Origin of the sequence: Staphylococcus sp. FSL W8-0304 (assembly GCF_038006565.1) — a bacterium.
GTDB lineage: Bacteria > Bacillota > Bacilli > Staphylococcales > Staphylococcaceae > Staphylococcus > Staphylococcus epidermidis.
The window spans coordinates 1-230,686 of the sequence record NZ_JBBOVL010000001.1 but is presented as its reverse complement, the minus strand read 5'-3'; the positions used below and the strand labels follow the sequence as shown (position 1 = coordinate 230,686).

Here is a 230,686-nt window from a genome sequence, read left to right as displayed (position 1 = left end):
TCAAGTAGTTGGAGATTTGACAATTAAAGGTGAAACTCATGAAGAGACATTTGATGTTGAATTTAATGGTGTAAGTAAGAATCCAATGAATGGACAACAAGTCACTGGTTTTATCGTTAGTGGAACAATTAACCGCGAAAAATATGGTATTAATTTCAACCAAGCTTTAGAAACTGGTGGCGTGATGTTAGGTAAAAACGTAAAATTTGAAGCATCAGCAGAATTTAGTATCGAGAATTAAACGATTTGTTATAGAAAATTTTCTTAAGCTTTTTATCTTTAACAGTAAAATAAAGTAACACATATTATAAATGCCTGGGACACATTCAATGTCTCAGGCATATTTATTTATGGACAATCGTTGCATTAATAAAAAAATACAATGAGTTATATCAAATTTTCAAATTGAGCTATACGAGTGAGAAACATAAAGTTTTATTCGACCTTTGTTCTACTTCCTTTATTTATACAAAACAACTTATTCCATACGCTTTTTTAAGAATTTATTGAAATTGATAACTCTCATATCCTTTAGCAAAGCCATTAACTGTATAAAGCATAGCCCCACCTTCTGAATGGTTTTCAATATCATTAGTACAAATTATAAGTTGATTTGTACCAGGTATGAATTGTGGATGTGTTGTACGTAACATCTTCCCATCATCACGTCCCGGCATTAAAATTTGACCTATAGGATAACCTCTCTTATTGAAAACTAATACACGTCCTTGTCCATACATAGCCACATATAAATTATCATCACTATCAATACAACAAGAATCCGGTCCTTCATGACCTGTAAAATAATATGGTATTGTTGCTCCAAATGGTGCAATAGTCACACCATCATCCTCTAATGTGATTCGGTGAAGTCGATTAGTTGTAGTTTCAGTTACCCATAGTACTTTTTCATCCGTACTTAAAGCAATACCATTCGCCACAGAAATATTTTGAATAATTGGCGTAACCTTCTTAAAGTCTGGATCTACATAGTAAACACCACCCAAAGGTTGTGTAGAATACCCTCTAAAATCAGTGAAATAAAATCCGCCTTTACTGTCAAAAACCATGTCATCAATACAATATTCTGTATTTAAATCAGAAATAATTTCTTCTATTTGTTCACCATTTTCTGTTGTCGCAAATATGCCTCCAGTTGTCTTAAAATCACCTAGATAACAGATAAATAAACGGCCATCTTTATGTACTTTAATCGCTGCCGGATTATCTTTAACAGACTGAAATTCTGTTGTAACCTCCTTGGTCGCAGGATTAACTTTAAAAATATTCCCTTCAAACACGTCTAATAAGAATAACTGACCTTCGCGATTAAAATTAAGTCCTTCTAGTTGTAACCCTTTATCTGAAATTTTCACCCACGGCTCTGCTGTTACCGTTTGTAATTCACTTTCTGACACAATTGGCACTGCACTTTCTGATTTACCAGTATATTTTAATGTTGGTAATTTTTGATTTGCCATCAATTGGATCCCTCTCTTTATTCAGTGACTTTATTCTCATTTTATAAAAATTTATATTAAATGTCATTATAGCTACACAACTACACTTTTATTCATATATAAAAACAATAACATCTTATATCGGTCAAATGACGGATTTATAGGCTATCTTATTGAAAGTAATTCTCATTTTGATACAATATTAAAATGTCTAATTTTTAAACTTCAATCACTATCAATTTTTTTATATAACTTCAAATACTTTTAAATTAACTAAAATTGACTAAAGAGGAGCACAGATTTATGGATTATAGAGTACTACTTTATTATAAATATGTAACTATAGATGACCCTGAAACTTTTGCAGCCGAACATTTGAAATTTTGTAAGGAACAGCATTTAAAAGGAAGAATACTAGTTTCAACGGAAGGCATTAATGGAACATTATCTGGAACTAAAGAAGATACTGATAAATATATAGAGCATATGCATGCAGATAGTCGTTTTGCTGATTTAACTTTTAAAATTGATGAAGCTGAAAGTCATGCGTTTAAAAAGATGCACGTGCGTCCAAGACGTGAAATTGTTGCACTCGACTTAGAAGAAGATATTAATCCACGTGAAATTACCGGTAAATACTATTCTCCTAAAGAATTTAAAGCCGCACTAGAAGATGAAAATACTGTTATATTAGACGCTCGAAATGATTATGAATACGATTTAGGACATTTCCGCGGAGCTATTCGTCCTGATATAACACGATTCCGTGACTTACCTGAATGGGTGCGTAATAATAAAGAACAACTCGACGGAAAAAATATTGTCACATATTGTACAGGTGGCATTCGTTGTGAAAAATTTTCTGGTTGGTTAGTAAAAGAAGGATTTGAAAACGTAGGTCAGTTGCATGGTGGTATTGCTACATACGGTAAAGACCCTGAAACTAAAGGGCAATATTGGGATGGTAAGATGTATGTATTTGATGAACGTATAAGTGTCGATGTGAATCAAATTGATAAAACAGTCATCGGCAAAGAACATTTTGATGGTACACCTTGTGAACGTTATATTAATTGTGCAAACCCTGAATGTAATAAACAAATTCTTGTTTCTGAAGAAAATGAAGAAAAATATTTAGGTGCATGTTCGTATGATTGCGCAAAACATGAGCGCAATCGCTACGTTGCCCGTCATCATATTAGCAATGAAGAATGGCAACGTCGTTTAAACAATTTCAAAGATGTGCCTGAACACACACATGCATAATTCAAACACGCCTTTATTGTGAGTTTAACATTTCACATATAAAGGCGTATTTTATATGATTTAAATATCTATAATAACTTTTAACCCTGTTTTTTGACATAAAGAATACGTAAAATGGCAAATATTGATATCATTTATGTCACTGATAGTTTTAAAATAAATAACATAATAAGTTTACTTAAGGAGTGTCTGCATGGAAATATTAGTCACAGCATTTGAACCATTTGGAGATGAAAAAATTAATTCTGCACTTGAGGTTGTTAGCCATCTGGAAACTAAAATTGGCTGTCATAAAATTGATCGATTGATACTTCCTACAGTATTTCATGGCTCTGCGAATGTGATTGCTAAAGTGTTAAAATCTAAAAATTATGATGTTGCTCTAGCTATCGGACAAGCAGGTGGTCGTAGTGAAATCACTCCTGAGCGTGTAGGTATAAATATAGATGACGCACGTATTAAAGATAATCAAGGACACCAACCTATTGATCAAGTTATACGTCACGATGGCGCACCCGCTTATTTTTCTAATTTACCTATCAAAAGAATGACAATGGCAATTCAAAAGGCTGGTCTCCCTAGCAGACTATCTAATTCCGCTGGAACATTTGTATGTAATCATATCTTATATCAACTTGGATATATGGCAGACCATTTTTACCCTGACTTATTATTTGGATTTATACACGTGCCTTTGATTCCTGAGCAAACAATTAATCATTCTCAACAACCTTCATTGTCCGTTGAAGATATCGTAAAAGGATTAACTGAAGCAATCAAATCTATCGACTTCGTTGAAGATAACAAGATTGCATTAGGAGAAATCCAATAGTCTCTTAGTTCACTAATCATTCTGTATGTACTTTAAACAGGTGGCCCTGGGAACATCAAGCTCGTTTGACGTTTGCTCACATATGTATTAGCAAAAGCGTGCATGATAAGAATATAGAGTAATTGATGTTCTTTAAATAGCCTATCATTCCCTTCTGCATAAGCATAATCACCAATTTGTTTCCAACTCGCAATTTGTGTATCTCGCTTTATATCTTTGATAGTAGTATGATGTTTCTCATTAGCATGAATATTTAATATTATACCGTCAATTTTTAATATTCCATACGTCTCCTCATAACCATTACTTTGCTTATCAAATAACGCTTCACACTGCCTACCTTTTGAATCACGATATTCTACTTTAAAATGTTTTTTCTCCATATATCGCGATACCTTAATATAAGCTACACTATTATTATTCACATCACATATCTCATATTGATTTAATTTTAAACCTAAGGTTAAATAACCAATACATTTTTGAATAAAATTTTTATACACTTTCGATATCATACCAACAGGTTGCTGAGCATCATTTTTTATAATTGAAGTCTGTGTTGAGAATCGATTTCTTTTTAAATATTTATACATTTTGTCACCCATCTCTTTAATATCATACTTTTATCATATACAACAGACTTCTCTAAATCAAAATCTCTTTTTTTATCAAATCATTTTAAATACAAAAAGTATTTTTGAAAATATTTCCAATTATCTGTATACTTTAAACAAATACTTTGCAAGTTAAAAAGGGATGAATAAAAATATTAAAATGAAAAACAAACGAAAAATAAACAATACGCTTGTTTATACTATCTCAGTTTTAATTATTGTTGTTATTACTCTTATTGCGGGTATCTTTCCTAAAGCATTTGGGATGTATGCGCAGAGCATTTATGATTGGATTACAAATTGGTTTGGTTGGTTATTCCTTATCATTGTCTTTGTTTTGGATGTATTTTTAATATTCTTAGCTTTTTCTAGATATGGTCGATTTAAACTTGGTTCGGATGAAGAAGAACCAGAATTTTCCATGCTATCTTGGATTGGCATGTTATTTTCAGCAGGCCTTGGCGTTGGTATAGTCTTTTGGGGGGTTGCCGAACCTTTAACGCATTATCTCCATTCACCCTTCCCAGGAAAAATTGCAGATCACTCTGAAGAATCAGCACGTGTCGCGATGGGATATACATTCTTCCATTGGGGTATTTCACAATGGTCAATTTTTGCTATTTCAGGATTAATCGTTGCATACTTTCAATTTAGAAAACAACGTAACGGACTTATTTCAACAGCTATGGAACCCGTTTTTGGTGAAGCTTATAAGCGTCCGTTCAGGAATATTATTGATATATTAGCAATTATTGCAACCGTCATGGGAATTGCTACGTCGATTGGTTTGGGAATTATGCAAATTGGTGGTGGATTAAACCATCTCTTTGATGTTCCTAATAATAATTTCACTAAAATCTTAATTACTATTTTAATGGTAGCCATATTTTTAGGCTCTTCATTAACTGGCTTAAATCACGGTGTAAAATGGTTAAGTAATTTAAATATTTTATTAGGTGCTATTTTACTTATATTTATTTTGATTTTTGGAGATTTAAAATTTATTTTAGAATCATATACACTAGCTATCTCTGACTATTTGCAGCATTTTATAGAATATAGTTTACGCGTAAATCCATACTCAGGCGATGATAGTTGGATTCAACAGTGGACTGTTTTCTATTGGGCTTGGGTAATTTCGTGGTCACCTTTTATTGGTGGCTTTGTAGCAAGAGTATCTCGAGGACGTACAATTAGAGAATTTGTCGTAGGTGTACTCATTATCCCTCCTCTAATTTCGTTTACATGGATTGCAGGTTTTGGCGGTACAGCTATTAAGCTTGCTTTAAATCATAACGACAAGCTTGTTCATATTGTCGATAAAGATTATTCTGTTGCCTTGTTTGAATTATTATCACATTTTCCATTGTCGGAAGTCACTAGTTCCTTAGCCATTGTACTTATTTTCATCTTTATTGTAACAAGTGCTGATTCAACTACGCATATTGTTGCAGGGATGGCTACAGGTGGTGCTATCAATCCATCTTTAAAACATAAAGTCTTATGGGGTCTGCTTATTGGGGCGATTTCAGTTGCTATGACAATTGCAGGTGGTCTTAAAAGTTTACAAACTGCATCAGTCATTACAGGTCTACCATTCTCTATCATTTTATTACTAATGATATTCTCACTCATGAGGGCTTTAAAAAGAGAACCCATCCATCATTTTAAAATGACATCAATTGATGATGAAAAAGATTACTCTATTTCATTAGAAGAGCGTGAAAAACAGGATGAACAAGAAAATCAGTAAAGCAGCTTTAATTGAGTAGCGCTATTATTCACTTTCTTCATTATTCTTTTGAACTATGACACAACGGGAGCGGGACAGAATTCATATTGAATTCGTTGTCCCACTCCCGTTTATCTATGTTTTAAAATAATATTCTCTTTTTTAATTTGCTATATATAATCATTTATGACAATGTAGCACTTGTAACATACCCATCTTTAACGTGAAAAACGATGTTTCCTTTTCCGACTTGATAACCGTACAAGCCATCTGTCTTACTTGTTTTGTTTTTAGATAATGGCGGCTGATAATTATAATTTTTTCCATACTTTTGTTTAATTTGATCTAAAGTAACAGTTCTGGAAGCAATTTTAAATTGTACGTTGTTTGCTTTATTTCCGTTAATTTGTTGAAATGTCTGATCGTATATTTTTTTAGTAGCAGTCTTAGATTCATATTTTTGATTTACCTTAATACCATTAAATGTAACGTTTCCAGCTTTTAAACCTCGATAAAATGAATTGCTAAGTACAAAGTCGCCACCCGATGCAGTATAACCATTATATTTATACCAGTAACTGTGTGCTGTTTGTGCCTTTGCTTCATTAGATACACCATTATGCTCTGTTACATTTAAACCTAAAATTGCACCTAAAGTAATACCACTTACGACAAATGCTTTTGCAAACCTTTTCATAATGTATCACACTCCTAATATAAAATGATAATGTGTTGCTACACTCAACATATAATATTTCATTAAATATTACAACTATCTATTAATAGGTAAAAAAATCTCTTAATGATTTTTATCAGTGCTCTATCAATCATTATTTTGAAATTAAATGAAAGCGGGATAACAAAATTGTTCAATGTTGTTATCCCATTCATTGTCACTATCTATAACATTAATAAATAAGGGTTTTCGATATATTTAGCTAGTACTTTAAGAAAATCGGCCGCACCTGCACCATCTAAAATTTGATGATCAAATGTCAGACTTAAAGGAATTTTTGAAACTTGTTTAATGTTATCCGCTTCTAGCACGACTTCTTTAGTTAAAGCACCAACACCTAGAATACCTGTTTCACCTAAATTTAAAATTGGTGTAAAGTATTCTATACCACTAGCACCCATATTAGTAATTGTAAATGTTGCTCCCTCTAATTGCACTGCTCCTGTGTTTCCTTCCCGAATAGCCTCAGCTGATGATTTAATTTCATGGGCTAAAGTACCGATACTTTTTGTATCTGCATGATTAATCACTGGCACCATAAGGCCTTCGTCTAGAGACGTTGCGATTCCTAAATGGACATCTTCATACTCAGTTAATTCGCCTTGTTCATAACGTGCATTCATTGCTCCATATTCTTTAAGTGCAAGGACTACTGCTTTAGCTAATAATGCAGTAACATTTAATTTAACATCTTGATCTGCTTGTTTAAGTTCCGTAGCTAATCTGTCTTTGAAATCTAGCAAGCGATCCGCATCAACCTTACGATGTAATGTTAATTGAGCAGTATTATTAAGACTTTGTCTCATATTTTGAGCAATACGTTGACGCATAGGATTCAATCCTTCACCAATCGCACTTGTATCAACAGTATGTGTTGGAACATGACTTGTATCTTCATTAGATGTCGTATCACTAGCATAGTCGTATCCATTTGCTTCAACACGTTGAATATCTAGTTTTGTAATACGATGATTACCGCCTGTGCCTTTTATCTTGTTAATGTCTAATCCTTTATCCTCAGCCATATTACGTGCGAGCGGTGAGATAAAGATTCTTTCTCGTGATGCGCTTTTAGGCGAATTATCTTTATTATCGTAAGATTGTTGTGATGTATCTTTAACTTCTTGCGTTTCTTTTTCATGCTCGTTGTCTTCTTTTACTTTTTCTGATGCTAAATCATCTTCATCTTTATCAATAGCTTCCCCTTCTTCTCCAATTACACCTAATACCGCTTTAACCTCTGCATCTTCTCCGGCTTGCACTTTAATTTCTAACAATGTCCCACTCGCCGGCACTTCAACATCGTTGGTTAATTTTTCAGAGCTTATTGTAACAATACTCTCTCCTTGTTTTACGGTGTCACCCTCTGATTTAAACCACTCTTCAACTGTTCCCTCTTTCATTGTCATTCCAAGCTTTGGCATAATAATATTTTCACTCATTGTGATACACCTCCTATGCGTTAGCCTTTTTTAAATCATCAATTAATTCAGATGCAATGTCTAATACCTTATCAGCATTCGGCATATATGCCGCCTCTAAGTTCGCTGCAAATGGTACAGGAGTATCTGGTGCAGTCACTTTCTTAATTGGACCATCTAAGTAATCAAATCCTACATCTCCAATCACTGAAGCAACATCTCCTGCAATGTTACACTGTGGATTAGATTCGTCAATAACAATTAGGCGACCCGTTTTCTTTACAGAATCTAAAACTGTTTCTTGATCCCATGGTGACACTGAGCGTAAATCGATAACTTCAACTGATACTTGATCTTCTGCAAGTTTTTCAGCAGTTTCTTCCGCTACAGCTACCATTTTGCCAATAGCCACAATTGTTAAATCGTCACCTTCACGCGTCACATTGGCTTTACCAATTTCTATAGTATACGGTTCTTCAGGAACATTACCTTTTTGTCCTAATAATGTTTTATCTTCTGAAAAGACAACAAGATTGTCCTCTTGAATAGCTGACATCAGTAGACCCTTCGCATCATATGGATTAGATGGAACAACAACTTTAACTCCTGGAATTGCTGCAAACATATTATATAAAGACTGAGAGTGCTGTGCAGCAGCGCTTGCCCCTGCTCCATGAACAGTACGTACAACTAGTGGAATTTTGGCTTTTCCACCAAACATATATCTCATTTTTGCACCTTGATTTAAAATGGGATCTAAACCAAATCCGATAAAGTCGTTGAACATGAGTTCAGCAATTGGACGTAGCCCCGTCGCAGCAGCTCCTACTGCCGTGCTCAATGTAATGTGCTCAGCAATCGGTGTATCGATTACACGTTTACGACTATATTTTTTTGCGAGTCCTTTTGTCACACCAAATACACCACCGAATGTATCGTCATCTTTGATGTGGTCTACCTTTGCACCACCTGAGACATCAGTACCAATTAAAATGACATCCTCATCTTTTTCCATAGATTGGTCAATGGCTTCATTAATAGCACCCATAAATGTTAACTTGCGTTCTTCACTCATCGTAAAAACCTCCTTATGTGGTTAGGTCATTTGTTCTTATATCTTTTAATAAATATTCCAACCTTCTGATTTAAGCAAAAACATCTTTGTATAAAGAATCCTCATCTGGTAATTCGCTTTCTTCAGCAAATTTCACAGCATCTTCTACCGCTTGCTCAGCTGCTTTTTCTATTTCATCTGCTTCTTTTTCAGTGAGCCAATTTTCTTCAATTGCTCTTTTTCTAAATTCAACTGTCGCATTTTTATCTGCATTACGATCATCTGGTGATTTTACTTTTTGCTCATCACCTTCAAAATGTCCATATTTACGATACGTATCACATTCAATTAACGTTGGTCCTTCACCTTTTTTAGCGCGTTCTACAGCCTCTTGTGTTGCTTTATATACTTCCACAACATCCATGCCATCAACACGTACACCCGGCATATTATAAGCCGCAGCACGCTCTGCAATTGTTTCAGAAGCACTTGCGTAGTCATGTGTTGTTCCTTCAGCAAATTGGTTATTTTCACATATAAAAAGAACAGGTAAATCTAAAATTGAAGCAAAATTAAGACCTTCATGGAAATTACCTTCATTTGCAGCACCATCACCAAAGAAACATACCGCAATATTATCTTTACCTTGATTGATGATAGAAATACTTGCGCCAATTGCTAACCCAAAACCACCACTGACAATACCATTCGCACCGAGCATTCCTTTGTCAATTTCTGCAACATGCATTGAGCCACCTTTACCGTGACCTAATCCGTCACGTTTGCCCATAATTTCTGCCATCATACCATTTAAATCGCATCCTTTTGCAATCGCATGACCATGACCACGGTGTGTACTTGTAATATAGTCATCATCACTTAATTGAGACATAACACCTGTTGCAACGGCTTCTTCACCTACATATAAGTGTACGAATCCTGGGATTCTACCATCACTAAAAATTTTGTGTACCTTTTCTTCAAAAAATCGAATTTCGTTCATCGTTTTATAAATCCAACGTGCTTGTTCTTTTTCCATTTTCATTGTCAATTCCTCCTATCTTTCATAGGTCATAAAGTTTAAAACTACATATGAATTGCAGAATCAAAAAATGCATCTGCACCCTCACCTATTGCTTCTAATAAAGCCGGGTGTGGTTGAATAATTTGAGAAAGTTCATGAATCGTACCCTCTGATGCTTTGACACTTAAAAGTTCTCCAATGATATCTGTAGCATGTGGTCCTACAATAAAAGCACCAAGAACCTCTCCATACTTTTTATCAACGACAAGTTTAATAAATCCTTCATTTTCTCCTTTAATTAACGCCTTTGCATTCCCTTGAAATGCTGATTGAGTCACTTTCACATCATAACCAGCCTCTTTAGCTTGCGCTTCTGATAACCCAACTGATGCTGCTTCAAGTCTTGTGTATATACAACGCGTAATATCTTCTTGACGCACAAGTGACGGCTGTTTGTTCATTATTGTTTCGACAACATGAATGCCATGCGCACTTGCTGCATGTGCAAGTTGATATCCTTTAATTAAATCTCCTATAGCATAGACATGTTTTTGACTCGTTTCATAATGTTCATTGACTTTAAAGAATTTACCATCCATTTCCAAATTTAAATTCTTTGCAACTTGCGTATTCGGTTGTCTACCTGTTGCAACAAGAAGGGTATCAAAGCTAACATCATCTTGCCCATCTAATATTATTTTCGATTCCTTAACTTGTTTTATCTTTGCTTTCGTCAGTATCTTAATACCTTGATTATCTAAATGTGCTTTTAACATTTCTCTAGTTTCGTTGATTTCAGTTAATAAAATGTCATCTGCAACTTCTATTATCGTAACTCTAACTCCAAGATCAGCCATTGAGGATGCGAGTTCTGTTGCAATCACACCCCCACCGATAACCGCTAACTGTTTTGGTAGCTTCTCTAAATCGAAAAATGTATCGGTTGTTTCATAATTGACTTGATCTAACCCATCAATTGGTGGAATGAACGGCTGACTGCCAGTTGCTAAAATGATATCTTTCGCTTGATACGTTTCATTGTTAACGTCCACTTTTAAGTTTTTAGAAATTCGTGCTTCCCCTTCAATATAAGCAACTTTATTTTTCTTTAACAACTGCTTCACGCCACCCGTAAGTGTTTGTACAACTTTCTTTTTACGTTGGACAAATTGAGTAAAATCAATTTTTAAGTCTTTCGTTGTGATACCCCAATCATTTGCAACTCGTATGTTGTGTGCTTTCTCGCCGTGTTCTAACAACGTTTTAGAGGGGATGCAACCTACATTTAAGCACGTGCCTCCAGCATTATTTTTTTCAATGACTGCAACATTTTTACCAAGTTGCGCACCACGTATTGCAGCTACATAGCCACCAGGTCCAGCTCCTATTACGATTAAGTCATATGATTTACTCATATAATAAATGCCTCCTTTCACCAATAGTACGTTGTGCCATCCCAATTTCATTTGCATGAGGAATAAGAAATTTTACATTTGTAAGCGCTTTCTTATTCCTTCAATTCCATTCTACTTCAAGTATTTTGAGTTTTCAAACAATTGTATGTTATTAATTATTAATACTTTATAAACTTTATAAATTACTGTTTATCTAACTCTTAAACTGATTTAAAAAAGTAATGATGTTTAAAGATTGTATAATTATAAAAAGACCTGTACATCAGCGTGTGATAAGACTATGATTAAAATGTAAAAAAGATTTTAGATAAAGGAAGATGGTGTCGTGGGAAGTACTGTTAAATATCGTAAATTTATTCTACCTATTGTCGTTGGTTTAATTATCTGGGCATTGACACCTATTAAACCAGATGCCTTAAATGATCAAGCCTGGTATATGTTTGCTATTTTTGTGTCAACCATCATTGCTTGTATTACTCAACCTATGACTATAGGTGCCGTATCAATCATTGGGTTTACAATCATGATTTTGGTTGGAATTGTTGATACAAAAACTGCCGTTCAAGGCTTCGGTAATAGTAGTATTTGGCTTATTGCAATGGCCTTTTTCATTTCAAGAGGATTTGTAAAAACAGGGCTAGGTCGACGTATTGCTCTACAATTCGTTAAATTATTTGGAAAGAAAACGCTTGGTTTGGCTTATTCACTTGTTGGTGTTGATCTTATCTTAGCTCCTGCTACTCCAAGTAATACAGCACGTGCTGGTGGTATTATGTTTCCAATCATTAAGTCTTTGTCAGAGTCATTTGGTTCATCGCCGAAAGATGGCTCTGAGAGAAAAATGGGTGCGTTTTTAATCTTTACTGAGTTCCAAGGTAATTTAATTACTTCAGCTATGTTTTTAACAGCTATGGCCGGTAACCCTATAGCGCAAAGTTTGGCTGAAAAAACGGCACACGTTCAAATTACATGGATGAATTGGTTTGTTGCTGCTATTATACCCGGATTAATTTCTCTCATCGTTGTCCCTTTCATTATTTATAAATTATACCCACCAACTGTTAAAGAAACGCCTAACGCTAAAAAATGGGCTACTGAACAACTAGAAGAAATGGGACATATGTCTATAGCCGAAAAAGTGATGGTTGGTATCTTTATCATTGCATTGGCTTTGTGGGTATTAGGAAGCTTCATTAATGTGGATGCTACGCTCACCGCATTTATTGCTTTAGCATTGTTATTATTAACAGGTGTATTAGCATGGTCAGATATTTTAAATGAAACAGGCGCATGGAATACACTCGTTTGGTTCTCAGTTCTTGTATTAATGGCAGAACAATTAAACAAGTTAGGCTTTATCCCTTGGTTAAGCAAACTCATTGCTCAAGGTTTGAATGGCTTTAGTTGGCCTATCGTTTTAGTTTTACTCATCTTGTTTTATTTCTACTCACATTATTTATTCGCAAGTGCAACAGCACATGTCAGCGCTATGTACGCTGCTTTACTCGGTGTTGCAGTCGCTTCGGGTGCACCGCCATTATTCAGTGCATTAATGTTAGGGTTCTTTGGTAACTTACTGGCATCAACAACACACTATAGTAGTGGACCAGCGCCTATATTATACGCAGCTGGCTATGTTACACAAAAGCGCTGGTGGACTATGAATATTGTACTTGGTATAGTCTATTTTATTATTTGGATCGGTTTAGGTTCACTATGGATGAAACTCATTGGTATGATGTAAAGTTAGAATTTTAATTAAACTTTCGTTCATCAAACATATTGTAAGCTAACGTTTGAAACGTTAGCTTATTTTTTGCATCATACTCCCATGATTAATATTTGCTATATTCATTTTACTTTTTATTCAATTCAACTATGTTATTCTGTACATAGATTAACCAGTATCACTAGGGGTGCAATTCAATTTGCTGAGAGAAAGTCTACTTTCAACCCTTGAACCTGTTGGTTAGCACCAGCGTAGGAAAGTGAGCAATATTGATAACTGTTTCTTCATTCACTTTTTTACGCAATAATTAAATGGATGGAGGAATTTTTTATGGACAAATTAACAGTAGGTTTAGAATGGTTTTTAAATCCTGATCATATGCCATTAATCATAGGTATTGAAAAAGGATGGTTTAAAGAAGAATCATTAGAAATTGAGATGATTGAACCAAAAGAGCACTTTGATGCATTAGACGAGATTGAAAATGGTTCAATGGATATCGCGATTACTGAACCTATTCATCTGGTTCAAGATAGAGCTAAAGAACAAAACGTCATCGGGTTTGCGAGATATCTTCACACTAACGGCGGTATTATGTATAACAAAGATAAAAATATCGCTCGCCCCAAAGATTTAATCGGTAAGCGACTTCAATATCCTGGCGCTCCCGGTCCAGGTGGTATTGCCATGGCTAAAACGATGATTGAAGCAGATGGCGGCACATATAAAGAGGGTGACATCACACCAGTTAATCATAGCTTTTATCATACTGATGCACTTTTAACTGATAAAGCTGATGCTGCTACACTTATTTTCGAAAATTTTGAAATTCTTGAAGCTAAAAATCAAGGACTAAATGTAGATTATTTTCCACTAAAAAATTATAATGTACCTGATTTTTGTCAACTCATTTTCATTACTACACCTGAAGTATTAAATACGAGTGAGATCAAACTTAGAAAGTTTCTGAAGGTCATTCAAAAGGCCATTCATTACATCAATCATCATTTAGCAAGTGCAATTGAAATTTACTCAATGTATACTCGAACTGATATCTCTAACCAATTAAACAAAGATACAATTGAAGCAACAGCTAAATGTTTTACAAATGATTTGTCTATGAGTTCCGACTACTACAATGATTTACAGTTGTGGCTTAAAGAAGTCAATGATATTAAAGACACGATTAACCCAACTTTATATTTTACAAATCAACTACTATTCAGTCGATATACAAAATAAAAAATACACCTTCACTCTATTTAAACGTTGATGTACACATCAATAGTTAGAATCAATATCTAATTTAGAGAATGCACATTAAATAAAGTGAAGGTATATTTATTTTACAACTGGGTTTTTCTTAATTTGAACATATTGAGAAATACTATATAACACAATACCTATCCATATAAAAATAAAGGTAATCAATTGATCAGTGTTAAATGGCTCTTTAAAGACAAAGATACCTAAGATAAACATGATTGTCGGCCCTACATATTGAATGAAGCCAGTTAACGATAATGGAATTCGCTTAGCACCTGCTGAGAACAGAATCAATGGTATTGCTGTAATTGCACCTGAAAATAGTAGCCAAAATGATGATATATTTAATCCAAATGTTATGTGTTGTTGCTGCCATAGGTAAATAACATAGATTAAACCTGCTGGTGCAGTAACAATACATTCAATAGTGATGCTACTTATCGCATCGATATGCACAATCTTTTTTAGTAAACCATAAATACCAAAAGAAAATGCTAACAGAAGTGAAATAAATGGAAATTCACCGATTTTTATTGTCATATAAAGTACGCCTACTAATGCAAAGATGATGGCTAACCATTCGAATTTATTAAATCTCTCTTTTAAAAATATAAGCGCCAAGACGATACTCACTAGTGGGTTAATGTAGTAACCTAGGCTAGATTGTAGCACGTGACCATTAGATACTGCCCAAATAAATGTCCCCCAATTCACTGTAATAACATACCCTGCAACTATGATGGCAATAAGTTGTACGGGATGCGATACCAACTGATTAACATCTCTAAAAAAAGCGTTCCGTTGATTTTTTCCTATAATGAGCACAAAAATCATAAATATCACTGAAAAAATAATGCGGAATGCCAAAATTTCAAAAGCGCCTATTTCATCAATTAAACGCCAATAAATGGGTAAAATCCCCCATAAAATATAAGCACCTAAAGCTAAAAATATTCCTTTTTTATACTCCGAAGACACCATTAACCCTCCCTCAATATAAGTGATTAGAAAATGAGACTCATTCCAACTCATTGACAGTTATGTAATCAAGTTTACTAATAAAACAGTAATATTTATACATATCTGTTTGCGCACAGCTTTTGATTTTATAATCAATCTTCATTAAAATAAGCACGTTTAATACTTGGTACATCAATTGTTTGAGACATATCTATAAAGTATTGTTTTTGCCACGCTTGTGTCTTTTGAGCGACACGATTTAAATCTTTCTCCCAAGTAGGATACACTCGAAAAGCCATTTTCCCTTTAGATTCATGATGTCTTAAAATACCTTTATGGAAAAGTACATGTTTTGGAAAAATAAACTGACCTACTTGAGAATCATCTATCACATGTACAATTAATTTCCCAGGAAATGACTCGTAGTCAAATGCACGATTTTTCTTTGTTTTATCTTTTTCCCAAAGCGATAAAAAATATCCTTTTTTCTTTGTTGTTTTTTTAGCTAACCTACTTTTAAATACGTAGTCGTTAATATTAAAATTGTATGCCTCATAAGACTGATTCCATTGTTCATCTCTTATAATTAATGATTGTTGTAAATTCATTATCTTTATGATGTGATTTAACAATCGAACTGAAGACTTCATCTTCATACTCCCCTTTATTTTCAGTCTCAAAGTTCAACACATCGACGCAAACTCTGAGATACTTTTATAATAAATATTTAAAATGGGCATATATTTATTCCCTTTGCTTTATTTTTAATCTACGATATCGATTAAGTGTCGCAATAAACTCCTGCTTTCTAGGTAGCGCTAAATGACCAGGATGACCATGATGATTTGATATAACATCTAATCCGTGTTTCTCAATCCGTTGATACAAACAATTGGTCAATTCTACAATCGTACTTTTGTCATCTAGCAATTCATTTTTTACATAACTTAACATCATCGCTAAACCTTGTGTTTGACTGTCATCGACAAGTTGTTCTAAGCCAGAAATATGAATAGTTTCCTTACCATACGTTACTACATTCAATCCTTTAGCTTTAAAGCGATCACGTTTCCCTTTTTGATTAAAACTCGCTCTCAACGGAATTCTTGATGGAATGTGACCGAACTGATTGTGAGAAGAAACCTTTCTTTGATAACCGTCTGACTGCGCAATGTCTTTAGCTTGTTGCGTAACATCTTTCAATACATATTCATCCATCATCAATACTTGATCTGCCACGTCAAAATAATCTCCCGAACCTCCAACGATTAGAATAGTCGACACGTTATGGTCGTCATATAATGCTTTTACCTTATTAGAAAAGGGTGTAATCGGCTCTTTTTCGGGAGCAATTAAACGTTGCATACGACCATCACGAATCATGAAATTCGTTGCAGATGTATCTTCATCAATGAGTAACAATGACGCTTGTGATTCTAAAGCTTCCATGACATTTGCAGCTTGAGACGTACTACCACTCGCATTTTCAGTTGAAAAATGTGTAGTATCTTTTTCACCTGGCAAATGATCAATAAATGGCTGGATATTAACATTTTGAATACTTCTTCCGTCTTCAGCACGAATTTTCATTGCATCTTGATTTGTAATCACATATTCTCTACCATCACCAGCAATATGATTATATACACCTCGTTCTAACGCTTCAAGTATTGTTGATTTACCATGATAACCGCCTCCAACTATTAGTGTAATGCCTTTGGGAATACCCATACCCTTAATAACTTTTCCACTCGATAGTTTCATTACAATCTCACATTGTTTGGGACTTTTAAATTCAATAGCGTTATTCATAGGTAGATCTGAAACACCACTTTTTCTTGGTAAAATAGCACCATTTGCTACAAATGCAACAAGGTCACGTTTTACTAACTGTTGTCTAATCTCCTCTTGATCCATCACTAATTCAACTTGTTGTTGCAATTGTGAACCATTAATGTTGCGATAACATAAGGCATGTTCTACTATTTGAGGCAATACATTAATAAGTGTATGTCTTGCTATTCTACCTAATATGGTACGTCCTCGTGCTGGTAATCCAACTTCAATACGTGCCTCAATTTGATGGTTCTTAATTACTACTGCGGTACGCTCTAAGATTTCTTGGCCACAACTATCAATTTGAATTTTACTTACTTTTTTATCTTGGGCTACTATTGATTGAATCTGCTTATGAAACACGCGTGCTAAGTAATCACTCACAGCCCGTTGTTTCAGTTCAGAATTTAATAAAGAATCAGGAAATTTTGCTTGTTGGCGATCTATAACGACACTCATCTTAGATGGTGGCGCAAATGGATCAGCTTGAATATGGTCAATACGTAGTTTAAATAAATTAAATTCGTATAGGTCTTTTATTTGCTTATACGCACCGTACTTTTGACCGTCTAACGATGTTAAAATCTGTTCAAGTGCTTGGGCACCTTTCATATTTTCAACCTCCAACGTTCATATATCATTACTTTTATTCTTGTGCTTACTATCAAGTGTACTAAACGTTGACATTCCTACAAAAATATTTGAACTAAAAAATACTCCAAATTTTCAACTATACATTGAAAATTTGAAGTACTTCACATTGTAATTATTCAGTTCTTGCGCCTGTACGTTCACGTAATTCATATTCTATTTCTTCTAAACTACGTCCGCGTGTTTCTGGTAAGAATTTAATTACGAAAATCATCGCTAAAACACCTATGAACGCAAAAATTAAGAATACCCATTCTGTACTTAATGCATCACTTAATATTGGGAAGAATAATGACACGATAAGCGTTCCAATATTTAGCACAAGCGCTGAAATACCAGTAGCAGCGCCACGTGCGCGCATTGGGAATAATTCAGGTAGCATAACCCATAGAACAGGTCCCCAAGAAATCCCGAAGAATACGATAAATAATGATAAACAAACAATAATAATCCACGCTGATGAAGCGATTCCAATTGTCCAAATTAAGATTGCCATAATTAATAATGAGGCAATCATACCAATATTACCACCAACAAGTAATTTTTTACGATCAATCTTATCTACTACAAAAATGGCAACTATTGTTACAAGAACATTAATAGTTCCTATACCAACTGAACCTAATATAGACGCCGCTTCACCCAGTCCAGCCTTAGCAAAGATTGAAGATGAATAGAAAATGACCGCATTGATACCAATAAATTGTTGGAAAATAGCAAATATACAACCTACAATTAATATTCTACCTAACCATGGTGATTTAATGACTGTCCATGTTGATTCAGAGATAGCGTTAATTTCTTTCATTTCTTTAAGTTCTTTATCAATTTCGCTATCGTCATAGGTAATCTTCATCACTTGACGAGCGGCTTCTTCGTTTCTATTTTCAAGTAACCATCTTGGACTCTCAGGCATAAAATAAATACCCACGAGTAAAATAACCGATGGAACAACTGCTAATCCAAGCATCCAACGCCAACCCTCAATATCCGCAAATGCATAGTTGACTAAATATGCTGCTAAAATACCAATTGTAATCATTAGTTGATTAAGTGAACCTAGTGAACCACGATATTCTGTCGGCGCCATTTCACTTAAATAAACAGGTACTGTAGACATCGAACCACCCACTGCTAAACCAATAATTAAACGTCCAATAATTAATAATGCTAAATTGGTTGATGCAGCAAGAATCAGTGCCCCAATAATAAATACAATAGCGATGAGCATTACTAGACGTCGACGACCTAATTTATCGGCAAGTGGGCCACTGCTTCCTGCACCGACTATTGCGCCAATTAACATTGAAGACACAACGATACCCTCAGTTGTACTATTGAGAGGTATGTCTTTATGTATAAATAATAAAGCACCGGAAATCACACCATTATCATAACCATATAATAAGCCACCAAGTGCTCCCAAAATAAAGATTAAATACTTATTTGCTTTCATTCGTATCATTCCTTTTTCTATAGCTAGACTAATTATAATGCCTATATGAAAGCGTTTCAACATAATTTTATTAACATTTACTTATGAATGGTTATGATTTGATATTCAAGTCAAGTATAAATAAATATCATCATATTGCTTAAATTATCTATATCAATAACTTCACTAATCATAGCAATTTAAATATAATCATTGATTCTAGAAATACATATATAAATAAAACACCCTATCCGCTCACAATTTCTATCGACCGGATAAGGTGCCTTTGATTTTTCTTTATTTAATTATTGTTTATCTGTCACTTTTTCATTACGTACCATATCTTCAAACATATTGTCCCAGAAATCTTCTAATTCTTCTTTAGAGATACGAACTTCTGATGTATCTGTACCAACGAAGTCACCATGGTCCCAATTATGTTTAACTGGTGTCACTTGCCATACTCCTTTTTGAACTTGATCTGTCGCAGACGTATGCGCTTGGTTCAATGGATATTGCCCAGAGATGACAGACACAAGTCCATCGTTTTCTCTCCACGCTTTGTCTTTTACTTTACCAATCGTATTTGCAGTTAATGTATAGCCTATGTTCATATTGACATCTGCTTTTTGAGTACCATTTGGACCTGGTCTTGTAGATTCACCCTGATATGTTTTGTAAACAATATTGGGGTTTAAAGATGTTTTTTGATTTAAGATATCTGTACCCTCAGTAGTTAAATCATAGAATCCATTATCTTTTGTTGTCCATAATTTACTTTGTTTCACACGTTGAATATATTGAACTAATGTTTCGTCTTCTCTTTGTTTAAGTCCCCATTGACTTAAACCAACATCAACATGAGATAATTTATTACCTTTTGACCTTGCATAGTCATATGCTACTTGTCTAATGATTTCTTCATTACCTAATAAATCTGCAGCATGGGTGCCATTATGTGGTGTGGCAATAGTAGTAATAGACGATATCATATTATCTTGCCCACCTTTATATAACGGAGAAATGTCACCACCATGTTGTTTTTGGTATTCTACCTCTTCTGGACTACCATGACGTAATAACTCTTCAAGATAACGAATTGTTTGACCACCCATACTATGGCCAATGAGATGAATTTTTTGACCAGGCTTCCAATCCTTATAAGCACCGGCGTATGTTTTTCCGTAACGCTCGTGTCCATATTTTGCAGCATGTGCCGCACCATAGTCTACACGTCCACCTTTAATGTAATAGTACAATTCTACAGCTCTATCATAATTACTGCCAAATGCACTTACACTTGCTTCCATCACGTTATAACCTTTAGCTCTATAATCTTGAATAATTTTGAGACGGTCACCACCCCAATAGTTACCTTTTCCTGTAATGGGACCAGTTCCTGATGCATAACCATTAAATCCATGTACAAGAATAATAGGATCATGATTTTTATATTCTTTTTGTGATGCTACTTTATTTGTTTGATCCTTCAATTCTTTGGATGCCTCTGTTGTCGCAGTATTTCTTGTTGTTGCCTGAGAATTTTTAGTGAGTGCTTTAATCCCTTTTCTAGAATCATCTTTTTCATTTTCAGGAGATTCTTTTGTTGAAAGATCTTTGTCTATGTCATCCACTTTAAGTTCTTTATCTGATGATGTTGTTGACTTTTCTTGATTTAAACGTTCATCTCCACGATTATTTCGAGTAACACCCGCATCTTTTGCTGTTATATGTTGCTCTGAAACGTTCTCAGATGCAGTATCCTCATTCGATTGCGTTGCATCTTTATTGTATTGATGATCTAATTTTCCATCTATTCTTGAAGATTTTTGAGCCTTATCGATGCTCGATTGTTGGAGGTTAATTTTTTCTTGAGATTTTTCTTGGTCTATATTTTGATTTTCTTGTTGAGCATTTTTTACATCTTTACTTTGTAACTGCTTTTGCTCGTTTGTAATATCCTGTTCACGTGATTCTTTCATTTTTGTTTGTTCAGATGTTGTTTTATCATCTTGTTGGGGTTGTACTAGGCTTTTTGCATTTTCATTTTTTCTAGTTTCTTCTTTTTTTGCATTTATACCTTTCGTTGTATGTTCCGCAACTTTTTTAGGATTTTGTTGATCATTCTTTGTCATGGATGTCTGAGGTTGATTGGATTGATTATCAATTTGTTTGCTTTCATTAGATTTAACGTCAGTACTAGGTGTCTCATGATATGAGTAGTCATTGTTATGTATTGTTGGATTTTTATCAATTGTTTCTGAATGGTAATTTTTATTATCTTTATTCTCAGGTTGTTGAATTTCTTGATCTTTGTGTTGCAGCTCAATAGAATGTGATGCACTTACTTCTGATTGTTCTTGATTTTCAAGTTGATTGGATTCAGCAGCATGTACTGAGCCTCCGCCAATAAATAACATCGATGTAACAATGATTGAAGACGCACCAACACTTAACTTTCGAATGCTATATGAATTCTTTTTATTTTTCATGTTTAAAGCACCTCTATCTTTTTTATATCATTTATAACCGTGACTTAAATGAAAAAATTAATAATTTCGCGCGGGATAATTTCTAAAATTCTTTGAATCCAGGCTTTCATCAATAAACTCCTCTCTCTTAGCTGAATGATTTAACAATTTATGAGAACAACACCAATTTTACACAATGAATATTAATCTATTATTAATTTCTTTTTACAACTATATAAACAACAATAAAATATGTAGTTAAATTTAAACTTTTAAATACACACATATGCACTATCTCGATAGCAATTAGTCAATCGTACAACCTTTAAAGTTTAAAAAGACACTCAAACGATTTTCATATCGCTTAAGCGTCTTTTATAAATTTACACCATTATAATAATTGTGTGAGCGGCACCACTTCAAAGTTCAAACTATGTTTACTCATATGACAGATTTGAATGAGCCTTTTAAAATAATCCACTGAGGTAAATTGGACCTGTTTTTTTAAAAATCTTAAATTTTGTGTCACATCATAGCGGTCTAAACCATTCACTAATCCCTCACCAATGAGTTTTGTATAACTTTCTTTCTTAGTCCAAATTTCATAAAAATCTTTAAGTGTAGTCACTTGGTTAAATTCATTTGTTGTAAAATTCTTCGCCAAATATTTATAATCTAAGTCTTTCATTTCTTCGATATCAATACCAATAGGCTGATTATCTATTATACAAACGAGATAAGGATAACTATACGAAAGACTCACGTATATATGACAAGAACTTCGTATCTCAACTTTACCCATAGTTGTGATGTGATACCCCCATTCTTTAGGAGTTAATCCAGCACATTGTTCAATAGCATACTGAATCAATACATCACCTAATTGGTGCATAAGTCGATCCTTTAAAAATTTATAGTGCATTCGTTCTGGCTTTTTCAACTGACGAGAACTTCTATTCAAAAGCAATTCTACTTCCTCTAAAGTTTCTGTCATCTTAGTAATATACAAATACATGATTCACCTCTAGTTGGCATCAAATTTTTCAAACAATAAGTGGTACCATTGTTGCAACCATTGGTAAGAAAGATGTGGCCATTCACCTTGTAATTCTTTCATTACTGTTTGAGTCATATTTGAATCTGTCACACCTGAAATTTGATTATCTCCATTACTATTAAGACCAATCAATTCATGCATACCTAATTCATGTAATTTCTGTTCAAACTCACTATCACTTACTACAGTCATTTCTGACCCTTTGGCATTGTCAATTACTTGTTTCATAGTTATTGAACGTGGTGCGTATACATGATAAATAATAGGTATTGCATTGGATCTTGCCAATTTAATAATATGGCGCGCTGTGACATCTATAAATGAAAATTCAACTTTAGCTTTCGATATACTTTCTCCTATAAACGGCATTTTTAATAAATCATGCATGACAATACTAAAACGATTAGTTGTTAAATTTTTCATATTTAATGGTCCGGTAGAAGCACTTGTCAGATTTCCTAATCTTATAATCTGAGCTGCTAGACCTTCATTAACCGCTTCTAACACTTTAATCTCGCTATAAAACTTACTTTTAGTGTATGGTGATGTAAATAACTGGCCTTTATATAGATCTTTTTCAGAAAATGAAATATCGTCTTGATGTGCTTTAAACACCGTACCTACACTTATCGTTGATATATAGATTAATTTCGCTTTTTTATCCTTAGCTAAATCAATTAATGCTTGTGTACTTCTTACATTTACATCAAAAAATGTTTCATCATCACCAAAGTGATCTGTACGTGCTCCGGCATGAATAATTGTATCAATGGCTGAATCGATAATGAGGTGATCAAGTTCTGATAAATCAGCTAAAACAATATCAATATGCTTCATTAATTTATCCACATGAGACATATCAAAATAACAATTTAAATTATTTTCCAAGTTAGTCTTAGCTTGATTGATATCATGACCTCTGACAATACATGTAATTTGATCAGCATTATCTTGCATTTCATCAATTAAATATGCGCCTAGGAACCCCGTTGCACCAGTTAGCAATACATGACCTAAAGATGATTGCGCTAGGTTTTGTGGTTTTAGTTGATATCGTCGTTCAACTAATGATTGTAATTGTGGTAGATGATCTGGTAATACTACTTCTGGTAGTGCTTGGCGTGTTTCTGTGTGATTAGCTATATAACGAACAGTTTTAAATTGATATACATCTTGCATTGTAATGTGTATGCCATTTGATTTTAGTTTTGATACTACCACCATTGCATCTAGTGATGTACCACCCATTTCAAAGAAGTCATCATCTATACTCATAGATGATACGTCCAACACTCCGCTAACGATTTGTGCTATTTCTCGTTCGATATTATTACGTGGTGCAGCAAATTTATTTTTGTGTACATTAGGTACAGGTAATTTTGACTCATCCACCTTATCATTTCCTGTTAATGGTATTTCGCTAATAGCTGTTAATGTCTTAGGAATCATGTATTTAGGCAAATATTGATTTAAATGTTGTGAAATATGATTTTCGTCTTCTTGACTTCCAACATAATAAGCATGTAGCACTTCACGATCACTTTGTTTAGCTAAAATAACAACGCTATCTGTCACAGTATCCACTGAATTAATGATATTTTCAATTTCACCTAGTTCAATGCGATAGCCATGTACTTTAACTTGCTTGTCTATTCTACCAAGAAATTCAATTTGCCCATCTGGCATCAATCGTGCTAAATCACCACTTCGATAAAGTTGTCCTGGACCAAACGGGTTTTCAATAAATTTTTCCGCCGATAGTTCAGGTCTGTTTAAATATCCTGAAGTTAAACTTTCTCCTGCAATACATAATTCACCTGGAATACCAACGCCACATAGTTTACCGCCTGACATAATAAAAATATCAACATTAGCTAACGGTTTCCCAATCGGAATAGTCGATGGTATGGCGTCACCTTTTTTGTATATCCAACAAGATGCGATAACCGTATTTTCAGAAGGACCATAGGCATTAACATACATATCACAATGCTTAGAGATATGCTGCACAAATGCTGGTGTACTTGTCGCACCTCCTGTAATTACTTTAGGAATGTAAAAATGATGCATCACATTATATACCTGTAGTGGGATAGATGCGATGGTGATATTTTCTTGTGAAATTAACTTTTCTAATAAATCTGTATTGGTCCGCTCAACTGATGTTGCAATGACAAGTGGATATCCATTTAATAAACTACAGTAGAAATCAGTTGCCGAAGCATCGAACACATAATTAGCGTACTGCAGATAGACTTCATCATCGGATAAATTGAGTCTTTTTGTCCAAGCACACACTAAATTTAATATATTACGTTGTTTCACTGATACTGCTTTAGGCTTTCCTGTTGTTCCAGATGTATAAATATGATACAAATCATCTTCCAAATTCCCTGCATATTCTATATTTAACCTTTTATTATTTTCAGTGTTATCAATATCTTCGATTTTAATTACTGGTATATGTGAGGATATTGTTTTTCCATATGTGAGAACTGCTGCGACTTCAGCGTCTTTAATAATAAATTCAATACGTTTATCGGGATAAGTGACGTCAATAGGTACATAAGAACCTCCAACTTTTAATACAGCAATCATACTAGCAACCATTTCAAAACTTCGTTCAGTTAAAAGGGCTACACGTTCCCATTTTTGAATGCCATTATGTATCAATGTTTGAGCTATACTATTAGAATAATCATCAAGTTCTTGATACGTCATCGATTGTCCATTCATTTTAAGTGCTACATCATCTGCTTTCGCTTTCATGACATCATGTAAAAGTTGCTGTATTGACTTATTTTTTGGCAAGTCTAAAGAACAATCATTCACATACTTGTCCAACCAAATTAATAAGTCATCATTTTCATCAATATCTTGAATTTTTAGGTTTTCGGTAGATATTACATGTTTAATAATCATTTGAAGTTGTTCAGCAATATGATGAATGGTCTCTTGTTTATATAAATCTGTATTATATTCAATATTAACAACATAGCCATCTTGATCTTCTTCAATAATAAATGACATATCAAATTTAGCTGTTGTTGACTGAGGTGGAATATGTGTCAGTTGACTATGTCCAAAATTCGCATGATTTGTTTCATTATTTTGAAGTACGAGCATCACATCAAATAACGGATTATGTGAAGCATCTCTTTCATCAACAAGATCATTGACTAAGCTTTCAAAAGGATATTCTTGATGTTCATATGCCCCTAGACACATCTCTTTCATCTCAGCCATCAATTGATCCCATGTCTTTTGATCATGTGGTCGACCACGATATACAAGTGTATTAGCAAACATACCTAACATATTTTCAGTATCGCGATGCGTACGCGCACTGATTACACTACCAATAGCGATATCGTCCTGACGTGTATATTTGTGCAATAATACCATGATTGCACTAGCAAAGAACATAAAGTCAGTCACTTGATGTTGTTCTACATAAGATTTCAATTGCTGTTTGATTTGATGATTGTAATGAAACGACAACATATTACCGTTGGTTGTTTTAATACTTGGTCTAGGATAATCCGTAGGCATGTTTAATATTGGAACCTGATTTTCAAATTGTTGTAACCAAAAGTGACGTTGTTTAGATAAATCTCTATGCACCATCCACTCACTATAATCTTTATACTGAAGCTTAAGTTCAGGTAATGATTTATCTTGATATAAAGCGTTCAAATCAGATAGTAAAATCGTGTTACTCATACCATCATTAATACTATGATGAGTATCCATAAATAAATAATCTTGTTGTGGTCCATGTATATATTTAACTCGCATCTGACTTGGTTGTTCTAAATCAAACGGTTCCATAAATGATTGAATAATATCTTGCTCGTTCGTTAGAGATGTCGTTACCTCTTCAAAATCAGGTAAAACATGTGTTGCAATACGTTGTTTAACTTCATTGTCATCAATTACATATTGTGTTCGTAATATTTCATGACGTTCAATTAACTTAGATAATGCACGTTGCAATTGCATAACATTGAGTTCAGAAGATAATCTCCATAAGAATGGAATGTTATACACTGTGTCTTTAGGATTGACCTTCCATAATAAATACATACTTTTTTGAGACGCACTTAAATCATATTGATACGATTCATTTGCTTTGGGAATCACATCATAGACATCATTTTGCAGTTCTTCAATTTGTTGTCCTAGTTGCTCTACAGTAGGAGATTTCATTAAATCACCTACTTTAAGACGTTTTTTCAACCTTTCTTCAATACGGTTTACAACTAATGTTGCTCTAAGAGAATGTCCACCTAGTTCAAAGAAATTATCTTTAATACCTACCTGATCAATATGTAAAATCTCTTCGAAAATACGGCAAACAGTGCGTTCAATATCGTTACGAGGTTCTACATAATTTCTATTATTCTTTAGATTAATTTCAGGTAATGCACGCACATCTAATTTCCCATTCATCGTGATAGGTATACGATCCACCTTCATAAAATGCACAGGTATCATATATTCAGGTAATGTTCCACTTAAAATATCTTTTAATTGACCTGTTGATTTTAATTGCGATGCTTCATAATATGCCACTATTTGTTTATCTTGGTCTTGTTCCCGAACGATGACTACAGCTTTATTAATATCATGTATAGCTTCTAATGCTTTTTCAATTTCTGATAATTCTATTCTAAATCCACGTATTTTAACTTGCTTATCGATACGACTAATATAATCAATATAGCTATCTTCTTGAAGACGAACTAAATCACCGCTACGATAAAGCATTTCATTATTAAAAGGTGACTGAATAAAACGTTCAGCAGTAAGTTTAGGTTGATTTAAATAACCTTTTGCTAAACCTGCACCACCAATGCACAATTCACCTGGAACACCTACACCACAAATACGTTCACCTTGCATGACATAAACTGTCGTTCCACTAATAGGTAAACCAATAGGTATACGTGAAGGCATCTCTTGTGGAATCGCAAAAGTTGTAGTAAATGTTGTTTTCTCTGTCGGTCCATAACCATTGATTATTTGAGGATGACACTCACGTGAATTTAATAAGTGAACCCACTTAGCATTTAACACTTCCCCACCGATAAGCAAATAAGTTAAAGATTCTAATGCTTCGATACGTTCGCTGGCAATTTGATTAAATAAAGATGACGTTAACCACATCGTGTTGACTTTATTTTCAGTAATAGCTTGATCTAACAATTGAGGATTTAACAATGTATCTTTAGATGTAATGACTAACCGTCCACCATTCAATAATGGACCATATATTTCAAAGGTTGCTGCATCAAAAGCTACTGTTCCTGATAATAAGACGGCTGTATTTTCGTTCAATTCGACATAATTTGGATTGTGTACTAAGCGATCAATACCTCTATGTGGCACCAGTGTCCCTTTAGGCTTACCAGTCGTTCCTGATGTATAGATGACATAAGCGATATCTTCTGAACAATTAATGCCTTTCGGGTCATCAATCTCTTGTTCTCTTGAACCAACTATAAATTCTATATCCATTTGAGGTAAATCTGATTGAAACGATGTACGATATGTTACAACCGCTTTAGGTTGTGCGTCCTCAATAATATAATTCATTCTTTCTTCAGGATAATCTGGATCAATTGGTATATAGCCTGCACCAGCTTTCAAGATGCCTAACATTCCAATAATCATCTCTAAGCTGCGTTCTGCTATTAATGCCACCAAATCATTAGGTTCAATCTGATTATTTAAACGCAATCTATATGCTAAAAGATTCGCACATTGATTTAATTGATGATATGTCATCGATTGTTGTTCATATTGCAACGCAATACTATCTGGATGTTGGTGCACTTGACGTTCGAATCTTTCAACCACGGTTTTATAAGTGACCTCACTATAATTGATGTCATTGTTTTGAAAATTGATGTCGTTATATTTAGCTAAATCTGATCGATCACTGAGTTTTATATCTTTAATTAATAATGATGGATTTTGTGTAATTTGCATATAAATTCCATTAATTAATTTGACTAACGTATGTACAGTTAAATCATCATAAACGTTGTCATTATAAACTATATCAAAACCACCCTGTACATGAGGATAAAACTCTAAATCCGCTAATGATGATGCTTCATTGTATAGACGATGTATATGATGACATATATGATTAAGCTCAAATTGTTCTTGTACTTTTTCAATATGAATCATCGTTTCTACATCTGTTTGTACTGCTTTAGGTTGAACAACAAAAGACGCGCCACACATTTGAAGCTCTTCAAGTAGTGCGGAACACTCATCCACCATATCTTTTACGGTGTCACTTTGACTAATAGTTAAATTAAGTGGGGCAATGTCTGTGTTTAAAACCATCATATTCTCAGTATTTTTATTATCTATCGCAAAATGGATGCCTAACGTCACATCAGAAGACTGACTTATAAAATGATGCGCTAAGTAAATACTTACAATCCACACATCAATGTCTAAAGATGGTAGTTCTGTATGTAAAGAACACATTTTTTTCTTTTCACATGTATTCCTAACAGGTATGTAAGTGTAATTATCACCGTCTGCATTCAATACGTTGAAGTGCTTTAATGGACACTCAGCTTGATTTTGATCCATCTTTTGGTTCATTTCTTTGATCCAATTATAAAAATCCGAGATACTATATTCACTTTTTAAAGAGTGGGTATAAGCGATATTTACTTGTTGCAAAAATGGAGTTAATTGACTTTCATTAAAAATAGTAGCGTGGAAATCTAAAAGTAGATAGGCTTCATCAAGAAATTGATAAATCTTAAAATTAAACAGAGGTAATTGATTGAAATGGTAGGAATTTAAATTACGTGTAAAGAATGCTTCTAAATCTATGCTTTGCGACATTTCATTAACTTCTTTAATTTCAATAAATGGAAAAAAATCTCTTAAACTTATCTTGAGTTGATTAAAATCATCTGTCACAAACTGTGTGCGCAACACAGGTTGATTTTGAACGACATCTAATAATGCATACATTAATCTATGTAAATCAATGTCGGGACTTAACTTTACCCAATATGTCACCCTGTGTTCTGAACTTGATTGATTTAAATGTTTAAAATAAAAATACTTTTGAAAATATAGTGCTTCAATATTCATTAGAGTCCTTCTTTCATATTCATTCCCAAAATAACTCATAAACAACATACTTCATATTTTCTAGCCATGATTTATATTAGTATACTCTCACTATAGAAAACAATTGGGAATATGAAAATTAACAAAATCTTAATAAATATAGTTTTTTTAAAATTACGAGCAATTTGGTACGAATTATACATTTCTAATTAAAAAAATTATTGTGAATTTGCATTATTAAAACGACTCACTGCAATGTAAAGTGACATGCCACCTAGCAGTAATAAAACAAACATATAAATCCCCATCTCCATTGAAGTGAAAAACACACCTAATATAATTCCAAATCTTGCAAGTAATTCAGCTAGGTTAAATCCTAAAGCATGCACTGCTGAATATGTCCCTCTCTTATGAGAAGGAACCATTTTAAAACGATGTTCTTCAAGAATTGGGGAATATATCATTTCACCCATCGTCGCTATAATCATAAATATGATAAGTAACGTAAAATCATTAAGATAAGTGAGGTTCGAATATCCAATGACATAAAAAATAATTCCAATCAATAATGCTGTTTTAACATCCATTTTCATAACAATTTTTGAAATAAAATAGGTGAAAATGATAACAATAGTTGTATTCGTCATTAATAGAAGTGAATACATTTTAACGCCATCGATATGTAACGAAAACAATATCATCGGATCAAACTCTTGTTTTAAACGCACTGAAATGTATGATGATACAGATAACTCACCCATCGTTAAAATACTAAATCCTATAATTAGAAGTAGATATGTTGTATCTTTAAATGCTGGTTTATAACTTTTTAATATTTGACCCATGGAGAATTGTTGCTCATTAGCATGATGTGTGTACGACTGATTTACTTGATTTAAATCTTTAGGCAACCATATGAAAAGTGCTATAAAAACCATAATGTAAATGGCAAATGCGATTAAAAACAACATAGATTTATGTGCTCCATACATCAATCCACCTATGAGCGCACCAAGAGCAACAGCAATATTCGTCAGCCAATAACTTATCTTATAAATATATTGTTCGACTTCAGGCGTAATCGCATCCATAATAATCGTGTCCATTATAGGTTGCTGCATGCCTATTGTGATACTAAATATTGCGTAAGCGATACAAAATAAAATGATCATATATACTTGTTCCGAGATTGTAATCGCCATAATTACGAGCATTAAACTTAATATCAATTGATAACTTAGTGTTAATGTCTTTTTAGGTAATCGTTCAATAATATGACCTGATATTATTGATATGGGAAAATTTATCATGACTAGCGCGAATAAAAAAAGCCCTGAAAAATGTTGATTGACCATATCTGTTAAATACAATGCCATAAATGGTAAAAATGCTGTAACGATCATATTTTGGAAGAAATCACATATCAGTCGTATCTTTAAAGTCAAACTCAATTGTTTCAAATTCATCCTTCTCTCTATGTTAGAATATAAACTTTTAAATCAAATGGATTGATCTGAAAAAGAATTAAGAACAATTTAATTTTACATCATATATACTATATATAGTCTTTCTTATATTTAAATGCAAGTTTCATATTAAGTAAATTGATTAAAAAGTTGTTTCAATTTCTCATTAATCGATTTCATTTTAAATAAAAATATTTCATCGGTATATTTAAGTGGTGGATGGGGGCTTGAATTTAGAAATTATGATGGAATTCATTTTTTATTTAACAACCGTTAGTCCGTTTGAATTTCCACTAAAAAGCTGAATAATAAGACATATATTCATAATGTCTTCATTGTCTCACTCTCTAAGCGTCGATACCCAAATTGCTTTGTCTATTGAAATACACTCTGTTAATGCCCAGAAGTTTACCGCTGTCTTTACATTATAAAAAACCTGGAACATTGATTTGTGTCCCAGGTTCATCCCATAATTCAGTCTCTCTTATACAGTTTTTTGAATAATTAATGATTTTTTTCTTCTTTTATGAATAACGCTAAGATAAATCCAATAATGATTAATACTGTAGTAAAAATAAATGCAACATCTATACCATGTACGGTTGCTTCTTGTGTTAGTTTCATTTTTGACATTGTTGAGTGTGAAGCTGTATACTGTTTTGCCACTATTGATAAAATTGTCACACTAATCGCTGTACCCATAGCACCTGCAATGATGCGTAAGGAATTCATAATTGCCGTACCATGTGAGACATCATCTGACTCAAGTGCATTCAGTCCAACTGTATTAAGAGGCATCACTAATAATCCTAATGCAATCATCCGTATAGTATAAACGAGAATCACAAACCAGTATGGCGTTCCTGTAGTAAGGAACGAATATAAAAATGTCATACTAATGAGTAAGATAAAACCAGGTATCACAAGCACTTTAATACCATGTTTATCAAAAATTTTTCCTGTATAAACCATCGTTAATCCATTAATGACCGCGCCTGGAAGTACGACAACCCCCGATAATAATGCGGATTGACCTAAACCTGTTTGGATATAAATAGGTATGAGTAACGCAGGACTTACCATTGTAATATATACTAGCATTGAAGAAACAGCTGAAAGTGTGAACACTTTATTTTTAAACACACGCATATTTAATAATGGATACTTTAGTTTAAGCTGACGAGTGGTAAAAATTATGATAATGGCTATACCAAGTACAAATGTCACAATGACAGGGAGAGAGGTGATACCGAACGTACTCACGCTACTAAATGCAAATAATATTAAACCAAAGCCGAAAGTAGAATAAACTACTGAAATTTTATCAAGAACAATGTCTTTTGTTTTTGTATTATTTTCAACAAAGAAAAATCCTAAAATAAAAGCCACAGCAGCAATTGCTGAAACAAGATAAAAAGGCATTCTCCAACTAAATAAATCTACGAATAATCCAGTTAACGTTGGACCAATTGCAGGCGCACTTTGTACAACCACACCTGCCAACCCCATCGCAAACCCACGTTGTTCAGCAGGAAACAGTGTAAATACTGTAAACTGCATCAAAGGCAAAAGAATGCCGGCACCAATCGCTTGGATAATACGAGATATCATTAAAATTGTAAACGTAGGTGAAAATGCCGCTATAATAGATCCTATGAGAAAAATAGCCATTGAGAAAATATATAAATGACGTGTCGAATATTTATCCATTAAAAAGGCAGTGAGTGGAATCATAATACCGTTAACAAGCATAAATCCGGTAATTAACCATTGTGCTGTTGTTTCTGTGATGTTCAGTCCTTTGATGATTGCTGGTAGTGCAGTGTTTAAAATAGTTTGATTGAGCATAGACACAAAAGCACTAATGAGCATTACCGTAACGATAGCATTACGTTTAGAAGTCGTCATCGAAATGTTAGACATAGAATGGTACTCCTTTCAAAATGAAGTTGCAGACACCAAACTTAAGATTGTGTGGAAGACTATTACAGAAACAAGTTGGTAGGTATAACATGAATGGTAGTCTTACTTGAACATTAACAAGAATTATTACTACATTGTGAAATATATCCTAGAAGTCTTATATAAGTACTTAACTGTATAAAATGATTAAAAATTAACAGAAGTAATATAAAATTCGTACCGAATACAATGAACTACGCTTTTCAATAGATTGAGTTAAACCTTGTTATAATCACATTTTAGTTCTATTATCATATGTGAATACATAAAAATACCCGAGACGTTTGATGATGTCTCGGATATTAATCATATATTACTATTTTATATATCTACATTCCTTTTCAAGTCCCAACTTACTAGCGTCATCATTTACACAACACTACTTAATAACAAAACGCTTTTCGTTAAACTTAATCCTCACGTTGTTATTTATGATGTTCAACTTTATTTATATGCTATAAACCAGAAAATTTCTCAACGACTGCTATGTCATAATCATCTTAAGGGATGACTAACTTCCTTTATTTATCCTTTTGTGCTCTCTGCCACTCCTCTGCCAAGAATAATAGAGCCACAATACCTATAATCATAACGCCAATCAGTTTCATATGTATAATATCGGCTTGATACATATATATAAGACTTGCAATCACACCAACAGGCACAATAAGGCCTAATATTTTATTTCCCGTACGCGATAAAAAGTAATGAATAGCAAGCAAAACAGCGTATATAATGACTGGCGGTATGTAATGTAAAAAATCCATCATAACGTATTATCCTCCATTCGAATTCATTAATAACCTTCTATGTAAGGATAGCGTGCTTATGATTATTGGTCATTGATTCCAAAGTTTAGTTATTATATTTTTAATGAAATACCATGCCATTTTCATATCTTTAACAGTATAAATAATTACATTATCTTTTTAAAAATAAAATATATTAAGATTTTCTTTTTCATTTTTAATAACATCATATCAGTTTATTTACCCACCTTACCATTAGCGTTATAATGATTAAGTTGCTTTTTTTATCAACAAAAATTTAAAGATGTGAGATGAATAAATGATGGAATTTTGGTCTTCAAAACGAGGCAAGATGTTAGAAATCACTGTCCTCGTGTTTATTACAATTTTTGGTGTAGGCTCTCAATTTTTTTCAAATTTAGCCTATAGTTTAAATCAAGGTATCCTTCAAACATCCTTTGGTATTGGCTCTCAATATCTGATTATCCCCTCTGTATTAGCTAATTTCACTTTTGCTTTAGGTATACCGTTGGGGCATACACTCACACATAAATATGGATTCAAGCGTAATTACTTATGCTTTGTGTTTATATTTCTCATTGGTTCAATCTTAGGACTTTTATCTTTTAACTTAATCATTTTGTCTATTGCTAAAATGATTCAAAGTTTCAGTTCAGGTGTATTATTCTTTACCTTGTTACCTAAACTTTTCTTGAACTTTCCAAAACAATATAGAAATGTATTTTTATTGATGGTTATTGTAGGTTTATTTGGTTCAAATGCGCTTGGAGGATTATCTGGTAGTTTATCATTAGAATTAGATCGTTGGCATTGGATTTTTGTAGTAAATATCATCTCCGCGATATTATGCTTAATTCTAGGCAACGTCATATTAAGAAAAGATGAATATCATCAAACGTCAGATATTCATATTAGTCGATCAATGATGATTACTTTAGTATTAAGTACCATTTCTTTAATGATTCCTATGTCACTTCTTACTCAAAAAGGCTACCATTCATTATGGGTGTGGCCGATACTCTTAATTGCAATATTTTTTATTGTAAATTTTATCATTACAAATCGGCAAGCTACACATCCTATTGTTCACTTTCATACACTATTCAGTAAAAAGCCTTTCGTCGGTGCAACAATGGCAATTTCATCACATTTAACTTTATTAACAGGCATTGCTGGTATCAATGTCTATATCGTAAGAATATTAAAGTTGCCTTTTGATATTTCATTACATTTCTATTTCTTTTTCTTTGTTGGAGTCATTATAACGGGTATCTTAAAAATGTTCTTTTATAGCTCTGTCGGTGCAGGTTTTTTAGGTACATTGGGATCGTCAGCCCTGCTATATGTAAGCATCCATTGGATTATTCTGGGAAATACGATTAACATTCCATTACTTTATATTCAAGGTCTTCTGCTCGGCTTCGGTGCAAGCATGACCTTAGTTAGTGGCTCGATGGCTACATTATTGGACGGAGATTTAAAAGAAGCAGCACAACGTTCTCAAACCATGCATACAATGAGAAATTTCTCTGCTGCTATGTTGATACCGATTATTGCTTATACGATTAAGAATCATATCCAAAAAGGAACACAGTCTATATATGCCGAAAACATTACTGATAAAATGATTTACCTTAAAAAGTTGCAAGATGTTGCGATTGATGCTGATCATCAAATATTCTTATTAATGATTATTTTCAATATGGTCATGTTCGTTTCTTCAATTATACAAATGATTTTAGGTAAAGGTAGACGTATTACACCACCTCGGGAATCATAAAAAGATGTTAAATCAAAAGCTAGGCACATTACAATGTATCACTTGTAATGTGCCTAGCTCTATATATAAAGATTTAGTATTATTCTTCAGGATATTTAGCTCTTACTTCAGAGATAACACTATCCATACTCATATTTGATTTAATTCCTACACTGGCAATAAAGCTTCCTTCAACGATTGGCGCTTCCATTTTAACAATTTTGTGGTCACCTTCGTACATTTCTAAAGCTGTGTCTAAATTCATGCCTGCTGAACCGATGTCATAGAAACAAAGCGCATCATTTTCAAGTCCATTAATTACAGAGACGATTTGATCAAATGATGTACCGATTTCATCGTCACTTAAGCCACCAACGGCAATAAGGTCAACACCACCGTCAGTCATTTGATTGATTAATTGTTTAACACCTTCTGCGATTTTATGACTATGACTTACTACTACTATAGATGTCATGACTTACTCTCCTCCTATAATTGCATTAAGAATATAAACACTACTTTGTGCACCAGGATCAATATAACCTTTTGAAGCTTCGTTAAAATATGATGCACGGCCTTTAGTAGCTACCATATCTTTGGTTTCATTAGCAAATGATTGTAGTTTATCAAGATCTACTGTTTCATCATTTTCAACAGCTTCTCTCGCACGTTCGATAACATCATACATCGTTTTTTCATTTAATTCGACTTTACCACGTTGTTGAATGCCATCAGCAAACGCTTTAAGTACGTCTTTAAGATTATCATGATCAATTTCATCATTCACTGCACTCGCCATTTTGATAAAACCAAACCCGTATAATGGTCCAGAAGCACCACCTACGTTAGACATTAACGTCATACCTGTTGATTTAAATAGCGCTTGCATACTTTGATCATCTATTTTTTCTTTTAAGTGTTCGAAACCTCTGACCATATTTACACCATGATCTCCATCACCGATAGCTCTGTCTAAATCAGTCAGTTCACTTTCTTTTTCTTTAAAAGTATTTTCTAAATCTAATAAGCGTGCTTTGATATCTGCTACATTCATTCTCTAAGTCACCTCAAAATTTAATATATATTTATTACTTATTGAATTTTAAAATTAAAAATATTTACTTGCTGTAGGTGCAGCTAAAGCTTCACTCACTTCTTCACTGAAGGGGAGTACAGTAATAGAGAAGCCTTGCATGTCTAACGCTGTCATATAGTCACCTACGAACCATTGTTTAACATCAATATCATTCTGATTGAATTGTTCATCTAGATATTTAGTAACTATATTTAATTCTGATAGTGGCGTACCACCCATACCGTTAACCATTACGATTAAAGGTTTTTTCTCAATTTCTTTGTACAACTGATCGAGTAAACGTTCAACAATCACGTTGATGGGTTGTACGTCTTCACGATGCAAACCTTTTTCACCGTGAATACCGATACCAATTTCCATTTGATTGTCTTCAATATCGAAACCATTTTTACCAGTTGTGGGCACCATTGGAGGCGTTAATGCCATACCAATACTTTTAATATCTGGTAAAAGCGCCTCAACTTTAGATTTGATTTCATCAAGTGCAACACCTTTTTCAGCAAGGTATCCAGCATATTTATGCACAAATACTGTACCTGCTACTCCACGGCGTTTTTCTGGGTCAGAAATAGCAATATCATCTCTGACGATAACACTTTCAACTTTAATATCTTCCATTTGAGCCATTTCTTGAGCCATTTCAAAGTTCATAACGTCTCCTGCATAGTTTTTAATGACAAGTAGAACACCGTCACCATTGTCCACAGCTTTAATGGCATCTAATATTTTATCAGGTGTAGGTGAAGTGAAGATTTCTCCACATACAGCTGCATCGAGCATGCCTTCTGCTACAAATCCTGCATGTGCAGGTTCATGACCACTACCGCCACCAGAAACGAGTGCAACACCTGATTGTTTTTTATGCTTTCTAACAACAATAGTGTCAGATACAACTTCAACATCGTTGTTTGAAACTGTAATTCCATCAAGCATATCTTTTAAAATTGTGTTTTTATCTTGAATTAACTTTTTCATTCAAAGCGACTCCTTTTAGTTGAACTGACTTTTAGATAAATCATTAACAGTTAAAATTGCGTCTGCGATTTCATCAGCAGTGATTTTATCACTTAAGTTAGCAAACGTATCGTTTGGTGTTAATGCACGTTCACCTACTTGAACTAATTCTTCATAACTTGTGTTTTCAATGTGAAGACCTTCTAATGTTGTTGGCATATTGATATTATCGAAGAATGTTTTGTATTTCATGAATTTTTCAGTTGGCGCATTTTCAAGTACTAATTGTACTAAAATACCGTATGCCACTTTTTCACCATGAGTTAAGTGGTGGATGTCTCCTTCTAAAGCTGTGAATCCATTATGAATTGCGTGTGCACCTGCTAATCCGCCGTTTTCAAATCCTAAACCTGAAAGTAATGTATTGGCTTCAATCACAGCATCTACTTGTGGTGTCACGATATGATTTTCTACAGAAGTATAAGCACTATAACCATATTCAAAAATAACTTCTTCACATTTTTGAGCGATTGCTAAACTTGCTAATGTAGGTTTGCCGTGGAACATGTTTTGCCCTTGTCTACGAAGTGTAGATTCAACTTCGATTAATGTTGCTAAACCATCACTCATACCTGATGCAAATAAACGTACAGGTGCTTGTGCAACAATTTCAGAATCTACGATAACTGTATCAGGGTTTTTAGGGTAGAATTCATAACCACTAAATGATCCATCTTCGTTATAAATAACAGATACTGCTGCTGTTGGTGCATCCATTGATGCTGTAGACGCAAAATCGATGACGCTTGCTTTAAGTTCAAATGCTACAGCTTTACCTGTATCTAACGCTTTACCTCCACCTAAACCAATAACAACGTCAATATTTTTTTCTTTATATTGTTTGGCTATACGTTGAATTTCTTCTTCAGAAGATTCTCCTTTAAACACTTCATATTCAAAATCAACGTTGTTATTTGCTGAGAAACTTTCTTTTATTTTTTCTTCAGTAATATTCCAAACTACTTCGTCTGCAATAATCAACGCATGACTACCAAGACGTTCTGTTTCTTCAGCGATAGAGCTAACAATACCTTTCCCTTGTACATATCTTCCTGGTGATTGATAAATAAATTTAGACATAAGTATTCCTCCAAAACATCTTTTATATTTATATTAAAAAATAAGATTTAAAATGAAATAATGTAATCTCATTCCCCTAATCTTAATTTTTAATAAGCATGGATCATACTGTCTCTCATCTCTCAATTCCTAGTATACGCTTTCAAAAATTTTTTTAAAGGATTATCCACCGGAAATTTAATAGAATTTGATTAAATTGTTGTTAATTCTTTTAAAATTTCATTGAAACAGCGCATGGTTAATGCATTATGACAATTTATTTAAAATTACATTTACATTGATTAAAAATATTTTCAATCATAATTTAACTGTCGATTTCAAACCCTAAATCTTCAATCATGCGATAATCTTCCTCATTCGGTTGACCACCAGTAATTAAGTAATCTCCTACAAAAATTGAATTGGCCGCTTTCAATGCGAGTGGTTGTAATGAACGTAGATTTACCTCCCGTCCACCTGCAATTCTAATTTCTTTTGTTGGATTGATTAACCTAAACATCGCTATAATTCTTAAACATTTCATTGGTGACAATAAATCTAATCCACCGAATTTAGTTCCTTTAATAGGATGTAAAAAATTAATAGGAATGCTATCAGCATCGATGGCTCTTAAAGCAAATGCCATATCAATAATGTCCTCATTTGACTCTCCCATACCACATATCACGCCTGAACAAGGAGAAATATGATTATCTTTCATCATTTCAACCGTATTCACTCTATCCTCATATGTATGTGTAGTTACTACTTCATCGTGATAACGCTCACTCGTATTTAAATTATGATTATAGCGATCGACACCAGCAGTCTTTAATTTTTTAGCTTGTTCTTCTTTCGTTAATCCTAAGCATGCACAAATCTTTAGTTGTGGGTGTACCTTTTTAATATCTTCTACTGTTTCACAAATATGATCGACTTCTCTGTTACTAGGTCCTCTACCACTCATAACGATACAATATGTACCGATTTGATTTTCAGTTGCTACTTGAGCACCTTTTTTAATTTGGTCCTGTTCAACAAGTGCATAACGTTGCTTTTCTTTCATTTTTACAGATTGCCCACAGTACCCACAATCTTCTGCACAGATACCACTTTTAGCATTTAATATCATATTAAGCTTAACTTTTTTACCGTAGTAATGTTTTCTCACTGTATAGGCTTCATTTAATAAATCAAATGTATCAATTTCAGCATTTTCGAAAATAGATATTGCTTCATCTTTTGTTAATGACTCTTGATTTAACACACGTTGGGCTAGGTTTAATGTCATAATCTTTAACTCCTTTTTCTTAAAAATTAGCATTTCAAATCATCCGATTGCACATTGTAAACTTTTTATAATTATAAGTTTACATTAATCTAGATACGATTGAAAATATTTATAAAAAAAAGGATGGAACAACGCGTACATTGTTTCATCCTCGCAATGGTATAACACGGAATTAAAGTACTCCATGTAAATATAACTTTATTAATTATTAAAGTGTCTGCACACAATACGATCATTATGCGCAAAACTTTCTTTTACTAATAGAAATTTAGTATTTAATGTCAGGAATTATTTTACTTCACCCGTTTTAGGATTAAATTGTTTAATTGATGCCTTTCGTAATGTATCTTTTTCATTCTTACTTATTTGGTAATTGTTATGATAAAGTGTAGATTCCCAACTTCCATACATTGGATTAGGGAAAATAATATACTTTGTGCCAAAATCTTTTTCATGTTTCTGCACGAGTTTCTCACGTTCTTTAGCAGTAGACTTTTTAGGATCTGTAAAATCTAACAAATTGTCACCAAATAACATCACTAACTTATGATTTTTTTCGACTTGTTGGCGTCGTGATGCTTTACTTTTATCGTTTTTCCCTTTTAGTAAAATATGATTATCTTTCGCTTGCGGTAGTCCAATATTTTTTAAATTTTCCTTTGTAGCTTTAAAATCTTTTTCTTTATCACGGTCAGAAATATAGTAAATATCGATACCTTTTTTGTCAGCATATTTTAAGAATGATTTGGCACCATACACAGGTTTTGCCTTCGCTGCTGCAACCCATTCATGCCATCCTTCTGGAAAAGATGTATCGTGCATAGAGGCATATCCTTGATATGGTGAATTATCAAGCACTGTTTCATCTAAGTCTAAAGCTATAGCAAGTTTTTTCTTACCTTTATGCTTTTTGATATTTTCATCTAACTGATATTTCGCAGTATTGTATCCCTGTAGATAAAGTGCCTTCGCTTCGGCAGAATTTTGATACCATGAGACAGCCATTACATTTTGTTCACCAAGGTTGGGATCATTTTGATGTTGTGTCGTATGATTATGGTTATCTTTAGTATGAGATTCACATGCATATGTATGAATTGGTGCCGAAATTGTCACTGTCGATGCTAATGTAGCTATTGCAATGTACTTTGATAATTTATTCATTGATTCACCTCATTAAAATAATTGAAAATTACAAATTTTAGTATATAGTAATTTTATTCCAAAATGAATCATAAAATTTTTTTACAAAAAAATTACATATCAATTAAAATATCAAAACTCACCGTAAAATTGCATATGCGTCTTCTCACTTTTATAATATTCCATTCTATCTTTTAATGTCCCAGTATGTAATTCAATTTTATGCCCATCCGGATCTGTAAAATATATCGACTTTTTGTCTTTAATATCTCTTGGTCGCCCTTTTAAAATATTTACTTGATTCTCTTTAAGCCATTGAATCCATTTTTGAAAATCTTCTTCATCTATGGAGAAAGCAACGTGTGTATAGGAATGGTTTATTTCATTCCTTGGTATATTTTTTTCTTGATTCAGTGCAATCCAAGTATGACCAATAGTTAAATATGCTGTCGTTCTCCCTGATACTAATAAGTCACCTTGTAAAATATCTTTATAAAATTGTATAGAGGTATTTAAATCACTTAATGAAAAACAAATATGATTAACACTTGTTATTTCCATTTATACACTCCTTGTATTAGTGAAGCTAAAATTTAATATCATGCGTAAAAAAACTGTAACCAAACGAATGATTACAGGATGTACTGATATATGATTGAATAATTAATTTAAATAGTGATCCACGTGTTCAAGTCTATAGTGTGAATCTTTCGCTTTCTCTTCTTCAAATTCCTTTTTAGTTAATGGAGATAAATGTTCAATCTTGTAATGTAATTTTTTCGCAAACGCTTCAACTTCATCTTGATTGTCAGCTGTTACAAACATCGTTAATACATTATCATCAACAATATCTTTATGGTGTTGATAATTCAACTTATACACTTTCATCTTACTGTTCCTCCTATAATACTAATATGCCCTTTTTACTTTGAATAACCTTCAATTTAACTAAAATAATCCACTGATAGCTTAAATTTCATGTAAGTTGTGGTTTATTGTAAGAGATGTTTCTAAATATAATAAAGAACAAGTGATTAATCAATATAATTTTACAATTATTTTGAGAATTCACTAATAATATAAAGAAGTTACTACGCTTTATTCAACTAACATACCTCTTACATTTCGAGTCTGACCTACCGTCATTATTTAAAATGTGTTAAATTCATTTTAATTGAATTTTCTAAATTCTTTAAAGTTGGTTTTAACTTAAACATAAACCTTTTTGACAAATTTCACACTATTCAAATCCAATGTTAATAAAAAGTTCATTGATTTATTAATAAAAAATTACAATTTTTGAGATAAGTTGAAAACTTCAAGGAAACGCTTACAATAAAATTGTAATTCATTCACAAGGAGTTGTTATTGATGAAAAATTTACGTAACAGAAGCTTTTTAACTTTATTAGACTTTTCACGACAAGAGGTAGAATTTTTATTAACACTCTCCGAAGATTTGAAGCGTGCCAAATATATCGGCACTGAAAAGCCTATGCTAAAAAATAAAAATATCGCACTTCTTTTTGAAAAAGATTCCACTAGAACACGTTGCGCATTCGAAGTTGCCGCACATGATCAAGGTGCACACGTCACTTATCTTGGACCTACAGGTTCTCAAATGGGTAAAAAAGAGACTGCTAAAGATACAGCACGTGTGCTTGGTGGTATGTATGATGGTATTGAGTACAGAGGGTTCTCTCAACGTACTGTAGAAACATTAGCACAATATTCAGGTGTTCCGGTATGGAATGGATTAACCGATGAAGATCACCCTACACAAGTGCTTGCTGACTTTTTAACTGCTAAAGAGGTATTGAAAAAAGAGTATGCTGATATCAACTTCACTTATGTTGGCGATGGACGTAACAATGTTGCTAACGCATTAATGCAAGGTGCTGCCATTATGGGTATGAATTTCCATCTTGTTTGTCCTAAAGAACTCAATCCGACAGAGGAATTATTAAATCGTTGCGAACGTATTGCGGCGGAAAATGGCGGTAACATTTTAATAACAGATGATATTGATAAAGGCGTGAAAGATTCTGATGTTATTTATACAGATGTTTGGGTATCAATGGGCGAACCTGATGAAGTATGGCAAGAACGCCTTAAACTTTTAAAACCATATCAAGTTAACCAAACACTATTAGAAAAAACAGGTAATCCAAATGTTATTTTTGAACATTGTTTACCTTCTTTCCACAATGCAGAAACTAAAATTGGTCAACAAATTTATGAAAAATATGGCATTAGTGAAATGGAAGTCACTGATGATGTCTTCGAAAGCAAAGCTTCTGTAGTATTCCAAGAAGCTGAGAATAGAATGCATACAATTAAAGCAGTCATGGTAGCAACTTTAGGAGAATTCTAAATTATAGAAGGAAGTGAGTGAAATGGCTAAAATTGTAGTAGCTTTAGGTGGAAACGCTTTAGGAAAATCACCACAAGAACAACTTGAATTAGTAAAAAATACAGCTAAATCCCTAGTAGGATTAATTACTAAAGGTCACGAAATTGTGATCAGTCACGGTAATGGACCACAAGTAGGAAGTATTAACCTTGGTCTGAATTATGCAGCTGAACACGATCAAGGTCCTGCTTTTCCATTTGCTGAATGTGGCGCTATGAGTCAAGCCTACATCGGCTATCAACTTCAAGAAAGTTTACAAAATGAACTTCATTCAATGGGCATAGATAAGCAAGTTGTCACACTAGTTACTCAAGTAGAAGTTGATGAAGGCGACCCAGCTTTTAATAGTCCTAGTAAACCCATCGGTCTGTTCTACACTAAAGAAGAAGCTCATCGTATTCAACAGGAAAAAGGTTATCAATTTGTAGAAGATGCTGGTCGAGGTTACCGTCGCGTCGTACCATCACCACAACCAATATCTATTATCGAACTGAAAAGTATTAAAACTCTAATAGAAAATGACACACTTGTCATCGCTGCAGGTGGAGGTGGTATACCAGTCATTCGTGAGCAGCACGATAGCTTTAAAGGTATAGATGCCGTCATTGATAAAGACAAAACAAGTGCATTATTAGGTGCTGATATTCATTGTGATCAACTCATTATTTTAACAGCGATTGATTATGTTTATATCAACTATCATACTGACCAACAGCAAGCACTTAAAACAACAAATATAGATACGCTTAAAACATATATTGAAGAAGAACAATTCGCCAAAGGCAGCATGCTACCTAAAATTGAATCTGCCATCTCCTTTATTGAAAATAATCCTAACGGTAGCGTGCTCATCACATCATTAAGCCAATTAGATGCAGCACTAGAAGGTAAAATTGGCACACTCATTACAAAATAGCATTTTAACGCATAAGTAGAAATTAATTTAAACATATTCATACAGTGCATCCTGTTATTCCACTCCTCTCCATTTCAAGCAGGGTGCACTTCCTTAATCAATCATGTAAAATACTAATCAAATTCAATTGATAGGCTTTTATTTTAGGTTAACTGTCGAAGGAGATGAAACCGTTGGAACAAGCGATCAATGATAATAAAAAGAAAAAACGTTTTAACTTTAGAATGCCAGGTGCATTTATGATTCTCTTTATCCTAACAGTTGTCGCAGTTATAGCAACTTGGATAATCCCCGCGGGTGCATACTCAAAACTTTCATATGAACCTTCATCCCAAGAATTAAAAATTGTCAATCCTCATCATCAGGTAAAAAAAGTTCCTGGAACACAAAAAGAGCTTGATCGATTAGGCGTTAAAATCAAAATAGAACAATTTAAATCTGGTGCAATTAATAAACCCGTTTCAATTCCTAATACTTACGAACGTTTAAAACAACATCCAGCTGGTCTTGATCAAATTACCAGTAGCATGGTTAAAGGAACCATCGAAGCCGTCGATATTATGGTCTTTATACTTGTTCTAGGTGGATTGATTGGCGTTGTTCAAGCGAGTGGGTCCTTTGAATCAGGATTGTTAGCACTTACTCAAAAGACGAAAGGCCACGAATTTATGCTTATCGTCTTTGTCTCTATACTTATGATTATAGGCGGAACGCTATGTGGTATTGAAGAGGAAGCTGTAGCGTTCTATCCTGTACTCGTTCCAATATTTATTGCGCTCGGATATGATTCTATTGTCTCAGTCGGTGCAATTTTCTTAGCAAGCTCTGTGGGTAGTACATTCTCAACAATCAACCCATTCTCAGTCGTCATTGCTTCTAATGCAGCAGGAACAACTTTTACTGATGGTCTTTATTGGAGAATAGGCGCTTGTATCATCGGTGCCATATTTGTTATTAGTTATTTATTCTGGTATTGTAAAAAAATTAAAAAAGATCCTAAATCCTCTTATTCTTATGAAGACAAAGCAGCATTTGAAAAACAGTGGTCTGTGCTTCATGATGACGGTTCTTCTGAGTTTACATTACGTAAAAAGATTATTCTTACGCTTTTCGTCCTACCATTCCCTATTATGGTTTGGGGCGTCATGACACAAGGATGGTGGTTCCCAGTCATGGCATCTGCATTCTTGATCTTTACCATTGTCATCATGTTTATTGCTGGAACAGGACAATATGGTTTAGGAGAAAAAGGCACTGTAGATGCATTCGTTAATGGCGCTTCAAGTTTAGTAGGTGTATCTTTAATCATTGGTTTAGCTCGAGGAATCAACTTAGTATTGAATAAAGGAATGATTTCTGACACAATCTTGCACTTTTCATCATCTATCGTGCAACATATGAGTGGGCCTTTATTTATCATTGTTCTGCTCTTTATCTTTTTCTGTTTAGGATTTATCGTGCCGTCCTCATCAGGATTAGCAGTACTATCTATGCCTATCTTTGCGCCATTAGCTGATACAGTAGGTATACCAAGATTTGTTATTGTTACAACATATCAATTCGGTCAGTATGCAATGTTGTTCTTAGCGCCTACTGGACTTGTAATGGCAACACTTCAAATGTTAAACATGCGCTACTCACACTGGTTACGTTTCGTATGGCCTGTTGTTGCGTTTGTTTTAATATTTGGTGGAGGCTTACTTATTACACAAGTTTTAATATACTCATAATCTTTTAACAGTGGAAAAAGATTTACCTATTCATAGTTATATCTTTTAGAAATGACGAAAAAAAGAACGCCTAGGACATTAATAGTCGTCCTAGGCGTTCTTAGCATATGAGCAGTCGATGCTTAAATAAAAAAGTTCTATATTCAAATTTTACATGCATGGGACGCTTCATTGTTGAAATAATCTAACTCATTCAATACTTACGCTCTCCCACTTCTTTATTAATCTTAACAAAAACCGTACGGGTTTAACTATATTCTAACATTCATTTTAAATATGTGATGATGTAAAACGGTCAATGACATCTTCTATTGCTTTATCCCAAAATGCATAATCGTGATGACCTGGCGCTTTTTTAAATTGATATGGAATACCTTTTTCATCTAAATAGTTCACAAAATCAATATTACCTTGATACAGTTCATCTTCAGTTCCACAAGTAATATATAGTTGTGGTAACGTTTGTCCATTGTCTATTGCTTGTTCAACTAAATAGTATGGATCAAAAGATGTCCCCGCGACATGTTGCGTATTACCTACAATCGCTTCTGGAGTAAAATCATACCATTGATATTGACCAATCATAGAAACATCATATGGCGCTGAAAGCATAGCGGCTTTTGAGAAACGATAACTTTGCGTTAATGCAAATTTGATTGCACCATAACCTCCCATAGAGTGACCTGCTATAAAATTATCTTCTCTCTTTTTAGACAATGGAAATATTTGATGAACATAATCATAAACTTCTAGTATATAGTCATAATAACTATGTCCATAAGCCATATTTGAATAGAAACTATGATCAGCATTAGGCATCACCACTGCTAGTTGGTGGGTATTCGCATAGCGTTCTATACTCGTATATCTCATATAAGAGGACGTATCACTTGATAAACCATGTAGCAATAACATAGTTTTTAATGGTTTCGCATTTTCATTTGTATCAAAGTAACTTTTATCTTCTGGAAGAATGACATTAATCGTTTGATGCATTCCTAAAGTTTTAGATAAATAATTTAATGTAATATGAGCCATAATCTTGGCTCACTCCTCCCTGTATAAAAAATTAAATCACTTACGTAGCTGGATCTAGCTTTTTCTCTAATAAACGTAATAAAACATCTATAAGTATGACAATGATAACGATAGGTATTGCACCTGCTAGAATAAATAGTGTTCCATCAGTTGCATTTGTACCTCTAATCACAATATCACCTAATGTTGGTGCACCAATAAATGAACCTACAGCTACGACACCAATAGCTACAACAAGGGCAATCCGAATACCACCTATAATAACCGAAAGTGACAGAGGTAACTCAATCATAGTTAATACTTGGTTACGCGTCATACCCATCCCTTTTCCAGCATCTTTAATATTTGGGTCAACTTCATTAATTCCTGTATACGTATTTTTAATAATAGGAAGCAAGGCATATAAGAACACAGTAAAAATGACTGTATTCATACCGAGTCCCATACTAAGCATTAATATCGCTAACATAGCAATAACCGGAACAGTTTGAATAATATTCGCAATAGTGATAATGACACCTGATAATTTACCAAATCGTGCAATGATGATACCAAGAGGTATGCCCACTAAACATGCTAGTAAAACACCGTAAACAGACATTAACAAATGATTAACAAACAATTCCCATAGGTAGCCAAAGTTCATTTGGTAGTAGTGAACGAGTTGTTGTATTAAATTCCCTTCCATGTTTATTGACCACCTTTCTGTTTATCTTTTTTATTGTCATCGTCTTCAAAATAATGATGTTTTTTCAAGAAGTCCTCTGCAACTGTTGCAGGCTCTTTCCCTTTACCATCAGCTTGATAATTTAATTCTTGCATTTGTTCTGTTGATATCTTACCTTCTAATTTTTTAACAATCGGTTTGAGGTCTGGCTTCTCTTTTAACAATTGATCTGATGCAAGTGGACTGGCATCGTATGGTGGGAAGAATCGACGATCATCTTCCAACACTTTTAAATCGTATGCTGAAATACGCCCATCAGTAGAATAACCTACGGCAACGTCTAATTTGCCAGAACTCAGTGCATCATAGACAAGACCAATTTGCATAGGTCTTACCGTACCGAAACTATAGCCATATTCTTTTTTAAATGCTGGATAACCGTCACCTTTACGATCCATCCATGAACTATCCATACCTACTCTTAAATCTTTAGCATGCTTTTCCAAGTCTGAAACAGTTTCTAAATGATATTTCTTAGCTGTCTCTTTTGTTACTATCAATGCATATGTGTTTTCAAAACCATATGAATTGAAGAAGGTTTGATTGTATTTCTTTTTAAATCCTTCTTGAGTCGCTTTCATAGCCTTTTTAGGATCTTTAATTGGATCTTCTTTCAACGCTCCTGTTAAGTCAGTGCCTGTATAACGCGTACCTGACATATTAGCTTGGCCACTTGTGACAGCATTATGTTGAATCGTACTTGAACCTAAATTATTAATTAAGGTAGGTTTAATTTCACCTTTTGTATCATGTTCAATAAGTAATCTCAGCATGTGCGATATAATTTGCGATTCACTTGTTCCTAAACTTGTGATTCTAACATCGTCATCTGAATGACTATTTTTTAAGCCGGGTAAGTTACATCCAGATAACACTGTTAGACATAATACTAAAACAATCAAATATTTTTTATAATTCTTCATATTATCCTCCTTCAATGATTATCTGGAAACTTTTAATCCTTTAGGTACAACCCATTTTTCAATCAGTGATAAAACATAATCTACAATAAGTGCAATAGCAGTGACAAGAATAGTTGCAGTAATAATCATACTCGGTTCAAATAGCGCTAATCCGTTAAAGATAAAATCACCTAAACCACCAGCACCAACATAACTTGCCAATGTTGCCCAACTAATAACGTAGACAGAAGACAGTCTAATTCCACTAAGTATTAATGGTAATGCGAGTGGCAACTCCACATCTTTCATCAATTGAAAGTTAGTCATTCCCATACTACGTCCTGCTTCTCTAAGGTTGGAATCTATATTTTGAATGCCTATAATCGTATTATTTAAAATTGGTAATAATACATATAAAAATAACGCTATAATTGCAGGTGTTTTTCCTACACCAAATAATGGAATCATTAAAGCTAATACCGCTAATGTAGGTATCGTTTGTAAAACGCCAGCTATCGTCAATGACACTTTCGAAAGCTTTTCCTTTTTAGATAATAAAATGCCTAAAGGAACCGCTACGATTATTGCAATAACCAATGCCACTATCGATATGTACAAATGTTCGAATGTCTTTGTAAATAACATACCACTATGTTCCGAAATAAACTTTATCATGGTGTCTCAACTCCTGTGGATTCGGGTTCAACAATCCCAGAATGATTATCATTGTTATCCGATTCTAACTCTCCCCAAATACTGTCATAAACAATGTCTACAAGGTTAGCTCGAGTGACAAGGCCTAATAATGTTTTATTATCACTGTCAACAACGGGTACATTACGTACATTGCGTTTAAGAATTGTACGAACAGAATCTTGTAACTTACTATCAATACGTACTCTATAAATATCTCGTTGCATCGTATCTATAAGTTCTTTATGATGTCTTAATCCTTCGTTAATATCTTCAATATCTAAATAACCCAATAAATGCTCATCATTGCCGACAACAAATATCGTATCGACTCTTTTCTCTCTCATAATATTTACCGCATCATTAAGAGAACGGTCAACATGTACTGTCACGGGTTTAATCATCGCATCTTTAACTGTACGGATATTAGGTCTATCTTGAATTAAGCGATTCTGACCAATAAAGTCTCTAACGAAATCATTCGCTGGACTACGTAAAATATTATCTGGCGTGTCATATTGAACCACCTGTCCATTTGTCATAATACATATTTTATCTGCAAGTTTGATTGCTTCATCCATATCATGTGTAACAAAAATGAATGTCTTTCCTAATTGTTGTTGTAATTTTTTGACTAAGTCTTGTAATGTATCTCTTGTGATTGGATCGAGTGCACCAAACGGTTCATCCATTAAAATAATATCTTGTTCAGCTGCGAGTGCTCTTACAACACCAATACGTTGTTGTTGACCACCTGATAGTTCTGAAGGATATCGATCTAAATACTCTTCTGGTAAATCTACTAAGCGTATAAGTTCTTTCGCTTTCTCATCCTTTTTCTCTTGTGACCATTTTAATAACTTTGGTACGAGAACAATATTCTCTTTCACTGTCATATGTGGCATTAAGCCGATTTGTTGTATGACATAACCGATACTGCGACGAAGCTCAACCGGATTAAGCTCTTTGATATTTTTACCGTCAATGGTAATTTCTCCCTCTGTAGATTCAATCATACGATTAATCATTCTAAGGGCAGTTGTTTTACCGCTACCACTTGTCCCAATAAATGCAATAAAGTCTCCTGATTCAATGTCTATGGTCATATTATCTACAGCTTTTTTACCACCTGCATAGACCTTTGATAAGTTTTTAATACTTAACATATGTCCATTCCTTTCTATAGGTAATTCAATTTGTTAAAAAATAAGGACTCATTGTGATGTTATACAAAGTAAACTAAGTAAGAACAAGGCACAAAAGAGTCCTTAAATCATATTCATCTAAATTCTAAGTTGTATTACTCTTTGCTTTTTGACTTTTTCTTGATGCCGATACGATGACCTATATATTGAGATGTCGTCTCCACATTTTCTATATTATAATAGCGTTTGATGTTATTCAAAATGTCGTTCGGAAATGCTGAAGGTCTTCCTGAAGTCGTATCAATGCCCATCAGCATCACTTCATATGTTGCACATAAATCATCATCTGCATTAAACATTTCCATTAGGACATGTAATCGTTTGCTATCATAATCGTGAAGATGCACTTTAACAATGACATCTTCATTTTCTTTCATTTCATTAAGAAACATGACATGATTTTCTAAGGTGAATACGGTATATTGATAAGATTGAATGGCATCAATAGTTAATCCTAAATGACCTAACCAATCATCTGTTGTATCACTGAAAATTCGGTTATACATTGCATCATTTAGGTGCCCGTTATGGTCTACCCAATCACGATGCACTTTTGTGTGAAACACATATTGTTGATTCATCTTTGTAACTCCGCTCCGTTAGACTTTTTCATCGCTTTACTATCACTTGGCCAATATTGTTCTGCTAATTCTTTCACTTTAATTAGAAATTCGTTTCTTTTTTGATCAAGTTCAGACATTGTATATCCTTGAGAAGATGCTTCACTACCACTTACTACTTTATGATATAAGTCATCTGTCAGTTCAGGCGCGATGAGTTTTGTCCAAGGTTTTTTTAAAGCTGGCCCAAATTGTTTTAACATATGACGCATACCACCTTCACCACCTGCCAAGTGGAACGTCATAAATGGACCATATTGTGCATAACGTAAACCTGCTGCATGGGTAAACGCCTTATCAACTTCCTCTGTTGTTGCAATACCATCATTAACTATGTGCAATGATTCACGCCATAATGCTTCCATAAGACGATCTGCAATATGTCCTTCTATTTCATGACGCACATGTAAAACATCCATACCAATACTTTCATAAATCTGTTCGGCTTTAACTGTGGTTTCTTCAGATGTTTGCTTACCTGGCACAATTTCGACTAATGGCAAAATATACACCGGGTGAAATGGATGGGCAACAACTAATCGTTCAGGATGTGATAAGTTAGCTTGTAATTCTGAAGGCATAATTCCTGATGTACTTGAACCAATTGTTGCTTCAGGTTTCGCATAAAAATCAATCTCTTTTAATACAGCGTCTTTAATTTCTTCTACTTCTGGTACATTTTCTTGAATATGATCCGCATCTTTGACCGCTTCTTCTAAATGTGGTGTAAATGTTAAGTTTTGAATTGATGCATTTTCAGCAAGGCCCATTTGCTCTGCGTAAGGCCAATTTTGTTTAACTTGTGTCAACATGCGTTCATATGCACCTTCACTTGGATCAGTAGCAATCACTTCATGACCATGCGCAAGCATTCTAGTAATCCATCCACTACCAATTACACCTGTTCCAACAACTGCGAATTTCATTATTTGTCTCCTTTACCATGAGGATTTCTAAGATTAAATTTTTCTCTTGCTTCAGCAGGTGTAAGTGGCTCAATGTCGAGCTCTGCTAAAATTCTTTTTGCCTCTTCTACCAATGCTTCATTCGTTGCTTTTACACCTTTTCTTAAATAAATATTATCTTCTAATCCAACACGAACATTTCCTCCACGTTGCGCAACTTCTCTTACAGTTGGGAGTTGCATCTTACCAATGCCAAATGCTGACCAATGTGCATTTTCTGGTATACGTGATTTAAGATATTCTATTGTTTCAGGATCATTTTCTGCACCCCAAGGAATACCTAAACAAAATTGGAACATAGGGTCTCCATCAATTAATCCTTCTTCTATCATTTGTTTAGCAAAACTCACATGACCTGTATCAAAACATTCAAGCTCAGGCTTGACTCCCGCATCTTTAACCATTTGTGCTTGTTTACGTAACCACGATGCAGGGCTTAAATAAATTGCATCTCCCATGTTGACACTGCCACAATCTAATGTACACATTTCTGGTAATAAGTCACCAATAGGTTTAAAACGTTCTTCTGGTGTTTGGATCCAAGTTCCTTCTCCACCTGTCTCTGGATGTTCTAGACTTGGAATGAAGTCTCCACCGCCACCAGATGTCACATTAATGATGATATCTTCATCAGCTTCTCTGATTAATCTAACTGTTTCAGCATACAGTTCTGGATCATGACTTACTCCTCCAGTTTCAGGATCTCTTACATGAATATGTGCGACAGTTGCTCCTGCTCGTGCACATTTAATTGCTGAATCTGCAAGTTCTTGTGGTGTAACTGGTACGTTCTCATTTTTTTGTATTGTATCTCCAGCGCCAGTAATAGCTGCTGTTAAAACAACTTTTTGCATCATTAACACCTCTAAAAGTTTTATTTTTTATGACATTGATTACTATACCAACTAGTCGGTTTAGTTTCAACTGACTTTACACAAAAAAGAACAGAGCGATGTACGAAACATCACCCTGCTCTATGTATATAGCTTATTTAATTTTTTTCTATTTGCATCTTTAAACGTTCAATAACTTTCTCTCTCATTTCTTCATCTATAGCACTAATTCCGAATATTTCCGACAACCATAAACCATCGACAGCTAAACGAATAATGGTAGCATCTACCTCATCTAACCCGTCGTGTGTAATTTGATATTGCCATTCTTGATATGAGGTCTTTAATGGTGATAATAAACTTCTATTAGTCCCTTGCGCCGCTAACATTCCAGAAGTAATAGGCGCATTATCCGTACGATGTGCTCTTGTCGCTTCTATAAATGCGTTGAGCCATTGCCCTTTTTTGTTTTTTTCATTACCGATATGTTGGTTCACGTTATCTCTGTACAAATTATTGGCATAGTTAACCAGCTCTTTGATGAGTTCATCTTTACTTTTAAAATGATAAAATAAACCACCTTTACTTATTCCAGCCCTTTGAGCTACAGCATCCAACGTGAGATAATCAGCACCTTTTTCATTAATAATAGCTGCGGCCGATTCTAATATTAATTGTCTTTTGGAAGTTCTAGGCATTTCGTCACCTTCTTTATCGAATTCTAAATAATATATAATTGTAATTATTTAACACTTTTTCAACACCCATACTTATCGAGTGTATTTATTTTATAAACAACTTTTCTTAAATTCAACTTTATTAACAAGAATTGTATTTATTAATAACGATTTACTTATTACTATATGTCACAAACATATAAAAAGTAAACTTATCATATAATATATGTTCCTCTGTCAACGTCGGTTAATTATGAAAAAATTTAAGTAGCTCCATTCCGTTGCTTAATACTTTTTTATTCACTTATAAAAATCCAAGAAAAGAGAGAGCGATTTTGCCCTCTCTTTTGTGTATAGTAGTACTATTAAATTTTATCTCACTTACAATTAATATACTTATTAATAAAATGATGTATTTAAAAACTATAATAATCTTGAAATATAATTATTAAGAAATTCGCAGTTATATCATTTATTAACTCAACCTTATTGTACGTAGAACGATTTTTTAGCAGTCATAAAGTATACAATAATACCAATAATGAAACCAATAAGTGCTGGAACAATCCATCCCATACCAATGTTAAAGAATGGGAGATAATTTTCACCAAATCCAATGATTGTTTGTGCAAATTTTGTATTAACAAAGAACTCTGGACTTGCTTTCACACCATCTACAAATGCCGCCACCATTGTAAATAATGTTGTAAATCGATAGACAATCTTAGAATGTTTAAATAATGGACTAAGTAATGCTAATAAAATTAAAGTAATCGCTAAAGGATAAATGAACATCAACACTGGTGTTGAATACATAATAATTTTTGTTAAACCTACATTAGCAAATATACAAGCTAATATACTCACCCCAGTAGCTAACCAAAGATAGTTAGATTTAGGGAATAACTCTGTAAATGTTTCCGAAAAGGCTGTGATCAATCCTATTGCTGTTTTCAGACATGCCACAATGATGATGAGTGACAAAATAATAATTCCGTAATCCCCTAAATAATGTTGTGCAATCTGAGCAAGCGCAATACCACCATTTTCACTTACTTTAAAACGACCTAAACTCATCGTACCCATTAAAGCTAATAAAGTATAAATAACGCCCATAGCTATAATACTAATCGTACCTGATTTTAAAGTTTCTTTAGCGATTGTATTCGGATTAGTAATCCCCAACTTTTTAATTGTAGTAACAATGATAATACCAAATGCTAATGATGCCAAAGCATCTAATGTATTATATCCATCGATAAACCCTTTGAGTAACACGCTATTGCTATAATCAGCACTTACTGGCGCATGACTAATTCCACCCATAGGACGGATAAATGCAAGCACAACAACAATTCCAAGCAAGATGAGAAAGACCGGATTTAAGAATTTTCCAATATAGTCTAATATTTTAGAAGGTTTACGCGAAAATAACCACGCTACTCCGAAGAATAAAATACTAAAAATAGGCAACAACGCTTGGGCTGTACCAGATGAAATAAATGGTGAAAATGCTATTTCAAATGACGTCGTCGCAAGTCTTGGCAACGCAAAAAACGGACCTATAACAAGATACAAGCCAATTGTGAACAAATAACCATATATTTTACTTATCCTTGAGGAAATTTCAAAGACCCCGTTTGTTTTAGATACACCTATCGCTATAATTCCTAAAAAAGGTAGTCCGATAGCCGTGATAAGAAATCCTAAATTGGCGGTCCATACATTCGCCCCCGCAGTTTGACCTAAGTGAATTGGAAAAATGAGATTTCCAGCACCAAAAAATAGACCAAACAGCATTGAGCCGATAAATAGATTCTCTTTTAATGTTAGTTTATTTTTCATCGTTAATTATGTATCTCCTAATAATATGTATTATTAGCTATTATACATGATTTTAACCGTCTGCGTGGCACGAAGTTATATATATATATGTATTATTACATCTTAATCTCATCACTTTTCATTTTATAACACGATTCAAACTATAAATAATGAAAATTTTTTAATATTGCTATACATTGTTGTTTTTTATAAGAAATGTTAAGTCAATATTTATTTTTTATTAAAAATCCATTTATTTTAGCATATAATTTTTAATAAATAAAAGTTTTTGATAATATTAAGTGTACAAGGATTTTTATTTTTTATTAAAAAGTAAAAATCATTACTAAAAATGAGGAGGACTGTGAAATGACTGTATTGAGTGAGCAAGACAAAATAAGATTATTAGCTGATATCGTCAAGATTCAAACTGAGAATGATCATGAAATTGAAGTATGTGAGTACTTAAAAGACCTGTTAAGTCAATATGATATTGATTCTAAGATTGTTAAAGTTAATGATTCACGCGCTAATTTAGTTGCTGAAATTGGTAGTGGCGCTCCAGTCTTAGCAATCAGTGGACACATGGATGTTGTAGATGCTGGTGACCATGATGATTGGACTTTTCCTCCATTTGAACTCACAGATAAAGATGGCAAGTTATTCGGCAGAGGTACCACTGATATGAAAGGTGGTCTTATGGCGATGGTCATCGCGATGATTGAATTAAAACAATCAAACGCATTAAAGCAAGGTACGATACGTTTATTAGCTACTACAGGAGAAGAGACGGAACAATATGGTGCACAATTACTAGCTGATGAAGGTTACTTAGATGATGTGAGTGGTTTAATTATTGGCGAACCAACTAGTAATATCGCTTACTATGCTCATAAAGGTTCTATGAGTTGTGTAGTCACAGCGAAAGGTAAGGCTGCACATAGTTCTATGCCACACCTAGGTACAAATGCTGTTGATATTTTAGTTGATTTTGTAAATGAAATGAAACAAGAATATAAAAATATTAAAGAACATGATAAAGTACACGAGTTAGACGCTGTTCCAATGATTGAGAAACATCTCCACAGAAAAATTGGTGAAGAAGAATCACATATCTACTCTGGATTTGTAATGTTAAACTCTGTATTCAATGGTGGTAAACAAGTTAATTCTGTTCCTCATAAGGCGACAGCTAAATATAATGTAAGAACTGTTCCAGAATATGACAGTACTTTCGTGAAGGATTTATTTGAAAAAGTCATTCGTCATGTGGGTGAAGATTATTTAACTGTAGATATACCTAGCAGTCACGATCCAGTGGCAAGTGATCGTGATAATCCTCTTATTCAAAATATTACACGTATTGCACCGAATTATGTACATGAAGACATTGTTGTGAGTGCATTGATTGGTACAACTGATGCATCTAGTTTCCTAGGAACAAATGAAAATAACGTGGATTTTGCTGTCTTTGGACCTGGTGAATCTATTATGGCGCATCAAGTTGATGAATTTATTAGAAAAGATATGTATTTAAGTTACATTGATGTTTATAAAGATGTATTTAAAGCATATCTAGAAAAATAAACTATTTAAAACTTATGAATCATATTTTTATTAAATAAAGTTAATTGACATATATTTTAAACTCAGTTTATCGACTGATTAAACGTAAAGAAGCCTGAGACAACGACTGATGTCTCAGGCTATTACTATATTTATCTTTCTATAATGTTACAGGTATTTTGCCATTAAAGTTAACATAACGATAAGCTTCTTTAACCGCTTCATCGTCAGGCGGTTCAACATTTTCGAGTTGATAAGGAATGCCTAAATTTTTCCACTTATGCACACCGAGTTGATGATATGGTAAGATTTCAAACTTTTCAACGTTATCCAAAGAATTAATAAATTCTCCTAGTTTTATCAAATCTTCTTTATCATCCGAAATACCAGGTACTAAAACATGTCTAATCCAAACAGGTTGTTTCATATCAGATAATTTACGTGCAAACTTTAAAATATGTGTGTTAGGTTTGCCTGTTAATTTGATGTGCTTATCATTATCAATATGTTTAATATCTAATAAGATTAAATCTGTATGCTTTTGCAATTCATCAAAATGACGATTAAATGCTGGCGTATCATTCACACATCCCGCAGAAGTATCAATGCATGTGTGAACACCATTCGCTTTTAATTCTTTGAATAATTGCTCCAAGAAAGGCATTTGTAGTAATGGTTCACCACCACTGACTGTTACCCCACCACCTGAAGCTTCAAAGTAAGGTTTGTACGGTAAGATTTCATTTACCATTTCATCAACCGTCACTTCTCTTGATGGTTCGTTAATCTTCCAAGTGTCTGGATTATGACAATATAAACATCTTAACAAACAACCTTGAGTAAATAATATATATCTAAGTCCTGGCCCGTCGACAGTGCCCATACTTTCAACGGAGTGTAAGTGTCCTTTAAGCATTTTGCTCCCACCTTAAATTTATTACATAGATTCGTGGAATGTACGTGAAATAACATCTAATTGTTGTTCACGTGTTAATTTAATGAAGTTTACAGCGTATCCAGATACACGAATCGTTAATTGTGGATACTCTTCTGGGTGTTCCATTGCATCAATTAATGTTTCTCTATTAAATACGTTAATGTTGAGGTGATGACCATGTTGCATTGCATAACCATCTAACATACTAGTTAAGTTTTTATTTTGATCTGCTTCTTCTTTACCTAGTGATTTCGGTACGATACTAAATGTATTTGAGATACCATCTTTACAGCAATCGTAAGGTATTTTAGCTACTGAACTTAGTGAAGATAATGCACCTTTTTGGTCACGACCATGCATTGGGTTTGCGCCAGGTGCAAATGGTTCGCCAGCTTTACGTCCATCTGGTGTGTTACCAGTTTTCTTACCATAAACAACGTTTGAAGTAATTGTTAATACACTCATTGTGTGTTCAGAATTACGGTATGTTTTATGGCTACGTAATTTAGTCATGAAACGTTCAACTAAATCTACTGCAATTTCATCAACACGACTGTCATTATTACCATATTTAGGGAAGTCGCCTTCGATTTCAAAGTCAGTTACAAGACCTTCATCGTTACGGATAGGTTTAACTTGTGCATATTTAATCGCTGATAAAGAGTCAGCTGCTACAGACAATCCGGCAATACCAGTTGCCATTGTGCGAATAATTTCTGTATCATGTAAAGCCATTTCAAGACGTTCATAGCTATATTTATCATGCATATAGTGAATGATATTTAATGAGTTGATATATACGCCAGCTAACCAGTCCATCATTTTTTCATATCTTTCGAAGACTTCATCATAATCTAGTACGTCTGATTTAATACCTTCATAACTTGGCCCAACTTGTTTACCAGATTTTTCATCTTTACCACCATTGATAGCGTAAAGTAATGCTTTAGCTAAGTTAGCACGTGCACCGAAGAATTGCATTTGTTTACCAATCTTCATGGCAGATACACAGCAAGCGATACCATAATCATCGCCATAGCTTTCACGCATTAAGTCATCATTTTCATATTGGATTGAGCTCGTTTTAATACTCATTTTAGCACAATAGATTTTGAAGTTTTCAGGTAAGCGAGTAGACCATAATACTGTTAAGTTTGGTTCTGGTGCTGGACCTAAATTATCTAATGAGTGTAAGAAACGGAATGAGTTTTTAGTTACCATTGGACGTCCGTCAATACCTACACCACCGATAGATTCAGTTACCCAAGTTGGATCTCCAGAGAATAATTCATTATATTCAGGCGTACGCGCGAATTTAACGATACGTAATTTCATAATGAAGTGGTCAATGATTTCTTGAACTTCTTGTTCAGTGATGTCACCATTTTGTAAATCACGTTCAGCATAAATATCTAAGAATGTTGAAGTACGTCCTAAACTCATTGCTGCACCATTTTGTTCTTTGATAGCAGCTAAATATGCTAAGTATAACCATTGCACAGCTTCTTTGAAGTTAGTAGCAGGACGGCTAATATCAAATCCATATTTTTGACCTAATTCTTTTAAATCTTGAAGTGAACGATATTGCTCTGATAATTCTTCACGTAAACGAATTACATCTTCAGACATTTCAGTAGACATTGTGTTAAAGTCTTTAAGTTTTTGTTCCATTAAGAAGTCTACACCGTATAAAGCAACACGACGATAGTCTCCGATAATACGTCCACGTCCGTAAGCATCTGGCAAACCAGTAATAATACCAGCTTTACGACAATTTAACATTTCTCTTGAATATGCATCGAATACACCTTGGTTGTGCGTTTTACGATATTCAGTGAAGATTTTTTCTGTTTCTGGATCTAATTCGTAACCATACGCTTCACATGCTGCTTTTGCCATACGAATACCACCGAATGGTTGCATAGAACGTTTGAATGGTTTTTCAGTTTGAACACCAACAACCTTTTCTAAATCTTTGTCTAAGTAACCGGCGTCATGAGAAGTGATTGTCGATGCCACTTTAGTATCCATGTCCCACATGCCACCGCGCTCACGTTCTTCTTTTGATAATTGCATTACTTGATCCCATAAAGTTTCAGTTGCTTTTGTAGGACCTTCTAAAAATTCATCGTCACCTTCATATAATGAATAGTTCAATTGTATGAATTCTCTCACGTCTATATTTTTATTCCAACGACCTGTTTTAAATCCTTGCCAAGCATTAGTATGATTATTTGTTTCTAACATACTCTCCGCCTCCATTTCGTATTGTTAACGTTTTCAACGACAGTATACCATGAATCATGTGATTAATTTCACATAATTTGTGGCATATTTTCTACTAAAGTTTGTATAAATTACGAACCTGTGACAGAAGTTATAACAGTTTGTGAATAAATTATCCTGTTACATAACAGTTTTCTGAAAAATTCCTTCTATAATGAAACCTCATAGCAAGAAAAATTCACTATCTTATAACGACAAGTAAAACAAAACCTGAGACAACAATTGTCTCAGGTTTGTTTGGTATATATAGTCTATCTATGACTAAATTAAAATTAATTTTATATACTTTTTCAACTAAAATCTCAATATAGAGCATTGTATTTACATATTCTACAGAAAAACCAAGATAGTATTCGAAACCACTAATGAAAAACTGAATTCTGTTCCATCTTTTATTCTACTATCTTAATCTGTTTCGATTTTTAATTATACGTTTTTCTTCTTAAAAATCCATACAACCAAAATTAAGAAAATAAGAATGTAAACAATATTTCCAATAAATAATTCATGTAATTCTAGTTTAGTCAATTCTTTAAACGCTTTATTATCTATGACTTGTATTTGAATATTCATCATATTTATTGGATTCCATTTTAACCATTCCCATTTGTTAATGATAGCAAAAAGTATTCCCGAAATAATAGACACAGCAAAATAAAAAATAATACCAACTGCTATAGATACACCTGGACTTTTCATAATACATGAAATTAACAATGTTAAGCTGATGAGTAACCACATAGCAACAAATACGCCTAATGTTCTCAACAATAAATCACTTAATAATGATTCTTTATTCTGAGATGCTTCAATCAAACTTGTATCACCATTGAAAATCAAATGAAGTACAATAGTGATTCCTAAAAAGATTGCAAATATAATGATTGAATAGATGAATAATGTAATGATTTTACTTATTACAATGCTGATACGTGAATATTTTCTATATAATAAGTTCTTAATGGTACCATAATGAAACTCCATGGTAATGATTGTACTTGCTTGAATAATGAGTAAGAAAATAGCCCATGAAAATGATGAATAACCATTTTTAAAGTTTTCTTCAGGACTAAATATTGATGAGTACTGACTACTAACAATCGCCAAAATTAGCATAATTGCTATAATTACAATAGGAATAATAAACGTTGATTTCTTCTTAAATAGTTTAAAACACTCTTGTTTGATTAATGTTCCCATCTTAATTGTCACCTTCTTTATCAATTATATTCAGTAAGATATTTTCTAAATCGTCTTCATCTTCTTGATTTAATTCTTCTCTTGTAGTTTGTTTTATAATCTTACCCTCATCAATAATTAAAATGGAATCTGTAATTTTGACTAACTCACTTAAAATGTGACTTGAAATAAGAAACGTCGTACCTTGTTTGGCTGTCTCAACAATAAGTTCCCTTACATCTCTGACAGCTTTTGGATCAAGTCCATTCATTGGTTCATCCAATACAATTAATTGTGGATGATTTAAAAAAGCGATTGCGATTCCCAATTTCTGTTTCATACCTAAAGAATATGTTTTAGCTTTTTTATGTATGTATCTATCCATTTTCAATTTTTTCACTATATCATCGATAGCATTTTTTTCTTTACTTTCACATAATAACTTTAAGTTATCGTAACCTGTTAAAAATGGATAAACACCTGGACTTTCTATGAGCGCACCTGTATTGGATTTGTTATTTGTATTCGCGCGAACCTTATAACTTCCATCTTGATAGTTAGATAATCCTAAAATTACTTTCATCAATGTCGTTTTTCCGGCGCCATTTGCTCCAACAAGTCCTACAATTTGCCCTTCGTCCAATTTAAATGAAACATCTTGAATAATTGGCATCCCCTTAATCTTCTTCGTTAATTGATCAACTTGTAAAATTGTCACTCTAAAACACTCCCTTTCATTTCTAATAACTAAGAATTATTTCGTATTATGCTATAGGAAAAGTTCAATATACTAAATTTTCTATAGCTAATTCGTTATAAAAACACAATATTTAAGTTTCTATAACATTCTCACTTAAGATAATTGAATTAAAATAATACTTAAAGAATCTTTTAATTCTTAAACCTTAACATAACGATGCTACCATTAAATTACCTAAGTAAATTTTTAAAAAATCAGTATAATAATTGAAAACTCACTTAAAGTAATCACAAATATAACAAGGCAAGCATTATATTTCTATAAGTGGTACAGTGAATAATCAATAAACGTCATACCACTTCATGCACGATTGTAACATTTTAATATACATTTTGTAATTAATTATTAAATTATATTTAAAAAACATATATTACACATCTTTGCCTAATAATTTTTGGTGTTAATTCAATAAATTTATTCAAAAATTAATGAAAAATATAGTGTTGGTTCACTTTATGTATGTAGTAACATTAATGTGATTTTTTATCATTTTAAAATACTACCTATTAAATAAAAATCTGTCATATAAAAAATGAGCCTACTTCTCTAATATAACTCGACAAAAAACGATTCATATTAGAGAAAACGACTCATTTTACATGTGCGGGAGTGTAACCTCAGACAAACTGGAGGCTCCCTTTTAATTTATCATTATTTTTATGTAGTGCTGCTATGAGGCTTTAGAAACACTTTGTCCTTGTCTAATTTTACTGAATATCATTGCAATAGTAACCAATAAAGCGCATAAAATATACATCCATTTAAATCCTATCGTATCTGATATTGGCCCCATGAGCACACCTCCTAGTGAAATCCCTAAATCTGCACATGCTATAAACAATCCTAATAACATATTACGTCCTATCTTTGGTAAGACAAAACTTAAATACGTTGTCAATGTAGGATAAACGAGCGCTTGTGTTATTCCAATAAAGATTGCACTTATATATACAAATATACTCAATATTTGTGGTCCAAAAGCTACAATGATTGAAGCAATCATCAGTAACGTTAAGACAATCATCATAAACCGGTGATGCCATAAACCATCAGATGGTACATACTTACGTAAATAAAATCTAGCTATCACTACTGTAATGGCTTGAATTGTAAGGAAAATACCTGCATTCGCGAAACCTTCCCTAACTGTATATAATGGTATAAAAGTACTCATCGCACCAAACACTATAGATGACAAAATCATAATCATACCACTGCAGAAGAGTGCTTTATTTTTAAAAAATTGGACATATACAGTCATTGCATTAAAAGGTAAGACTTCTTCTTTTGGTGCTACCTCTTTTTGTGTATTTGCAAAAGTAGTTCTATAACCAAATAAGGTTGTTGTTACTGCAATAAAAATCATAACAATAGCAAATATGGTCATATTTTCCACGTGCCAAATCCCAACTGCAATTAATGGTCCTAATAAATTGGGAATTGTTGAAAACAATGAATAGAGAGATACACCTTCTGAACGATATTTTTCAGGTAAAGCATCTATAATACCCAATTGTAAAGACATTGAGAAGAATGCCGTACACACACCTTGCATAATACGTGCAACCAAATAACCTTCAAGTCCTGTAAACCCATATAATACCAGTGCCATAGCATTAATCAATAATATAATACGCAATACTTTAATCGGACCTACACGAGCAATAATTTGACCAGCCCAAGGGCGAAATAGCATTGCCGTTAGCATATAAGCCCCCATTACAATTCCAATTACGGTATTCGTCGCCTCCAAATCATGTCCTCTTAGAGGTATGAAAACATTGAGTATGGCATTCGCACTAAAAAACATCAATGTTAAAATATATAATCTTAAAACTGGCCAAGACATGGCACCTTTCATATTGTCACTCCTTAGATTGATAGTTGTTTATCAATCAGTTCTCTTGTATAACCATTTTGTTGCCTATGCAATTCACTTATAGATGTCCTAGCTTCGATACAGCCATTTTTAAAAATAAGCAAGTCATCACATATATACATCGCAGCTTGTATATCATGAGTAATAAAGATATAACTCAGCTGATGTGAGTGACGTAACCTTTTCAATAAATCTAATATTTGTGTTTGCATAGACATATCTAATGAACTAATCGCCTCATCAAATAATATATAATCTGGTTGCATACATATCGCACGTGCAATAGCTACACGCTGTGCTTCTCCACCTGAAAGCATATGTGGATAACAATACAAACAATCAGATTTTAACCCTACTTCACGTAGTAACGCTGTTACATACTCTTCCATATTCTCCTTTGATGTACATCGACACTGATTCATTACTTCAAACAAAATATCTTTGACAGTATGAAAAGGATGCAAAGAAGAAGTATAGTCTTGAAAAACCGCAGCAATTCGATGACGTCTCACTTTTTTTAAATGAACAGGCTGACCGTCCAACGTCACTTGTCCTTGATCTGGTTTTTCTAGTCCTAAAATCATACGACTCAACGTAGACTTTCCACTTCCACTTTCTCCAATAATTGCTATTGATGCACCAGTGGGGCAATCAAATGACACACCTTTAACTACAGGAATACGTTTATCACGAAATATTGATTTTTTTCCATAAAATTTAATAACATTTTGAACTTTAAGCATTGAAATCACCCCTCAGCACTAACTGAAAATAATCATGAATTGTCTTTTTAGTAGATAATAAATAAGCTGTATAGTGATGACGAGGTTGTTGTAATACCATATTTGTTCGGCCTTCTTCTATCACGCGACCTTCTTTCATAACTACAACACGATCTGCAATTTTATTAATCACTGTGAGGTCATGAGATATAAAAATCATGGCGCAATCAAAATGATGTTTTATATCTTTAAAAGCATTGATAACTTCATATTGTGTAATGGTATCTAATGCTGTGGTAGGCTCATCAGCAATAATCAATTTAGGTTTCAATGCCAATGCTAGTGCAATCATCATACGTTGAAGCATCCCACCTGACAACATGTAGGGATATGCTTTTAATAACGAACGGGGATCTTTCAACTTCATATACGTCATATAATGAATGAGTTCTTGTTTTATTTGTTGCTTTGATAATGTCGTATGTGCACGCAAAGTTTCAATCATTTGCTTCCCCACTTTAGTTGAAGGATCAAATGCTCGTGTTCCTTGTTGCATAATCATAGCAATATCTTTACCACGAATTTTGCGTAGTTGCTTTTCAGTTATTGTATTTAAATTTTGATGTTCAAAAAAGATATCTCCGCTTACAGATAAACGTTGAGCATTTAAACCTATTAATGCTTTACAAGTAATCGATTTTCCGCTTCCACTTTCTCCAATAATACCTAATGTTTCACCACATTGAACTGTGAAATTCACGTTATCAACGAGTGTCTCATCTGACCATGTGTCCTTAATTCTTAAATGCGCTACTTTAAGCAATGTCATGTGCTTTCACACCTTTCTTCAATGCCAGTCGTTTCTCTTTAGAGGACATACGTGGATCAATCGCCATTTGTAAAGCATCTGATAAAAAGTTAAACGCCATTACAATTATGACGATAGCCACACCTGTTGTCATCATCATTCCAGGATGTGTGAACATTACTTTTCGTGCTTCATTAAGCATCATCCCCCATTCGGCTGTAGGTGCCTTAACACCTAATCCAAGGAACGAGAATCCTGACATTTGTAATATCATTGAGCACATCGAACTACTAGCAATAATCGCTATGTCAGTAAAGGTTAGTGGCAAAATATGTTTGCGAATGATTGTTAAATCATTCATACCAATTACTTTGGCAAATTTTACATGATCAGCTTCAATATATTGCATTACACTGGTTCGAATCACGCGACAAAACCACGCCCATCGAGTCAATATAAACGCAATGATAATATTTTCTACACCCATGCCAAACAACGTAATCAATGCCAATGTCACCACATAACTTGGAAAAGCTAACATCACATCGCATATACGCATAATTATTGCATCGATATAACCTGGGAAATAACCTGAAATAAACCCAAGTATCGCTCCTATCACAACGGAAATAATCAATGCGACAAATACATATAACAAACTAGGTCTTATGGCGTATATTATCCGTGTTAATACGTCCCGGCCTAAATGGTCTGTCCCCAACCAGTGAGACCAACTTATACCAGCAAATTTATTTGCTGTATCAATGTGATTCGGTTCATAAAATGTAATTAAAGGAGCTAAAACTCCAAGCACTACGTAGATTGTAATAATAGCTATAGCAACTATGGCACCTCTATCTTGAAATAGACGACGTAACACAATCATTTCATTGCCTCCCTTAAACGCGGATTTAATATTGCATTAATGATATCTGCAAGTGTATTAAAAAGAATAAACAACACCGCGACAATGAGCACGTATGCTTGAATTACTGGAAAATCATGTTCAGTAATCGCTTTAACACTTAATGGTCCTAAACCTGGCCACGCAAATACATTTTCAATAACGACTAAACCTCCCATGATCATTGGTATCGACATACAAAAAATAGATACGGCTACCTGTAATGCATTACGTAATACATGCAGCAACATTGTCAGACGAGGTACACCACTAGCTTTTAAATACAAAACATAATCTTCATTTAATTGTTCAAGCATAGATCGCCGGACATTTCTAAAATAAATTCCTGCATAGGTAATCGTAATAACAAAGACTGGAAGAATATAACTTTCTGGACCTGTGAGTCCTGAGGTTGGTAATAAATTGAGTTTTACAGATACATAAATAACTAATATTGAAGCTACCCAATATGAAGGCAGAGCTGTTAGTAGAAAAGCTATTGAACGTATAGCATGATCTGTAAATCGACCACTAGTCAAAGCACTCACTATGCCTAGAACAACAGATGTTATCATCACCACCACACTGGAAATCAAAGTGAGTTTTAATGTATTCATAAACGCTGGACCCATACGCTCAGATACTGGATCCCCTGTGATATAACTCGTTCCAAATTTAAACTGCAATGCATCAACAAGCCAATTTTTATATTGCGTGAATATCGGTTGATTTAATCCATATTTTTCTTTAGTTTCAGCTATTAAATCTTGTGTTATATTAGGTGTTCCTTGGGCATGTAAAATTGTTACTGCTGGATCTTCGTTCGTGAGATAGGTCATCATGAAAGTCATAAAAGTCACTACAATTAATAATGGAATCATGAGCGTAAGACGTTTCATAATAAATTTAACCATGACGACGCTCCTTTATTTATATTGCATTTCATTAAATGGAAGCTCATATTGTGATTGTGTAAAGGATAATTTTTGTAAATCTTTAGGTGCAACAACAGTCATTCTGCCGTGAGTAATTGGAATAAAGACACCTTCATCGTCAACTTGTTTTAAAATTTGCTGATACGCTTTTGAACGTGCCTTTGCATCTTGAATTTTAAAAGCATCATCAATATCTTTGTACAGTTGTGTCTTATTCTTAATACCTAATGTTGCACTTTCATATCCCGTTTTCGTCTTAAATGCTGCTAATGTACTCTGAGGATCATATAATAGCCCCCATGTTTGATTAAACATTAAATCGTAATCACCAGAACTACGACGTTCAGCTACTTTATCTGACGTTTCTCCGTTTATATCTAGTTGTACACCTAACTTCTTAAATTCTGCTTCTAAGAATTCAGCTTGTTCTTTTTGACTGGAAGACCCTTTGTCATAATACAACTTAAGATTCAAATCTTTGCCCTCTTTTTGACGAACTTGTCGATCTTTTGAAAGCACCCATCCAGCCTTATCTAATAACGCTTGCGCTTTTTTCTTATCATATGTTCTTGTTGGTAAATTAAAGTTTATATCTGTCACATTTTTAGCAAATAGTTGTGTGGCTGGCTTTTCTTGTTTGTCTAAAATATCTTGAGCTATTTTATCTCTATTTACCATGTGACCTAATGCTTGTCTGACTGCTTTATCACTGACTGCACTATCTTTCTTACCAGAATTAACAACAAGCATTTTTGTATTCATAGCCTGGCTACGTTTTACTTGGTAGCTTCCGGTTTCTTTTAATTGTTTTAAACTATCTTTATCTAAGCTGTCTGTACCTCTATCATCTGTATAAGCAAAGTTGGTTTCTCCTTTTTTCATTGATAAAAATGCTGTTTCTCCTGCAGGTTTAACTTTTGCTTCTACTTTATTTAATTTTGCCTTTTCTCCCCAATATTGATTATTTTTATTAAACTCTGCAGATATATCTTTTTTGTGTTCACCCATTTTAAATGGTCCTGTACCGTCAAATGATTTCACACCATCTTTGGTTGTGCCGTGTTTAAAATCTTTAGGCGATACAAAAACGTATGGTCGTGGCATAGCTAGTTCTGCTAACGCAGGTTGATAAGCTTCCTTCAAATGTAGTTGTATCGTATACTTATCCTTAACTTTGACATCATCAATCAGTGTTGAAAGTCTTAACCATGAATGTAGTTTCTTATTTTGTTGTACTGCATCGATGTTTTTCTTCACTGCATCTGCATCAAATTTCGTACCATCATGAAAAGATACATCATCCCTTAAATGAAACGTATATGTCTTACCATCAGGTGAAATGTCCCATTTTTTTGCTAATAATGGCTTAATACCATCCCTGGTATTGCGAACTAACGGCTCATAAATCATACTCTCTGCTGACATTGAACCTCCATAAACATGGGGATTCATATCTCCAATATCTTTGACAGTTGTATATGATAATACTTTATTCTCTTTTTTCTCTGTTAGTTCTTTGTTACTTCCACAACCGGCTAAAATAATTCCAGATACAAAAATGACTGTACTTAGTTTTGTGAGTTTATTCATTGCTTTCCTCTTTCTTTTCGAAAATATGTAAACTTATATCATTACGTTTTTTATTTATAAAAAGTTAAGTAGTTCGTCACTAACGCTAAATCCTGTTTAAAATGATGTAATTCGAATTGCCTTGATAGTTGTTGATGTAAATGTGTGTCACAGTATTGTTTAACAGTATTTTCATAACGTAATAACAATGTGTCAATCATCGGTGTTGCAACGTTTAATGCTCTTCCAATCGCTTGAATTATCAAAGTACGATAATAATCTTCACTCGGCATGCGTGGTATATGTATGACTCCTTGTTCATCAGTATCAACATGTTTGTATGGTACGGCAGAAAAATCAAAATATGCACCTTGATCGTCCGGATTAGAAAACGGATCGATTAAAATTGCTGTATATCGCACATAAAGTAGATACTCTTGATGAATAGCTGGTAAATTTTCAAAGTTTTCAATATCTACTTCGCGCATGGTCTCATCACGTATAGGGTAGTTTTCTTTCACCATAAACTTTAGAAGATTGACCGAAGGTACCTTTAATTGTTTTAATATCATCATCATTTCTTGCCACATTAATCGCATTTCGTGTATTAAGGTCATTGTGATTGGTCCCTCTGGAAATAGCTTATATACATATACTGGTACTTTCGTCCCTTCAAATACCGCCTTTAATGAAAATTGATTCATAAACAATGGTGGGTGTACATAAAGTGAACTATTATGTATCTCCGCATGTAGTGGTGTGTCCATCGTTGTTAATTCTATATTTAAATAGTCAAATAAAGACTTAAGCTTACACAACATCATAGACTGAGATTGAGTCGAACCTACGAATAATTTTGATTTAACTCGTGTGGTTAGGACACAATGTGGTTGTGCTTTATCAAATATTCGGGTATCGCCTAGATAAGTGGAAAATGAAATCACTTCACCTTCACATTGAACATCTGATAGTAATTGCTTAACAAGCATATGTGATCCTAATGTTGGTGAGACCAAGATGATTTGCTTAATACGCTTTAATGTGGACTTAGATAATTGCTGTAATATCGGTCGATACGCATCGGCAGTACATGCTAAAATCACCACGTCATAATATTCCGTAATATCTTTAACATCTTTAAAAAAATGTCTAACCGTAAACTTACCTGAAAAACACTGATGTGCATCATTTTGAGTCATTACTGAAAAAAAGCCGTCACGTTGATACGCATCAAAGACTCTCTTAGATTTGGTTGATGCATGAACGCGACTCACCATATCAACTATATGTTCTCCATGTAAATGACATAGTCGAGCAAGTTGAATAGCGACCGGTCCACTACCAACCATTAATATTTTAGACATGTTCAACACCAACTTTTGATGCCACTTTACGATAAAGTGCAATATCAAAAATCTGCTTCGGTCGTGTTTGTAGTTCTTCACATCGCCACTGTGTTTCGTCAGTTGCTTGAGATGGATAATTAAACAATGCTTTTATATCATCACCGTATCGCATAGCTACAACAACTTCATCATTCGTCAATGTGTAAAGTTCATTCAAAATGTCATATTTGATAGGTATCGTCGAACTGAATATAATATGTGTCACAGATTGGATGTCTTCTAATTGATCAACTGTTTGATTACTAATAATGATATCTTCATTTGGCGCTAGTACATTGACGACACGTTGCCCTAAATCAACTGCTTCCAAATCTATATCTATACCAATGACCGCAGCGCCAGTTTCTTTAGCAACTTGAATCAATGTCATAGGATATGCTCCCGAACCAATCAGTAATAATTTGTCATTTTTTCCAATTTGCCATCTTCCGAATTCTTCATTAATGCAATGCTCTATATTTTCGAAATAACCTGACATGGTCGCCCTACCATTCAACAAACGTTGTGCGCGAATGACTTCTACTTGTTTCACACATTTTGCTGATACCTCTTGAAGCTTCTTGGTTAAGCTCATTTTTGTTTCTAAATCGTTCCATGTTAAATAGTGATGCTCTGCCAAAGGTTGAAGTATCCATTGACTGTATTCATCAATCAAATTTTCTAAATCAACAATATGCCGACTATCTTCCAAAACGAGTTGATGTAAGTACGTAAATTGTTCTAAATAATATTGTAATTGGTTCTCTATTTTTGTATGATCATTCATATTTGCGTCATTGTCTCCTGTTCTATATATGCTTGTCCTGTTGCGACAGTTGAAACTTGACCCTTAATCGTTGTTTGGTATTCATTTTGTCCAGACTTTCTGGATGAGACAATAATACTGCCTCCGGGTTGGTTAACTAGGTAATCTTGAATATCATGATCTGTTAGATAATTAACTAACACACCGATAGAAGCCGCTCCTGAACCACAGCTATTTTCCCAGATTAAGCTATCTATTTTAGGTATATGTATCAATGGATATATGAATTGTTTATCTTGTTGAAAAAGCATGACGCCAATCGTTTTAAATTGTTGATGCCATGTTTGCGCACTGACAAAATCTTCCACGCGCTGTTTCATTGCTAAATCTACACCATCACACATCAACACGTAATGAATGTATGTATCGTAGCTAATTTCAAATGCTTTAAACTGTTGGTCCCCTAATTTCACAAATCTTTCCTTAACTTGATGTACTTTTGGCATAGTCACTTCATAATGTTGCGAATGAACTTTACACTCTACAGGATGAGAACATCCCGAAACTCTTAATTGAAATTGTTGATGCTGTATCAATAAACGTTCTTTTAAATAGTGAATGTAAGACATAGTCGCATTACCACAAAATTCATTTCCACTCATTACCAAGTGATAGTTATCCCCATTTTCATAGTTTACTGATTCAATGAACCCAACTTGTTCACAACACACATGTGTTGTCGCCATCAACTGATGTGCAATCGCTGCGTATTCGCTCGGTTGATGCTTTGAATGAACAAGAATTGTCATATTTCCAGATGGATTATATTTTGAAAATTCGACCACTTGACGTTGCATAAAACACTCCTTTTTATTGTAAATTTTTAAATTAAATTGTTAATAAAAATGATTAACCTCATAAAAATCAATAACTTAGAATAATTGCATAAAACAAATCGTAATTGTTACGATTTGAGAATTATATTAAACGAGGCACATACAGTTGTCAATATAAATGATAATTATTTTCAATTAAGAGAATAAAGTGAAATGAATATTCTTATAAATATCTACGATAAAAAGTACATATGTCTATATTTAAAAACTTGGTTGATACGCTTTAAATGAATTTAAATTCAATTATCATCTGAAGTGTTTTTATTAAAGAATATAAGCAGAAAAAGTTTAACTAAATTAAATGACACAAAATTATAAAAACAAATATATAAATACTAACAATATTTTAATTATCTTCTATGTTGGCAATGCTATAGATTTCATAGAATATTTAAATAAAAGTATTACTATTAAGCAATACAAATGATATACTTAATAGCGAAAATATCCATTATATTATTATATTGAAATTATTATTATTAGGATATTTTACATTTACATATTTATTTTATTTCTTATTTACGGGAGGATATTAATAATGAAAAAAGTATTAGCACTATTATTTGCGTCAACACTCATTTTAGGAGCATGTGGTGACAAAAATGACGAATCTAAAAATGATTCTTCATCTAATTCTACAGATAGCGTTTCTGTAGACAAAAATGACAATGAAGATAAAACAACAGCGAAATTCAAAAATGATAAATTAACAACGGACAATTTTGATATTGAAATTTTAGAAGCCAAAACTGTCAAAGCATCTGAGTACGATGATGACAAGAAACCAAGTATCGCTATCATCTATGGTGTTAAAAATAAAAAAGACCAAGATTTAACAGCATCTTCAGCATTTATCAAATCATTTGATATTTATCAAAATTCTAAAGATGTTAAGAGAAGATTAGAAATTGGCGGTGGATTTGATACTGATTTAAAAGAAAAATATGAAGAAGATATGGATAACAAAATTAACAAAGATGGAAAAGTAAAAGGTGTTATGTTCTTTAAATTGAAAGACACTAAAACACCAGTAACACTTGAAGCTAAAGATCCAAATCATGGCAATGACGAAAAAGTGGGTACTAAAGAATTTAAAATTAAAGAAAATTAAAAATATAGATATGTAGACATAGACACAATTTGGGAGGATATTTAATGTCTAAAAAAATTAAAGTTATAGTGCCTATCGTACTTGTATTAATCATTCTTTTGGGGATTGCTTGGGGTGTATATGCCTTTGTAACAAATACACCTAAAAACGCATATTTACTGAGCGAAAAAAAGACCGCTAAAAATGTAAAATCTTATGTTGATCATCGTTTTAGTAACGAAAAGAAATTCCAAAAAAAATTAAAAGATAATTCATATGTTAATACGTATGATCTACATGCTAATGCATCTAAGGAATATCTAAAAGATCTTGGTTTACCTAAAACTATTTTAGATAGTTCTAAAATAACTGGAACTATCGGTCATGATCCAAAATCAAATAAAGGAATCATGAGCGTATCACCTAAAATATTAGATAAAGATATTGGTAAGTTCCAATGGACAGCAAATGATTCAACTCAATTCTTCGATTCACCCTTATTCAAGAAAAAGTATAGCGTCAAAAACTCAGAACTATTAGAAACAGCTGCTCAAATCTTTGATGAAGATCCTTCTGACTATAAAGAAGAGGGACTTTCAAATGCAAACTTTGATCTGAATAATAAATTGGGTATTGTTCATTCTCAACAAGAAGATGTTGAAAAACTGATTAAGCGATATACAGATTTAGTCATCGATCAATTAGAAGATGATGACTTTGAAAAAGGTAAAAAAGAAAAAGTTAAAATTGACGGTGAAACAAAAAATTTAAAACCTATCACTTTAAATATAAGTCGTGATAAAGCTAAAAAAATCACTGTCGCAGCATTAAAAAAAGCTAAAAATGATAAAGAATTACAACGTTTATCAAGCATTAATGAAAAAGAGTATAAAAAAGAAATCGAAGAGCAACTTGAAGATGCTCAAGATAAACAAACTAAAGAATTTCCAAAAATTAAATCAACTATCTACCAACAAAAGCATCAAATACTAAAACGTAACATCACAATTACTGATAGCGACGGTGAAAAAACTACTATCAAAGGCACGAATGTGATAGATGACAATATCCAAGTCGATTATAAAGTAACTAGTGATGGAAACACACATAACATTAAAGGATCTTCTAAGAAAGACGGAAAGCATTATAAAGATGACTATAAATATAGTGGTGACGTAGACTATGAACGTCTAAATGTTCATTTAAATAATAAAGAGAGCGTAAAAGATTCAAAACGTAAAGATACTGGAACTATTACTATCGATAATGCTATCGATCATTATAAAGTAAATTATGAAGACAATTTAGAAACAGACGCTAAAAATAATCTTCAAAAACAAACATTAAATATTGGATTTAAACTAGACGAAGAGCCTATTAATATTGTTATCAATGCTAATTCAAAACTTAAAGAGCGCATTGATTTTAATACCGATAATGCAACGGACTTTAATTCATTATCTAAGAAAGATAAAGATAAATTATCAGATGAAATTAAAGATAAACAAAAAGACATTGTCAAATCAGTCTTTAAAAAGCTAGATGATTAATTCATAGAATACTAAGCGATTGAACGACAATGACTTTCACCACCTATAAAAGGTAGGTCATATACTGGTTAATTTCACGGGGTGGGACTCACATTCAATTGAAACTTTACGAATGATAGTCTCACCCCTTTTATCTTGAATTCGCTAGGAGTGGTCACTTGAAATCTTTCAAATTGTTTCATATATATCACTCATTTTTACTTAAAAAGTGGTATCTATTTTTATATTTAATATTGATATTATTGACGCTCATCGTAACTTTAACAACTATCCAGCACATTAATCAAAATGATTCAAAATTTAATATTGGTATCGTTGATAAAGATCATTCTAAAGAAACAAAACTAATTTTAAACACTGTGGGTAAAGGCAACAATCTTGGCAAAAATGCTGCTCTCAAAACTTATAATGAGAATCAAGCGCAACATCTGCTTAAACAGAATCAATTACAAGGATACTTTGTCTTCGACCGTGGTATGACCGATACTTTTTATAAAGATGGTAGCCTTCCTATAACTGTTTATACATATGATGAACAATCAAGTAACAGTGTCGTGGTTAATCAATTAACACGCTCAGTTTATGACCGTTTAATGTTATCAATGGGCGGTGTGCTAAGCTTTAACCAATTAGCTAAAGATCCTTCAAATGAAGACGTAGCAATGACATTGATTGATATGTTATTTACCGGTTTAAATCGTTCAGGTTCATTTAATTTTGAACCCATACATATTTATGACACCAGTAGTTATTATGTAGTCACTGGCTTTCTTTTGTCTATCTTTATATTGTGTTTATCACTTTATACAGTACTAAAAATGAATCAAGAAACTGCACTCAAAGAACGCTTGCAAATGTTTCATTTTTCCTTTGAAAAGCTCACGATAGTTCGAGGTATCATTGCATGGTTTTATTCACTCATATGGGCATTTATTGGCTTTATCTGGATTACTCATGCTCTAAATGCCCCATTTGAAAAATACAATTGGCCAACGGTAGCTTTACAACTCATTTATTACGTTACGCTACTTGTCCTATGCTTATTACTTATAGACTTAATTACTCGTTCATGGGTAAACTTTCTACTCAAATTATTACTTAGCTTTGTTATCATTATTTTTTCAGGGATAATTATCCCTACTATCTTCTTTAAACACATGCTTAATGATGTAATCATTACACAACCATTTAGTTTGGTTACTAATCAAATGTTAGAAATAACACTCAATAACTATATTTTAGACACACATCCAGCATTTTATTTAAGTTTTATTACACTATTGATACTATTCATCATTGTTTTAGTATGGAGGTATCGCCGATGAAACCATACATTCAACTCGTCATTAAGAAACAATGGTTACAATATGTGTTTCTTATTAGCACGATACTAATCGCTTTAGGAACTCTATGGTTAGGACAAAAATTGGCTCAGCAAAATTTTAAAATACCTATCGCCATTCAAGATATGGACCATAGTTCCGCTTCGAAAAAATTAATTAAAGATATAGAGCAAAATCAGTATGTAACAGTAAAACATTTATCTCATGATGATTTTTATATCGATGATTTGGTAAAAAAGAAAGAAGTCATTGCAAGCCTTGAAATACCTAAGGATTTCTCTAAACACCTTAAAGCTAATGATTTAAATAAGACTCTTCCATTATATAGCAGAGATGATTTTATAGGACATATTGCTATGGAAATAATCAGTCGATCATTATACGAACAACAAATCCCTAATATTATTCATGAACATCTTGATGATATGAAACAACCACAATCCTTAGATAAAGTGAAACAATCTTATTATTCTCATACACCTCAATCTAAAATAAAAAGTGTAGCTATCAATAAACATGCTCATCAATCCATTTCAATTGGCATTGTATTTGTTGTCGTCATCTTTGTAAGTGTTATCCAAATCCTATTACATCAACGTCTTAAACAGAACGCACCTCTCGGAAGATTATATTTGGTACCTTATAGTCAACTTAAACTATACTTGACTTATATCAGTGTACATGTGGTCATACTGATGCTCATGCTATTGATAATCAGTCTTTTTATGCATCAACCATTAAGCATTCTTTTCTACTTAAAAACACTAATTATAGTTTTATTTTATGAGGCAGGTATTGCTTTATTACTTTTTAAAATTAATGTCCTTAGTCATCGTATATTTATGGCTATTATTTATACAGTAGCGATAGGTATCATATATTTATGGATTCAATTGTAAAGGAGTCATATTCAATGATAGATATTCAAAATGTTTCAAAAAGCTATAAAAAGAAGCATATTTTCGATTCCCTAGATATGCAATTTCAACCTCATAAAATTACTATTTTATTAGGTGAAAATGGTGCTGGAAAATCTACATTATTGCGTTTAATTGCAGGTATTGAGAATGCAGATGAAGGACGTATTCAATACTTCAATCAATATATATCAAGACGTCGAATACGTCATATTGTAGGCTATGTCCCTCAAGACATCGCATTATTCGAGCATATGACTGTCATGGAAAACATTGAGTTTTTCAAGTCACTTTGTGAAAATCCTATTTCAGATGAAACACTTCATTCTTATTTATCACAATTAAACTTTACTGATACAAAAGTGAAAGTATCTAACCTTTCTGGTGGAAATAAACGTAAAGTCAATATTATGATAGGTCTACTTAGTCGGCCTAAAATACTTATTCTAGATGAGCCAACAGAAGGCATCGATCTAGAATCAAGATATGATATTCACAACTTATTACAACAAATGACCGATCAATGTTTAATCATCATGACGACACATCATTTAGACGAAGTTGAAGCACTAGCAGATGATATTAAAGTTATAGGTCAAAATCCTTTTTATCCTGATATTTTAGAAAATAAAGGTTGGTCTTTTAAAAAATATGCAAATGCCTTAGCTGATAATACAAAATCTTAAGTTGTACTTTCACTCTATCATTTCATCAATATTTAACATCAAAAAGGCTTGCCCTTTCGTCGTATATTTCTCGATTGAAAAGGCAAGCCTTAATAAATTTTATACACATTTATTTACCATGTCTAACTTATCTATACACTAATCCACCATCAGTTAAAATGGATTGACCTGTAATATAATCAGAATCATTTGAAGCTAAGAATGATACTAAGTTCGCAACATCTGATGGCTCTTGATATCTTCCAAGTTTGATTTCTGAAGAAAATGCTTCAAATGCGTCTCCTATTTCTAGACTATCATCAAGTTTCACCATTTCTTCATCAATACGATCCCACATTTCAGTTTTGGCAACTCCTGGGCAATAAGCGTTTACGGTAATGCCTTTGTCTGCTAATTCTTTAGCAGCTGTTTGAGTAAAGGAACGTACTGAGTGTTTTGTTGCTGAGTAAGTGCCGAGTACTTCATAAGATTCATGTCCTGCAATACTACATGCGTTGATGATTTTACCTTTACTTTTTTGTTTAATAAATTGGTTAGCAGCTGCTTGAATTCCAAACAATGTACCAAATACGTTAATATTAAATAACTTAGATAATTCATCTTCATCAATTTCTAAAATTGGCGTCACAGCATCAACACCTGCGTTATTTACCATAACATCTAATTGACCAAATTCTGTAACTGCAAACTGAACTAATTCTTCCTGTTCTTTCTTTTTAGATACATCACTCTTGAATGCGACAGCTTGATAACCTTTTTCTTTGAATTCTTTCTCAGTTTCTAATAGAAGTGCTTCATTAATATCTTGTAGTACTACATTAAACCCATCGTTAGCAAGACGTTCTGCAATACCTTTACCTAATCCACCTGCTGAACCTGTTATAATTGCTGTTTTACTCATATCTATCTTCCTCCTTATTTATCATCTACCCTTTAAACATGGTCGTAGTAATAAGATTGGGAAATGTCAAATGTTGTTAATATATTTGTCGAAAAGTTGTTGTTTTTATTCATTATTAAATGCAACTTCAAATTACTAACACTGCTTTTAACTCCAACAATATACCTTTTAAATATCTACATTCTTTTTAGGAATTAAACAATACGCCGCAATAAATGCGATAAATACTAAACCTGCACCCACGATAAATGCGATAGTAGCTGCTAAATATGCCGGGTGATTTACAGATAATGCCGTATATATTGTTGTCACAACAGCGATTCCAAATGCTGCACCTAGTGTAGAAGTCATTTTTATAATTCCTGATGCAGTACCTGCTTTTTCAGCTGGAACATTAGATACAGCAGTAGATAGCGCGGGAGTAGCAAAAAATCCTAATCCTAGACCTATAAAGATAAAGCCAATACATGCCACAATATAATAAATCATATTAGGCAAAGAAGTGAATGCTAAAAGTATAATACCAGCAGTAATTGATATCGGACCTAACATCAATGGCAATTGCGGTCCCCTTTTTTGCATAAAACGTTCACCAACACGAATCATTAACAAACTACACAGCATATATGGAATCGTAATTAAACCAGCTTGTGCAGCTGTTAGATGCTTATCGTCTTGAACATAAATATTAAATAATGCTAATGAACCAATATCCATGTTCACCATCAAGTTGGCTAATGTTGTTCCGATATAAACATTATTTGAAAATAAACTTAAATCTATAAAAGGTTCATCTTGACGTTTTTCAAATATATAAAATGCAATTAATGTCACAATGAATATAGCAATTAATATCAATATAAGAGGATTTAACCATCCAATTCTATCTCCTTGCGTAATCACTACGTTAATACTTAACATCATGACAACAAAAATAATGATTCCAACGATATCAAATTTTTTATTATATGCAGACTCATCTTTAGATTCTGGTATACCTCTAAGCAATATTAAGGCAATAATTGAGAAGATGATTGACAACACGAAAATCCATCGCCATCCAATAAATGTAGCTATAATTCCAGCAAATAGTGATGCTAACCCTGTTCCACCATAGGATCCGAATGACCAATAACTAAGTACCTTTTGTCTTTCTTCACCTTGGAAGAAAGAATTAATTAACGCGATAGTTGCTGGAAGTAAGCATGCCGCAGATAAACCCTGTAAAACACGCCCTAATAATAATAAAATTGGTGCATGCGAGATGATCAATGCAATAGAGCCAAGTATACTTAATATTAGACCTGCATTTGTGATTTTAACTCGACCTATTTTATCAGATAATCCCCCTGCTACGACTATAAATACACCTGTTAAGAGTGATGTGAGACTGACCGCAATATTAACAATACTCATATCTACATGATAAAAACGTTGAACATGTGGTGCGATATTCAAAAAAGACTGTGCAAATAACCAGTATGTGAGAATCCCTAAGATAATCGCTACAATTAGTTGTTTCCCTTTATTAAACTGTTCGCTCATCGTAAGTGGCCTCCTACTCTTCCATCATTTATTTCGTTACAGCACTTTGACCGGCAATGCGACCAAAAGTAAAAATATCTGCCAGTGCATTTCCGCCTAAACGGTTACCAGCATGAATACCACCGGCAACTTCACCAGCCGCATATAAACCTTCAATGATATGACCTTCAACATCTATAACTTGTGCTTGCGTGTTTATTTTTAAACCACCCATAGTATGATGTATTGCAGGTTTACGTGGTGTCGCGTAGAATGGTGCTTTTTCAATTTTTAAATCAAATGCATTTTTATTGAAATCCTCATCTTGTCCTTGTTCTACGAAGGTATTATATCTTTCAATCGTGTTCACAAAAGTAGTTGTATCAATGTTTAATTTTTGGGCTAATGCTTCTAAGGTATCTGCTTTTACTAAAGTGCCGTCTTCTAATTCTTGATTAATTTTGTCCTCAGTTGTATTCATAGCTAGTGCTTTAATATTTGCATCTGCAATAATATAGAAGATACCGTCTTTTTGTTCTAATGCTGCCTTAGATAATACATCTCTACTTTCAAATTCGTTAACAAAACGTTGTCCTTCCTTATTAACGAAGACAAAGTTTGAAGGTGTTACGATTAATCCAGTAAACAATGCACCTGTCTTCGGATCAGAAATCGGCATCATTTGAGAGAATCCCATACCTACGATGTCAGCGCCTGCCTGCACACCTAAACGTATACCATCACCTGTAATTGCAGGAGAATTCGTTGTCTTAATGTCATCAGGAATATTATCCCAATACGTATTATATTGTTGTAGCATTTTTGTATTCGCTCCAAAGCCACCTGTAGCCAACACTACACCATGACGTGTATGAATCTTAACTTTAGCACCATTTGCTTTACGTGCTTCAATACCAACGACTTGATTACCTTCTTTGATTAACTTTTCTGCAGTAGTTTCTGTAAAAATACGACCATGATTACGTTTAACGTAGTCTCCTAAATTTTCAATGTACTCTAAACCTTGTGCTTTCATTGGTTTATGACCACGACGCCATAAAGCACCCACAGGCATATCCACAAACGAACGATCAAAATGAACACCTTTGTCTTTCAACCAATATACTGATTCCAAAACGTTATCTGTGAGTGTTTTAACTAAATCATAATCACCTGAAATTTCGACATTATTACGATCTTTACGTTTACCACCTAAATATGTTTGAATACGATGTAATTCGACAGAATCAAAAAGATATTCATTTTCATTACTGCTATTTTCAAGATAGTCTTTAATTTGACGTTTTAAAGTATTGAAATCTTCAATGTAAGCTTCATCTATATCATTTTCATCATGATTTAATAATTGTAAGAGTGTCTCTCTTTCACCAGCAAGTGCCGGGAATGCATTTTGCCATTTAGGCTCAGCAGCGTTGACTTGACCACCTGTACGGATAGTATTGCCACCTATAGCCGCAAATTTCTCAAGCATGATGACTTCTTTTCCTTCATCTAATACCGTAGCAGCTGCACTGAGTCCAGCACCTCCTGTACCAATCACAACGACGTCAGTCGTCTCTTCAACGACCTCATCAGACCACTGAACGACCGGTTTAGGACGCGCCCGTAAAATATCTGGATCTTCTCCTGCTTGTTCAATTGCATCTGCAATACCTTGCACGATGCCCTCACTTGTTACTGTCGCACCTGAAATGACATCTACATTCAGTGTTTGCCCATTGATAATATCTTGCGGTAAACGTTCAAACACTGGGTTCGCTATACCTTCAGATTCTCCGCTATCATCTACCTCGATACTTACAATCTTATCTTCTGATAATTGAACTTTCATAGGTAGGTTGCCATTATGACCTTTTGCATAGACATGATACGTACCTTTGTTAAATTTAACTTTTTTATTTTGAAGTGCTTTTAATCTTTCATATTTACGATGCTCTTCTTCTTTATCTAAAATCATGAAGTCCATTACTTTCCATAAAGGGGATGGTATGTGAAGTACTTTCTGATCATGTATATCGACAAATTGTTCTACTTCTTCGTTTTGTGAAATTTTATCTGTCCATTGTGGTTCCACTAAATAGGCTTTCCCAACACTTAAAAGATCATATCCTAGTTCAAGGGCATGTTCTGCATCTTGTCGTTGGGCAATACTACCTACACCAATTAATGGAATTTTTGCCAACTGTGCACTTTGCATTTTGATGTACTTATTAATTAAAGGTTCTGTATCTTCTTGATTCACAATAGATGTACGTTGATAACTGTTTGCAGATATATGGAAATAATCAGGTTCATATTCTGCTAATGTATTTAGTAAAAACATAGTATCTTCAAAACGTATGCCTGGTTCTTCAATTTCTTCAGGTGAGAATCGATATCCTATAATAAAATGAGAAGCCTCTTTTTCAGCAACGACATGTTGAACCTTTGTTAAAACTTCGATTGGAAATCGTGTACGTTTTTCACGACTGCCTCCCCATGAATCTTTTCTCCGATTAGAATGTGGAGAGAAAAACTGTTGTAATAAGTATGTGTTGGCACCATGAATTTCGACACCATCAAACCCCGCTTCTATAGCGCGACGTGTAGCCTCTCCAAAGTCATCAATCATCTCATTGATTTGAGCATATGTCATTTCTCTAGGTGGTACTGCATCGGGTCTTAATGCTGCAATGGGGCTTGCAGATATCGGCTGCTCTCCTTCATTAAATTTAGGATTTGCCATTCTTCCGGCATGATAAAGTTGCAAAATCGCTTTTGATCCCTTAGCTTGAATCGCTTCTGCTAAACGTTTGAGTCCAGGTATTTTATCATCATTATCAATACCTATAGCTCCCGGAAATCCTCGTCCGTGATTTTCAACAAAACAACTTTCAACAATGATTGCTGAAGCATCACCAGCTCTAAATTGATAATAATCAATCATTTCTGATGTAACACTTCCATCAAAATACCCAGCTTGGATAGTCATGGGCGCCATTAATACTCTATTTTTTAATTCGGCACCACTTTTAAATTTGAAAGTATCGAATATTTCCTTACTCATAGCAAATCCTCCTAGTTATTTGTGAATATTTTCACATTATTGTTTAAAAATAAAATACTCTTCATGAGTATTCTTTAAATTTTTATAAATACTTTTGCATTTTCGAAGTCATTAAAACGCTTCCATCTCTTGTCACAATAATGCCTTCAATACCGTCAATGATATTTAATAATTCAATATTTTTTTGTGATTGACCAAAACTACAAATTGTACTCCATACCTCGCCATCAATCCCATGATCAGATATGATTGTCACGCTAGCGATATCATTATCTACAGGATAACCTGTTGTTGAATCCAATATATGATGAAATAATTGATTTTCCTGTATGAAGTAACGTTCGTAGATACCTGATGTAACAACTGATTGATGCTCTACGTTTAATGTAACGAGTGGTAGTGCATCCTTATGAAATGGATTACGTACACCTACATGCCATTTTTCTAATGTTTTGGGTTGTCTACCAATTGTTAAAACATTACCACCTAAATCGATAATGGCAGAAGATACACCATGAGATAAAAAGTATTGCTGTAATTGATCAGCAAAATAGCCTTTAACTATAGCTCCTAAATCAATCTCCATTCCTGATTGTGTAAGAAATACTTCATGTGTTTTTGAATTTAGAACAAGATTTTCAGGATTCATACACAATAAAGCACGTTGTATATCCTCTTCTTTAGGTTTCAATGCATCTTTAAAACCAATTTTCCATAATTTGACGAGTGGCCCTATCAAAATGTTCATCTTGAAATTAGAAGATAATGTAGTTTCATAACCATAACGTATCATGTTAAACATCTCAGAACTAACCTTGACTGGTGCGATACCTGCATGCTGATTCACATTCATCAAATCTGATTTCGGATCATTAGCACTAAATTGTGATTCCCAAGCACGAATTTTTATTTCAGCTTCTTGAAGTAATGTATCCGAATATTGATGCTCAATCGATAAACGTATCACCGTCCCCATTGCTTTAATCATTAGCGTTTTCACCTTTTGACTCCCCCTTTCCACCTATCCCACAACGCTAATATGTATATAAAAATTAAAATCTACTTTTAAATAAAAATGATTACTTTAGTTTCTATATTTACATTAACATAATTTCAAATATATGGTTTTTGCTTATTTAAATGTTCACAATTATATCAAATATTAATCAAAGAATAAATTTCACTCTTTTAAATTATACTTCTTTGAATCTTTTTAATAAAAAAAGAGTGGAACAGAATCCATACAGAATTCTTTATTCCACTCTCACAAAACTAACTAGAGTTGACAGCCTTTTACCTTCATAAGTAATCAACTCAATCAATCGAAAATACTTCCACATCTGAACAAATCATTTCTGTCAATGTTTCTTTGGTGTCGTCTTTTCTATAATTTTGATTGATTTATTCGTTTTTTAGCGCTTTTTCAATGGCTTTAATATTTTTTTTCATAAATGATTGGTAAGTATTGTTGTCATCATCTTGTTGTTTTGTGTGTGAACCCATATTGTAAAATTGAATTGTTTTCGCATTAGTCTCTTTTCTTACCGTATCTGCTACTTTATGAGATACATTTTCTTCTATTAAAATATTTTTCACTTTATCCTCTTTAATTTGTTTAACAATATTTGTTAAATCTTTTTGACTTGGTTCTTCCGCATTCATATTTTCAATGCCTTCTTGTTCAAAATGATAACGCTCTGCTAAATAACCAATAGAGTCATGTGAAATATAAACCGTTTTATCTTCATTACCTTTCACAGCGTGTTTCATATCTTTATCTAAGTCTTTTAATTCTTTAACGAGTTGCTTGTAATTCTTTTCATAATAAGATTTATGCTTGCTATCTTTTTCCACCAATTCATCTTTAATTGCTTTAGCAAATTTTTGACTTACTACAGGATCCAACCAAATGTGTGGGTCGTATTTTCCATGGTGATGATGTTCATGTTCGTGTTCATCTTCATGTGCTTCGCCATGTTCGTGATCTTCTCCGTGCTCATGCTCATGTTCTTCGCCTTTTAATAAATCCTTATTTTTATCTAAAGCTGATTCTAGTGATAGTGTCTTATCTTTATCATTTATAGCTTTAGCGATTTTCTTAGCTACGGGATCTAAGTTATCACCAGTATATAAGAATAAGTCAGATTTCCCAATATCTACCATTTGTTTTTGACTTGGATCATATGTATGTGGATCTACGCCTTTAGGATAAACCGATTCAACATTTACATATTTTCCACCGATTTGCTGTGCAAATGATTTAAGTGGATACACTGTCGTCTTTACATCTAACTTTCCTTTATGATCAGATGATTGCTGATGACCATCTTTACCGCAAGCAGCTAGTGATAATGCTAAAACTGCTACAAAAAATATAATTAAACCTTTTTTATACATGTGTACATCTCCTAAATCGAAATTGTTACGCTTTAATATTTACATTATTTTTTATTATTGTCAACGGTAATATTTAATCTCTAAAAAGTCTGAAAAAAACAAATTTTTTCAATTTGATAGATTCATGCACAATATGTTCAAGAAAATCCATAAACCTACTGTTTCTTTTTCATTTGAAAAGTGACTTAATTATCGCTATACTTTTAAATCGTAATAATTACGTTTTATAGAAACGAAAATGAGAAAGGATGTGTTACCATGTCTCATCATCGCATCATTATCATCGGCGCAGGAGCCGCTGGCCTGGGTATGGCAATCACTTTACAAGAATTCAATATTAAAAATGTTCTAATTGTTGAAAAGGGAACCATCGGTCATTCATTTAAACATTGGCCTCTATCAACAAAGACCATCACACCATCATTTACAACTAATGGTTTTGGCATGCCAGATATGAATGCAATAGCTAAAGATACATCACCTGCCTTCACTTTCAATGAAGAACATTTATCTGGAAAACGTTATGCTGAATACCTCTCACTAGTAGCTACGCATTACAATCTAAATGTCAAAACAAACACCAATGTTTCACGTGTAACATACATAGATGGTGTATATCATGTATCAACGGACTATGGTGTATATACCGCAGATTATATATTTATAGCAACTGGAGACTATTCATTCCCATATCATCCTTTTTCATATGGACGTCATTACAGTGAAATTCAAACATTCACTCAATTAAAAGGTGATGCTTTTACAATCATTGGTGGTAATGAGAGTGCTTTTGATGCTGCCATAAACCTTAGTCAAACAGGCGCAAGAATATCAATATATACATCTAAAACTGGACTTAATAAGGAAGATGCAGACCCAAGTATAAGATTATCACCATATACTCAACAGCGATTACAGAACGCTATACAAGAAGGTGCATTAATTGAAATGCATGTGGGCTACCGAGCACACAAAGTAACATATCAAGATCATTCCTATAAGATACACTTTGATAATGGGCATATTGTTCACTCTCATACTGAACCGATTATCGCAACTGGATTTGATGTCACCCAAAATCCTTTAATAGAGCAGCTATTTCAAATACGACAATCAGAAATTCAGTTAACAGAATTGGACGAGTCTACAAAGTTTCCTAATGTATTTTTAATTGGTGCTACTGTACGTCATCAAAATGCTATCCTTTGTTACATATATAAATTCAGAGCACGTTTTGCAGTATTAGCACGCATAGTAAGCCTACGCGAAGGCTTACCTGAAGATACGTCGTTAATTCAGTCGTATCGTCAAAAAAATATGTTTCTAGACGATTATCATTGTTGTGATGTGAATTGCACATGTTAACAGTAACCTTTAATTTACGTGATGGGACGTTTACTGACATTCCAGATGATGCACATGAGTTGATCATTGAAGGTTATGACAAATTAACCTCTAGCCAACAAGTTTTGTTAAAACGTTACATTATCAAACACCAATTAGATATTTCATTACAACACGGTGTCCCTTCATCGCCACTTCATAGTTTAAATATCATTAAAACATTGCGTACTTTTGTTAAGGAGAGCAAAGTATACCATCCTCGTTTTCACAATATTATTTATGGGTGGTGCTTTATCATACTCATGTTTGCTTTACCCATCTACTTGTCTTATCACATTTCAGACGGATTACAACATTATGTGGCACCCTGGTTATCAAAACTATCTCAAATATCATTATTTCAAGAGGATAAATTGCAACATATTTTATTCGGTCATTATGGTGTCATCTCCTTAGGCACATATTCGTTTATCTGGGCGTTACCAGTTGTTTTTATGATTAGTTTATCCACAGCGCTTGTAGATATCAGTCATTTAAAGCATCATCTCGTTTGGTCTATCGAACCTACGATGTTACGACTAGGTCTTCATGGGGCAGATATCATCCCCTTGTTAGAAGGCTTTGGTTGTAATGCTGCTGCTATTACTCAAGCTACTCATCAATGTCATCAATGTACCAAAGTACAATGCATGAGCTTGGTAAGTTTTGGGACTGCCTGCAGTTACCAAATTGGGGCAACATTATCGATATTCAACGCAAGCCAAAAATCTTGGTTATTTTTGCCATATTTATGCATGATATTCATAGGTGGAATCATACATAACAAACTATGGTATAGTCATCAAACACATATGACAACACAGTCTGTTTTTCAACGACAACCTGTACGTTGGCCCAAACCAAAGCTACTCATGAAAGCAGCTTGGAGAAGTATTGCAATGTTTATTGTACAAGCCTTACCTATTTTTATAGGAATTTGCCTTATTGTAAGTCTATTGTCTCTTACGCCTATTTTGACTTTTATAGCAAATGCATTCATACCTTTATTATGGCTACTAGATGTACCTACACAGCTTGCACCAGGTATTCTGTTTTCAATGATACGTAAGGATGGGATGTTGTTGTTTAATACGAATGGCGGTACTTTAATTCAAAGACTTTCGGCATTCCAATTATTGTTGCTAGTCTTTTTTAGTTCAACATTTACAGCATGTTCAGTAACAATGACGATGCTCATACGACGGCTCGGTTCAATTCTAGGAATTAAAATGATAATGAAACAAATGGTATCGTCCACCCTTTGCGTCATCGTACTAGTCATAGCAATGTTAAGCATAGCTAAAATTTCAGACTTAGGAGTGATGTTATGGAAATCATTATTGTCAGTGGCTTTTTAGGAAGTGGCAAGACCTCAACACTCAATCATTTAATCGCTGATGCACTTGAAAACAATTTAAATACTGCCGTTATCATGAATGAATTTGGAAAATTAAGTGTAGATGGCCAACTTATAAATCATCCTAAAGTACCTATGAGTGAAATCACTGAAGGATGCATTTGTTGTGCAATGAAATCAGACGTATCACAGCAACTACATGAACTATACTTAAAATATCAACCAGATATCATCTTTATTGAATGTAGTGGTGTAGCTGAACCACTAGCTGTCGTCGATGCATGCTTCACGCCCGTACTTGCACCTTTTATCACTTTAAGGAGTATGGTCGGAATGATAGATGCAAGCATGTATGCACAAATTAAATCTTATCCACGTGACATTGTCGCTTTATTTTATGAACAACTGCGTCATTGTTCAACTTTATTTATTAATAAAATAGATAAAGTAGAGGTAGAAGAAACCGCTCGCTTGCTACGTCACCTCGAACGCATTAATAGCGATGCCAATATTCAAGTTGGTCAATTTGGAGAATTAAATTTAAAATCACTGCTAGAGCCAACACATATAAATTCAAATGCATGTGGCACTTTGCATAGTAATATAAATCATCAATTCATTGAAAATCCTAGGCTACAAACAAAAGAAGAAATGATTAGTGCGTTAGATAACTTGCCTCAAGATGTTTACCGTGTCAAAGGGTTTGTTCGTTTTTCAGATCAGCAACACGTTTATTTAGTACAGTATGCACAAGGAAATATTGAATTATCACCCATTCAACTTAAAGCTGATGTACCATTGCACCTTATTGTTATAGGCAAACATTTAAAACAAATACAACTTGATTTATAAAAACACATCTCTCAATTATCATCAGTTAAACTTTATACATAAACAAACCTCTAAATGACTTTTGTTCATTTAGAGGTTTGTTGTAATTATTTCAATATTTCTATAGTTCATTTTTTATTAACGTTTACGTTTTTAATCTGATTCCATGCTTACTTCTACTCATTATTTACCTCACTTGGATTCAATTCCACACTATCCGCAAAGTAGATGCTTTGTTCTTTGTTGTCAACAAAAGAAAACTCGATTTCTTTATAACCTATAGATGAACCTTTAAGATCACCATCACCTTTTAATATTAATTTTGGTGCTTTCTTTGTCGGGATGTTATATCTTTTTCTTAACTGTTTCACATTGTCATCTTCATTACTTAATTGATATTCTGCCGAATAACTTGGTACGTTTGGATTATAAGACACATTTCCATTCTTGTAGTCTTTTAAATTTTTAAAATCCCCATATTGAGAGAAAAACTGAAAGTTTTTAATTTCATTTTTTAATGTTTCATCGGCGATTGGTTTAGTCGGTTCAATTTTATTGTTCTTAAGTTGAACGGGGTATTTTTTATCTTTACTGTGCACTCTCCCCTTTTTATCTTCTGTAATTATACTTGTATAAAAATGGCCAGTCGTTTTTCTAGTATTTCTATTTATATACAAAACCATACCTCTAGATTTCATCGCTTGACCTTTTTTCTGAATTAATAATCCATGTCCCTTTGTCTCTCTTTTCAAATTCTTCATCACGATAGCCTTCTTTATCGTATAAGTCTTCTAAATTTTTAATTGGATACATACTTAATGTTTTGTGGAAACTTTCTTTAATTTCCGCTTCTTTCTTATTTTCTTTATTCATAAATCTACATCCGCCAATAAAACACGTTAATATTAAAAAGCTAATGCCACAAAGGAACTTCCCATAATATTTCATCTTTTCACATCTCTCTATTATTGTATACATTTATTAAATAAATCAATTATTGATATATATATTTATATAAAAATTAACTTTTATATTATCAAATCATTCATACACATTCAATTTAATTTATTTATATATTTTTTTCGGCGAAACAATCAAAAAACCTCATTAAATGTACCGCAATCATACATCTAATGAGGATATTATCGTTCTTTTAATCGCTACTTACGTGTAATACCATCTAACTCTTCGACTTTCAACATATTATTTATCATACTCATATAGAATTGACCTAATTCTTCACCAGTTCGCTTATAATCAGTAGTATCTAAGCCGACTAAATCTAGATGATCCCAATCATATTGTACGGGTCTCACTTGCCAAATACCCTTGTCAGTTGCCAGGTTCATCATACCTACCTTCTTAAATGCTTCATCACTTGGATGTAGTGAAGAAGACACAGGTACTATGCCATCATTTACTCTAACATTTTTATTGTCATCTCCACCTATCACACGACTTGTTAAATCGAATAGTGGGAATTGTCTAATATTCGGCACTTCATTGCCTAATGGTCCAGTATGTGTTGCAGCACCTGTATACGATGTATAGACGATATTAGGATTCAATGTTGTCATTTGGTTTAACTTTTCTGCTCCAGCAGTTGTTAAATCATTTACAGCCTGATCTTCAGTTTCCCAAACTTTACTATTCGCTATACGTTTTGCATATTCAGCATATGATTCATTAGGTTGCTGTTTGAAGCCCCATTGAGAAAAACCTAGTTCTAAATCGAGCGCTTTAGTTCCACCAATTTTTCCAATTCTATTAATTGTATCTTTAATAAATTTAGTCGACCCTAGTTTATCTGCAGCAGGTGTGCCATTATGAGGTGTTCCTAATGTAGTAATCGTAGACACCATGTTATCTTGTCCACCCTTAAACAAATCAGATACCGTACCACCATATTGACGTTGGTAGTCTATTTCTTCTTGATTTCCATTTCTTAAAAAATGTTCCATCAAACGTATCGTTTGGCCTCCCATACTATGTCCAACAAGATGTATCTTTTTACCTGGTTCCCAATCAGGCATGATGCCTTCATATGTTCTGCCATAGCGTTTGTGACCATATTTTGCAGCATGTGCTGCACCATAATCTACTCGTCCTCCTTTAATATAATAATACAGTTCAACAGCACGGTCATAATTGCTGCTAAATGCCCCTACATTGGCTTCGTGAACGCGGTAACCTAATTTTGTAAGTTCTTGTTTCACGTTATATTTAGTACCACCCCAATAATTTGGGTACATGCTGAATGCATCTTCACCGACTAAACCTACAAATCCATGTACAAACACGACTGGATATTGATTTTTATATTGAGCTTGCGCAGTAAGTTGATTGATATGTTTAGTTTGTTTTGATTTCACAACGCGTGGTGAAGTTAATGATGGTTGCTTTTTTTGATTTGTTTTAACTGTTTTATCAGTTTTTGTGTTACCTATTTTGTGTACTTTAGAAGATGGTTGTTTTACTGTTTTATCTCTATCTTCTATAGACTGTGATTGTTTAGGTTGTGTTCCTTTTAAAGATGAGGCTTGAGTTTGATCAGATGGGTGTTGCTTTTTATCTGATGAATCTTGATCATTATTTTGGTTTTGAGTATTAGGTTGATGTTCTGTTTGTGAGTGTTGATTATCTTTAAACTGTTGTTTGTCTTTATCATCTTGATTTTGGCCTTTTGGATATGTATCCTGACGTGAATTTGGGGTAACATGATTGTCTTTTGATTGTTGTTCCATTGAAGTTTGTTTTTGGTCATTTAATGGTGACGTTTGTCTTGAATCTTGTTGTATTTGATTATCCTTTTTTTGTACATTGCCATCAGATTGATTCTCTTGATTAGTCTTTGATTGGCTCGCTGTCTCACCCTCTTGATTCAATTCGTAAGATAAATGAGTTGTATCTTCTTTTTGTTCAACTTGTTCTGTTTGTTGTGACTGTTCGTTAGAATCTGATGATGATTGTGTCATTTCAGCAGCTTGAGCATGCTGACCACTGACAAATATTGTAATCCCAGTAATGATTGACACGACTCCCACCGTGTACTTCCTAATGCTAAATCTTCTTGTTTCATTATTATTTTTCAAAAAAATCACCTCTATAAGTTTTTTCCCCTATAAAATATGAAAATATAACTGTTATGTATAGATTAACATAAAAATATAAATTACTTTAGGTTATTTATTAAAACTTTGTAAACTTTAAATTTTAAATTATTAAAAATAATCAATACTTACATATAATTATTATGTTTATACACAACATTAAAATTGATTGATAACATATATTGAAAATGTCTTTCATTACACATGATGAAAAAGCATGAACACTTGATAATAATTAGAAGTGATAATTATAAACATTTGCTTCATAGTCGTGTTAAAAGTATAGACATCATGTCACTAAATCCATCCATTATTTTATTATAATTTATATCAATTTGATTTTGTTCAATTTATATATTTAACGTATAAGTATTATAACTTAACGTTTAGGAAATAAATGAATTATATTTTAAAATAAATGTTATATTCAGTTTGAAAGAGTTGCAAAAAACTTTAGTAAAGGAGTACTTTTTTATGAAGAAAAAATTAAGTTATATGATTACCATTATGCTTGCTTTTACGCTAAGTTTAGCACTTGGCCTATTTTTCAATAGTGCTCACGCCGACTCGTTACCACAAAAGGATGGTGCAAACCAAAAAACAACTAAAGTCACTGTCAGTAATAAAGACGTTCCAAATGCAGTTCGCAAACTTGCTGAAGAACAATATTTATCTCGTGTAGCTTTATTAGATAAAGCTTCCAACCACAAAGCAACATCGTATACACTTGGTGAACCTTTTAAAATTTATAAATTTAATAAGGAAAGCGACGGCAATTATTATTATCCAGTGCTCAATAAAAAAGGAGATGTCGTTTATGTAGTAACAATTTCTCCTAATCCTTCAAATTCTAAAGCTTCAAAACAGCAAAACAATTATTCCATTAATGTTTCTCCATTTCTTTCTAAAATATTAAATCAATATAAAAATCAAAAGATAACAATTTTGACTAATACAAAAGGATATTTTGCACTTACTGAAGATGGTAAAGTGACACTTGTGCTTAAAACGCCACGTAATAATGAAAAAACATATGAAAATGCCACTAAATCCACTAAACCTAAAGATTTAAATGATTTTAAACAAACTGCATCAGTAACAAAACCAACTTTAGAATATCAAAGTACGCGAAATGAAATTCACGCAGAATATGTAAATCAATTAAAGAATTTCAGAATACGCGAAACACAAGGGTATAATAGTTGGTGTGCCGGCTATACTATGTCAGCACTACTCAATGCCACATATAACACAAATCGATATAATGCAGAATCAGTAATGAGATATTTACATCCTAATTTAAGAGGTCACGACTTCCAATTTACAGGACTAACATCTAACGAGATGCTTCGTTTTGGTAGATCACAAGGCAGAAATACTCAATATCTTAATAGAATGACTTCATATAATGAAGTAGACCAATTAACAACTAATAATCAAGGTATAGCTGTATTAGGTAAGCGTGTTGAATCAAGCGATGGTATTCACGCTGGACATGCCATGGCTGTGGCTGGTAATGCTAAAGTTAACCACGGACAAGAAGTCATTTTAATTTGGAACCCATGGGACAATGGTTTCATGACTCAAGATGCACATAGTAATATCATTCCAGTATCAAATGGCGATCACTATGAATGGTATGCATCAATTTATGGTTATTAATATAGAAAGGTGTGCTTATGCATAATTACAACAACATTAACATCGTAAGTGATGATTCAAAATATCAAGAAATTTGTTGGTTCCATACATTAGAAGGTATTTGGCACCCTGTAGAAGTAGAAACTTCACCATTAAATATTACATTTAATAAAGAGATAACACCTAATTACGTTTGTACGTTAATAAATGAAGATTCCAGAAAAATAATTTTAAGTAATGTAGACAATCCGAATATCATTATTGAAATGATTCTTATTAATTCAAAAAAATTGGTTTTTAATGCTATAAGTAAAGAAGGCTTAGGTACTTCGCCTAAAATCACGTTTACAAAATAATTTATACCCTGTAACTCTTTCATTAAAAAACAATATGATATAACTAAAAAGCTCCCAGTAAAGGTCACATTTTAAATGCTTTCTTTACTGGGAGTGTTTTATAAATATTTGTGTGTGGTTTAGAGATAAACTTAAATAATACACAGTATCTCTTATACTTTAAGATGTCTATTCTTTACCATCTTCATCTTTTTTGCGTCGTTTAAAGAATAAAAGTAATGCACCTAGACTAGCGACTAAAGTACCAAATAAAGTACTTTTATTGAGGTTTTCCTCACCTGTTTGTGGTAAATCTTTATTTATCTCATTTGTTCTAGATTTTTTAACAGGTTGATTCACTTTATTTCGACTATATTGATTGTTATTGATATCAGACACATTTTGTTGTTCAAATGTTGCTGATTTATTATTTTTATTACTTATGTCTTTCGAATATCTTGAATAATCATAAGTTGACATATCTTTTTCAACAATCTTTGTCGGTTTATTAACACTCATTATTTTTTCTGATTTGTTATGATAACTTTGCTGTTCTGACGCCTTATGCTTAAGTGATTTCGAATTATTCTTTGTTACAGTATCAGTTACTGTTCCAGGTTTTTCACTATTCTTATCTTCTTCGTGAACTGTTGCTATAGAAGGTTCAGATACATTTCCTTCTTCGTCAACAACTTTTACAATCAATTGTTGTCCCACTTTAAATTTCTCGTCAGATGGTATTTGAATATGATAGTTGCCATCACTATCTACTTTACCTTCTACTTTGTTACCGTCTGGGAATGTTACTTCTACTATTGTTCCAGGTTCACCTCGACCACTAACTTCTGTAGAGTTCTCTGTCACTTTATTGATTGTTGGTTGCTCTGGTGCTGTCGTATCGATGACAGTCGTAGTTGTTGTTTCCGATTTGTTTCCTGCTTTATCAATTGCGATGACTTGTAGTGGTTGTCCACCTTTCAACGTTGTCTCTGACGGTACTTGAATATGATAGTTGCCATCACTATCTACTTTACCTTCTACTTTGTTACCGTCTGGGAATGTTACTTCTACTATTGTTCCAGGTTCACCTCGACCACTAACTTCTGTGGAGTTCTCCGTTACTTTATTGATTGTTGGTTGCTCTGGTGCTGTCGTATCGATGATATTGATAGTCAAGGTTGTGGTAGCGGTATTGCCATCTTTGTCTATCGTTGTAATAGTGATTAGATATTTTCCTACCTCAGTTGGTGTACCACTGATTGTGTTCGTTGCTTCATCAAATGTTACACCAGCCGGTAAGCCGTCTACTTTATTTGTTACGGCTTGGCCACTATTATCTTTCGCCTCTATCTTAATCGGCTCAATTTCTGTATTAACTTCTTGTGTTTGATCCGCAATATCTTCAACCGTCGGTTTTGTTGTATCTTTCACTTCAATTGTAAATGTTGTTGTTTCAGAATTACCACTCTCATCCGTTGTCGTTACCGTCACTGTGTAACTACCCACTTCACTTGGTGTGCCGCTGATTGTGTTCGTTGCTTCATCAAACGTTACACCATCAGGTAAACCTTCTACTTTATTTGTTACGGCTTGGCCACTATTATCTTTCGCCTCTATCTTAATCGGCTCAATTTCTGTATTAACTTCTTGTGTTTGATCTGCAACACTTTCAACCGTTGGTTTTGTTGTATCTTTCACATCAATTGTGAACGTTGTTTCTGTTACGTTGCCACTCTCATCTGTTGTCGTTACTGTAATACCATAACTACCCACTTCATTTGGTGTTCCGCTGATTGTGTTTGTTGCTTCATCAAATGTTACACCGTCAGGTAAGCCGTCCACTTTATTCGTTACCGCTTGACCACTATTGTCTGTTGCTTCTATCTTAATCGGCTCAATTTCTGTGTTAACCTCTTGTGTTTGATCCGCAACACTTTCAACCGTCGGTTTTGTTGTATCTTTCACTTCAATTGTAAATGTTGTTGTTTCAGAATTACCACTCTCATCCGTTGTCGTTACCGTCACTGTGTAACTACCCACTTCACTTGGTGTTCCACTAATTGTATTCGTTGCTTCATCAAATGTTACACCGTCAGGTAAGCCGTCTACTTTATTCGTTACGGCTTGGCCACTGTTGTCCTCTGACTCTATTGTAATCGGAGTAATTTCTGTATTAACCTCTTGCGTTTGATTCGCAATACTTTCAACCGTTGGTTTTGTCGTATCTTCTACATTAATTGTAAATGTTGTTTCTGTTGCGTTGCCACTCTCATCTGTTGTTGTTACCGTAACATCGTAACTACCCACTTCACTTGGCGTACCACTGATTGTATTCGTCGTTTCATCAAATGTTACACCGTCAGGTAGGCCGTCTACTTTATTTGTTACGGCTTGACCACTATTGTCTGTTGCTTCTATCTTAATTGGCTCAATCTCTGTATTAACTTCTTGTGTTTGATCCGCAACACTTTCAACCGTTGGTTTTGATGTATCTTCCACATCAATTGTGAATGTTGTTGTTTCAGAATTACCACTCTCATCTGTTGTTGTTACTGTCACTGTGTAGCTACCTACTTTACTTGGTGTACCGCTAATTGTATTCGTCACTTCATCAAACGTTACGCCGTCAGGTAGGCCGTCTACTTTATTTGTTATGGCTTGGCCACTATTGTCTGTTGCTTCTATCTTAATTGGATCTATTTCTGTATTAACTTCTTGTGTTTGATCTGCAATATCTTCAACCGTCGGTTTTGTCGTATCTTCCACATCAATTGTGAATGTTGTTGTTTCAGAATTACCACTCTCATCTGTTGTCGTTACCGTCACTGTGTAACTGCCTACTTCACTTGGCGTACCACTGATTGTGTTCGTTGCTTCATCAAATGTTACACCAGCCGGTAAGCCGTCTACTTTATTCGTTACGGCTTGGCCACTATTGTCTCTCGCCTCTATCTTAATCGACTCAATTTCTGTATTAACTTCTTGTGTTTGATCTGCAACACTTTCAACCGTTGGTTTTGTTGTATCTTTCACATCAATTGTAAATATTGTTGTTTCAGAATTACCACTCTCATCCGTTGTCGTTACTTTAATATCGTAACTACCCACTTCATTTGGTGTACCGCTAATTGTGTTCGTTGCTTCATCAAATGTTACACCAGCCGGTAAGCCGTCTACTTTATTCGTTACGGCTTGGCCACTATTGTCTCTCGCCTCTATCTTAATCGACTCAATTTCTGTATTAACTTCTTGTGTTTGATCTGCAACACTTTCAACCGTTGGTTTTGTTGTATCTTTCACATCAATTGTAAATATTGTTGTTTCAGAATTACCACTCTCATCCGTTGTCGTTACTTTAATATCGTAACTACCCACTTCATTTGGTGTACCGCTAATTGTGTTCGTTGCTTCATCAAATGTTACACCAGCCGGTAAGCCGTCTACTTTATTCGTTACGGCTTGGCCACTATTGTCTCTCGCCTCTATCTTAATCGGCTCAATTTCTGTATTAACTTCTTGTGTTTGATCTGCAACACTTTCAACCGTTGGTTTTGTTGTATCTTTCACATCAATTGTAAATATTGTTGTTTCAGAATTACCACTCTCATCTGTTGTTGTTACCGTAACATCGTAACTACCTACTTCGCTTGGCGTACCGTTGATTGTGTTCGTTGCTTCATCAAATGTTACACCAGCCGGTAAGCCGTCTACTTTATTCGTTACGGCTTGGCCACTGTTATCTTCTGACTCTATTGTAATCGGAGTAATTTCTGTGTTAACTTCTTGCGTTTGATCTGCAATATCTTCAACCGTCGGTTTTGTCGTATCTTCTACATTGATTGTGAATGTTGTTTCTGTTGCGTTACCACTCTCATCCGTTGTCGTCACTTTAATATCGTAACTACCGACTTCATTTGGTGTACCGCTGATTGTGTTTGTTGCTTCATCAAATGTTACGCCGTCAGGTAGACCTTCCACTTTATTTGTTACTGTTTGACCACTATTGTCTGTTGCTTCTATCTTAATCGGAGTAATCTCTGTGTTAACTTCTTGTGTTTGATTCGCAACACTTTCAACCGTTGGTTTTGATGTATCTTCCACATCAATTGTGAATGTTGTTTCTGTTGCGTTACCACTTTCATCTGTTGTCGTCACTTTAATATCGTAACTACCCACTTCACTTGGCGTACCACTGATTGTGTTCGCTGCTTCATCAAATGTTACACCGTCAGGTAAGCCGTCCACTTTATTCGTTACGGCTTGGCCACTGTTATCCTCTGACTCTATTGTAATCGGAGTAATTTCTGTGTTAACCTCTTGTGTTTGATCCGCAACACTTTCAACCGTTGGTTTAGTCGTATCTTCTACATCAATTGTGAATGTTGTTTCTGTTGCGTTACCACTCTCATCCGTTGTCGTTACTGTCACTGTGTAACTACCTACTTCACTTGGTGTTCCACTAATTGTATTCGTCGCTTCATCAAATGTTACACCAGCAGGTAAGCCGTCTACTTTGTTTGTTACTGCTTGGCCACTGTTGTCTGTCGCCTCTATCTTAATCGGCTCAATTTCTGTATTAACCTCTTGTGTTTGATCCGCAATATCTTTAACCGTTGGTTTAGTCGTATCTTCCACATCAATTGTGAATGTTGTTTCTGTTTCGTTGCCACTCTCATCTGTTGTCGTCACTTTAATATCGTAACTACCCACTTCACTTGGTGTTCCGCTGATTGTGTTTGTTGTTTCATCAAACGTTACACCGTTAGGTAAACCGTCTACTTTATTCGTTACTGTTTGGCCACTATTGTCTCTCGCCTCTATCTTAATCGGAGTAATTTCTGTGTTAACTTCTTGCGTTTGATCCGCAACACTTTCAACCGTCGGTTTTGTCGTATCTTCCACATCAATTGTGAATGTTGTTGTTTCAGAATTACCACTCTCATCCGTTGTCGTTACCGTCACTGTGTAACTACCCGTTTCACTTGGTGTACCACTGATTGTGTTTGTTGTTTCATCAAACGTTACGCCGTCAGGTAGGCCTTCTACTTTATTCGTTACCGCTTGACCACTATTGTCTGTTGCTTCTATCTTAATTGGCTCAATCTCTGTATTAACTTCTTGTTTTTGATCTGCAATATCTTCAACCGTCGGTTTTGTCGTGTCTTTCACATCAATTGTGAATGTTGTTTCTGTTGCGTTACCACTTTCATCCGTTGTCGTTACCGTCACTGTGTAACTGCCTACTTCACTTGGTGTTCCACTGATTGTGTTCGTCACTTCATCATACGTTACACCAGCCGGTAAACCGTCTACTTTATTCGTTACGGCTTGGCCACTATTATCTTTCGCCTCTATCTTAATCGGCTCAATTTCTGTGTTAACCTCTTGTGTTTGATCCGCAACACTTTCAACCGTTGGTTTTGTCGTATCTTCTACATTAATTGTAAATGTTGTTGTTTCAGAATTACCACTCTCATCCGTTGTCGTTACTGTAATATCGTAACTACCTACTTTACTTGGTGTACCACTGATTGTATTCGTCGTTTCATCAAATGTTACACCAGCAGGTAAGCCGTCTACTTTATTCGTTACCCCTTGACCACTATTGTCTGTTGCTTCTATCTTAATTGGCTCAATTTCTGTATTAATCTCTTGCGTTTGATCCGCAATACTTTCAACCGTTGGTTTTGTCGTATCTTCCACATCAATTGTGAATGTTGTTTCTGTTGCGTTACCACTCTCATCTGTTGTCGTTACCGTCACTGTGTAACTACCCACTTCATTTGGTGTACCACTGATTGTGTTTGTTGTTTCATCAAACGTTACGCCGTCAGGTAGGCCTTCTACTTTATTTGTTACCCCTTGACCACTATTGTCTGTTGCTTCTATCTTAATCGGAGTAATCTCTGTGTTAACCTCTTGCGTTTGATCTGCAATATCTTCAACCGTCGGTTTTGTCGTATCTTCTACATTGATTGTGAATGTTATTTCTGTTGCGTTACCACTCTCATCCGTTGTCGTTACCGTAACATCGTAACTACCCACTTCACTTGGCGTACCACTAATTGTATTCGTCGCTTCATCAAATGTTACACCAGCTGGTAAGCCGTCTACTTTATTTGTTACGGCTTGGCCACTATTGTCTCTCGCCTCTATCTTAATCGGAGTAATTTCTGTATTAACTTCTTGTGTTTGATCTGCAACACTTTCAACCGTTGGTTTTGATGTATCTTCCACATCAATTGTGAATGTTGTTTCTGTTGCGTTACCACTTTCATCTGTTGTCGTCACTTTAATATCGTAACTACCCACTTCACTTGGCGTACCACTGATTGTGTTCGTTGCTTCATCAAATGTTACACCGTCAGGTAAGCCGTCCACTTTATTCGTTACTGTTTGACCACTATTGTCTGTCGCCTCTATCTTAATCGGAGTAATTTCTGTGTTAACTTCTTGCGTTTGATCCGCAATATCTTCAACCGTCGGTTTTGTCGTATCTTCTACATCAATTGTGAATGTTGTCGTTTCAGAATTACCACTCTCATCTGTTGTCGTTACTTTAATATCGTAACTACCTACTTCGCTTGGCGTACCGCTGATTGTGTTCGTTGCTTCATCAAATGTTACACCAGCAGGTAAGCCGTCTACTTTATTCGTTACCCCTTGACCACTATTGTCTGTTGCTTCTATCTTAATTGGCTCAATCTCTGTATTAACTTCTTGTTTTTGATCCGCAACACTTTCAACCGTTGGTTTTGTCGTATCTTCCACATCAATTGTGAATGTTGTTGTTTCAGAGTTACCACTCTCATCTGTTGTCGTTACCGTCACTGTGTAACTACCCACTTCACTTGGCGTACCACTGATTGTGTTTGTTGTTTCATCAAACGTTACGCCGTCAGGTAGGCCTTCTACTTTATTTGTTACGGCTTGGCCACTGTTATCTTCTGACTCTATTGTAATCGGAGTAATTTCTGTGTTAACTTCTTGCGTTTGATCTACAATATCTTCAACCGTCGGTTTTGTCGTGTCTTTCACATCAATTGTGAATGTTGTTGTTTCAGAATTACCACTCTCATCTGTTGTTGTTACCGTCACTGTGTAACTACCCACTTCACTTGGCGTACCACTGATTGTATTCGTCGTTTCATCAAACGTTACACCGTCAGGTAAACCTTCTACTTTATTTGTTACGGCTTGGCCACTATTGTCTCTCGCCTCTATCTTAATCGGAGTAATTTCTGTATTAACTTCTTGTGTTTGATCTGCAACACTTTCAACCGTTGGTTTTGTCGTATCTTCTACATTGATTGTAAATGTTGTTTCTGTTGCGTTGCCACTCTCATCCGTTGTCGTTACCGTCACTGTGTAACTGCCTACTTCACTTGGTGTACCGCTAATTGTATTGGTTGCTTCATCAAATGTTACACCGTCAGGTAGACCTTCCACTTTATTCATTACTGTTTGGCCACTATTGTCTGTTGCTTCTATCTTAATTGGCTCAATTTCTGTGTTAACCTCTTGTGTTTGATCCGCAACACTTTCAACCGTTGGTTTTGTTGTATCTACAACATTTATCTTAAACGATGTTTCCGTTTCGTTTCCTTTTACATCTCTTGATATCACTGTCACTGTGTATAAACCAACATCTGTTGGTGTGCCACTTATCATATTTGAACTGTTATTAAATGTCACTCCAGCTGGAAGTCCGCGCACATCGTGCATTACCTTATCTCCACTGTTGTCTGTTGCTTCAATTATAAATGGGTTAAATGCTGTGTTAACTTCTTGCGTTTTATTGCTTATTGCTTTTACTGCTGGTGGCGTTTTATCAATTACAGATATTGTGATAGCAGGTGATACGTTATCTCCTTTATCTATTGATGTTATTTTAATTGTTTCTTTTCCTGTAAGAACGTAATCACTAGGTATTGTAATGGAGAAATTTCCATTAGTATCTACTTTGCCATTAAGTGTGCGACCATCACTAAATGTTAAATTAATATTTGTATCAGCTTCAGCCGTTCCCTTGATTGAAGTGTCTTCAGTTGTAATATTATTGGCTTTCGGCGCTACAGGAGCAATTCTATCTATCATGTCTATATATGATGACGCATAAGAACCAAATAGACGTTTGTTAGGTGCTCCCGAATCGTAAGAATCTAAGTAGTCTACTTCCATCCATGAATCAAAAGTTTCTCTTGCACTTACTTTTGATGCAATACTTTCAAGCGTGTAGCCATCTTTTAATTTATAAGAAATTGTATAGCTTCTAGATTGACCGAGCGTCCCAAAAAACACATTCTTATCTAAACTAGTTCTAGCATTACTAAGTTGATCTGACGTATTGTTATTCTTAATAGAAATTTCATTAATCTTACTACTATCAAATAATCCATCATTATCAATCGACCCATTCACGTAACGATCTTGGCTAATAGGTTTTCCATCTGGGTCCGAAACATATAATTTCACTGAATTAGGGTCTATATACGGTATCAGTTCTTTATTCACTTGTTCTTTAACATAAAGTACTGCTCTATAATCAGTTTGTAAAAAGTTCTCATTTGGTTTAAATGTATGTACTGATTTTATACTCTTTTGAGAACTATCATATTTGATTTTATTAATCACTCTGCCAGCTGTAAAACCTGATTTTTGAGTTGTATTTGGTGCTTTACTATCAAGCGTTGGTGTGATAGAGGCGACTTGTATACTCTCTTCTGCGATGGCGCCATCATTAGTTGTCCAAGTATGTGTTAAATACACAGGTCTATTATTTGAATAGCCTAAGCTAGATAATGTTTGTGAATTCTTTAATGTGATGAGAATTTCATGATTTGTCACTGAACCGATTTCCCCACTATTAACAGTACTTCCATTTATAGGTGCGCTCCAATTTTGACCATTATTAGTAGTATCCATTTTCACACCACTTAAAGTGATTGACTCAATTTGAGTGTAGAAATCACTTTGAGCAAATGATAAATTAACTTTACCACCATTCACAAAGTTACTTTGAAGAGAGAGCCATTTAGTTAAATTTAATTTAATGACACTTCCAGTGTTATCTTGTGACTGTGAAATACCAGCGTGACGTAAATTACTATTTTCTTTAACAGTTGTCGCATCATAACCAAGGTCATTTAATAAATATGAATACTCGGAATTATTAGGTTTTGTATACGTTTTAGGTTTTGTGTCCTCAGTAGCAGCAAGCAAATTAATTCTTGAATTATCATTTCTTAAATTAAGCGGTGTCGCCATTAAATTGGTAAAACCAGTGAAATTATCACTTTGTGGTGAAGGACTCTCATCATGACTTGTTAACTGTGTTGTATCTAGTTCATTTTCTATGTCATTTGGAGTACTATTCGTCATATTATTGCTATCTGAATGGTTTACTTCGTCAGTGGTTTGATGATTTGTATCGTTTGATAAGCTAGTCTTTTCAATATTAGTAGATTCTTTTGGTGTGGAACTCGTAGCTTCGTCCTTGTTGGAAGATTCTTTAGAAGTAGGATTTAATGTTGATTGCGTATCTTGATTAGTATTGGAGTTATCGTGTTGAGTTGTATTTAAATCATCTGATTGGTACGTTGATTCGTCTGAAGTACTTTCTGTATGATTTGTCGTTGCGTTGTCATCATTTTTGTTAGTGGTTTCATTGGTTGTCTGGTTGTCTGCAGATTTAACGTGGGTATCCGTTTCAGTTTCAGTCGATGTTCTTTGACTAAGCGTATCTTCATCATTCCGATTAGTTGATTCTTCAATAGAAGATGGATTGTTATTTTGTTCAAATTCTGATTCTAAAGTCGTATCTGCTGATGTGTTACTAATTTGATCATCTTCTGATTTAACCAGTTCTTCATCACTCGATTTGCTATCGTTTGTTTTATTATCTTCATTTTGAGAGAAGGTATTGTCCGTTTCAGCTGCTTTAACTTGTCCATTAATACCAAACACTAGCGTTGCGCCTATTAGTAAGGATGCTGTACCAGCTGAGAGCTTCCTAATACCATATTTATTAAGTAAATTAGGAAGAAATCCTTGTTTATTTTTCATTTTTTAAAATCACCCCAAAAAATTACTTAGTGTTATTTTAATGTATCGTTCATACATTATATTGAATTTATTATATGTTTTCAAATATACATCAATTTAATATTTCATATATCTGATTTCCCCAAATATTAATATCGTCATATTAAAATATAAGATATTATTTTCTAAAAATAACATTTAATGCATTTTAAGAGAAAATATATCAATAATTTAATGTATACGCAAAAAGTTTTGAACGTATTTTTAAATTGTTAGACATAAAAAAAGCCCAAAAGAAGGACGTTTCGTCCAGCTTTTGAGCATTATTCCTTATTTTTCTATGATTTCTTTAGGTACTGTTTCTAAAAAGGAAACATATGCATTTAAATTTATCCCTTCGTCTACGAAGATAATTCTTCCTCCGTGACGCGTACCTTTTTCTTTAATATTAAAGATTCTACGATATCCTAACTTAGGCGACGCATAATATCCAGTCGTGTAATGCAAATCGTCTGATACACATAGTTCTGCCTTTACACCTTCAAATGCATTGATACAAGTTGCAAGTGCACGTGCATCTTTTACTCTTTCTGATATTTCTCCATTACGTTTGCATGTTTTAAATGCTAAATGAGTTACCCTGATACCTCGTTGTTCAGTGCTATCAAGTCGTTGTCCGGTTTGTGCAGATAGAATAATGGCTCCAGTATAAGTAATATCATTCTTTATATATTCTAACCCTTTGTTTAGCGCATATTCAGAAACATCTGTTTGTTTCGCTAATTGTGTTAATGTATCGTTTAAATTTTCAACCACTGGTAATGCTACTAACGTTTGAATCGGTGCCTTAACCTTTTCAATTTTCAAATTTAAGAAATCTATATTTCCATTTTCATGATTAAAGGCTTTATTAAAATATTTTTTTAAATAATTTTCTAAATCTTCAAATTCACACATTGTTTCAGCACCGCTAATATGAATATCTTCATGGCTTGCACGCATTTTTATACTATACATAGCTATCACCTTCATCGTATTGTTTCATTACATTGAAAAGTCGATCAATATCATCTGTGTCATGAAAATAGGATAATGAAATTCTTAATGTTGGCTGTGACACTGTTGGATACCTTAAATAACTGACAAATATACCATGTTCAAATAACATGTCGTATTGTGCTTGTGCTGAAACCAAACTATCACAAACGATATTTTTGATGGGTGTATTAGATAATGGTTGATTGGGAAATAATTCCATAAATTGGTGATTAAAATATTCACTAAGTGCATTCAACTTCTCGCGTCTGTATGTATCTTCAATCACATGTTGTAAGCTCACTTGAATAAAATACAAATGATAGCTAGGTAAACTACTCGAGTAGATAAGCGAACGACCTTTATTAATAATTAAATCTTTTATATCTTTTGAACTTAGTATCAAGCCACCATGGGCTCCCCACGCTTTAGATAAACTTGAGGTAACTATGTCAATGTCTGCATGACACTCAAAGAGATTTAATCCTAAACTATGAGATGCGTCAATAATTAAAATCGCATTGTAACGTTGCTTGAGATTAACTAGCCTATTAATATCTGCTTTAGCACCATTAGTAGAAAACACACTATCAGAGACAATCACTTTTTGAACATCTGGATGCGAGTCCCGCGCTAAATGACTTTCCAGGTCATCATAGTTTAAATGTTGATAAATCACTTTTGATAGACCACTTAATTTAATACCGTCTATTATACTGGCGTGATTCTGTTGATCCGAAAAGATAACGACATTATTATTTTTAAAAATATTAAATACCGCTAAATTCGCATCGTAACCACTATTAAAAATTAAGGCGTCTTCAAAATTAAAATACTCGCTGATTGCCTGTTCTAATTGCTGATAAACAACTGAATTGCCACTCACTAATCTAGAACTTGATAGATGGATACTATATGTCTTTATAAAATCTAAGAAATTTTGAGGTTGATATTCAAGTTGTCCTATACCGAGATAATCGTTCGAAGTAAAATTAATATAAGATTGGTCATTGATATAAATATATTGTTTTTCTACGGACTGAATCGGTTGAAGCGCTCTATATAAACCTTTATCTTGTATCTGTTTTAACTGTGCTTTAATGTCCATAAATACCCTCTTACTTCTTACTTAATGTTTGATGTAAGGCTTTGTCGAAAATTTTAACCATTTTTTTAATTTCTTTATTAGACATACTTAAAATAGGTACAAAAGTGATGACATTTTCCAAATTCCGAATCATCAATCCATTCTCTTTACATCGACGTATAATCAGTTCTACAGTAGGAATATCGAGTGGTGTCTGCGTTGATTTGTTTTCAACTAATTCCACACCATACATTAATCCCCGCCCTCTAATATCTCCAATATTTTTATGAGGTTGAAGTGCCTCTAGGCGTTGCTTTAATGTTTGAGATGTCTTTTGAATGTGCCCAATCAGATGCTTCTTTTTAAAAAGATTAATATTCTCAAGTGCTACGGAACAAACTAACTGATTACCTGTATATGTATGACCGTGGAAAAACGTATTCTTACCATGACTCTGACTTAAAAAAGCATCATATATCTTTTGAGATGTTAAAGTTGCCGCTAACGGTAAATAACCGCCTGTAATTGCCTTACCCAGACACATAATATCTGGTTGTACATCTTCATGGTTACAGGCAAACATTTCTCCCGTACGCCCGAAACCAACAGCTACTTCATCACAAATCAGTAACACATCGTATTTTCTACATAACTGTTCTACAGCTTTCAAAAATCCATGTGGATGAACAAATAAACCTGTTGCACCTTGTATAAGTGGCTCTAAAATAAATCCTACTATTTCATCATTTTTCTCAGATAATATATCTTCAATTTGATTCAGTATTGAATTAAGCATTTCCGCTTCATTGCGGTACTTACTTTTATATAAACACGGTGTTTCTATCTGTATATTTTCAAAAATAAGGTCTTTAAAAATTTTGTGGAAACTATCGATACCACCAACGCTAACAGAACCTATAGTATCTCCATGATATCCATGATGTAATGTAAGAAATTTATTCTTCTTCGCATATCGTTTAGCATCGATATTCTTCCAATATTGATAAGCCATCTTAATAGCAATCTCTACCGACGCACTCCCCGTATCGGAGTAAAACACTTTTTGTAATTGATCTGGTGTTAATTTGACTAACTGCTCGGCAAGCTCAATCGATGGAATATTAGACGAACCTAATAGCGTAGAATGGGCAATCTTATCAAGTTGTTTATGAATGGCTTGATTTAACTTTTTATGTTGATGCCCGTGCACATTGACCCACAATGACGCATAACCATCTAAATATTTATTGCCTTCAGTATCGTATAAATAACTTCCGCGACCTTTTTCAATAATAATATTGTCATTTTTAGCATAGACTCCCATCTGTGTGAATGGGTGCCATACATACTGTGCATCTTTATGATTTAACTCTCGTGTATTAGTCATTGGATCCTCCTATCATTCGTTGTATAAATGCTTCGGAAAAGCTTTCTTGAGTCGCTTGATGACCTAACGTATAAACAGACTTATGTGTTAATTTTTCAATGGTATGTAAATTATCCTGTTCAATAGCGCTATCAGTATAGTTATTCATGATTAACACATTCGGGGGGAGTTCATGATGATCAATATATTTCTGATGAACGATGGCATCATTAATCGCACCTAATTTTGAAGGTAAGACGCTCACAATGAAATCCGATGTGTCTTTAATTAAATCTGTTGTCATATAAAAATGGTCACTGTATTCATAGATAGGCACTGCAATACCACCTGCACCTTCAATGAGAATCATATCGAATTGTGCTTCTAGTGATTCGAGTTTGTCTATCATTGTTTGATGGTTCAATTGCTGATGCCTTTCAATTTTAAATGCTAAATGTGGTGAAACTGGGTCTTTGAATGTGTAAAGTGACGTGACGTCATAGTCTAAATCGCATTCGTTTTTATAAATCTCTAAATCTGGGTATCTACCTCCACCGATTTCTTCAGTTTGAAAAGGTTTGAAAATACATACCCGATATCCCCTCGTTTTTAATGCCTTATAGAGATATTTAGTAACATACGTTTTACCGATGTCAGTATTCGTTCCAGTTATAAATATGTTCATGTTTATCATGTCACCTATCTTTAATGTAAACTTATTACATTTTAAAGTTTACATTTAGAGTATGAAGGTTGCAAGTGATAACAATAAGTGGGTGAAGTAGATAAAGTGTGTGATTAAATGAGGAAAGTAAAAGAATTTCGAGAAATGGTACGTGTTGCATATTTTAGATGTGAAGATAAACATAAATTTTGAATTCATTGTTACAAAATAAGGATAGAACTAATTTGTATAAGAGGATAATTAGAAGATTCACTCTAGCAATGGCGATTATTGCAAAAAAATACATCTGAGACAATCATTGATGTCCCAGATGATTATAAATAAAATCATTCATATGCGTATCAATATTAATAACCAAATGCGTGAGCAATATCTTGAATGATGCCACCTGCATTCGCTACGATGTTAACGATGCTTTTTGCCAATTCAGCATCATCTTCTGCTTGTGCTGCTGTTACTGTATCCACAATCGCTTCGCCTAATTTAGAAACGTGTTCCACGTCGTATTCCCTCCTCCCAATTAAGTTATCTATAGAGTATCATTGCTTGTTTAATACAAATTAAACTCAATTTTAAAATTTCGTAAATAACTCAACCGTTCATTATACGTAATTTTAATTTATACTTTAATTTTATATATTAGCGTACAATTAATAAGGGGGTTTCAACAATTCTAGAATACATTGTAGACATAACTTGAGTAGTATTACTTATTATGCTTAAGAATAAAAACTCTCGGATTACCATATAATGATTCTCCACCTGCAACTTCTTGTTTGGCATAAGGATGATTAGAACTACCTCTTAAATTATATCCATACGTACGGACCCCATAAACAACGTACTGGCTATCTACCATAGGAGATCCTGAATCACCAGCTCTAAATTTATCTTTTGTCATGAGCTCTGATTGATTCGATGCTTCTTGTAAAAAACGTAACTTATTCCAGTATGCATATGTATTGTTTCCGTTCATCACTGGATATCCTAAAGAATATAACTTCTTGTTAAATTTTAAACGCTTAATTTGTTGATTAGTTGCAAGTTTAAGTGGTTGCACATTAGCTTTTTGAGCCATATTTTCTTTAGTTTCAACGACCACCATATCATATGAAGGAACTTTATATATCTTTATAGCATGGAATTGATATGGAATCTTTTTACCGTCCCTGTTTAATTGAAATTTTATTTTACTTGGACTCGTTCTTTGACCATTTTTCTTATCTACAACATGTGCGTTGGTTACAAACGTATGATTGCCTACCATAAATCCTGTTCCCATACTATCTTTGCCCGGACCTTTCCAGCCATCCATGTTCGATACTCTTCCTACTGCTTTATATTTATTTTTATGCGCATAGTTATAACGTTTGATGACTATTTGACTACTATCAACTTTCTTCGCTTTATGATATGCAGCACTCGCATTATGATCTTCCATGCCATTGTAATAATAATTTCCTACTGCTTTTGCCTCATGCTGTGTATCTAAAATCATCAATGATGGTACTAGAACAGTTGTTACTAATGCTGTTATAAATAATTTTTTAAATTTCATTTTATTCATCCTTTTTTATTTAAAAATATACATAACACAACATTTATTTTACATATTTATTTAGGTCCTGAATAGAGCGACTTATATATCCTAAAGAAATATCATTCTTATACTTTAAATATAAAACTTTTCAAATATATTTTGATATTTTAAATCAACTTATCATAACTTCGAAAATGACGAAATATCTATAGTCTCGCTAACACAACAATAAAACTCATTGTTATGATGTTCACGCTATTAATACGTCGTATATATTTAAAAAGCAGACTTAAAAGTCTGCAATTATTGCTATCCAATGAAACTATTAAAATTAATTCATTATTTTAAAATAGTTTTTAACTTCATAATAGCCTTAATCACTCTATTATTCAGAAGTTGTCGTATAATTTTTGATTTTCTGTTTTTTAAATATTTAATATGAAATTGATATGCTTTTTGAACTCCTATTGGCGATCTTTTTAATGACATTCTTTTATTTTTAGTTTTTAACGGGACTTTTTTTCCTAACAACTTTTGAGAAGCCATTTTATAGCTAATGGCAGGTGCATATTCTATTTCAGGTTCGTACAATATGACTGAATCTTTGAGTGGTGCAAAGAATTCAACGATAAAGTCATCTTCAGGATTATTTTTAAAATACTCAACACCAAAATCATAGAAATTACGTTCAACTTCATCTTCATCTATATATTTTTTATTAAAAAATTCTTGTATGAATAGTGGCAATATTTTGTCCATTGCGTCATATAATTGTTTATTATAATTTTTAAAATTTATCACTGGTTCAACTATGTTGTTATTTCTACGATATCCCGGAATGCTTTGATATGGCATATTGGCAAATATTGATTCAATAAATATTAATGATGTCATTTTACTAGTATAGTTATATCTGATTGATGTTCCTACTGTTTGATAAATACTTCTTGCATAGAAGAATATCGTATTAATTGTTTGATCGCTAATGTTATTTAAGAGTCGATCTAAGCAATCTTGCGTGTAACCTCTTCCCCAATATTCGACGAAAGCAAATTTTTCACAGAAATCAATTTCTTGAATTAAATAATCATTCACAATTTTACGTTCTTCATGAGCTTTTTTTAGTAATAAATTTTTGTATTTATTATTATTTTGAGCAGAAACTCTAATTAATTCTTTTGTACTTTTTGTGAATTCAGAACATCCTTTAATATGTTTTAACTGTGGAAATATCTCGTCAAATTCTTGTTCACTGATATACAACGCACGTAAGGTACTATCAAAGTTCGTTAACCCTGTAAAGTTACCAAAAGGCGAAAAGAACTCTTCGTCCACTTCATTAATAAACGAAGGAATTCTCCAGGCTTTACGAGACCCATATATATACTTAGTTTTGATATTGTATCCTTTCACTGATATTATTTCATCAGCAATTTTTTTAAGTAACTCACCGTCTCTTGATATAAAATAAAGCGTCTTAATATTTTCTTTAATTGCTTTTTTAATAGACCAGCTCACGTATGGTATGAAATAACTACTTATATAACTGTATACATAGTAATTTAATCTACTTTTATCATTTTCACGAAATCTTGCTATTTGTGTTGTAAGTAAGAATGTATCATAGTTCTTATTCCTATTTAAAATTTTATTTTCATACCCATTAAATTTAGTTATTGTATGATAAATAGGTTTGATATTTAACTTTTTAGGAACATTAAAATCTGCATGCTTATTATCCCCATAATGAATCCATTCTGAATAATTGTACTTTAAATCTTCAAACACATCTAAATATAGTGTACTGGTTGATTTTTGATTACCTATATCACTTGATAGATAAAGAGGTAATTCAGTTAATCTAGGGTCTACTTGATATAACATTTCTAAGATAACTTCTTTAGGCAAATACATATCACTTATTAGAATGACGTCTTGATAACTGTCTAATAAGTTATGAAGCACTTTAATTTTATCCTTTTTTGCTTCTACATTTGCTATTTCCGCTTCAATTTCTAAATTATATAGAAGTTGCGCCTGATCATCTGTGAGCTCGTGAATATTTTTAATTCTGTTAATGATATCTATAAATCTTATTTCGATTCTTTTTTCATCACGAATAAATTCAGACTTTTTATAATAATCTCTAACATAGTTTTCTGCTTGGATTCTAATACGTGGATAATTTTGTATTACATATATCGGTATATCAGTACTTATTCTTAATAACTTATCTTTAACATAATAGAAAATACCATCTGGTCTTAATGTTTTTCTTTGTATCAACGTATCAAATATATCAAAGCTATATAACTTAGGTAATTGTTTCCTTTTAATACTAAATTTTAAAGTTGTATCTATAATTTTTTCAAAACCATTTTTATCGTCCTGGTCATATTGCCAAAATTCATTTATAATTTCCTTACTTTTCTTTTCGTTAATTTCTATAGCATCAATTTGATCTAGAGCTTTTAATAATTCATCAAAACTTGAAACAATCACACCTGAAGTTTTTTCTTTGTAATCATATACTAAAGTTCTGTTTTCCATATATTTATCATAATCATAAATATATCTAATGAACTTTTTAACTCCTGAAGCTAACATATCGTAATAAATAGATGAGTAATCTAGGATTCCTAAATCTATTTGGTCGAATATTTCATAAATGTCTTTCTTATTATCCCAAAACAAAATATTTGGATGGTTCTCATACATTTTTTTGGCAGTTGTGAAATTCACATCATTTTTAACTAAGTAATGTAATTTTATAATTAGCAAAATATTATTTTTCTTTAAAGTTTTAAGAAGCTTTGCCATATCAGGTATAGCTTCACCAAAAAAATTATTCATCTTATAATCTCTGAAAGTAGGAGCATATAAGACTACTTTAGTTTCAGCATTTAAACCTTTATGCCGCTTAATAGAATGATCAAAAGATCTAAATTCAGCTTTATTAAACATATTTGCTGGATAACCTGCTCGGATGATTTGATCTTCATCTAAATTAAGCATTTTTGTAAAATGTTGTTCCATAAGTGGTGAAGTGACCAAAAATAATTGGTTATTATGGTACATCTCATTATACTTGATATATTTTTTATATGTACGATATCTAATTCCTGGCGAGTCAACAAATCGCTCTATAGGTTTGATACCGACCCCATGCCATAGATTTAGTATGACGACTTCATTTTCAAATTTTACAGGGATATGTTCTTTCACTTGATGTACGACAAATACACCTGCCATGCTTTTAATCTTTTCTGCTTTTTTGGAATGAAATAATTCAGCATTGAATCCTAAACTTTTAACGTAATTTACCACTTGAACATTATCACACATCCAATATGCATCGATATCTTTTCTATATTTATTCACATATATGAACAACCATTTAGGATTACCTACAAAGTCATTAGTTGCATTAAATATCCATATTTTTTTATTCCTCATGTTTAACTCAATACCTTTCGTATTTTGTATTGCTTCAGTACACTTCGTCTATATTTGAAACTTGTAAAACTATTAGTCAGATGAATTATTGATTCTAGTTACAATGCTCAACATTATGACAACGCTACAAACTATCTATATTTTCGTGCATTTAATTTTTTAACTATATTATTTCATAGCATACATTAGCATTTATAAATAATAATTATATTATATCAAATCTCTGCATTATAAATGCATGGTTTTTAAAATATATTTTTGTTTCGAACCATCATATTCACTAACACAAAATGTCTATACTTGTAGAGAATGACATGTTATCAACCTTACAAAGCTTTTGATGATATTAAGATTTTGTTAAACAATAAAACTAGAACTTTTTATTTGATATGCCTTAAAATTATTAGGTTATCCGAAAAACTGAACTTAATATGTGAGGTGTTAGAAGAGTTATGAGTTGGTGCTAAAGTTAATAAATAGTTAATGGCATTTGAAACATTTTCTCTATAAAATACTTTGTATTGTACGAGCAAAAGAATATATATAACAAACAATGGAGGACATCATGATTTTAACTATTTTATTTATCTTTTTCTGTATTCGACTCATCAGCTTAAAGATATCTATGCAACACGCAAAACAGCTAAAGGTAGAGGGCGCTGTGGAATATGGTGTGAAAAATTCAAAATATCTAGCCATTACGCATGTATTCATTTACATGAGTGCAGCTATAGAAACATTTATTCATAAGGATACATTTAGTCTACTTAACGGCATTGGCTTAATCATATTGATCGTCGCTTATATCATGTTATTTATAGTCATAAAGACACTAGGGCGCATTTGGACATTGAAATTATTTATACTGCCAAATCACCCTATTATCAAATCAGGATTATATAAAGTAACAAAACATCCAAATTATTTTTTAAATATCATTCCAGAATTAATCGGTGTATTGCTACTAACACATGCTACATACACAGCACTCTTATTAGTTCCATATGCTTATTTCTTGATTGCACGTATTCGTCAAGAAGAGAATTTAATGAATATATAAAATAAAAAGCCTATAATCACACGACTCAGAACGCACATCTTTAAAGCAACATTTTGAAAAATACGCTATTTAAACGTAGGTGATTGTAGGTTTTTAATACAAAAACGTAGATATGCCAGTGATAAGTTTTAGAATTACTATTTGCAAACTGTTCTATTAATGGTAGAGATAGGTGAGCTATTTTTAGAGCGCTGTATGTCTTACGTCAGACAACCCTCACACTTACCTTTATTAGCTCGCACTTCGTCACGCAACCTTTACACTATATAGCCGAACACATGGGTTAGGTAATTTCGTTTGTTTTAATTTAAGACACATGTAAGTTATAAACAGTTTTAATTTACAGTGTGAAAGATGAGCAAACATAAATTTAGAACACCTTCACTTTATAATGAAGTGTGCTCCGAAGTGTTTTAACAATCTCATTTTCTTATCTATGACTTCACCAAAATCATCTTCTTTTGTCACTGTACTTTGTTAAATTTTATAATCTACATTATTTTTTCCTAATATAAATCTTGAAATCTATCTTGATCAAAAATAACTTTTCAATATATCGTTCGCTGAAATAATAAATTTCATCCTCCACAACACCGACATAATACTTACAAATAGAATAATCAAACATATTTCGACATAACAACGATCTTATACTTTTAAACACCTCTTCTTTTACTTTTTATAGAATCAAGTATAGTATCCGTTTTTAGTATTCACTCAACTTGTTCACATTTTGTCTTTATACCTCACTATCGCACATATCTCCCTTATTCAATTAAATCGCACCTCCTTCCTATTTCCTATAAAAAACACCCCGTAACATTAGACTTTCTACCTAATGCTACGGGGTGCACACATCATGTCGTTATTTCGTGACATATCATTCTATTTTTAAAATACTTATCTATTTAAATGTAAGTTTTTAGAAGTTTCACGACGTGTTTCTCTCATTAATTTTTCGTCATTGATTAATGAACGACCGTATGTTGGTACCATTTCTTTAACAACAGGTTCCCATGCTTCTTTGTCATCAGCAAAGTTTTTCTCTAAAACTTCTAATACAACTGATAATGATGTTGAAGCCCCTGGAGATTCACCTAATAATGCAATCATAGAATTGTCGTCTGAATTGACAACTTCAGTACCAAATACTACGAAACCTTTACCGTGTTGTTCACTATCTTTAATCACTTGAACGCGTTTACCAGCAGTGTAAAGTTCCCAATCTTCATCTTTAGCATCAGGAATAAATGTTCTTAAATAGTTCATACAACCTTCTTTAGTTTTGATCATTTGATCAATTGAATATTTAATTAAAGGTACATTTTTAACTGCTGAAGCCAACATTGTAGTAATGTTATATGGTTTGATTGATTCGAATAAGTCTAAATTTGAACCGAATTTCAAGAATTTAGGGCCGATATTCGCATATGGACCAAATAATAATGTTTGTTTACCATTGATATAACGTGTATCAAGGTGTGGTACAGTCATTGGTGGCTTACCTTGAGGTTCTTTACTGTAAACTTTAGCCGCATGTTGTTTAATAATATCTGGGTTTGTACATCTTAAGAATTGACCACTGATTGGGAAACCACCTAGGTGTTCTCTTTGTTTAACGCCAGATTTTTGTAATAACGGAATAGAGTGACCGCCAGCACCAATAAACACTTTATCTGCTATTTTAGTTATTTTTTCTTTAGTTTCTCTATTTTCAACGACAACTTCCCATTTGCCATCTTCTCTTTGTGTTAAATCTACAACATCATGATTGTATTTTAATGAAACGTTAGATTTTTGTTCTAAGTAATGTGCTAGCTTACGCGTTAACGCACCATAGTTCACATCTGTACCTTCATCAATTTTACTTGCTGCCATTTGATGTCCTGGCTCACGGTTTTCCATCATTAATGGCATCCATTTTCTCATTGTTTCCATGTCTTCTGTATATTCAATATTATCGAACATTGGAATTGTTCTAAGTGTTTCATAACGTTTTCTTAAAAAGTTAACGTTTGTTGGTCCCATAACGAAACTGATATGAGGTAATGGTTGGATAAATTCTTCAGGATTAGAAATATCACCATTTTTAACTAAATTACCCCAGAATTGTCTAGATAATTCGAATTGCTCATTAATTTCTTGCGCTTTAGATGCATCAATTGAACCATCATCTTGTTCAACTGTATAGTTTAATTCACATAATGCCGCATGGCCTGTACCAGCATTATTATTTTCATTTGAACTTTCAATACCAGCGCCTTCTAGTCTTTCAAACATATCGATATGCCAGTTAGGACTTACTTTTGAAAGCATTGTCGCTACTGACGTACCAATAATTCCTGCACCTACAACAACGATGTTTTTATGATTTGCTTCACTCATGTACATGTTCCTTTCTAAATTTATATATTAAAATAGTACATATATAGACTTTACCACTTTAAACATATATTAAACAAATAAGCGCAAAAGGCTCACTAATCATTTATTTAAAAGTTGTAGTCAGCTATGTGAGTTTTATGGTAATATCATCATGCGTAAAAATTCGAGATTATTATTATAAAGAAGGTTTAAATAAATCATGAAAGAAAATTTTTGGAGTACATTGCCACGTCCGTTTTTTATTCTGGCACCTATGGAAGACGTGACAGATATTGTCTTTCGGCATGTTGTCAGTGAAGCAGCGAGACCAGATGTATTTTTTACTGAATTTACCAATACTGAGAGTTACTGCCACCCTGAAGGTATTCATAGTGTGCGCGGACGCTTAACTTTTAGTGACGACGAACAGCCAATGGTAGCGCATATCTGGGGCGATAAACCAGAACAATTCCGAGAAATGAGTATCGGCTTAGCAGAAATGGGCTTTAAAGGTATAGATTTAAATATGGGTTGTCCTGTCGCAAATGTTGCGAAAAAAGGTAAAGGTTCCGGCTTAATTCTACGACCTGAAACGGCAGCCGAAATCATTCAAGCTTCTAAAGCGGGTGGTCTACCGGTCAGTGTAAAAACACGTTTAGGTTATTACGATATCGATGAATGGCGAGACTGGTTAAAACACGTCTTCGAACAAGATATCGCAAATTTATCCATTCATCTACGTACCCGTAAAGAGATGAGTAAAGTAGATGCACACTGGGAATTAATCGAAGCTATCAAGACATTACGTGATGAAATTGCGCCAAATACACTATTAACTATCAATGGTGATATCCCCGATAGACAAACTGGTCTAGAACTCGCAAATAAATATGGTATTGATGGCATTATGATTGGTAGAGGGATCTTCCATAACCCATTCGCATTTGAAAAGGAACCACGCGAACATTCAAGCAAAGAATTATTAGGTTTATTACGCTTACATCTCTCTTTATTTGAAAAATATGATAAAGATGAAGCCCGACACTTCAAAAGTTTACGCAGATTCTTCAAAATCTACGTACGCGGCATTAGAGGCGCTAGCGAACTCCGCCATCAATTAATGAACACCCAATCCATTGCCGAAGCAAGAGAACTACTCGATACTTTTGAAGCACGTATGGATGCACGCTCAGAAGTATAAGCATGCGAGCGGTAAGTATAATAAATGAACCTCCCCCTGTTGAGTCAGAGGGAGGTTGTTTAATATTTAGTAGTAGTAAATCTCGAGCAATTTACAAAAGTGACATAAAAATAAGTTTTAGACTGATCACTTAAACATATAGTGGGACGAAAAGTAAATGAGCAAACTGTTAAATATAGTCCATGCTTTTTATACAAAATATAGAATGATGAACATATATTGAACATCGTGAATTTCAAGTTAAACTGAACAATATTATGATAAATTAAATATAAGAAGCAAATATTTCATTAAAAATAAGGTGCATATCAATGAAAAGATTGATTTTTATAGTTGCTATTCTCTTTATCCAAGCCTGTAGTTATGTTGTTATTAACTTTTTCTTCTTCGACATGTGGGCGATTCACTCAAGTGAACACCAATTAAATCAATCCATACAACATCATGACACAAAGCAACTTCAAAAGATTGCTAAAGATAAGCAGACATATCAGTTTTTAAAAACTATAAAGAAAGCCGATTTCGAAAATGCGTCAGATAACCAAGGGGGTGGGCCTATTGGTTATTATCGTTTAGATATTAATAAAAAACCCGCAGGACTTACAATCAATATTAAATATAACTTCCTTCCAGAAAAGACAACTATTAAATCAATAAAGTTATATCAATAAATATATAAAGAAAGGACTATAGCACAAATAAATATCTAAAGGATTCTTAACATATAGTCAGTTGGTGACAAAATTAAATATTCTTATTTCAAATTTGGTTCATCAGTAGGCCGAGGTCCAAGCAAAGACCATTCCACACAAAAATTCCGTAAATAAAGTCAGTTGTGTTCGAAGAATAGGATTGAACAACAATTCAATGCTAATTCTATTTCATTTTTTTATCACATCATCTAGGAAATCTTAATTTTTCTTAACTTACTTATTGCGATAAGAAAAGCTATACATAACTAAACAAATTAGCGTAATGACTATAATATGAATGCCGGCTAAAATAATTGAAAAAACATCTGTGGTAAAAGGTTTAAAATAACCGGAAGTCTTATCAACATCCATGAATAAATGGACACATATCCAAGACACCAATATCCCCACTAACCTTGCTAAGACAACACTAATATTGCCTTTAACCCCTGATTTAAAAATTGAAAAGCTTATTAGTATCGATATAATTACAAATGGAAAATAACCTAGTAATAAACCTGTTTGATAGTCCGTAAAAATTCCTAAAAATTCAAATGGAATTAAAGATAAAATAACTATGATTACTTTAAATTCTTTCATTTCATCATTTCCTCTTTCTATAAAATTACTTTTTTAATATTGTTTTATTCTATATAATGTTAAATTAGAAATGTAATACATTAAATAGCAAAGTTTTATAAATACTCACTTTATATAAATAGATTTTAAAAATCTTTAAGCCAACAATTATCTTATGAGTATCAGAAGGAGTGTCGTAAATGCAAAAATCACATCGCCACTTATTTTCTACAATGTTATCTTTAGGGAGTGTGATTGCGATAGTTAATGGACGTTTCTTTATCGGTATCTGTATGTTATTTGTTGGCGCAATAATATTAATTAAGAGTATTTCTGAAGAATAATAGTGTTGATATTGTACATAAAATAAGGAGTGAATGAATTGGAAAATTTAGGTTCTTTGTTACCTATTGCATGTGCTTTATTTGTAATATTTGTTGTACCGTATTTTGATAAGAAAAAGAAGTGAAGTTGAATATAAAGTGCATATAACATAAGTTGAGCCAAAGTACAGTTAATGAATGTACCTTGGCTTATTTTAATTACAAGCATTTAGTATATTAAACGTGACATTAAACAAGGTTTAAACAACCCTTCTAACTCAATTTGAACTTGCAACATAAACACTGAGAGACTCGATATTTACATTAGAAATGTCTTTATCATCTCTATTTATTCTATTTCCTTGTAAATGTATTTTCATAAATCTCATACACAATTTATATTTTTATATAGAAAAACGTTTAGAAACAACACGTTTCTAAACGCTTTAAACGCCTGTCATTTAATTAGACATTTGTTGTTCTTTAATTTTATTTCCATTTTGATCAAGTTTAATAATTTTATTTTTCTCACTCTTATAAGTACCCATAATTTCACCATCATGATTACGGTAATGAACTGTCCAATTACCATCGTCATTGATTCTAATATTGTCCCATAGATAAGTTTTATTATCTAACTTACCATCAAAGTCACTTATTTTTTCATAAATTTGACTTCTCATATGTGCCATCGTATTTGCAGAATTTTTATCAGGATCATCAGCTTTTTGAGCTGCTCCACTATCAACAATCCCTATTTTATTCTTCATTTCTTCCAATGAGCGATTGTCTTTATTATCTTCATACAATTGACTAATATCTAACTCCTTGCCATTATTTAATAATGTTTGATAATCAATCAGTGCGCCTTGCGTACTACCTATAAATATTTTATTTTTATTTACACCAACAATTGAAGCGAACTGTCCTTTAGACGGATAAACTTGATAAAATTTCATATCCTTTGGCGCATTTTTCATCGAATCAGCTTTTTCTAACATCAATTGTTCCATTTGTTTCTTCTCTGTTTCATTTCCTTTTTGATAATCATACACGCCTGTCAACACTTCGTTTTTAGTTAACATATATTTTTCTACTCCATCCGCATAAAATGCTAATGCTAACCTTTCTTTTTCTGACAATTGAGTTGAAGCCTTATTATCATTCTCTTGCTTATGATGTTGTTCTTTGTTCTCTTTATTTGCCTTTGAAGTTTGCTTTGTTTCTTCTTTCTTATCTTTAGTATCAGTCTTATCACCTGAATTACAACCAGCCAAAACTAAAAATGCCGTTAAACTTAACACCAGAATTTTTTTCAATTTAAAGACCCCTTTCTAAAAATATAAATATTAACATTAATATAAATTAAATCTTTACATTAATCAATATAGTTCAAAAAACATCATTATATATATTTTATAAAAGTTATATATGAAACATCCAAAAATAGGTATTTAATACACCTCTTAGACTAAATATTTAAGTCTTTAATAAACCAATACATTGTATGAGATAATATAGGTTGTTACTATATAGCTTTACCTAAAAACATGATGCCTATAGTAAAATCAGAGGTCAAAACTTAACTTAAAAATATAAGCGTAAAGGAGCATACATATGGCAACTGTTACACAAAGAGTTAAGCAAGTAAAACAACCTCGCGGAGGCTATTTTAAAATGAACATAATAACTTTATAGATCTTATTTTTGTAATAAGCTATTAGAGTTAACATAATAGGACGTTATCAAAATCAAATAAACATCTATTGTAGAAAATCATTTTTATTAATATTTATGATTTGATTTCTCAATACGTGCGTCTAATATCGTGAATAAATAAACAATTTTATTATGTAAGCTATTGATTCGGTAAACTCAAATTAGGAGTCGGTGAACTATATCTATGTCAAAAAAGAAAATTTTGATCTTTATTAGTGTCATATTAATCATTTTTGGAGGTGTCTATCTCAAAATGAAATATGACGAAAAAGCAAAACAAAAAGAAATCTACTACAAGGAGCAACAAGAACGTATCACGCTTTATCTAAAATACAACACCAAAAAACCTAATACTATCAAATCAGTCCATTTCACAAGTTTAAAACAGGGACCAATGGGTGACACTGTTATTGAAGGCTATATCAATAACAATAAAAAAGATGATTTTGATGCATTTGCGTCACCTGAAAACAATTATCAATTTGGAGGTGGACTTACAGCAGACGTTAAAATATTTAAATTACTTAAACCGGCTAATGAATCTAAATCACCCGATGAAATCAAAAAAGATTTAGACAAAAAGAAAGAACACTAAAAATTTATACTGAACCACAAGAAGTATAATTTAGTGTAATATTTTAAAGGCTTGTCTTCTACAATTTTTTAGGAGGCAAGCCTTTGATATTTTTTATTCTTACTTTGTTTTTTAACCATTTAAATATTCTTGAAAACTTTAATTTTAAAATAAAATTTATCATATTCAATCATAAAAAACACCCCATAAAGATAGATTTTAGGCCAACTTCTGGAGTGCACATCATAATAAATGAGTTCTTTTTAATTCATTTGCGTTTAATGGTGTTTTCTTGTCTTTGCTTAATCAATAAGTAGACAGCATTTGCTATTCCTAACAAAGTCCAAATTATTGATAAATAAATATTATCAAAACTATAGATTTTAGGCATGAGTATTAAAAACATAATATTTAATATTAATGATATACTATGAAGCTTACCAAAATGATTCATTTGAATAACTTATCCCCTCTTCATTTATTACTTTATTAAAAATTTTGCTTTATTCCAATTGTATCATTGGCATTGAACTTTAAAAGTCATAAAACTAAAAATCTTTGCTCAATCCATATGTGTTTGAATATTTTCCAGACCATCCATCAATCAAAATTGAAGTGCTTAGAAAATAAAAATTGAAAAATACAAAGAAGAATTAATGTTAAACAAACAAAAAACAACGCTAGCTTTTAATATGCTAACGTTGTCAATTTCCTGGGAAATCAATTTTCTTTTTCTAAATTTTTAATTTCGACAGTTGAATATACTTTTACTCTATTTCTTCCCCGTTTTCATCGTATTTTGTAACTTCACCATCAGATGTCACAATATAAGAACCTTCGAGGTTGCCTTCCTTATCTAAAATAGAAAAGCCCCAATCTCCGTCTTCGTTCTGTTCGGGTTCTTTAAATGTATATGTATCAGTATCTAATGGGTGACCTTCATACGCTTCAACTTTATCTATCACATTACTACGTGTAACTTTATCATCATTAGATGTATCACTATCACTGTTAGACGTCCCTTCATCTGACGTGTTAGATTCACTTGAATTTGATGATTGACTTTGTGTAAACGCAATTTGATTTGCTATATCTTTATAATTTGAACTTTTACCGTATTTATTTAATAGTTCATGTAAATCTAATTCTCTTGCTGCTTCCGAATGCGCATATTGTTGATATGTTCCTGAACTTTGTGTGCCTGCAATTAATACCTTTTGATTACCAATACCGATAAGCGTCACAAATGATCCTTTAGATGGTTTTGCAGTATAGAATTTCATATCACTAGGCGCACCTTCTACTTTTGTTGGTAATGCTTCCAACTGATACGTATGAATACTTTTACGTTGGCCCCCACCGTTATAGTTTGCATAAAATGAATGATTTCTTAATTCACTTGCGTTAACGGCATATTGAGAAACTGAGGGATCATTGATAGCTAATGCTACTTTTTGCGATTGAGTTAAATCCTCGACTCTATCTCTAGACTCATTGTTATCACTTGAATGACCATTATTAGAATTTGAATTTTTATTATTTGAAGCTTGCTCGGTTTGAGTGTTACTATTTTCTGATTGCTTATCAGTCTGATGCTGTCCTATCAAATCTCCAAAATCGCATCCTGCAAGTAATGTTGTTACTGTAATTGCTCCGATTGCTAACACATGTTTTTTCATTTCGTTTCTCTCCTTTAAATCTAGAAATTGTCACTGCTGTGATTATATGTGTCGTTCATACTTCAACCAGTTTTACACGATTACTAAATCCATAGTTTGATAACGTAAATTTGTAAAAACATTATTGTTCCCTTGATTGTTAATTCCCGTTATTAAATTTATTTTAATTTATAATAATTATAATTGCTACTAATCACCTAAATAATTTGCACAATATTTAAAAATTTATAGATTTAGAAGTAACTAAACTTAAAAGAACTTATAACACATGCTTTTATACTTCTTAAACTAATATTTATATACCTTAAATTAACAGTAGAAATGTGTTTAAAAATAAATTAATAAAACAATATAAATAAAATATAAAAGAGTTGGAGGGCAGTTAATTGAAAAAGTTTTTTACAGGACTGATTCTAGTTTTTCTCATTGTAATGCTACGATTTGCGGGGGGATTGGAATACAGTCATTATAAAGATTCAAAATCGAACACTGATATAGCTTCAAAAGAGGCTCAGACTTCCAATAAAAACACTCATGAAGATACAACTTCACAAGGTGAAATGCAAAATCAAGTTAATAGCCAAACAAACGAAGTATCAAATGGGACATCAACTAAAACACTTAGTGAAAAAGCAAAGCAGTTAAGAGAAGCTTTTAACGTCAATGATGAGGAAGCTCAAATTTTAGCAGATGAAATCGATAGAGCAGATGTAAATAAAGATGGCACGATTACAACGGATGAAATGACGCCTACTTTAGATCGTTTTACAAAAGAAGGGAAATTCCAACCATCTGCTGGTGGTACAACTAGCGAAGCACATCACTCTAAATATACAGCAGAAGATGCTAGACATATGTCAGATGATGAATTTCTAGACGTGTATACAGAAGGCATGTCAGATGATGAAGCTGCTACTATTCACGAAAGTGCTCAAGAATCTAATGAGTATATGAAATTTTTAAGAGGACAAGTTGAAGCACGTGCAAAAGGACAGGGCGGTAATTATTAACTAAACTGATTAAAATAAGTAAATAATTAAACTCAGTAATACCTGGGTAGGGAATAAGAAAAATGTGTTGTCTTATTCCCTATTTTTGATTGTTATAGAAAGTGTATATATTTCAATTTTAATGACTAAATTAATTCGAAAAGTAGATATATCGAAAATTCATTAAATATATAGAAGATGTTCGATTAATAAAGAAGAATTAGCTTATTTATGATCTCAACTTATACTTTTGCCACCTCTCCTATTTCAATAATTCCATATTTTAAACATTATCAGATTCTATAAATTCGCGTACATGTGTATAAATACCTTTGTAATAAGGATATTTTGTATTTTTAAATTTACGCTTCATTTCCTCATCTTGACTGTTAGACATAATCATTGCGTGATCTAAATAACTTAAAAACCCTTCATCATTACCACTATCACCAAAGCCAATAATCAATTCTTTTGGAACACCATATTTATTCATCAAAAATTTTGTGGCATATAATTTGCCTGCATTTCTTGGAGTAAAATTAATATCATAAGCATTTTCAGGATCACCTGCTAAAGGATTACAACGATTAAATGTCATCGTATAGTCCCTTGTCTTAGAATACTGAGTGAGGTCTTCTAAAATTGTTTTATCTAAATGCATGTCACCCGAAGAATAGAGATAGAAATTGTACAATGTTTCATTGTCTCGAAAAGTTCTTTGTGGTATAAACGCTACTTTATGTTTAGAAGAAACATGTTTTAATATATCTAATATATCTTCCAATAAGAAACGTTCTGTCAACACTTCGTTTTTATATTCATCAGATTCAATATATTCGCAGTTATTCCATGTAAACATTTTAGAACTTAAATCTGAAAAAATATGTTGAGGTTTATATGACATACCAACGTTACTCATTTTTTTGAAGTACGCTTTCTATAGTACTTCCTGTTAAAATAGCCGTAATGACATTGTTTTTAGTAGTTATATTCTGTAATAAACCTTCCATTTCTCTTAAATAAGGCATATCCGCTTGATGCGTATGATGTTTGTAGTAAGTTTCATCAAAGTCGAATAATATTAAGCGTTTTGTCATCTTCATTCCTCCAGTATCATTTTTTAAATGATAAATAATAATTACGCTCTAAAAAATGATAAAAAACCACGAAAACAGGATAAAATTACTTGTTTTATTTGTAGAATTTTTGATTGAAATCTTCTGTGTTGTAGTAGGACTTAAAACCTCCCTATATATGTCTCAAGGTTATATATATAATATCAATAAAATAACTTTGTCATCTATCTATAAGATTTTGTTTCAAACACTAACTATGAAATTGTTTAAGTAAAAATTCTAATTAGGCATCCTGTTAATTTAGTTTATTGTTATTTATTAAATTCTGTGAAAGAACCTTAATTTTTAAAGTCATATTATATATAAACACGCGTAAGTAGTGAAGTTCTACAGAAAATAAGGCTACAAGCTGAAGCTATCCTCTAAGAAAGAAAGTTAACGATACGAAGTATGATTAATAAGGAAGCCAGTAAATGAAACTATCATAAACTCATTTACTGGCTATTTTTCTATGATTTAGTCTCAAGTTCTAATCTCAATCATTTAAAAATGTACTACACAATTGAATTGACCGTTCCTAAATCCTATTTTCAATTATTTTAAACCGTTATGTTTATCCGTCAAAAATCTAGTCTAGAATGGTTTTTCATTTTCTGAATGACTAGCACCCTTTAAAAGTAACGATGATAAAATAGCTAATAAAATTGAAGTAATTATTGACAAATTAAAACTATTATCTATAGAGAATAAAATTCCTCCAACAAATGAACCTAACCCTATACCTAAATTTAAAACTGAAATATCATAGCTTAGTATTTGGCTAGGATCTCCTCGTAAAAATTTCAATAGACCATATTGAACTGTAGGGTTTGTTCCCCAGTGAAATAAATTCCAAGTAAATACACATAAAGTTAAAACAATCACATTTTGTCCCATAAACAGGATAAATATTATAGATAACACATATATCAATATAATCATATTACCTGATTTACAATATCCCTTTTTTTCTGATAAAGTATTACCTAATTTTGACCCTAAAACTCCAGCAATACCTGATACAAACAAACATAGACTAACAATAAAAATATCATGTCCATTTCTTCTAACTAAAGGTTCTAAATATGTGTATAAAATACTGTTAGATATCATCATAAATAATAAAAAACATAACATCATAACAGTGCCTCTATAATTGGTGACCGTATATTTCTTAGTATAATTTTTATCATGCTTTATATTCACTGGTATAAAGTAAATCACACTCAGTAAGCAAAGAAAAGTGATAGTTGCTATAATATAAAATGGAACTTTCCAATCATAATAAGACGCAATTAATGTTCCAATTGGAATTCCAAGTATATTCGCAGCGCTAAACCCAACATAAATATTAGCAATAACTGAAGATTTACTTTCAATAGGTACCATATTCGCTCCTGTTGACATTAACTTTACAGTAATTAATGACGCGATACCAGCTAGCATTACTCTAACGATACAAAGTGAAATATAATTTTTGACAATAGTAGTAATTAATGTCAGTAAAATAAAAATCACTAAACTATATACAAGTACCTTTTTATCATTGATATTTCTCGTTAGTCTCGTCAGTATCGGACTAAGTATAGAAAATGAAATAGCATAGATTGTGACTAACTGACCTATGAAAGAAACGCTAATGTGAAATTCTTTGCTCATTTCGCTTATCATTCCAACAATGATTAAATCCGATACTCCAACAATAAACATAGTTAAAAATCCAATGATAGTTATTATTTTATACGTCGACATGAGCTATCCCTCAAATTTCAATTGATGAACATTTGTGATTATGAAATGAGGATGTTCTAATTTTAATTTCTCCTCACTATGACTTCCCCATGTAACTGCACATGAAGATACCCCCGCATTATGCGCCATTTGCATATCAAATATAGCGTCTCCGATATATATCGTTTCATTTTTATTTAAATGATACTTATTGACTATATATAAAATGCCGTCTGGAGATGGTTTATATTCTTTAACTTTATCTGATCCTACCACTTCTAAAAATAAATGTTCTATCTTTAAAATCTTTAAGTTTCTTTTTAATACATCTGTTTTTTTACTAGAAACCACAAATAATTTCGCTTTTTGATGAAGCGTCTCAAGTTGAGTTAACATATTATCATACATTTCTAAATATGTACTTTCAGTTTCTTTATATTTTTTTCGAAATAGTGATATCAATTCATTATGTTCTTTTTCGTTCAATTCTACTGAACTCATGAGATCAAATGATTTTTCTATAGGAATACCCATATAATATTCAATTTGACTATCACTTGGTTCTTCTAATCCATAATCAGAAAAAGCCTTCTTTGTTGCAATCAAACTACATTTTTTTGAATCTGCTATTGTCCCATCAAAATCAAAAATTATATTTTTGTACAATATTAGCCCTCTTTTCTATACATTGATTAAATGATTATTTTTAATACCTTAAAGCTAATAAGTCATTGAAATAATCTATATTAAAAATATGATATTGAGCTGCCAAGTTTTTATCAAATGTTGCGATATTAATATTTTCTTTAAATTTATCTATCGTTATGGCATTATTTGTGAGCAGTATGTTGTTGCTATTCATATATTCAATATTCGTATTTTTTGAGAAAGTCTCTACACTCCCCCAAATATATAAGTTTTGAAAATCACTAATTGCTTTTAAATTATTTTCAAATATCGTATTATCTATAAAAATCCTTTTAGGTACAAATTCCTTGAATCTCCACGGCTCATATGATTTTTCATCATTTGTATCACCAATAAAATATGATAATTTCGCTGGCGAAAATTTTCCTGAACCAATCACAGGACCTAAACCTGAATGTACTGGACATCCATCATATTTTTCTGCAAGGTTTCTTACCGTCTTTTGTGCCTTAGCTTTAGTTTTTATATTTGAATTAAAATATTCATCAGATCTACTTAAAGTCTGCATAGCTAATGTTATAAAAGCTCCAAGATTCCGTGATTTTCTATTTTTATAGCTATTTGAACTAAAATTAATAAACCAAAATTCATTTTTAAATAGAAAGGAATATCCATCTTCTAATGGATTGTCATCCACATTATCTTCTTGATCTCCGTATTCACTTTTCATTTTTGAAAGAACTTTCCAGACCATGAATTGTTTAGCATGAATATTCATTTCACCAATAGGTTCAAAAAATACTAGTAATCCTGAAACACCTCTATCTTTTGGGGACATTTTATCCAACTCTTTCAAATAATCAGTAATATCTTCAGCTAAATCTTTAGGATTATAAGGATAGTTTAATGCTGAATAAAAATGTACTTGCTTCTTATGACCTTGTACGCCAAAAACACATGGAAATCCTTTAGATTCTATTACTTCTTTAGTTTTTTGTGTTTCATTTTTCAGCCAGTTATATTCTTCGGCTACATTCTTAATATCAGATTGAGAAACAAACATTTAACCTCTCCTTTATAATAATATTCGTATAAATTATAACTAAAAACATAATTTTCTTAAACACTTATATATAACTTAACATTTTAAATATTCTTTTTGTTTAAATATAACTAAAGTCAGAATGAATAGTGTGTATACAATGTATCAATACAAGATACTGTCTATGAAATTTCTTACATGATGACGTTATAACAACTTTATTCAATAATGTTTTTCAAATCACTATCACTCATGACTGATCATAATAAAAATAAAGCATCCTTCACTTTGCGATGAGGGATGCTTTATGAATTTTCACATAAAAAATGAATCTACAGACTATTCTTTTTTATTCAATTCTTTATCAAGTTTTACAAGTGTTGGTTTCGGAATATGAATGCCTTCTTCACTAAAGTATTGTATGACCTCTTTACGAAGTAAACGTTGTCCTGGAAAATGCATTCCAGGCTTAACATGTGCTAAAAGTTTAATCACCATTTCATTGCCATCAACACTATCTAAACCAAGTAAATCTGGTGCGGATACAAATATGTCATATTTATTCTTTAATGTAGGTAAAAATGTTAATAATTTCTCTTCTATCACTTTATAATTCTCATTTGGAGAAATCGGTATCATCACAATAGGTGAAACATCTGTAGCAGAATAATTAACTATTTCACTAATCATACCATTAGGTAATGTATAAATTTCTCCAGTATCTGATTGTATACGCGTTGATCTTAAACCAATTGTTTTAACCGTACCTTCAGCAATTGTTACCCCAGATGCATTAATTTGAACATAATCACTCACATCAAACTGTCCTTCAAATATGATAAAGAAACCAGTAATAATGTCTTTTACAATTGTTTGTGCTCCGAAACCAACGGCAACACCAACAACTCCAGCTCCTGCTAAAATTGCTGATACACTAATACCGAAACGTGAAAGTATTGACGTAAGGACAATAAACCATACGACATAACTTATTAAATTTTGAATCAATGTGGATAGTGTTTCACTTCTCTTAATTTTATGACGGTTCTTTTTCTTTTCATTAACGTTGAAAAATTTAGTAACTAACTTTCTTGATATCGCAATTACAATCATACCCATCAAGATATAAGCAAGTATAATTAAAAGATTAACCAAAAGATTTTGATAGAACTCTATTTTCATCATTGGCTCAAATAGTTTATATAATGTGTCCTTAAACTGACTCATAATAACAACATGACCTCCTATTATTAAAACAATCAATATTTTCAATGTACAAATCTTTGTAGATAATGAGCAGTAAGTCATTTCTAAATATAACACTTATAAATAAACATAGCACCCTTCACTTTGTGATGAAGGATGCTTTATGAATTTCCATATAAAAAATCATCTTAAGAGTACTGATTTTTTTAGTCACTTCCAGGTGTAATCATAAAACCATCCATCGAATGACCTTTGACATTTTTCCAAACCATTATTATTCGCATTTTCAATTTCAGAAATGATTTTGGATACTGAGCTAGTTTATTCAGAATTACCTTTTATATTACCAAGTTTTATTTGATAATCTGTTTGACTCATGATTCATCATCCTCGCTAGGAGTGAATTGTACTGCATCTGTAAAAAATATATTCTCTTCTTTATTTTCTACAAAAGTAAATTCTAAATTTTTAGAACCTACGGATGATCCTTTTAAGTCGCCATCCCCTTTTAACAATAACTTAGGAGCTTGATTCGTGGGAATATCATATCTTTTTCTTAGTTGTTTAACATTATTATCATTATTGTTCAATTGATATTGCGCTGAGTAACTTGGCACATTAGGATTGTATGATATATCTCCGTCTTTATAATCTTTTAAGTTTTTAAAATTTCCATATTGTACAAAAAATTTGAAGTTTTCTATTTCTTTTTTTAGTTTGTCATTAGGTATTGGATTCGTTGGAATAATTTTATTGTGTTCCATTTTTACAGGATATCTCTTTTCATCATCTTTTGGTCTACCTTTACTATCATCTGTAATTTCATTTATAAAATAATACCCTTTGGTTGTTCTAGTATTTCGGTTGATATACAAGACCATTCCTCTAGTTTCCATACTCTTTCCTTTTGGTTCAATGGTCATTTCAGAATGAACTATCCATGTTCCTTTGTCATTTTTATCAAATTCTTCATCTCGAAAACCTTCTTTATCATAAAAGTCTTCTAGATTTTTAGTTGGATACACGTCTAACATTTTATTAAAGTTTTGTTTGATTTCCGTTTCTTTGCTATCTTCTTTATTTATAAAACCACATCCTCCAATAAAAATCGTTAAAATTAATAAACTTATGTATATCGTTACTTTCTTGAGATAACGCATTGGCTCACATCTTTCCGATTTTACTTTATTTATACTTTTACAAAATGCTTCACTTTGATATGCTTCTAAATTAATTAGTCCAGATTATTCTTTAAATTATTACTTATTGAATCCAATTCAAAGATTGTACTAACTACCCAATCGCCTTAAGTTAAACTTTTAAAATTTTTACTGAAAGCGTGGTAGTGTCTCATTGTTTGTGTTAGCAGTGCTATTCTTCAGCTTTCATCTCTTTTATGATTTGCATTTTCAATTTCAGAACTGATTTTGGATACTGCGCTGGTTTATTCATAGTTGCTAGTTATATTACCTGGTTATATTTTATATTCAGTTTGATACATACTTAATTTTCCCTACTCGGGTTAAAGTTTATACTGTCAGTAAAATAAATATTTTCCTTTTTATTTTCTACAAAAGTAAATTCAAGATGTTTATAACCTACAGAGGATCCTTTTAAATCTCCTGTACCTTTCAATAATAATTTAGGAGCTTTATTCGTGGGAATATCATATCTTTTTCTTAGTTGTTTAACATTATTATCATAATTGTTCAATTGATATTGCGCTGAGTAACTTGGCACATTAGGATTGTATGATATATCTCCGTCTTTATAATCTTTTAAGTTTTTAAAATTTCCATATTGTACAAAAAATTTGAAGTTCTCAATTTCTTTTTTTAATTTTTTATCTTTAATTTGTTTTGTTGGAATAATTTTATTGTTTTCCATTTTTACTGGATATTTTTTGTCTTTAACATCAGGTATTCCTTTATTATTTTCTGTTATTCTTTTTATAATAAAGTCACCTTTAGCTGTTCTCGTATTTCTATTTATACGTAAAACCATCCCTCTTGCTTCCATATCTTCCCCTTTCGGTTCAACAATCATTTTAGAATTAATAATCCATGTCCCTTTGTCATCTTTATCAAATTCTTCATCTCGAAAACCTTCTTTATCATAAAAATCCTCTAGATTTTTAGTTGGATACACGTTCAACATTTTATTAAAGTTTTGTTTGATTTCCGTTTCTTTGCTATCTTCTTTATTTATAAAACCACATCCTCCAATAAAAATCGTTAAAATTAAGAAACTTACAAATACTATTATTTTGCTTGAATGTTTCATATTTTCACATCTTTCTATTTATCATAAATTGGTAAACATTATATAAATCAACTTCTTAAACATCTACATATTACCAAACAATGAATATATAATACATTTAAGATGGAATTAAAATTTTATTTTACTTTCATAATTAATAAATAAACAAAATCATTTTCCTTAACTGAAACGAAAGAACGACAAATTCCATACTATTACATTGGAATTTGTCGTTCTTTTATTTATTAGAAGCATATATTTTACAGACTTCTAAATTAATTGTTACAACAATTGTTATTATCCTGCTGTTCTTTTTCATTTTTCTCTTTTTTTTCTTCAATTTCCACAGAACAACATGATTGATCCTGAGGTTTCATTTTATTTAATACATCTTTGATTCCCATCAACTCACCCCCTTTAAATAATGATGTTCACAATCAAACCTGTAGAAATAGCTACAACTAAAATGGCGATAACAAACGATACTACAAACTCTTTTTTGAATAATTTAGATAATAATACTACTTCTGGAATACTTGCACCGGCACCACCTATTATTAATGAGACAACCGTTCCCAAGGACATTCCTTTTGAAGCTAATGCTCCGGCTATAGGTAACATAGTTTCAGGTCTAATATACATAGGAATACCTACTACTGATGCAATGATTACGGATATACTACTATCTCCACTTGCATATTTAGTGATAAACGTTTCAGGTACAAATCCATATATAAAAGCACCAATAAACACACCAATAAATAAATAAGGAAGCATTGGATATAAGAATGCCCAAGCATCATTTAATGCATGTTTAACACGAGATCCAGTTTTATTAGCAAAAAACCCATCTCCTTTAACGTTTACACCTTTGTAAGTTTTAGCTAAATTCATTTTTGAAAATACTAGACCCGTTAAAATACTAAAAATCGCTAGTACAACAAAGTAAATAACAGCAACTTTCCAACTTAGTAAACTCCATAACATAAATATCATTAATGGATTCATTAATGGCGATGCAATCAAGAAACTCACTGCAGGACCAAATGGAACTTTAGAATTTAATAAACCTGCAAGTATAGGAATTGTTGAACAAGAGCAAAAAGGTGTAATCGAACCAAATATCATTCCCAAAATATAATTAATAACTTGATTAGGTTTACTTAAAAAGTGTTTTATTTTCTCTTCTGAAACTATTTGCTGGATTATACTTACAATAAAACTCACTACTATGAATAGTACTAATAATTCAAAAAATAGCATTAAAAATGTCTTTATGAATTCTATACTTGAATCTAACATTAATATAATTCCTCCAAATTTAATTAATCAACTTTTTTTGATTAATATATCAAAAAATATTGATTAATATTATATTAAAAAAGATACTTAAAGTATCTTACAACAAGTATCTTCATTTAAAACAACCTGTATTTGTTGCTCATTAATTTTATAATAATTCCATGTGCCATGCTTTTCAGCAATAAGAACATTTGCATCTACTAATTTTTTTAAATGATAAGAAAGTTTAGATTGTTTTATATCTAATAACCCTTCTAAATCACACACACATAATGATTTATTAGAGCTTTGGCTAATTTGATTTAGTATTTTTAATCTGATTTTATCGGCAAGTGCATTAAACATCTTTTCATAAAAGTCAAACTGTTGATCTTCACTCATATCAGTCTTTGTTTTAATAACTTCCATAAAAGACCATCCTTTTTATAATATTTCATTGAGTTTATATTATCTTTATTTCAATTCTTGAATTGCTTGTTTATAGTCATTTTTTGTTGATTCGCCATACTGAGTAATATTACCTTTAAAGAACTCCTTCTACATATAATATTGTAGCTTCTTTTAAATTGATTTCTCTTGATAGGATAACAAGATTTAAATAACTAATAAAGTAACCAAAAGTTAAAGTACTTACATGGTTTACTCGTAATCAATCACACTTTCTTATTGTCAATGTAGTTTTATATCATTTAATACATCAATTTTTCTTGATGTATTAAATATAAACCAATATATATATTATCGCAAGAAAAAACCTATAATTTTGCATAAACTTAGGTATTTCTCACAGAAATATTAAAATAATTTTTCATAAATTGTATTATTAAGAATTAAATTTAGTAAAATTTTAAAACTCAATCAAAAACATAGACATCAATCTATATAGATGTTAGTCTATAATCGCAAATTAATTAATGAGGTGAGTATAATGTTAAATATTGAAATATACGAAGAAGCTATGTGCTGTTCTACTGGCGTATGTGGTCCAGAACCGGATGAAACATTAATAAAAACGAACCAAATCAATGAATATTTAAAACAAAATCAAATAGAAGTTCAACGTTATAATATGAACAATAATCCGAATGAATTTATTCAAAATAAAGAAGTTATTCGTTTAATCCAAGACAAAGGTAATGAAGTTTTACCAATCACTTTTATAGAAGGCAATATAGCTAAAACGGGCGCTTATATTACTCAAGAAGAAGCCGATGAAATTATTACGGTTAATCAAATGAGAAATGGAGGATGCTGTGGTGGAGATGGATGCTGTTAAGTACTTAAATAAATTGAATTTAGATAACATTGAGTTAACAAAATATTTGTTTTTTACTGGTAAAGGTGGCGTAGGCAAAACGACGATATCAAGTTTTATTGCTTTAAACTTAGCAGAGAATGGAAAGAAAGTAGCTTTAGTAAGTACTGATCCAGCTAGTAATTTACAAGATGTATTTCAAATGGAATTATCTAATAAATTAACTAAATATCAACCTATACCTAATCTCTCTATAGCCAATTTTGACCCGATTGTTGCTGCAGACGATTATAAAGCACAATCTATAGAACCTTATGAGGGTATTCTACCAGAAGATGTGCTTTCTGAGATGAAAGAACAGTTAAGTGGCTCGTGTACAGTTGAAGTAGCAGCATTTAATGAATTTACAATTTTTTTATCCGATAAAACTTTAGAAGAAGAATTTGATTTCATTATATTTGATACAGCTCCAACAGGTCACACCTTGAGAATGCTTGAATTACCTTCTGCATGGACAGATTATTTAAATACAACAAGTAATGACGCTTCTTGCTTAGGTCAATTGGCGGGTTTAAATGAAAATAGAGATAAATATAATTCAGCACTTGAAAAACTACGTAACCAAGACGATACGACCATGATGCTAGTTACGAAACCTAGCCACTCTTCTATATATGAAATTCAAAGAGCACAACAAGAATTACAACAACTATCAATTTCTAAATTCAAAGTAATCATTAACAACTATATAGAAGAAAGTCACGGTTCAATTTCGAGTCAAATGAAATCAGAACAAGATAAAAACATTAATCATTTTACTGAATGGTTAAATAACAATCATGTTTACTACGTTCCATATAAAAAGCAGAAAGAAGAAGGTATAGAAAGTTTAACTAATCTATTAAATGATGATAACTTAATTGAAAATGATGACTTTATTGTTGAAGATCATCCGCAATTCAATAAATTAATAGATGAAATTGAAAATAGTAAAGTTCAATACTTATTTACAATGGGAAAAGGCGGCGTTGGTAAAACGACAGTAGCAACGCAATTAGCTACAGCATTATCTAATAAAGGATATCGTGTTCTTTTAGCAACTACTGACCCTACTAAAGAAATTAATGTTGAAACCACAAGTAATTTAAATACTGCTTATATAGATGAAGAACAAGCATTAGAAAAATATAAAAAAGAAGTACTAGCCACAGTGAATGATGATACACCACAAGACGATATTGATTATATTATGGAAGATTTAAAATCACCTTGTACAGAAGAAATAGCATTTTTCAAAGCCTTTAGTGACATTATGGAGAATCAAGAAGACATGGATTACGTAATTATAGATACAGCTCCTACAGGCCATACCTTGCTGTTACTTGATTCTAGTGAAAATCATCATAGAGAATTAAAGAAAAAATCAACTCAAACTACCAGTAATGTTGAAACATTATTACCCAAAATTCAAAATAAAAATTTAACACAGATGATAATTGTAACATTAGCAGAAAAAACACCTTATTTAGAATCTAAACGTTTAGTAGAAGATTTAAATAGAGCTAATATAGGCCATAATTGGTGGGTTGTTAATCAATCGTTAGTTACGCTAAATCAACGTGATGACCTTTTTAATAACAAAAAAGAAGATGAATCATTTTGGATAGACAAGATTAAAAATGAAAGTCTTAATAATTACTTTGTCATACCTTATCGAGTATTAGAATATTGATATTATTGATTATAATGAGAACTATATGATAAATAGAGTCTACTTTAAACCAGTTAATAATTTAGGAGTTAAGCAAGTATGTAATTTATCAAATGACAATAAAAATTATTAACGATATAAAAGATTCTAAGTAGAAAGGGAGAAAAAAATTGAATTATAGTGAAATATCGCAATACTTGAAAGTGATGGCTGATAGTAGCCGTCTTGAAATATTAGATTTGTTATCTTGTGGTGAATTATGTGCTTGTGATTTATTACAGCATTTTTCTTTTTCTCAACCCACATTAAGTCATCATATGAAAGTATTAAAAGAGAATAATTTAATTACATCTAGAAAGGATGGTAATAAAAATTTATATAAATTGAATCATGCTGTATTAGATGACATTACATCACGACTCACTCTATTGAGTTCCAGTACTGTCCCATGTATATGTGAAACTGTAGAGAAAGGTGAATGTTAACAATGACAATATTAGCAATCACAATTTTTATATTAACGTTAATTTTTGTCATATGGCAACCTAAAGGTCTAGATATTGGTATTACTGCATTAATTGGTGCTGTAGTTGCTATAATCACTGGCGTTGTAAGCTTTTCAGATGTACTAGAAGTTACTGGAATTGTTTGGAATGCGACCTTAACTTTTGTTGCAGTTATTCTCATTTCACTCATATTAGATGAAATTGGGTTCTTTGAATGGTCTGCTATACATATGGTGAGAGCATCAAAAGGTAATGGCTTGAAAATGTTTGTTTACATTATGTTGTTAGGCGCTATTGTAGCAGCTTTCTTTGCGAACGATGGTGCAGCTTTAATACTGACACCTATTGTTTTAGCAATGGTACGTAGTTTAGGATTTGATAAAAAAGCGGTATTCCCATTTATTATTGCTAGTGGTTTTATTGCAGATACTACGTCTCTTCCATTAATTGTTAGTAATTTAGTTAATATTGTTTCTGCTGATTACTTTGATATTGGATTTGTTGAGTACTTCAGTAAAATGATTATACCTAATATATTCTCTTTAATCGCAAGTATTCTTGTCTTATGGCTTTATTTTAGAAAGTCTATCCCAAGAAAATTTGATGCAGTAAATATTAGAGAACCAAAAGAAGCGATTAAGGACAAAAAGCTTTTTAATATCTCGTGGATTGTACTCACTGTATTGCTAGTTGGTTATTTAATAAGTGAGTTTATAAACATTCCAGTATCAATTATTGCTGGTATCATTGCTTTAATATTTGTATTATTAGCACGTAAATCTAAGGCTGTTCATACGAAACAAGTAATTAAAGGTGCACCATGGAATATTGTTTTATTCTCTATTGGTATGTATCTTGTGGTATTTGGTCTAAAAAATGTGGGGATTACAACGCTTCTTAGTGATGTACTAACAAATATTTCAAGTTACGGCTTATTTAGTAGTATCATGGGCATGGGCTTTATAGCTGCATTCCTTTCATCTATTATGAACAACATGCCAACTGTTTTAATAGATGCAATAGCGATTGGTCAATCTCAAACAACAAGCATACTCAAGGAAGGCATGATTTATGCGAATGTTATCGGATCTGATTTAGGACCTAAAATCACACCAATTGGTTCGTTAGCAACACTTCTCTGGTTACATGTGCTTACTCAAAAAGGTGTTAAAATTTCTTGGGGACAATACTTTAAAATCGGTATTATTATAACGATTCCGGTATTATTTATCACACTGTTAGGGTTATATCTAACACTTATTATATTTTAAAAAAGAGGTGTCAATGATGACAAAGAAAATAATTTATTTTATATGTACAGGTAATTCATGCCGTAGCCAAATGGCTGAAGGATGGGGTAAGAACATCTTAGATGATGAATGGCAAGTATATTCTGGCGGTATTGAGGCACACGGTGTAAATCCAAAAGCAATAGAAGCTATGAAAGAAGTTGGAATTGATATATCAAATCATACTTCTAATTTAATTGACAAAAATATACTAAACCAATCCGATTTAGTAGTAACTCTATGTAGTGATGCTGATCAAAACTGTCCTATATTGCCGCCGAATGTAAAAAAAGAACATTGGGGATTTGATGATCCAGCAGGCAAACCTTGGTCAGAATTCCAACGTGTTAGAGATGAAATCAAAGCAGCCATTGAATCATTTAAGGCTAGATAAATTTTAAGCGTCTCATTATCATTGAGACGCTTTTAATAGATTTTCTATCATATAATATTCTTAAAAAATCAACTTAATGATTGCAATGACGATTAAAATACTTACAATCATTTTTTGAATATAATCAGGTATTTTTTGTCCTATTTTCATACCTAGAGGCGTAAATAGTATACTACCTAAAATTAACGGTATTGCACTATTAACAGGAATATAACCCTGTAATAATTTAATAATAAATGCTCCAACAGAAGAAATGAACGCAATTACAATACTATTTGTAACCACCGTCTTCATTGGTAATTTAAATATAACAAGTAGTACTGGAATAATAATAAATGCTCCACCAGCTCCTACAATACCAGATACCAAACCGATGATACCACCTATTGTAATTAAAAGTAGACGATTAAACTTAATATGACTAGTAGATGGTGCGACTTTAATAAACATTAAAATAAGAGCTAATAATGCAATAATAATATAAACCATATTAACGAACTGTACATTTATTAAATTCGCTAATATTGCACCTAGTATACTACCTATAATCATTCCACTTCCCATATTAAGTACAAGCGTTCTAGAAAAATCTTTGTTTTTATATGCTTTAAAGGATCCACTCAATGTACTGAAAAACACCTGACTTGAGGTTAATCCTGAAGCAATATAAGCACTATAAGTTGGTAGACCAACCAAAGGTGGTAATAATAAAAGCATAGGATAAATGATAATTGCTCCCCCTATACCAACCAATCCTGAAATAAATCCTCCAAATATTCCAATGAGTAACATGATTATCATGGAAGTCACCATTATCATTTACTTTTTATTAATAATTCAACTGCTTCATTAATTAATGTCTGAGAATCTTCACTATTTTCTTCAGACATTTTGACGCATTCTACTAAGTTCTCGCTAATGATAATACCCATTAAACGTTGAATAGAACTTTTAGATGCACTTAATTGACTAATGACATCTTTACAATTTTTTTCTTCCTCCATCATTTTAATGACACCATTAAGTTGTCCTTGTAGGCGATGAATACGATTAATCATCTTTTTATTATATTCCAATATATTTCACTCCATATTAATTTTTAATAATTACATCATATTGATTAAATTTTAGTTTGTCAAATACCCCATTAGGTATTTGACAAACTGTCTAATCCGTTATAACATACCCCCATAGGTATTTAAAAGGAGGCAATTATGTCACAATATAAAACAAAACACATTAATGATTTCACTAAAAAAGAATTACAAGAATTGGGTTCTAAGGGTCAATTAATTGACGTTCGACAGCCTGAAGAATATGAATTAGGACACATTAAAAATGCTTTATTACATTCAGTTGAAAATATAGAGACTTTTAAACAAAGTAAAAATAAAACTTACTATGCTTATTGCAAAAGTGGTAATAGAAGTAGAAAAGCAAGTCAATTTCTTACACAACGCGGATACAATGTGGTGAATTTAGATGGAGGCTATACGGCTTACGAACAGCAACATAATAATGAATCATTTAAATTAAAAGAAGATAAAGAAATTCAAATCAAACACAATCGTAAGACGTTTAATTATAGTAATCTACAGTGCCCAGGACCTATTGTTAATATTAGTAAAGAAATGAAAAACATTGCTATTGGTGATCAAATAGAAGTTGTTGTGACAGATCACGGTTTTTTAAACGATATTAAAAGTTGGGTCAAACAAACTGGACACACACTTGTTAGACTCAATGATTCTGGTAATGAAATTCGCGCTATTATTCAAAAAGAAGAAAATAAAAATATAGAAGTGACGCACACAAAAAATGGAACAACGATTGTTTTATTTAGCGGCGAACTAGATAAAGCAGTTGCAGCAATGATTATTGCTAATGGTGCTAAAGCCGCAGGTAGAGATGTAACCATTTTTTGCACATTTTGGGGCTTGAATGCACTTAAAAAAACTCAAAGTCAACGCATTAAGAAAAAAGGTATCGCAAAACTTTTTGACTTCATGCTTCCAAATTCACCAATTAAAATGCCTATTTCAAAAATGAATATGTTTGGTGTAGGAAATTTAATGATGCGTTATGTCATGAAAAAGAAAAATGTCGATGATTTACCTTCTCTTATCAATCAAGCAGTTGAACAAGGTGTTAAACTTATTGCTTGTACAATGAGCATGGATGTTATGGGCATTACAAAAGAAGAACTACGCGATGATGTAGAATACGGTGGCGTAGGTGCATATATTGGATATACAGAACAAGCTAATCACAATTTATTTATATAATTAAAAAGGAATGATATTATGTTTTTTAAACAATTTTATGATAAACACTTATCTCAAGCATCTTATTTAATCGGGTGTCAAAAAACTGGAGAAGCCATGATTATTGATCCTATTCGTGACTTATCTTCATATATTCGAGTTGCTGATGAAGAAGGTTTAACCATTACTCATGCAGCTGAAACACATATACATGCAGATTTTGCTTCAGGAATTAGAGATGTTGCTATAAAGTTAAATGCTAGTATTTATGTATCGGGTGAAAGTGATGACATGTTAGGTTATAAAAATATGCCTAACCACACTCATTTTGTTCAACATAATGATGATATTTATGTAGGAAATATAAAATTAAAAGTGCTTCATACACCTGGTCACACGCCAGAAAGTATAAGTTTTTTACTTACTGACGAAGGTGCTGGAGCACAAGTTCCAATGGGACTATTCAGTGGTGATTTTATTTTTGTAGGAGATATCGGTAGACCTGATTTACTAGAAAAAGCTGTTAAAGTAGAAGGATCATCTGAAATAGGCGCTAAACAAATGTTTAAATCTATTGAAAGTATTAAAGACTTGCCAGACTACATTCAAATTTGGCCTGGCCATGGCGCTGGTAGTCCTTGTGGTAAATCTTTAGGTGCTATTCCAACATCTACTCTTGGCTATGAAAAACAAACGAACTGGGCTTTTTCTGAAAATAATGAAGCTACCTTTATCGATAAACTAATTTCTGACCAACCTGCACCACCACATCATTTTGCACAAATGAAAAAAATTAATCAATTCGGTATGAATTTATATCAACCTTATACGGTTTATCCAGCTACAAGTACAAACAGATTAACTTTTGATCTCCGCAGTAATGAGGCTTATCATGGTGGACATATTGAAGGTACAATCAATATTCCATATGATAAAAATTTCATCAATCAAATTGGCTGGTATCTAAACTATGATCAAGAAATTAACTTGATTGGAGACTATCACCTTGTTTCAAAAGCAACACACGCCTTACAACTCATTGGTTACGATGATGTTGCTGGATATCAATTACCTCAATCTAAGATTCAAACATGTTCCATTCATAGTGAAGATATTACAGGTAACGAATCACATATATTAGATGTACGTAATGATAATGAATGGAATAATGGCCACTTATCTCAAGCGGTTCATGTACCACACGGCAAACTTTTAGAAACAGATTTACCTTTCAATAGAAACGATGTTATTTATGTACACTGTCAGTCTGGCATTAGAAGTTCGATAGCTATTGGTATTTTAGAACATAAAGGTTATCACAACATTATTAATGTAAATGAAGGTTACAAAGATATACATCTTTCTTAATATTTATACTAATGAAAAAGGACTATAAGTAGTTAGATATAGCTTATAGTCCCTTTTTATATTATTGGATACATATCTATTTAAAAATCATTTATGTATCCTCGCTTTATATCATTTAATAAATATTTTACATAGTACATATCTTTTTTATTTATTGATGTGATCAAAAACATAACAGCAATTCTCATAAACCTCATATGTTATGATACGTTCGTCCCCCCCTTTGAGAAGCGGCTAAAAAATCCGCCTCACTTACGATACGCTTCTGCTTATCGGTTAATGATGCGGTTTTTAATTATATAATTTCAATTAATAAGGTAATGAACAGTTTTTTGATAAATGTTATTCTTCTAAAATTCTTTTTAATTTACACACTAAAAAATATCCTCCTTAACAATAATAAGTTATTTAAATTATTGATTAAGGAGGATATTTTTATATCTATTTATTTCTCAATCTAGAACTAGATTTTTATCGTGCTTTCAGCTCATTTCCTGTCATCCATTTATGATTTTTAATGATTTTACCATTATCTTTGGATTTGTAATCAACTACGTAAACAGTAGTCTTTTCCACGTTATCTATATTGGCTGTAGCACCTTTCATACCAGACATATGACTTGCTTCTAATTTAACAGTATCGCCTTTACTAAATCCATCTTTAGGTGCATCTTTGATCTCTTCGTTTACGACCCATTTATGATTGTTTACTTTTTCATTTCCATTTGTGGGTTTATAACTTACAACATAGGCATATGTTTTATACGCACCTTTTACAGTAGCTTCTGCACCTTTCATACCTGGCATATGTCCTGCTGTAATCGTTACTTTATCTCCTACTTTAAATTCACCCTCATTAGTCGATGTCATATCTTCAGGAACTTTACTTTCATCATTATGCTTCATATGGCTCTCACTTTTTTGGTCATTAGTGTCTTTATCTTTTTTCATCATATTAAAATCTCCCTATTGATTAGTTTGTTACTTTTACTTGACCCATCATTCCATTATCTTCATGCTCAAGTATATGACAGTGAAACATGTATGTTCCAGTATTTTTAAATACAACCTCTATTTTAGCTTTTTGTCCAGGTTCCAAAGATATAACATCCTTTTTACCCCTCATATCTTTTGGAGGTTTCTCCCCATCCACAGATAAAACTTTAAATTGCGTTCCATGGATGTGGAAAGGATGTTTCATACCACCCATTTTATCTTTGACGTTTTCAATTTCCCATACTTCTTTCTGGTTTAACTTTTGTGTAAAATCTATTCTGTTAGGATCGAATTTATTACCATTAATGGTAACATTATCATTCATACCTTCTAATTTTATTTTCTTACCTACTTTTGGTGTATTACTTTTGTTAGAACTTTTCTCTTTGTTACTAATCGGTAAAATTACAGTTTTATCATTATCAACCAGACTGATTTTCTCGCCTTTCATTTTAGATAAATCTATTACTATTTCTTTTCTTTCTGAAGGAGCTAAATTAATTTCTTTTAATTTTTTAGCGTTTTTTAATTGACCGCCATCTGAAGCAATATACTCAAAACTTTGATTATTACTTAGCTTAAGATTTAAATCTCGAGCATTAGAACCATTTAAAAGTCTCAAACGTATTTTCTCTTCTTTTGCTGTCAGTTTGGGGTTTACTATTCCGTTCACAAGAACAGTATCACCTTGAGTGCCATCTTCGTCTTTCGTTTTTGAATAATTTAATTTTTTAGATACAAATGTTTTATCTTGGATTATTATAGGCAAATCATTTTTTCCATAATTACTAGGATAATTATTCTTTTTACTATCTTCTATATATAATAATCCTGATAAGCCATTATAAACTTGTTTAGCTGTATTTGGAGAGGGGTGGGGGTGATACCATAACGTAGCAGAATCTTGATTAACCTCAAATTTTATAGTTTTTTCTTTTCCTGGTTTTATAACCTGAGAAGGCCCTCCATCCACTTTTCCATTTACTTCTAATCCATGCCAATGAAATGTTGTATTTTCATCTAAGTTATTTATTAACTTAATTTTAACTTTATCTCCTTTTTTTAATTTTAAAGTTGGTCCAAGTAAATTTCCATTGTAGCCTAGAGTATTAGAAAAATTATTTTTGTAAAACTCTGTCTTTCCTTCCTGAGCTTTTAATGTATAATTTTTATAACCATTGTTATCTTTTTTTGACTCTGCAACTTCAGGAAATATTATTTCATTTTTTCCTTGTGAAGAATTTAATTTCTTTCTTTCGTCATGATGTTTCATATTTTTCATATCCATTGTATTTTTCTTATCTTCTTTCATGTTCATCATGTCATTCTTACTTTCTGCGAAAGTATCATTAGACGCAATAATTATTATGGAAAAAATTATAATTAAAATTGCAAAAACTTTATTATACATAAGGTTTACCTCTTTTATTTTAATTTTAATGTAAAAGCATTAATCGCTACTATAACTGTACTTAAAGACATTAATATTGCTCCTACAGCTGGTGATAATATTAACCCGACAAAAGCTAATGCGCCAGCTGCTAAAGGTACAGCAACAATATTATAACCTGCACCCCACCATAAGTTTTGAACCATTTTTCTCATAGTATTATTTGAAAGGGTCAAGAAATGAATGATATCTGATGGATTACTTTTAACAAGTATGATATCACCTGAATCCACTGCAACATCTGTGCCTGCACCAATTGCTATACCAATATCGGCTCTTATAAGGCTCGGCGCATCGTTGATACCGTCTCCGACCATCATGACTTTATTACCGTTACTTTGATAATCTTTTATAATGCTTTCCTTATCTTCTGGCATGAGTTGTGCATGGACATCACTAATACCTAATTCTTTTGCGACAGCGTGTGCCACTTCATTATTGTCACCTGTAAGCATGACTGGTGTAATATTTCTTGATAGTAAATCAGCTACCATTTGTTTTGAGCTTTCTTTAATTTGATCTCCTTGAGCAATCATGCCAATGACTTGTTGATCCTCAATTAAATAACTGATTGAATTACCTTGTTGAGCTAATTTAGTAAACAAGTCATCGTCATAATTAAGTTTATGTTTATCAAGATAAGAGACATTTGTTATTTTATATGTTTTATTATCAATTAGACCTTCTAATCCGACACCTGGAATATTATTAACGTCTTGTGGATTAGTAAATGAAACATTTTTACTTTTCGCAAAATCAACAATACTTATAGCTAATGGGTGATTAGATTGACTTTCTAATGAGGCGAAAAGGCTTAATATTGTATCATTACTCAAATCATTTTTAAAGCTCTCATAATGATTCACAGAAAAGTTACCCTCAGTTAAAGTACCAGTTTTATCCATCATTACATAATCGATATGTTGAGCTATTTCTACAGACTCTCTATTTTTAATAATTAAACCATTATGTGCACCAATTGAAGTAGAACGTGCAGTGACTAAAGGTATTGCCAAGCCTAAAGCATGTGGACAAGCAATGACTAACACAGTTACAAGACGTTCTAATGCAAAATCAACATCATTTTGAATGAGCATCCAGACAATAAACGAAATCACGCCAACAATTACAGCAAAGTAGAATAAATAACCCGCTACTTTATCAGATAACAATTCAGCACTAGATTTATCATTTTGTGCTTGATTAACAAGTCCCATAACTTGAGAAAGATATCCATCTTCTCCCACAGCTGTAACCTTGACTTGTATTGTTCCAGACCCATTAATAGAACCCCCGATGACGTTGTCATTTTGATTTTTTTGTACTTTTTTAGATTCTCCAGTGACTAGGGATTCATCTATAGATGTTTGTCCTTGAACGATAATACCATCTGTTGGAATGCTTTCTCCGGCTTTTACTTCGACGATATCATCAGTCATGATGTCTGATATTTTAACTTCTTCGCGTTGGCCATTATCCATAACTTTAATCGCACTATTAGGTAACAGTTCTGCCATTTTCTTTAAAGCATCTCCAGCATTTCCGACAGCATTCATTTCTATCCAATGTCCTAATAGCATAATTAAAATTAAGGTTGCTAATTCCCAAAAAAAGTCCATTGTATGACCAGTTGCACTACTAAAGTTATTCATATAAAAAGCATACAAGCTATAAATATAAGCTACTGAGATACCTAGGGCAACTAAGGTCATCATGCCTGGTTTTTTTGTAGCAATTTCATCTTTACCACCAGACAAGAACGGTTTACCACCATAAAAGAATAAAATTGTACTTAATATTAACACTACCCATTCAGAACCTGGAAATGTGAATTGAAAAGGTAAGTTAACACCCATCAGTGGCGATAAAAGAATGATAGGTATTGCAAAAATTAATGAAACAAAAAACTTAACTTTAAAATTTCCATGATGATGTGCATGGCCACTATGATGATGTGAGGCATGGTTATCATGATGCATTTGATTGGAATGATTCATGTGATTTTGATGATTATGCTCTTCACCATTATTATTCAAATTAACCCCTCCTAATGAAAATGTTATAGTAAAGCTACTTATACCATAACATATACCCCCATAGGGTATAAAGCTTTTCGATTTATCTCCTTTTATGGATTTGTTTATATCATTCCGAAAATGATGTCTCCACGTCCTACATTAGACCTTGTCATCGATGTTTAAAACAAGGTTTTAATTAAACGATCTCATCTGAACTATCGCATGACAATACACTCTGACCAAGGTTAGCATTAGCAACACAAGTCATATATTAATTAATATTCTTAAAGAAAATAACACATTTCAAAGTAGGTCTAGAAAAGCAAATTGTTTAGATCATTATTTAAAGAAGCCAGTAAATGAATTTATAAAAAACTCATTTACTGGCTATTTTGCTAGGAATTATGTCCCAGCCTCGTCTTCCTTTATTGATACCCCACTCTATTCACTAATGATTTGTCCTTTAATGACATATCCTTTTTTATTAACATAAAATCTTACATCTTTATTTCCAATTTTATACGAATATTCTTTGCCCCATGCTGATGTAGATGTAGACTTTGGTTCACCGTAATGATTCAATAATTCTTTTTCGCTCACTGACTTACCGTCTAATGAGAAGAAAACACCATTCGCTTTATGATTAGAAACCCCGTAATATGTTTGATCATATACATCTTTATCATTTTTAGCTGATTCGTTTTGAGTAATCTTGTAACCATTAATCTTGAAGTTATCGGCTTTTAAAGATGTTTTAAAATTCTTATCTAGAATAAAGTTACTTTGATGTGCTGTATAACCACTATAATTATAATAAGGTTTCACAGATTCTTGCGCATGTGCTTGAGTGACATTAAATAATTCGGGCGTTACGGAAAAGCCCAAAATTAAACTACTAGCTAAAATAAATTTAGAAACTTTTTTCATAAAAACCCTCCTCATATTTGTCTTACAGTTCACATCATTACATTAATGTTACAATATTTCAATAATATTACATAAATAAATTTAATTTTACCAATTATCGCACTTTTACATTTACTTGTGCCATATAAAAAGAAATAAATAAAGTTTTTTATATTTATTAATTACAATACTTTCAATAGCCCAGAAATGCATGAGGTCATGTATCCATTCAATGCTAAAGAGAGACAGAGGTGGATTTTTAAATAAAGAAATATTAGCTATAAACCATGAATCAATACAATCAGATTTGTGCACAGTTGTTTGAAGTTACAATATTTTTATCATTTATAAAAGGTTTAATACGTCATTTCACAGCCAATGAAAATGAAGAAATTATTGATAAGATATTTCAGAGTCTTATCAATGATGGTAAGATCTCAACTACTTTAATTACTAATACATCATTTCTTTGTTTAATGCATATTTCTAATAATTTTTTATAAAAAAAGAGCGAAAAACACTCTATTTCCACTCTTATTAATATTATTAAGTTTTTTTACTAGTCTATTCAAATTTTGCATTAATAAATTTAACTGAAACTGCACCTAAAAGCATCATGATTCCTGCAAGCAGTAGCATCGCAGGCATTGAACTTCCCAATAATGGATACAGTCCAAAACTGACTATAGACGCTACAATTTGTGGTAGACAAATACTTGTATTAAATAAACCTAAATATGCTCCTGAATTTTCTCCATCGATTGCCTCAGTTAATAATGTAAATGGTTGTGTATTCATCGTTAAATTATTAATACCAATCAATACAAATGAAAAAATGAGTAACCATTGATTATGGATAAAGAATATTGAAATAAGACCTATTCCACCGAAAACCAATCCAAAGCTATACCAAAATTTTCTTTGGGATGGTTTAGATCTTGCAATGACAAAACCAAAAATAACTGAGCTCAAAAATTGTATACAGTATAATACGCCATACCAATTTCCCGCTGCTTGATATCCGGCTGAAGAAGGATCTGTCACATTCCAAACATTCTTTGCTATTGCACCTGTTGAATATGTCCAAAGATACATCAATGCAAACCAGTTAAAAAATTGAACTACGCTAATTTGCCAAAATTGTTTAGGGGCTTTTTTTAATAACTGTAATAAGCTTAATTTATTATTTCTATTGTTCTCATTGATTCCATGATAATAATTATACGTTTTAGGCTCATATTCCCTAACGGAGATAACTGTCCATATAGAAGCAATTAATAATACTGCTGCTGCAATATAATAAGCTAATTTTACAGTCATTGGTACTTCACCTTTAGGTGCTACATTACTCATTCCCAACATTGTTAATAAAAATGGTAATACTGTAGCAATAATACCACCTAAATTTGAAAAAATTTGTTGCCAAGACCACGCCATATCTCTTTGTTTTTCGTTTACCATATCGCCAATAATCATTTTGTATGGTTGCATACATGCATTTGAAGTCAAATCCATAAGTAAAGTCATCACCGCACCAAAGGATAAAGCCATGAGTGAAGCATATCCAAAATTAAATGAACCTGCATTAGGTAATAAGACTAATACGATGGCTCCAATCGGACCAGCTATCAACAGATACGGCATACGACGTCCAAATCTGGTCCAAGTTCTGTCAGAGTAGTATCCAATAAGGGGTTGAACAATCATTCCTACTAAAGGTGGCAAAATAAAAAACCATCCTAAATTATTAGGATTAGCTCCTAACGTTTGGAATATTCTCCCCATCATTGCTGATTGAAGTGCAAAAGCCATATTTACACCAAAGAAACCAAAAGTAATTGAAAAAATAACTGCTTTTTTTAAATAAGGTAGTGTAATATCTTGTTCTAACTTATTTTCCTTATGCGTTCTATTTGTATCGTTCATTTCTATCTCTCCCATTTATTACTCGATATAGTTAATTAATTCAATGATTAACTACCTATAGCAAACAACAATTCATTGGAACCGTTTTCAACAATAATTTTAACACTCCACAATTTTTAAGCAAGCTTTGATACCTTTTTTGAATAAATTTTATTTTTTACTTGAATTTATCGACATCAACATTTTAAAGCAATCAAAGATGTAGAAATTCTCGAGTAAACTATTTCAGTATTTTATAAAGAGTGATACAGTTACGACTATTTTTAAGATATCATTGATCATTACTTACCCAAATGAAATGATATAGTATTGTTGAGAAATGTTTGGTATACGTGAGTTTAAATTCAAATAATAAAAAATCACCTGGAACAAAGCATAATATTCCTGTAGTTGTTATGATAATTACTATAACCATTTCACTGTCTGAACCATGTTGCGTACAAACCTAGAAGTCTTAATTGAAAGAAAGAACCTATATCGACTTAATTGAACAACAATTAAAAAAGTCCATGACTGTGTGATGAAGGAAAACAGGAAGTGTGATTTTAAAAAATTGAAAAATGATTGGATGTTGATAAGGTTTAAATAAAAAAACTCCTCACCATACCCACACGAAAATGTGTAGGTAAGATAGGGAGTTATAGTTTTATAATCATTGTTTATAATAAAAAAGTAATTTAATACGTTATAATTCGTTTAATGACTTATTTATTTTTAGTTCAATTGGACCTTTTTTACCTCTTTTACTTTTGAGTTCAGAATATAATCCTTTAATTTTAGTAGCATCCACTTTATAAATATTATCATTGTTTAAAACTTCAGATTCTATATATTGAATCACATCGTCATAATCCTCCATTTTATTACTATCATCACAAATTCTAGGAGTAGTCTTTTTTACTACATAGTTTCTTGCATTTTTGTCAGTTTTAAATAGATTTTGTATTTTTTGGCTGTACTCTTTATTAAAAGTAAAGGATTTATAATTTTCTCCGTATTTTATTAGTGGTAAATAGCTACCCTCTTTATTTCCAATACATGTTCTAAGAGTAATATTACAATGTTCAGTCAAATCGTTTTTTTCTTCTGAAATTCCAGGTAAATGATGATCAATCACATCATCAATATCAATTTCATCTCCCAAATTTTCAGCAAAAAATCTTTTTAATTGCTCCTTACTTCTATCCCCTTTTAAAGGCCATTCAATAATAGTTTCACTTTCAATAACCGTATCTATCATATAATGATTTTCTTCATCTTTTGCCATAAAAATATAAATAGGTCTTACATTATCTGATAGTAAATTTTTAGACATAGAATTTGCCGCGTGACAAAAACTATATAAAAATGAGTCGCTAAAAATATAAGGATCTTCATTATTATTTTTATTTTTAAAACCATCGAAAAGCAGCATCAGATTAGCATCTTGCAATTCAATATGTATAGACTTTCTATAAGTATGAGGAACCAATATAATATTCTTTTCCAAACAATAACCTCCATTACACATAAGAACCATATATTTAATTAGTTTAAGGATTTATAATTATAAAAATATTTGTGTCTTTTATATCTAAATAATACAAAATAGTGAGTGCACTTCATTTACTCATAGTTAAAAACAAACTTTATTTTTTGATATTAATTAGCGCGCTATAATTAGTTTAATCAACGAGTTCTAGTAAATCTTCAATAGATTGTTTAGTTATACTTCTCCATTGATAGTCAACTAATAAAGTATTTGTATCAAATACAATTACAAAATAATCTTCATTCAAAAATTCGTTTATCTTCTATTACGTTGTAAAATAACTCTCAATTTTTCATTGTCACATCACCTTTTTCATTATTTATTATATAAATAATTTTAACAAACTTAAATTATAAAGTATATATTACAACTTAAAATTCTATAAAACTTTTTAAATTTAACTTGAAAAGTTTTAATATCATTAAAAATATATGATACTATTTATTGTTATTTATTTTGTTTTACCATTTTTATACGTGCGTTATAAATGATTTTATGTAATACAAGCTAATTAAATATACTTAGATAATCAAACTATATCTAAAATAAACAGCGTGATAACGAAAAAGAATATATTTAAACACCTCGACAGAAACAGTAATACCGCGCGTTAATTCTCACTGTCGAAATGATTGAATTTATCTAGTGTCTAAGCAATTTAATTATGTCTTTAATGAAAATATAGAAAAACACGAAGATGCTTTATCAAAACCAAATCGATGTCTGAACCGTGTTACGCACACACCTAGAAGTCTTAATTGAAAGAAAAAACCTATATCTACTTAATTGAACAACTATCACTGAGCCTTGACCGAGCGGTGAAGAATAGACAATTGAATAATAGACGAAATAGTCTGAGTAGACAGTGGACGATTAATGGATATATTTCTTAATTAAAGAAGTTGGAGAAGGGATTATAAAAAGGACTGAGCGACACATTACGGTCACTTAGTCCTTTTAGTAGTTAATAACCAAGGCTAGCAATAAATGACTAAAAACTAATAATTGCTTTAGCTTTTTGTTTTCAATAATCTTTAAATGACTTTATATATTCTCAAAATTATTTTGCTAATTAAAAAAATATCAAATTCAATCACAATAATAATAGCGATGTAATAGGAATCAAGATATCAACTCCAGATGTCTATACGATAATTAATGATTCGGATGTGTTTATAATTTTAAATCTTAGCAATAAATACAAACATTATTCTTTAAATTAATAAACATTGTTAAACAGGAATATTGAAACTTACTTTTGCATGATTATTCTCATTTTCTAAAATAAGTTCACTATTATATTGTTGAAGCACAATATTAGCAAAATATAGACCAATACCAGACCCATTTGATTCTTTACCTTTTGTCCCCCACTCTTTGGCAGAATTCAATTCATCTTCAGTAAATATTCTTCCATCATTGGTTATGGTGAAGTTTAGTAAATGGTCGTTGATAACTTCAAACTTTATAGATATTTGTTTTTCAGCATATTTCAAGGCGTTATTAATTAGATTATCGATGACGTGGTATAGAACTTGATTGTTAATGCTTAAGGTATAATAGGGAAAATCATGATTAACATCAATAATCAGTTCTCTCTCCTTTAATATGTATTGTTGATTATAGCTCTCTTTAATGATTTTTATTACCTTATCAACATGAATTGTATCTGAATGGTTTGGCAATAGATTGATGTTTTTAATATGTATTTGTAATTGATTATTTATTCTATCAATAGATTGTAACGCAATGTCTGCTTCCTTGTTTATTTTAAAATGTATTTCCTCCTGAGACAGATTAGAACGATTAATCTTTCTTAGTAATTCAATATGACCTTGAAGGACGGTTAACGGTGTTTTTAAATCATGTTCTAAAATTTCGAGTTTTCTTTTAAAATTATTTTGAATAGATAATTGATCTTTAATACTATTAGCAAGATAAGTATGTATATGCTCAACTTCTTGAATCACTTTATTGAATTCTGAAATACTCATTTTCTTATATTCAACATCAGTGCGGTTATTTTTTAATCCTTGAATCGTATCATTAAGATAATTAATACTAGTTGTAATGTACTTTTTATAAAAAAACTGTGTGAACACGTAAATGATTAACAAAGGAGTCATAATACTGATACATGCGCTAGTAAAAGAGAAAATGTAATGCGGTTGTTTCCAAAAATTAGTGTATAAAGACTTTCCAAAATTTGAAAATTCTAATACATTAAGCAAAATTTGTAGTAAAAATACTAATCCAACACTGACAACTATAATTGCTATGATAAGACGTGTCATTTTTCTTTTTAAACTTTCTACTCTAGCCATTTATATCCAACTCCCCACTTTGTATCGATGTATTCAAAACGACTATAACAACTTAACTTTTTTCTTATTTTACGTATATGTTCAGCCACAACTTGAGTATTGCCTGTCTTATTTAAATTAATCGAATCATATATCTGTTCTTTACTGAAATAATATTGAGGATTTAAAGATAGTAATTTTATAATTTCAAATTCCTTTTTTGTAATATCTATCGTCATGTTATTTACATCAATTCTATATGTATCATAATAAATGATTAATTCTTTAGTTTTTTTTATGTTGGGAGTCAAACTTTGAGAATGACTTTGATTAAGTACATTTTTAATTCGAATTATAAGTTCTTCCATATAGAAAGGCTTAGGTAAGTAATCCTTTGCACCAAGCGAGAAACATTTCAGTCTAGTATCAAGATTATCTTTAGCAGTAAGAAAAATAATAGGTATATTACTCTCTTTAAGTGATTGAGCAACTTCAAACCCATCTATATATGGCATTTTAATATCTAAAATGATTAAATCAATTTTATCATCGATTTGTTTTAAAACGTCACGTCCATTATAAGCGACAATAGTGTTAAAACCTTCTAAGTATAAACTTTCTTTTATAAATGACACAATTTTTTCTTCATCGTCGACAATCATTATGTTATACATCACAAATCACCTAAGCTTGTTTTTATAGTATTCATGTTACGCTAGAAATTATAAATGACAATGCTTGATTCCAAAACGTATTAATTTTGTACTTTTTTGATAATAGTGTAACTAAAAATTAATAATACAATTCCTAATAAAAATTGAAATATTTTTATATAAAATGGAAAGTTAAAGGTTTCTGAGAATAAATACATAAAGCCTAGATTTCTAAATCCTAAGCAGAATAAGAAATATACAAGTCCAAACATTAAGCCATTTAATGTATTACCACTAAGAATACTTGTTAATAAACATATTGATCCTATAAATAAAGTACTGGTTAAAGCAATAAACATATCTCTCACAACAATGATATTTGAGTTAAATAAATAAAATATAAATAAATTGAATGTAATTAGAAACAGTATATAGATGATTGTTATCACTAATCTAAGCATAAATACGAATTGGTAGTCATGACACTTTGCACTAATAGTTAACTTAGACTTCTTGTTTTGATCTACAGAATAGATAGCAGTAAATAACAATATGCCTAGTATAGTAAATATTAACTCAATGTATTGTGTAACTCTCTCATGATTAAGATTAGATACACCAAAAATAAACATTCCACCAAATAATAGAATTAAAATTCCCATGTAAAGTTTAACTAAATTAGTTTTGATATCTATTAGTAAAAATTTTGCCATTAAAACCTACCCCTCTTCTTTTCAGGTCAAATATATATGTACTAAGTAGAATTAAAAGTAAACCTAAGCCAAAGTATGTAAATCTATTAGCTAAAATTTGATTGAAGTGATTATAGAAAAAAACTGTGTTAAATAAAGTATTATGTCGAGGAATCAATAGAGAACCATAGCACCCCTCAATGGCACGAGAACCTATATTTAAATTGATAAACCAAATGACTATTTGTATCATTACACCTAAATAAGAATTCAATATAATTGTGACAAACAATCCCATCGCGATAGTAAATATTAAAGTAGGTAATGTCCACAAGATTAAAATTTTATAAAAAATAAATAAAGAAAACATCGATATCTGATGTATCATCGATAAACAAGTAACAAAATATATTGATACTAATAATACTGGTAAATATGCCAAAACAAGAATAGTAAATACACGTGTAGAAATTAATTGGTATGATGATATAGATTTAGAATGAATCGTTTTAATGGCATTACTTTTTTTGTCTTGAAGAATCATTTGAGCTCCCAAAAAGAATGGAAGTATTCCTAACACTACCCCCATAATATCTGAAAAATATCTACTATATGCTCCATAATAGTACTCTTTATTTTTTATAATATTCTTCTCTTTAACATACGTGCTCTTACTCATATTCTTAATTCCAAATAATGAAATATTATTTTCAGAATATTGAGATCCCCATCCAACAACATGTGATACGCTATTAGAATAATTTTTAAACTGATGAAAATTATTCGTTTTTTCCATTTTTGATATTAGTTTCTTTATTTTAGAAATTTGTTGGTCATTTAACTTTTTTTGTTTTAAAAATCCAAATTGATACGTTTTAAAATTATTTTGATGTACTTCGTTCTTTAATTCTTTAATTTCATTTGACATTATTATGTTTTTATCAGTAGAATACATAGTCATATTTTGAGGTTGATATACATCTGAATTAATAGGATGTTTGAGGACTTGTTGACAATTCAATACCGTGAATATAATAATCAATAAACAATAAAATAGAAATGTCTTACTAAACATTAAATGTTTAAATTCCATTATAAATAGACGCATGATTCAAACCTCCTTATTGTTTTTTTAAAAAATACATATAAGCATCTTCAAAATCAGCTTTAACTTTTTTAGCATTTGCAACTTTTGTTTCAGAAATAAACCTAACTTTTAATTTATTTTCAATTTCTTGAGTTTTAGTAATAAATAAGTCATTTTCTCTAAATGATTCCAACTCCGATGGGGATAGATTGATTTCATAAATATGATCATTACTTTGTTGTATCAACGATGGTATGTCACCTTTATATACAAGACTTCCTTTATCTAAAATAGCAATCCTATTACAAGTTGATTCAATGTCGCTCACAATGTGAGTTGATATAATCACAATTTTGTTTTCAGCTAAATAAGATAGTAAATTGCGTAGCCTTACTCTTTCTTCTGGATCTAATCCCGCCGTTGGTTCATCGACAATAATTACTTTGGGGTCATGTAAAATGGCTTGCGCTATACCTAATCTTTTTTTCATTCCACCAGATAAACTTTTAACCTTTTTATTTTTATAATCAATTAGATTAACCTTACGAAGAATTAAATCTACATATTTATCGAAATCCGTTTGATTTATTTTAGATAAAAAACCTAAATAGTATAAAACTTCCGAGACTTTCATATTAGGATAAAAATCAAAATCTTGAGGTAAGTAACCAATCATTTGTCTAATCTTTTGTGAATTCTTAATTTCAATACCATTAATTGTTACTGTTCCCTTACTTGGTTGAAGAATTGTTGCAATAATATTCATTAATGTAGATTTACCAGATCCGTTTCTTCCTAAAATACCAAACATACCATTGGGAATTACTAAATCCAATGAATTAAGCGCATCTTTCTTTCCATCATATGATTTACTCAAACCTTTGATAACTATTTCATTCATCCAAAATTAGCCTCCTTTTACATCAACATATCAAAAAGAAATCAATAATATATCAATTTTAGGAAATTCACAAAATATACAATTATGAAGGTTTGGTCAATATTAATTAAATTGATAAAAAATTGATAGAAAATTGATAAAGTAATGATAACTTGATATCGAGGTGATTAGATGTATATCAAAAATACAAATGTACATGAAGTTTACTTTAAAAATAAAGTTTTACTAGTCAACTTAAACAATGGACAATGGGTAAGAACAAGTAGAAAATATTTTGAAGTTTTAAACAAATTGGTTGAATCTAATCAAATTGGTGATTTTATGAAGTATAAATATGTAAGTAATGTGATAGATAACTTAAAGCGGCTTTTTAACGAATTGCTTGAAATACGATACTACGAAGATGAAGAAAAAACTCATCAAGAAAATAATTTAAGTGTGACTTTTACTCTTACAAATAAATGCAATCTTTCTTGTAGTCATTGTGCTCTATCTGCTTCTCCTTTATCACAAGATATTTTAAGTACAAATGATGTCAAATATGCAATTGATAAGATTATTGACGTCAACCCGAATACACTTATTCTAACTGGTGGAGAACCCTTTATTAGAAACGATATATTAGAAATTATTTCCTATATAAGAACTAACTTTAAGAATAAGTTGGTGATTATGACTAACGGTATGTTAATCAGAAAAAATTCATTCCATTTTAAAAAAAGAATCGTATACGTCAATAAGTGTGAAATGGCATCCTTACGTGTGCACATGGCGTCGTAGAAGTTAAATGATAGTGAAAATTTTGATGGTATGGATAAGGAACTAATTATCACATCTCCGAGAATCGGATATCAAATGCAATATTTAGGGTGATGATGGAAATAAAATTGTTGACATAAAAAATAGAACTCATGAGCGTAATAATCTCATCAGTTCTATTTTTTATGAGTATGGATGATAATTTTTTGAGATTTTCTTACCCACTTGGCGTGTATTCAACGCTGTCAGTAAAATAAATATTTTCTCCTTTTTTCTCTACAAAAGTAAATTCAATATTTTTAGAACCTGTGGATGAACCTTTTAAATCACCTGTACCTTTTAATAACAACTTAGGGGCTTGTTCGGTTGGAATATCATATCTTTTTCTTATTTGTTTTACATTATAATCATTATTACTGAGTTGATATTTAGCTGAATAACTAGGCGCATTGGGATTATAAGATACCTCACCGTCTTTATAATCTTTTAAATCTTTAAAATTGCCATATTGTGAGAAAAACTTAAAGTTTTCTATTTCTTTTTTTATTTTTTCATCTTTTATTTGTTTAGATGGAATGAATTTATTATCAATCAATTTGACTGGATATTCTTTCTTTCGAGTCTGAAATCCTATATCACTTTTTTCTTTTACTTCAGTTATCATGAACTTACCTTTGGACGTTCTTGTATTTCGATTCATAAATAAAACCATTCGTCTAGTTTTTAAATCTTGCCCTTTTTGTTGAATATTGATACTAGAAGTTACTACCCAAGTCCCTTTATCATTCTTTTTAAATTCTTCATCTCGAAAACCTTCTTTATCGTATAAATCCTCTAAGTTTTTAATAGGATACATACTTAACGTCTTATTAAAACTTTGTTTGATTTCCGTTTCTTTACTATCGTCTTTATTCATAAATCCACATCCGCAAATAATAACCGTTATTAATAAAAAACTTACGCATAAAAGTAACTTTTTCGAATGTTTCACATTTTCACATCTCTCTGTTTTTGAATTCTTCTTTTTAATTATGGTATATACATATACATATTGAGTTATAATGCAAATCTCTCTTTCATATTACCAAACAATAAACACCCATTCATTTTAATTTTTTGTATATTATTGTTAAGTGTATATAGTATAAGAACCACATAGTCATCTTTTTGTACAACTACGTGGTTCTTGTATTAGGATTTATGTAACTATCAACATATTCAAGGTTAGAAGGGAATTTATTATCGTCTTTCAACTTCTCAGTTTGATCCATAATTCTATTTCTAAGTAAATCACTATTACTAGCATTTTTTACTTCATATCTAATCATAGATACTGCGCATGTTTCTTCATATTCACTAGTTAATTGGGTATTCAATTTGTTTCATTATTCTTTATCTTCACTTGGATTAAAATTCAAGCTATCAGTGAAATATATATTTTCTTCTTTATTCTCTACAAAGATAAATTCAATATCTTTATATCCTACAGATGATCCTTTTAAATCCCCATCTCCTTTCAACAATAGTTTAGGTGCTTTTTTAGTTGGAATATCATATCTTTTTCTTAATTGTTGTACGTTATAATCATCATTTTTTAGTTGATATTGCGCTGAGTAACTGGGAACGTTAGGATTGTAAGATACATTTCCATCTTTATAATCTTTTAAGTTTTTAAAATTGCCATATTGCACAAAGAATTTAAAATTCTCTATTTCTTTTTTTAACTTTTCATCGTTAATTTGTTTAGTTGGAATTATTTTATTATTTTCTAGCTTTATTGGATATTTCTTTTCACTGTCATCTGTTTTGACTTTACCCGTATCTTTTATTTTGGTAAGAATAAAATAGCCGTGAGTGGTTCTTGTATTTCTATCCATATATAAAACCATCCCTCTTGATTCCAACGCTTTCCCCTTTTTTTGTATATTCATTTCAGAGTGAACTATCCACATTCCTTTATCGCCTTTATTAAATTCTTCGTCTCGATATCCTTCTTTATCGTATAGAGCTTCTAAGTTTTTAATAGGATACATACTTAACGTTTTATTAAAACTTTTTTTGATTTCCGTTTCTTTGCTATCGTCTTTGTTCATAAATCCACATCCACCAATAAAAATCGTTATTAATAAAAAACTGATGCATAAAAGTAACTTTTTCGAATGTTTCACATTTTCACATCTCTCTGTTTTTGAATTCTTTTTTTAAATTATGGTATCTACATATACATATTGAGTTATAATACAAATCTCTCTTTTATATTATCAAACAATAATGTCATTTTCCGTATTATATTGCAGTAATTTTACTTAATAAATTGCAAAAGAATATATTTAATTATCCAAAATAAAAAACTGTGAATTATATAATTCACAGTTTTTTTAGTATTGGTTAATAACCATATCAGTATAGCCTTCTTCCTTTATTATTTAAATTTCATTGTTACTCCAGCCATGCGCTACTCCCCATACTTTCGATCGTTTGAAAATCAACAAATCACAAAAAATCAATAACATTAGAATACATATTCCTTTGCAAAATTTCATAACATCTCCCCTTAAAAACCACTCTTTCTATGGTATATTTTAATAATTTTTAACTGGCTTTTTAGCCAATAATCCATCCATAATAGAAATTGTTAATTTTCATCTAATGTTCACCTCTAAATAAAGCCCAATCCTGTCAGGGATTGAGCTTTACATATTACTTCACAATGATAACAGGAATTTCAGAACGTTTTGCCACTTTATGACTGACGCTTCCTAAAACCATTTCCTGCAAACTATTTAAACCACGAGATCCTAAAATAACTGCTTGATAATCACCACTATTTGCCACTTCCACAACTTTCTCAGCTGGGATACCATGTGCTATTTTCACTTCATATTTTACATTGTTTTCTATAAATACTTCGGTAATATAAGATAATTTCTCTTCTCTTTCGTTAGTAAGGCTCTTACCTTGCTTGCCATGTAATACGTCGGACTTTGATTCATCTACATCAACAATTGTAAGAATCGTCACAATCGTTTGTTCACCTATAAAATTTAAAACTTCCTTTGCTGAGCGTAAACTATTCTCTGAACCATCTACTGCTAATAAAATTGAATTATACATATAAAACACTCCTTTAATTTAAATGATTTTCATTGAGTTTGCTTAACTCTGATACAATTTTACGGCTATCCGAGTTGAGTTTTTCTACATGAACAATATTATTTTTTTCTTCGAATTTTCTAACTATGGTATCGATAGCATCAACAGCTGAATCATCCCATAGATGTGCGTCATTGAAATTTAATTCTATTTTACTATTTTCAATATTAAAGTTAATTTGCTCCATCATAGAGTCAATTGATACAAAGAATATTTGGCCTTTAAAAGACATACGATTGACTTTACCAAATTCTTCAGAAGTAACTTCAACTTTAGAAATCTTAGTCGCAAAGAATAAAGCACTGAAAACAACACCTACTACGACACCAATAGCCAAGTTATGTGTCATTAATACAATGATTACCGTTAATACCATAACGACTGCATCTGTTTTGGGAGCTTTTTGAATATACTTAAATGAAGTCCAATCAAAAGTTCCCACAGAGACCATAACCATTATCCCAGCTAAAATCGGCATTGGAATTTGGACTACTATTCCTCCAAGTACAATAATCATAAATATAAGTACGATACCCGCTGTAAATGTAGATAATCGACTATTTGCACCGGACTTAACATTGATGACTGATTGTCCAATCATAGCGCAACCACCCATTCCGCCAAATAAACCAGTTATTATATTAGCAATTCCTTGGCCACGTGATTCTCTATTCTTACTACTGTAAGTATCTGTCGCATCATCAACAATTTTAGCTGTTAGTAAGCTTTCAACCAATCCTACGATAGCCATAGATAATGAATAAGGGAAAATAATTTGAAGTGTTTCAAAATTAAAAGGGACATTAGGGATTAAGAAATGGGGTAAAGATTGTTTAATATCCCCTAAATCTCCTACAGTTCTTACATCAGAACCTGTGTACATATATAGTGCTGTTAAAACGATAATTGCTATAAGTGGTGCTGGTATAGCTTTAAAAAATTTTGGAATTATATATACAATGAGTAATGTTACAATTACATATATATATGTTGATATTGATATTCCAAAGATATGTTCAATTTGAGACATAAAAATCATAATACCTAATGCATTCACAAAACCAATCATGACTGAATGAGGTATAAACTTCATTAAACGACCTACTTTAAGAAGACCTAAAATCAATTGAATGATTCCCATTAGTATAGTAGCAGCTAGTAAGTACTCTACACCATGGTCTTTAACAAGTGGCACAACTAGTAAGGCTACAGCCCCTGTTGCACCTGATATCATTGCTGCTCTACCACCTACAACAGCTGTAACAACAGCAATAATGAAAGAAGCATATAAGCCAACCATTGGATCTACACCAGCAATAATTGAGAATGCGATAGCTTCAGGGATTAAAGCTAAGGCAACTACAATACCTGCAAGTATGTTTTTACCAGGCTGGTTAAGCCATTCATATTTTAATTTTTCAACCATAACTTACTCTCCTTTTTATTTAATTATATGGTAAAGTATAACAGAAAAGTTTCATATGTATACCCCTTATTGAAACTTTATGTTATTATATGATTATAGGTGGTGTAATTAAATGAAATACGGTTATGTCAGACCAGTTATAATAAATGATGATGTTATCGAACAGAAAAAGAAAATATCGATTTATACAAATGATATTTTAGAAGAGACACATGCAAATAATAAAAGAAGAACTGAGTTAGATATTCTGTTAAACTCAAAATTAACTGATGGTGATATATTATATGTTACGGATTTATGTATACTTGCAGACTCTACGAAGCATTTAGTGGATATATTGGACTATCTTTCGAAAGAAGATATTTCTTTATATGTTATTAACTTAAATCGTTATATATATAAAAATATTCAAGGTGAATTCCTAGAAATATTACATGATATTACAGATTTCCAAAGTGATATTGTTAAATTTAGAACACGTATAGGACTAGAAAATTATTCAAAAGAAGGAAAAAATTTAGGTAGACCAAAACGAGATGATAAAAATCTTAGAGATGCAATAGAAATGTATATGAGCAAAAAATATACTTTGGATGAGATAAAAGAACAGACAAATATAAGTAGAGCAACTTTGTATCGTCATCTAGATAAATAAGAGGTGATGAACGTTGTTAAAACAAGATTTAGTGTATAATGTGCTATTATCGATTAGAGAAGAAGAAAGTATAGATTTTAAAACGTTAAATGTGAGTGAAAAACTTTTTTATTAGCACTCGAGAGTATAGCGAGGCAAGATTTAGCTAAAAATGTAGAACTGTTTTATAATAAATGTTTTCCGATTTGTGGGACAATAAGATACGCAGAGTTAACAGAAAAAGGACGTAAAAATATTTCTGCACATCAAATAGAGTATAAGTATTTATAAAATACTTATACTCTATTTTTATTCAAATTTTTGTGATTAAGCAAAAAATATTTTCTATTCTATAAATTTATAGTTTGGTCTTCCTTTTTTGATTCTATAAATTGTTTGACGTGTAATACCCACGTCTTTAGCTATCTTACTAATAGATTCTCCTTTATCTAGTAGCTCAATAACACGATGGTAAACAATTCTCTTGTGAGGATTTTTAGCATTTGGTGAATAGAGTAAAGGTCTTCCTTTATATACCCCTTTTTCCTTCGCTATTTTAATACCTTGGGCTTGTCGACGTTTACTTTCATTTCTTTCTTGCTCTGAAATCATGGCTAAAATTTGAATGATTAAATCTTTCATAAACTTATCTAGTAAAGGATTGCCAATCACTTCATTCATCATTGGTAAGCTTGTAATCATTAATTGGGCTTCTTTTTCTTTTAAATAGTTAACGGTTTGAATAATTTCGTCGTAATTTCTCCCTAATCGGTCAAGCGATTCTATAATTAAACGATCTCCCATGCGTAGAAAATTTAATACTTCTTGAAAAATAGGTCTGTTTTCAACCGATTTCCCCGATTGCTTTTCTGTAAATATTTTTTCAGCACCAAAAGATTGTAGATTTTCGATTTGTCTATCTAAATTCTGATCAATGGTTGATACTCTTGCATATCCGATTATCATTTTAAACACCCTTTCTCACACACCCTAATCATACAATTAGAAGATTGATTATACAACACGTAATTATCGTTCAATTAGAGTGAACCCTAAATGAACAAATAATTACGTTACAACTTTAGTTGTAATTTTACATTTTTATTATATGATGATTTAAAAGGAGGCGAGAACATAAAAATCATTGTGATTGAAACTTCAAATGATGAAGGTGGTAAAGTGGATAATAATTTGGCCGACTACACGCATTATCAACGTCAAGAAGCTATGAGAAAATATAAAATTATTGAACCTTATATAAAAAAACAGCAGTCAGTTCAAGTTATTAGTAATAATAAGCAAATATCCCAAAGAACAATTTATTCTTGGGTGAAAAGCTACAACAATCAAGGTTTAATAGGATTAATAAACAGAAGAAGAAAGGATTTAGACAAAGCTAAACTAAACGAAGATACGCTCAATTATATTAAGAACGAGTATCTAATTAACAAGGGTATATCTATAGCATCAATACACCGTAAAACAGTAGATTGGTGTAATCAAATGAATCACCCTACACCTAGCTATAAGCAAGTTTATACAAGTATAAAAAAAGTATCTAATCATTTAAAATCCTACTCTGATTTAAATAGTAAAAAATATGCTGAAAAGTATGATGCTATCTATCTTAGAGAATGTAACCATCCTAATGAAATTTGGCAAGCAGATCATACTATGTTAGATATAGAGGTTTTAAACGAAAAAAACAAACTTGAAAGACCTTGGCTAACTGTTGTCTTAGATGATTTCAGCAGAGCAATTGCAGGTTATAGAATAGAATTCGGAGCGCCTGATACTATTAGAACAGCATTAGTACTTAGAGAAGCAATTTGGAAAAAAGGTGATTCAAATTGGCCAGTTTGTGGAATCCCCGAAAAATTTTATACTGATCATGGCAAAGACTATACTTCAGAGCATATGCAACAAGTTTCAGCGAATTTAAAAATGGAACTTATTTTTTCTAAAGTAGGTATACCAAAAGGCCGTGGAAAAATAGAACGTTTTTTTCAAACAGTTAATTTGATGTTTTTAGAGGTTTTGCCTGGATATACTAAAAACAAAAAAACTAGAAAACACCTAACTTTAGAAGAATTAAATGAGAGATTCGAAGAATTTTTATTAAACAATTATCACTATCGCCCTCATGGAACTACAAACGAGCCACCTATAAAAAAATGGAACCAACCGAACTTTTTACCCAATTTGCCCACTTCACGTGAAAGTTTAGATTTATTGTTGTTAACAACAAGTAAACCACGAAAAATTCGAAGAGAAGGTATATATTTTAAGGGACTACGGTATTTTTCAACTACTTTAATTGCTTACATTACCGAAGATGTATTCATACGCTACGATCCAAATGACATTTCAGAAGTAAGAGTCTATTTAAATAACCAATTCTTATGCATTGCTTATTGTAATGAATTGGAAAATCAAAGTGTAGGTATTAAGGAAATTGAACGAGCTCGCATAAATAATAAAAGAACCTTAGGTAAGTCGATAGTCAACACAAAACAAGTAGTTAAAAATATACAAAATGAAAAACTGAGTAAACAAAACAGCAAGAGTTATACAAAAAAGAAGTCAAAACTAAAGAGGTATAAATATGACTGATCAAACTTTTGTTGAAACTAAACAGTACCGTCGTTTTGAAGAATTTTGTGATAATTGTGCAAAGTATAAATATATGGGTGTATGCTATGGGAATCCAGGGGTAGGCAAAACTTTTTCTGCGCAATACTATGCTAATTGGGATTATGTAAATCCGATTATTACAGAATATCTTGGCGCAAATGACCAAGGAAAAAATGTAGATGACGACAAATTTTTAAGTTGTAAAACAGTATTTTACACAGCACCTCCAGTGCGCCCTTCAAAAATACACAAAGACTTATTGAACCTTGCTACACAATTAACATTAGGAAAAATTGGATATCGCACTTTGAAAACACAAGAAGAATTTGATGGTCTTAAAGAATTAGTTAGATTGCAAAACAACAATTATGAAATTGATTTGATTATTATAGATGAAATCGATCGATTAAATTATAAAACACTAGAAATAATACGAGATATTTATGATCAACTTGATATAGGTATGATTTTAATAGGCATGCCTGGTATTGAAAAACGTTTATCAAGATACCCCCAACTATATTCTCGTATAGGCTTCAGTCATCAATTCGATAAATTAACAAATGACGAATTAAAACATATTTTGGAATATAAATGGCAAGAACTATCTCTTCCAGTAAGTTACGAAGATTTTGAGGATTATGAAGCAATTAATACAGTTATAAAGATTACCAATGGTAATTTCAGGCTTGTTCAAAGACTATTTTCACAAATTGTTCGAATTATGGAAATTAATGAACTGAATAAAATAACAGTAGACGTTATCGAAACAGCACGCGAAGGTTTATTAATCGGAGAAAATGAATAAGCCGAAAGGGTGTATAAAATGAGAAAAATTGGTTACGCACGTGTAGCATATCCTGATCAAAATCTAGATACTCAATTAACGAAACTCTTAATAAATGGTTGTGACTTAGGGTTCTGTTGCAAAGTTGAATTTATAGTATAATTTTAACAAAAAGGAGCCTTCTGTATGAACTATTTCAGATATAAACAATTTAACAAGGATGTTATCACTGTAGCCGTTGGCTACTATCTAAGATATGCATTGAGTTATCGTGATATATCTGAAATATTAAGGGAACGTGGTGTAAACGTTCATCATTCAACGGTCTACCGTTGGGTTCAAGAATATGCACCAATTTTATATCGAATTTGGAAGAAAAAGCATAAAAAAGCTTATTACAAATGGCGTATTGATGAGACGTACATCAAAATAAAAGGAAAATGGAGCTATTTATATCGTGCCATTGATGCAGAGGGACATACATTAGATATTTGGTTGCGTAAGCAACGAGATAATCATTCAGCATATGCGTTTATCAAACGTCTCATTAAACAATTTGGTAAACCTCAAAAGGTAATTACAGATCAGGCACCTTCAACGAAGGTAGCAATGGCTAAAGTAATTAAAGCTTTTAAACTTAAACCTGACTGTCATTGTACATCGAAATATCTGAATAACCTCATTGAGCAAGATCACCGTCATATTAAAGTAAGAAAGACAAGGTATCAAAGTATCAATACAGCAAAGAATACTTTAAAAGGTATTGAATGTATTTACGCTCTATATAAAAAGAACCGCAGGTCTCTTCAGATCTACGGATTTTCGCCATGCCACGAAATTAGCATCATGCTAGCAAGTTAAGCGAACACTGACATGATAAATTAGTGGTTAGCTATATTTTTTTACTTTGCAACAGAACCGTTAATATGTTAGAAGTACAATATGTATTCTTGATTTTTGCAGTTATAGGGGCATTAGCACTCATTTTTGTAGTTAAATTCTTACCGGAAACGCGTGGTAAAAGTTTAGAAGAAATCGAATTACAATTACAAAACTAAAATTGTAATATTAGTGTAAAAATAATGATTTTAAAATTATTTAATTATCCGATATCAAGTATAATTAAATATGAAATTTAAGGCTGAGACACGATATGATATAGCCCTTTCAAACTAGACGATGTACAAATCGAAACTATAAGGGAGTAATATATCAAGATTCTGTCCCAGCCTTTTATTTTAAGAATATCTATTTATGTCTCATAATCTTTCATATAGCGATCAAACTTAAATAAGCATATTCAATCCTTTATTTCTTCTTTATAAATTCCTATTTTACTAATCTTAATTTATTACAATTTATTTTTGAAACATACATAACCGAAAATCTTGTACTTAATACCCTTCCCCCTACGCTCTCTTAAACGTTATGTTTCTGTATCTAACGTTTAGGAGGCTTTTTATATTCTGAAATTTGTTTGTTTCAGACAAAAAACACCCACTACTTCATCATTTTAGACATACCTAATCACTAGGCACATGCTAAACTTAAATTAAATATTGCGAAACTTTTCACATAATCAAAGGAGACGATTTTTATGAAAAAAGTTTTTATAGCAGGCGCAATTCCAGAAACAAGACTTAATCAACTCAAAAAACATTTTGATGTTGATATGTACACAGGTTAAACGTTGATTTCTCAAGAACTGTTAATACAAAAAATTCAAGATGCAGATGCATTAATCACTTTATTGTCTACCCAGGTAAGCCGACAAGTTATTGAATCGGCGCCAAAATTAAAAATCATTGCAAATTATGGTGCTGGTTTTAATAACATTGATATCCAAGCAGCTCGCGAACACCATATTAATGTTACGAATACACCTATAGCTTCTACAAATGCAACAGCTGAGTTAACAATGGGAATCTTATTGGCTGTCGCTCGTCGTATTCCTGAAGACGATCAACTTTGCCATAATGAAGGGTTCAATTTGAAAATCACAGATGATAATCTGCAAGTCGATTACCCTCGTCAATTTCTGAAAGGCGCACATGCACCGAGTGTTAAAGCACAGCACGTTATTCATTGGGGCGACACCTTCTGGGTTTCGTCGTTATGGTTAGCGTGGTTTTATTAATATCTGCTATCATTTATATTGTAGTAAAACGTCGTAATTAATACGTCTGTCTTTTATTAAAAATATAATTGAAGGAGAGAGTATGGAAATGGAATTCAATGAGAACAATATCGACTTAGAGACGATTATCAGAGATGAAGTTAATAAATATTTATCTAGAGATATTGGAGACTTACCTGCGACACAACAGGCACCGCTCGAGTTGAGAGAGAAATATGAAAAGATGGAAGTGCCGAATAAAGGGCGAGATATCTATGAAGTACTCAAAGATTTAAATAATGAAGTGCTGAATTATTTATATCGTCCGAACCATCCACGTTCATTCTCATTTATACCAGGTCCAGCATCACGTCTATCATGGCTTGGAGACATTTTAACAACAGCAAATAATATCCATGCCTCTAATTTTGCCAATGCGACGCTGCCAATTAATATTGAGCGTAATTTAATTAACTACTTGGTAGGAAAAATCGGTTATGAGATCAAACCGGCCGGTGGTGTCTTTGTATCTGGCGGTTCAATGGCCAATTTAACAGCTATCGTTGCGGCTAGAGATGCACAGGTAGAAATGGAAGATATTAAAAAAGCAACCGTTTATCTTACATCTCAAACGCATCATTCTGTAGGCAAAGCCTTGCATGTTGCAGGCTTCCTTAAAAATAATATCCGCAGAATTGAGTACAACGATGACTTTACAATGAATACAGATAGCTTAAAAGCCGCAATTGATAAAGATATTGAAGAAGGTTACAAACCTGCTATGGTGATTGCGACTGCAGGCACGACTAATACAGGTTCTGTCGATGATTTCACCACACTTGGAGATATTTGTGATCACTACAATCTATGGCTCCATGTAGACGGTGCTTATGGACTATCACATATCTTATCCGATAAAGCACAACACTTATTTAAAGGCATTGAACGTTCAGATAGTGCCAGTTGGGATGCTCACAAATTACTGTTCCAAACATATAGTTGCGCTATGGTAATCGTGAAAGAAAAGAATCATCTGCTGCAAAGCTTTGGCGAAGATGCTGAGTACTTGGATGATATTGCTTCAGATGATGATGTGATTGATCCAGAAATGTTAGGCATTGAACTTACACGCCCTGCACGTGCTTTAAAATTATGGATTACTCTGCAAGTCATTGGTGAAGATGAAATTATCGAGCGCATTAAATACGGCGAAGGTTTAGCAGAATATGCAGAAGAATACGTGTCAAGTCTCGATAACTGGCGTATTATCTCACACGCTAATCTTTCCATTGTGAACTTCAGATATGAAAACAGTGATTTAACTGAAGCACAAAATAATCAACTCAATAGCATGGCTGCGCAAAAAATTGCAGATTCTGGTTATGCCATTGCTTATACCACAGTATTGAATAACCAACGTGTCATTCGTTTATGTACAACGAATCCATTAACGACACATGATGATATCAGAGAAACAATAAATCGCCTTGATCAGTATATTGGTGATTACGATATGAAAGATGCTTAATCAAAAATACTTCTTAATAGTAAGCAACCCCCAAAAAGTTGAACTTTTTAGGGGTTCTTTTTTCTCTTCATGAGGATTGATTATCTAAGTGTAACTTAGCATCTTTAGCAGGTTTTGCTGGTGTGATACGTCTACCTTCTCCCTACCAGTGATTTTACTAAAAAATTCTGTAGATATAACATTTCTAAATAAATGAAAAAAGACAATTTCTATTGATATAATATAGAAATTGTCTTTTTTTTTATAAATTTTCGTATTATTTTCAGCTTATTGAGCTGTTACCTTTCTTATATTCAGTGCTATTAATACGAAACCAAAGTATCTTTTAGTTTTATTTATTTCACGAGTGAAACCCATCTTAAAGAGTATTTAATTTGATTTATAGTTACTAATAAAGGTATCTAAAGTTTCCGCTTCTTCAAAAGCAATATTTTCTAATCCGATAGGTTCGGTTGTGTTGAATGAAGCTTTTAAAATAATAGTAATTACATCTTCAGGATTAAATTTTAGTTTAAATTCATCATCTTGTAATTTTTCATAGTCTGAGGATTTTACTTGATAATAACATTGATATTGTGTGTAAGAGATTTTTTGAGTAAAAATAGTTTTTGTTACTTTTTCCTCTTGAATTAAGGTGAATTTTTTTCCTTTTATATCTTCTAAATCGAAGGAAGATGTTTTGATTAGTAAACTTTCTAAACGCTTTTCTTCCAATATTAGTTTTTGTTTATATAATAAAAAGTAGGTTTTTACTCCTTCTATAATTTCTTTAGAATTAAACGGGGTGGATATCTTAAATTCTTTATCCAACGAATTTTGAAATTCATGAATAATTTCAAATAATTTTAAATCTCTGTTTAAAGATTCTAAGATTTCTTTATTTTTACTTGCTGAATCGTTATTAAATTTTATCTTATTTGCTGTATACATTTCGCCACTAGCTAGCGCTATTAACATTTTATAAGTATCAATTATATTAATTGTATTTACTTCCCCTATACTTTCATTAAAAAGATGATGAAATCCCCAACTAATATATTCTAAATTTTTTTCTATTAACATGAATATCTTTATATATCGGTTCTGATATAAATATTTCATTTCTTTTTTACTATCATATGCTATTCTGTGAAAATCTAATTCTTTAAATTTCCCATCAACTTTAATTGATATATTTAGTTTATCTTCTTCATTAAATTCTGGAGCTTTCATTATTATATATGTTTCTGTATCTTCATTATTCGCAATAGATTTATAAACATCACTATCTTCAAGAGGTATATCTTCAAAAAATTGCTCCATTTTATAATCATGTATTTCAATCATCTTTTGACTATTTTTTAAGTAAAATAAAAATTCATTTGAATCTTGATAATCCTTAAGTTTGAATTTTAGTTTACTCGTCAATTCATTTTTTAATACTGCAGAATTCTCATTAACTGCGTCATACTTCAATTCTTTAATTAATTCTTCTTTACTTGGATATTGTTGTTTCAATTTATTCTGCAATTCTCTATCTAATTCATTAACAATTAATGACGGCATTTTATCGCTGTTTAAAGTTTTTTTAATTTGTTTTTTACTAAGCATTACATAAAATCCTCTCTTAAGTGATTTAAGACACTTATTTTTGAAATGAGTAAGCTTTTTTCTTGATCATCGTAATTAGAGCAATTAATATCATTTATTAGCTGAATAACGTCCTCTTCTTTTTCAACAATAATGTACCTAATATCTTCACAATTAAATTCTAATTTATTACTTGATAATTTTGTTAAAGCTTCATTATAATAATTTCTTTTAGAGTCACTATTTTCATTGATGTAAAAAGGATCTAAATCTTCATCAACTAATTTTATACTTCTCCATTCTTGTTCATCCATGAATATTTTCTCTTCTATTTTATCAGTTTTTTCACAATATTGACTTCCTTTAAAATGTTTTAAGAAAAATAATGAAGCGAATATAAATTCATATACTTTTTCATCAGTGTCTGGTTTATTAACTATATTATTAAACACTTCTTGATACATTTTAATATACTCACTAGTATTCGATACATAATGCAATGGCTGTAGGTTTTTGTTTACTCCCCAAGATTTTTTCATACATATCGCATAGTCTCCATACCATTTATTATGATCTTTTAATTGATTTAATGGTATATCACAAAAACATAACATTGGAAACGTAATGTCTTCGATAGGAATTCTCTTTCCACTTAAGTCAGTAGTCTCTATATTTAAATATTCTACTTCTTCAGTTACATACCTATATTGGAAATAACCATTTATTATTATGTCTTTAAGCCAATTATATTTTTTAACACATTTAATGAATACATTTGCATTTTGAGCACTTAATGGAGTTTCTTTAGCTTCTTGAACTTTAAAATTTTTCATAATTCCACCTAGTTATATTTTATAAGAGCAATATTACGGCACCGCTCCATTTTTCCACTTTTATTTAATAATAATCTAATTAATATTTTTAGTCTATTTGTTATTTTTTATAAAATCAATTAGATTATGTACATCAAAATTCAATATTTTGCTATATTTAAGCTAAGAATAATTTGAAAGGAGTTATTAAATGGCAACTATTGGATTTGAAGAAAAACTATGGCAAGCTGCAGATAAATTGAGAGGAAGTATGGATGCTGCTGAATATAAGAACGTAGCATTAGGTTTAATATTTTTAAAATATGTATCAGATTCTTTTGAAGAAAAGTATGAAGAATTGAAGCAAGATCCTTATGCTGACGAAGAAGATCAAGATGAATACTTAGCGGAAAATATTTTCTGGGTGCCAAAAGAAGCAAGATGGCAATATATCAATGATAATGCGAAAAAACCAGAAATTGGACAAATAATTGATAAAGCCATGATTGCAATTGAAAATGAAAATGAATCATTAAAAGGTGTGTTACCAAAAGAATATGCGCGTCCTGCATTAGATAAAGAAAAATTAGGCGATATTATTGATTTATTTACATTTAAGGTTGGAGATACTGAAAGTCGCAAGCAAGATGTATTAGGCCGAGTGTATGAGTATTTTATTGCTAAATTTGCGAGTGCTGAAGGTAAAAATGCTGGAGAATTCTATACGCCATCATCAATTGTAAAATTATTAGTTGAGATGATTGAGCCTTATAAAGGCCGTATTTACGATCCATGTTGCGGTTCAGGTGGGATGTTTGTACAAAGTGAACGCTTCGTTGAGAAACATCAAGGTCGATTAGACGATATTGCGATTTATGGACAAGAATCTAACCCTACGACTTGGAAATTAGCAAAAATGAACTTAGCTATCCGTGGTATTGATAATGATTTAGGTGAACGAAATTCTGATACATTCCATAACGATTTACATAAAGGACTAAAAGCAGATTACATATTAGCCAATCCTCCTTTTAATGCAAGTGATTGGGGTCAAGAACGATTACTTGATGATTACCGTTGGCAATTTGGTATTCCGCCAAAAGGTAATGCCAACTATGCATGGATTGAACATATGATTTCAAAATTAGCACCTAATGGTACAGCAGGTTTTGTATTAGCTAACGGATCAATGTCTACAAGTGGAAAAGATGAATTAGAAATTCGCAAAAATCTTATTGAACAAGATTTAGTAGAATGTATTGTCACTTTACCTGGACAACTCTTTTACTCAACCCAAATACCTGTCTGTCTTTGGTTCATTAGTAATAATAAAGGTCAAAATGGTAAAAAAGAACGTAAAAATGAAATTTTATTTATCGATGCTCGTGAAATCGGTCATATGGTATCTAGAACATTAAAAGAATTTTCAGATGAAGATATTCAAAAAGTAGCACAAACATATCATGCGTGGAGAGGTACAAACGATAAACCTTATGAAGATATAGCTGGTTTTTGTAAAGTAGCTAATTTAGAAGAAGTTAAGAATAATGAATACATTTTAACACCTGGACGATATGTTGGTTTAGCTGACGTTGAAGAAGAGGAAGAACCTTTTGAACAAAAAATGGAACGTATTACTTCTGAATTAAGTGAACAATTCGCAAAATCAAAAGAACTTGAAGACCAAATCCGTAAATCATTGGAGGGACTAGGTTATGGAGTTTAATGGAATTTTAGAAGATTATGCTACTTATATTTACAGAGGAAAGCAACCCAAGTATTCGACTAATGGAATACCAGTTATCAATCAAAAAGCAATTCAATGGAGTGGATTAAATAAAGAATTTTTAAAATTTCATAATAATGAAATAAAAGTTGATTCAAGACACTTTGTTAAAAAAAATGACTTACTAATTAATTCGACTGGTACTGGCACCGTTGGACGAGTTTATCATTTCAAATTTCAACCCGAAAAGATGTTTGTTGACTCTCATATAACTATTATAAGAACTGATGAAAATAAATTAAGAAGTCGTTTTTTATATTATCAAATGAGAACAAATAAATTTCAAAATATGATCTTAAATGAGTTTTTAGCTGGGTCTACTGGACAAGTAGAATTTAATAAATCGATGGTAAAAAAATTACCAATCTCTATTCCAGAAGTTAACTATCAAGATGTAGTTATCAAAGTTTTAGATGAACTAGAAGATAAAATAGAAATAAATAAAAAAATCATAGCAAACCTAGAGGAACTATCACAAACATTGTTTAAACGTTGGTTTGTAGATTTTGAATTTCCAAATGAAGAGGGTAATCCCTATAAATCTAGTGGTGGAGAAATGATTGATAGTGAGTTAGGTAAGATACCAAGTAATTGGAAAATCTATAAATTAAAAGATATAGCAAGTCATAAAAAGGAAACTTTTAATCCTAAAAAGAGTGAAGAAGTAACAGTTAAACATTTTAGTTTACCTGCTTATGATAATGAAGAACAAGCTATAGAGGAAGAAGTCAATAAAATAAAAAGTAATAAATGGATTATTAATAACAATTGCGTATTATTTTCAAAAATGAATCCTGATACTAAAAGGATTTGGTTACCTGTAATAGATAATAAAAAATTAAATGTTGCTTCATCAGAATTTGTTGTAATGGAATCTCCTAATAATAAAATTAATTCATTCATATATAATATATGTCTTAATTCTCAATTTATAGATTATTTAAAAGCTAATACTACCGGTTCAACAAATAGTAGACAAAGAGTAAAACCAACAATAGCTGTTAATTATAAATTAGCAATTGAAGATAGTATTGTAAAAAAATATTCTGAAATAATCACTCCATATATGGAAGAAATGAAAATATTAAGATCAGAAATTGGTAAATTAACTCAATTACGAGATACTCTTCTTCCTAAACTAATGTCTGGAGAACTAGAAATATCTGATGATATTGAGGTGAATAGTGATGAACTTTCAATTTAATGAAGATGATTTAGAACAAGTCGCATTAGAATGGTTACAATCACTAGGCTATGACTATAAAAAAGGTAATGAGATTAGTATGACAGGTCTAACGCCAGAACGTAAAAGTGATAAAGACGTTGTCCTTCATGAACGATTAGAAAAGGCGTTAAGAAAAATTAATTCAGATATTCATCCTCGTTTTATTGAAAAAGCGATACATGAACTAACTTTAGAGAAGTCGCCCAATCTTTTAGAAAATAACCTTACTTTTCATGAAAATTTGATCAATGGTATTGAAATCGAAGACTATGATGACGAAGGACAATCGGTAGTAGAAATTGTTAAAATCGTTGATTTTGAATATCCACAAAACAATGATTTTTTAGCAGTCAATCAATTCACGGTCGTTAATGGAGACTATACAAAACGTCCCGATATTGTACTCTTTATCAATGGCTTGCCTATCGTTGTGATTGAACTTAAAAATTCAACCATTGAAACCGTAGGCGTCGAAGACGGCTATCGTCAATTAGAAACATATAAAATGCGTATTCCACAATTATTTACATTTAATGAAGTTCTTGTTACAAGTGATGGTATTAATACAAAGGCGGGCTCCCTAACCGCAAATTATGATCGTTTTATGACTTGGCGTTCTAAAGATGGAGAAACGGAATCATCATCAAGTTTAGCTAGTTTAGATGTGCTGATTCATGGGATGCTAAATCCAGAAACCTTACTTGATTTAATTCGATATTTTGTCTTATTCCAAGATGATGGTAAAGGACATATCAGTAAAATTCTAGCAGCGTATCATCAATACTATGCTGTTAATAAAGCTGTTGATAGAGCTTTATTAGCTTCATCTGGGCAGGGTGATGGTAAAGGCGGCGTTATTTGGCATACTCAAGGGTCTGGTAAAAGTTTAACCATGGTCTTTTTCTCTGGAAAATTAATTCAAATGCTTAATAATCCTACCTTAGTTGTCGTAACAGATCGTAATGATTTAGATAACCAACTATACAGTACGTTTGTTAAATCGAAAGGACGGTCTGGTAAAGGTTTATTAAGACAAACACCAAAACAAGCTGAAACACGTAAAGAATTAAAATCGTTATTATCTGTTGAGTCGGGCGGTATTGTATTTACAACGATGCAAAAATTTGAACCTGAACAAAACGAAACGACCATGTCTGCTCTAACAGAACGTAAAAATGTGATTGTTATGGCAGATGAAGCGCATCGTACACAATATGGTTTTAATGCAAAATACGATGATAAAGGGGAAGGCATTAAATATGGTTATGCGAAGTATTTAAGAGATGCTTTACCGAATGCGACGTTTGTAGGATTTACGGGCACGCCCGTAGCTTCAACGGATAAAAATACGCAAATGGTCTTTGGGAACTATATCGATGTTTATGATATGACACAAGCCGTAGCTGATGGAAGTACGGTGAAAATTTACTATGAAAGTCGCATAATTCCATTAAATTTACCTCAAAATTTAGACTTAGACGAAGCATATAATGACATTACAGAGGATCAAGAAGAGGATGTAAAACAGCGTTTAAAATCAAAATGGTCACGAATTGAAGCCTTAGCAGGCGCAAAACCTCGTGTAGAAGCTTTAGCCAAAGACATCATCCAACATTTTGAAACACGTCAGCAAGCGATGAAAGGTAAAGGAATGATCGTAACGATGAGTCGTCGAATTGCTGTTGATTTATACGATGAAATCATTCGTCTAAAACCAGAATGGCATTCAGATGATGATGATAAAGGGGTCATTAAAGTGGTGATGACTGGCTCATCTAGTGACCCAACTTCTTTCCAAAGACATATTGGTCCTAAAAAACGTCGTAATTTATTAGAAAAACGTATGAAAGATATGAATGATGAATTACAACTCGTGATTGTTCGAGATATGTGGCTCACAGGATTTGATGTACCTTCCATGCATACCATGTATATCGATAAACCGATGAAAGGTCATAATTTAATGCAAGCGATTGCTCGTGTCAATCGAGTGTTTAAAGATAAACCGGGTGGATTGATTGTCGATTATGTGGGTATCGCTGAAAGTTTAAAAGAGGCACTTAAAGAATATACAGAATCTGATCAAGCACAAACGGCGATAGATACAGATAAAGCGGTTGAATTGATGTTATTGAAATATGATGTGATTCAAGATATGTTATATAATCTTGACTATTCTAAGTTTAATTCAGAGAAAAAGTCTGAACGTTATTATGCGATTTCAGATACGATGGATTATGTGATTGGTTTAGGCGAAGATGAACGCCAGCGTTTTATTAAAACGGTCACAGAGTTAGGGAAAGCTTTTGCGCTTTGTGCGACTGAACCTACAGCCCAAGAACTCAATGATGAAATTGCCTTCTTTAAAGCAGTTAAAGCAGGACTTGTTAAATTGTTACAACCGCCAAAAGAAGGAAAAACACGTAAAACACCTGCAGAAGTTGAAGCAGAGATTAATCAACTTGTGTCACAATCTGTTGTGACAGAAGATGTGATTGATGTTTACCAAACACTAGGTCTTGAACAACCCGATTTATCAATCCTATCAGATGACTTCCTAAAAGATGTCGAAGGATTGAAACAAAAAAATGTTGCGGTAGAATTATTAAATCGATTACTCAAAGGGCAAGTAAAATCATTAATGAAAACGAACGCGACAGTATCTAAGCGTTTCTCTGAAATGTTAGGAAATTCGATTAATAAATATAATAGCCGTTCTATTGAAACATCAAAAGTGATTGAAGAACTCATTCAACTCGCTAAAGATATTAAACAAGAACAACAACGAGGAAATGAATTAGGCCTGAATTCAGATGAGATTGCGTTTTACGATGCTTTAGCTTCACATGAAACAGCAAAAGAAGCCATGGGAGATAAAGAACTACGTGCGATTGCTCATGAGCTAACTAAAACAGTGAAAGAAAACATGGGTGTTGATTGGTCTAAACGCGATAGCGCAAAAGCTAAAATGCGCGTAGCTGTTAGACGATTGCTTAAAAAATATGGCTATCCACCAGATTTACAAAAAATGGCTGTAGAGCAGGTTGTAGAGCAAGCAGAACTTATGGCGAGTAATCAGTAAAAAAATAAACTAAAAGAGCATCCCTCACCGCAAAGTGAAGGATGCTCTTATATTAAAGATGATAATTCATATATACTTCATTCATTTATTTTATGACTAAAATCTTTTCTGAAAGCATCGTATGGACCTTTATAAAGAGTACTTTCTTTAGCATGTTGGACATGACGCTCTTTATCTTCATCGCTTCTATCATCAATATAATCAATAAATTCTCCTGTTCGCTTATCAATAGTGACAGCAGCTTTCATAGGATAACCTTCTGCATCTTGAGAAGTAAATTTGATAGCGTACACATTATTATCAGTTCTAGTAGTATCTATACGATAGTCATTTCCTGTTCGTATAGGTGGAAACTCATCTTTTACTTTTTGAATAGCTTCATTTTCTGTTATTAGTTGCAAATCTTGTTGTGAACTTGAATTATTCTCAGTCGGTTGATTTTGTTCTGTTTGATTTATAGTATTTTCTTGAGATGATTGTTTAGAAGTATTTGATTCATTCGAACTTGTATTGTTTGAATCAGTATGAGTGTTTTCTTTCTGTTTATTTTTCTCACTATTTTCCTCATCACGCTCAATATTAATTGTACAAGTGGATAGTAAAAAAAAGTTAAAAGTACTAAACTAATTATATATTTTTTCATAAATTAAATGCCCCTCCATTATTTTAAATTTTACAATACATTTTATATAAAATTAAATATATATAATGGGAAATAGCAAAAAAATTAAATAGAGAGCATCCCTCACCGCAAAGTGAAGGATGCTCTGTTTTTATTGTAATTAGTATAGTCTTTATTTTGATAGATAATGGTTAATGATTGTCTGTAAATCATTGTTAAGTACCGTTGTTATAGAGTCATCATTCATAAAATCATCATAGATTTTATCAAGTATTTCTTCATCTTCAATCGCTGTGAAATAATGTACTAATCCTTTTACGAGCGATATATAATTTTGCGATGCTAAACAACTAGCAACCGTTCGCCAATCTGATTGTTTAGTTTCATGATCCATAGATGTTTTAGGTCCATCCATATTTGAACTGTTTCATCATCTTTAACTACGATGGTGTTAGCCCCAGTACCTGATTTATTATTTGCATTAATTGTCCATTCTGAACCATTGTGTTCAGGTTGTTGAAATTTTAATAAATCTGCATTTCCTACTTTATTTATAGCAGCAATAGCATAATCAAATATGTTATCTCTAGTTACCTTTTGTTGATTCATTGTAGCTTCGTGGGTTGTAGTTTGTGTTTTTTCTTGATTATTACTTGAACTTTCATTCTCTGGATTCATATTATTAGATGTTTCACTAATAATTTGAGAGTTACTTCCATTATTTTCTTTTTGCTTAGCCTGTAATTTATTTTTTCTAATTCTACTTCTTGATATTTGTTGTAACAAAAAAACAACAGGTGCTAATATGCCAAAAATTATAATTATCGCAATTGTAGTTAGTGCTTTTTTATTTTATTGTTTCTCCAGGTTCAGGAACTTCGCCACGAGCAGCTTTTTTGTACATTTCTTGTTGTTTTTTATATGATTCATCATAGTCATATGTATTATCTACATTATTTTTATTCTTAGTCCACTCTTCAACCATTCTATCTGAAGATGGCTGTAGTTTACCTTCATCAACTAATTTTTGAGCTTCTGGTGTTACTTCACTAGTGGAGATAAGTCCATCTCCGTTTGTATCAAATCTAAGCACACCATTAGGATCATTTTTATCCGTACTTTTTTCTTGAACTCCTAGGTTATTGCCATATTGTGCTTTTTCATTTGGTGCTGTAATTGTTTGATTATTAATCTGGTCTTGATTTTCATTTTCTGTAGTTTTGTTTTTATCGATTTTCTTATTCTTCTTATCCTTTAGTTTAGCTTCTTCTTTTTTTAGTTCTAAATCTTTGTAACTCCCATATGCAAATACAACAGCAACTCCCAATATTGCAACTAATAAAATAACACCTAAGCTTGCAAAAATTTTCTTCACATTGCTAACCCCATTCTATATTTATTTTAATTTTATATCAATCTATTTTGCTACGCTTTTCTATATTTATTCTAAAATAATTGAAAAAGAACACATTTTGAAATCAATGTGTCTTTGAAAATAGTTACTTTCTATTATTTTTTAATTTCTATCGGTTCTCCTAATTCATTTTCTATAATTTGTGAAATTTCTTTTCCTAATGGTCCTTTGATTACAAGTGTACGTCTTGCAACTGAGGTAAGTATTCCAAATACTGCTCCAATGGCTAATATACTTCCACCTGAAGTCAAAGCAATTAGCCATCCTAACGCAACTTTCCCTATTTGTTTAAAAGGTTTTTTATCAAATATCACTGTTAGACCAATGATATTAGGTGTTTTTGTCTCTCCAATAATAATTAAATAATTACTTTTATGACTCTTAAAATGATACGTTGTTATCTGCGCATTATCTTTAAATACTTTTAATAGTTCGCGCTCATGGCTATTCGATTTTTCAAGAATTTCTTCTTCTTTAAGGACTTCGGTTTCTTTACTAAATGTATATTTTTTATTTAAAGCAAGTGTTTTTAGTTCATTTTCAAAATCATTTAAAGATTTCGCTTCATAATATGCAAATTCCATTTATTTCACTCCCTGTTATTTTTCCCATTTATTCGTTTCATGATTATAAGTGAATCCTCTCTCTTGTAATAAGGATTTAGCCGCAATATAAGTATCATAATCCCCATCATCTTTCTTTTGTATCTCATATATTTCTATTAAGTCTTGGTTAGAGCTATCACTTAAAGCGTCTCTCATCAAACCTCTATCGCCTGTTGTTTCCCAAATCGCACCGATGGCAGCACCAACAGTCGCAACTGAATAATATGCTGCTGCACCGACACCTTTTCCAATACCTTTGCCTATTGTTTTTATGATGTTACTCATAATTCCCATTCCTTTCATTATTATTAATGTTATTTATTAAATATTGTATATTATGTCTACTTTTGAACCTGTTGTTTTAAATAGGTTGTTTGTAATAAAAGTAATTCATCAATCACTTGTCCCTTCAAATCAGGGGGTGAAATGATACGTATATTGGATCGATACATAAAACAGAGTTGAATCGCTTCAATCCTTGTCATCTTAAAAGTGACGATAAGATAATGCGCATCATATTTTTCTATCACATGAATTTGATAATATCGATGCATTTTTGACCACACATCTTTAGAAATTTCAAACGTGATATAGGTTTGTACCTTTGATTTTTCATGTGTGTCCACAGATTTTTCAGACAAACTCAGATTCATTTGATTAATATCATCGATATGAATTTCATCGTTCATTCGATATACCAAGTGAAAAGCATGCATTTGATAGTACATCGATAAAGGTAATAATAGATTTTGATTGTATTGAAGATATTGATTTTCGTTCATTGCTTGAACAACTAATGATGATGTCGAAATACCTGTTTGATTCTTATCAATTTCAAAACGCTCAAGATATTTTAATAATGTAGTTCGATAATTTGAATGATGTTTGACGATTAATAATTTAAGATATTGATAAAAGTAATGGCTTAATTTTGGTGTTGTTAGGTATAAAGCAGTCAAAATATCATACATAAAATACATATTTTCACTTTTATTTTGTTCGAGCTTATAACTTTCTGATTTATAATCGTACGTAATTTCTTTAGGTGCGCTTATCCATGATTTACTTTCATATAAGAAGTTTCTTATATCGTCGATATCTCTTTGTATCGTCCGAGGACTTGTATCGAGTTCTAATGTGAGTGATTGCTTGTTGACGGATTTATTTTGTAGTAAACGATTGTATATCGTAAGTATTCGAAATGCACGATCCAATATGTCACCTCCTTTAAGTTATATATTACAAAATGGGTTTGTCACAATAAGTCAATCCTACGTATATTTAATAAAAGTTGTAAAAAATATTTTTCAGTTGAAAATGTTGTTATAAAGGGATTTTATAAATATTGATAAGTGAAGAAATAACGGTAGTGACAAAATACGGCTATACCTCTACTTCTAAATCATGTTGTCTAATGGAATAGGTGTTACTATCTGAAAAAATAATATGATCATAAAATAAAATGCCCATCATTTCACTGATGAGCATTAACCGTTCGGTTACATTGATATCTTCAGGAGAGGGGGTTATATCTCCACTTGGATGATTATGACCGAGCATAATACTGTTGGCGTTACTGAGTATCGCTGTTTTGAATATTTCTCTGGGATGAATCACTGTTTGGTTAATAGATCCAATCGATAGTGTTTGAATGTGTGTAGGTTCATTTTTACTATTCATACATATGAGAATGAGATGTTCTCGGTCACTGTTTCCAATGAATGAACGCAAGATTTCTGCCGCATCCTCAGGGTTTGAAATACGATTTTTTAGATAACTTAATGTATCTGTTTTTATCATTTGTAGTGAAACAATATTGATTTCCTTCATCGTTTACCTCCATATATAGGTTATGCTTTCAAAGTCCATTTCTGTCTCGCTTTCGGATTAAGGGGATGCATGATTTCATTGGTTGCGCGGTTCATGAGTCGTTTCACTTTTTTCTTATGAGGTTTCAACATCTCTAATACTTCATTGACGCGTGATTCAACAACGGGCTTTTTAGCGTAAGCGCCCCAAGCTAGTATCACTTCATCTGACTCTTTCACGGCTTTCATAATTTGAATATCTGTATGATTATCATAGGCGTTTTCTAAATGTTTGAGATTGATAGGGGTTGTAATATTAGAGTATAAATTCACAAAATTGATGGAACCAAATGCATCCATTTCTGAAACTTTGTTCATAATGAGCTGAGTTGTTAGATCGATGTTGAGAATGCCATCATAATGCGGATACATTGTGATGATTGTGATTGTTTGTTTTTCACTATTCCATGTTTTCTTAAGTAGATAGCGATGTTGTTGGTCATCACTAAATATAGCTTCGGTTTCTAATGTACTTTTGATTGTTTTCACGTAATTTTCACTCCTCTAGTATTCTTCGGGTAATAACATGACGTAATAAGAAAGGTATACATCATCTTCTCGGATAATGTAGACCTTATTGATATTGATAGCTTTTGAGTAATTAGCTTTATGAATTTTGATATACTCAGGACGTTCTTGTTTGTGTTTTACGTATAATTGATTTTTGTACATGTTGAACTGAAAGACATGAAAGTAATCCATTTCTTCTAGTTCCTTGAACTGTTCGCTTTCACGTTGCGCTACAAGTTGCCATAATTGATGTTGTAATGTGGTAGGTAAGTGATTGGCAATACCCCTTGTGATATATCTATTCATAAGCGTTATCCTTTCGTTCGGATTCTTTCATCCATGTGATGATTTCGCTTAGGATAGTGATTGCTAATTGTGCTAGTTTGATATATTTATGCATTTTATTGTCCTCCTGTTAGTAAGTATCGTTGATCCAAAAGGGGCATGATGGTGTTGTATAGATACAAGAAATCCATATCGTGGTTTTCATCAATATAACCGATGGCTATGAGTTGTTTCTGATAGTAGAGGATGAAGGGATAGATATTACTTTTGTGAAGTGTGTAAGAGTAGTAGGTATTAGTCTGAAGTATTTTATTACTAAGTGGGCCAAGTCTTACGTGTTGTTCAGGTAGAATATCATCAGCGACTTCTTCGATGGATTCACATTCCCATTTTTCATCCTTTGGCAGATTGAATAAGTTAGTTATATAGTGTTTGAGTTGTTGTTCTAATGTCATCATTCTGACCTCCTAGTGTATTTGATTGATGCACACATTTATCACATCATTTTTATAATATATATCTGATATTCAGTTCATTTCCCTCACTTCTATCACTAATATGATTAAGTGGTAAAAGTGGTAATTTGGTCGATGAAATAATCATTTTGACCATATATTTCAAATTGGAATTTGGGCATAAAAAAAGACCCCCAATCTTTTTTCAAAGATTGAGGGATAAGACTTTCATCAATTTTATACCTTACAAGTTTTACTTGTTTATCTGTCGTAATTTCAATTGAATCAATTAACATTTTCATAAGTTGATTTTTAGCTTCGGGTGTAGCCTTTCTTAAGTACACACTGAATCGTGTTATCATCAAAATGAGTCGTGCTTTTAACTTATCAAAATTGGGTATATCATCCTGTGATTGATGTGCTTGTTTTGCTTCTTTAATTTGTTGGTCTAATACTTCTAACTGTTGATTTATTTCAACTTGTTTAGCTTTTAACATTTCGCTATCCATTTCATCATCTAAGAACAATTCCAATAATCGTTCTTGTTGTGTTTTAACTTTTGCTTTTTGTTTTTCTAGACTATCAATATCATATTTTATTTCTGTTTGTTTACTATGCTTTTGTTTCAGTTCTTCTATCACACTTGACGCAATCTGCTTAATAACATTAGGTTGTGAAAGAATACGATTCAAATGAACATTGATTACGCGTTCGACGACTTCAGCATTAATCGCATTACTATGACAGGCAGAACTTCCTGAGCGGTTGAATAATGAACAAATGTAATAGCGTTTGATTGTCCGTTCTTTGGACTTTTTCGTTTTATAATACGTCCGTCGACATACCATATTATTTCCGCATTCTGGGCATTTAATAAGGCCACGTAAGTAGAAATCTCCACCAATAGGTCTGCCCGGTTTAAAACTTTTAGAAGCTAATTTTTCATGAACTTGGTCAAATACCTCTTCACTTATAATGGCTTCATGTTTACCTTTGACCAATATCACATCATTTTTATCACTTTTGCCACTTCTTCGCTGTACAGCCCAGTTTTGATGGTTATTGAATCTGACATAGCCTTTATAGACTGGATTATTCAAAATGTATTTAACACCATACACTGAAAATGGCTTTTGATTAATAGTACGATACCCCTTTTGATTAAGTACGGTTGTAATGGCTTTGAGGCCTTTATTATGATTCAAATATAAATCGAAAATTTCACGTACAATATGAGCTTCATTTTCATCAATAACTAAATCATTTTTCTGTGTCAATGGATTAAGTGATAATTTGTAGCCTAAAACACGACCGGTGATTGCCTCTCCGCTCCGTGCCTTAGCATTCATAGAAAGTTTCACATTGGAAATCAAAGTCTGGCGTTCTATAGATCCTATTAGTCCAAACATTGTAACGAGTACTTCTCCAGAAGCATTGGATGTATCAATATTCTCAGAAATCGATTTATACCCTACGTCATGTTCTTTGAATTCATGAATAATATTAAACACGTCTCTCATTGAGCGAGAAATACGATTCAATTTCCAACTTAATACCATTTCGATTTTATTATCCTTAACATCTTGTAATAGACGTTTCATTGCCGGACGACCTTCAATATTTTTACCTGAAATGCCTGAGTCAGTATATGTCTCATAGTCATAACCTGGGAAATTTTTCACAACTTCTTTGATGAGTACTTGTTCCTGCTCCTTTTCAGAATAACCAAGTTCTGACTGCTCAGTCGTACTAACACGTGAATAAAGTGCAATTTTACCCTTCATATCATACCGTTCTCCTTTTATTAGATTATTGCTACAGACTATCGGTCTTGTAACAACATATAGATAATATATATTTATAATTTCGTTTCATTTCATTTTTATCACTTTTACCACTTAATCATATGAGTACTACAGGCAGTTGCCTGTAGTACGTAATTAGATTACTTACCTTTATTGATACATTCTTCTATGATAGGCACAAGCACTTCTACAAATGCTTCAATCTGTTCATTATTCATCGTCAAAGTCCTCCCAATCAAAGTCCAAATTCTCTTCATAGAAAGCGTCAGTATCTGCAATACTCTGATCTTTATCAAATTTAATGATATTATCTACCTCAGAAAGATTACGCATTACTTTATCATCGTCTTTCCAGGCGAAATTAATCCAATAATCATAACCATTATATTTCTTAATTTGTGCATCAAAGTTATCTTTCATTAAATCGTTAATAACTTTAGAACTTAAGACAATTTCTTCTTTGATTACATCATTAAGTTCGGATACTTTGACACGAGACTTTGTTTCTTTTTTTATTAATCTTTTCATTAAATTTATTCCGACTTTCTGGTTTGCAACACTTGCTGATCTACTAGGAACAAATTTATATCCAAAATTTAACCAATCATGAGAAATTTCAGTAACACGATCATTTTGGAGGTACTCGGTATCATTTTTTACAATTTGCTCATACACATACATCAAGTAAAGAAAGATTTCTTTCTTTTCATCCTGTAACTTTTCAATTAAGTCGGGGTCAGCTTTTTCAACATAATATTCACATGGAATAACAGCAATTCTACGCTCTAATGCTTTTGCGTGCTCAGATGGAAAGTTTAGTACAGCATTAGTATTAAAAATCAGTTTTAAATCTAATGTGACTTCTACTTGTGTCTGTCCCTTTCTATCAACATGGATAGGTTCAACTGAAAGTAACTTCTTAAAGTCATTTACTACCTTCTCATTGATTCTTGCCTCACCAATTTCATCACTTGCCATTAATCGTTTCCCAATTAAGCTTTCTTTATCAAAACGTCCACCAAGTTCGTTTAGCGTTTTTGATATAACGTCATTTTGATGAAAGAATGATTTCAACAACTTTATATATACTGATTTTCCATTATTAGCAGCGCCATAGAGAATCAAACCTCTTCGTAGTTTGGTATTAGCAGTAAGAAGTATTGCTGTATGCTGTATCAGAAAGTGCTTTAAATCGGTATCAAAGTTAGCAAGCTCTAGCATGTATTTACTGAAGTGGTCAGGTATATTTTCATTTATAACATCACCTTTATCTATTTCTATATTCAAGCGTGTTTTAGGGAATATATCTATACAATTTTTAACAACTTCAAATGTATTTAGATTAAACATGCTAGGACCGCAACCAATATACTGCTTATCCTCAATAAGCTCTTCTACATCTGTTGATTTTTGTAAGCCTTTCACTATGTTTGTCAGAGTACTTAGTGAAGGTTTATAATCTATTAACAACACTTGTATCATTTTAGATATCAACCCTTGTAATTCATCTTCATTTACCTTTTGCCAACCTATATCTTTGAAAATAAACAACTCTGAATCAAAACGCTTGATATGAAAAATACTTATCATCATTTCCACTAATATTGTGTCATTTGGCTTTTTATGAATGCCAAAATAACTGTATATGTTAGGTCTATAGTCGACATCTTTAGGAATGTTAAGCTGTAGCTTATCGATAAGCTCGTTATACACCGTTATAGCTTGTTCAGACTTGTCTATTTCATCATCATTTCCAACACTAATGGTTAGGATAGCAATCAGACCTTGACGGTCGATTGCCTCCTTAGCCACACTTAATAGCTTAGATAACATTTGTAATATATGATTCATTATAATAATCCTCCATCTTCATTTAATGATGCTACATCTTGTACATAGTAATTACCGTTAAAGCAACTTACATGGATTAAATGCTTTCTATCAATGTAAGGGTCATAATTCTCATGAGTGGAGCTATAATTACTGTGACGTTTAAGCCAATCATTGATTGACAACTGCTTAGCTGTCTTTTGTGTTGAGATATTACGATTCACATATACGATCTGATTATTCACTTCAATTTCATATGTGAATTGATGTTTCACATCACCTGAGAAATTTGTTTCTCTCACAGAATATAACGTAGCTACATATATATAATTTTCTTTGAGTGATGTACTACTTGGTATTTGTAAACTTTGTCCTCTATCATTATTCATGGCCCTCACCTCCGAGTTCTTCCACTGTCACATGTGCAAATTCATCATTGAACAACTGGTTAGCTGTACTTTTCATTAGCTGAGCAACATCACGTGCAGTTACTTCATCATCACATTCAATCATAATCGCATCGTGTATCGGCACTATAATCTTGAACGTTTTTTGTTCGCACTGTACTTTGTACACTTCCAACAAAATGTGCTTGAAAATATAGCTCGCTACCGTTTGTACGTAAATTGCCATAATACTACTACCTTGAAATGCGCTCATATCATGTTCAATGCCGTAGGGCATCGGCATGGTTTTATGCTCTTCGATTTGTTTCTTAAGTTCATTGACTTTTGTAAATTGGCTGACCGCATCCAACCATTGCACTTCACTTACATATTGTTTCAACTTAAATTTAGGACTATCGAAGTTGCCGCCAAATAGAAATGAACCAATAAATGCACGTTTAACGAACTTTTTCTCCTTTTTGGACAATGATAAATCTTCTAGTAATGCGTCATATAAACCTTCTTTATGATTCAAATAGTCAATCAGTTTAGAATCTTGCGTCATGTATCCAACAACCGAAGGGTCAAATGACTTGAAATCGATTGTATATACCTTTTTGAATTGTGAAGGTAAAATCATACGTTGGACTGATTTTGGTAAGCCTTGGATATTAAAATTTTTAGTTGTGATTCGATGTGTCCGTGTACCAATCAACGATAATTGCGTATATAATCGATTCGAACCATTTAATGCCTGTTCTAACCTATCAAATAGGTTTTCGATCTTATCAGAATGTTCATCAGTCTTGGCTCTTTCAAGCATTGTTGCTTTGATATCGGGTAATTTTTCGATATTAAATTTAATGGATTCTGATTCAATCTCTTCCTTTAATGCTTCCAATCCTTGATGTACTTCCACATATTGGTCTAACTTAGCTTGGTCGTCAGCTAAAAGTGCATTATATTTTTGATCTAACTGCTGGCTGAATTGTTGCTGCAATTGTTGAATGTCATCTTGGTTAGATGACTTGTCCATTAGCCATTGCTGTGTTTTGTCACTTTGAGTCAATGACATCAGTTTGTCTCTTGTCTCCATGTAAATCTTCTCCTTTATGGTTGAAAGTGGCGCGCTCACTTTCAACTTAAAATTTGTTCAAAACGTTTTGATAAGACAATCCTAATACTAAATAGAGGTCATTGATGAAGTGGCAAAAAATTTCAAAAAAAATTCCACCAAATAAATAAGAGTCTGGGACATAAACCCTAGAGAAATAGCCAGTAAATGAGTTTTAACAAATTCATTTACTGGCTTCTTTATTTACAATACTCCGTATTGTTGGCTCGCTTTCTTAGGGGACAGCTTCAGCCTGTAGTCTTCAGCTTGTCCTGTTCCCTCAAGAGTCTCGCCAAAATACTTTGTATTTATATGTAATTTTACATTGTAATACTTTAAAAAAATAAAGCACTTTCGTATAATTTAATAAACATCACTAAACTAAATTAACGAGGTGCCTTATGTATAAAAATTATAACATGACTCAACTTACTCTACCAATGGAAACTTCAGTTCTTATCCCCACAAATGATATTTCACGACATGTAAATGATATTGTTGAAACAATTCATGACAATGAATTCGACGAATTCAGACATCACCGTGGTGCAACTTCGTACCATCCTAAAATGATGTTAAAAGTGATTCTATATGCCTACACACAATCTGTATTCTCAGGTCGTAAAATAGAAAAAATGCTTAATGATAGCATCCGAATGATGTGGCTATCACAAAATCAAAAACCTTCTTATAAAACAATTAATCGATTTAGAGTAAATCCAAAAGTAGATGCTTTATTAGAATCTTTATTTATTCAATTTTACAGTCAGTGTGTAAAACAAAATCTTATAGATGATAAAGCTATTTTTATTGATGGTACAAAAATTGAAGCAAATGCCAATCGATATACATTTGTATGGAAAAAGAGTATTCAAAACCATGAATCAAAGATGAATGAGGATTCTAAAGCCCTCTACCATGAATTGGTAACCAATAAAATCATACCGGAAATTAAAAAAGATCATGATAATGAATTAACAAAAGAAGAAATAGATTTGATTGGTAGTCACTTAGATAAAGAAATCGAAGATTTAAACCAACATATCAACAATGAAAAATGTACTAAAACAAGAAAACAAATACGTCTCAAAAGAACTAAAATCAAAAAATACAAAAAGCAAATCAATGATTATTTTGAGCGAAAGTATCGATACGAATTTCAAAAATCTATTTTAAAGGATAGAAATAGTTATTCTAAGACAGATCATGATGCGACATTTATGAGAATGAAAGAAGATCACATGAAAAATGGACAACTTAAGCCAGGGTATAATTTACAAATAGCGACAAATTCCCAATTTGTTTTATCTTATAATGTGTATCAAAATCCAACGGATACTAGAACGATGATTCCATTTTTAAATTCAATTCAAGAGACCTACGGTCATTTACCTGAATATATTGTAGCTGATGCAGGTTATGGTAGTGAATCAAATTATAAGGCAATTATAGATGACTTTAATCGAACGCCACTCATAACATATGGAATGTTTATAAAAGATAAAACTAAAAAATATAAAAGTGACATCTTTAATACTCAAAATTGGAACTATGACGAAATTAATGACGAATTCATTTGTCCGAATAATAAACGGCTAGGTTTTAAAAGATATGCCTATCGTCATGATAAGTATGGTTATAAGCGAGACTTCAAATTATATGAATGTGATGATTGTTCAGAATGTCCTCTGAAAAATCAATGTATGAACTTCAATTCAAAAACAAACAAAAAAATAATGAAGAATTATAACTGGGAATATTTTAAATCCCAAATTAACAAAAAGCTTTCAGAACCAGAAACAAAAAATATCTACAGTCAAAGAAAAATTGATGTGGAACCTGTTTTTGGATTTATGAAGGCTATTTTGGGTTTCACTCGGATGTCTGTCCGAGGACTCAATAAAGTCAAAAGAGAACTTGGTTTTGTATTAATGGCACTTAATATAAGAAAAGTAGTAGCTCAACGAGCTGAAAATAATCAAAAAATTTATAAAAAAGACAATTTCTATATTATTTCAATAGAAATTGTCTTTTTTTCACTTATCCAAGAACTTTATGTCCCGGACTCTTACCAAATATTTATTAATTTTCTACTTAACTTCAATTAGAGCTTTTCCGGTTATTCCTTCTTTTTAACAGTTGATTCTTAAATTGTTTCATTAACATTGCCATTGGGATGTTATTTTCGTATGTCTTAGTCACTTCAATTTCATTATTATATGCATTATAAAATGATTTATATTCATTAATATAGCCATTTTTCATATCATTATAATGTTCAGTCTTATTAATGTATCGGTCTATCAATGTTACAACTTGTTGCATATCATCCATAAAATATTGGAACATTTCATTGCCTATGTGTGAATGATTTTTCTGATTTAATACTGCTGCAGAATGAAAGTCTAATCGTTTACGTAACTCTAGTAAATGCTTTCTAATTTGTTCATCCTCATTAAAAAACTCAATATTGTCATTAATGACCTTTATCTTATTATCGAAGTCATATTTTTTAGATTGTTTATTTAAGTTTTCCTTTTTGTTAAGCTCTTTATTTATCATTTTCGATACATCTCTAAGGAAATAATGTTCAATATCTCTAAACTTTTGTGTTCTATGATGAGGCTTAGCGTTTCTCATCCCCCAACCATCAGCAGCCCGTTGAACTTTATTTAGTATGTTAACCAATAACCAATCTAATTGTTCATCATTATCATATATAAAGGCTTTTTCTTCATTTATATCTTCTGTTATTACATTATCAGTTAATTGATTTACGAAATAGTTAAATCTAAAATCATACTGACTTGAGTTTTCACTTGTTTGATTATGCTCAGCAATCCTTTCATTATACTTGATCTCTGCGAATGTAGAATAAATAGTTTCATGTATAGCAAGTGCAATTTTGTCACTTAATTCCACTTGTTTATCTATAGGTAATTGACTCATTACTTCAGAAGCTAATTGTAACTTATCGTTTATTTTACTGCCTGAATCAAACACCTTTTTTACATCTTGGTATGCTTTTTGTGCATGTATATGTAATCTTAATGGCTTAAATTCAATTTTATCTATATCATTTTTAATGCTTTTAATAAAATGTGCATATTGGTCAATATCGATATGCTCTATCGCATTTTTTCTTAACTTTACGTCTTCATCTGTTATTGCTTTAGGGAGCATATCATCTGTCATATTATTTAATAAGACACATAATATATCAAAAGCAATCCCATTGAAACTATAAGCCGCTCTTTCACTTTCGCCAGAATTTTTTTGAAATTTCTTCATATCAACCTTATAAATATCAACTAATTTATCAATTCGTTTCTGCAATTGAGCTTTGTTTTTAAGACCTAAAGCTTTCTCAAGATCTTTTTTTGTATATGTTTTTTGAATTCTTTCTCTAAAAGTATTTTTCGTCATAATCTCAACTTTCTATTAATTTTTTTGTAAGAGCAATATATTTATATAAATTAAAACGCTTATTATTTATTTTATACAACTGCTGTATAGGTTTTACTATTTTGATTGTATACTAATGGTTGAAAAAATGTAGATAATTTTCATTTATAGAGATATTATTAATAAAGAACATATAGAAAATTTATATCTTTGAAAGGAGTATTTGTATAATTGATTTTCTAATTACTTACTTTTAGGAAAGGAGCAAAGCAATGCAAAAATCAAAAGCTATAAAAGAATTATTTAAAATTCAAGATACTGAAGATAAATTTAAAATAATTAAAAATTATGATTTAAAAATTAAAGGCTTTTCAAATATAACTATTGATTTACTTGAACAAAATGAAAAATATATTTCCAATCAAATTGCAACTACACAAAACATTAATAAAATTACAAATATCATTAAAAGTAACATAAAAAATGAACACAACTTAGACTATTTATTATCATTTGATAAAATTTCTGAAAAATATAATAAAGATTTTAATGGTTTAATTACTATATTTGAAAATGACAAATATGGTGAATTAACTGAAAAAATTATAAGTAATTTTGTTATAGATAATTCACCAATAAAATATGAAAATTCGGATAAAAATAAAGATAAAGAATTCGTTTTAAGAAATATAATACAGTCTTTAGAATCAAAGTTACAAATTAAAGATAAAAAAATAGATGAACTACTTAAATTGAATAAAGAGGCAGAAAAAAAAATCAAAAAATACGAAGACTTAACTATAAAATTAAATGAAGCAATTAAAGTTAAAAATGACGAATTAAATGAGAAAAAAGAAGTCTTACAAAATAAAATAATCGAATTAGAGCAATTAAAAGAACAACCTTACCCAAAAGATAATAATTCCCTTCATTCTGAAAATATTAATGATACTAAAATCAATATAATTGGAGCTCCAGATTTATGGAAATTAGAAAGTACTGAAGATATATGTTTTTATAACGAAGATGAAATCGATAACTTTATAAATAATTATAATAATGAAAATTCAAAATTCTATGTGGTAAGATTCGGTGTTACTTCATACTCATCTCGAAAAATTAAAAAACAAACACACGCAATTTTTATAAATAATAAAGATGAATATATAAAAATAATAAAAGGAGAATGAAAAAATGAAAAATAATTGGGAAAAAGTTGACCTTATTGGTATTCTTGCTACAGAAGAGGAGATTAGTAAAGCTTATAATAAAGAAAATATCTTCATAAACTCTAATGATTTCATTCAATTTTATATAAAATTAATATCAACAACACCTTATGATTATCCAAATTTAGATAACAAAACTAAGTATATAGCTTGCTTTTCGACTAGTTTATATGATTCATATAAAGATGACACAAGCAAATCTCAAACTGAAAGAATAAATGACTTTTATAATTTTATACATGATAAATTTATTTGCCTAAATGTAGAACAAAAGGAAGACTACACAATTCTTAACAAATATTTTTATAATGGACATATTAAACAAATATTACCTCGACCATCAAAAATCGAGTACACGGATGTATTACACCCAGTGCCAATATTCAATAAAATTAATGCATCAAAAGATATAGATAGTTTTTTAAATGATTTATCTAAAAATTTAAAATTTAGAAACAATTTACATACATCTAAAGAACTAGATGATACTCCTGAAATAATTTTTTATGAAGATGATGATAATGACATATTCGCAATAGGAGAAATCAAATCATTTGAACTTAGTGAAGACAGTGGGATTTCATTTAATTTCGATAAAAAAATACACTTTTTCAAATTAGAAGAAGAAGATTACAAAAGTTTAATTATAAATAAAAATAATATAGCATTTATAACAACTGCCTTAATTCAAAAAATTGAAGATAAGATTTTAAAAGACACTGAGAATATTATTGAACTAGAAACTGATAAAAAGACTGAAAATGATGAACTAGAAAGAAAATTTTTAAAACACTTCATGAATAAACTTTCTAATGAAAATTTAGTTTATAGTCCAAAAGATATTTTGAATTTTCACACTGCAATGAAGACTTCAAAATTAGTTATTTTATCAGGTATGAGTGGAACAGGAAAGTCAAAATTGATTAAAGCCTATGCAAATTCTTTAGGTCTAAAAGATAATTTTAAATTTATACCGGTCAGTCCAAGTTGGTCTGAAGACTCAGACATTATTGGTTATGCAGATACATTAAATATGATTTATAGACCTGATGATCATGGTTTAATAGAAACCCTTATTCAAGCAAAACTTAATCCTGACAAATTATTTATAATTTGTTTTGATGAAATGAATTTAGCTCGTATAGAACATTACTTTTCTCAATTTTTATCTTTACTAGAATCAGATGTAGAAAATCGTAAACTACAATTATATAATAAAGAATTAGGTGGCAAATTATATAATTCCTCTAAATATAATCATGAAATTACTATTGGAAAAAATGTTAGATTTGTAGGCACTGTTAATATAGACGAATCGACTTATCATTTTTCAAATAAAGTACTAGATAGAGCAGATTTAATCACTTTAGAAGTAATGCCCTTTAAACAGTTAGTTGAAATTACTAACATTGAAAAAATCAAAACGACAGAAGGTATTTCCTTCGAACAAGAATATATTAAAAGTTTCTTTAAAAATAGTAAAACTATTGATCTAGATAATGATACTATTGATTTCTTACAAGAAATGCACAATACTTTATTAAATATAAACAATCAATCTGGTATAGGACCTAGAGTCATAAAACATATTGATTATTACTTAAAAAACATTCCTAATTATGAAGGAATTTTAAGTTATGGAGAAGGTTTAGACTTTCAGGTTATCCAGAGAATTTTATCAAAAATCAGAGGTTCAAGAGAAGAACTTGAATTATTAATAGGTTCATATAATCCTAATAATAATTCAGTAACTTCTTCTAATTTATTAGCATTGATGGATAAATATAAAAATATCTCTGATTTCACAAATTCTAAAAAGGTAATTTTAAATAAATCTAAGGAGTTATATTTAAATGGATTTACATTCTAACTTAGATATAATTGTTAGTAATGGAAACCGAGAAAATGTTTTTAATATTGTATTCAAAGAATCAATAAAAGATATAAATTTTGAAAAAGACGTATTATCCTTTAAAGAATATCACTCTATGAAGTTTCGCCATACATCTACTAATTATAATGAAAAACTATATTTCAATGGTTTTGATATTATCGTAGATGATGTGTTAAAAATTGATGAAAAGGGAGAAAGTTATCTTTCAAACGCTACACTAGATATAATTAATTACACTAGTACTAATGATCAAAATGTACTAGTTCCTGGTTATTATTTATTAACTTTGGTCAATGAAAAAACTGAGTATGCAATTATTAAAATAGTTCCCAAAGATTTTACTGAGGAAGAATGGAAATATTTATACGAAGACGTAAATAATTACTTAAATGGTTTAGCAAATTCATTTATCAATAAAAATAACGTTAAAGTTATTCAAAGTAAAAAAGATAATAATTTACACAACAAAATTAATTTCATTAATAAATACTATATAAAAATTATTAATTCTATAAATCAATTAATAGCAAACCCTAGACTAACAATTCAAAAAAAACATCATTGGGCATCTAAAAATACACAACCACCTGTCGATAAAAATACTTTTAAATATTCATCTAAATATCCAAATAAAAAACAATACTTGTACACTTATAAAAGACTTGTTAATTTTAACATTCCAGAAAATATGTGGTTGAAATTTGTAGTAGAGTTTTTATTAAAAGAAATAAATTCAATTGATAAAGAAATTATTTTAAAAATTAAAAATGAGACATCTAAATGCAATTTGCAATATAGTAATGAAATTAAAAAAAACAAAATTACTAAGTACAATTTAAAGCAATCTAAAAAAAATATAAATATAATTAAAAATTTAATAATAAAATTAAGAAGTACTGAATGGTATAATCAAGTTTCTTATAAAAACAATATAATACCAACTCAGTCTTCTCTTATGAATAAAAATTATAATTTATTATATACATGGTATGTAGAATTTAATAAAAGCAATTTTGATTTCATTTTTTCAGATCAAGTATTAAATTCATGGAAGAAAACAGATGAATTATATGAAATCTGGTGTTATATCAATATAATTGAAATATTAAAAAGTAGTGGCTTTATTCCTGTAAAAGGTTGGATTTTTAACGGTGACATCCAAAATGATCTCGATGAAGGTACTTATGTAACTATGAAAAAAGCAGAAATCACTTTAAATATCCATTATAATGCACTACTTAAATATAAAAGTTCTGAAACTGATTTAATAAATCCACTTTATACTGCGAACAAAAAAAATAAACCTGATATTAGAATTGATATTTTTGTAGAGGATATATATTTAAAAAGTATACCCATAGATGCTAAGTACAGAAAACTGAAAAATATAACCAATGATAAAAAGGGTTCTCTTAAACAATTACTTGCTTACAGAGATTCTCCAAGATCTTTATTACATTTAGCAGGTGCTAAACATATTAGAAAAAATAACCATACGGTTATTACAAAGGTTATTATTTTATACCCTAAAGACACTAGTTCTACCTCTAAAACTGATATTTTATCTGTTGAACATGGTTTGCTATTCTATGAATTTGGACCTAATTATATAGATACTTCATTGAAAACCACATTGAATGAAGAAATTAATGAAGCATTTGAAATTTATAATGATATTTATAAAAACTAAAATTTACAGTATTAAATTTTAGCGCCACAATCTTAACATGAGATTGTGGCTTTTTATCAATAAATATTTCCGTTTTTCACAACCTATTTTTTAGTTTTATTTGTGATACGCTTCGCCTCTCATGATCTTAAATGCGCGATAAATTTGTTCAATCAATATGACGCGCATCATTTGGTGTGGGAAGGTCATATTGCTGAATGATAAAGCATAGTTGCTGCGTTGTAAGACGTCTTGGTGTAGACCATTGGAGCCACCTATGACAAATGTAAAGTCGCTTTGACCTTGTGTCATGCGTGTTTGTAGTTCTTTAGCTAGTCCTTCTGAAGACAACATTTTCCCTTTGATTTCCAACGTGATTACTGTAGATTGGGGTTTAATCTTATTAAGTAGGCGTTGGCCTTCTTTTTCTTTGACTTGTTCGATTTCTTTGTCGCTCATGTTTTCAGGTGCTTTTTCATCTGGTACTTCTATTAATTCGATTTTCGTGTAAGGTCCTAATCTTTTTTCATATTCTGCAATGGCTTGCTTCCAATATTTTTCTTTTAGTTTTCCAACTGATAAAATAGTAATTTTCATTTTATCCTCCAAAAGCACATAATTTATCCGAGTTATCCACAAGTTATACACTTGTGCACACGTTTCCCTCTTAGTATAACAATTGAATTAACATTTTCTTAGTGTTTTTTAAGAATTATACACAGATTTAAAGAAATATCTTGTGAATTTGTGGATAAGTCTGTGAATAATGTGGGTATTTATGTGTGCATTGTACACATTTCTGGATAACTGTTGCCTAATCAGTGGATAACTTTACGGTCGTCTTAACGTTATTTTTACAATTATTCCCTATATTTCAGACCTTTTAGACTCACTTACTACATATATCATCATTGATATCCTAGTTTTCCACACGCATCTTTTTAACCCTAAATTAATATCATCATTATCTTTATGTAAGTGAGCTATCATTTAACAGTATATATATCACCCCTACCTGAGTCTCATCAATCATCACTACGACATTCAATCAAATATGTGAGTAATTTGCTTTCACCTCAATTAAGCATGTGATCAATTAAATGAATTCATATTAACTATGATGATATTGACTTGATAAAGTCTCATATGTCATTGCTTTGTGTTACAAAATAACGGTGAAAGCATTGGTAGATCATTTATTGCGTTGAATCATACATGTTTTGAACATAAAAACTCACTTTTATATTAAATAGTATAACCACTAACTATAAATACAATATATTTAAATATTATTTAAATGTCAATTTTTATTTTGTTACAATTTATAAATGTTTTTAAATTGTAACTTTATATTTAAGCTTTTATGAGAGTCTTAATATTTTATTTATTCATATTTTTACAACATTACTTTTTTATCAATTAGGAAATGTAATATAAATCACAAAGCGTGTAAGACATCGCTTGCCCTCGAACGTGATACATTTTCATTTTATTAAAAAATTGCTAAATCAATCGTTCATGCACTAGCCCATTTAAACTAACACGTAATCATTCCCTGCACTTCTCCTGACCACTTTTAAAAAAATAACCTACTTAAGCGCAATACTTAAGTAGGTCGTTTGTCTTACCTCTATTCAATTATAGTGTATAAATCGGTGTGGCTTGCGCTTTATCGGTATCGCAGAGCAACACTTCTTTCTCTGTATCGATATCGTGTTCGTTGAGCACTTGTCCAACACTCATGCGTGCGAGGTCTTTCATATTATTATCTTGTGATAAATGAGAGAGGTATATACGTTTCGTATTACCTGTAATGACATCACTCATCGCAAGGCCTGCGTCTTCATTGGATACGTGACCCATATCACTTAAAATACGTTGTTTCGTCTTCCATGGATAACGACACATGCGTAACATATCGACGTCGTGATTACTTTCAAACATAAAGACATCACTACCTTGAATCATACCTTTCATACGATCTGAAACGTAACCAGTGTCAGTTATCATCGTAAATTTCTTATAGTTATTGTGGAAGATGTAGAATTGTGGATCAATCGCATCATGTGACACGTTAAATGATTCTATATCGAATCCTGCAAGAGATTTCGTTTCATATGGATTAAAGATAAATTTCTGATCCATTGGAATGCGACTATCTTTCTTCTCTATCGCTTTCCATGTATTCTCATTCGCGTAAATCGGAAGTTTATATTTACGTGCTAAGACACCAAGACCTTTAATATGGTCGATGTGTTCATGTGTCACTAATATTCCGTTTAAATCCTTAATGTTTCTGTCGATTTGACTGAAAAGTTCTTCCATCTTCTTGCCAGTTAAACCTACATCGACGAGTAGGCTACCTTTCTCACTTTCTACGTAAGTGGCGTTACCTGTACTACCACTTGCTAATACACTCATACGTATCAAGCGACTCATCCTTTCTCATATGTACCATAGTTATTTGTTTATAGGGCTGCGGGGGAACTCGAGTGTCTTACGCTTTATTGAGTTACTTCGACTAAGTTGGGTTTCACTCAATGTTGATTTTTTATCCTAAATTGCGTAGATATTTTAAAGTTTCGACATTCTTTAATACAGTTATTCAAATATCGAAACGTCACGTCCTCTAAATTTCCTTTATATTATACTATATCAATTTTACAAGTTGAGTTCCAATAGTCCGTTTATCGAAGACAGTCATTCACCTCTTAAAACGACACACCGCTTCATAACAACGTCGATATTGAGCCTAGCATTGCATCCTCTTAAACTATCTAACATATCGACCAACATCATTTTTGATTTCCACCCTATTTAATTACTCAATCACTTTCAATACGTAAAAAAGCCTGAGATCACTCATCGTGTCTCAAGCTTAGTTTATATCATCATATATAGCTTCATAATCAATCCGTGACTCATCACATGTCGTTGGTTCGACAAATGACTTCTAACATAAGTACGCCAAAGCTTGCTCTAGACAATACAAATTAACGTAGCCTTCTATTCTATAGCTTCGCGGTTTCATTCAAACGTCACGCCACCCATCAATAATCTCTAATAATCAATCACTTTCGGATTATGATTTGTAGCTTCTACATAATAGGTTTGAACTTCATCCTTGCCTTTATGTTTTACTTTAATTTCCCAGTTCGGTTGGAGTAATTGAACGTTTGTTTCCTTTACCACTGAATAATAGCCTAAGCGTGCGTCTAGCACTTGATCATTTTGCTTTAGATATCTATTGTAATAAAGGGCTTCAATAGCTTTACGCGGCGTGATAACTTGCTTCTTCGTGCTATTTGAACCTTTAGCTACTTGTATATCATCCATCGCTGTCTGTTTATAGCTTGTCGCCTTACCATCGCTCAAATTAAACGTTAAGCGTGCTTTACTATTATTCATAATTGGATAATCTTTATACGTTTGTTCGTAAGTAACTTTATCTTTAGTTAAATCACTTAATTGATACTCTTTACCGTTAAAGATTTTCTTTGCAATGTATTCTTTGATATCTTGTAAGTTCTTATCACTCACTTGAACGCCTTTATCAATATCTCCTTCAAGTGTTTTATCGGAATCAGATGTTTGCATGCTTGAATGATCTTTCGCATAACTTGAGAAATTCTTTGAACGGGCAGTAATTTGTTCAAGTTCAGTATCTTTAACATTTTGATTCAAGACATCCTTGGGCACGTCAATTTCTTCTTGTTGAAAATTGACCTCGTTTACCTTTTCCGAGTCATTAACTTGTGATTTATTCACTTTATCAATATAAACGATGACTAAAAAGATGTTCACAAGAATAAAAACGAAAATGAAAAGTGTTTTCGTGAGTTTCCAGTTCATTTATTCAAGCCTCCCATCTTTATAGGCATACCAATTGCCATCGTATTCTACAAACCAACGTGGTATTAATTCACAGTTACGTTGAACTTCAATATCTTCGTTATTTGCCTTGTCGTCCATATCATAACCAATCGCAATGTTCGTTACCTTTTCAAAATCAATATCAGGATGGTTGGCTAATGCAGAACGCACGGACTCAACAGTGGGGACGGATTTAGATTCTTCACTGTTCAGTGTGACGTCCGTCTTAAGTAGCGAACGTTGATAATCGTAAACGCCTTTATCCCCCCATGTGACTTGGATTTCATTGAAGTTGTGTTTATTAAACGTTGGGTGACCGTTGAGGAATCGTTGATATGTGAGTTTCCCCGTTCTATTATCTGTTTTAAATAGGCGATAATCTTCATTTAAGAAGCCACCATGACTATTTATAAACTCGTATGTGCCTGGGATGGTTTCTTGCATGTTGCTTGAACTTTTCGCGTCTTCAGATAAATTCTTATAATGATACATTTCATCTTTATCATTGTAGTTGGCGACACCAGTATTGTTGTTGTATGTTGTCGTACCACTTTGAGAGCTACGAACAATCGTTGAATCATCAAATAGTATTGAGTTCATGCGTTCAACACTGATCGTATTGAAGACCATGCGATACGTCTTTAAGTCTTTCGGTTTGCTTGGTGCAAACACGTGTGTTGCTTTGTCGATTGTATCTTTATTCGTGATGATTTCCGTATAGGGCTGCATGTCAGGTTCGATACTTTTAAAAGCTTTGTCAACATTATTCCCTTTCATCGTTGTCTTAAGTTTAACTACTTCATGACGGTCTTTACTAATCGCATATAGTACGACGTGGTTATTATGATCTTGATCGATGAGGAGGCGATCAAAATTAAAGTTATTCGGCACTTTCGCATCGATAACGAGTACTTGACTTAAATATGTTGAAAGTGGCAAATCATAAGTGAAATCTAGGACGATAAAGTCGTTGCTTAGTTCAGGTATAACAAGGTTATGTTCCCTTTTCAGATGTGATACAGATTTAACTTCTTGATTTTTTAAAGGTTGAATTATCTTGTCTAAGACTGCACCTGATGCCACTGTTCCTTGAGATTTTTCATCTCTAGAATGCACGATTTGAAATGGTGTAATCGTTCCTTCCATTTCTGCAGTCATTGGTTTAGTAAGTGGTTTAGGCTTATCACTTTTACTATTATCCGTGTTATCAATATTTGAAAGGTCTGGAGAAAAGTTCCAGACCATGTATGTCAAAACGATACTCATCAAGACGAGTAGGACTAAAATAATTGATTTAGTATGTTCTTTGTTATTCATCCCAATCACCGTCTTCAATGATTTCGCAAGGAAGTGTAATAAAGATTGACGTACCTTGTCCTTCTACACTGTTAGCCCAAATTCGACCGTTATGTGCTTCGACAATCTCTTTGGAAATAGCTAGACCTAGTCCTGTACCACCCATCTTACGTGTACGTGCTTTATCTACACGATAGAATCTATCAAATATTTTATCTACCTTGTTAATCGGTATTCCAATACCATTATCTTTAATACGAATCGTCATTCGATTGTAAAGTGCATTTTGTTTCACATGAAACTCAACACGTTTCTCGCCACGTGAATATTTCATTGCATTGGTAATGACATTATCAAATACTTGTGTCATCTTGTCTGGATCGATTTCAGCAAAGATGGTTTGCTGCGGAATTTCGCGCACGAATGTCGTATCTTTCGCTGCCATTTCATGACGGTTAATAATTTTGTTGATAAACATGTTGAAGTCGATAATTTCTTTCGTAATTTGATCTGATTCATTATCCATTTTAGATAATTGAAGTAAATCATTCACTAAACGAATCATACGTTCAGTCTCTTCGCGTGTGACAGATAGGAATGATGGTGCCAGTTCTTTATCTTGCCAAGCACCTTCTTCAAGTGCTTCGATATAGCTATTCATCGATGTCAGTGGTGTACGTAATTCATGTGAAACATTCGCAACGAATTCGCGACGTTCACGTTCGACTTGTTGTTGTTCTGTGACATCATGTAGTACGGCAATGTAACCTGTCACGAAACCTGTTTCTTGTACAATCGTACTAAAGTTTACGCGTGCAATAATGCCTTCTTCTTCGTTAATATCTAACAAGAAGGAATCACTATTTTCTTGAATTTCTTCTAATGAGAATTCATTTTCTAAGTTAAGGACACCAAGCATGTAGTAGCCGATGACATCTTCTTTCGCGAGACCGAGCATTTTCAGCGCCATGTCGTTTGCAATACGTACACGTCCACGACGATCTGTCGCAAGAATACCATCGCTCATATGTGTGATAACAGAATCTAGACGACGTTTCTCACTTTCTGTATTCGCTTGTGCTTCTTGGACACGTTTCGATAAGTTATTGAAGGCAAGCGCGAGCTCACCGATTTCATCATTACCGTATATCTTCACTCGTTGCGTGTAGTTACCTTTAGACATCTCAACGGTTTGGTTACGCATATCGGTTATCGGCTTAGTAATCGTTCGTGCAATGAAGAATCCTAGTATCACTGTAATAAATAGTGATATCGCTGTCCCTACGATGAATATCTGATTAATGTTGTTCAGCTGATTGTATACATCATTAATTTTCGATTCTATGTATATATCACCGATTGTTTGTTTATCGACTTTAACCGGTATATTATATACCCAAACACGCTCTTTACCACTTCCGTAATCCTTAAGAACCATATGATCATTCGTTTGCCCTAAGGAGAGCGCCTTTTGAACTGAACCGTCGTTAACCTTTTGATTGATAAGACCACGGTTAGACTGCTTAGTTGTTGCCATGATGATTTGGTCTTTATCAATAAAGCGTATTTCTCCTATTTCTTGGCGATTCGCATATTCATTCAAAAGGTCTTGGATATCCTTTTGAGCGTTGACTGAACCTTTATCTTTATCTTTATAAACCTTTTCAATATTGACGTCTAATTGCTTCGCATATTGTGTTATGTTCTTCTTGAAGTTATCGAGTAATTCCTTTTCTAAACTATTCGTAAAATACAAACCGATGATTTGCATACCAATAATAATGAGTAGTACATAAACAATAACGAGTTTCGTGTGAAGGGATTGTAGTTGTTTAAGCCACTTCATAAGACGCTCCCTCTAATCATGTTGTTGGAGGAAGTATCCAACGCCTCTACGTGTCACAATGTATTCTGGATGAGATGGATCATCTTCAATTTTTTCTCTTAAACGGCGAATTGTTACGTCCACAGTACGAACATCACCGAAATAATCGTAACCCCACACTGTTTGTAGTAAGTGTTCACGTGTCATGACTTGACCCATATGTTTAGAAAGATAATGGAACAGCTCGAATTCACGATGTGTTAATTCAATGTCTTCTCCACGTTTTTTAATTGAATATGCATCTGGATAAATCACAATATCTTTAATTGTAATTTCATTTGTCGCACCACTTACTTCTTGAGCTGGTTGTGAATAATGACGGCGTAAGTTCGCTTTCACACGTGCGATGAGTTCACGAGTACTAAATGGTTTAGTTACATAATCATCTGCACCTAATTCAAGACCTAAAACTTTATCAATTTCAGAATCTTTCGCTGTCAGCATGATAATTGGCATTTCATACTTTTTACGCACTTCACGACACACTTCCATACCATCTCTACCAGGTAACATGATATCAAGTAAGACGATATCTGGTTCTTCTTCATAGATTAAATCTACTGCGTCATTACCGTCATAAGCGCAATATACGTCGTAACCTTCTTTTTTTAAATTAAATTCTAAAATATCAGCAATTGGTTTTTCATCGTCAACTACAACAACTTTTCTAGCCATATATTATAAACCTCTTTTCTCAAAGTGTAGTTCTTCCGTTCGTTTACATTGCTAATGTTATATCAAATTTTCGAAGTGCTTCATTATTATTCTGTTCTCTATATAACATATAGCTACCTATTATATAATTTACCATTTATGAACGGTTAATTCTATTTTAGTATTTAAAATTATAGAATAATATTATTTATAATTTTACCATTGAAATACAGTTCCGCAAAATAAGTTAGACTTTTGCAATATGCTTGACGCTTTTGTTTAGCTTTATCATCATATTTTATCGTTTTCGTATATGTAAAAGTGCAGTAATGACAGTGTTTGTAATGATAGAAATATAAGCATGTATAGGATTATTAAGTTTTCATTGCATGTTAAAAAAGTAGGTAGTGTGAATCAGAAAGATTAATAAAGTGAAGGTACATTGTTGTACGTAAAAAAGCATAAAAAAATGCCTACCCTATTGGGTAGGCAATACGGTCCCGACGGGAATCGAACCCGCGATCTCCTGCGTGACAGGCAGGCGTGTTAACCGCTACACTACGGGACCTAGAATGGTGACTCCTACGGGACTCGAACCCGTGTTACCGCCGTGAAAGGGCGGTGTCTTAACCGCTTGACCAAGGAGCCGTTCTTAAGCACAAGATAGATTATAGCATAGCTCTACTTTTGATGACAAGATATTTTTTACATAAATTTAATAATATTTTTGTTTCGTTAATCAACCAACACAATCATGCTATGAAGCTTACTGTGGAGAAGAATAAAACCATTGATTTCATTCAAAACTCATTTCAAATTGCTGTTTTAAAATAAAACTGGAGTAGGACAAAAGGAGATTGAAAGTCATTAATCTACTCCAAAATAAATAACAAGCGACCATTATGTTGTGGCCGCCTGTTTAAAGATGATTCACTGCAAATATTGATAGATATGAATTAGAAAGCTTTTTTACTTTCATGCATATAGCAAGCACTAAGACTAATGTTAATCATTTCGCTCATTGCTCTAATTAAACAAAGCTCACATGCTTTCTTGACGTTTTATTCTACCAAAGTTGCTCTAATAAATTCGTTTGTTCGCGGTCTGGACCTACTGAGAAGATTGAAATATGGACACCGCATAATTCTGAAATACGCTCTAAGTAATTACGTGCATTCTCAGGGAGTTCATCTAAACTACGGCAACCTGTAATATCTTCAGTCCAACCTGGAAGCTCTTCGAAGATAGGTTTACAACGTCTTAATTGATCTAAGTTTGCTGGGTATTCAGTAATTTTTTCACCATCTAATTCGTAAGCAGTACAAATTTTAACTGTGTCTAATCCTGTTAAGACGTCGATTGAGTTAATTGAAAGATCTGTGATACCACTTACACGACGTGAATGACGTAATACAACTGAGTCAAACCAACCTACACGACGTGGACGTCCAGTAGTTGTACCATATTCACGACCCACTTCTCTAATATGATGGCCATCTTCATCAAAGAGTTCAGTTGGGAATGGACCGTCACCCACACGAGATGTATATGATTTACATACACCAATCACTTTAGACACTGATGTTGGGCCAACACCTGTACCTACTGTAACGTTACCTGCAACTGGATTACTAGATGTAACGAATGGGTATGTACCATGGTCGATATCTAACATGACACCTTGTGCGCCTTCGAATAATACCTTTTCATCAGCCACATTTGCATCGTCTAAAATTTTAGCTGTGTCTGTCACATAGTCTTTTAAACGTTGACCTGCAGCATAATATTCGTCAAAGATTTCATCGAATGTTGGACAAGTTTCATTAAACATGCCTTTAAAGTATGCGTTTTTATATTCAATATTTTCTTTGAGTCGGCGTTCGAATGTTTCCTTTTCTAATAAGTCTGCCATGCGAATACCGATACGTTGTGCTTTATCTACGTATGCTGGGCCGATACCTTTTTTCGTTGTACCGATTTTATTATCGCCACGACGACGTTCTTCATATTCGTCTTGAGCTAGGTGATAAGGTAAAATGACTTGTGCGCGATTTGAGATACGTAGGTTGTCAGTTGAAATGCCACGTTCATTTAACCCATCTAATTCTTTTAATAATGCGACTGGATCTACAACTACACCGTTACCGATTACAGCTAATTTATCTTTATAAAAGATACCTGATGGTACTAAGTGTAATTTGTAAGTTTCTCCACCAAATTGAATCGTATGTCCCGCATTGTTACCACCAGAAAATCTAGCAATTACGTCTGCTTGCTCTGCTAAAAAGTCTGTTATTTTACCTTTACCTTCGTCTCCCCATTGTGTCCCAACTACTACGATTGATGACATATGAGCACCTCCAAGTTTTTCTCGTTTAACCACTAGGTATTTTACCAATATGATTTTGAATTTGCAAATAAAAATCGAACATTAATCAGCGTTCGATAACGCATCATCTTTCAGTATATTTTCTGTGTAAAATCACTTCTAAACGTTTCTATGACAGTTGTTCAAAGGATGTCTAAGTAAAATACATACACATACTTCCCACATTTTAAAAAGAGAAAAACAAAATAAAAACCGTACAATAAATAGATTATAACAATTATTGTACGGAAAATATTTTTTATGACATATCTGCATGAGCATAATCAATATCTGTAAATTTATTGTATTGTTTCATAAAGTGAAGTTTCACAGTACCTGTTGGACCATTACGCTGCTTGGCGATGATGATTTCAATTTCACCGTTATCATCATTTGTCTGTGGTTCAAAACCAGCATCGTCATCATCTTCATCACCTTCACCACGATTATAATAATCATCACGATATAAGAAAGCGACGATGTCGGCATCTTGTTCTATAGACCCAGATTCACGAATATCACTCATCATAGGACGTTTGTCTTGTCGCTGTTCAACGCCACGTGATAGCTGACTCAGTGCAATAACTGGACATTCTAATTCACGTGCAATCGCCTTAAGTGTACGTGAAATCTCTGAAACTTCTTGTTGACGGTTATCTGAGAAACGTGATCCGCTTCCTTGAATCAATTGTAGATAATCAATCACAATCATATCAAGACCGTGCTCTTGTTTGAGTCGACGACATTTAGAACGTAAATCATTGATACGGATACCTGGCGTATCGTCTATGAAGATTTTAGTTCGTGATAGCTTACCTACCGCAATCGTAAAGCGACTCCAATCTTCTTCAGTCATCGTCCCAGTTCTTAAACGATTGGAATCAACGTTACCAGAACTACAAATCATACGTGTTGCCAATTGGTCGGCGCCCATCTCAAGTGAGAAGATACCGACAGTATACATATCTTCATGTGTGGCAACCTTTTGCGCAATATTTAAGGCAAAGGCAGTCTTACCTACTGAAGGGCGTGCCGCTAGAATGATTAAATCATTACGGTTAAAACCAGCAGTCATTTGGTCTAAGTCACGATATCCAGTCGGAATACCTGGTGTTTGACCACTATTTTGGTCAAGTTCTTCTGCGGTTTCGTATACCTGTCCTAAGACATCTCTAATATCTTTAAAACCATCACTTTCTCTTGTAGAAGATAGTTCTAAAATACGTCGTTCGGCGTCACTTAAAATCGTATCTAATTCTAATTCATCATTATAGCCATCATTCGCTATACTATCAGCGGTTTGAATAAGTTTCCGTTTCAACGCATGTTTAAAAACGATATCCGTATAGTACTGAACATTTCGCGTTGTCGGTACACTCGTCGATAGTTCGGCGAGATATTGAGGGCCACCCGCTTCGTTTAAGCTACCTTCACTTGATAATTGATCCATCAATGTGACAACATCAATTTCTTTATTATCCTCATTTAGGTGCATCATTGCTCGAAAAATATGTTGATGGGCGCCTCTATAAAACGACTCAGGAAGCAAGACTTCCTGAGTAGTATTAATGAGTTCTGGATCTATAATAATGGCACCTAAGACAGATTGTTCAGCTTCATTGCTATGTGGCATTTGATTTTGCTCATACATTCCATCCATTATCTACTTACACCTCTTATTTCAATCCATCTTTTATTTTATCGTCATCTGATATTGTCACGAGATACACTACAGATATTTCAGAGGTTAACAAATTGTATAAGTCATACATCTTATATAATTGCACCTATAATAGTAATCATGTACTATCCTCGCGTCATATCTTTAAATTATTGTTCTACAGTGTGCACACGGATTGTACCTTCGACTTCTTTGTCTAATTTCACTGGAACGTTAGTATATCCTAGTGCGTGAATACCATGTGGTAAGTCCATTTTACGTTTGTCGATTTTAATATCATGTTGTTTTTTTAGCGCTTCGGCAATTTGTTTCGTACTGATTGAACCAAATAGTTTGCCACCTTCACCTGTTTTAGCTGATACTTCAACTTCGATATCTTTTAACTGTTCTTTAAGTGCTTTTGCATCATCGATTTCTTGTTGTCTATCTGCTGCTGCACGTTTATTTTGCTGTTCTAATTGTTTTAAGTTACCAGGAGTTGCTTCTACAGCATATTTATTTTTAAGTAAGAAGTTATTTGCGTAACCTACTGGTACATCTTTAACTTCGCCTTTTTTACCTTTACCTTTAACATCTTGTGTGAAAATTACTTTCATGCGTCTTCACTCCTACTCATTTGTTCTGTAATTGCTTGTTGTAATTGTTCTATTGCTTCATCTATTGTCGCACCTTTTATTTGTGTCGCAGCATTTGTCAGATGGCCACCGCCACCTAACGCTTCCATTGTTAATTGAACATTTATGGAACCTAATGAACGTGCTGAGATACCGATTAGGTTGTCTTCACGTTTAGCTACTACATAAGATGCTTCAATGCCTTCTAAACTTAACAACTCGTCGGCAGCTTGTGCAACCGTTACAGGATGATAAATTTTATCATCTGAACCATGTGCAATGGCTACACCTTGATCTTGTATCTTAACTGTTCTTATCAATTCTGAACGATTGATATACGTATCGACATCATCTTTTAAGAAATGCTGCGTTAAGATTGTATCAGCGCCATGTGCACGTAAATAACTTGCGGCATCAAAAGTTCTGGAACCTGTTCTTAACGTAAAGTTTCTTGTATCTACTATAATACCTGCATACATAACAGTTGATTCTAAACGAGTCAATCTCTGTTCAGTTGGTTGATATTCTAGTAATTCCGTTACGAGCTCAGCAGTTGAGCTAGCGTAAGGTTCCATATACACAAGTAATGGATTTGAAATAAAGCTTTCGCCACGTCTATGATGATCAATGACTACTTTGCGGTTTGCTTTATTTAAGACATTTTCATCTAAGACCATTTCAGGTTTATGTGTATCTACAACAACGACAGTCGTCTTAGAAGTCATCATATCCCAAGCCTCATCTGATGTTACAAAGCGTTCTTTTAGTTCCGGTTTCTTATCAATCTCATCCATAACACGACGTAATGTCGGATCAATATCAGAATCATTAAGAACGATAAATGCCTCTAAATTATTCATTGATGCAAAGCGCGAAACTCCGATAGCTGCACCTATAGCATCTAAATCTGGTCGCTTATGTCCCATAACGATAACTTTATCGCCTTCAGTAAGAATATCTTTGAGGGCATGTGAAATCACACGCGCACGTACACGCGTACGTTTTTCCATAGGGTCAGTCTTACCACCATAGAATCTTACATTGCCGTTCATATTCTTAATTGCAACTTGGTCACCACCACGACCTAACGCGAGGTCTAAACCAGATTGTGATAATTCACCTAAATCAATAAGGTTCTCAGTGCCTTCACCTACACCAATACTTAAAGTTAGTTGTGCGCGGTAACCCACACTCTTTTCTCTTAATTGGCTTAAGATTTCAAAATTAGAATCTTCTAGTTCAGCCAATATTTTTTGGTTAAAGTAAGCTACAAATTGATCTGAGTTGTAACGTTTGAAGTAAATATTGTAATCCTGTGCCCAACGACTAATCACACGTGTCACCATAGAGTTAATTTCAGAACGTTGTGTATCGTTCATATTTTGAGTGATTTCATCGTAATTATCTAAAAATATTGTTGCAATAATCGGTTTTGAATCTTCATATAGTTCGTTTGTACGTTCAGTTTCAGTCATATCAAAGAAGTATAAACAATGCTCGTTTTCTGAATATCGTACATGATAGTAATAATTTTTGTTTTCTATTTCTACTTCTTGAACTTTTTCCAGTTGTTTTAATATGTTAGGGAAGACTTCATTGACATTTTCAGAAATCACATTCGTTTCAATGTGATCTGTCATAAATTGGTTCATCCACTCAATGTGATTATCTTCATCTAACACAATCATCCCTATAGGCAAGTGCTTAATCGCCTTATTACTACTTGCCGAGATGTGACCACTTAAATCATCCACATAATTATCCATTTTTAGAAATGCTTTTCTCAATAACACGCCACTAATAATAATCATCACAATAAGTATAGCTGTAGCAATACCTGCCACTAGTTGGTTAAAAATAAACCAAACGATGACAAGTGCTATGGCAGTGAGTACCATTAAAATAAACGGTATGAGCAAAGCTTTTTTAGTGGATTGACGGTTCATTCTTCCACCTCTAATCACTTTTTAATCATCATTTTTTTATTATTTTCTTTAAATTAATACATAAATCTATTACCCCAAGTAATGCAACAATATGCGTTGCCGGTGTAAGAAGTGTCCCTACTACCATAACAAGAATTGTTGCGAAGTTCGACCATCTTTTAGCTTTACCAAAGAAGTGAATGACACTTAATCCTTGGATGTACATCACTAATGATAACACAACATCAAAGTTTAACACGATACTTTGGAACGTACTTGGTTCACTTGCAATCATGACACAAATAAGTACTATAAGATAAAACCATAGTAAATTACGGCTCATTTGCCATGCGAATAAAGGTTTAAAAATAGGTGTTGCTACTTTAAATTTACGTAAAATTGGAAATGTAATAATCAGATTAATTAAGACAAAAATGAAAATAACTATAATTAGAAAACTAGGGAGTTGGACCGTCATTTGTCGGAAACTTTCCTCAAGAATCTGTCTATAGTTTGAATCGATTCCACTTGTTAAGAAAGCCTCATGCATTGCATTTTTAAAAGGCTTAATTAATACAGCTGCCGTCGGAATTTTATCGAATGTTTGTAATAACATCCATCCAATAAGTGTAACTAAACTTAATGAAGCTGTTGAAATATAAAGAATTCGTTCTTTAGATGTTCTTTCCTTAAGTAATTGTCCGATAATCGCACTTAATAATAAGATTAAGACCATCATACTTAAGACAAATGTATTACCTAATAATGTTGTAAGTACAACTGTTACTAATGCGCTAATTCCGAATGATTGTATGGAACGATTCCACAAAACAATACCGGGAATCGTTGCAAATAAACATAAAATCAAGCCGAGAACAGGTAATACATGTGTTGCTAAAGCGACTACTAATAATGAAATAATTGCTAAAATAGTTGCTTTAGGTTGTATTTTTGAAAACACATACGCCACTCCCATACTTTTTGACTATAACTCCTATTTTAACCTCTTTGCTAAAATTTAACAATAAAGTAAAGCCATACTACCAGTGATAGGTTTATGCATAGATACGACATATGAAATAAACTTTGCTTATATAATTCTTTGTATGACTATTTTCATGCCAAAGAAAAATTTACCTACTCTGCACTGTTTAGTATTTCTTATGTGTGCTCATGGGGATTGTGTTCTATTATAAAACTTTACTATTTACGTCGGAATTGTTTCAAGTTTAAGAAATGATATAAATTAGGCGCCCAATCATTAAAATTTAGAAGAAAACCATCATGTCCTACATTATCTGGTACGAAGAAATGACGATGATATTTAAAACGTTCTCCTAAAGCTCTCACTTGATCATCAGGATAAAGCAAATCGTCAATAAAGCCCATTGTTAGTACTTTCGTTTCCAACGACTGAAAGACTTCATCAACATCATCTCTCCCTCTATCTAAATGGTGACTATCTAAGACGTCTAGCAGTGTTAAATAACAATTTAAATCGAAATATTCTTTGAACTTATCACCTTGATGTTGTTGATAGCTCACTACTTCATCTGGTGTAAAACGTTGATCATAACTTTTAGACGATCGATACGTGAGAAAGCCGAGTTGACGTGCGATACTTAAACCTTCTTTACCACCTATATGTATAGCTTGTCTTGCAATCTCGTTAAAAGCACGACTATAGGAGGACGTTTTATCAGTAGCGGCTAATATGATTGCTTTTTCCACCTCGAATTGACGATTATAAAGCAATTCCATCGCTTGCATACCACCTAAACTGCCTCCAATGAGAATATTAATCTTCTTAAATTCTAATGCTTGTATACCTAACTCAATAGCTCTAACAATATCCCTCAATGTTAAATGTTCTGGGAAGTTGTCATCATTTAATTTAGAACTTGAACCAAATGGACTTCCAATGACATTGAATGTAAGAAATTGATAATCATGAACTGGAATGTAACCACCATCAATGATTTCTCGCCACCAGCCAGGTTGCGCATCCGTGCCGTATGTTAAATGATTGCCAGTAAGTGCATGGCAAACAACGACAAGGGGTTGACCAGGAAGTCCTACATGTTCATAACGTAGACGTAAATGATCAATCGTTTCACCAGATTCAGTTATAAACTCACCTAGTTCTAATGTATTAACCGTGTAATTCGTCATAATAGTTCCATACCTCCTTCAACTAAAAAAGTGCCTTACTCAAATGATGTAAAGGCACTTATCGTACTTATCATTCGAGTTGCTCGTTGGTATTAGCACCGTGCTATTTAAAGTCGGTTGCTGAAGCTTCTATGGGCCAAATCCCTCAGCTTCTCAAAATAAGGTTAGGTAATTTAATTGTATTGTGATGTAGATATGCATTTCGTCTCGAATAGTCTAAATTTTCTAATTATTTTAATCTTAACTAATTTTTTCTGTAAGTTCAATGATTTTCAAAGATTAAAAGATTAAACGTAAGCAAGCAATGACAAATATACCTCCGAGAATTGTCACTGTTAGACTACGTGTGAAAATAGCGAGCATCACAGTTGGTACGATTGCAATAATATAAGGTAAATTAAGCGTATAACCAAATGTATGATCATGTTGTTGAATTACACCATCTATAATAAGAGCTGTAAATAAAGTGATAGGAATAAAAGAAAGCCATTTAATTACAATTGCTGGTAAGTTGACACGCGATATCATAACAAATGGAATAACACGAACGAGTAATGTGACCACGCCACATAAAACAATAAGTACTAATGTATGTAAATCTGTCGTCATTTTTCCATCATCACCCCTAACAATGCAGCAACTATTGCGGCTATCAATATTGCTACGTATGAAGGTAGAATTGAACTTAAAAGAATCATCATCACAATCACACATACAATGAGTACAATATATATTCTCAATCGTGATTTCTTAATACCTTCAAATTGAGATATACATAAAAAAATAAACATTGCGGTAATGGCAAAGTCTAGACCAAGCGCATCAGGATTTGAAATATACTCTCCGAAAATGGCGCCGATTACACAGGAAACAGTCCAAAATAGGTAAGCAGTAATATTTAGTCCGTGTAGCCATCGATCGTTAATTTTTTCACCTTTAACATATGGTGTTATAGCAACTCCAAAAGTTTCATCTGTTAATAACGTTCCAAGCCCTACCCTATTCCAAAATCCATATTGCTTATAATTAGGTGCTAAAGTCATACTTAATAAGAACATTCGAGAGTTAACGATAAGTGTTGTAAGCACAATTGCAGAAATAGGAGTGTCTGCAATCACTAATGTACAAATAATAAATTGGGCTGCACCGGCATAAATAATCAGACACAATAATATAATTTCTAAAACACTGAAATTTTGGGAGGCTGCCACAATTCCAAATGATAGTCCTACACCTGCATATCCAAGTAACGTAGGAATACACTCTTTCACACCTTGCTTAAACGTAAGGTGAGTCATATTATCAGCCCCAGTCTCTCCAATAAAATAATAAAATCAGTCTAATATACTTAATTACTTTATTCAATATATTTAAAGGCCGGTATGTGTGCCGTCATACATACCGTGGTCTAAAAAAGCTAATATATAAGAGTTTTATTTTTCAGAATTTTCTTTCTTGTTTTTAGACCCTCTTTCCAACTTCTATCCTTTAAAATCAAAATGTTTACAACATTACTTTTAAAGATTATCAAAAAATAATAGTGACTGAACTTTTGCAACTCTTTAAAACATCATTGATTTTTAATTTTTTATTAAAATTTTATTTAGAAATAGTAATTTTCAAAAGATACTTAATTTAGTTTGATATAATCACACCATCAAATGAAACGAGGTGTAACAATATTGAATTGGCAACGTAAATGTATACTAACTACTTTGTTGGTTTTAAGTAGTTTATTTTTAGTATTTTCGACTATCACATATGCGAGTGAACGTGATTATAAAGACAGTCTTAAAATCACTACACATAACGTGTATTTCTTACCTACTGCTATCTACCCTAACTGGGGACAATCTCAGCGCGCTGATTTAATTTCAAAAGCAGATTACATTCAAAATCAAGATGTCGTGATTCTAAATGAATTATTTGATAAAAAAGCATCAAAAAGATTGTTAGCACGTTTACATTCACAGTATCCTTATCAAACACCTATCGTTGGTAAAGGTACAGAAGGTTGGCAAAATACTTCTGGTACTTATAGAAAAATTAAAAAAGTAAGCGGTGGCGTTGGTATTGTGAGTAAATGGCCTATCGTACAACAAGAACAACATATTTATAAAAAAGGCTGTGGGGCTGATATGGCCGGTAATAAAGGCTTTGCCTACATTAAAATTAATAAGAATGGCAAATACCACCATATTATCGGAACACATCTACAAGCTGAAGATCCAACATGCTTTAAAGGAAAAGATAAAGACATTAGACAGAGTCAAATGAGTGAAATTAAACAATTTATCAAAGACAAGAATATCCCTAAAAATGAACCCGTCTATATCGGTGGTGACTTAAATGTCATTAAAGATTCAGAAGAATATCAACAAATGGCAAATAACTTAAATGTTTCGTTACCTACTCAATTCGATGGTAATGCATATAGTTGGGATACTAGCAGTAATAGTATTGCGAAATACAATTATCCTAAATTAGAACCTCAACACTTAGATTATATTTTATTAGATCGTGACCATGCACAACCAAGCTCATGGCATAATGATACACATAGAGTGAAGTCACCAGAATGGTCCGTGAAATCTTGGGGAAAAACATACAAATACAATGACTACTCAGATCATTATCCACTTTCTGGCTACGCATCAAATGAATAGGACGATTGATACATTTAATTATTAAATATTAATATTTAGAATAGGAGCTATATGAAACATTGGAATTAAACTTCGAATTTCATATAGCTTCTTTATGATATTATTTTATGGTTATATAGAAATAAACGTTGTTTGACAAACTCAGTTAAATATTTTGAATATGAATAACAACGTTTTAAAAATCAATTTCCACTATTTTATATTTTTACAGGCGTTCTCTAAAAGATAAATACTTGCTACTTCATGTATTATTTTCATGATTTTATAACTCAATCTATGACAATAAATTTTTACTATTTTTAGACATACGTTTGTGTGACGTCAGACAACCGTATCTATAAAAATCTGTTATATCAGCATTTTAAATCGCCAAAATTATTTTAAGTTATTTTAGACATCCATTCCTAATTGAATATAAAAATAACAATTTTGTCTTTATACATAAAAAACTGCCGATAAGTTTATAGAACCTTATCGACAGTTAAATAACTTTATAATATTGTAATCATCTAGTTAAGTTTATATGATTATTTGATTGGTTTTTCAATTTTAGTTTTGCCACCCATAAATGGTACTAATGCTTCAGGAATTGTTAATGTACCATCTTCGTTTTGATAGTTTTCAACGATGGCTGCAAATGTACGACCTACAGCTAAACCACTACCATTTAATGTGTGGACTAATTCTGGTTTAGAAGCAGCATCACGTTTGAATCGGATATTTGCGCGACGTGCTTGGAAATCAGTACAGTTAGAGCAAGAACTGATTTCTTTATAATCATTGTAACTTGGTAACCAAACTTCTAAATCATATGTTTTACTAGCACTGAAACCAATATCGCCAGTACATAAGATAACACGACGGTATGGTAAATCTAATTCTTCAAGAATAGCTTCAGCATTTTGTGTCATTTCTTCTAAAGCATTCCAAGAATCTTCAGGTTGTACAATACGAACCATTTCAACTTTATCAAATTGATGTAAACGAATTAACCCTCTTGTATCTCTACCAGCTGATCCTGCTTCACTACGGAAACATGCAGTTTGAGCTGTAAATAATTCAGGTAGTACACCTGGTTGAATAATTTCATCTCTATAGAAGTTTGTTAAAGGTACTTCTGCAGTTGGAATCGTATATAAACCTTCTTTTTCAACTTTAAATAAATCTTCTTCAAATTTAGGTAATTGACCTGTGCCAAACATTGTATCAGCATTCACTAATTGTGGTGTCATCATTTCAGTGTAACCATGTTGCGTTGTATGTTTTGTCAACATGTAGTTCATTAAAGCACGTTCAAGTAATGCGCCATCTTTAGTTAAGTATACGAAACGCGCACCAGATACTTTAGCAGCACGTTCAAAGTCAGCCATTTTTAATTCTTCAACTAAATCCCAATGCGCTTTAGGTTCAAATTCAAAATCACGTGGCGTACCCCATTTTTTAACTTCAACGTTTTCTTCATCAGAAGCACCTTGAGGTACGTCTTCATTAATTAAGTTAGGAATACGAATTAAGATATCTCTAATTTTATTATCTACTTCATTAAGTTGATTATCGATATCTTTAATTTCATCACCTAAATGACGCATCTCAGCAATGACGTCATCAGCATCTTCTTTATTACGTTTCTTTTGAGCTATTTCTTCGCTCACTTTATTTCTTTTCGCCTTCATCTCTTCAGTTTTACTGATTAATTCACGGCGTTGTTCATCTAATTCTAAAACTTGGTCGACAACTTTAGGATCGTCGCCTCTTAATTCAATTTTGCTCTTCACTTTCTCAGGTTCATTTCTAAATAAACGAATGTCTAACATGTAACCTTCATCCTTTCCCAAATAAAATATATTCAATTTTATGGATGACTTCGTGTGATAAAACAATAAAAAAAGACCACATCCCAGACAAGGGACGTGGTCTACGCGTTGCCACCCTATTTAACAATTTCAAGTAAATTAAAACCATTTACCTCAAATTGCGCTTAACTAAAATAACGGTTATTACCGATTGTTCACATACAGTAGGTAGATTCACATGAATGTCGATTACTTGTTCTCACTTACCACAAGCTCTCTGAAATCGAACTATCTATGCTACTTGTCCTACGAACAATACTTTATTAACTTAATTTTAATATAGCAAAGTCATTATCATATTTCAAGTTATTTTAAATTTGCAACAATTACGTCATATTTAGATGTGCTTATATGCAACACTTTTTAAATCATTTGTGTCCCGCTTCTACAACTTGTTGAAACTGAATATCTTGTCCTGTGTAATAGTAGATATATTGTGACGATATACATACAATTTTTCTCGGATGAGCGGCGAGAGAATTTCAACATTATTATAATCAACTGCTTGGAATGTCACCTTACGTTCTATTTCCATTTAATATTTTTAATTAAATAAATAAAACTGCTACATTATGCTATCGGTCTACTAAAATAATGAATGATACATGACGATGTAAAAAGAGTTTCATTTAACTATTGACGAATGTCAGATACAGGTATAGTATTCTTAATTGTATTTAGAAGAGATGATTTAAAATCACATGTAAACAATTGTTTGAAATAAATAAAAAGATTCGTGAAATAAAAGCAAACATAAGACTTGCAACATTTTAAGAAATAACATGTTATGGGAGGTTATGTCGTTATGAAAACGTTAGATTCTGTTAATATTCCTATAAGAAAAGACGAAACACATAAAGGTGACTATGGTAAAATTTTATTAATCGGTGGATCTGCTAATATGGGGGGCGCAATCATGCTTGCTGCACGCGCTTGCGTTTATAGTGGAAGTGGACTCATTACTGTAGCAACACATCCAAATAATCATGCTGCGCTACATTCTCGTTGTCCTGAGGCGATGGTTATAGATATTAATGATACTAAAATGCTTACAAAAATGATTGAAGCAACTGATAGTATCCTTATCGGTCCAGGTCTTGGAGTAGATTTCAAAGGTAACAATGCCATCACGTTTTTACTTCAAAATATACAACCTCATCAAAATTTAATTGTTGACGGAGATGCTATAACAATATTCAGTAAGTTGAAACCTCAAATTCCTACATGTCGTGTTATATTCACACCACATCAAAAGGAATGGGAGCGTTTGAGCGGTATACCTATTGAAGAACAAACATATGAACGCAATCTTGAAGCGGTAGAACGTATTGGCGCGACAGTAGTATTAAAACAACATGGTACGGAAATCTATTTCTGCAATGATGATGTCTATAAATTACCTATTGGCACACCTGCTATGGCTACAGGTGGTATGGGCGATACACTTGCGGGCATGATTACAAGTTTCGTAGGCCAATTTGATAACTTTAAAGAAGCTGTTACAAGTGCAACTTACATGCATAGTTTTATCGGTGAAAAATTATCTGACACAATGTATGTTGTTCCACCTTCACGTCTAATTAGTGAAATTCCGTATGTGATGAAACAACTTGAAGGTTAACAGATATCAGAATTAATTACTGTGCTTATCAGTACTGGTAAATTGAGAAGGTACATTGTTGAGAGGGACAGTTACATTTTAGACACTCTCTATTGAAGGGGGTCTAAATGTATGAAAATGATTATTCATTTATCCTCGATGCATGGTGCTACAGAAGTCATAAAGGACAAATCAATTTAATATAAACAAGAAATTAAAAAATGCATGAGGCATATTGCTATGTCTCATGCATTTTAGCATATTGGGCGTCGATGACTGAGTTAGAAAATAACCTCATTATCACTCTAGTCCGACTTCCTTATATAAACTTTTGTTCATAAAATCTACAGATAGTTTAATTAAGAGTTCCGGGCAGAACAACGAACCCTATGTTTCTGTCTTACTCCCTTTTTAATTATTCATCACTATCTTCTTCATTATCTGAAGCACTCTCGATATCTTCATTCACTCTATCCATAAAATCTTGTCTGATATCAATACGATCATCATTTTCAGGAGATTCTACAGATTCCATTTCTGCATCACCTTCTGTATGAATCGCATTGCCTGGTGTCTGATCATCCACTACCTCTTCTACATCTGCTGTTTCAGTAGTAGTAGATTGTTGCGCTTCATCTGCATTTTCCTCATTATCGTCTTCTTCGTTTACTTTAGCAACAGTAGAAACAAATTGACCATCTCCGAGTTTCATAAGGCGTACACCTTGTGCTGCACGTCCATTTTGAGAAATATCATGAACGTCAAGACGAATAATAACACCAGCGTTAGTTACAACCATTAAATCCTCTTCACCGGTTACAGTTGTGATACAAACGATGTTACCATTACGCTCGGTAATTGTCGCAGTTTTGATTCCTTTACCACCACGATTTGATAAACGATATTCGCTAACAGGTGTACGTTTACCGTAACCATTTTCAGTAACTACTAATACTTCATCTTCACTTTCTGAATCTGCAACATCAAGACCAACGACAGTATCCCCTTCACGTAGAGAAATACCTTTCACACCTGCTGCTGTACGGCCTAATGGGCGTAATGTAGATTCAGAAAATCTAATTAATGATGCATGTGCAGTTCCAATAAGAATATCTTCATTACCTGTTGTTAGACGTACTGCAATTAATTCATCATCTTCTTTAAAGTTAATTGCAATTTTACCGTTTTTGTTAATACGGGAGAAGTTACTTAATGATGAACGTTTAACGATACCTTGTTTTGTCGCGAATACGAGATAATCTTCTTCACTTTCAAGGTCTTTAACTGCAATCATCGTACTTATTGTTTCGTCATTTTCGAGTTCAATCGCATTAATAATAGGTATGCCTTTGGATTGACGTGACAACTCAGGAACTTCATAACCTTTGAGTTTATATACACGACCTTTATTCGTAAAGAACAGAACATGATCATGTGTACTCATTGTTACCAATTGACTAACGAAGTCCTCATCCAACGTGTTCATACCTTGTATGCCACGACCACCACGATTTTGAGAACGATATGTAGATACTGGTAAACGTTTAATATAGTTATTATGACTTAATGTAATAACAATTTGTTCTTCAGGGATTAAGTCTTCATCTTCAAGATCTTCTAGACCACCTAATTGAATTTCAGTGCGACGTTCATCGCCGAAACGTTCTTTAATTTCAGTCAATTCATCACGAACTAATTGTAATAGTACTTCTTCATCAGCTAAAATCTCTTCTAACTCTTTAATATATTCTAGAAGTTCATTATACTCAGATTCTATTTTATCTCTTTCTAATCCAGTTAAACGTCTTAAACGCATATCTAAAATTGCTTGAGCTTGACGTTCAGTTAGTTTAAAACGCTCTTGTAAACTTGCCATCGCAATTTTATCAGTGTCCGATTCACGAATTGTTGTGATAATTTCATCAATATGATCTAGTGCTATTCGTAAACCTTCTAGAATATGGGCACGGTCTCTTGCTTTTTTAAGATTATATTCAGTACGTCGTCTAACCACTGTTTTTTGGTGTTCTAAGTAATGGATAAGTGCTTCTTTTAAATTGATTAGTTTAGGTCTACTATTCACTAAAGCAATCATATTCACACCAAATGATGTTTGTAATGGCGTTTGTTTATATAAATTATTTAAAATAACACTCGCATTTGCATCTTTACGTACATCAATAACTACTCTTACACCTGTACGCAAACTTGTTTCATCACGTAAATCTGTAATACCGTCGATTTTCTTATCTCTAACTAACTCTGCGATTTTTTCAATCATACGCGCTTTATTGACTTGGAAAGGTATTTCCGTTACGACAATACGTTGACGGCCACCACCACGTTCTTCTATTTCAGCACGAGAACGCATTTGAATTGACCCACGACCTGTTTCATAAGCTCGACGAATACCACTTTTCCCTAGTACTAAACCGGCTGTAGGAAAATCAGGACCTTGGATGTCTTCCATCAGCTCATTAATTGTGATGTCTGGATTCTTACTTAAACTGAGCACACCATCAATAACTTCAGTTAAATTGTGGGGAGGAATATTTGTAGCCATACCTACGGCAATTCCTGCCGCACCATTTACTAGTAAGTTAGGGAAACGTGCAGGTAAGACTGACGGCTCTCTTTCATTACCATCATAGTTGTCAATAAAATCAATTGTGTCTTTGTTGATATCACGTAAAAGTTCTAATGTTATTTTAGTCATACGTGCTTCGGTATAACGCATTGCGGCTGCCCCGTCACCATCCATAGAGCCAAAGTTACCTTGACCATCTACAAGTGGATAACGATAACTAAAGTCTTGGGCCATTCTTACCATTGCTTCATAAATTGAAGAATCACCATGAGGGTGATATTTACCCATGACATCCCCGACTATACGTGCAGATTTCTTATAAGGTTTATCGGGCGTCATACCTTGTTCATTTAAACCATAAAGAATACGACGATGTACTGGCTTTAATCCGTCTCTAACATCAGGTAATGCACGAGAAACGATAACACTCATAGCATAGTCTAAGAATGATTCACGCATTTCACTGGTTATATTTCGTTCATTAATTCTTGATTGAGGTAATTCAGCCATCAAGAGATCCTCCTTCAAAAGTTCAGTTCATAGTGTCTAGAAATCTAGGTTGGCATAAACTGCATTGTCTTCGATAAATTGTCTGCGATTTTCTACTACATCGCCCATTAACATTTCAAATGTTTGGTCTGCATCAATTGCATCTTCAAGTCTCACTTGCAACATAGAGCGATGTTCAGGATTCATAGTCGTTTCCCATAATTGGTCTGCGTTCATTTCACCAAGACCTTTGTAACGTGCAATTGACCATTTTGGTGACGGGTTTAATTCTTGTTTCAACTTGTCTAGTTCTCTATCGTTAAATACATAATATTTTTGTTTTCCTTGTGTTAGTTTATATAAAGGCGGCTGAGCAATATAAACGTAGCCCGCTTCAATTAAAGGTCTCATGAAACGATAGAAGAATGTAAGTAATAACGTACGTATATGTGCACCATCAACATCGGCATCAGTCATGATTACGATTTTATGATAACGTGCTTTTGATATATCGAATTCTCCTCCAATACCCGTACCAAATGCAGTAATCATTTGACGAATTTCGTTATTGTTTAAGATACGATCTAAACGTGCTTTTTCCACATTCAAAATTTTACCTCTTAAAGGTAAAATGGCTTGTGTTCTTGAATCACGACCAGATTTAGTAGACCCCCCGGCAGAGTCACCTTCTACCAAGAAAATTTCACTTTCTTCAGGGTTCTTACTAGAACAATCTGCCAATTTACCTGGTAAGCTTGAAACGTCTAATGCTGATTTACGACGCGTAACTTCACGTGCTTTTTTGGCAGCCACACGTGCGCGTGAAGCCATAATACCCTTTTCAACAATAATGCGTCCTACAGATGGATTCTCATATAAGAAACGTTCAAAGTGTTCAGAAAATAATCTATCAACAACTTGACGTACTTCAGAGTTTCCTAATTTTGTTTTTGTTTGTCCTTCAAACTGAGGATCGCCATGTTTAATTGATACGACTGCTGTTAAACCTTCTCGTGTATCTTCACCTGAAAGTCTATCTTTATCCTCTTTAATAATCTTACTTTGCGTACCATAGCTATTTAAAACGCGTGTTAAAGCACGTTTAAAGCCATCTTCATGCGTACCACCCTCGTATGTATGAATATTATTCGCATACGTTAATAAGTTGGTTGCATATCCACTGTTATATTGAAGTGCAATTTCCACTTCAATATCGTCTTTAGACTGATGGATATATATAGGTTCATCGTGAAGAGGTTCTTTATTCTCATTTAATAAATCTACATAGGATTTAATCCCGCCTTCATAATGATATGAGTCTTCTCTAACTTCCTCTTCTCTTTCATCTTTTAAAGTAATTTGAATACCTTTATTTAAGAAAGCAAGCTCACGTATACGCTTTTGAAGTGTTTCATAGTTATAAACTGTTGTCTCTGTAAAGATTTCTTTATCGGCTTTGAATCGAATAGCTGTACCTGTTTTATCTGTATCGCCAATTTCTTTAAGATCAAATTGTGGCACACCTTGTTTATAGGCTTGATGATAAATCGTGCCATTACGATGTACATAAACTTCAAGATCTTGTGAGAGTGCATTAACAACTGAAGATCCAACACCGTGAAGACCGCCAGATACTTTGTATCCGCCACCTCCGAATTTACCTCCAGCGTGAAGTACAGTTAAGATAACTTCGACAGCAGGGCGTCCCATCTTTTCTTGAATATCAACAGGAATACCACGGCCATTGTCAGTAACTTTAATCCAATTGTCTTTCTCAATTACAACTTCAATATGACTAGCATAACCTGCTAATGCCTCGTCAATACTATTATCAACAATTTCCCATACTAAATGGTGCAACCCTCTTTCTGAAGTTGAACCAATATACATACCCGGTCTTTTACGAACCGCTTCGAGACCTTCTAAAACTTGTATCTGTCCAGCACCATAATTATCTGTGTTGTTTACATCTGACAATGTATTCACCATCACTTTCTCGTTACTTTAGTATTTCACCTTGACTAATACGGTATAACTTAGCGTTATTCATTATTTCATGATCTATTCCTTCAACTGACGTAGTTGTCACAAATGTTTGTACTTTATGTTGAATCGTACTTAACAAATGTGTTTGACGTGAATCATCAAGCTCACTCAAGACATCATCTAAAAGTAAGATTGGATATTCTCCTACTTCAATATTCATTAATTCAATTTCTGCCAACTTAATTGACAGCGCAGTTGTACGTTGCTGACCTTGTGAACCATACGTTTGAGCATCCATGCCATTTACATTGAAACTTAAGTCATCACGATGTGGGCCATAGAGACATACGCCTCGTTCTTTTTCTCTTTGTAAATTGTCATTTAACAATGCTAATACTTCTTCAATTAACTCAGATTGATTGGCTTCATAATTACTTAACTTCAAACTTGGAACATAATCGAGTGTCAGTGTCTCTCGATCATTTGTGATACCTGCATGAATGGGTTGTGCAAGTGTTTCTAATTCCTTTATAAAGTGCTCTCGACGTAACGTAACCTTCAGTGCATATTCAGCAAATTGTTGGTTTAAGACTTCTAACATTGTTGTATCTGTCTTCTGCCCAATTTGTAACTGTTTAAGGTAATTGTTCTTTTGCTTTAGAATACGCTGATATTGAGCTAAATCATTCAAATAGACAGCAGATATTTGTCCTAACTCCATATCTATGAATCGTCGACGTATTTGTGGTGAACCTTTAACGATATTTAAATCTTCAGGCGCAAATAAGACGACATTTAAATGTCCAATATATTGAGTTAGTCTGCTTTGCTCAAGATGATTTACTTTAACTTGCTTACCTTTTTTAGTTATAAACATCGTAAGCGGCATCGTACCATGTCTATAACTTAGCTCACCCTCTATTTTAGCATAATCAGACTTGAAACGTATGAGTTCCTTATCATTTGACGTACGATGACTTTTAGCAAGCGCTAAGGTATAAATTGATTCAAGTAAATTTGTCTTTCCTTGTGCGTTCTCACCAATAAGGATATTCACTTCGGGATGACAATCTAATGTCACCTGTTCATAGTTACGATAATTCTCTAATTGGAGTGTATTAAGTTTCATTGTTCACCTTGATGGATGATTAAAAAGGAACCCGTATCTTCAGGGATATCTGTAATATCAATGCGGTCGTTGTGTTCTAATTTTTTGCCACGTCTTGTTTCACGTTGTCCATTAATTAAAACCTCAAAATCCTGTAGAAACCATTTAGCTTGTCCACCTGATTCTATGATTCCTTCAGTTTTAAGAAATTGACCTAAAGTGATATTTCCTTCTACAACAACTTCTTGAACCAAAATTTCTCACTCCGTTTCTATATGTGTCATTAATATATTATACCGTTTTTTACTTTGAATTTCATTTAAAATAAAGAATGAAATCGTTTACTTTGATATATATTTTATTTTATCAAAAGCTACTACAAATTTTATAATTTACTTACAATCATTTTAGAAACTTACCTGAATTTTAAATTTAAAGGGGTTTTAGGACACTTTTTCCACAAGGGTAATAAATACTCAAATATAATTTATTATTGCTATGAAAAGCGCTCAGTACATTTAAAATTAATTCTACATTCACGATAATTATCTCATTAGTCTATTTTAAGCTTTGAATGTTTGAAATGAGATTTGATATCAATATAAAAAAGCCTATGCAACAAATGCACAGGCTCCTTTGTATAAGAGATTTAGCAATCTAATCCGATCGTAACTTTAATTTTTATTAATATGTTCTAATAGGCAGAATTAATTGCGTTACAGAATCATCATCTTTTGGTTTTAAGATAAATGGTTTCATTGTACCAAAGAATTCTACTTCTACTTCATCATTATCAATGGCTTTTAAAGCATCCATCATGTATTTTGAGTTGAAAGAAATTTTCAAGTTTCCGCCTTCTACATCATTAGCGTTAACTTCTTCTTTAACAGTACCAATTTCAGGAGAAGTAGATGAAAGTTCAACTAATTCATTACCTGTACTTAATTTAATAACATTATTTCCACCTTCACGTGCTAATAAAGATGCACGATCAATTGCATGATAGAAGTCTCCATTGTTAATTCCTAATTTAATCTCATAATTTTCTGGGAATAAACGTGTCGTATCTGGATAATGACCTTCAAGTAAACGTGAGATGAAATTAATATTCCCCACTCTGAATAACACTTGGTTAGAAGCAAAGAAAATATCAATATCTTCGTCGCTGTCACTCATAATTTTGTTTAATTCAGATAAAGCTTTACCAGGAATGATGACATTTTTATTTTCTGATTCATCTTCTAACTGTAACTTTCTTACAGCTAAGCGGTGTGAATCTGTTGCTGTGCATATTAATTCATTATCTTGTATAAGCCAGTTTACACCAGTAAGTACTGGTCGTGTTTCTGAGGTGGACACTGCAAAATTAGTTTGTGCAATGATATTTTTTAGTACCTTAACTGACAATTGAATAGCGTCATCTCGTGATACCTCAGGTAATAATGGGTATTGATCAGGATCTAAGCCACTTAAGTTAAATTCTGAATGACCTGATGTGATTAACGTTTGGAATTGTTCATTAGTTGATAATTTAACTTCTTTTCCAGGAAGTTTTTTAATAATATCAACGAAGAAACGACCAGGAAGTACAACTGATCCTGTTTCTGTAATTTCAACAATTTCTTCACCATCAACTTGTTTTGGAATAGTGATTTCTATTGATATTTCTGAATCTGACCCAGTTAAAATGACTTCATTTTCTTTAGCATCAATTTTGATACCTGTTAAAATCGGTAAAGTTGTTCTAGGTGAGATAGCCTTTAATGTGTCGTTAAGTTGATTAATAAAATAATCTCTTTTAATTGTGAATTCCATCATTAAATTTAAACTCCTTCCAGTCGTTTATATATAATTATATAGGTTTTAAATTCATAGTAATAGTAGTAGGCACTGTGGATTGGTGGATAAGTCTAAAAAACTTACGAATAGCACAGTTATACACATGTGGATAAACTGTGTATGTTGTGTATTATTTTTTCACATTATCCACAATTGCTATTTTTTATTCAGAGGGACAACTCCCCATCTTTTTAAGTGTTTAGGAATTGATTTACATAGTAATTATTCCCTAAAAGACAGTTTACAATCTGCTAATTTTCAATTTATTCAATATGGATTTATTTCCCATTACTGATTTCTAATTTCTTTTTCTAAGTTTTCTACTTCTTGCTTAAATGTAGGATCAGACTTGATATCATTTGCAATCTTTTCATGGGCATGGATAACTGTTGTATGATCGCGACCTCCAAATTCTTCACCTATCTTAGGTAATGAAAAATCAGTTAATTCTCTAGATAGATACATAGCTATTTGTCGTGGGTAAGCAATTGACTTTGTACGTTTTTTGGCACTAAAATCTTCAATTCTTACACTATAATATTGACCAACTATCTTTTGGATATCTTGAATTGTAATCTTTTTAGACTTAGGTGACTGAATGATATCTTTTAACGCTTCTGCAGTGAGTTCGGTTGTAATAGGTTTTCCTTGTAATTTGGAGTACGCTAAAAGTCGAGTTAATGCGCCTTCAAGTTCACGAATATTTGATTGGATTTGGTTGGCGATGTAATTCAAAGCTTCTGGCGGAATATCAAGATTTTCTTCTTCAATTTTCTTTTGTAATATTGCCATTCTTGTTTCGTAATCAGGTGGTGTGATATCAACTATTAGTCCCCACTCAAAACGAGAACGTAGACGGTCTTCCAGCTTAGCAATTTCTTTTGGTGGACGATCACTTGAAATAACGATTTGTTTATTATTTTGATGTAATTCATTAAAAGTATGGAAGAACTCTTCTTGCGTTTGTTCTTTATTTTGAATGAATTGAATATCATCAATTAATAAAACATCAATTTTACGATACTTTTCACGAAATGCTTCAGTTTCATTATCACGTATTGATTTAATAAATTCGTTTGTGAATTTCTCACTAGAAGTGTAAATGACTTTAGCATTAGGTTTGTTGCTAAGAACATGGTGCCCAATTGCATGCATTAAATGTGTTTTACCTAGACCTACGCCTCCATATATAAATAATGGATTATAAGCTTCTGCCGGTGCTTCTGCAACAGCTAAACTTGCAGCATGTGGGAAACGGTTACCAGGTCCAATGACAAATGTATCGAATGTATTGTGCATATTAAATTGTTCTTTTCCCCAAGTCTTATCATCTATAGAAGAATGTTGTACTTGGGGTTCTTGAACTTCTTGTGTATTTACATTGTTGTAGGATGCAAGTTCATCTTCAGAAATAAAATGTGGTTTCACTTCATAACCGATGACATCATAAATAATAGCCTGCATAATTTCTGAATATCGCTGATTAAGCCAACTCGCATTGAAAGGCAGACTTACTAATATAATGGCTTCGTCATTTTTAAGTGAGTAGAGTTGCGTATCTTTTATGAACGTTTGATAACTAGTGTTTGAAATTCTTTCCTGGGCAATTTCTAAAACTTTATCCCAAATTTCTTTCTCTGACAT

Annotated in this window: 183 protein-coding genes, 2 tRNA genes, 8 pseudogenes, 2 riboswitches and 1 other annotated feature (1 of these 196 cut by a window edge); of the genes and pseudogenes, 52 read left to right on the top strand and 141 right to left on the bottom strand. The window is 32.3% G+C overall.

Features of this window, described 5'->3' with window-relative positions; genetic code table 11:
* Positions 1-241 carry the end of a YceI family protein gene (locus tag NST35_RS00965; protein ID WP_002446907.1) on the top strand. It extends 275 nt beyond the left edge of the window, so the window shows 241 of its 516 coding nt (coding positions 276-516); its start codon lies off the left edge, out of view; the stop codon is at positions 239-241.
* Between the two features lie 262 nt (positions 242-503).
* On the opposite strand, the gene NST35_RS00960 is transcribed toward NST35_RS00965, so the two are convergent.
* Positions 504-1,481 carry an SMP-30/gluconolactonase/LRE family protein gene (locus tag NST35_RS00960; RefSeq protein WP_002458073.1) on the bottom strand — a complete coding sequence of 326 codons (978 nt, stop codon included), beginning with the start codon at positions 1,479-1,481 and terminating at the stop codon, positions 504-506.
* Positions 1,482-1,763: 282 nt separating this feature from the next.
* On the opposite strand from NST35_RS00960, the gene trhO reads away from it, so the two are divergent.
* Together trhO and pcp are read left to right on the top strand one after the other, a co-directional pair.
* Positions 1,764-2,726 carry an oxygen-dependent tRNA uridine(34) hydroxylase TrhO gene (gene trhO / locus NST35_RS00955; RefSeq protein ID WP_002458074.1) on the top strand — a complete coding sequence of 321 codons (963 nt, stop codon included), beginning with the start codon at positions 1,764-1,766 and terminating at the stop codon, positions 2,724-2,726.
* Positions 2,727-2,919: 193 nt separating this feature from the next.
* Positions 2,920-3,558, top strand: coding sequence for a pyroglutamyl-peptidase I (gene pcp / locus NST35_RS00950; protein WP_002458075.1), 639 nt, complete (start codon positions 2,920-2,922; stop codon positions 3,556-3,558).
* A 32-nt stretch (positions 3,559-3,590) separates the two neighbouring features.
* On the opposite strand, the gene NST35_RS00945 is transcribed toward pcp, so the two are convergent.
* Positions 3,591-4,151, bottom strand: coding sequence for a tubby C-terminal domain-like protein (locus NST35_RS00945; RefSeq protein WP_002458076.1), 561 nt, complete (start codon positions 4,149-4,151; stop codon positions 3,591-3,593).
* A 181-nt stretch (positions 4,152-4,332) separates the two neighbouring features.
* On the opposite strand from NST35_RS00945, the gene NST35_RS00940 reads away from it, so the two are divergent.
* Positions 4,333-5,925, top strand: coding sequence for a BCCT family transporter (locus tag NST35_RS00940; protein ID WP_002458077.1), 1,593 nt, complete (start codon positions 4,333-4,335; stop codon positions 5,923-5,925).
* Positions 5,926-6,088: 163 nt separating this feature from the next.
* On the opposite strand, the gene isaB (NST35_RS00935) is transcribed toward NST35_RS00940, so the two are convergent.
* From isaB (NST35_RS00935) to lpdA, 5 genes are all read right to left on the bottom strand, one after another.
* Complete coding sequence (gene isaB / locus NST35_RS00935; RefSeq protein ID WP_002458078.1) at positions 6,089-6,601, bottom strand: immunodominant staphylococcal antigen IsaB family protein; 513 nt, start codon at positions 6,599-6,601, stop codon at positions 6,089-6,091.
* 203 nt (positions 6,602-6,804) lie between these two features.
* Complete coding sequence (locus NST35_RS00930) at positions 6,805-8,082, bottom strand: dihydrolipoamide acetyltransferase family protein (RefSeq protein ID WP_340747227.1); 1,278 nt, start codon at positions 8,080-8,082, stop codon at positions 6,805-6,807.
* A 13-nt stretch (positions 8,083-8,095) separates the two neighbouring features.
* Positions 8,096-9,136, bottom strand: coding sequence for an alpha-ketoacid dehydrogenase subunit beta (locus tag NST35_RS00925; RefSeq protein ID WP_001830482.1), 1,041 nt, complete (start codon positions 9,134-9,136; stop codon positions 8,096-8,098).
* A gap of 70 nt (positions 9,137-9,206) precedes the next feature.
* Positions 9,207-10,160 (bottom strand): thiamine pyrophosphate-dependent dehydrogenase E1 component subunit alpha, encoded by a 954-nt coding sequence (locus NST35_RS00920; protein ID WP_002458080.1) that lies wholly within the window; start codon positions 10,158-10,160, stop codon positions 9,207-9,209.
* Between the two features lie 41 nt (positions 10,161-10,201).
* A complete protein-coding gene (gene lpdA / locus NST35_RS00915; protein WP_002458081.1) occupies positions 10,202-11,554 on the bottom strand; it encodes a dihydrolipoyl dehydrogenase in 1,353 nt (450 codons plus the stop codon).
* Positions 11,555-11,879: 325 nt separating this feature from the next.
* On the opposite strand from lpdA, the gene NST35_RS00910 reads away from it, so the two are divergent.
* Positions 11,880-13,298, top strand: a complete 1,419-nt coding sequence (locus NST35_RS00910; RefSeq protein ID WP_002458082.1) for an anion permease — start codon at positions 11,880-11,882, stop codon at positions 13,296-13,298.
* A gap of 158 nt (positions 13,299-13,456) precedes the next feature.
* Positions 13,457-13,558: riboswitch (TPP riboswitch) on the top strand.
* 55 nt (positions 13,559-13,613) lie between these two features.
* Positions 13,614-14,525, top strand: a complete 912-nt coding sequence (locus tag NST35_RS00905) for an ABC transporter substrate-binding protein (protein ID WP_002458083.1) — start codon at positions 13,614-13,616, stop codon at positions 14,523-14,525.
* Positions 14,526-14,624: 99 nt separating this feature from the next.
* On the opposite strand, the gene rarD is transcribed toward NST35_RS00905, so the two are convergent.
* The 11 genes and pseudogenes from rarD to NST35_RS00850 form a co-directional block, all read right to left on the bottom strand.
* Positions 14,625-15,527, bottom strand: coding sequence for an EamA family transporter RarD (gene rarD, locus NST35_RS00900; RefSeq protein WP_002458084.1), 903 nt, complete (start codon positions 15,525-15,527; stop codon positions 14,625-14,627).
* 134 nt (positions 15,528-15,661) lie between these two features.
* Positions 15,662-16,159, bottom strand: coding sequence for a MepB family protein (locus NST35_RS00895; protein ID WP_002458085.1), 498 nt, complete (start codon positions 16,157-16,159; stop codon positions 15,662-15,664).
* A gap of 94 nt (positions 16,160-16,253) precedes the next feature.
* Positions 16,254-17,957 carry an ABC-ATPase domain-containing protein gene (locus NST35_RS00890; RefSeq protein WP_002458086.1) on the bottom strand — a complete coding sequence of 568 codons (1,704 nt, stop codon included), beginning with the start codon at positions 17,955-17,957 and terminating at the stop codon, positions 16,254-16,256.
* A 154-nt stretch (positions 17,958-18,111) separates the two neighbouring features.
* A complete protein-coding gene (locus NST35_RS00885) occupies positions 18,112-19,452 on the bottom strand; it encodes a glucose transporter GlcP (protein WP_001830529.1) in 1,341 nt (446 codons plus the stop codon).
* Between the two features lie 284 nt (positions 19,453-19,736).
* Positions 19,737-21,923, bottom strand: coding sequence for a YSIRK-targeted triacylglycerol lipase (gene lip / locus NST35_RS00880; RefSeq protein ID WP_002458087.1), 2,187 nt, complete (start codon positions 21,921-21,923; stop codon positions 19,737-19,739).
* 370 nt (positions 21,924-22,293) lie between these two features.
* Entirely contained in the window at positions 22,294-22,917 is a 624-nt protein-coding gene (gene ausB / locus NST35_RS00875) for an aureusimine biosynthesis 4'-phosphopantetheinyl transferase AusB (protein WP_002458088.1), read from the bottom strand.
* A 9-nt stretch (positions 22,918-22,926) separates the two neighbouring features.
* Positions 22,927-30,090 (bottom strand): aureusimine non-ribosomal peptide synthetase AusA, encoded by a 7,164-nt coding sequence (gene ausA, locus NST35_RS00870; RefSeq protein WP_340747226.1) that lies wholly within the window; start codon positions 30,088-30,090, stop codon positions 22,927-22,929.
* Between the two features lie 197 nt (positions 30,091-30,287).
* Positions 30,288-31,529 carry an MDR family MFS transporter gene (locus tag NST35_RS00865; protein WP_002501239.1) on the bottom strand — a complete coding sequence of 414 codons (1,242 nt, stop codon included), beginning with the start codon at positions 31,527-31,529 and terminating at the stop codon, positions 30,288-30,290.
* A gap of 265 nt (positions 31,530-31,794) precedes the next feature.
* A pseudogene (locus tag NST35_RS00860) lies at positions 31,795-32,001 on the bottom strand (single-stranded DNA-binding protein).
* A 38-nt stretch (positions 32,002-32,039) separates the two neighbouring features.
* Positions 32,040-33,458: an MDR family MFS transporter gene (locus tag NST35_RS00855; RefSeq protein WP_002458091.1), complete on the bottom strand. Its 1,419-nt coding sequence runs from the start codon at positions 33,456-33,458 to the stop codon at positions 32,040-32,042.
* Positions 33,459-34,018: 560 nt separating this feature from the next.
* On the bottom strand, positions 34,019-34,267 hold the full coding sequence (locus NST35_RS00850) for a hypothetical protein (protein ID WP_002458092.1): 249 nt from the start codon (positions 34,265-34,267) through the stop codon (positions 34,019-34,021).
* A 331-nt stretch (positions 34,268-34,598) separates the two neighbouring features.
* Here NST35_RS00850 and NST35_RS00845 point away from each other — a divergent pair, with 331 nt between their 5' ends.
* A complete protein-coding gene (locus NST35_RS00845; RefSeq protein WP_002458093.1) occupies positions 34,599-36,047 on the top strand; it encodes an MFS transporter in 1,449 nt (482 codons plus the stop codon).
* Positions 36,048-36,126: 79 nt separating this feature from the next.
* On the opposite strand, the gene dhaM is transcribed toward NST35_RS00845, so the two are convergent.
* The 8 genes from dhaM to NST35_RS00805 all read right to left on the bottom strand — a co-directional run bounded on the left by dhaM (position 36,127) and on the right by NST35_RS00805 (position 42,517).
* Entirely contained in the window at positions 36,127-36,501 is a 375-nt protein-coding gene (gene dhaM / locus NST35_RS00840; protein ID WP_001830585.1) for a dihydroxyacetone kinase phosphoryl donor subunit DhaM, read from the bottom strand.
* Positions 36,502-36,504: 3 nt separating this feature from the next.
* Positions 36,505-37,080 (bottom strand): dihydroxyacetone kinase subunit DhaL, encoded by a 576-nt coding sequence (dhaL, locus tag NST35_RS00835; RefSeq protein ID WP_002458094.1) that lies wholly within the window; start codon positions 37,078-37,080, stop codon positions 36,505-36,507.
* Positions 37,081-37,134: 54 nt separating this feature from the next.
* The gene (dhaK, locus tag NST35_RS00830) at positions 37,135-38,097 is read right to left on the bottom strand and encodes a dihydroxyacetone kinase subunit DhaK (RefSeq protein ID WP_002446880.1); all 963 of its coding nucleotides are present in this window, start codon (positions 38,095-38,097) and stop codon (positions 37,135-37,137) included.
* 15 nt (positions 38,098-38,112) lie between these two features.
* Positions 38,113-39,216, bottom strand: a complete 1,104-nt coding sequence (locus NST35_RS00825) for a glycerol dehydrogenase (protein WP_002458095.1) — start codon at positions 39,214-39,216, stop codon at positions 38,113-38,115.
* Positions 39,217-39,520: 304 nt separating this feature from the next.
* Positions 39,521-40,486, bottom strand: coding sequence for a biotin synthase BioB (gene bioB / locus NST35_RS00820; protein ID WP_002458096.1), 966 nt, complete (start codon positions 40,484-40,486; stop codon positions 39,521-39,523).
* 288 nt (positions 40,487-40,774) lie between these two features.
* Positions 40,775-41,650: a 5'-nucleotidase, lipoprotein e(P4) family gene (locus NST35_RS00815; protein WP_002458097.1), complete on the bottom strand. Its 876-nt coding sequence runs from the start codon at positions 41,648-41,650 to the stop codon at positions 40,775-40,777.
* Positions 41,651-41,761: 111 nt separating this feature from the next.
* The gene (locus NST35_RS00810) at positions 41,762-42,190 is read right to left on the bottom strand and encodes a FosB family fosfomycin resistance bacillithiol transferase (RefSeq protein WP_002458098.1); all 429 of its coding nucleotides are present in this window, start codon (positions 42,188-42,190) and stop codon (positions 41,762-41,764) included.
* A gap of 102 nt (positions 42,191-42,292) precedes the next feature.
* The gene (locus tag NST35_RS00805) at positions 42,293-42,517 is read right to left on the bottom strand and encodes a hypothetical protein (protein WP_002458099.1); all 225 of its coding nucleotides are present in this window, start codon (positions 42,515-42,517) and stop codon (positions 42,293-42,295) included.
* Positions 42,518-43,000: 483 nt separating this feature from the next.
* Between NST35_RS00805 and argF the strand changes: the two genes are divergently transcribed.
* The 3 genes from argF (at position 43,001) to NST35_RS00790 (ending at position 46,687) form a co-directional block, all read left to right on the top strand.
* Positions 43,001-44,002 (top strand): ornithine carbamoyltransferase, encoded by a 1,002-nt coding sequence (gene argF / locus NST35_RS00800; protein WP_002458100.1) that lies wholly within the window; start codon positions 43,001-43,003, stop codon positions 44,000-44,002.
* A gap of 22 nt (positions 44,003-44,024) precedes the next feature.
* Positions 44,025-44,957, top strand: coding sequence for a carbamate kinase (gene arcC, locus NST35_RS00795; protein ID WP_002458101.1), 933 nt, complete (start codon positions 44,025-44,027; stop codon positions 44,955-44,957).
* 164 nt (positions 44,958-45,121) lie between these two features.
* Complete coding sequence (locus tag NST35_RS00790) at positions 45,122-46,687, top strand: YfcC family protein (protein ID WP_434428289.1); 1,566 nt, start codon at positions 45,122-45,124, stop codon at positions 46,685-46,687.
* Positions 46,688-46,957: 270 nt separating this feature from the next.
* Here NST35_RS00790 and NST35_RS00785 read toward each other — a convergent pair whose 3' ends face one another.
* From NST35_RS00785 to brnQ, 10 genes are all read right to left on the bottom strand, one after another.
* Positions 46,958-47,725 carry an alpha/beta hydrolase gene (locus NST35_RS00785; RefSeq protein ID WP_002458103.1) on the bottom strand — a complete coding sequence of 256 codons (768 nt, stop codon included), beginning with the start codon at positions 47,723-47,725 and terminating at the stop codon, positions 46,958-46,960.
* 40 nt (positions 47,726-47,765) lie between these two features.
* A complete protein-coding gene (locus NST35_RS00780) occupies positions 47,766-48,413 on the bottom strand; it encodes an ABC transporter permease (protein ID WP_001830555.1) in 648 nt (215 codons plus the stop codon).
* A gap of 2 nt (positions 48,414-48,415) precedes the next feature.
* Positions 48,416-49,375, bottom strand: coding sequence for an osmoprotectant ABC transporter substrate-binding protein (locus NST35_RS00775; RefSeq protein ID WP_002458104.1), 960 nt, complete (start codon positions 49,373-49,375; stop codon positions 48,416-48,418).
* Positions 49,376-49,393: 18 nt separating this feature from the next.
* Positions 49,394-50,029 (bottom strand): ABC transporter permease, encoded by a 636-nt coding sequence (locus tag NST35_RS00770; protein WP_002446868.1) that lies wholly within the window; start codon positions 50,027-50,029, stop codon positions 49,394-49,396.
* Entirely contained in the window at positions 50,026-51,213 is a 1,188-nt protein-coding gene (locus NST35_RS00765; protein WP_002446867.1) for a betaine/proline/choline family ABC transporter ATP-binding protein, read from the bottom strand. Before NST35_RS00765 ends, NST35_RS00770 begins: the two co-directional genes overlap by 4 nt.
* A 134-nt stretch (positions 51,214-51,347) precedes the next feature.
* Positions 51,348-51,833, bottom strand: a complete 486-nt coding sequence (locus tag NST35_RS00760) for a thioesterase family protein (RefSeq protein WP_002490179.1) — start codon at positions 51,831-51,833, stop codon at positions 51,348-51,350.
* A complete protein-coding gene (locus NST35_RS00755; protein ID WP_002458105.1) occupies positions 51,830-52,798 on the bottom strand; it encodes a 3-hydroxyacyl-CoA dehydrogenase NAD-binding domain-containing protein in 969 nt (322 codons plus the stop codon). The genes NST35_RS00760 and NST35_RS00755 overlap by 4 nt, the downstream gene beginning before the upstream one ends.
* Positions 52,798-53,691, bottom strand: coding sequence for a BKACE family enzyme (locus tag NST35_RS00750; protein WP_002458106.1), 894 nt, complete (start codon positions 53,689-53,691; stop codon positions 52,798-52,800). Before NST35_RS00750 ends, NST35_RS00755 begins: the two co-directional genes overlap by 1 nt.
* A gap of 137 nt (positions 53,692-53,828) precedes the next feature.
* Positions 53,829-54,368 (bottom strand): TetR/AcrR family transcriptional regulator, encoded by a 540-nt coding sequence (locus NST35_RS00745; protein ID WP_002458107.1) that lies wholly within the window; start codon positions 54,366-54,368, stop codon positions 53,829-53,831.
* A 465-nt stretch (positions 54,369-54,833) separates the two neighbouring features.
* Positions 54,834-56,192: a branched-chain amino acid transport system II carrier protein gene (gene brnQ / locus NST35_RS00740; protein ID WP_002458108.1), complete on the bottom strand. Its 1,359-nt coding sequence runs from the start codon at positions 56,190-56,192 to the stop codon at positions 54,834-54,836.
* A gap of 348 nt (positions 56,193-56,540) precedes the next feature.
* Between brnQ and NST35_RS00735 the strand changes: the two genes are divergently transcribed.
* A complete protein-coding gene (locus NST35_RS00735; protein WP_002458109.1) occupies positions 56,541-57,758 on the top strand; it encodes an ArgE/DapE family deacylase in 1,218 nt (405 codons plus the stop codon).
* A 139-nt stretch (positions 57,759-57,897) separates the two neighbouring features.
* On the opposite strand, the gene pflA is transcribed toward NST35_RS00735, so the two are convergent.
* The 13 genes from pflA to cntK all read right to left on the bottom strand — a co-directional run bounded on the left by pflA (position 57,898) and on the right by cntK (position 72,724).
* The gene (gene pflA / locus NST35_RS00730; protein WP_002446860.1) at positions 57,898-58,653 is read right to left on the bottom strand and encodes a pyruvate formate-lyase-activating protein; all 756 of its coding nucleotides are present in this window, start codon (positions 58,651-58,653) and stop codon (positions 57,898-57,900) included.
* Positions 58,654-58,674: 21 nt separating this feature from the next.
* Positions 58,675-60,921, bottom strand: coding sequence for a formate C-acetyltransferase (gene pflB / locus NST35_RS00725; RefSeq protein ID WP_002458110.1), 2,247 nt, complete (start codon positions 60,919-60,921; stop codon positions 58,675-58,677).
* A gap of 465 nt (positions 60,922-61,386) precedes the next feature.
* A complete protein-coding gene (locus NST35_RS00720) occupies positions 61,387-62,160 on the bottom strand; it encodes an ABC transporter permease (protein WP_002458112.1) in 774 nt (257 codons plus the stop codon).
* Position 62,161: 1 nt separating this feature from the next.
* Positions 62,162-62,857 carry an ABC transporter ATP-binding protein gene (locus tag NST35_RS00715; RefSeq protein ID WP_002458113.1) on the bottom strand — a complete coding sequence of 232 codons (696 nt, stop codon included), beginning with the start codon at positions 62,855-62,857 and terminating at the stop codon, positions 62,162-62,164.
* A 712-nt stretch (positions 62,858-63,569) separates the two neighbouring features.
* The gene (gene cntE / locus NST35_RS00710) at positions 63,570-64,760 is read right to left on the bottom strand and encodes a staphylopine family metallophore export MFS transporter CntE (RefSeq protein WP_340747224.1); all 1,191 of its coding nucleotides are present in this window, start codon (positions 64,758-64,760) and stop codon (positions 63,570-63,572) included.
* Positions 64,761-64,771: 11 nt separating this feature from the next.
* On the bottom strand, positions 64,772-65,521 hold the full coding sequence (locus NST35_RS00705; RefSeq protein WP_002490187.1) for an ABC transporter ATP-binding protein: 750 nt from the start codon (positions 65,519-65,521) through the stop codon (positions 64,772-64,774).
* Positions 65,514-66,329: a staphylopine uptake ABC transporter ATP-binding protein CntD gene (cntD, locus tag NST35_RS00700; RefSeq protein ID WP_002458115.1), complete on the bottom strand. Its 816-nt coding sequence runs from the start codon at positions 66,327-66,329 to the stop codon at positions 65,514-65,516. The genes NST35_RS00705 and cntD overlap by 8 nt, the downstream gene beginning before the upstream one ends.
* Complete coding sequence (cntC, locus tag NST35_RS00695) at positions 66,316-67,194, bottom strand: staphylopine uptake ABC transporter permease subunit CntC (RefSeq protein WP_002446855.1); 879 nt, start codon at positions 67,192-67,194, stop codon at positions 66,316-66,318. Before cntC ends, cntD begins: the two co-directional genes overlap by 14 nt.
* Positions 67,191-68,126 (bottom strand): nickel/cobalt ABC transporter permease, encoded by a 936-nt coding sequence (opp1B, locus tag NST35_RS00690; protein WP_002458116.1) that lies wholly within the window; start codon positions 68,124-68,126, stop codon positions 67,191-67,193. The genes cntC and opp1B overlap by 4 nt, the downstream gene beginning before the upstream one ends.
* Before the next feature lie 12 nt (positions 68,127-68,138).
* Positions 68,139-69,737, bottom strand: coding sequence for a staphylopine-dependent metal ABC transporter substrate-binding lipoprotein CntA (cntA, locus tag NST35_RS00685; protein ID WP_002458117.1), 1,599 nt, complete (start codon positions 69,735-69,737; stop codon positions 68,139-68,141).
* Positions 69,738-69,787: 50 nt separating this feature from the next.
* Positions 69,788-71,080: a staphylopine biosynthesis dehydrogenase gene (cntM, locus tag NST35_RS00680; RefSeq protein WP_002458118.1), complete on the bottom strand. Its 1,293-nt coding sequence runs from the start codon at positions 71,078-71,080 to the stop codon at positions 69,788-69,790.
* Entirely contained in the window at positions 71,073-71,888 is an 816-nt protein-coding gene (gene cntL / locus NST35_RS00675) for a staphylopine biosynthesis enzyme CntL (protein WP_002496029.1), read from the bottom strand. The genes cntM and cntL overlap by 8 nt, the downstream gene beginning before the upstream one ends.
* Positions 71,885-72,724: a histidine racemase CntK gene (gene cntK / locus NST35_RS00670; protein WP_002458119.1), complete on the bottom strand. Its 840-nt coding sequence runs from the start codon at positions 72,722-72,724 to the stop codon at positions 71,885-71,887. Before cntK ends, cntL begins: the two co-directional genes overlap by 4 nt.
* 577 nt (positions 72,725-73,301) lie before the next feature.
* Between cntK and NST35_RS00665 the strand changes: the two genes are divergently transcribed.
* The 5 genes from NST35_RS00665 (at position 73,302) to NST35_RS00645 (ending at position 78,349) form a co-directional block, all read left to right on the top strand.
* Positions 73,302-73,874 carry a DUF5067 domain-containing protein gene (locus tag NST35_RS00665; RefSeq protein ID WP_002458121.1) on the top strand — a complete coding sequence of 191 codons (573 nt, stop codon included), beginning with the start codon at positions 73,302-73,304 and terminating at the stop codon, positions 73,872-73,874.
* A gap of 44 nt (positions 73,875-73,918) precedes the next feature.
* Entirely contained in the window at positions 73,919-75,403 is a 1,485-nt protein-coding gene (locus NST35_RS00660) for a DUF6583 family protein (RefSeq protein WP_002458122.1), read from the top strand.
* Between the two features lie 158 nt (positions 75,404-75,561).
* Positions 75,562-76,728, top strand: a complete 1,167-nt coding sequence (locus tag NST35_RS00655) for an ABC transporter permease (RefSeq protein ID WP_002458123.1) — start codon at positions 75,562-75,564, stop codon at positions 76,726-76,728.
* On the top strand, positions 76,725-77,645 hold the full coding sequence (locus tag NST35_RS00650; protein ID WP_002475393.1) for an ABC transporter permease: 921 nt from the start codon (positions 76,725-76,727) through the stop codon (positions 77,643-77,645). The genes NST35_RS00655 and NST35_RS00650 overlap by 4 nt, the downstream gene beginning before the upstream one ends.
* A 14-nt stretch (positions 77,646-77,659) precedes the next feature.
* On the top strand, positions 77,660-78,349 hold the full coding sequence (locus NST35_RS00645) for an ABC transporter ATP-binding protein (RefSeq protein ID WP_002487502.1): 690 nt from the start codon (positions 77,660-77,662) through the stop codon (positions 78,347-78,349).
* 127 nt (positions 78,350-78,476) lie between these two features.
* Here NST35_RS00645 and NST35_RS00640 read toward each other — a convergent pair whose 3' ends face one another.
* The 5 genes from NST35_RS00640 to NST35_RS00620 all read right to left on the bottom strand — a co-directional run bounded on the left by NST35_RS00640 (position 78,477) and on the right by NST35_RS00620 (position 86,238).
* Entirely contained in the window at positions 78,477-79,250 is a 774-nt protein-coding gene (locus NST35_RS00640; RefSeq protein ID WP_002446842.1) for an acetoin reductase, read from the bottom strand.
* A gap of 168 nt (positions 79,251-79,418) precedes the next feature.
* The gene (locus NST35_RS00635; protein WP_002446841.1) at positions 79,419-80,795 is read right to left on the bottom strand and encodes an MFS transporter; all 1,377 of its coding nucleotides are present in this window, start codon (positions 80,793-80,795) and stop codon (positions 79,419-79,421) included.
* Between the two features lie 28 nt (positions 80,796-80,823).
* Positions 80,824-83,841 carry an NADH-dependent flavin oxidoreductase gene (locus tag NST35_RS00630; protein ID WP_002458126.1) on the bottom strand — a complete coding sequence of 1,006 codons (3,018 nt, stop codon included), beginning with the start codon at positions 83,839-83,841 and terminating at the stop codon, positions 80,824-80,826.
* An 82-nt stretch (positions 83,842-83,923) separates the two neighbouring features.
* Complete coding sequence (locus NST35_RS00625; protein ID WP_002458127.1) at positions 83,924-84,829, bottom strand: FAD:protein FMN transferase; 906 nt, start codon at positions 84,827-84,829, stop codon at positions 83,924-83,926.
* Between the two features lie 413 nt (positions 84,830-85,242).
* Entirely contained in the window at positions 85,243-86,238 is a 996-nt protein-coding gene (locus NST35_RS00620; protein WP_002490184.1) for a metal ABC transporter solute-binding protein, Zn/Mn family, read from the bottom strand.
* A 258-nt stretch (positions 86,239-86,496) separates the two neighbouring features.
* On the opposite strand from NST35_RS00620, the gene NST35_RS00615 reads away from it, so the two are divergent.
* Genes NST35_RS00615 through NST35_RS00605 form a run of 3 tightly spaced genes read left to right on the top strand, consistent with a single transcriptional unit; the run spans position 86,497 to position 89,830 of the window.
* Positions 86,497-87,603, top strand: coding sequence for an NAD(P)/FAD-dependent oxidoreductase (locus NST35_RS00615; RefSeq protein WP_002458129.1), 1,107 nt, complete (start codon positions 86,497-86,499; stop codon positions 87,601-87,603).
* Entirely contained in the window at positions 87,597-88,979 is a 1,383-nt protein-coding gene (locus NST35_RS00610) for a nucleoside recognition domain-containing protein (RefSeq protein ID WP_002458130.1), read from the top strand. Before NST35_RS00615 ends, NST35_RS00610 begins: the two co-directional genes overlap by 7 nt.
* Positions 88,949-89,830, top strand: a complete 882-nt coding sequence (locus NST35_RS00605; RefSeq protein WP_002458131.1) for a CobW family GTP-binding protein — start codon at positions 88,949-88,951, stop codon at positions 89,828-89,830. Before NST35_RS00610 ends, NST35_RS00605 begins: the two co-directional genes overlap by 31 nt.
* A 155-nt stretch (positions 89,831-89,985) precedes the next feature.
* On the opposite strand, the pseudogene NST35_RS00600 reads toward NST35_RS00605, so the two are convergent.
* Positions 89,986-90,757 (bottom strand): annotated as a pseudogene (locus tag NST35_RS00600) (tandem-type lipoprotein).
* Between the two features lie 212 nt (positions 90,758-90,969).
* Positions 90,970-92,901, bottom strand: coding sequence for a YSIRK domain-containing triacylglycerol lipase GehD (gene gehD, locus NST35_RS00595; protein ID WP_032603008.1), 1,932 nt, complete (start codon positions 92,899-92,901; stop codon positions 90,970-90,972).
* Between the two features lie 492 nt (positions 92,902-93,393).
* On the opposite strand from gehD, the gene NST35_RS00590 reads away from it, so the two are divergent.
* On the top strand, positions 93,394-94,581 hold the full coding sequence (locus NST35_RS00590) for a cysteine protease staphopain (RefSeq protein ID WP_002458135.1): 1,188 nt from the start codon (positions 93,394-93,396) through the stop codon (positions 94,579-94,581).
* Positions 94,582-94,598: 17 nt separating this feature from the next.
* Entirely contained in the window at positions 94,599-94,916 is a 318-nt protein-coding gene (locus tag NST35_RS00585; RefSeq protein ID WP_001830557.1) for a staphostatin A, read from the top strand.
* A gap of 168 nt (positions 94,917-95,084) precedes the next feature.
* Here the strand turns inward: NST35_RS00585 and NST35_RS00580 are convergent, their stop codons facing one another.
* From NST35_RS00580 to NST35_RS00545, 8 genes are all read right to left on the bottom strand, one after another.
* Positions 95,085-104,960 carry a putative Ig domain-containing protein gene (locus tag NST35_RS00580; RefSeq protein ID WP_340747223.1) on the bottom strand — a complete coding sequence of 3,292 codons (9,876 nt, stop codon included), beginning with the start codon at positions 104,958-104,960 and terminating at the stop codon, positions 95,085-95,087.
* A 309-nt stretch (positions 104,961-105,269) separates the two neighbouring features.
* A complete protein-coding gene (locus NST35_RS00575; protein WP_002490396.1) occupies positions 105,270-105,956 on the bottom strand; it encodes a 6-carboxyhexanoate--CoA ligase in 687 nt (228 codons plus the stop codon).
* Positions 105,949-107,082: an aminotransferase class I/II-fold pyridoxal phosphate-dependent enzyme gene (locus NST35_RS00570; RefSeq protein WP_002458442.1), complete on the bottom strand. Its 1,134-nt coding sequence runs from the start codon at positions 107,080-107,082 to the stop codon at positions 105,949-105,951. Before NST35_RS00570 ends, NST35_RS00575 begins: the two co-directional genes overlap by 8 nt.
* 10 nt (positions 107,083-107,092) lie before the next feature.
* Positions 107,093-108,448 (bottom strand): adenosylmethionine--8-amino-7-oxononanoate transaminase, encoded by a 1,356-nt coding sequence (gene bioA, locus NST35_RS00565; RefSeq protein ID WP_002458443.1) that lies wholly within the window; start codon positions 108,446-108,448, stop codon positions 107,093-107,095.
* On the bottom strand, positions 108,441-109,112 hold the full coding sequence (bioD, locus tag NST35_RS00560; RefSeq protein WP_002458444.1) for a dethiobiotin synthase: 672 nt from the start codon (positions 109,110-109,112) through the stop codon (positions 108,441-108,443). Before bioD ends, bioA begins: the two co-directional genes overlap by 8 nt.
* A gap of 347 nt (positions 109,113-109,459) precedes the next feature.
* On the bottom strand, positions 109,460-109,612 hold the full coding sequence (locus tag NST35_RS00555) for a beta-class phenol-soluble modulin (RefSeq protein WP_002458445.1): 153 nt from the start codon (positions 109,610-109,612) through the stop codon (positions 109,460-109,462).
* 206 nt (positions 109,613-109,818) lie between these two features.
* A complete protein-coding gene (locus NST35_RS00550; RefSeq protein ID WP_002458446.1) occupies positions 109,819-110,670 on the bottom strand; it encodes a trypsin-like serine peptidase in 852 nt (283 codons plus the stop codon).
* A gap of 321 nt (positions 110,671-110,991) precedes the next feature.
* A complete protein-coding gene (locus tag NST35_RS00545) occupies positions 110,992-114,108 on the bottom strand; it encodes a CDP-glycerol glycerophosphotransferase family protein (RefSeq protein WP_002458447.1) in 3,117 nt (1,038 codons plus the stop codon).
* Positions 114,109-114,673: 565 nt separating this feature from the next.
* On the opposite strand from NST35_RS00545, the gene NST35_RS00540 reads away from it, so the two are divergent.
* Positions 114,674-115,168, top strand: coding sequence for an isoprenylcysteine carboxyl methyltransferase family protein (locus NST35_RS00540; protein WP_002458448.1), 495 nt, complete (start codon positions 114,674-114,676; stop codon positions 115,166-115,168).
* Positions 115,169-115,645: 477 nt separating this feature from the next.
* Here NST35_RS00540 and NST35_RS00535 read toward each other — a convergent pair.
* Both NST35_RS00535 and lqo read right to left on the bottom strand, forming a co-directional pair.
* Positions 115,646-115,796 (bottom strand): annotated as a pseudogene (locus tag NST35_RS00535) (DUF4176 domain-containing protein); the annotation flags it as partial.
* 272 nt (positions 115,797-116,068) lie between these two features.
* Positions 116,069-117,553 (bottom strand): L-lactate dehydrogenase (quinone), encoded by a 1,485-nt coding sequence (gene lqo / locus NST35_RS00530; protein ID WP_002458449.1) that lies wholly within the window; start codon positions 117,551-117,553, stop codon positions 116,069-116,071.
* A 199-nt stretch (positions 117,554-117,752) separates the two neighbouring features.
* Here lqo and NST35_RS00525 point away from each other — a divergent pair, with 199 nt between their 5' ends.
* Positions 117,753-118,733, top strand: coding sequence for a tRNA dihydrouridine synthase (locus tag NST35_RS00525; RefSeq protein ID WP_002447550.1), 981 nt, complete (start codon positions 117,753-117,755; stop codon positions 118,731-118,733).
* 311 nt (positions 118,734-119,044) lie between these two features.
* Positions 119,045-119,404 (top strand): hypothetical protein, encoded by a 360-nt coding sequence (locus tag NST35_RS00520; RefSeq protein WP_002458450.1) that lies wholly within the window; start codon positions 119,045-119,047, stop codon positions 119,402-119,404.
* A gap of 255 nt (positions 119,405-119,659) precedes the next feature.
* Here NST35_RS00520 and NST35_RS00515 read toward each other — a convergent pair whose 3' ends face one another.
* Complete coding sequence (locus NST35_RS00515; RefSeq protein ID WP_002458451.1) at positions 119,660-120,025, bottom strand: hypothetical protein; 366 nt, start codon at positions 120,023-120,025, stop codon at positions 119,660-119,662.
* A gap of 179 nt (positions 120,026-120,204) precedes the next feature.
* Here NST35_RS00515 and NST35_RS00510 point away from each other — a divergent pair, with 179 nt between their 5' ends.
* A complete protein-coding gene (locus NST35_RS00510; RefSeq protein ID WP_002447552.1) occupies positions 120,205-120,348 on the top strand; it encodes a hypothetical protein in 144 nt (47 codons plus the stop codon).
* A 440-nt stretch (positions 120,349-120,788) separates the two neighbouring features.
* Here the strand turns inward: NST35_RS00510 and NST35_RS00505 are convergent, their stop codons facing one another.
* A complete protein-coding gene (locus NST35_RS00505; RefSeq protein WP_002458452.1) occupies positions 120,789-121,646 on the bottom strand; it encodes a hypothetical protein in 858 nt (285 codons plus the stop codon).
* 584 nt (positions 121,647-122,230) lie between these two features.
* Between NST35_RS00505 and NST35_RS00500 the strand changes: the two genes are divergently transcribed.
* Entirely contained in the window at positions 122,231-122,641 is a 411-nt protein-coding gene (locus tag NST35_RS00500; RefSeq protein WP_002458453.1) for a DUF1433 domain-containing protein, read from the top strand.
* Between the two features lie 247 nt (positions 122,642-122,888).
* Here NST35_RS00500 and NST35_RS00495 read toward each other — a convergent pair whose 3' ends face one another.
* Together NST35_RS00495 and NST35_RS00490 are read right to left on the bottom strand one after the other, a co-directional pair.
* On the bottom strand, positions 122,889-123,074 hold the full coding sequence (locus NST35_RS00495; protein ID WP_002458454.1) for a hypothetical protein: 186 nt from the start codon (positions 123,072-123,074) through the stop codon (positions 122,889-122,891).
* Between the two features lie 313 nt (positions 123,075-123,387).
* Positions 123,388-124,299 carry a hypothetical protein gene (locus NST35_RS00490; RefSeq protein WP_002458455.1) on the bottom strand — a complete coding sequence of 304 codons (912 nt, stop codon included), beginning with the start codon at positions 124,297-124,299 and terminating at the stop codon, positions 123,388-123,390.
* Positions 124,300-124,685: 386 nt separating this feature from the next.
* On the opposite strand from NST35_RS00490, the gene NST35_RS00485 reads away from it, so the two are divergent.
* Positions 124,686-125,309, top strand: a complete 624-nt coding sequence (locus NST35_RS00485) for a hypothetical protein (protein WP_262614878.1) — start codon at positions 124,686-124,688, stop codon at positions 125,307-125,309.
* A gap of 262 nt (positions 125,310-125,571) precedes the next feature.
* Here the strand turns inward: NST35_RS00485 and NST35_RS00480 are convergent.
* The 10 genes and pseudogenes from NST35_RS00480 to NST35_RS00435 all read right to left on the bottom strand — a co-directional run bounded on the left by NST35_RS00480 (position 125,572) and on the right by NST35_RS00435 (position 135,002).
* Positions 125,572-126,385 (bottom strand): annotated as a pseudogene (locus NST35_RS00480) (HAD-IIB family hydrolase).
* A 612-nt stretch (positions 126,386-126,997) separates the two neighbouring features.
* A complete protein-coding gene (locus NST35_RS00475; protein WP_002458459.1) occupies positions 126,998-128,155 on the bottom strand; it encodes an MFS transporter in 1,158 nt (385 codons plus the stop codon).
* 3 nt (positions 128,156-128,158) lie between these two features.
* Positions 128,159-128,800, bottom strand: a complete 642-nt coding sequence (locus NST35_RS00470) for an HAD family hydrolase (protein ID WP_002458460.1) — start codon at positions 128,798-128,800, stop codon at positions 128,159-128,161.
* Between the two features lie 40 nt (positions 128,801-128,840).
* Complete coding sequence (locus tag NST35_RS00465) at positions 128,841-129,845, bottom strand: YqcI/YcgG family protein (RefSeq protein WP_002458461.1); 1,005 nt, start codon at positions 129,843-129,845, stop codon at positions 128,841-128,843.
* A gap of 318 nt (positions 129,846-130,163) precedes the next feature.
* A complete protein-coding gene (locus NST35_RS00460; RefSeq protein WP_002455953.1) occupies positions 130,164-131,051 on the bottom strand; it encodes a mechanosensitive ion channel family protein in 888 nt (295 codons plus the stop codon).
* Between the two features lie 353 nt (positions 131,052-131,404).
* Positions 131,405-132,190 (bottom strand): tandem-type lipoprotein, encoded by a 786-nt coding sequence (locus NST35_RS00455; protein ID WP_002458462.1) that lies wholly within the window; start codon positions 132,188-132,190, stop codon positions 131,405-131,407.
* Between the two features lie 343 nt (positions 132,191-132,533).
* Positions 132,534-133,313 carry a tandem-type lipoprotein gene (locus NST35_RS00450; protein ID WP_002458463.1) on the bottom strand — a complete coding sequence of 260 codons (780 nt, stop codon included), beginning with the start codon at positions 133,311-133,313 and terminating at the stop codon, positions 132,534-132,536.
* A gap of 254 nt (positions 133,314-133,567) precedes the next feature.
* Entirely contained in the window at positions 133,568-133,696 is a 129-nt protein-coding gene (locus tag NST35_RS00445; protein ID WP_002447564.1) for a hypothetical protein, read from the bottom strand.
* Positions 133,697-133,709: 13 nt separating this feature from the next.
* Positions 133,710-134,594: a permease gene (locus NST35_RS00440; protein ID WP_002458464.1), complete on the bottom strand. Its 885-nt coding sequence runs from the start codon at positions 134,592-134,594 to the stop codon at positions 133,710-133,712.
* 87 nt (positions 134,595-134,681) lie between these two features.
* Positions 134,682-135,002 carry an ArsR/SmtB family transcription factor gene (locus NST35_RS00435; RefSeq protein WP_002447566.1) on the bottom strand — a complete coding sequence of 107 codons (321 nt, stop codon included), beginning with the start codon at positions 135,000-135,002 and terminating at the stop codon, positions 134,682-134,684.
* A gap of 520 nt (positions 135,003-135,522) precedes the next feature.
* Here NST35_RS00435 and arsD point away from each other — a divergent pair.
* The 5 genes from arsD (at position 135,523) to arsC (ending at position 139,749) form a co-directional block, all read left to right on the top strand.
* The gene (arsD, locus tag NST35_RS00430; protein ID WP_002458465.1) at positions 135,523-135,870 is read left to right on the top strand and encodes an arsenite efflux transporter metallochaperone ArsD; all 348 of its coding nucleotides are present in this window, start codon (positions 135,523-135,525) and stop codon (positions 135,868-135,870) included.
* Entirely contained in the window at positions 135,857-137,581 is a 1,725-nt protein-coding gene (gene arsA, locus NST35_RS00425) for an arsenical pump-driving ATPase (protein ID WP_340747313.1), read from the top strand. Before arsD ends, arsA begins: the two co-directional genes overlap by 14 nt.
* Positions 137,582-137,730: 149 nt before the next feature.
* Positions 137,731-138,045, top strand: coding sequence for an ArsR/SmtB family transcription factor (locus tag NST35_RS00420; RefSeq protein WP_002458467.1), 315 nt, complete (start codon positions 137,731-137,733; stop codon positions 138,043-138,045).
* 2 nt (positions 138,046-138,047) lie between these two features.
* Positions 138,048-139,337 (top strand): arsenite efflux transporter membrane subunit ArsB, encoded by a 1,290-nt coding sequence (gene arsB, locus NST35_RS00415; RefSeq protein ID WP_002458468.1) that lies wholly within the window; start codon positions 138,048-138,050, stop codon positions 139,335-139,337.
* 16 nt (positions 139,338-139,353) lie between these two features.
* Positions 139,354-139,749: an arsenate reductase (thioredoxin) gene (gene arsC, locus NST35_RS00410; RefSeq protein ID WP_002458469.1), complete on the top strand. Its 396-nt coding sequence runs from the start codon at positions 139,354-139,356 to the stop codon at positions 139,747-139,749.
* Positions 139,750-139,809: 60 nt separating this feature from the next.
* On the opposite strand, the gene NST35_RS00405 is transcribed toward arsC, so the two are convergent.
* Both NST35_RS00405 and cstR read right to left on the bottom strand, forming a co-directional pair.
* Positions 139,810-140,550 (bottom strand): sulfite exporter TauE/SafE family protein, encoded by a 741-nt coding sequence (locus tag NST35_RS00405; protein WP_002458470.1) that lies wholly within the window; start codon positions 140,548-140,550, stop codon positions 139,810-139,812.
* A gap of 14 nt (positions 140,551-140,564) precedes the next feature.
* Positions 140,565-140,825, bottom strand: coding sequence for a persulfide-sensing transcriptional repressor CstR (cstR, locus tag NST35_RS00400; RefSeq protein WP_002458471.1), 261 nt, complete (start codon positions 140,823-140,825; stop codon positions 140,565-140,567).
* Positions 140,826-140,963: 138 nt separating this feature from the next.
* Here cstR and NST35_RS00395 point away from each other — a divergent pair, with 138 nt between their 5' ends.
* Both NST35_RS00395 and cstB read left to right on the top strand, forming a co-directional pair.
* Positions 140,964-142,034 carry a DsrE/DsrF/DrsH-like family protein gene (locus NST35_RS00395; protein ID WP_002458472.1) on the top strand — a complete coding sequence of 357 codons (1,071 nt, stop codon included), beginning with the start codon at positions 140,964-140,966 and terminating at the stop codon, positions 142,032-142,034.
* A gap of 18 nt (positions 142,035-142,052) precedes the next feature.
* Positions 142,053-143,381 carry a persulfide dioxygenase-sulfurtransferase CstB gene (gene cstB / locus NST35_RS00390; RefSeq protein WP_002458473.1) on the top strand — a complete coding sequence of 443 codons (1,329 nt, stop codon included), beginning with the start codon at positions 142,053-142,055 and terminating at the stop codon, positions 143,379-143,381.
* A 471-nt stretch (positions 143,382-143,852) separates the two neighbouring features.
* On the opposite strand, the gene NST35_RS00385 is transcribed toward cstB, so the two are convergent.
* The 11 genes from NST35_RS00385 to NST35_RS00335 all read right to left on the bottom strand — a co-directional run bounded on the left by NST35_RS00385 (position 143,853) and on the right by NST35_RS00335 (position 157,844).
* A complete protein-coding gene (locus NST35_RS00385; RefSeq protein ID WP_000975988.1) occupies positions 143,853-144,335 on the bottom strand; it encodes a YdhK family protein in 483 nt (160 codons plus the stop codon).
* 19 nt (positions 144,336-144,354) lie between these two features.
* Positions 144,355-145,788, bottom strand: coding sequence for a multicopper oxidase family protein (locus NST35_RS00380; RefSeq protein WP_002490381.1), 1,434 nt, complete (start codon positions 145,786-145,788; stop codon positions 144,355-144,357).
* 14 nt (positions 145,789-145,802) lie between these two features.
* Positions 145,803-147,863: a heavy metal translocating P-type ATPase gene (locus NST35_RS00375; RefSeq protein ID WP_001830454.1), complete on the bottom strand. Its 2,061-nt coding sequence runs from the start codon at positions 147,861-147,863 to the stop codon at positions 145,803-145,805.
* Positions 147,864-148,286: 423 nt separating this feature from the next.
* Positions 148,287-148,772, bottom strand: coding sequence for an immunodominant staphylococcal antigen IsaB family protein (gene isaB, locus NST35_RS00370; protein ID WP_002447577.1), 486 nt, complete (start codon positions 148,770-148,772; stop codon positions 148,287-148,289).
* Positions 148,773-149,315: 543 nt separating this feature from the next.
* Positions 149,316-150,677, bottom strand: a complete 1,362-nt coding sequence (locus NST35_RS00365; RefSeq protein ID WP_002458478.1) for an SLC45 family MFS transporter — start codon at positions 150,675-150,677, stop codon at positions 149,316-149,318.
* Between the two features lie 685 nt (positions 150,678-151,362).
* The gene (locus NST35_RS00360; protein WP_340747222.1) at positions 151,363-152,166 is read right to left on the bottom strand and encodes a hypothetical protein; all 804 of its coding nucleotides are present in this window, start codon (positions 152,164-152,166) and stop codon (positions 151,363-151,365) included.
* A 1,274-nt stretch (positions 152,167-153,440) separates the two neighbouring features.
* The gene (locus tag NST35_RS00355) at positions 153,441-154,532 is read right to left on the bottom strand and encodes a sensor histidine kinase (RefSeq protein ID WP_002458481.1); all 1,092 of its coding nucleotides are present in this window, start codon (positions 154,530-154,532) and stop codon (positions 153,441-153,443) included.
* The gene (locus NST35_RS00350) at positions 154,520-155,185 is read right to left on the bottom strand and encodes a response regulator transcription factor (protein WP_002458482.1); all 666 of its coding nucleotides are present in this window, start codon (positions 155,183-155,185) and stop codon (positions 154,520-154,522) included. Before NST35_RS00350 ends, NST35_RS00355 begins: the two co-directional genes overlap by 13 nt.
* A gap of 80 nt (positions 155,186-155,265) precedes the next feature.
* Positions 155,266-155,877: a hypothetical protein gene (locus NST35_RS00345; RefSeq protein WP_002490411.1), complete on the bottom strand. Its 612-nt coding sequence runs from the start codon at positions 155,875-155,877 to the stop codon at positions 155,266-155,268.
* Positions 155,843-156,964 carry an ABC transporter permease gene (locus NST35_RS00340; protein WP_002458483.1) on the bottom strand — a complete coding sequence of 374 codons (1,122 nt, stop codon included), beginning with the start codon at positions 156,962-156,964 and terminating at the stop codon, positions 155,843-155,845. The genes NST35_RS00345 and NST35_RS00340 overlap by 35 nt, the downstream gene beginning before the upstream one ends.
* Positions 156,965-156,977: 13 nt before the next feature.
* Positions 156,978-157,844, bottom strand: a complete 867-nt coding sequence (locus NST35_RS00335; protein WP_002458484.1) for an ABC transporter ATP-binding protein — start codon at positions 157,842-157,844, stop codon at positions 156,978-156,980.
* A gap of 171 nt (positions 157,845-158,015) precedes the next feature.
* Between NST35_RS00335 and NST35_RS00330 the strand changes: the two genes are divergently transcribed.
* Positions 158,016-158,624, top strand: a complete 609-nt coding sequence (locus tag NST35_RS00330; protein WP_002458485.1) for a radical SAM protein — start codon at positions 158,016-158,018, stop codon at positions 158,622-158,624.
* 196 nt (positions 158,625-158,820) lie between these two features.
* Here the strand turns inward: NST35_RS00330 and NST35_RS00325 are convergent, their stop codons facing one another.
* The 5 genes from NST35_RS00325 to NST35_RS00305 form a co-directional block, all read right to left on the bottom strand.
* Positions 158,821-159,594 carry a tandem-type lipoprotein gene (locus tag NST35_RS00325; RefSeq protein WP_032603042.1) on the bottom strand — a complete coding sequence of 258 codons (774 nt, stop codon included), beginning with the start codon at positions 159,592-159,594 and terminating at the stop codon, positions 158,821-158,823.
* Between the two features lie 184 nt (positions 159,595-159,778).
* Positions 159,779-159,979 (bottom strand): hypothetical protein, encoded by a 201-nt coding sequence (locus tag NST35_RS00320; RefSeq protein WP_080009703.1) that lies wholly within the window; start codon positions 159,977-159,979, stop codon positions 159,779-159,781.
* 9 nt (positions 159,980-159,988) lie between these two features.
* Positions 159,989-160,771 carry a tandem-type lipoprotein gene (locus NST35_RS00315; RefSeq protein ID WP_032603043.1) on the bottom strand — a complete coding sequence of 261 codons (783 nt, stop codon included), beginning with the start codon at positions 160,769-160,771 and terminating at the stop codon, positions 159,989-159,991.
* 532 nt (positions 160,772-161,303) lie between these two features.
* Positions 161,304-161,717, bottom strand: coding sequence for a universal stress protein (locus NST35_RS00310; protein ID WP_002458489.1), 414 nt, complete (start codon positions 161,715-161,717; stop codon positions 161,304-161,306).
* 13 nt (positions 161,718-161,730) lie between these two features.
* Positions 161,731-163,182 carry a SulP family inorganic anion transporter gene (locus tag NST35_RS00305; RefSeq protein WP_002458490.1) on the bottom strand — a complete coding sequence of 484 codons (1,452 nt, stop codon included), beginning with the start codon at positions 163,180-163,182 and terminating at the stop codon, positions 161,731-161,733.
* Between the two features lie 112 nt (positions 163,183-163,294).
* Here NST35_RS00305 and NST35_RS00300 point away from each other — a divergent pair, with 112 nt between their 5' ends.
* Entirely contained in the window at positions 163,295-163,837 is a 543-nt protein-coding gene (locus tag NST35_RS00300) for a recombinase family protein (protein WP_002458491.1), read from the top strand.
* Between the two features lie 324 nt (positions 163,838-164,161).
* On the opposite strand, the gene NST35_RS00295 is transcribed toward NST35_RS00300, so the two are convergent.
* A complete protein-coding gene (locus tag NST35_RS00295) occupies positions 164,162-164,782 on the bottom strand; it encodes a recombinase family protein (protein ID WP_002458492.1) in 621 nt (206 codons plus the stop codon).
* Between the two features lie 213 nt (positions 164,783-164,995).
* Between NST35_RS00295 and NST35_RS00290 the strand changes: the two genes are divergently transcribed.
* The 7 genes and pseudogenes from NST35_RS00290 to NST35_RS00260 all read left to right on the top strand — a co-directional run bounded on the left by NST35_RS00290 (position 164,996) and on the right by NST35_RS00260 (position 170,881).
* Positions 164,996-166,429 carry a Mu transposase C-terminal domain-containing protein gene (locus tag NST35_RS00290; protein WP_002458493.1) on the top strand — a complete coding sequence of 478 codons (1,434 nt, stop codon included), beginning with the start codon at positions 164,996-164,998 and terminating at the stop codon, positions 166,427-166,429.
* Positions 166,422-167,258 (top strand): AAA family ATPase, encoded by an 837-nt coding sequence (locus tag NST35_RS00285; protein WP_002458494.1) that lies wholly within the window; start codon positions 166,422-166,424, stop codon positions 167,256-167,258. The genes NST35_RS00290 and NST35_RS00285 overlap by 8 nt, the downstream gene beginning before the upstream one ends.
* Before the next feature lie 18 nt (positions 167,259-167,276).
* Positions 167,277-167,399 carry a hypothetical protein gene (locus NST35_RS00280; protein ID WP_340747221.1) on the top strand — a complete coding sequence of 41 codons (123 nt, stop codon included), beginning with the start codon at positions 167,277-167,279 and terminating at the stop codon, positions 167,397-167,399.
* Positions 167,400-167,423: 24 nt separating this feature from the next.
* Positions 167,424-168,098, top strand: a complete 675-nt coding sequence (locus tag NST35_RS00275) for an IS6-like element IS257 family transposase (protein ID WP_001105999.1) — start codon at positions 167,424-167,426, stop codon at positions 168,096-168,098.
* Positions 168,099-168,118: 20 nt separating this feature from the next.
* Positions 168,119-168,295 (top strand): annotated as a pseudogene (locus NST35_RS00270) (MFS transporter); the annotation flags it as partial.
* A 539-nt stretch (positions 168,296-168,834) separates the two neighbouring features.
* Positions 168,835-169,227: pseudogene (locus NST35_RS00265) on the top strand (hydroxyacid dehydrogenase); the annotation flags it as partial.
* A 235-nt stretch (positions 169,228-169,462) separates the two neighbouring features.
* Positions 169,463-170,881: a pyridoxal phosphate-dependent decarboxylase family protein gene (locus NST35_RS00260; RefSeq protein ID WP_002498810.1), complete on the top strand. Its 1,419-nt coding sequence runs from the start codon at positions 169,463-169,465 to the stop codon at positions 170,879-170,881.
* Between the two features lie 84 nt (positions 170,882-170,965).
* Here NST35_RS00260 and NST35_RS00255 read toward each other — a convergent pair.
* The 3 genes and pseudogenes from NST35_RS00255 to NST35_RS00245 all read right to left on the bottom strand — a co-directional run.
* Positions 170,966-171,238 (bottom strand): annotated as a pseudogene (locus tag NST35_RS00255) (hypothetical protein); the annotation flags it as partial.
* A 12-nt stretch (positions 171,239-171,250) separates the two neighbouring features.
* On the bottom strand, positions 171,251-172,471 hold the full coding sequence (locus NST35_RS00250; RefSeq protein ID WP_032601843.1) for a hypothetical protein: 1,221 nt from the start codon (positions 172,469-172,471) through the stop codon (positions 171,251-171,253).
* On the bottom strand, positions 172,471-173,283 hold the full coding sequence (locus NST35_RS00245; RefSeq protein ID WP_002504699.1) for an abortive infection system antitoxin AbiGi family protein: 813 nt from the start codon (positions 173,281-173,283) through the stop codon (positions 172,471-172,473). The genes NST35_RS00250 and NST35_RS00245 overlap by 1 nt, the downstream gene beginning before the upstream one ends.
* A gap of 190 nt (positions 173,284-173,473) precedes the next feature.
* On the opposite strand from NST35_RS00245, the gene NST35_RS00240 reads away from it, so the two are divergent.
* Genes NST35_RS00240 through NST35_RS00230 form a run of 3 tightly spaced genes read left to right on the top strand, consistent with a single transcriptional unit; the run spans position 173,474 to position 179,355 of the window.
* Positions 173,474-174,988: a class I SAM-dependent DNA methyltransferase gene (locus NST35_RS00240; RefSeq protein ID WP_002504700.1), complete on the top strand. Its 1,515-nt coding sequence runs from the start codon at positions 173,474-173,476 to the stop codon at positions 174,986-174,988.
* Positions 174,978-176,252 carry a restriction endonuclease subunit S gene (locus NST35_RS00235; RefSeq protein WP_002504701.1) on the top strand — a complete coding sequence of 425 codons (1,275 nt, stop codon included), beginning with the start codon at positions 174,978-174,980 and terminating at the stop codon, positions 176,250-176,252. Before NST35_RS00240 ends, NST35_RS00235 begins: the two co-directional genes overlap by 11 nt.
* Entirely contained in the window at positions 176,236-179,355 is a 3,120-nt protein-coding gene (locus NST35_RS00230) for a type I restriction endonuclease subunit R (RefSeq protein WP_002504702.1), read from the top strand. The genes NST35_RS00235 and NST35_RS00230 overlap by 17 nt, the downstream gene beginning before the upstream one ends.
* A 77-nt stretch (positions 179,356-179,432) precedes the next feature.
* Here the strand turns inward: NST35_RS00230 and NST35_RS00225 are convergent, their stop codons facing one another.
* The 15 genes from NST35_RS00225 to NST35_RS00155 form a co-directional block, all read right to left on the bottom strand.
* Entirely contained in the window at positions 179,433-179,756 is a 324-nt protein-coding gene (locus tag NST35_RS00225; RefSeq protein WP_001176049.1) for a PepSY domain-containing protein, read from the bottom strand.
* Between the two features lie 393 nt (positions 179,757-180,149).
* Positions 180,150-180,371, bottom strand: coding sequence for a hypothetical protein (locus NST35_RS00220; protein WP_002504703.1), 222 nt, complete (start codon positions 180,369-180,371; stop codon positions 180,150-180,152).
* Positions 180,320-180,763, bottom strand: coding sequence for a hypothetical protein (locus tag NST35_RS00215; protein WP_000941333.1), 444 nt, complete (start codon positions 180,761-180,763; stop codon positions 180,320-180,322). The genes NST35_RS00220 and NST35_RS00215 overlap by 52 nt, the downstream gene beginning before the upstream one ends.
* Before the next feature lie 61 nt (positions 180,764-180,824).
* On the bottom strand, positions 180,825-181,352 hold the full coding sequence (locus NST35_RS00210) for a hypothetical protein (protein ID WP_002504704.1): 528 nt from the start codon (positions 181,350-181,352) through the stop codon (positions 180,825-180,827).
* A 134-nt stretch (positions 181,353-181,486) separates the two neighbouring features.
* On the bottom strand, positions 181,487-181,975 hold the full coding sequence (locus tag NST35_RS00205; RefSeq protein ID WP_000393586.1) for a hypothetical protein: 489 nt from the start codon (positions 181,973-181,975) through the stop codon (positions 181,487-181,489).
* 15 nt (positions 181,976-181,990) lie between these two features.
* The gene (locus NST35_RS00200; RefSeq protein WP_000065261.1) at positions 181,991-182,281 is read right to left on the bottom strand and encodes a hypothetical protein; all 291 of its coding nucleotides are present in this window, start codon (positions 182,279-182,281) and stop codon (positions 181,991-181,993) included.
* Positions 182,282-182,337: 56 nt separating this feature from the next.
* Positions 182,338-183,210 (bottom strand): HTH domain-containing protein, encoded by an 873-nt coding sequence (locus tag NST35_RS00195; protein ID WP_340747220.1) that lies wholly within the window; start codon positions 183,208-183,210, stop codon positions 182,338-182,340.
* 169 nt (positions 183,211-183,379) lie between these two features.
* Positions 183,380-183,826 (bottom strand): JAB domain-containing protein, encoded by a 447-nt coding sequence (locus tag NST35_RS00190; protein WP_340747219.1) that lies wholly within the window; start codon positions 183,824-183,826, stop codon positions 183,380-183,382.
* 20 nt (positions 183,827-183,846) lie between these two features.
* A complete protein-coding gene (locus NST35_RS00185) occupies positions 183,847-184,353 on the bottom strand; it encodes a DUF1643 domain-containing protein (protein WP_103449985.1) in 507 nt (168 codons plus the stop codon).
* A gap of 15 nt (positions 184,354-184,368) precedes the next feature.
* Complete coding sequence (locus NST35_RS00180) at positions 184,369-184,680, bottom strand: DUF960 family protein (RefSeq protein ID WP_180542093.1); 312 nt, start codon at positions 184,678-184,680, stop codon at positions 184,369-184,371.
* A gap of 95 nt (positions 184,681-184,775) precedes the next feature.
* The gene (locus tag NST35_RS00175; protein WP_340747218.1) at positions 184,776-185,114 is read right to left on the bottom strand and encodes an SAUGI family uracil-DNA glycosylase inhibitor; all 339 of its coding nucleotides are present in this window, start codon (positions 185,112-185,114) and stop codon (positions 184,776-184,778) included.
* Positions 185,115-185,221: 107 nt separating this feature from the next.
* Entirely contained in the window at positions 185,222-186,898 is a 1,677-nt protein-coding gene (ccrC, locus tag NST35_RS00170; protein ID WP_340747217.1) for a cassette chromosome recombinase CcrC, read from the bottom strand.
* A 231-nt stretch (positions 186,899-187,129) separates the two neighbouring features.
* Complete coding sequence (locus tag NST35_RS00165) at positions 187,130-188,770, bottom strand: DUF5906 domain-containing protein (RefSeq protein ID WP_340747216.1); 1,641 nt, start codon at positions 188,768-188,770, stop codon at positions 187,130-187,132.
* On the bottom strand, positions 188,770-189,138 hold the full coding sequence (locus NST35_RS00160) for a hypothetical protein (protein WP_083553766.1): 369 nt from the start codon (positions 189,136-189,138) through the stop codon (positions 188,770-188,772). The genes NST35_RS00165 and NST35_RS00160 overlap by 1 nt, the downstream gene beginning before the upstream one ends.
* Positions 189,131-190,231 carry a hypothetical protein gene (locus NST35_RS00155; protein WP_083553765.1) on the bottom strand — a complete coding sequence of 367 codons (1,101 nt, stop codon included), beginning with the start codon at positions 190,229-190,231 and terminating at the stop codon, positions 189,131-189,133. The genes NST35_RS00160 and NST35_RS00155 overlap by 8 nt, the downstream gene beginning before the upstream one ends.
* A gap of 419 nt (positions 190,232-190,650) precedes the next feature.
* Between NST35_RS00155 and NST35_RS00150 the strand changes: the two are divergent.
* A pseudogene (locus tag NST35_RS00150) lies at positions 190,651-192,385 on the top strand (IS1182 family transposase).
* Here the strand turns inward: NST35_RS00150 and NST35_RS00145 are convergent.
* On the bottom strand, positions 192,350-193,675 hold the full coding sequence (locus NST35_RS00145) for a DUF6038 family protein (protein WP_031869692.1): 1,326 nt from the start codon (positions 193,673-193,675) through the stop codon (positions 192,350-192,352). The pseudogene NST35_RS00150 and the gene NST35_RS00145 sit on opposite strands and share 36 nt — an antisense overlap.
* A 251-nt stretch (positions 193,676-193,926) precedes the next feature.
* On the opposite strand from NST35_RS00145, the gene NST35_RS00140 reads away from it, so the two are divergent.
* Genes NST35_RS00140 through NST35_RS00130 form a run of 3 tightly spaced genes read left to right on the top strand, consistent with a single transcriptional unit; the run spans position 193,927 to position 198,467 of the window.
* A complete protein-coding gene (locus tag NST35_RS00140; protein WP_031796873.1) occupies positions 193,927-194,844 on the top strand; it encodes a hypothetical protein in 918 nt (305 codons plus the stop codon).
* A 4-nt stretch (positions 194,845-194,848) separates the two neighbouring features.
* On the top strand, positions 194,849-196,753 hold the full coding sequence (locus NST35_RS00135; protein WP_078069838.1) for an McrB family protein: 1,905 nt from the start codon (positions 194,849-194,851) through the stop codon (positions 196,751-196,753).
* On the top strand, positions 196,737-198,467 hold the full coding sequence (locus tag NST35_RS00130; protein WP_011274427.1) for a DUF2357 domain-containing protein: 1,731 nt from the start codon (positions 196,737-196,739) through the stop codon (positions 198,465-198,467). The genes NST35_RS00135 and NST35_RS00130 overlap by 17 nt, the downstream gene beginning before the upstream one ends.
* 96 nt (positions 198,468-198,563) lie before the next feature.
* Here the strand turns inward: NST35_RS00130 and rlmH are convergent, their stop codons facing one another.
* The 16 genes from rlmH to NST35_RS00050 all read right to left on the bottom strand — a co-directional run bounded on the left by rlmH (position 198,564) and on the right by NST35_RS00050 (position 216,212).
* Positions 198,564-199,043, bottom strand: coding sequence for a 23S rRNA (pseudouridine(1915)-N(3))-methyltransferase RlmH (rlmH, locus tag NST35_RS00125; protein ID WP_002458513.1), 480 nt, complete (start codon positions 199,041-199,043; stop codon positions 198,564-198,566).
* A 1,041-nt stretch (positions 199,044-200,084) separates the two neighbouring features.
* Positions 200,085-200,885 (bottom strand): MBL fold metallo-hydrolase, encoded by an 801-nt coding sequence (locus NST35_RS00120; protein ID WP_002447628.1) that lies wholly within the window; start codon positions 200,883-200,885, stop codon positions 200,085-200,087.
* A 621-nt stretch (positions 200,886-201,506) separates the two neighbouring features.
* Complete coding sequence (locus NST35_RS00115) at positions 201,507-202,298, bottom strand: two-component system regulatory protein YycI (RefSeq protein ID WP_002447629.1); 792 nt, start codon at positions 202,296-202,298, stop codon at positions 201,507-201,509.
* Entirely contained in the window at positions 202,299-203,636 is a 1,338-nt protein-coding gene (locus NST35_RS00110; RefSeq protein ID WP_002490391.1) for a YycH family regulatory protein, read from the bottom strand.
* On the bottom strand, positions 203,629-205,461 hold the full coding sequence (walK, locus tag NST35_RS00105; RefSeq protein WP_002437327.1) for a cell wall metabolism sensor histidine kinase WalK: 1,833 nt from the start codon (positions 205,459-205,461) through the stop codon (positions 203,629-203,631). The genes NST35_RS00110 and walK overlap by 8 nt, the downstream gene beginning before the upstream one ends.
* Positions 205,462-205,473: 12 nt before the next feature.
* Positions 205,474-206,175 carry a response regulator YycF gene (gene yycF / locus NST35_RS00100; protein WP_001831816.1) on the bottom strand — a complete coding sequence of 234 codons (702 nt, stop codon included), beginning with the start codon at positions 206,173-206,175 and terminating at the stop codon, positions 205,474-205,476.
* 474 nt (positions 206,176-206,649) lie between these two features.
* Positions 206,650-206,722 (bottom strand) — tRNA-Asp (locus NST35_RS00095).
* A gap of 5 nt (positions 206,723-206,727) precedes the next feature.
* A tRNA-Glu gene (locus NST35_RS00090) sits at positions 206,728-206,802 on the bottom strand.
* A gap of 418 nt (positions 206,803-207,220) precedes the next feature.
* Entirely contained in the window at positions 207,221-208,504 is a 1,284-nt protein-coding gene (locus NST35_RS00085) for an adenylosuccinate synthase (RefSeq protein ID WP_002455931.1), read from the bottom strand.
* 277 nt (positions 208,505-208,781) lie between these two features.
* A complete protein-coding gene (gene dnaB / locus NST35_RS00080) occupies positions 208,782-210,182 on the bottom strand; it encodes a replicative DNA helicase (protein ID WP_001831779.1) in 1,401 nt (466 codons plus the stop codon).
* A 170-nt stretch (positions 210,183-210,352) separates the two neighbouring features.
* Positions 210,353-210,799 carry a 50S ribosomal protein L9 gene (rplI, locus tag NST35_RS00075; RefSeq protein WP_002447632.1) on the bottom strand — a complete coding sequence of 149 codons (447 nt, stop codon included), beginning with the start codon at positions 210,797-210,799 and terminating at the stop codon, positions 210,353-210,355.
* Positions 210,796-212,763, bottom strand: coding sequence for a DHH family phosphoesterase (locus tag NST35_RS00070; RefSeq protein WP_340747215.1), 1,968 nt, complete (start codon positions 212,761-212,763; stop codon positions 210,796-210,798). Before NST35_RS00070 ends, rplI begins: the two co-directional genes overlap by 4 nt.
* A gap of 28 nt (positions 212,764-212,791) precedes the next feature.
* The gene (locus NST35_RS00065) at positions 212,792-213,718 is read right to left on the bottom strand and encodes a YybS family protein (protein ID WP_340747214.1); all 927 of its coding nucleotides are present in this window, start codon (positions 213,716-213,718) and stop codon (positions 212,792-212,794) included.
* Between the two features lie 227 nt (positions 213,719-213,945).
* Positions 213,946-214,914 (bottom strand): homoserine O-acetyltransferase MetX, encoded by a 969-nt coding sequence (gene metX, locus NST35_RS00060; protein WP_001831747.1) that lies wholly within the window; start codon positions 214,912-214,914, stop codon positions 213,946-213,948.
* Positions 214,915-214,978: 64 nt separating this feature from the next.
* Positions 214,979-215,079: riboswitch (SAM riboswitch) on the bottom strand.
* A 114-nt stretch (positions 215,080-215,193) separates the two neighbouring features.
* The gene (locus NST35_RS00055; protein ID WP_002447636.1) at positions 215,194-215,523 is read right to left on the bottom strand and encodes an AzlD domain-containing protein; all 330 of its coding nucleotides are present in this window, start codon (positions 215,521-215,523) and stop codon (positions 215,194-215,196) included.
* A complete protein-coding gene (locus NST35_RS00050; RefSeq protein WP_002458516.1) occupies positions 215,520-216,212 on the bottom strand; it encodes an AzlC family ABC transporter permease in 693 nt (230 codons plus the stop codon). The genes NST35_RS00055 and NST35_RS00050 overlap by 4 nt, the downstream gene beginning before the upstream one ends.
* Before the next feature lie 384 nt (positions 216,213-216,596).
* On the opposite strand from NST35_RS00050, the gene sph reads away from it, so the two are divergent.
* Complete coding sequence (sph, locus tag NST35_RS00045; RefSeq protein ID WP_002458517.1) at positions 216,597-217,580, top strand: sphingomyelin phosphodiesterase; 984 nt, start codon at positions 216,597-216,599, stop codon at positions 217,578-217,580.
* 527 nt (positions 217,581-218,107) lie between these two features.
* On the opposite strand, the gene serS is transcribed toward sph, so the two are convergent.
* The gene (gene serS / locus NST35_RS00040) at positions 218,108-219,394 is read right to left on the bottom strand and encodes a serine--tRNA ligase (protein ID WP_002458518.1); all 1,287 of its coding nucleotides are present in this window, start codon (positions 219,392-219,394) and stop codon (positions 218,108-218,110) included.
* Between the two features lie 87 nt (positions 219,395-219,481).
* Positions 219,482-219,696, bottom strand: a binding site (T-box leader).
* A 542-nt stretch (positions 219,697-220,238) separates the two neighbouring features.
* Here serS and NST35_RS00035 point away from each other — a divergent pair.
* Complete coding sequence (locus NST35_RS00035) at positions 220,239-221,054, top strand: NAD(P)H-hydrate dehydratase (protein ID WP_001831762.1); 816 nt, start codon at positions 220,239-220,241, stop codon at positions 221,052-221,054.
* A 394-nt stretch (positions 221,055-221,448) separates the two neighbouring features.
* On the opposite strand, the gene gyrA is transcribed toward NST35_RS00035, so the two are convergent.
* The 6 genes from gyrA to dnaA all read right to left on the bottom strand — a co-directional run.
* Complete coding sequence (gyrA, locus tag NST35_RS00030; protein WP_010959373.1) at positions 221,449-224,130, bottom strand: DNA gyrase subunit A; 2,682 nt, start codon at positions 224,128-224,130, stop codon at positions 221,449-221,451.
* A 36-nt stretch (positions 224,131-224,166) separates the two neighbouring features.
* A complete protein-coding gene (gyrB, locus tag NST35_RS00025; RefSeq protein WP_001831817.1) occupies positions 224,167-226,098 on the bottom strand; it encodes a DNA topoisomerase (ATP-hydrolyzing) subunit B in 1,932 nt (643 codons plus the stop codon).
* 10 nt (positions 226,099-226,108) lie between these two features.
* Positions 226,109-227,224 carry a DNA replication/repair protein RecF gene (recF, locus tag NST35_RS00020; RefSeq protein ID WP_002437307.1) on the bottom strand — a complete coding sequence of 372 codons (1,116 nt, stop codon included), beginning with the start codon at positions 227,222-227,224 and terminating at the stop codon, positions 226,109-226,111.
* Entirely contained in the window at positions 227,221-227,457 is a 237-nt protein-coding gene (yaaA, locus tag NST35_RS00015; protein ID WP_001831806.1) for a S4 domain-containing protein YaaA, read from the bottom strand. The genes recF and yaaA overlap by 4 nt, the downstream gene beginning before the upstream one ends.
* A 430-nt stretch (positions 227,458-227,887) precedes the next feature.
* Positions 227,888-229,021, bottom strand: a complete 1,134-nt coding sequence (gene dnaN / locus NST35_RS00010; protein ID WP_001831813.1) for a DNA polymerase III subunit beta — start codon at positions 229,019-229,021, stop codon at positions 227,888-227,890.
* A gap of 309 nt (positions 229,022-229,330) precedes the next feature.
* Positions 229,331-230,686: chromosomal replication initiator protein DnaA (gene dnaA, locus NST35_RS00005; RefSeq protein WP_001831814.1), on the bottom strand; the 1,356-nt coding region annotated here is incomplete at its 5' end.

Coding starts and splice junctions, on each gene's coding strand:
- NST35_RS00960 (WP_002458073.1), bottom strand. CDS start 1,481: ATGGCAAATCAAAAATTACCAACATTAAAATATACTGGTAAATCAGAA.
- trhO (WP_002458074.1), top strand. CDS start 1,764: ATGGATTATAGAGTACTACTTTATTATAAATATGTAACTATAGATGAC.
- pcp (WP_002458075.1), top strand. CDS start 2,920: ATGGAAATATTAGTCACAGCATTTGAACCATTTGGAGATGAAAAAATT.
- NST35_RS00945 (WP_002458076.1), bottom strand. CDS start 4,151: ATGTATAAATATTTAAAAAGAAATCGATTCTCAACACAGACTTCAATT.
- NST35_RS00940 (WP_002458077.1), top strand. CDS start 4,333: ATGAAAAACAAACGAAAAATAAACAATACGCTTGTTTATACTATCTCA.
- isaB (WP_002458078.1), bottom strand. CDS start 6,601: ATGAAAAGGTTTGCAAAAGCATTTGTCGTAAGTGGTATTACTTTAGGT.
- NST35_RS00930 (WP_340747227.1), bottom strand. CDS start 8,082: ATGAGTGAAAATATTATTATGCCAAAGCTTGGAATGACAATGAAAGAG.
- NST35_RS00925 (WP_001830482.1), bottom strand. CDS start 9,136: ATGAGTGAAGAACGCAAGTTAACATTTATGGGTGCTATTAATGAAGCC.
- NST35_RS00920 (WP_002458080.1), bottom strand. CDS start 10,160: ATGAAAATGGAAAAAGAACAAGCACGTTGGATTTATAAAACGATGAAC.
- lpdA (WP_002458081.1), bottom strand. CDS start 11,554: ATGAGTAAATCATATGACTTAATCGTAATAGGAGCTGGACCTGGTGGC.
- NST35_RS00905 (WP_002458083.1), top strand. CDS start 13,614: ATGGACAAATTAACAGTAGGTTTAGAATGGTTTTTAAATCCTGATCAT.
- NST35_RS00895 (WP_002458085.1), bottom strand. CDS start 16,159: ATGAAGTCTTCAGTTCGATTGTTAAATCACATCATAAAGATAATGAAT.
- NST35_RS00890 (WP_002458086.1), bottom strand. CDS start 17,957: ATGAAAGGTGCCCAAGCACTTGAACAGATTTTAACATCGTTAGACGGT.
- NST35_RS00885 (WP_001830529.1), bottom strand. CDS start 19,452: ATGAAAGCAAATAAGTATTTAATCTTTATTTTGGGAGCACTTGGTGGC.
- lip (WP_002458087.1), bottom strand. CDS start 21,923: ATGAAAAATAAAAAGAATTCATATAGCATTCGAAAGTTAAGTGTTGGT.
- ausB (WP_002458088.1), bottom strand. CDS start 22,917: ATGTATTTGTATATTACTAAGATGACAGAAACTTTAGAGGAAGTAGAA.
- ausA (WP_340747226.1), bottom strand. CDS start 30,090: ATGAATATTGAAGCACTATATTTTCAAAAGTATTTTTATTTTAAACAT.
- NST35_RS00855 (WP_002458091.1), bottom strand. CDS start 33,458: ATGTCTAACATTTCGATGACGACTTCTAAACGTAATGCTATCGTTACG.
- NST35_RS00850 (WP_002458092.1), bottom strand. CDS start 34,267: ATGATGGATTTTTTACATTACATACCGCCAGTCATTATATACGCTGTT.
- NST35_RS00845 (WP_002458093.1), top strand. CDS start 34,599: ATGTTAGAAATCACTGTCCTCGTGTTTATTACAATTTTTGGTGTAGGC.
- dhaM (WP_001830585.1), bottom strand. CDS start 36,501: ATGACATCTATAGTAGTAGTAAGTCATAGTCATAAAATCGCAGAAGGT.
- dhaL (WP_002458094.1), bottom strand. CDS start 37,080: ATGAATGTAGCAGATATCAAAGCACGCTTATTAGATTTAGAAAATACT.
- dhaK (WP_002446880.1), bottom strand. CDS start 38,097: ATGAAAAAGTTAATTCAAGATAAAAACACAATTTTAAAAGATATGCTT.
- NST35_RS00825 (WP_002458095.1), bottom strand. CDS start 39,216: ATGTCTAAATTTATTTATCAATCACCAGGAAGATATGTACAAGGGAAA.
- bioB (WP_002458096.1), bottom strand. CDS start 40,486: ATGACATTAAACCTAGCCCAACGTGTGTTAAATCAAGAGTCATTAACA.
- NST35_RS00815 (WP_002458097.1), bottom strand. CDS start 41,650: ATGAATAAATTATCAAAGTACATTGCAATAGCTACATTAGCATCGACA.
- NST35_RS00810 (WP_002458098.1), bottom strand. CDS start 42,190: ATGGAAATAACAAGTGTTAATCATATTTGTTTTTCATTAAGTGATTTA.
- NST35_RS00805 (WP_002458099.1), bottom strand. CDS start 42,517: ATGAAAGTGTATAAGTTGAATTATCAACACCATAAAGATATTGTTGAT.
- argF (WP_002458100.1), top strand. CDS start 43,001: ATGAAAAATTTACGTAACAGAAGCTTTTTAACTTTATTAGACTTTTCA.
- arcC (WP_002458101.1), top strand. CDS start 44,025: ATGGCTAAAATTGTAGTAGCTTTAGGTGGAAACGCTTTAGGAAAATCA.
- NST35_RS00790 (WP_434428289.1), top strand. CDS start 45,122: ATGAAACCGTTGGAACAAGCGATCAATGATAATAAAAAGAAAAAACGT.
- NST35_RS00785 (WP_002458103.1), bottom strand. CDS start 47,725: ATGGCTCATATTACATTAAATTATTTATCTAAAACTTTAGGAATGCAT.
- NST35_RS00780 (WP_001830555.1), bottom strand. CDS start 48,413: ATGGAAGGGAATTTAATACAACAACTCGTTCACTACTACCAAATGAAC.
- NST35_RS00775 (WP_002458104.1), bottom strand. CDS start 49,375: ATGAAGAATTATAAAAAATATTTGATTGTTTTAGTATTATGTCTAACA.
- NST35_RS00770 (WP_002446868.1), bottom strand. CDS start 50,029: ATGATAAAGTTTATTTCGGAACATAGTGGTATGTTATTTACAAAGACA.
- NST35_RS00765 (WP_002446867.1), bottom strand. CDS start 51,213: ATGTTAAGTATTAAAAACTTATCAAAGGTCTATGCAGGTGGTAAAAAA.
- NST35_RS00760 (WP_002490179.1), bottom strand. CDS start 51,833: ATGAATCAACAATATGTGTTTCACACAAAAGTGCATCGTGATTGGGTA.
- NST35_RS00755 (WP_002458105.1), bottom strand. CDS start 52,798: ATGAAATTCGCAGTTGTTGGAACAGGTGTAATTGGTAGTGGATGGATT.
- NST35_RS00750 (WP_002458106.1), bottom strand. CDS start 53,691: ATGCAAAAAGTTGTTTTAACAGCAGCTATTACTGGCGCTGGAGATACA.
- NST35_RS00745 (WP_002458107.1), bottom strand. CDS start 54,368: ATGCCTAGAACTTCCAAAAGACAATTAATATTAGAATCGGCCGCAGCT.
- brnQ (WP_002458108.1), bottom strand. CDS start 56,192: ATGAAAAATAAACTAACATTAAAAGAGAATCTATTTATCGGCTCAATG.
- NST35_RS00735 (WP_002458109.1), top strand. CDS start 56,541: ATGACTGTATTGAGTGAGCAAGACAAAATAAGATTATTAGCTGATATC.
- pflA (WP_002446860.1), bottom strand. CDS start 58,653: ATGCTTAAAGGACACTTACACTCCGTTGAAAGTATGGGCACTGTCGAC.
- pflB (WP_002458110.1), bottom strand. CDS start 60,921: ATGTTAGAAACAAATAATCATACTAATGCTTGGCAAGGATTTAAAACA.
- NST35_RS00720 (WP_002458112.1), bottom strand. CDS start 62,160: ATGGGAACATTAATCAAACAAGAGTGTTTTAAACTATTTAAGAAGAAA.
- cntE (WP_340747224.1), bottom strand. CDS start 64,760: ATGAAAGGTGCCATGTCTTGGCCAGTTTTAAGATTATATATTTTAACA.
- NST35_RS00705 (WP_002490187.1), bottom strand. CDS start 65,521: ATGCTTAAAGTTCAAAATGTTATTAAATTTTATGGAAAAAAATCAATA.
- cntD (WP_002458115.1), bottom strand. CDS start 66,329: ATGACATTGCTTAAAGTAGCGCATTTAAGAATTAAGGACACATGGTCA.
- cntC (WP_002446855.1), bottom strand. CDS start 67,194: ATGATTGTGTTACGTCGTCTATTTCAAGATAGAGGTGCCATAGTTGCT.
- opp1B (WP_002458116.1), bottom strand. CDS start 68,126: ATGGTTAAATTTATTATGAAACGTCTTACGCTCATGATTCCATTATTA.
- cntA (WP_002458117.1), bottom strand. CDS start 69,737: ATGAATAAACTCACAAAACTAAGTACAGTCATTTTTGTATCTGGAATT.
- cntM (WP_002458118.1), bottom strand. CDS start 71,080: ATGTCTAAAATATTAATGGTTGGTAGTGGACCGGTCGCTATTCAACTT.
- cntL (WP_002496029.1), bottom strand. CDS start 71,888: ATGAATGATCATACAAAAATAGAGAACCAATTACAATATTATTTAGAA.
- cntK (WP_002458119.1), bottom strand. CDS start 72,724: ATGCAACGTCAAGTGGTCGAATTTTCAAAATATAATCCATCTGGAAAT.
- NST35_RS00665 (WP_002458121.1), top strand. CDS start 73,302: ATGAAAAAAGTATTAGCACTATTATTTGCGTCAACACTCATTTTAGGA.
- NST35_RS00660 (WP_002458122.1), top strand. CDS start 73,919: ATGTCTAAAAAAATTAAAGTTATAGTGCCTATCGTACTTGTATTAATC.
- NST35_RS00650 (WP_002475393.1), top strand. CDS start 76,725: ATGAAACCATACATTCAACTCGTCATTAAGAAACAATGGTTACAATAT.
- NST35_RS00645 (WP_002487502.1), top strand. CDS start 77,660: ATGATAGATATTCAAAATGTTTCAAAAAGCTATAAAAAGAAGCATATT.
- NST35_RS00640 (WP_002446842.1), bottom strand. CDS start 79,250: ATGAGTAAAACAGCAATTATAACAGGTTCAGCAGGTGGATTAGGTAAA.
- NST35_RS00635 (WP_002446841.1), bottom strand. CDS start 80,795: ATGAGCGAACAGTTTAATAAAGGGAAACAACTAATTGTAGCGATTATC.
- NST35_RS00630 (WP_002458126.1), bottom strand. CDS start 83,841: ATGAGTAAGGAAATATTCGATACTTTCAAATTTAAAAGTGGTGCCGAA.
- NST35_RS00625 (WP_002458127.1), bottom strand. CDS start 84,829: ATGATTAAAGCAATGGGGACGGTGATACGTTTATCGATTGAGCATCAA.
- NST35_RS00620 (WP_002490184.1), bottom strand. CDS start 86,238: ATGTATAAAAAAGGTTTAATTATATTTTTTGTAGCAGTTTTAGCATTA.
- NST35_RS00615 (WP_002458129.1), top strand. CDS start 86,497: ATGTCTCATCATCGCATCATTATCATCGGCGCAGGAGCCGCTGGCCTG.
- NST35_RS00610 (WP_002458130.1), top strand. CDS start 87,597: ATGTTAACAGTAACCTTTAATTTACGTGATGGGACGTTTACTGACATT.
- NST35_RS00605 (WP_002458131.1), top strand. CDS start 88,949: ATGGAAATCATTATTGTCAGTGGCTTTTTAGGAAGTGGCAAGACCTCA.
- NST35_RS00590 (WP_002458135.1), top strand. CDS start 93,394: ATGAAGAAAAAATTAAGTTATATGATTACCATTATGCTTGCTTTTACG.
- NST35_RS00585 (WP_001830557.1), top strand. CDS start 94,599: ATGCATAATTACAACAACATTAACATCGTAAGTGATGATTCAAAATAT.
- NST35_RS00580 (WP_340747223.1), bottom strand. CDS start 104,960: ATGAAAAATAAACAAGGATTTCTTCCTAATTTACTTAATAAATATGGT.
- NST35_RS00575 (WP_002490396.1), bottom strand. CDS start 105,956: ATGTATAGTATAAAAATGCGTGCAAGCCATGAAGATATTCATATTAGC.
- NST35_RS00570 (WP_002458442.1), bottom strand. CDS start 107,082: ATGGACATTAAAGCACAGTTAAAACAGATACAAGATAAAGGTTTATAT.
- bioA (WP_002458443.1), bottom strand. CDS start 108,448: ATGACTAATACACGAGAGTTAAATCATAAAGATGCACAGTATGTATGG.
- bioD (WP_002458444.1), bottom strand. CDS start 109,112: ATGAACATATTTATAACTGGAACGAATACTGACATCGGTAAAACGTAT.
- NST35_RS00550 (WP_002458446.1), bottom strand. CDS start 110,670: ATGAAATTTAAAAAATTATTTATAACAGCATTAGTAACAACTGTTCTA.
- NST35_RS00545 (WP_002458447.1), bottom strand. CDS start 114,108: ATGAGGAATAAAAAAATATGGATATTTAATGCAACTAATGACTTTGTA.
- NST35_RS00540 (WP_002458448.1), top strand. CDS start 114,674: ATGATTTTAACTATTTTATTTATCTTTTTCTGTATTCGACTCATCAGC.
- lqo (WP_002458449.1), bottom strand. CDS start 117,553: ATGAGTGAAGCAAATCATAAAAACATCGTTGTTGTAGGTGCAGGAATT.
- NST35_RS00525 (WP_002447550.1), top strand. CDS start 117,753: ATGAAAGAAAATTTTTGGAGTACATTGCCACGTCCGTTTTTTATTCTG.
- NST35_RS00520 (WP_002458450.1), top strand. CDS start 119,045: ATGAAAAGATTGATTTTTATAGTTGCTATTCTCTTTATCCAAGCCTGT.
- NST35_RS00515 (WP_002458451.1), bottom strand. CDS start 120,025: ATGAAAGAATTTAAAGTAATCATAGTTATTTTATCTTTAATTCCATTT.
- NST35_RS00510 (WP_002447552.1), top strand. CDS start 120,205: ATGCAAAAATCACATCGCCACTTATTTTCTACAATGTTATCTTTAGGG.
- NST35_RS00500 (WP_002458453.1), top strand. CDS start 122,231: ATGTCAAAAAAGAAAATTTTGATCTTTATTAGTGTCATATTAATCATT.
- NST35_RS00495 (WP_002458454.1), bottom strand. CDS start 123,074: ATGAATCATTTTGGTAAGCTTCATAGTATATCATTAATATTAAATATT.
- NST35_RS00490 (WP_002458455.1), bottom strand. CDS start 124,299: ATGAAAAAACATGTGTTAGCAATCGGAGCAATTACAGTAACAACATTA.
- NST35_RS00475 (WP_002458459.1), bottom strand. CDS start 128,155: ATGTCGACGTATAAAATAATAACTATCATTGGATTTTTAACTATGTTT.
- NST35_RS00465 (WP_002458461.1), bottom strand. CDS start 129,845: ATGTTTGTTTCTCAATCTGATATTAAGAATGTAGCCGAAGAATATAAC.
- NST35_RS00460 (WP_002455953.1), bottom strand. CDS start 131,051: ATGAGTCAGTTTAAGGACACATTATATAAACTATTTGAGCCAATGATG.
- NST35_RS00455 (WP_002458462.1), bottom strand. CDS start 132,190: ATGCGTTATCTCAAGAAAGTAACGATATACATAAGTTTATTAATTTTA.
- NST35_RS00450 (WP_002458463.1), bottom strand. CDS start 133,313: ATGAAACATTCAAGCAAAATAATAGTATTTGTAAGTTTCTTAATTTTA.
- NST35_RS00445 (WP_002447564.1), bottom strand. CDS start 133,696: ATGGGAATCAAAGATGTATTAAATAAAATGAAACCTCAGGATCAATCA.
- NST35_RS00440 (WP_002458464.1), bottom strand. CDS start 134,594: ATGTTAGATTCAAGTATAGAATTCATAAAGACATTTTTAATGCTATTT.
- NST35_RS00435 (WP_002447566.1), bottom strand. CDS start 135,002: ATGGAAGTTATTAAAACAAAGACTGATATGAGTGAAGATCAACAGTTT.
- arsD (WP_002458465.1), top strand. CDS start 135,523: ATGTTAAATATTGAAATATACGAAGAAGCTATGTGCTGTTCTACTGGC.
- arsA (WP_340747313.1), top strand. CDS start 135,857: ATGGATGCTGTTAAGTACTTAAATAAATTGAATTTAGATAACATTGAG.
- arsB (WP_002458468.1), top strand. CDS start 138,048: ATGACAATATTAGCAATCACAATTTTTATATTAACGTTAATTTTTGTC.
- arsC (WP_002458469.1), top strand. CDS start 139,354: ATGACAAAGAAAATAATTTATTTTATATGTACAGGTAATTCATGCCGT.
- NST35_RS00405 (WP_002458470.1), bottom strand. CDS start 140,550: ATGATAATCATGTTACTCATTGGAATATTTGGAGGATTTATTTCAGGA.
- NST35_RS00395 (WP_002458472.1), top strand. CDS start 140,964: ATGTCACAATATAAAACAAAACACATTAATGATTTCACTAAAAAAGAA.
- cstB (WP_002458473.1), top strand. CDS start 142,053: ATGTTTTTTAAACAATTTTATGATAAACACTTATCTCAAGCATCTTAT.
- NST35_RS00385 (WP_000975988.1), bottom strand. CDS start 144,335: ATGATGAAAAAAGATAAAGACACTAATGACCAAAAAAGTGAGAGCCAT.
- NST35_RS00380 (WP_002490381.1), bottom strand. CDS start 145,788: ATGTATAATAAAGTTTTTGCAATTTTAATTATAATTTTTTCCATAATA.
- isaB (WP_002447577.1), bottom strand. CDS start 148,772: ATGAAAAAAGTTTCTAAATTTATTTTAGCTAGTAGTTTAATTTTGGGC.
- NST35_RS00365 (WP_002458478.1), bottom strand. CDS start 150,677: ATGAACGATACAAATAGAACGCATAAGGAAAATAAGTTAGAACAAGAT.
- NST35_RS00355 (WP_002458481.1), bottom strand. CDS start 154,532: ATGGCTAGAGTAGAAAGTTTAAAAAGAAAAATGACACGTCTTATCATA.
- NST35_RS00350 (WP_002458482.1), bottom strand. CDS start 155,185: ATGTATAACATAATGATTGTCGACGATGAAGAAAAAATTGTGTCATTT.
- NST35_RS00345 (WP_002490411.1), bottom strand. CDS start 155,877: ATGGCAAAATTTTTACTAATAGATATCAAAACTAATTTAGTTAAACTT.
- NST35_RS00340 (WP_002458483.1), bottom strand. CDS start 156,964: ATGCGTCTATTTATAATGGAATTTAAACATTTAATGTTTAGTAAGACA.
- NST35_RS00335 (WP_002458484.1), bottom strand. CDS start 157,844: ATGAATGAAATAGTTATCAAAGGTTTGAGTAAATCATATGATGGAAAG.
- NST35_RS00330 (WP_002458485.1), top strand. CDS start 158,016: ATGTATATCAAAAATACAAATGTACATGAAGTTTACTTTAAAAATAAA.
- NST35_RS00310 (WP_002458489.1), bottom strand. CDS start 161,717: ATGTATAATTCAATTTTATTAGCAGTAGATGGTTCAGAGAATAGTTTA.
- NST35_RS00305 (WP_002458490.1), bottom strand. CDS start 163,182: ATGGTTGAAAAATTAAAATATGAATGGCTTAACCAGCCTGGTAAAAAC.
- NST35_RS00300 (WP_002458491.1), top strand. CDS start 163,295: ATGAAATACGGTTATGTCAGACCAGTTATAATAAATGATGATGTTATC.
- NST35_RS00295 (WP_002458492.1), bottom strand. CDS start 164,782: ATGATAATCGGATATGCAAGAGTATCAACCATTGATCAGAATTTAGAT.
- NST35_RS00285 (WP_002458494.1), top strand. CDS start 166,422: ATGACTGATCAAACTTTTGTTGAAACTAAACAGTACCGTCGTTTTGAA.
- NST35_RS00280 (WP_340747221.1), top strand. CDS start 167,277: ATGAGAAAAATTGGTTACGCACGTGTAGCATATCCTGATCAAAATCTA.
- NST35_RS00275 (WP_001105999.1), top strand. CDS start 167,424: ATGAACTATTTCAGATATAAACAATTTAACAAGGATGTTATCACTGTA.
- NST35_RS00260 (WP_002498810.1), top strand. CDS start 169,463: ATGGAATTCAATGAGAACAATATCGACTTAGAGACGATTATCAGAGAT.
- NST35_RS00250 (WP_032601843.1), bottom strand. CDS start 172,471: ATGCTTAGTAAAAAACAAATTAAAAAAACTTTAAACAGCGATAAAATG.
- NST35_RS00245 (WP_002504699.1), bottom strand. CDS start 173,283: ATGAAAAATTTTAAAGTTCAAGAAGCTAAAGAAACTCCATTAAGTGCT.
- NST35_RS00240 (WP_002504700.1), top strand. CDS start 173,474: ATGGCAACTATTGGATTTGAAGAAAAACTATGGCAAGCTGCAGATAAA.
- NST35_RS00235 (WP_002504701.1), top strand. CDS start 174,978: ATGGAGTTTAATGGAATTTTAGAAGATTATGCTACTTATATTTACAGA.
- NST35_RS00230 (WP_002504702.1), top strand. CDS start 176,236: ATGAACTTTCAATTTAATGAAGATGATTTAGAACAAGTCGCATTAGAA.
- NST35_RS00220 (WP_002504703.1), bottom strand. CDS start 180,371: ATGGATCATGAAACTAAACAATCAGATTGGCGAACGGTTGCTAGTTGT.
- NST35_RS00205 (WP_000393586.1), bottom strand. CDS start 181,975: ATGGAATTTGCATATTATGAAGCGAAATCTTTAAATGATTTTGAAAAT.
- NST35_RS00200 (WP_000065261.1), bottom strand. CDS start 182,281: ATGAGTAACATCATAAAAACAATAGGCAAAGGTATTGGAAAAGGTGTC.
- NST35_RS00190 (WP_340747219.1), bottom strand. CDS start 183,826: ATGAAGGAAATCAATATTGTTTCACTACAAATGATAAAAACAGATACA.
- NST35_RS00180 (WP_180542093.1), bottom strand. CDS start 184,680: ATGAATAGATATATCACAAGGGGTATTGCCAATCACTTACCTACCACA.
- NST35_RS00175 (WP_340747218.1), bottom strand. CDS start 185,114: ATGACATTAGAACAACAACTCAAACACTATATAACTAACTTATTCAAT.
- ccrC (WP_340747217.1), bottom strand. CDS start 186,898: ATGAAGGGTAAAATTGCACTTTATTCACGTGTTAGTACGACTGAGCAG.
- NST35_RS00165 (WP_340747216.1), bottom strand. CDS start 188,770: ATGAATCATATATTACAAATGTTATCTAAGCTATTAAGTGTGGCTAAG.
- NST35_RS00160 (WP_083553766.1), bottom strand. CDS start 189,138: ATGAATAATGATAGAGGACAAAGTTTACAAATACCAAGTAGTACATCA.
- NST35_RS00155 (WP_083553765.1), bottom strand. CDS start 190,231: ATGGAGACAAGAGACAAACTGATGTCATTGACTCAAAGTGACAAAACA.
- NST35_RS00145 (WP_031869692.1), bottom strand. CDS start 193,675: ATGACGAAAAATACTTTTAGAGAAAGAATTCAAAAAACATATACAAAA.
- NST35_RS00140 (WP_031796873.1), top strand. CDS start 193,927: ATGCAAAAATCAAAAGCTATAAAAGAATTATTTAAAATTCAAGATACT.
- NST35_RS00135 (WP_078069838.1), top strand. CDS start 194,849: ATGAAAAATAATTGGGAAAAAGTTGACCTTATTGGTATTCTTGCTACA.
- NST35_RS00130 (WP_011274427.1), top strand. CDS start 196,737: ATGGATTTACATTCTAACTTAGATATAATTGTTAGTAATGGAAACCGA.
- rlmH (WP_002458513.1), bottom strand. CDS start 199,043: ATGAAAATTACTATTTTATCAGTTGGAAAACTAAAAGAAAAATATTGG.
- NST35_RS00120 (WP_002447628.1), bottom strand. CDS start 200,885: ATGAGTCGCTTGATACGTATGAGTGTATTAGCAAGTGGTAGTACAGGT.
- NST35_RS00115 (WP_002447629.1), bottom strand. CDS start 202,298: ATGAACTGGAAACTCACGAAAACACTTTTCATTTTCGTTTTTATTCTT.
- NST35_RS00110 (WP_002490391.1), bottom strand. CDS start 203,636: ATGAATAACAAAGAACATACTAAATCAATTATTTTAGTCCTACTCGTC.
- walK (WP_002437327.1), bottom strand. CDS start 205,461: ATGAAGTGGCTTAAACAACTACAATCCCTTCACACGAAACTCGTTATT.
- yycF (WP_001831816.1), bottom strand. CDS start 206,175: ATGGCTAGAAAAGTTGTTGTAGTTGACGATGAAAAACCAATTGCTGAT.
- NST35_RS00085 (WP_002455931.1), bottom strand. CDS start 208,504: ATGTCATCAATCGTAGTAGTTGGGACACAATGGGGAGACGAAGGTAAA.
- dnaB (WP_001831779.1), bottom strand. CDS start 210,182: ATGGATGGAATGTATGAGCAAAATCAAATGCCACATAGCAATGAAGCT.
- rplI (WP_002447632.1), bottom strand. CDS start 210,799: ATGAAAGTAATTTTCACACAAGATGTTAAAGGTAAAGGTAAAAAAGGC.
- NST35_RS00070 (WP_340747215.1), bottom strand. CDS start 212,763: ATGAACCGTCAATCCACTAAAAAAGCTTTGCTCATACCGTTTATTTTA.
- NST35_RS00065 (WP_340747214.1), bottom strand. CDS start 213,718: ATGGGAGTGGCGTATGTGTTTTCAAAAATACAACCTAAAGCAACTATT.
- metX (WP_001831747.1), bottom strand. CDS start 214,914: ATGACGAATTACACGGTTAATACATTAGAACTAGGTGAGTTTATAACT.
- NST35_RS00055 (WP_002447636.1), bottom strand. CDS start 215,523: ATGACGACAGATTTACATACATTAGTACTTATTGTTTTATGTGGCGTG.
- NST35_RS00050 (WP_002458516.1), bottom strand. CDS start 216,212: ATGACTCACCTTACGTTTAAGCAAGGTGTGAAAGAGTGTATTCCTACG.
- serS (WP_002458518.1), bottom strand. CDS start 219,394: ATGTTAGACATTCGTTTATTTAGAAATGAACCTGAGAAAGTGAAGAGC.
- NST35_RS00035 (WP_001831762.1), top strand. CDS start 220,239: ATGAAAACGTTAGATTCTGTTAATATTCCTATAAGAAAAGACGAAACA.
- gyrA (WP_010959373.1), bottom strand. CDS start 224,130: ATGGCTGAATTACCTCAATCAAGAATTAATGAACGAAATATAACCAGT.
- gyrB (WP_001831817.1), bottom strand. CDS start 226,098: ATGGTGAATACATTGTCAGATGTAAACAACACAGATAATTATGGTGCT.
- recF (WP_002437307.1), bottom strand. CDS start 227,224: ATGAAACTTAATACACTCCAATTAGAGAATTATCGTAACTATGAACAG.
- dnaN (WP_001831813.1), bottom strand. CDS start 229,021: ATGATGGAATTCACAATTAAAAGAGATTATTTTATTAATCAACTTAAC.